General features: G+C 60.8%; 221 protein-coding genes, 6 tRNA genes and 1 other RNA gene (1 of these 228 running past the window's edge). 106 read left to right on the top strand and 122 right to left on the bottom strand.

The window, feature by feature from the left end; translation table 11 throughout:
* The 4 genes from AC6GQJ_RS02755 to AC6GQJ_RS02740 form a co-directional block, all read left to right on the top strand.
* On the top strand, window positions 1–1241 hold the 3' portion of the coding sequence (locus AC6GQJ_RS02755) for an aldehyde dehydrogenase (NADP(+)) (protein ID WP_500771541.1). The gene continues 268 nt to the left of window position 1, outside the view; only the last 1241 of its 1509 coding nucleotides appear in the window; the start codon falls outside the window, past its left edge; its stop codon occupies window positions 1239–1241.
* A gap of 580 nt (window positions 1242–1821) precedes the next feature.
* A complete protein-coding gene (locus tag AC6GQJ_RS02750) occupies window positions 1822–2691 on the top strand; it encodes a CsgG/HfaB family protein (protein ID WP_500771539.1) in 870 nt (289 codons plus the stop codon).
* On the top strand, window positions 2688–3404 hold the full coding sequence (locus AC6GQJ_RS02745; RefSeq protein ID WP_500771537.1) for a hypothetical protein: 717 nt from the start codon (window positions 2688–2690) through the stop codon (window positions 3402–3404). The genes AC6GQJ_RS02750 and AC6GQJ_RS02745 overlap by 4 nt, the downstream gene beginning before the upstream one ends.
* 131 nt (window positions 3405–3535) lie before the next feature.
* Window positions 3536–3931 (top strand): hypothetical protein, encoded by a 396-nt coding sequence (locus AC6GQJ_RS02740; protein ID WP_500771535.1) that lies wholly within the window; start codon window positions 3536–3538, stop codon window positions 3929–3931.
* A gap of 253 nt (window positions 3932–4184) precedes the next feature.
* Here AC6GQJ_RS02740 and AC6GQJ_RS02735 read toward each other — a convergent pair whose 3' ends face one another.
* The 3 genes from AC6GQJ_RS02735 to AC6GQJ_RS02725 form a co-directional block, all read right to left on the bottom strand.
* On the bottom strand, window positions 4185–5438 hold the full coding sequence (locus tag AC6GQJ_RS02735) for an MFS transporter (protein ID WP_500771533.1): 1254 nt from the start codon (window positions 5436–5438) through the stop codon (window positions 4185–4187).
* 172 nt (window positions 5439–5610) lie between these two features.
* On the bottom strand, window positions 5611–6258 hold the full coding sequence (locus tag AC6GQJ_RS02730) for a LuxR C-terminal-related transcriptional regulator (protein WP_500771531.1): 648 nt from the start codon (window positions 6256–6258) through the stop codon (window positions 5611–5613).
* Complete coding sequence (locus AC6GQJ_RS02725) at window positions 6255–8363, bottom strand: sensor histidine kinase (RefSeq protein WP_500771529.1); 2109 nt, start codon at window positions 8361–8363, stop codon at window positions 6255–6257. The genes AC6GQJ_RS02730 and AC6GQJ_RS02725 overlap by 4 nt, the downstream gene beginning before the upstream one ends.
* Window positions 8364–8596: 233 nt before the next feature.
* On the opposite strand from AC6GQJ_RS02725, the gene AC6GQJ_RS02720 reads away from it, so the two are divergent.
* The 4 genes from AC6GQJ_RS02720 to AC6GQJ_RS02705 all read left to right on the top strand — a co-directional run bounded on the left by AC6GQJ_RS02720 (window position 8597) and on the right by AC6GQJ_RS02705 (window position 12375).
* Window positions 8597–9298: a hypothetical protein gene (locus tag AC6GQJ_RS02720; RefSeq protein ID WP_500771527.1), complete on the top strand. Its 702-nt coding sequence runs from the start codon at window positions 8597–8599 to the stop codon at window positions 9296–9298.
* 66 nt (window positions 9299–9364) lie between these two features.
* Entirely contained in the window at window positions 9365–10651 is a 1287-nt protein-coding gene (locus AC6GQJ_RS02715; RefSeq protein WP_500771525.1) for a surface lipoprotein assembly modifier, read from the top strand.
* A gap of 207 nt (window positions 10652–10858) precedes the next feature.
* On the top strand, window positions 10859–11863 hold the full coding sequence (locus tag AC6GQJ_RS02710) for a chemotaxis protein CheB (protein ID WP_500771523.1): 1005 nt from the start codon (window positions 10859–10861) through the stop codon (window positions 11861–11863).
* On the top strand, window positions 11860–12375 hold the full coding sequence (locus AC6GQJ_RS02705) for a chemotaxis protein CheD (RefSeq protein WP_500771521.1): 516 nt from the start codon (window positions 11860–11862) through the stop codon (window positions 12373–12375). The genes AC6GQJ_RS02710 and AC6GQJ_RS02705 overlap by 4 nt, the downstream gene beginning before the upstream one ends.
* Before the next feature lie 20 nt (window positions 12376–12395).
* Here the strand turns inward: AC6GQJ_RS02705 and AC6GQJ_RS02700 are convergent, their stop codons facing one another.
* From AC6GQJ_RS02700 to AC6GQJ_RS02655, 10 genes are all read right to left on the bottom strand, one after another.
* On the bottom strand, window positions 12396–12746 hold the full coding sequence (locus tag AC6GQJ_RS02700; protein WP_500771519.1) for a hypothetical protein: 351 nt from the start codon (window positions 12744–12746) through the stop codon (window positions 12396–12398).
* Window positions 12743–13129, bottom strand: a complete 387-nt coding sequence (locus tag AC6GQJ_RS02695) for a response regulator (protein WP_500771517.1) — start codon at window positions 13127–13129, stop codon at window positions 12743–12745. Before AC6GQJ_RS02695 ends, AC6GQJ_RS02700 begins: the two co-directional genes overlap by 4 nt.
* The gene (locus tag AC6GQJ_RS02690) at window positions 13116–14000 is read right to left on the bottom strand and encodes a CheR family methyltransferase (RefSeq protein ID WP_500771515.1); all 885 of its coding nucleotides are present in this window, start codon (window positions 13998–14000) and stop codon (window positions 13116–13118) included. Before AC6GQJ_RS02690 ends, AC6GQJ_RS02695 begins: the two co-directional genes overlap by 14 nt.
* Window positions 14000–14464 carry a chemotaxis protein CheW gene (locus tag AC6GQJ_RS02685; RefSeq protein WP_500771513.1) on the bottom strand — a complete coding sequence of 155 codons (465 nt, stop codon included), beginning with the start codon at window positions 14462–14464 and terminating at the stop codon, window positions 14000–14002. Before AC6GQJ_RS02685 ends, AC6GQJ_RS02690 begins: the two co-directional genes overlap by 1 nt.
* Before the next feature lies 1 nt (window position 14465).
* Window positions 14466–16568 (bottom strand): chemotaxis protein CheA, encoded by a 2103-nt coding sequence (locus tag AC6GQJ_RS02680; RefSeq protein WP_500771511.1) that lies wholly within the window; start codon window positions 16566–16568, stop codon window positions 14466–14468.
* A 9-nt stretch (window positions 16569–16577) separates the two neighbouring features.
* Window positions 16578–16943 (bottom strand): response regulator, encoded by a 366-nt coding sequence (locus AC6GQJ_RS02675; protein WP_500771509.1) that lies wholly within the window; start codon window positions 16941–16943, stop codon window positions 16578–16580.
* Entirely contained in the window at window positions 16940–17218 is a 279-nt protein-coding gene (locus AC6GQJ_RS02670) for an STAS domain-containing protein (RefSeq protein WP_500771507.1), read from the bottom strand. Before AC6GQJ_RS02670 ends, AC6GQJ_RS02675 begins: the two co-directional genes overlap by 4 nt.
* A gap of 207 nt (window positions 17219–17425) precedes the next feature.
* The gene (locus AC6GQJ_RS02665; protein ID WP_500771505.1) at window positions 17426–18505 is read right to left on the bottom strand and encodes a methyltetrahydrofolate cobalamin methyltransferase; all 1080 of its coding nucleotides are present in this window, start codon (window positions 18503–18505) and stop codon (window positions 17426–17428) included.
* 17 nt (window positions 18506–18522) lie between these two features.
* Complete coding sequence (locus AC6GQJ_RS02660) at window positions 18523–19461, bottom strand: methylenetetrahydrofolate reductase (RefSeq protein WP_500771503.1); 939 nt, start codon at window positions 19459–19461, stop codon at window positions 18523–18525.
* Window positions 19462–19493: 32 nt separating this feature from the next.
* Window positions 19494–19790, bottom strand: coding sequence for a virulence factor (locus AC6GQJ_RS02655; RefSeq protein WP_500771501.1), 297 nt, complete (start codon window positions 19788–19790; stop codon window positions 19494–19496).
* Between the two features lie 209 nt (window positions 19791–19999).
* Here AC6GQJ_RS02655 and AC6GQJ_RS02650 point away from each other — a divergent pair, with 209 nt between their 5' ends.
* The 3 genes from AC6GQJ_RS02650 to AC6GQJ_RS02640 all read left to right on the top strand — a co-directional run bounded on the left by AC6GQJ_RS02650 (window position 20000) and on the right by AC6GQJ_RS02640 (window position 22722).
* Window positions 20000–20659: a sulfotransferase family 2 domain-containing protein gene (locus AC6GQJ_RS02650; RefSeq protein WP_500771499.1), complete on the top strand. Its 660-nt coding sequence runs from the start codon at window positions 20000–20002 to the stop codon at window positions 20657–20659.
* Between the two features lie 92 nt (window positions 20660–20751).
* The gene (locus AC6GQJ_RS02645) at window positions 20752–21876 is read left to right on the top strand and encodes a Ppx/GppA phosphatase family protein (RefSeq protein ID WP_500771497.1); all 1125 of its coding nucleotides are present in this window, start codon (window positions 20752–20754) and stop codon (window positions 21874–21876) included.
* Window positions 21877–21990: 114 nt separating this feature from the next.
* Window positions 21991–22722 carry an RlmE family RNA methyltransferase gene (locus AC6GQJ_RS02640; protein ID WP_500773783.1) on the top strand — a complete coding sequence of 244 codons (732 nt, stop codon included), beginning with the start codon at window positions 21991–21993 and terminating at the stop codon, window positions 22720–22722.
* Here AC6GQJ_RS02640 and AC6GQJ_RS02635 read toward each other — a convergent pair.
* The 3 genes from AC6GQJ_RS02635 to AC6GQJ_RS02625 form a co-directional block, all read right to left on the bottom strand.
* Window positions 22669–22896 (bottom strand): hypothetical protein, encoded by a 228-nt coding sequence (locus AC6GQJ_RS02635; protein ID WP_500771495.1) that lies wholly within the window; start codon window positions 22894–22896, stop codon window positions 22669–22671. The genes AC6GQJ_RS02640 and AC6GQJ_RS02635 overlap by 54 nt on opposite strands.
* A gap of 53 nt (window positions 22897–22949) precedes the next feature.
* Window positions 22950–23126 (bottom strand): hypothetical protein, encoded by a 177-nt coding sequence (locus AC6GQJ_RS02630; protein ID WP_500771493.1) that lies wholly within the window; start codon window positions 23124–23126, stop codon window positions 22950–22952.
* A 72-nt stretch (window positions 23127–23198) separates the two neighbouring features.
* On the bottom strand, window positions 23199–24203 hold the full coding sequence (locus tag AC6GQJ_RS02625) for a GlxA family transcriptional regulator (RefSeq protein ID WP_500771490.1): 1005 nt from the start codon (window positions 24201–24203) through the stop codon (window positions 23199–23201).
* 187 nt (window positions 24204–24390) lie between these two features.
* Between AC6GQJ_RS02625 and AC6GQJ_RS02620 the strand changes: the two genes are divergently transcribed.
* Window positions 24391–25764: a class II 3-deoxy-7-phosphoheptulonate synthase gene (locus AC6GQJ_RS02620; protein WP_500771488.1), complete on the top strand. Its 1374-nt coding sequence runs from the start codon at window positions 24391–24393 to the stop codon at window positions 25762–25764.
* A gap of 83 nt (window positions 25765–25847) precedes the next feature.
* Here the strand turns inward: AC6GQJ_RS02620 and AC6GQJ_RS02615 are convergent, their stop codons facing one another.
* Window positions 25848–26564, bottom strand: a complete 717-nt coding sequence (locus AC6GQJ_RS02615; protein ID WP_500771486.1) for a PAS domain-containing protein — start codon at window positions 26562–26564, stop codon at window positions 25848–25850.
* A gap of 223 nt (window positions 26565–26787) precedes the next feature.
* Between AC6GQJ_RS02615 and AC6GQJ_RS02610 the strand changes: the two genes are divergently transcribed.
* The 11 genes from AC6GQJ_RS02610 (at window position 26788) to phoB (ending at window position 37468) form a co-directional block, all read left to right on the top strand.
* Window positions 26788–27666 carry a YicC/YloC family endoribonuclease gene (locus tag AC6GQJ_RS02610; RefSeq protein WP_500771484.1) on the top strand — a complete coding sequence of 293 codons (879 nt, stop codon included), beginning with the start codon at window positions 26788–26790 and terminating at the stop codon, window positions 27664–27666.
* Window positions 27667–27669: 3 nt separating this feature from the next.
* Window positions 27670–28323: a guanylate kinase gene (gene gmk / locus AC6GQJ_RS02605; protein ID WP_500771482.1), complete on the top strand. Its 654-nt coding sequence runs from the start codon at window positions 27670–27672 to the stop codon at window positions 28321–28323.
* Window positions 28320–28853: a gamma carbonic anhydrase family protein gene (locus AC6GQJ_RS02600; protein WP_500771480.1), complete on the top strand. Its 534-nt coding sequence runs from the start codon at window positions 28320–28322 to the stop codon at window positions 28851–28853. The genes gmk and AC6GQJ_RS02600 overlap by 4 nt, the downstream gene beginning before the upstream one ends.
* A gap of 48 nt (window positions 28854–28901) precedes the next feature.
* Entirely contained in the window at window positions 28902–30089 is a 1188-nt protein-coding gene (locus AC6GQJ_RS02595; RefSeq protein WP_500771478.1) for a trans-sulfuration enzyme family protein, read from the top strand.
* Window positions 30090–30101: 12 nt separating this feature from the next.
* A complete protein-coding gene (locus AC6GQJ_RS02590; RefSeq protein ID WP_500771476.1) occupies window positions 30102–31163 on the top strand; it encodes a sensor histidine kinase in 1062 nt (353 codons plus the stop codon).
* A 129-nt stretch (window positions 31164–31292) separates the two neighbouring features.
* Window positions 31293–32333: a substrate-binding domain-containing protein gene (locus AC6GQJ_RS02585; protein ID WP_500771474.1), complete on the top strand. Its 1041-nt coding sequence runs from the start codon at window positions 31293–31295 to the stop codon at window positions 32331–32333.
* Window positions 32334–32446: 113 nt separating this feature from the next.
* Window positions 32447–33913, top strand: a complete 1467-nt coding sequence (pstC, locus tag AC6GQJ_RS02580; RefSeq protein WP_500771472.1) for a phosphate ABC transporter permease subunit PstC — start codon at window positions 32447–32449, stop codon at window positions 33911–33913.
* Window positions 33913–35238, top strand: a complete 1326-nt coding sequence (pstA, locus tag AC6GQJ_RS02575; RefSeq protein ID WP_500771470.1) for a phosphate ABC transporter permease PstA — start codon at window positions 33913–33915, stop codon at window positions 35236–35238. The genes pstC and pstA overlap by 1 nt, the downstream gene beginning before the upstream one ends.
* Window positions 35239–35251: 13 nt before the next feature.
* Entirely contained in the window at window positions 35252–36049 is a 798-nt protein-coding gene (pstB, locus tag AC6GQJ_RS02570; protein ID WP_500771468.1) for a phosphate ABC transporter ATP-binding protein PstB, read from the top strand.
* A gap of 11 nt (window positions 36050–36060) precedes the next feature.
* Window positions 36061–36762 carry a phosphate signaling complex protein PhoU gene (gene phoU, locus AC6GQJ_RS02565; protein WP_500771466.1) on the top strand — a complete coding sequence of 234 codons (702 nt, stop codon included), beginning with the start codon at window positions 36061–36063 and terminating at the stop codon, window positions 36760–36762.
* A 16-nt stretch (window positions 36763–36778) separates the two neighbouring features.
* Window positions 36779–37468 carry a phosphate regulon transcriptional regulator PhoB gene (phoB, locus tag AC6GQJ_RS02560; protein WP_500771464.1) on the top strand — a complete coding sequence of 230 codons (690 nt, stop codon included), beginning with the start codon at window positions 36779–36781 and terminating at the stop codon, window positions 37466–37468.
* 28 nt (window positions 37469–37496) lie between these two features.
* Here phoB and AC6GQJ_RS02555 read toward each other — a convergent pair whose 3' ends face one another.
* Window positions 37497–37934 carry a MarR family winged helix-turn-helix transcriptional regulator gene (locus AC6GQJ_RS02555; RefSeq protein ID WP_500771462.1) on the bottom strand — a complete coding sequence of 146 codons (438 nt, stop codon included), beginning with the start codon at window positions 37932–37934 and terminating at the stop codon, window positions 37497–37499.
* A gap of 167 nt (window positions 37935–38101) precedes the next feature.
* On the opposite strand from AC6GQJ_RS02555, the gene hmgA reads away from it, so the two are divergent.
* The 5 genes from hmgA to AC6GQJ_RS02530 all read left to right on the top strand — a co-directional run bounded on the left by hmgA (window position 38102) and on the right by AC6GQJ_RS02530 (window position 43566).
* Window positions 38102–39457, top strand: a complete 1356-nt coding sequence (gene hmgA, locus AC6GQJ_RS02550; RefSeq protein ID WP_500771460.1) for a homogentisate 1,2-dioxygenase — start codon at window positions 38102–38104, stop codon at window positions 39455–39457.
* Window positions 39454–40695 carry a fumarylacetoacetase gene (gene fahA / locus AC6GQJ_RS02545; protein WP_500771458.1) on the top strand — a complete coding sequence of 414 codons (1242 nt, stop codon included), beginning with the start codon at window positions 39454–39456 and terminating at the stop codon, window positions 40693–40695. Before hmgA ends, fahA begins: the two co-directional genes overlap by 4 nt.
* A gap of 10 nt (window positions 40696–40705) precedes the next feature.
* The gene (locus AC6GQJ_RS02540; RefSeq protein WP_500771456.1) at window positions 40706–41656 is read left to right on the top strand and encodes an MBL fold metallo-hydrolase; all 951 of its coding nucleotides are present in this window, start codon (window positions 40706–40708) and stop codon (window positions 41654–41656) included.
* A gap of 80 nt (window positions 41657–41736) precedes the next feature.
* Window positions 41737–43362 (top strand): FAD-dependent oxidoreductase, encoded by a 1626-nt coding sequence (locus AC6GQJ_RS02535; protein WP_500771454.1) that lies wholly within the window; start codon window positions 41737–41739, stop codon window positions 43360–43362.
* A 3-nt stretch (window positions 43363–43365) separates the two neighbouring features.
* Window positions 43366–43566 carry a DUF2783 domain-containing protein gene (locus tag AC6GQJ_RS02530; RefSeq protein ID WP_500771452.1) on the top strand — a complete coding sequence of 67 codons (201 nt, stop codon included), beginning with the start codon at window positions 43366–43368 and terminating at the stop codon, window positions 43564–43566.
* Between the two features lie 15 nt (window positions 43567–43581).
* On the opposite strand, the gene AC6GQJ_RS02525 is transcribed toward AC6GQJ_RS02530, so the two are convergent.
* Window positions 43582–45066 carry an aldehyde dehydrogenase gene (locus AC6GQJ_RS02525; protein WP_500771450.1) on the bottom strand — a complete coding sequence of 495 codons (1485 nt, stop codon included), beginning with the start codon at window positions 45064–45066 and terminating at the stop codon, window positions 43582–43584.
* Window positions 45067–45317: 251 nt separating this feature from the next.
* Between AC6GQJ_RS02525 and AC6GQJ_RS02520 the strand changes: the two genes are divergently transcribed.
* Window positions 45318–46568 (top strand): Tm-1-like ATP-binding domain-containing protein, encoded by a 1251-nt coding sequence (locus AC6GQJ_RS02520; RefSeq protein ID WP_500771448.1) that lies wholly within the window; start codon window positions 45318–45320, stop codon window positions 46566–46568.
* Here AC6GQJ_RS02520 and hpaR read toward each other — a convergent pair.
* Complete coding sequence (gene hpaR / locus AC6GQJ_RS02515) at window positions 46565–47008, bottom strand: homoprotocatechuate degradation operon regulator HpaR (protein WP_500771446.1); 444 nt, start codon at window positions 47006–47008, stop codon at window positions 46565–46567. The two genes, AC6GQJ_RS02520 and hpaR, sit on opposite strands and share 4 nt — an antisense overlap.
* Before the next feature lie 125 nt (window positions 47009–47133).
* Between hpaR and AC6GQJ_RS02510 the strand changes: the two genes are divergently transcribed.
* The 6 genes from AC6GQJ_RS02510 (at window position 47134) to hpaH (ending at window position 53187) form a co-directional block, all read left to right on the top strand.
* Window positions 47134–47520, top strand: coding sequence for a 5-carboxymethyl-2-hydroxymuconate Delta-isomerase (locus AC6GQJ_RS02510; protein ID WP_500771444.1), 387 nt, complete (start codon window positions 47134–47136; stop codon window positions 47518–47520).
* Window positions 47521–49035 (top strand): 5-carboxymethyl-2-hydroxymuconate semialdehyde dehydrogenase, encoded by a 1515-nt coding sequence (gene hpaE, locus AC6GQJ_RS02505; protein WP_500771442.1) that lies wholly within the window; start codon window positions 47521–47523, stop codon window positions 49033–49035.
* A 27-nt stretch (window positions 49036–49062) separates the two neighbouring features.
* Complete coding sequence (hpaD, locus tag AC6GQJ_RS02500; protein ID WP_500771440.1) at window positions 49063–50046, top strand: 3,4-dihydroxyphenylacetate 2,3-dioxygenase; 984 nt, start codon at window positions 49063–49065, stop codon at window positions 50044–50046.
* Window positions 50047–50141: 95 nt separating this feature from the next.
* A complete protein-coding gene (locus AC6GQJ_RS02495) occupies window positions 50142–51539 on the top strand; it encodes a pyridoxal phosphate-dependent decarboxylase family protein (RefSeq protein ID WP_500771438.1) in 1398 nt (465 codons plus the stop codon).
* On the top strand, window positions 51536–52390 hold the full coding sequence (locus AC6GQJ_RS02490; RefSeq protein WP_500771436.1) for a fumarylacetoacetate hydrolase family protein: 855 nt from the start codon (window positions 51536–51538) through the stop codon (window positions 52388–52390). The genes AC6GQJ_RS02495 and AC6GQJ_RS02490 overlap by 4 nt, the downstream gene beginning before the upstream one ends.
* Entirely contained in the window at window positions 52387–53187 is an 801-nt protein-coding gene (gene hpaH, locus AC6GQJ_RS02485; protein ID WP_500771434.1) for a 2-oxo-hept-4-ene-1,7-dioate hydratase, read from the top strand. Before AC6GQJ_RS02490 ends, hpaH begins: the two co-directional genes overlap by 4 nt.
* A gap of 255 nt (window positions 53188–53442) precedes the next feature.
* Here the strand turns inward: hpaH and kynU are convergent, their stop codons facing one another.
* Entirely contained in the window at window positions 53443–54636 is a 1194-nt protein-coding gene (gene kynU, locus AC6GQJ_RS02480) for a kynureninase (protein ID WP_500771433.1), read from the bottom strand.
* A gap of 164 nt (window positions 54637–54800) precedes the next feature.
* Here kynU and AC6GQJ_RS02475 point away from each other — a divergent pair, with 164 nt between their 5' ends.
* Window positions 54801–55565, top strand: coding sequence for an SDR family oxidoreductase (locus tag AC6GQJ_RS02475; RefSeq protein ID WP_500771432.1), 765 nt, complete (start codon window positions 54801–54803; stop codon window positions 55563–55565).
* Between the two features lie 81 nt (window positions 55566–55646).
* Here AC6GQJ_RS02475 and AC6GQJ_RS02470 read toward each other — a convergent pair whose 3' ends face one another.
* The 12 genes from AC6GQJ_RS02470 to AC6GQJ_RS02415 all read right to left on the bottom strand — a co-directional run bounded on the left by AC6GQJ_RS02470 (window position 55647) and on the right by AC6GQJ_RS02415 (window position 68242).
* On the bottom strand, window positions 55647–56516 hold the full coding sequence (locus tag AC6GQJ_RS02470) for an acyl-CoA thioesterase (RefSeq protein ID WP_500771430.1): 870 nt from the start codon (window positions 56514–56516) through the stop codon (window positions 55647–55649).
* 36 nt (window positions 56517–56552) lie between these two features.
* On the bottom strand, window positions 56553–57776 hold the full coding sequence (locus tag AC6GQJ_RS02465) for a serine hydrolase domain-containing protein (protein ID WP_500771428.1): 1224 nt from the start codon (window positions 57774–57776) through the stop codon (window positions 56553–56555).
* An 87-nt stretch (window positions 57777–57863) separates the two neighbouring features.
* Window positions 57864–58565: an ABC transporter ATP-binding protein gene (locus AC6GQJ_RS02460; RefSeq protein WP_500771426.1), complete on the bottom strand. Its 702-nt coding sequence runs from the start codon at window positions 58563–58565 to the stop codon at window positions 57864–57866.
* A gap of 1 nt (window position 58566) precedes the next feature.
* Window positions 58567–59322 carry an ABC transporter ATP-binding protein gene (locus AC6GQJ_RS02455; protein WP_500771423.1) on the bottom strand — a complete coding sequence of 252 codons (756 nt, stop codon included), beginning with the start codon at window positions 59320–59322 and terminating at the stop codon, window positions 58567–58569.
* Window positions 59319–60617, bottom strand: coding sequence for a branched-chain amino acid ABC transporter permease (locus tag AC6GQJ_RS02450; protein ID WP_500771421.1), 1299 nt, complete (start codon window positions 60615–60617; stop codon window positions 59319–59321). Before AC6GQJ_RS02450 ends, AC6GQJ_RS02455 begins: the two co-directional genes overlap by 4 nt.
* Window positions 60614–61570, bottom strand: coding sequence for a branched-chain amino acid ABC transporter permease (locus AC6GQJ_RS02445; RefSeq protein WP_500771419.1), 957 nt, complete (start codon window positions 61568–61570; stop codon window positions 60614–60616). Before AC6GQJ_RS02445 ends, AC6GQJ_RS02450 begins: the two co-directional genes overlap by 4 nt.
* Before the next feature lie 138 nt (window positions 61571–61708).
* Window positions 61709–62953, bottom strand: coding sequence for a branched-chain amino acid ABC transporter substrate-binding protein (locus AC6GQJ_RS02440; protein WP_500771417.1), 1245 nt, complete (start codon window positions 62951–62953; stop codon window positions 61709–61711).
* Window positions 62954–63146: 193 nt separating this feature from the next.
* On the bottom strand, window positions 63147–64169 hold the full coding sequence (locus AC6GQJ_RS02435) for a phosphotransferase family protein (RefSeq protein WP_500771415.1): 1023 nt from the start codon (window positions 64167–64169) through the stop codon (window positions 63147–63149).
* Complete coding sequence (locus AC6GQJ_RS02430; RefSeq protein WP_500771413.1) at window positions 64162–65163, bottom strand: NAD(P)H-dependent flavin oxidoreductase; 1002 nt, start codon at window positions 65161–65163, stop codon at window positions 64162–64164. Before AC6GQJ_RS02430 ends, AC6GQJ_RS02435 begins: the two co-directional genes overlap by 8 nt.
* Before the next feature lie 72 nt (window positions 65164–65235).
* Window positions 65236–66432, bottom strand: a complete 1197-nt coding sequence (locus tag AC6GQJ_RS02425) for an acetyl-CoA C-acyltransferase (RefSeq protein WP_500771411.1) — start codon at window positions 66430–66432, stop codon at window positions 65236–65238.
* Window positions 66433–66526: 94 nt separating this feature from the next.
* The gene (locus AC6GQJ_RS02420; RefSeq protein WP_500771409.1) at window positions 66527–67414 is read right to left on the bottom strand and encodes an SDR family NAD(P)-dependent oxidoreductase; all 888 of its coding nucleotides are present in this window, start codon (window positions 67412–67414) and stop codon (window positions 66527–66529) included.
* A gap of 3 nt (window positions 67415–67417) precedes the next feature.
* The gene (locus AC6GQJ_RS02415) at window positions 67418–68242 is read right to left on the bottom strand and encodes an SDR family NAD(P)-dependent oxidoreductase (RefSeq protein WP_500771407.1); all 825 of its coding nucleotides are present in this window, start codon (window positions 68240–68242) and stop codon (window positions 67418–67420) included.
* A 140-nt stretch (window positions 68243–68382) separates the two neighbouring features.
* Here AC6GQJ_RS02415 and AC6GQJ_RS02410 point away from each other — a divergent pair, with 140 nt between their 5' ends.
* Window positions 68383–69378, top strand: a complete 996-nt coding sequence (locus AC6GQJ_RS02410; RefSeq protein ID WP_500771405.1) for an NADPH:quinone oxidoreductase family protein — start codon at window positions 68383–68385, stop codon at window positions 69376–69378.
* Window positions 69379–69384: 6 nt separating this feature from the next.
* Here the strand turns inward: AC6GQJ_RS02410 and AC6GQJ_RS02405 are convergent, their stop codons facing one another.
* The gene (locus tag AC6GQJ_RS02405) at window positions 69385–70047 is read right to left on the bottom strand and encodes a histidine phosphatase family protein (RefSeq protein WP_500771403.1); all 663 of its coding nucleotides are present in this window, start codon (window positions 70045–70047) and stop codon (window positions 69385–69387) included.
* A 30-nt stretch (window positions 70048–70077) separates the two neighbouring features.
* On the opposite strand from AC6GQJ_RS02405, the gene AC6GQJ_RS02400 reads away from it, so the two are divergent.
* From AC6GQJ_RS02400 to AC6GQJ_RS02385, 4 genes are all read left to right on the top strand, one after another.
* Window positions 70078–71082, top strand: a complete 1005-nt coding sequence (locus AC6GQJ_RS02400) for an NADP-dependent oxidoreductase (RefSeq protein ID WP_500771401.1) — start codon at window positions 70078–70080, stop codon at window positions 71080–71082.
* Window positions 71079–71552, top strand: coding sequence for a MaoC family dehydratase (locus AC6GQJ_RS02395; RefSeq protein WP_500771399.1), 474 nt, complete (start codon window positions 71079–71081; stop codon window positions 71550–71552). The genes AC6GQJ_RS02400 and AC6GQJ_RS02395 overlap by 4 nt, the downstream gene beginning before the upstream one ends.
* Before the next feature lie 62 nt (window positions 71553–71614).
* The gene (aroQ, locus tag AC6GQJ_RS02390) at window positions 71615–72058 is read left to right on the top strand and encodes a type II 3-dehydroquinate dehydratase (protein ID WP_500771397.1); all 444 of its coding nucleotides are present in this window, start codon (window positions 71615–71617) and stop codon (window positions 72056–72058) included.
* A 17-nt stretch (window positions 72059–72075) separates the two neighbouring features.
* A complete protein-coding gene (locus tag AC6GQJ_RS02385; RefSeq protein WP_500773781.1) occupies window positions 72076–72804 on the top strand; it encodes a LuxR family transcriptional regulator in 729 nt (242 codons plus the stop codon).
* A gap of 746 nt (window positions 72805–73550) precedes the next feature.
* On the opposite strand, the gene tsf is transcribed toward AC6GQJ_RS02385, so the two are convergent.
* Together tsf and rpsB are read right to left on the bottom strand one after the other, a co-directional pair.
* Complete coding sequence (tsf, locus tag AC6GQJ_RS02380) at window positions 73551–74426, bottom strand: translation elongation factor Ts (RefSeq protein ID WP_500771395.1); 876 nt, start codon at window positions 74424–74426, stop codon at window positions 73551–73553.
* Between the two features lie 76 nt (window positions 74427–74502).
* Window positions 74503–75378, bottom strand: a complete 876-nt coding sequence (gene rpsB, locus AC6GQJ_RS02375) for a 30S ribosomal protein S2 (RefSeq protein WP_500771393.1) — start codon at window positions 75376–75378, stop codon at window positions 74503–74505.
* Window positions 75379–75752: 374 nt separating this feature from the next.
* On the opposite strand from rpsB, the gene AC6GQJ_RS02370 reads away from it, so the two are divergent.
* The gene (locus tag AC6GQJ_RS02370) at window positions 75753–76655 is read left to right on the top strand and encodes a glutaminase (protein ID WP_500771391.1); all 903 of its coding nucleotides are present in this window, start codon (window positions 75753–75755) and stop codon (window positions 76653–76655) included.
* Between the two features lie 8 nt (window positions 76656–76663).
* Here AC6GQJ_RS02370 and olsA read toward each other — a convergent pair whose 3' ends face one another.
* From olsA to AC6GQJ_RS02355, 3 genes are all read right to left on the bottom strand, one after another.
* Window positions 76664–77485 carry a lyso-ornithine lipid O-acyltransferase gene (olsA, locus tag AC6GQJ_RS02365; RefSeq protein WP_500771389.1) on the bottom strand — a complete coding sequence of 274 codons (822 nt, stop codon included), beginning with the start codon at window positions 77483–77485 and terminating at the stop codon, window positions 76664–76666.
* Window positions 77482–78246, bottom strand: coding sequence for an L-ornithine N(alpha)-acyltransferase (olsB, locus tag AC6GQJ_RS02360; RefSeq protein WP_500771387.1), 765 nt, complete (start codon window positions 78244–78246; stop codon window positions 77482–77484). Before olsB ends, olsA begins: the two co-directional genes overlap by 4 nt.
* Before the next feature lie 93 nt (window positions 78247–78339).
* Window positions 78340–78522, bottom strand: a complete 183-nt coding sequence (locus tag AC6GQJ_RS02355; protein ID WP_500771385.1) for a DUF3553 domain-containing protein — start codon at window positions 78520–78522, stop codon at window positions 78340–78342.
* A gap of 38 nt (window positions 78523–78560) precedes the next feature.
* On the opposite strand from AC6GQJ_RS02355, the gene AC6GQJ_RS02350 reads away from it, so the two are divergent.
* Window positions 78561–79154 carry a histidine phosphotransferase family protein gene (locus AC6GQJ_RS02350; RefSeq protein ID WP_500771383.1) on the top strand — a complete coding sequence of 198 codons (594 nt, stop codon included), beginning with the start codon at window positions 78561–78563 and terminating at the stop codon, window positions 79152–79154.
* On the opposite strand, the gene AC6GQJ_RS02345 is transcribed toward AC6GQJ_RS02350, so the two are convergent.
* The 10 genes from AC6GQJ_RS02345 to AC6GQJ_RS02300 form a co-directional block, all read right to left on the bottom strand.
* On the bottom strand, window positions 79151–80416 hold the full coding sequence (locus AC6GQJ_RS02345; protein WP_500771381.1) for a glutamate-5-semialdehyde dehydrogenase: 1266 nt from the start codon (window positions 80414–80416) through the stop codon (window positions 79151–79153). The two genes, AC6GQJ_RS02350 and AC6GQJ_RS02345, sit on opposite strands and share 4 nt — an antisense overlap.
* 76 nt (window positions 80417–80492) lie before the next feature.
* Complete coding sequence (gene proB / locus AC6GQJ_RS02340) at window positions 80493–81599, bottom strand: glutamate 5-kinase (protein ID WP_500771379.1); 1107 nt, start codon at window positions 81597–81599, stop codon at window positions 80493–80495.
* The gene (obgE, locus tag AC6GQJ_RS02335) at window positions 81587–82621 is read right to left on the bottom strand and encodes a GTPase ObgE (protein ID WP_500771377.1); all 1035 of its coding nucleotides are present in this window, start codon (window positions 82619–82621) and stop codon (window positions 81587–81589) included. Before obgE ends, proB begins: the two co-directional genes overlap by 13 nt.
* A gap of 122 nt (window positions 82622–82743) precedes the next feature.
* The gene (locus AC6GQJ_RS02330) at window positions 82744–83274 is read right to left on the bottom strand and encodes a GNAT family N-acetyltransferase (protein ID WP_500773779.1); all 531 of its coding nucleotides are present in this window, start codon (window positions 83272–83274) and stop codon (window positions 82744–82746) included.
* 8 nt (window positions 83275–83282) lie between these two features.
* Window positions 83283–83885: a LysE family translocator gene (locus AC6GQJ_RS02325; protein WP_500771375.1), complete on the bottom strand. Its 603-nt coding sequence runs from the start codon at window positions 83883–83885 to the stop codon at window positions 83283–83285.
* Window positions 83882–84433, bottom strand: coding sequence for a GNAT family N-acetyltransferase (locus AC6GQJ_RS02320; protein WP_500771373.1), 552 nt, complete (start codon window positions 84431–84433; stop codon window positions 83882–83884). The genes AC6GQJ_RS02325 and AC6GQJ_RS02320 overlap by 4 nt, the downstream gene beginning before the upstream one ends.
* Window positions 84434–84512: 79 nt before the next feature.
* On the bottom strand, window positions 84513–84782 hold the full coding sequence (gene rpmA / locus AC6GQJ_RS02315) for a 50S ribosomal protein L27 (protein WP_500771371.1): 270 nt from the start codon (window positions 84780–84782) through the stop codon (window positions 84513–84515).
* Window positions 84783–84794: 12 nt separating this feature from the next.
* Window positions 84795–85514 carry a 50S ribosomal protein L21 gene (locus AC6GQJ_RS02310; protein ID WP_500771369.1) on the bottom strand — a complete coding sequence of 240 codons (720 nt, stop codon included), beginning with the start codon at window positions 85512–85514 and terminating at the stop codon, window positions 84795–84797.
* A gap of 190 nt (window positions 85515–85704) precedes the next feature.
* Window positions 85705–86481, bottom strand: a complete 777-nt coding sequence (locus tag AC6GQJ_RS02305; protein WP_500771367.1) for a DUF2059 domain-containing protein — start codon at window positions 86479–86481, stop codon at window positions 85705–85707.
* Window positions 86481–87323 carry a DUF2059 domain-containing protein gene (locus tag AC6GQJ_RS02300; RefSeq protein WP_500771365.1) on the bottom strand — a complete coding sequence of 281 codons (843 nt, stop codon included), beginning with the start codon at window positions 87321–87323 and terminating at the stop codon, window positions 86481–86483. Before AC6GQJ_RS02300 ends, AC6GQJ_RS02305 begins: the two co-directional genes overlap by 1 nt.
* A 171-nt stretch (window positions 87324–87494) precedes the next feature.
* Between AC6GQJ_RS02300 and AC6GQJ_RS02295 the strand changes: the two genes are divergently transcribed.
* Window positions 87495–87584 (top strand) — tRNA-Ser (locus AC6GQJ_RS02295).
* A gap of 253 nt (window positions 87585–87837) precedes the next feature.
* Here AC6GQJ_RS02295 and AC6GQJ_RS02290 read toward each other — a convergent pair.
* From AC6GQJ_RS02290 to AC6GQJ_RS02190, 21 genes are all read right to left on the bottom strand, one after another.
* A complete protein-coding gene (locus tag AC6GQJ_RS02290) occupies window positions 87838–89061 on the bottom strand; it encodes a Hint domain-containing protein (protein WP_500771363.1) in 1224 nt (407 codons plus the stop codon).
* 78 nt (window positions 89062–89139) lie between these two features.
* Window positions 89140–89661 (bottom strand): Hint domain-containing protein, encoded by a 522-nt coding sequence (locus AC6GQJ_RS02285; RefSeq protein WP_500771361.1) that lies wholly within the window; start codon window positions 89659–89661, stop codon window positions 89140–89142.
* A gap of 766 nt (window positions 89662–90427) precedes the next feature.
* Window positions 90428–90517: transfer RNA gene (locus tag AC6GQJ_RS02280), tRNA-Ser, on the bottom strand.
* Window positions 90518–90621: 104 nt separating this feature from the next.
* Window positions 90622–91341, bottom strand: a complete 720-nt coding sequence (locus AC6GQJ_RS02275) for an alanyl-tRNA editing protein (RefSeq protein WP_500771359.1) — start codon at window positions 91339–91341, stop codon at window positions 90622–90624.
* Complete coding sequence (locus AC6GQJ_RS02270) at window positions 91338–93752, bottom strand: DUF3772 domain-containing protein (protein WP_500771357.1); 2415 nt, start codon at window positions 93750–93752, stop codon at window positions 91338–91340. Before AC6GQJ_RS02270 ends, AC6GQJ_RS02275 begins: the two co-directional genes overlap by 4 nt.
* Window positions 93752–94786 (bottom strand): cysteine synthase A, encoded by a 1035-nt coding sequence (locus AC6GQJ_RS02265; RefSeq protein WP_500771355.1) that lies wholly within the window; start codon window positions 94784–94786, stop codon window positions 93752–93754. Before AC6GQJ_RS02265 ends, AC6GQJ_RS02270 begins: the two co-directional genes overlap by 1 nt.
* Before the next feature lie 115 nt (window positions 94787–94901).
* The gene (locus tag AC6GQJ_RS02260) at window positions 94902–96008 is read right to left on the bottom strand and encodes an NUDIX domain-containing protein (RefSeq protein WP_500771353.1); all 1107 of its coding nucleotides are present in this window, start codon (window positions 96006–96008) and stop codon (window positions 94902–94904) included.
* 4 nt (window positions 96009–96012) lie between these two features.
* A complete protein-coding gene (locus AC6GQJ_RS02255; RefSeq protein ID WP_500771351.1) occupies window positions 96013–96453 on the bottom strand; it encodes a TrgA family protein in 441 nt (146 codons plus the stop codon).
* 20 nt (window positions 96454–96473) lie between these two features.
* On the bottom strand, window positions 96474–97682 hold the full coding sequence (locus AC6GQJ_RS02250) for a class I SAM-dependent methyltransferase (RefSeq protein ID WP_500771349.1): 1209 nt from the start codon (window positions 97680–97682) through the stop codon (window positions 96474–96476).
* Between the two features lie 181 nt (window positions 97683–97863).
* Window positions 97864–99258, bottom strand: a complete 1395-nt coding sequence (locus AC6GQJ_RS02245) for a cryptochrome/photolyase family protein (protein WP_500773777.1) — start codon at window positions 99256–99258, stop codon at window positions 97864–97866.
* A 100-nt stretch (window positions 99259–99358) separates the two neighbouring features.
* A complete protein-coding gene (locus tag AC6GQJ_RS02240) occupies window positions 99359–100585 on the bottom strand; it encodes an aminotransferase class V-fold PLP-dependent enzyme (protein ID WP_500771347.1) in 1227 nt (408 codons plus the stop codon).
* Between the two features lie 79 nt (window positions 100586–100664).
* The gene (locus AC6GQJ_RS02235) at window positions 100665–102998 is read right to left on the bottom strand and encodes an ATP-binding protein (RefSeq protein WP_500771345.1); all 2334 of its coding nucleotides are present in this window, start codon (window positions 102996–102998) and stop codon (window positions 100665–100667) included.
* Between the two features lie 247 nt (window positions 102999–103245).
* The gene (locus AC6GQJ_RS02230; RefSeq protein WP_500771343.1) at window positions 103246–104940 is read right to left on the bottom strand and encodes a BCCT family transporter; all 1695 of its coding nucleotides are present in this window, start codon (window positions 104938–104940) and stop codon (window positions 103246–103248) included.
* Window positions 104941–105057: 117 nt separating this feature from the next.
* Window positions 105058–105474: an HIT family protein gene (locus AC6GQJ_RS02225; RefSeq protein WP_500771341.1), complete on the bottom strand. Its 417-nt coding sequence runs from the start codon at window positions 105472–105474 to the stop codon at window positions 105058–105060.
* Window positions 105475–105506: 32 nt separating this feature from the next.
* A complete protein-coding gene (locus AC6GQJ_RS02220; protein ID WP_500771339.1) occupies window positions 105507–105929 on the bottom strand; it encodes a hypothetical protein in 423 nt (140 codons plus the stop codon).
* Window positions 105916–106512 carry a hypothetical protein gene (locus AC6GQJ_RS02215; RefSeq protein ID WP_500771337.1) on the bottom strand — a complete coding sequence of 199 codons (597 nt, stop codon included), beginning with the start codon at window positions 106510–106512 and terminating at the stop codon, window positions 105916–105918. The genes AC6GQJ_RS02220 and AC6GQJ_RS02215 overlap by 14 nt, the downstream gene beginning before the upstream one ends.
* Before the next feature lie 77 nt (window positions 106513–106589).
* Entirely contained in the window at window positions 106590–107576 is a 987-nt protein-coding gene (gene acuI / locus AC6GQJ_RS02210) for an acryloyl-CoA reductase (RefSeq protein WP_500771335.1), read from the bottom strand.
* Window positions 107577–107648: 72 nt separating this feature from the next.
* The gene (locus AC6GQJ_RS02205) at window positions 107649–108752 is read right to left on the bottom strand and encodes a dimethylsulfoniopropionate demethylase (RefSeq protein ID WP_500771333.1); all 1104 of its coding nucleotides are present in this window, start codon (window positions 108750–108752) and stop codon (window positions 107649–107651) included.
* Between the two features lie 99 nt (window positions 108753–108851).
* A complete protein-coding gene (locus tag AC6GQJ_RS02200; RefSeq protein WP_500771331.1) occupies window positions 108852–109370 on the bottom strand; it encodes a DinB family protein in 519 nt (172 codons plus the stop codon).
* Between the two features lie 31 nt (window positions 109371–109401).
* Window positions 109402–110109, bottom strand: a complete 708-nt coding sequence (locus tag AC6GQJ_RS02195; protein WP_500771329.1) for a DUF1326 domain-containing protein — start codon at window positions 110107–110109, stop codon at window positions 109402–109404.
* A 3-nt stretch (window positions 110110–110112) separates the two neighbouring features.
* Window positions 110113–110901 (bottom strand): DUF2182 domain-containing protein, encoded by a 789-nt coding sequence (locus tag AC6GQJ_RS02190; protein ID WP_500771327.1) that lies wholly within the window; start codon window positions 110899–110901, stop codon window positions 110113–110115.
* 86 nt (window positions 110902–110987) lie between these two features.
* Between AC6GQJ_RS02190 and AC6GQJ_RS02185 the strand changes: the two genes are divergently transcribed.
* The 3 genes from AC6GQJ_RS02185 (at window position 110988) to AC6GQJ_RS02175 (ending at window position 113881) form a co-directional block, all read left to right on the top strand.
* Entirely contained in the window at window positions 110988–111743 is a 756-nt protein-coding gene (locus AC6GQJ_RS02185; RefSeq protein ID WP_500771325.1) for a FadR/GntR family transcriptional regulator, read from the top strand.
* 77 nt (window positions 111744–111820) lie between these two features.
* Entirely contained in the window at window positions 111821–113221 is a 1401-nt protein-coding gene (locus tag AC6GQJ_RS02180; RefSeq protein WP_500771323.1) for a selenium-binding protein SBP56-related protein, read from the top strand.
* A 3-nt stretch (window positions 113222–113224) separates the two neighbouring features.
* The gene (locus AC6GQJ_RS02175) at window positions 113225–113881 is read left to right on the top strand and encodes a hypothetical protein (protein ID WP_500771321.1); all 657 of its coding nucleotides are present in this window, start codon (window positions 113225–113227) and stop codon (window positions 113879–113881) included.
* Here AC6GQJ_RS02175 and AC6GQJ_RS02170 read toward each other — a convergent pair.
* Complete coding sequence (locus tag AC6GQJ_RS02170; RefSeq protein ID WP_500771319.1) at window positions 113878–114684, bottom strand: nucleotidyltransferase domain-containing protein; 807 nt, start codon at window positions 114682–114684, stop codon at window positions 113878–113880. The genes AC6GQJ_RS02175 and AC6GQJ_RS02170 overlap by 4 nt on opposite strands.
* Before the next feature lie 169 nt (window positions 114685–114853).
* Between AC6GQJ_RS02170 and AC6GQJ_RS02165 the strand changes: the two genes are divergently transcribed.
* Window positions 114854–115300, top strand: a complete 447-nt coding sequence (locus tag AC6GQJ_RS02165) for a universal stress protein (protein ID WP_500771317.1) — start codon at window positions 114854–114856, stop codon at window positions 115298–115300.
* Between the two features lie 53 nt (window positions 115301–115353).
* On the opposite strand, the gene yghX is transcribed toward AC6GQJ_RS02165, so the two are convergent.
* Window positions 115354–116241, bottom strand: a complete 888-nt coding sequence (gene yghX, locus AC6GQJ_RS02160; RefSeq protein ID WP_500771315.1) for a YghX family hydrolase — start codon at window positions 116239–116241, stop codon at window positions 115354–115356.
* A gap of 103 nt (window positions 116242–116344) precedes the next feature.
* Here yghX and AC6GQJ_RS02155 point away from each other — a divergent pair, with 103 nt between their 5' ends.
* From AC6GQJ_RS02155 to AC6GQJ_RS02140, 4 genes are all read left to right on the top strand, one after another.
* Complete coding sequence (locus AC6GQJ_RS02155) at window positions 116345–116695, top strand: DUF4345 family protein (RefSeq protein ID WP_500771313.1); 351 nt, start codon at window positions 116345–116347, stop codon at window positions 116693–116695.
* Window positions 116696–116761: 66 nt separating this feature from the next.
* Window positions 116762–117115, top strand: a complete 354-nt coding sequence (locus AC6GQJ_RS02150) for a DUF4345 family protein (protein WP_500771311.1) — start codon at window positions 116762–116764, stop codon at window positions 117113–117115.
* An 81-nt stretch (window positions 117116–117196) separates the two neighbouring features.
* Window positions 117197–117547, top strand: a transfer-messenger RNA (tmRNA) gene (gene ssrA / locus AC6GQJ_RS02145).
* A 188-nt stretch (window positions 117548–117735) separates the two neighbouring features.
* Window positions 117736–118260 carry an SspB family protein gene (locus AC6GQJ_RS02140; RefSeq protein WP_500771309.1) on the top strand — a complete coding sequence of 175 codons (525 nt, stop codon included), beginning with the start codon at window positions 117736–117738 and terminating at the stop codon, window positions 118258–118260.
* Window positions 118261–118273: 13 nt separating this feature from the next.
* On the opposite strand, the gene AC6GQJ_RS02135 is transcribed toward AC6GQJ_RS02140, so the two are convergent.
* Complete coding sequence (locus AC6GQJ_RS02135; protein ID WP_500771307.1) at window positions 118274–118846, bottom strand: hypothetical protein; 573 nt, start codon at window positions 118844–118846, stop codon at window positions 118274–118276.
* A 171-nt stretch (window positions 118847–119017) separates the two neighbouring features.
* Between AC6GQJ_RS02135 and fumC the strand changes: the two genes are divergently transcribed.
* From fumC to AC6GQJ_RS02120, 3 genes are all read left to right on the top strand, one after another.
* The gene (gene fumC / locus AC6GQJ_RS02130; RefSeq protein WP_500771305.1) at window positions 119018–120409 is read left to right on the top strand and encodes a class II fumarate hydratase; all 1392 of its coding nucleotides are present in this window, start codon (window positions 119018–119020) and stop codon (window positions 120407–120409) included.
* Window positions 120406–120621 carry a DUF4169 family protein gene (locus AC6GQJ_RS02125; protein ID WP_500771303.1) on the top strand — a complete coding sequence of 72 codons (216 nt, stop codon included), beginning with the start codon at window positions 120406–120408 and terminating at the stop codon, window positions 120619–120621. Before fumC ends, AC6GQJ_RS02125 begins: the two co-directional genes overlap by 4 nt.
* Before the next feature lie 158 nt (window positions 120622–120779).
* The gene (locus AC6GQJ_RS02120; protein ID WP_500771301.1) at window positions 120780–120998 is read left to right on the top strand and encodes a ribbon-helix-helix domain-containing protein; all 219 of its coding nucleotides are present in this window, start codon (window positions 120780–120782) and stop codon (window positions 120996–120998) included.
* A 41-nt stretch (window positions 120999–121039) separates the two neighbouring features.
* On the opposite strand, the gene AC6GQJ_RS02115 is transcribed toward AC6GQJ_RS02120, so the two are convergent.
* The 4 genes from AC6GQJ_RS02115 to AC6GQJ_RS02100 all read right to left on the bottom strand — a co-directional run bounded on the left by AC6GQJ_RS02115 (window position 121040) and on the right by AC6GQJ_RS02100 (window position 125403).
* The gene (locus AC6GQJ_RS02115) at window positions 121040–121933 is read right to left on the bottom strand and encodes a fructose bisphosphate aldolase (protein WP_500771299.1); all 894 of its coding nucleotides are present in this window, start codon (window positions 121931–121933) and stop codon (window positions 121040–121042) included.
* Window positions 121934–122012: 79 nt separating this feature from the next.
* Entirely contained in the window at window positions 122013–123362 is a 1350-nt protein-coding gene (locus AC6GQJ_RS02110; protein ID WP_500774004.1) for a cytochrome P450, read from the bottom strand.
* Between the two features lie 2 nt (window positions 123363–123364).
* Window positions 123365–124588: a hypothetical protein gene (locus tag AC6GQJ_RS02105; RefSeq protein WP_500771297.1), complete on the bottom strand. Its 1224-nt coding sequence runs from the start codon at window positions 124586–124588 to the stop codon at window positions 123365–123367.
* 62 nt (window positions 124589–124650) lie between these two features.
* On the bottom strand, window positions 124651–125403 hold the full coding sequence (locus AC6GQJ_RS02100; protein WP_500771295.1) for a cytochrome c biogenesis CcdA family protein: 753 nt from the start codon (window positions 125401–125403) through the stop codon (window positions 124651–124653).
* Window positions 125404–125496: 93 nt separating this feature from the next.
* On the opposite strand from AC6GQJ_RS02100, the gene AC6GQJ_RS02095 reads away from it, so the two are divergent.
* Window positions 125497–125724, top strand: coding sequence for a sulfurtransferase TusA family protein (locus AC6GQJ_RS02095; protein WP_500771293.1), 228 nt, complete (start codon window positions 125497–125499; stop codon window positions 125722–125724).
* Window positions 125725–125802: 78 nt separating this feature from the next.
* Here AC6GQJ_RS02095 and AC6GQJ_RS02090 read toward each other — a convergent pair whose 3' ends face one another.
* Complete coding sequence (locus AC6GQJ_RS02090) at window positions 125803–128571, bottom strand: Rne/Rng family ribonuclease (protein WP_500771291.1); 2769 nt, start codon at window positions 128569–128571, stop codon at window positions 125803–125805.
* Between the two features lie 490 nt (window positions 128572–129061).
* On the opposite strand from AC6GQJ_RS02090, the gene AC6GQJ_RS02085 reads away from it, so the two are divergent.
* The 3 genes from AC6GQJ_RS02085 (at window position 129062) to AC6GQJ_RS02075 (ending at window position 130933) form a co-directional block, all read left to right on the top strand.
* Window positions 129062–129331 (top strand): hypothetical protein, encoded by a 270-nt coding sequence (locus AC6GQJ_RS02085; RefSeq protein ID WP_500771289.1) that lies wholly within the window; start codon window positions 129062–129064, stop codon window positions 129329–129331.
* 1 nt (window position 129332) lies between these two features.
* Entirely contained in the window at window positions 129333–130514 is a 1182-nt protein-coding gene (locus AC6GQJ_RS02080) for a patatin-like phospholipase family protein (RefSeq protein ID WP_500771287.1), read from the top strand.
* 125 nt (window positions 130515–130639) lie between these two features.
* Window positions 130640–130933: a hypothetical protein gene (locus tag AC6GQJ_RS02075; RefSeq protein WP_500771285.1), complete on the top strand. Its 294-nt coding sequence runs from the start codon at window positions 130640–130642 to the stop codon at window positions 130931–130933.
* Between the two features lie 11 nt (window positions 130934–130944).
* Here the strand turns inward: AC6GQJ_RS02075 and AC6GQJ_RS02070 are convergent, their stop codons facing one another.
* From AC6GQJ_RS02070 to purC, 5 genes are read right to left on the bottom strand one after another with little or no spacing between them, the layout of a single operon-like run.
* Window positions 130945–132282, bottom strand: coding sequence for a sigma-54-dependent transcriptional regulator (locus AC6GQJ_RS02070; protein ID WP_500771283.1), 1338 nt, complete (start codon window positions 132280–132282; stop codon window positions 130945–130947).
* 4 nt (window positions 132283–132286) lie between these two features.
* Entirely contained in the window at window positions 132287–134080 is a 1794-nt protein-coding gene (locus AC6GQJ_RS02065) for a sensor histidine kinase (RefSeq protein ID WP_500771281.1), read from the bottom strand.
* Window positions 134081–134116: 36 nt separating this feature from the next.
* Window positions 134117–134785 carry a phosphoribosylformylglycinamidine synthase subunit PurQ gene (purQ, locus tag AC6GQJ_RS02060; protein WP_500771279.1) on the bottom strand — a complete coding sequence of 223 codons (669 nt, stop codon included), beginning with the start codon at window positions 134783–134785 and terminating at the stop codon, window positions 134117–134119.
* A complete protein-coding gene (gene purS / locus AC6GQJ_RS02055; protein ID WP_500771277.1) occupies window positions 134782–135012 on the bottom strand; it encodes a phosphoribosylformylglycinamidine synthase subunit PurS in 231 nt (76 codons plus the stop codon). Before purS ends, purQ begins: the two co-directional genes overlap by 4 nt.
* A 43-nt stretch (window positions 135013–135055) precedes the next feature.
* A complete protein-coding gene (purC, locus tag AC6GQJ_RS02050) occupies window positions 135056–135820 on the bottom strand; it encodes a phosphoribosylaminoimidazolesuccinocarboxamide synthase (protein ID WP_500771275.1) in 765 nt (254 codons plus the stop codon).
* 148 nt (window positions 135821–135968) lie between these two features.
* Between purC and AC6GQJ_RS02045 the strand changes: the two genes are divergently transcribed.
* The 3 genes from AC6GQJ_RS02045 to bmt all read left to right on the top strand — a co-directional run bounded on the left by AC6GQJ_RS02045 (window position 135969) and on the right by bmt (window position 139395).
* Window positions 135969–136289, top strand: a complete 321-nt coding sequence (locus AC6GQJ_RS02045; RefSeq protein WP_500771273.1) for a DUF1476 domain-containing protein — start codon at window positions 135969–135971, stop codon at window positions 136287–136289.
* Window positions 136290–136458: 169 nt separating this feature from the next.
* Window positions 136459–138339, top strand: coding sequence for a phosphatidylglycerol lysyltransferase domain-containing protein (locus AC6GQJ_RS02040; protein ID WP_500771271.1), 1881 nt, complete (start codon window positions 136459–136461; stop codon window positions 138337–138339).
* Window positions 138340–138378: 39 nt separating this feature from the next.
* Window positions 138379–139395 carry a betaine--homocysteine S-methyltransferase gene (gene bmt, locus AC6GQJ_RS02035; RefSeq protein WP_500771269.1) on the top strand — a complete coding sequence of 339 codons (1017 nt, stop codon included), beginning with the start codon at window positions 138379–138381 and terminating at the stop codon, window positions 139393–139395.
* Here the strand turns inward: bmt and AC6GQJ_RS02030 are convergent.
* Window positions 139392–140468 carry a PA0069 family radical SAM protein gene (locus AC6GQJ_RS02030; protein WP_500771267.1) on the bottom strand — a complete coding sequence of 359 codons (1077 nt, stop codon included), beginning with the start codon at window positions 140466–140468 and terminating at the stop codon, window positions 139392–139394. The two genes, bmt and AC6GQJ_RS02030, sit on opposite strands and share 4 nt — an antisense overlap.
* A gap of 202 nt (window positions 140469–140670) precedes the next feature.
* Between AC6GQJ_RS02030 and AC6GQJ_RS02025 the strand changes: the two genes are divergently transcribed.
* Together AC6GQJ_RS02025 and AC6GQJ_RS02020 are read left to right on the top strand one after the other, a co-directional pair.
* Window positions 140671–141372 carry a corrinoid protein gene (locus tag AC6GQJ_RS02025; RefSeq protein WP_500771266.1) on the top strand — a complete coding sequence of 234 codons (702 nt, stop codon included), beginning with the start codon at window positions 140671–140673 and terminating at the stop codon, window positions 141370–141372.
* Window positions 141373–141506: 134 nt separating this feature from the next.
* Entirely contained in the window at window positions 141507–142139 is a 633-nt protein-coding gene (locus AC6GQJ_RS02020) for a DUF1638 domain-containing protein (protein ID WP_500771264.1), read from the top strand.
* Window positions 142140–142198: 59 nt separating this feature from the next.
* On the opposite strand, the gene AC6GQJ_RS02015 is transcribed toward AC6GQJ_RS02020, so the two are convergent.
* On the bottom strand, window positions 142199–142603 hold the full coding sequence (locus tag AC6GQJ_RS02015) for a SufE family protein (protein WP_500771262.1): 405 nt from the start codon (window positions 142601–142603) through the stop codon (window positions 142199–142201).
* Between the two features lie 132 nt (window positions 142604–142735).
* Here AC6GQJ_RS02015 and AC6GQJ_RS02010 point away from each other — a divergent pair, with 132 nt between their 5' ends.
* Window positions 142736–143269, top strand: coding sequence for a hypothetical protein (locus tag AC6GQJ_RS02010; protein ID WP_500771260.1), 534 nt, complete (start codon window positions 142736–142738; stop codon window positions 143267–143269).
* 7 nt (window positions 143270–143276) lie between these two features.
* Here the strand turns inward: AC6GQJ_RS02010 and rnd are convergent, their stop codons facing one another.
* The 3 genes from rnd to purM all read right to left on the bottom strand — a co-directional run bounded on the left by rnd (window position 143277) and on the right by purM (window position 146148).
* Window positions 143277–144437 carry a ribonuclease D gene (gene rnd, locus AC6GQJ_RS02005; protein ID WP_500771258.1) on the bottom strand — a complete coding sequence of 387 codons (1161 nt, stop codon included), beginning with the start codon at window positions 144435–144437 and terminating at the stop codon, window positions 143277–143279.
* 74 nt (window positions 144438–144511) lie between these two features.
* Window positions 144512–145102 (bottom strand): phosphoribosylglycinamide formyltransferase, encoded by a 591-nt coding sequence (gene purN / locus AC6GQJ_RS02000; RefSeq protein WP_500771256.1) that lies wholly within the window; start codon window positions 145100–145102, stop codon window positions 144512–144514.
* Window positions 145099–146148: a phosphoribosylformylglycinamidine cyclo-ligase gene (purM, locus tag AC6GQJ_RS01995; RefSeq protein WP_500771254.1), complete on the bottom strand. Its 1050-nt coding sequence runs from the start codon at window positions 146146–146148 to the stop codon at window positions 145099–145101. Before purM ends, purN begins: the two co-directional genes overlap by 4 nt.
* A gap of 199 nt (window positions 146149–146347) precedes the next feature.
* Between purM and AC6GQJ_RS01990 the strand changes: the two genes are divergently transcribed.
* From AC6GQJ_RS01990 to AC6GQJ_RS01980, 3 genes are all read left to right on the top strand, one after another.
* Window positions 146348–146424: transfer RNA gene (locus AC6GQJ_RS01990), tRNA-Ile, on the top strand.
* A 137-nt stretch (window positions 146425–146561) separates the two neighbouring features.
* Window positions 146562–147545, top strand: a complete 984-nt coding sequence (locus AC6GQJ_RS01985) for a helix-turn-helix domain-containing protein (protein ID WP_500771252.1) — start codon at window positions 146562–146564, stop codon at window positions 147543–147545.
* 161 nt (window positions 147546–147706) lie between these two features.
* Window positions 147707–148594: an alpha/beta fold hydrolase gene (locus AC6GQJ_RS01980; RefSeq protein ID WP_500771250.1), complete on the top strand. Its 888-nt coding sequence runs from the start codon at window positions 147707–147709 to the stop codon at window positions 148592–148594.
* A 114-nt stretch (window positions 148595–148708) separates the two neighbouring features.
* Here the strand turns inward: AC6GQJ_RS01980 and AC6GQJ_RS01975 are convergent, their stop codons facing one another.
* Window positions 148709–149155, bottom strand: a complete 447-nt coding sequence (locus tag AC6GQJ_RS01975; protein WP_500771248.1) for a PaaI family thioesterase — start codon at window positions 149153–149155, stop codon at window positions 148709–148711.
* A gap of 182 nt (window positions 149156–149337) precedes the next feature.
* Window positions 149338–150657: an ATP-binding protein gene (locus AC6GQJ_RS01970; protein WP_500771246.1), complete on the bottom strand. Its 1320-nt coding sequence runs from the start codon at window positions 150655–150657 to the stop codon at window positions 149338–149340.
* 54 nt (window positions 150658–150711) lie between these two features.
* Between AC6GQJ_RS01970 and AC6GQJ_RS01965 the strand changes: the two genes are divergently transcribed.
* Window positions 150712–151620 (top strand): MBL fold metallo-hydrolase, encoded by a 909-nt coding sequence (locus AC6GQJ_RS01965; protein WP_500771244.1) that lies wholly within the window; start codon window positions 150712–150714, stop codon window positions 151618–151620.
* A gap of 75 nt (window positions 151621–151695) precedes the next feature.
* Window positions 151696–151770: transfer RNA gene (locus tag AC6GQJ_RS01960), tRNA-Asn, on the top strand.
* A gap of 228 nt (window positions 151771–151998) precedes the next feature.
* On the opposite strand, the gene AC6GQJ_RS01955 is transcribed toward AC6GQJ_RS01960, so the two are convergent.
* Both AC6GQJ_RS01955 and AC6GQJ_RS01950 read right to left on the bottom strand, forming a co-directional pair.
* Window positions 151999–152439 carry an SMI1/KNR4 family protein gene (locus tag AC6GQJ_RS01955; protein ID WP_500771242.1) on the bottom strand — a complete coding sequence of 147 codons (441 nt, stop codon included), beginning with the start codon at window positions 152437–152439 and terminating at the stop codon, window positions 151999–152001.
* 134 nt (window positions 152440–152573) lie between these two features.
* Complete coding sequence (locus tag AC6GQJ_RS01950) at window positions 152574–153476, bottom strand: LysR family transcriptional regulator (RefSeq protein ID WP_500771240.1); 903 nt, start codon at window positions 153474–153476, stop codon at window positions 152574–152576.
* Window positions 153477–153571: 95 nt separating this feature from the next.
* On the opposite strand from AC6GQJ_RS01950, the gene AC6GQJ_RS01945 reads away from it, so the two are divergent.
* The 4 genes from AC6GQJ_RS01945 (at window position 153572) to AC6GQJ_RS01930 (ending at window position 157382) form a co-directional block, all read left to right on the top strand.
* On the top strand, window positions 153572–154213 hold the full coding sequence (locus AC6GQJ_RS01945) for a DsbA family protein (RefSeq protein WP_500771239.1): 642 nt from the start codon (window positions 153572–153574) through the stop codon (window positions 154211–154213).
* A 27-nt stretch (window positions 154214–154240) separates the two neighbouring features.
* Window positions 154241–155134: an MBL fold metallo-hydrolase gene (locus AC6GQJ_RS01940; protein WP_500771237.1), complete on the top strand. Its 894-nt coding sequence runs from the start codon at window positions 154241–154243 to the stop codon at window positions 155132–155134.
* A gap of 236 nt (window positions 155135–155370) precedes the next feature.
* The gene (locus tag AC6GQJ_RS01935) at window positions 155371–156036 is read left to right on the top strand and encodes a potassium channel family protein (protein WP_500771235.1); all 666 of its coding nucleotides are present in this window, start codon (window positions 155371–155373) and stop codon (window positions 156034–156036) included.
* A gap of 50 nt (window positions 156037–156086) precedes the next feature.
* Complete coding sequence (locus tag AC6GQJ_RS01930; RefSeq protein WP_500771233.1) at window positions 156087–157382, top strand: TrkH family potassium uptake protein; 1296 nt, start codon at window positions 156087–156089, stop codon at window positions 157380–157382.
* A gap of 47 nt (window positions 157383–157429) precedes the next feature.
* Here the strand turns inward: AC6GQJ_RS01930 and AC6GQJ_RS01925 are convergent, their stop codons facing one another.
* Both AC6GQJ_RS01925 and AC6GQJ_RS01920 read right to left on the bottom strand, forming a co-directional pair.
* Window positions 157430–157741, bottom strand: a complete 312-nt coding sequence (locus AC6GQJ_RS01925; RefSeq protein WP_500771231.1) for a cupin domain-containing protein — start codon at window positions 157739–157741, stop codon at window positions 157430–157432.
* A 21-nt stretch (window positions 157742–157762) separates the two neighbouring features.
* The gene (locus AC6GQJ_RS01920) at window positions 157763–158506 is read right to left on the bottom strand and encodes an SDR family NAD(P)-dependent oxidoreductase (RefSeq protein ID WP_500771229.1); all 744 of its coding nucleotides are present in this window, start codon (window positions 158504–158506) and stop codon (window positions 157763–157765) included.
* Between the two features lie 177 nt (window positions 158507–158683).
* Here AC6GQJ_RS01920 and AC6GQJ_RS01915 point away from each other — a divergent pair, with 177 nt between their 5' ends.
* The 6 genes from AC6GQJ_RS01915 (at window position 158684) to AC6GQJ_RS01890 (ending at window position 164699) form a co-directional block, all read left to right on the top strand.
* Window positions 158684–159391, top strand: coding sequence for a GntR family transcriptional regulator (locus AC6GQJ_RS01915; RefSeq protein ID WP_500771227.1), 708 nt, complete (start codon window positions 158684–158686; stop codon window positions 159389–159391).
* A gap of 270 nt (window positions 159392–159661) precedes the next feature.
* Entirely contained in the window at window positions 159662–160642 is a 981-nt protein-coding gene (locus AC6GQJ_RS01910) for a TRAP transporter substrate-binding protein (RefSeq protein ID WP_500771225.1), read from the top strand.
* A gap of 84 nt (window positions 160643–160726) precedes the next feature.
* Window positions 160727–161254 (top strand): TRAP transporter small permease, encoded by a 528-nt coding sequence (locus AC6GQJ_RS01905; RefSeq protein ID WP_500771223.1) that lies wholly within the window; start codon window positions 160727–160729, stop codon window positions 161252–161254.
* 9 nt (window positions 161255–161263) lie between these two features.
* A complete protein-coding gene (locus AC6GQJ_RS01900) occupies window positions 161264–162547 on the top strand; it encodes a TRAP transporter large permease (RefSeq protein WP_500771221.1) in 1284 nt (427 codons plus the stop codon).
* 152 nt (window positions 162548–162699) lie between these two features.
* Complete coding sequence (locus AC6GQJ_RS01895; protein ID WP_500771219.1) at window positions 162700–163464, top strand: HAD-IIB family hydrolase; 765 nt, start codon at window positions 162700–162702, stop codon at window positions 163462–163464.
* 14 nt (window positions 163465–163478) lie between these two features.
* Entirely contained in the window at window positions 163479–164699 is a 1221-nt protein-coding gene (locus tag AC6GQJ_RS01890) for a glycosyltransferase family protein (RefSeq protein ID WP_500771217.1), read from the top strand.
* A 2-nt stretch (window positions 164700–164701) separates the two neighbouring features.
* Here AC6GQJ_RS01890 and AC6GQJ_RS01885 read toward each other — a convergent pair whose 3' ends face one another.
* Window positions 164702–166450 carry a sugar phosphorylase gene (locus tag AC6GQJ_RS01885; protein ID WP_500771215.1) on the bottom strand — a complete coding sequence of 583 codons (1749 nt, stop codon included), beginning with the start codon at window positions 166448–166450 and terminating at the stop codon, window positions 164702–164704.
* Between the two features lie 157 nt (window positions 166451–166607).
* A complete protein-coding gene (locus AC6GQJ_RS01880) occupies window positions 166608–167696 on the bottom strand; it encodes a PQQ-dependent sugar dehydrogenase (protein WP_500771213.1) in 1089 nt (362 codons plus the stop codon).
* A 209-nt stretch (window positions 167697–167905) separates the two neighbouring features.
* On the opposite strand from AC6GQJ_RS01880, the gene AC6GQJ_RS01875 reads away from it, so the two are divergent.
* The 6 genes from AC6GQJ_RS01875 (at window position 167906) to AC6GQJ_RS01850 (ending at window position 174924) form a co-directional block, all read left to right on the top strand.
* Window positions 167906–169105: an ABC transporter substrate-binding protein gene (locus AC6GQJ_RS01875; RefSeq protein ID WP_500771211.1), complete on the top strand. Its 1200-nt coding sequence runs from the start codon at window positions 167906–167908 to the stop codon at window positions 169103–169105.
* A 92-nt stretch (window positions 169106–169197) separates the two neighbouring features.
* Complete coding sequence (locus AC6GQJ_RS01870; protein ID WP_500771209.1) at window positions 169198–169980, top strand: ABC transporter ATP-binding protein; 783 nt, start codon at window positions 169198–169200, stop codon at window positions 169978–169980.
* Window positions 169981–170076: 96 nt separating this feature from the next.
* Window positions 170077–170790 (top strand): ABC transporter ATP-binding protein, encoded by a 714-nt coding sequence (locus AC6GQJ_RS01865; protein ID WP_500771207.1) that lies wholly within the window; start codon window positions 170077–170079, stop codon window positions 170788–170790.
* 130 nt (window positions 170791–170920) lie between these two features.
* Window positions 170921–171931: a branched-chain amino acid ABC transporter permease gene (locus tag AC6GQJ_RS01860; protein ID WP_500771205.1), complete on the top strand. Its 1011-nt coding sequence runs from the start codon at window positions 170921–170923 to the stop codon at window positions 171929–171931.
* Window positions 171928–173232 carry a branched-chain amino acid ABC transporter permease gene (locus AC6GQJ_RS01855; RefSeq protein WP_500771203.1) on the top strand — a complete coding sequence of 435 codons (1305 nt, stop codon included), beginning with the start codon at window positions 171928–171930 and terminating at the stop codon, window positions 173230–173232. Before AC6GQJ_RS01860 ends, AC6GQJ_RS01855 begins: the two co-directional genes overlap by 4 nt.
* A gap of 159 nt (window positions 173233–173391) precedes the next feature.
* Entirely contained in the window at window positions 173392–174924 is a 1533-nt protein-coding gene (locus tag AC6GQJ_RS01850) for a catalase (RefSeq protein WP_500771201.1), read from the top strand.
* Window positions 174925–174978: 54 nt separating this feature from the next.
* On the opposite strand, the gene AC6GQJ_RS01845 is transcribed toward AC6GQJ_RS01850, so the two are convergent.
* Window positions 174979–176523 carry a helicase HerA-like domain-containing protein gene (locus tag AC6GQJ_RS01845; RefSeq protein WP_500771199.1) on the bottom strand — a complete coding sequence of 515 codons (1545 nt, stop codon included), beginning with the start codon at window positions 176521–176523 and terminating at the stop codon, window positions 174979–174981.
* Window positions 176524–176962: 439 nt separating this feature from the next.
* On the opposite strand from AC6GQJ_RS01845, the gene AC6GQJ_RS01840 reads away from it, so the two are divergent.
* Window positions 176963–177604, top strand: a complete 642-nt coding sequence (locus tag AC6GQJ_RS01840) for an invasion associated locus B family protein (RefSeq protein WP_500771197.1) — start codon at window positions 176963–176965, stop codon at window positions 177602–177604.
* Between the two features lie 83 nt (window positions 177605–177687).
* Here the strand turns inward: AC6GQJ_RS01840 and AC6GQJ_RS01835 are convergent, their stop codons facing one another.
* The 4 genes from AC6GQJ_RS01835 to AC6GQJ_RS01820 are packed head-to-tail and all read right to left on the bottom strand — an operon-like array spanning window position 177688 to window position 181902.
* The gene (locus AC6GQJ_RS01835) at window positions 177688–178896 is read right to left on the bottom strand and encodes a beta-ketoacyl-[acyl-carrier-protein] synthase family protein (RefSeq protein WP_500771195.1); all 1209 of its coding nucleotides are present in this window, start codon (window positions 178894–178896) and stop codon (window positions 177688–177690) included.
* Window positions 178896–179189: an acyl carrier protein gene (locus tag AC6GQJ_RS01830; RefSeq protein WP_500774002.1), complete on the bottom strand. Its 294-nt coding sequence runs from the start codon at window positions 179187–179189 to the stop codon at window positions 178896–178898. The genes AC6GQJ_RS01835 and AC6GQJ_RS01830 overlap by 1 nt, the downstream gene beginning before the upstream one ends.
* Window positions 179190–180281, bottom strand: coding sequence for a UDP-3-O-(3-hydroxymyristoyl)glucosamine N-acyltransferase (gene lpxD / locus AC6GQJ_RS01825; protein WP_500771193.1), 1092 nt, complete (start codon window positions 180279–180281; stop codon window positions 179190–179192).
* A 40-nt stretch (window positions 180282–180321) separates the two neighbouring features.
* A complete protein-coding gene (locus AC6GQJ_RS01820; protein WP_500771191.1) occupies window positions 180322–181902 on the bottom strand; it encodes a L,D-transpeptidase family protein in 1581 nt (526 codons plus the stop codon).
* Window positions 181903–182239: 337 nt separating this feature from the next.
* Here AC6GQJ_RS01820 and mepK point away from each other — a divergent pair, with 337 nt between their 5' ends.
* The gene (mepK, locus tag AC6GQJ_RS01815; protein ID WP_500771189.1) at window positions 182240–182809 is read left to right on the top strand and encodes a peptidoglycan L,D-endopeptidase MepK; all 570 of its coding nucleotides are present in this window, start codon (window positions 182240–182242) and stop codon (window positions 182807–182809) included.
* 124 nt (window positions 182810–182933) lie between these two features.
* A tRNA-Arg gene (locus AC6GQJ_RS01810) sits at window positions 182934–183010 on the top strand.
* Between the two features lie 135 nt (window positions 183011–183145).
* On the opposite strand, the gene AC6GQJ_RS01805 is transcribed toward AC6GQJ_RS01810, so the two are convergent.
* On the bottom strand, window positions 183146–183763 hold the full coding sequence (locus AC6GQJ_RS01805; protein ID WP_500771187.1) for a response regulator: 618 nt from the start codon (window positions 183761–183763) through the stop codon (window positions 183146–183148).
* A gap of 155 nt (window positions 183764–183918) precedes the next feature.
* Between AC6GQJ_RS01805 and AC6GQJ_RS01800 the strand changes: the two genes are divergently transcribed.
* Both AC6GQJ_RS01800 and AC6GQJ_RS01795 read left to right on the top strand, forming a co-directional pair.
* Window positions 183919–184413 (top strand): putative pterin-binding protein, encoded by a 495-nt coding sequence (locus AC6GQJ_RS01800; RefSeq protein ID WP_500771185.1) that lies wholly within the window; start codon window positions 183919–183921, stop codon window positions 184411–184413.
* A gap of 45 nt (window positions 184414–184458) precedes the next feature.
* Window positions 184459–186981, top strand: a complete 2523-nt coding sequence (locus AC6GQJ_RS01795; RefSeq protein WP_500771183.1) for a hybrid sensor histidine kinase/response regulator — start codon at window positions 184459–184461, stop codon at window positions 186979–186981.
* Window positions 186982–186985: 4 nt separating this feature from the next.
* Here the strand turns inward: AC6GQJ_RS01795 and AC6GQJ_RS01790 are convergent, their stop codons facing one another.
* The 11 genes from AC6GQJ_RS01790 to iscR form a co-directional block, all read right to left on the bottom strand.
* Entirely contained in the window at window positions 186986–188206 is a 1221-nt protein-coding gene (locus AC6GQJ_RS01790; protein WP_500771181.1) for a cysteine desulfurase, read from the bottom strand.
* Window positions 188199–188804, bottom strand: coding sequence for a YIP1 family protein (locus tag AC6GQJ_RS01785; protein ID WP_500771179.1), 606 nt, complete (start codon window positions 188802–188804; stop codon window positions 188199–188201). Before AC6GQJ_RS01785 ends, AC6GQJ_RS01790 begins: the two co-directional genes overlap by 8 nt.
* A complete protein-coding gene (locus AC6GQJ_RS01780) occupies window positions 188801–189298 on the bottom strand; it encodes a YIP1 family protein (protein ID WP_500771177.1) in 498 nt (165 codons plus the stop codon). The genes AC6GQJ_RS01785 and AC6GQJ_RS01780 overlap by 4 nt, the downstream gene beginning before the upstream one ends.
* A gap of 15 nt (window positions 189299–189313) precedes the next feature.
* Window positions 189314–190594, bottom strand: coding sequence for a Fe-S cluster assembly protein SufD (sufD, locus tag AC6GQJ_RS01775; protein ID WP_500771175.1), 1281 nt, complete (start codon window positions 190592–190594; stop codon window positions 189314–189316).
* The gene (gene sufC, locus AC6GQJ_RS01770) at window positions 190594–191349 is read right to left on the bottom strand and encodes a Fe-S cluster assembly ATPase SufC (protein ID WP_500771173.1); all 756 of its coding nucleotides are present in this window, start codon (window positions 191347–191349) and stop codon (window positions 190594–190596) included. The genes sufD and sufC overlap by 1 nt, the downstream gene beginning before the upstream one ends.
* Window positions 191350–191426: 77 nt before the next feature.
* Window positions 191427–191741 (bottom strand): heavy metal-binding domain-containing protein, encoded by a 315-nt coding sequence (locus tag AC6GQJ_RS01765; RefSeq protein WP_500771171.1) that lies wholly within the window; start codon window positions 191739–191741, stop codon window positions 191427–191429.
* On the bottom strand, window positions 191738–191941 hold the full coding sequence (locus AC6GQJ_RS01760; RefSeq protein WP_500771169.1) for a hypothetical protein: 204 nt from the start codon (window positions 191939–191941) through the stop codon (window positions 191738–191740). Before AC6GQJ_RS01760 ends, AC6GQJ_RS01765 begins: the two co-directional genes overlap by 4 nt.
* Window positions 191938–192180 carry a hypothetical protein gene (locus AC6GQJ_RS01755; protein ID WP_500771167.1) on the bottom strand — a complete coding sequence of 81 codons (243 nt, stop codon included), beginning with the start codon at window positions 192178–192180 and terminating at the stop codon, window positions 191938–191940. The genes AC6GQJ_RS01760 and AC6GQJ_RS01755 overlap by 4 nt, the downstream gene beginning before the upstream one ends.
* Before the next feature lie 3 nt (window positions 192181–192183).
* On the bottom strand, window positions 192184–193710 hold the full coding sequence (sufB, locus tag AC6GQJ_RS01750; protein WP_500771165.1) for a Fe-S cluster assembly protein SufB: 1527 nt from the start codon (window positions 193708–193710) through the stop codon (window positions 192184–192186).
* Between the two features lie 28 nt (window positions 193711–193738).
* Window positions 193739–194887: a cysteine desulfurase family protein gene (locus AC6GQJ_RS01745; RefSeq protein WP_500771163.1), complete on the bottom strand. Its 1149-nt coding sequence runs from the start codon at window positions 194885–194887 to the stop codon at window positions 193739–193741.
* Between the two features lie 60 nt (window positions 194888–194947).
* Window positions 194948–195409, bottom strand: coding sequence for a Fe-S cluster assembly transcriptional regulator IscR (gene iscR / locus AC6GQJ_RS01740; protein WP_500771161.1), 462 nt, complete (start codon window positions 195407–195409; stop codon window positions 194948–194950).
* Between the two features lie 159 nt (window positions 195410–195568).
* Between iscR and AC6GQJ_RS01735 the strand changes: the two genes are divergently transcribed.
* From AC6GQJ_RS01735 to AC6GQJ_RS01705, 7 genes are all read left to right on the top strand, one after another.
* Window positions 195569–196222 (top strand): alpha/beta hydrolase, encoded by a 654-nt coding sequence (locus tag AC6GQJ_RS01735; protein WP_500771159.1) that lies wholly within the window; start codon window positions 195569–195571, stop codon window positions 196220–196222.
* Complete coding sequence (locus AC6GQJ_RS01730; protein WP_500771157.1) at window positions 196222–196461, top strand: hypothetical protein; 240 nt, start codon at window positions 196222–196224, stop codon at window positions 196459–196461. Before AC6GQJ_RS01735 ends, AC6GQJ_RS01730 begins: the two co-directional genes overlap by 1 nt.
* A gap of 321 nt (window positions 196462–196782) precedes the next feature.
* Window positions 196783–197997: an NADP-dependent isocitrate dehydrogenase gene (locus AC6GQJ_RS01725; protein WP_500771155.1), complete on the top strand. Its 1215-nt coding sequence runs from the start codon at window positions 196783–196785 to the stop codon at window positions 197995–197997.
* Window positions 197998–198106: 109 nt separating this feature from the next.
* Window positions 198107–198721, top strand: a complete 615-nt coding sequence (locus AC6GQJ_RS01720; RefSeq protein ID WP_500771153.1) for a YitT family protein — start codon at window positions 198107–198109, stop codon at window positions 198719–198721.
* Window positions 198722–198820: 99 nt separating this feature from the next.
* Window positions 198821–199156 (top strand): SMR family transporter, encoded by a 336-nt coding sequence (locus AC6GQJ_RS01715; protein ID WP_500771151.1) that lies wholly within the window; start codon window positions 198821–198823, stop codon window positions 199154–199156.
* A 108-nt stretch (window positions 199157–199264) separates the two neighbouring features.
* Window positions 199265–201082 (top strand): translational GTPase TypA, encoded by a 1818-nt coding sequence (typA, locus tag AC6GQJ_RS01710; protein WP_500771149.1) that lies wholly within the window; start codon window positions 199265–199267, stop codon window positions 201080–201082.
* Between the two features lie 168 nt (window positions 201083–201250).
* Window positions 201251–202000: a hypothetical protein gene (locus AC6GQJ_RS01705; RefSeq protein WP_500771147.1), complete on the top strand. Its 750-nt coding sequence runs from the start codon at window positions 201251–201253 to the stop codon at window positions 201998–202000.
* Window positions 202001–202025: 25 nt separating this feature from the next.
* Here the strand turns inward: AC6GQJ_RS01705 and AC6GQJ_RS01700 are convergent, their stop codons facing one another.
* From AC6GQJ_RS01700 to recA, 3 genes are all read right to left on the bottom strand, one after another.
* Window positions 202026–202313, bottom strand: coding sequence for a DUF1330 domain-containing protein (locus tag AC6GQJ_RS01700; protein WP_500771145.1), 288 nt, complete (start codon window positions 202311–202313; stop codon window positions 202026–202028).
* A 1-nt stretch (window position 202314) separates the two neighbouring features.
* Window positions 202315–204969 (bottom strand): alanine--tRNA ligase, encoded by a 2655-nt coding sequence (alaS, locus tag AC6GQJ_RS01695; RefSeq protein WP_500771143.1) that lies wholly within the window; start codon window positions 204967–204969, stop codon window positions 202315–202317.
* Between the two features lie 159 nt (window positions 204970–205128).
* Window positions 205129–206208, bottom strand: a complete 1080-nt coding sequence (gene recA, locus AC6GQJ_RS01690) for a recombinase RecA (RefSeq protein WP_500771141.1) — start codon at window positions 206206–206208, stop codon at window positions 205129–205131.
* A 444-nt stretch (window positions 206209–206652) separates the two neighbouring features.
* Between recA and AC6GQJ_RS01685 the strand changes: the two genes are divergently transcribed.
* Window positions 206653–207252 carry a gamma-glutamyl kinase gene (locus AC6GQJ_RS01685; protein WP_500771139.1) on the top strand — a complete coding sequence of 200 codons (600 nt, stop codon included), beginning with the start codon at window positions 206653–206655 and terminating at the stop codon, window positions 207250–207252.
* Window positions 207253–207261: 9 nt separating this feature from the next.
* Here AC6GQJ_RS01685 and AC6GQJ_RS01680 read toward each other — a convergent pair whose 3' ends face one another.
* The 3 genes from AC6GQJ_RS01680 to guaB form a co-directional block, all read right to left on the bottom strand.
* Window positions 207262–209541: an ATP-binding protein gene (locus tag AC6GQJ_RS01680; RefSeq protein WP_500771137.1), complete on the bottom strand. Its 2280-nt coding sequence runs from the start codon at window positions 209539–209541 to the stop codon at window positions 207262–207264.
* 201 nt (window positions 209542–209742) lie between these two features.
* The gene (locus AC6GQJ_RS01675; protein ID WP_500771135.1) at window positions 209743–210900 is read right to left on the bottom strand and encodes an RsmB/NOP family class I SAM-dependent RNA methyltransferase; all 1158 of its coding nucleotides are present in this window, start codon (window positions 210898–210900) and stop codon (window positions 209743–209745) included.
* A 44-nt stretch (window positions 210901–210944) separates the two neighbouring features.
* On the bottom strand, window positions 210945–212393 hold the full coding sequence (guaB, locus tag AC6GQJ_RS01670) for an IMP dehydrogenase (protein ID WP_500771133.1): 1449 nt from the start codon (window positions 212391–212393) through the stop codon (window positions 210945–210947).
* A gap of 180 nt (window positions 212394–212573) precedes the next feature.
* On the opposite strand from guaB, the gene speB reads away from it, so the two are divergent.
* From speB to AC6GQJ_RS01640, 6 genes are all read left to right on the top strand, one after another.
* A complete protein-coding gene (speB, locus tag AC6GQJ_RS01665; RefSeq protein ID WP_500771131.1) occupies window positions 212574–213527 on the top strand; it encodes an agmatinase in 954 nt (317 codons plus the stop codon).
* 188 nt (window positions 213528–213715) lie between these two features.
* Window positions 213716–215755 carry an ASKHA domain-containing protein gene (locus AC6GQJ_RS01660; protein WP_500771129.1) on the top strand — a complete coding sequence of 680 codons (2040 nt, stop codon included), beginning with the start codon at window positions 213716–213718 and terminating at the stop codon, window positions 215753–215755.
* 127 nt (window positions 215756–215882) lie between these two features.
* Window positions 215883–216725: a class I SAM-dependent methyltransferase gene (locus AC6GQJ_RS01655; protein ID WP_500771127.1), complete on the top strand. Its 843-nt coding sequence runs from the start codon at window positions 215883–215885 to the stop codon at window positions 216723–216725.
* Between the two features lie 57 nt (window positions 216726–216782).
* Window positions 216783–216856 (top strand) — tRNA-Gly (locus tag AC6GQJ_RS01650).
* A gap of 276 nt (window positions 216857–217132) precedes the next feature.
* Window positions 217133–217450, top strand: a complete 318-nt coding sequence (locus AC6GQJ_RS01645) for an excinuclease ABC subunit A (protein ID WP_500771125.1) — start codon at window positions 217133–217135, stop codon at window positions 217448–217450.
* A 390-nt stretch (window positions 217451–217840) separates the two neighbouring features.
* Window positions 217841–219742: a PhoX family protein gene (locus AC6GQJ_RS01640; protein WP_500774000.1), complete on the top strand. Its 1902-nt coding sequence runs from the start codon at window positions 217841–217843 to the stop codon at window positions 219740–219742.
* 328 nt (window positions 219743–220070) lie between these two features.
* Here AC6GQJ_RS01640 and AC6GQJ_RS01635 read toward each other — a convergent pair whose 3' ends face one another.
* Complete coding sequence (locus AC6GQJ_RS01635) at window positions 220071–220637, bottom strand: carboxymuconolactone decarboxylase family protein (protein ID WP_500771123.1); 567 nt, start codon at window positions 220635–220637, stop codon at window positions 220071–220073.
* Between the two features lie 100 nt (window positions 220638–220737).
* Here AC6GQJ_RS01635 and AC6GQJ_RS01630 point away from each other — a divergent pair, with 100 nt between their 5' ends.
* Window positions 220738–221310 (top strand): TetR/AcrR family transcriptional regulator, encoded by a 573-nt coding sequence (locus tag AC6GQJ_RS01630; RefSeq protein ID WP_500771121.1) that lies wholly within the window; start codon window positions 220738–220740, stop codon window positions 221308–221310.
* 128 nt (window positions 221311–221438) lie between these two features.
* Here AC6GQJ_RS01630 and AC6GQJ_RS01625 read toward each other — a convergent pair whose 3' ends face one another.
* Together AC6GQJ_RS01625 and AC6GQJ_RS01620 are read right to left on the bottom strand one after the other, a co-directional pair.
* Window positions 221439–223058, bottom strand: coding sequence for a long-chain-fatty-acid--CoA ligase (locus AC6GQJ_RS01625; RefSeq protein WP_500771119.1), 1620 nt, complete (start codon window positions 223056–223058; stop codon window positions 221439–221441).
* 156 nt (window positions 223059–223214) lie between these two features.
* Entirely contained in the window at window positions 223215–224699 is a 1485-nt protein-coding gene (locus AC6GQJ_RS01620; protein WP_500771117.1) for a peroxidase family protein, read from the bottom strand.
* Window positions 224700–224763: the final 64 nt, after the last annotated feature.

The raw sequence follows: 224763 nt of genomic DNA, 5'->3' as shown, positions 1-224763 counted from the left end.
CCGGCCTGCCCGAAGCACGCCTGCAGGGCGAGCGGGGACGCACCACGGGCCAGTTGCGCCTGTTTGCCGATCATATCCTCAAGGGTGACTATCTGGACCGCCGCCATGACGCGGCTATGCCGGATCGTGCGCCGATGCCGCGCCCCGACCTGAAAATGGTGCAGCGGCCCATCGGCCCCGTTGCCGTCTTTGGCGCGTCGAACTTCCCGCTCGCATTCTCGACCGCTGGGGGCGACACGGCCTCGGCCCTCGCGGCGGGCTGCCCCGTGGTGGTCAAGGGCCACCCCGCCCACCCCGGCACGGGCGAGATCATTGCCGAGGCGATCCACTCGGCCATCGCCAAATGCGGTGTGGCGGCAGGCACGTTCAACTTCCTGCAAGGCGACACCCGCGAGATGGGACAGGCCTTGGTACAACATCCACTCATCAGTGCCGTGGGCTTTACCGGATCGCTTGGCGGCGGGCGGGCCTTGTTTGATCTATGCGCTGCACGCCCCGTGCCGATCCCATTCTTTGGCGAGTTGGGCAGCGTGAACCCGATGTTCCTGCTGCCCGAGGCGATGAAGGCGCGCGCTGACACAATCGCAACCGGCTGGGCCGGATCGCTAACCATGGGGGCAGGGCAGTTCTGCACCAACCCCGGCGTGGTGGTTGTGATCGACGGCGCGGATGCCACACGGTTCATCGACGGCGCGACCGAGGCGCTGGCCGCTGCCGGATCGCAGACGATGCTGACCGACGGCATCGCACAGGCCTACCGGTCGGGCCGCGATGCCATGGCGCAGGTCGCGGGGGTCGAGACGCGGGTGAACAACCCATGCGCGGATCGCGCTGCCTCGGCCGATCTGTTCGTGACCACGGGCGCGGAATGGCTGGCGAACCCCGATCTGGGCGAAGAAGTCTTTGGCCCCCTCGGCATGGTGGTGCGCGTCACGGACGAGGCCGAAATGCTTGAGGTCGCGCGCAGGCTGCACGGGCAGTTGACCTGCACGCTGCATATGGATGACAGCGACACAGGCCTTGCGCAAAAGCTGATGCCGGTACTGGAACGCAAGGCGGGGCGCATCCTGACCAACGGTTTCCCCACAGGGGTCGAGGTCTGCGACGCGATGGTGCACGGCGGTCCTTACCCCGCCTCGACCAACTTCGGCGCAACCTCGGTCGGCACGCTCGCCATCCGACGGTTCCTACGCCCCGTCTGTTATCAGGACGTGCCTGACAGTCTTCTGAGTGCCGACTAAGGCCCATCACAGAACAACGCAAAACGGCGCGGTCCTTGGCTCGCGCCGTTATGGTTAAGGGCAGGGGGCACTTGTTGCCCCCGTGCTATGCGCGCCCAAGAAGTTACCGCAGCAACAGGATGCGCCGTGCCTCGCCACTGAGAGTGTACCGCTTGCCGCGGCATCCAACGACCTAGCCTGAAGGCAGCGCAGCTGGTCTGCTTGCGAGGCATCGGTTCAAAGATGCCACTCGCACGGAGCATCCCATGTCCCATACGCACAGCAGGCGCGGTTTAATGGTGATTCATCCGGCGTGACCCTCCGGTCTAGCTGCTCGATAGAATCGCAAACGGTGTTTTGGCGTCACTTCGTCCCTTTCGGGATGATGACGGCCTGAAACGAGTCGGATGTTCACCCGTTTGCCCCGCCAGACCCGCCTGGATCGTGGAGCGAGCGGGTATTGCAGCGCGCCCATTGTGCAGCGCCGCTATCCGTTTGGGCAGGACGCCTATGCGCACACCACCCAAAGCTCCACCTTTGTGCGATATCATCGCGGCGGCGGATCGGCGATCTTGTTTGTGGGGCAGCAAACGAGGTTAGCATGGTTTCCGAGATTAAAAATACAGTCACAAGTCGCAAAGCCTTGTTCGCCGCTTTGGCAGCGGTTTCGCTGGGCGCGTGTTCACCGAACATCGACCCTGCGGACCAGACGAAACCGTTGCTGGGCCCTCCGGTCACCGACAACGCCACGCCTTATTCGGTCTGCCTTGACGGGCTGGCTCAGAACCCAGGTCAGAATCGTCCTACCATCGCAGTCGGCAACATCGTCGATAAGACCGGCAAGCGGGCCTATGACTCGATCAACGACAGCACTGAGGTAACCCAAGGCGCGTCGGAAATGGTGATTAGCGCGTTCTTCAAGACGCGTCAGGTCAACCTTGCAGAACGGCTTGATCCGCGCATCGCACTTTCGGAACAACAGCTTGTCCAGACCGACCTGATCAAGCGCCCGATTGGCGAGGCGAATGTCGCCCCAGCACATTTTGTCGTGCTCGGCGCGGTGACAGAACTGAACTATAACATCCATTCCGGTGGCGATCGGCTCTTTATCGGGGGCATCGGCGGAAGTCGCCGCGCTGCGGTGATCAATGTGGGGCTCGATCTGCGCCTCGTGGAGATGAGAAGCCTTGGCACAGTCTATGTGACCAGCCTCCAGAAACAGATCGTTGGTTTTGAACATGAAGCCGGAATTTTCCGCTTCTTTGGCGACCAATTTGTAGAATTCGACTCCGGCAAAGTGCGCAACGAACCGTTGCAGCTCGGAGTGCGATCGGTGGTGGAACTGGCGGTCTACCAGATCCTCACCGAAGGACTCGGTCTTACAGCGCAAGCCCATGAAGGTTGCGGACCGGGGGGGGATTATCCCGAACAACCAGACCAAACCAACCCAGAACAGGAAATGAAGACATGAACATCCAAAAAATCGCAGCCTCCGTCATCGCAATCTGTGCAGCAGCACCAGCGATGGCATTCGACACCGTCACGTGGAACTGGGACGCCGACGTCCAATCCAACGTCACAACAGGCGCCACAAGCGACATCACCGTGGCCCCAACCGGTCTGGAGCAGGTCGAGTCCGAGCAAATAACTTTGGGTGATTTCGCGGCCACCAGCACGTCGAACCTGATTGCCAATGACATCGTAAACCTGTCCGGTCTGGCCTTGGACGACGTAATGGCGGTTGAAACCACTTCGACAGCTCTTGGTAACAGCGCCGCGCTGGAGTCCGACGTGTCCATGCAGTTCGACATGAACCAGACATATGGCGGCGTCGACGTCACATTGGGCACCGGCCTGACAGGCGATCTGGCGGATATCTCCCTGCCTGGCGTTCTGGCGGCAAGCTCGGTCACAACCGGTATTGTCAACGGCACAGTCGACAGCGGCGCCACCGCGATCGCCAACAACATGACCGCAGATCTGGTGACCACCTCCGGTTCCGACGCGTTCATGATCGGCAACAACGTGCAGACTGCCTATTCCATCGCCACAGCAACATCGCTGGTGGACGGCGTGGCCTTTGCGGACGTGAACGGCCTGGGTACTTTGGTTGATCCGGCTGTGTCTTCGGTCTCCACCGCACTGGGCAACAACCTCGGTGTGACCATCGACGGCATCAACTAAACGGAACACACACCTGCCGTCTCCTGCCTCTCGCACTGCCCCCCAGCAACTCGAAGGCCACGCGCAGGTGTGTCAGACGGTTCGCGGTTCACCCCGCGGGCCGTCCCATACATCAACGATTGGATCATAAAATGAAACGCATCGCTCCGCTCGCACTCTGCCTGCTTTTCCCACTGGACGCTTTGGCCGGAGAAACGACATTCGTCACCGGATCGCGCCCGTGGAACTTCTCGCAGCGCAGCAAGGAAACGCACCTTTCCATGCACATGCGCGGCCCTGATGCTATGCGCGGACAGGGTACCGGCATTCCAGGTCACGCCGGACCGGCAGGCGCGGGCTATGTCTCCAACTCCTATGCCATTGGCAACTGGGTGCAGGTGGACATGATCCTTGGCGACGGGTCTGAAGGGTTGATCATGATCGAAAACGACCAGACCAATCAGGGCGACCAGCAATCCGTGTCGGATATTCTGGGCGAAGTGATCGAAACCTATCAATCCGACGACCAGATCAGCCAGTCGCATTGAACCCGAGCGCTGTGCGTTAATAATCGCGTGACAGGGATCATCGTCTAGCACCATCAACCGGTAGAACGCGCGTGCCTTAGGGCCGCGCATTTGCGGTCTATTTAAACTCCTGTCGACCTTTTGTGGCCCTACCAGCGGAACCCGCGAGATCCGCAATACCACATCGCACTCGTAACTTCGCATCTGCTGCCGCGCTTCACGCCGCTACCCTTTTGTTGGCGCAGCGGGCGGGTTTGCCGCCCCTGCGCCCCTCTCACATCTGCGTCGGCTCGTCGGTGCTGGACTGATCCTCGGTCCAGCTTCTGGCGGCATCGACGGCGACTTGGGATGTGGTGGGCAGCACGCTCAGATAGCTCTCGTTCGGCTGGGTCACGCTGTATCGGGTGATGCGATACAGTGCGAAGGCCGCGATAAGCAGGAAGGTTGCCGCAAGGATGATCCAGAAGACGTAAGGGCCGAACAGCTCCATCACGAAACCGGCGGCAAGCGGGCCGAGGATCGCGCCAAGGCCAAAGGTCAGCGCCAGCGCGCCCGAGGCGGCGGGCATCTCCTCGCGGCTGATCGCGTCATTCGCATAGGCCAGCAGCAGCGCGTAAAGCGGCATGGTCACACCGCCCGTCAATAGGGCGATGATCAGGAGATGGCTGTGGTTCTCACTCACGCCCCAGCCGATCACACAAAACAGCGCGCCCAGCGCCGAGGTGGTCAGGATCACCCCGCGCCGGTCGACGCGGTCGGCAATCCAGCCGATGGGCACCTGAAGCAACAGCGGACCGACAAACAGCATCGCCATGAACAGCGATACCTGCTGCGGCGACAGGCCGATCTGCGTGCCAAACACCGGTCCCATGCCCGCCTGCGTGGCAAAGATCGTGCCAAGGAAAAAGATCCCGATGGTGCCAAGGGGCGCAGCACGCAGCAGGTCGCGCAACGCGATGGAGCGGGACAACTCGACCGCTGGCGTGGGCGACACCGACAACAGGATCGGCCCGAAGGAAATCGACACAAGGATCGACGCCACGATGAACAGCGAAGCGGTCGCCGCATCCCCCAGCATCAGCACCCCCTGCGCGCTGATCATGCCCAAGGTCTGCGCCAGCATATAGAGCGATAGGATCGTGCCACGGTTCTCGTTCGACGCTTCGGCGTTCAGCCAGCTTTCCGAGGTCACATAGATTCCGGCCATGCAAAACCCGATCATGGCGCGCAGAATTGTCCACGCCCACGGCTCCAGCACCAAGGCCAGTGCGATCAACCCGCCGGACAGAAAACTGCCCGCCGCCGCAAAGACCCGCACATGCCCGACACGCCGGATGAACACGGGCGTGGTGCGCGCGCCCAACAGGAAACCGCCGAAATAGGCCGACGTGATCGCGGCCAAGGCCCCGGCCGAGAAATCCTCGATATCGCCGCGCAGGCCAACAAGGGTGAACTGCATGCCGTTGCCCAGCATAATGAAAAAGACACCGATGAGCAGAGGCGTGATCGATAGGATCGTCTGTTTCATCTGGGGTCTCCTTTCGCGTGTGTGTGAGTGTTAGGCGGGGCTAGCAGTTTCGGCTGGTGCGCTGCACAGCACATGACCCATCGGTATGACGGGTGCACGCAAAGCACCAGCCTTTCGCGCCACTTAGTAAGGTTGGGCGGACATCTCGGCGAAATTGACGCCAGTTGACCGCCTAATGATCCAGCACCTTGCTGTGCAGGCCAAGGCGGTTGGCGTGCCATGCCGCTTCGGCGCGGGAGCCGATGCCGAGTTTGCGGTAGATGACCTTGATGTAGTCCGCGACCGTATGTTCGGAAATCCGCATCTCTTTGGCGACTTCAGCGTTGCGCAGCCCGCGCGAGATCAGGCCCAGCACTTCGGTTTCGCGGGTGGTCAGGCGCGCTTCTTGGGTGACGGTCGGGCCGGTCATGCGGAAATGTTCCATGATGCGCCGCGCGACCGAGGGCGAGATCGCGGGCAGGCCGTGGGTCAGTTGCGCCAGTTGGTGGGCCAGCACTTCGGCGGTGTTTTCCTTGAGCAGATAGCCATCCGCGCCCGCCGACAGGGCGCTGACGATGCTGACGTCGTCGCCCATGACTGTGGTGACCACCTTTATTGCGGTTGACCCGCCTTTGGACAACATGCGCAGCACGTCGATGCCGGAGCCGTCAGGCAGGCCCAGATCGATCAGTGCAAGGTCGATGGCATGGGTCTTGAGCGCGCGCGCGTCTGCCACCGAGGCGGCGGTGATCACCTCCGCTTCGGGAAAGGTCGTTGCGATGATGCCGGTCAGCCAGACCAGCGTTTCGGGGATATCTTCGACGATCAGGACGGTCTTCATTCGGCGGCCCTTTGGGAAGGGGTGGTAAGGGGCAGGTGCATGCTCACCTCGGTGCCGTCCTTGCTGCTTTGGCAGTCATATGAACCACCGGCCTGCGCCAAACGGGACGACAGGTTGCGCACGCCCGATCCGGTCCGGTCCTGCGTGGGGTCGAACCCTTTGCCGTTATCCTTAAGCCGGACAGACAGCACATCGCCCTCTGTCACCTCGATCTGAACAGTGACGTGGCGCGCCTGTGCGTGGCGGATGATGTTCTGCACGGTTTCGCGGAAGAAGGCGCGCGCCACATGGACCGCATTGGCGCGTACCGACATGTCGGGCAGGGCGTCGTAGTGCCAAGTAAAGCCGATGCCCGCAGCCTCAAGATGGTCCGAGAGTTCGGAGCGTAAATCGGCGATCAGGCGTGGTAGGGGCTGGTTTGTCTGGCCCTCGTTCGCGATGATCTCGCGCAGGTCGGTCAGGGTCTGGCGGATCAGCGTGTCCTTGCGTTTGGAGGCTGGTGTGTGCAGAGCGCTGACCAGTAGAATGCCCAGATTGTCGTGCATATCGCGGTTAATACGGTTGCGCTCGTTCGTGACCGCCTCAAGATAGGTCTGGTTCTGGCGCAGGCTGGTGTCGATCAGCGCGTTGATCGACTTGGCCCGCGCAAGGTCGCGCGAGGAAAACAGCTTGGACCCGCGCCCGCGCCAGTTCAGCCGCAGCGCGGGCAACCCGTGTACGGGCGCGATGTGCAAGGCCGCGCCTGTGTCGACAAGTTCGGTATCGGACAGGGGCAGGGGCGGCAGATCCTCGATCGATAAGGGCGTGAACAGATCGTCCCACAACCCGTGCAGCAGGGCGGTCTTGGTGGTCGGGTCCGGCGCATGGGCGATTTCGGTGATGCGGGTGAACAGTGTGTCGGGCGGCATCTCGCGATTGCGGCGCAGGCCGGACCATATTTGCCCCCGCAGCGGCAGATAGACCATGGCCACCGCCGCCAGCGCGATGCCAAAGGCAGGGGCGCGGTCCACCGACACGACAAGGATCAACAGCGCATCCAGCACCAGCAGCAGCGCAACGCCCATGCCATAGAACAGGATTTCAAAGGACCAGACCGACAGATCGAACAGGCGATAGCGCGCAACGCCAAGGGCGATCCCCGCATAAAGCAGCAGGAAGAACAGGAACGCCGTGCTTTGTTCCAAGAGCAGGCCCTGACCGAACAGCAGCGGCACGATCGCCGTCAGGACAAAACCGCCCGCTCCGATCCCGACCGACAGGCCCAGCCAGCCAAGCATGGCCCGCGCCGTGGCATTGCGGCGGTTCACGATCACCTGCGCCAGAATGGCCAGCAACAGGCACAGCATGATGATTGCCGCCAGCATCGGCGTATGCACAAGGTTGTTCGGCCAGTTGATCGTAAGGACACCCAGCAACAGCCCCCCGATCACCAGTGCAGGAACCATCACAAGCGCTTGCGGAACAATCCGGCGCGGATAGATCAGGAACAGCGTGACCATGCCGATGCCGAAGATCAGTGTGCCCGAAGTGTTCGCGCGGCTCGCCGTGCTGAAAAACTCTTGGGACAGGGCAAGCTCGCGACTGCTGTAAAGGGCGGCGGCACAGGCCGAGAGGGCCAATGCCGCACCGGACAGCAACACCATTTGCGCCGCCAGATCGCGCGGGCGCAGTGTGACAACCCACAATCCGATGATCAGACCGAAAAGGCCAACGCCGACCTGCACCCAGAATTTCAGCGGCAGGTCCGAGATCGGGCGGCGCGGTGCAACGGTTGTATCAACGCGGCGTTGGCCGGTAGCGTCGGACAAGACAAGCGTGACAGCCCCTTGGGACAGGTGCTCAAACAGCCGGTCCTGACGTGCATAAAACGCCTTTAGACGTTCGGCCACGCCAAGGCCGTCTGGTTCTTCTATCAGATCAATGGGGGCAATGGCCTGATCGGCGCGCCCCGCACTGGCCATGCCTTTTAGTTCCGCGCCGACGAAGGTGTCGGGCAAGCCACTATCTGCGGTGATGTCGGTGATGATTACACGGTCGTCCCGCGTGTCGAGCTTCAGGCCCAGCCATGGTTGCGCCGTTGCCAGCCACGTGACCCAGACCGCCACCAAGACACAAAAAACAGCGCCTACAGCGAACACCAGGGCCGGTGCAAAATTCAATCGCACGTCGTCTTCTTCCCAATTCACTTCGGAAAAATACACAGCACCCGAGGCCCCAAATAAGCATGGATAATATCATGCCTGTCACCCCCGGTATCCCCCCTGAACAGGGGGGCAGACTGCGTCCTCCCAAAAGCAGTATTTTCCCAGTACCACCAGAATCTTAGAAAGAAATGGATATGAAAAACAGTAAAATTTTCAAAGCAGGCGTCTCGATTGCGCTGCTCACCTCGGTTGCTGGGTGTTTGGGTAACGGGACGGGCGGCGGTGCTGGCGCAGGTGCGGGCGGCGGTAGCGCGGGCTACGAAGCGGCGTTTGACGAGGCAAGCGGACGGGCCCCGACAGGGGATATGCCCACCTCGCTGAACGCCAAATACACCGGCCAGATGAAAGTCGGCGTCAACTCCGGCGATACCGATCTGTTCGGCACGGGCGCCGACCCGCAGATGTACGAAATCATCGGCGATGTCGACGTGGATGTCGCATGGACCCAGGGTATGGCGGGCAACATGTTCTCTGGCACGGCCAGCAATTTCGTCGCGACCGAGGCGGGAACGTCGAACTCGGCACCGCTGACGGGGACGTTGACGGTGGATCAGGGCCAGCCACAAACCCTCGACCGCACAACCATCCCAGCGCAGGTGGTCATGGGCCAAAGCATCCCCGAACTGAACACTGGTGCGTTCACCTTTACCTTGACGGGACAATTGAGCGCCTCTGGCGAGACTGCCGATACCTTCCTTGGCATGGGCGGCAACTTCTTCGGCCCTGGCGCGACCGCGATGGTTGGCACCGTGGCGGGTGGTGTCAAAGCAGTGGGATCCCAGAACCCCGCTCTGTTTGACGCAGGCGTTGGCGGCACATTCTACGCCACGCAATAAGCCAACTATGCGCGGCATCCGAAATCGGGTGCCGCCATTTTCAAGATATTTTAAGGCAGGACTTTCATGCGTTTCGGGGTGATTTTTGCGGTATGCGCGGCCTTTTTGCTGAGTGTCGAGGCCGCGGGCGCCGCCACCCCGTTAACACGCGCAAGTCAGGCAATGGCGCAGAACGATCCCGCTGCCGCGATTGCGCTGCTTGAGGGGTACCAGCCCACAACTGCCGAGGAACAGGCCCAGCGTTTGTGGGGTTTGGGCGTTGCCTATAACCGCACAGGCCAGTTTCGCGCTGCCATCCCTCCGCTGGACCGTTTGGTCGCTCTTTATCCTGCGAACACTGTTTTCCGGCTCGAGCTTGCCTATGCCCTGATCGGTGCGGATCAAAGCGCGCGAGCTCTTTATCATCTAGAACAGGCCAAAGGCGCGGGCCTGTCGCCGCGCGTTCTGGCCCGTGTACAGGGCGAGATCGACAAGCTGTCACAGCCGAAATTCTGGCAGGGGTACTTCAGGTTCGCCATCATACCGGAATCCAACGCAGCACGGCGCACTGCTGCGGAGTTTGTTAATTTTTCGGGCCTGACTTTCACATTGTTACCAGCGGCGCGGCAACAGGCGGCGACGGGTGTCGACATCGGCTTTGGCCTGTCGGCCCTGCCACGGATTTCGGACAACCTGCGCGCCCAGTTCTCGCTGGATGCATCGGGGCGGCTGTTTGACGGCAAAGCGCCAGATGACGTGAACCTGCGTCTTGGTGCGGCGCTTGTGTCCTTTGGGGATTTCAACACGCGGATCAGTGGCGGTGTGTTTGGCACACGGCGCTGGCTGGACGGGCAGGCGTATTCGGAGTCCAACGGCGTCACCCTGACCTTTGGTAGGGCCTTCGGGCAGCGGACCTATCTGTCGGCCCGAGCCGAATATGAACAGATCGACTATGTGCAGGCCAATTATGTCGTGCAGCGCCGCGCAATGGATGTGACCCTGCGCTATGCCGCGACGCCGCAGATGGTGCTGCGGGTGGGCGCCCGCGCCGAGCACCGCAACAGCGCCTTTGTACAGGCGGCTGGCACGCTGGTTGGCGCGTCTGTGGGCGGTGATTACACGTTCAAGGGCGGGCTGCGTCTCGGTCTGGATGTGGCCTTTGAACATAACCGTTTTGACGGGCTGCACACGCTGTTTGCGATCCCGCGTGAGGACAAGAAATGGACGGCGAACCTGCGTGTAACCCATCAGAACTGGTCCTACAAAGAGTTCGCGCCCGTGCTGACGATTGGTGTGGAAAAGCAGAATTCGTCGATTGTTCTGAACACATTCGAAAATGTCGGTGCGAGCATCGGATTTACCCGCTCGTTTTAAACCTGTCTTCACTTCTGCGACGCTAGAGTGACCCAATTGGGTCGCGAGGGTGCGTGCTGGCATGTTTGTTAATGCAATTTTATCTTTAGTGCCGCGGGCGCGGGCGTTTAATACGCGCCGCACGGGCTGTGATTGGCGCGCGCCCTGCTGATGATGCGGGCGGCATCCCCTCTGGCTGGCGCCAAGCTGCCTTTCAAGGTTGTGGTAGTGGACGATTCCCAAACGGCGCGGCGCTGGATCGCGGGCATGATCGGGCAGGATCCGCGCCTGACGGTCGTCGGCATGGCCGCCTCGGCCGAGGAAGCGCGCACCGTCATCAAGGCGACAAATCCCGACGTCATCACCTTGGATGTCGAAATGCCCGGTGTGAACGGGATGGATTTTTTGAAACATATCATGCGGTTGCGCCCCATGCCTGTGGTGATGGTCGCCAGCATCCCGGGCGACCGCGCCGAATTCGCCTCACGCGCCAAACGGCTGGGCGCGGCTGGCTGCATCGCAAAGCCGGAACTGCCCAACCAGCACACGGTCGAAACCCTGTGCGAATGCCTGTTCAGGGCGGCGGGCGGTCTTCCCACCGAAACGGCCTTTCCGGTGGACGCCGCGCAAAGCCGTTTCGCGGGCCAAATCCTGATGGTCGGGGCCTCGACCGGCGGGGTCAATGCGATTGAAACGCTGTTACAATCCTTGCCCGACGACACGCCGCCCATCGTGATCGCGCAGCATATGCCGCAGAAATTCCTGATGACCTTTGTGGAGCGTTTGGACAAGATCGGCACGCACAGCGTTGATTTCGCTCAAGAAGGCATGCGCCTTGCGCCCGGACTGATCCGCGTCGCACCCTCGGGCCAGATGCAGACTTGCGTCGCGTGGCACAGTGGCGCGTGGCATGTGCAAAGCACCCCGCGGCGCTATGAACACGCCTTTTGCCCCTCCGTTAACGTCTTGTTCGCATCCGGCGTGGCATGGGCCGATCGCGTTGGCGCGATCATCCTGACGGGTTTGGGCAATGATGGCGCACAGGGGATGCTGGCCCTGCGGCGCGCAGGTGCACGCACCATCGGCCAATCCGCAGAAAGCTGCGTCATCCACGGTATGCCCGGTGCGGCCCTTGCGCTTAACGCGACCGAAGATACAGCCTCGATCGAGAATATCGGCCCGAAAATCCTGTCCCGCATGATGGGCATGAACACCGGACTGGGCGCATTATGACCGAGGATATTATCCGCGTAACCCAAGGGGAGTTCGCCGTGGCCGATAGCGCGACAACGGTGCTATCGACGCTACTGGGTTCCTGCGTGTCCTGCTGCATCTGGGATGCCGAGGCCGGAGTGGGCGGCATGAACCATATCTTGTTGGCGGAAAGTCGAGGCGACGAAAACACCTCACTGTTGTCTGGCATCAATCATATGGAGGTGTTGATTAACGCGTTGGTAAAGATCGGCGCGGATCGTCGGCATTTGCAGGCCAAGGCCTTTGGCGGGGCGAACATGATGCACGGGCTGTCGGACATCGGCGCGCGAAACGCGAATTTTGTCACAAAGTTTTTGCTCAGCGAACGTATCCCGCTGGTCACGACGTCTTTCGGTGGAACACATGCGCGCAATTTGAAATTCTGGCCGGTGACAGGCCGTGTCCTCCAGAAAATTGCCACAGGCGATACGCATGTCGAAGAAGTCCTGCCGCACGCGCAGACCGGACACGGCGTCGAACTTTTCGATTGAATGAGGCGGCGTTGCCCCCCCTAGAACAGGTCGATTGATCCGCGCTCCCGACAGGTCACCGGCGCTCGTTCTTCTAACAACGATTTGGTCGCCGCCAATTTCAATCTCGTGGAATGAGCCGCAGGCGAGTCAACAGAACTGGAAATCGCCTGGCACAACCTCCCTAAATCTTCGAGGGACTGTGTGAGCGCATCAAGCTTCTGCAATTTCTGGATCGTGCGTGACGGCGGAGAGATCTCGAGCTCCGCCGTCAGGTTGGACACAGCTTCGGCAATTTGCGCGGCATCCTTGGATAAGTCGTCCAGATAGGACGCCATATTGCCGAGGATCGCCGCAGTTCCCATGTCCGTGATCCCGTCCGGATCGGTCATAGAGGACCGACAACAGTTTCAATGCACTTGCGTAAATCCTGCGCTTCGAACGGTTTCTTGAGGTAGTTGTTCATCCCCAGCTTACGACCATAATCAATGATCTGCTGTTCGGCGCGCCCCGTGATCAGGATAAAACCGATGCCTTTGGTTTTGGCCGACGCGCGCAAATGATGCAGCAGCTTCAGCCCGTCCATATTGGGCATGTTGTAGTCCGAAATCACCAGATGCACCGGCGACTTGGCAAGGAGTTTGAGCGCGCTTTCACCATCCTCGGCCATGGACACATGGCGGATTCCGATCGCATCCAAAGTCTGCCCGATGATCCCTCGGCTCGTCGACATATCATCGACCACCATGATGCGTAGTTGATCACGAAGTGCCATTTTTGCCTCCCGACGCAGGGACTGCTGCCGACTTGTTCGAAGGGGTTTTCATATATGCCGTCGGACCGATGGACGTAACGCCCAAGTCCATCTGTTTCGAAATACGCTCGGAATGGCCCAGAAACAGTGCGCCGCCGTTGGCCAAGGCATCGTAAAACCGTGGCCACAGCCTGTCTTGCGTTTCCAGATCGAAATAGATCACGACATTCCGGCAGAAAATGAGATCGAACTGGTTCTTCATCGGCCAGGGGGAAATCAGGTTCAGTTCGCGAAAGGATATCTTTTGTTTGACCGCGGGACCGGCTTCGAAGCCCTCGGCACACTTGCGAAAGAACTTGTCCCGAAGGGCAATTGGCACGCCGGTCATCATCTGTTCCGGATATCTTCCAGCTTGGGCAAAGCCGACGACTTGCGGATCAATATCCGTGGCGAGGATCCGGAAATCTGCATCTGCAAGCGCCGGTTCCTGATCCAATAGATGCATCGCGATGGAGTAGGGTTCCTGCCCATTCGAACAGCCAGCAGACCATATCCGAATGCGCTCCCCTGCCTTTGCGCGCGCGCGGAGCGTCTGCAAATACAATTTCGACATCAGCTCGAAATGGTGTGGCTCGCGAAAGAAATGCGACACATTGGTTGTGAGCGCCGAGATCATTGCGCGGCGTTCTTCGACGCCTTCCTCCCGTTCAAGCAGGGTCGAGTACGCTTTGAAGTCCGGCAGCTCCAACAGGCGGACGCGTTTTCTTAACCGTGATTGCACCATCATCAGCTTTTCAACGCTAAGGGCCAAACCGCATTCGCGGCGCGTGACCTTTGCGATGATTTTGAAGGAGTGTTCGTCGAGGATCGCCTGTCCATTCCGTGTGTTCATTACGCGGCTTCGCTTTGAACAAGGGCCAGAACATTGGGCAGGTCGAGGACGCGGATCATGCGGTCTTCGTTCAGGATGAGCGATTTGATAGTGGTTGGCGTGCCTTGGGTCGTGGCATCCGGGGGGGGCTGTAGATCACTTTCCTTCAGCGCGATGATGTCCGAAACCGCATCGACCAGCAGCCCTGTGATCAACTCCTCGTGTTTAACCACGATAATAACATTGCGATCGGAATGGGCGCGCGGGGGCAGGCCCAAGCGTTCGGCCAAATCCATCACCGGCAGAACGGTGCCGCGCAGGTTGATGACGCCGCGCATATAGCTGGGCGCGTGGGGAAGGGGCGTCGCTTTGGTCCAGCCGCGAATTTCACGGACGCTCATGATATCAAGGGAATATTCCTGATCGCTGAGCTTGAATGTCAAAAGTTCGATTGGCTCTGATATGGTGGAGGTGTCTTGGGACATGTCAGGCTTCCAGTTTGTGGGGGATCGACAGCGGAGAGTCGGCGGCGCGGGACAGGATGTCCGACGGGTCGAGGATCAGGGCGATCTGCCCGTCGCCGAGGATCGTGGCCGCCGCGATGCCGGGCGCGCGGTAGAAACTGTCGTCCAAACCCTTGATGACTACTTGCCGCTGGTCCTGAATTTCATCGACGACCAGCGCGCCGACACGACCGTCTTCATGCATGATAAGAAGGGCAACGCAGCCAACGTAACTGTCGCGCTTGTCGCGATAGCCGAGCAGGTGGCCGAGGTCGAAAAGCGGCACATAGGCATCGCGGACGCGGACGACGTCTGTGCCGGGTTGGATGCTTTCCAAAATATCCGCGGTGATGGTAAGCGTTTCGGCTACGACGTTGAGAGGCAGGACCAGCGTTTCGGTTGCGACTTCAATCACCATGCCGTCGAGAACGGCAAGGGTCAGGGGCAGGGAAATGGTGAAGGTCGTGCCAAGGGTCGGGGTGGACGCGATTGAGATGCGCCCGCCCAAAGAGGTGATGGCGCTGCGCACAACGTCCATGCCGACACCGCGTCCCGACAGGTCGGAGACTTCGCTGACGGTTGAAAATCCGGGCAGGAAAAGCAGGTTGTCGATATCGCTTTCGGAAAGGATCGCATCCGCGGGGATCAGCCCCTTGGAGATGGCAATTTCCGAGACCTTCTTGCGGTTGATACCGCCGCCATCATCCGAAACTTCGATGATCACACGGCCTGAACGGTGCGCGGCGGACAGGCGCACGATGCCCTCAGCCGGTTTGCCTGCCGCGAGCCGATCTTCGGTCTGTTCAAGTCCGTGATCCACGGCGTTGCGGATCATGTGGGTGAGTGGGTCGGCGAGGCGTTCGATGACGGTCTTATCGACTTCGGTGTTTTCCCCTTCGGTCACAAGGCGGACATCCTTGCGCACGGCGGCCGAGGATTCGCGCACGATGCGGGACATACGCTGGAACAGGGATTTGACGGGCTGGGCGCGGATCATCATCACGCTGTCCTGGATGTCGCGGGTCAGGCGCTGGAAATCGTCCAGCCCGTTCATCGCGTCCGAATGCGGCGACAGGCCGACGCTTTGGAGGCTTTGGGCTAGCATGGACTGGTTAATGACCAATTCACCGACGAGGTTCACCAGACGTTCTATCCTTTCCAGATCGACGCGCACGACGGCCTTGGCGGCGGGCTTGGCCTCGCGCTTTTCCGTGGGTGGCGGGGCGGCGACCTCGGGTTCTGCCGGAAGGGGGGGCAGATCGGACGGAAGGTCATCTGAAGTGTCAGGCAGGTCGGGCAGTTCCAGATCGAACGCGTCTGGTGCGGCGTCACCGGATTGCGTGATCGAATAGGTGCACAGCCCTTCGACAAATTCGAACAGGGATTCAATTTCGGCCGTTTGCACGTCCGCTGTCAGCGTGACGTGCCATGACAGATAAGGGGTTTCGAGCGCGAGGTCGGACAGGGTTGGCAGCTTGGTCGTATCACAAATCACCTCGCAGGAGCCAAGGTCGGCCAAGGCGCGCAGGATCGGGTAGGCGTCGTTGCCATTCTCGAACATCTCGGCCTCGGGGGCGAAGGTAATTTCGAACTGTGACGCAGCCGGTGTCGTATCCTCGTCCTCGGGGAAATCGAGATCAAGGCTGATCCCCAAGGGGGTAAAGTCGATATCGGGGTCCGCTTCTTCGGGGGTGTCCGAGGTGAATTGATCAAGCTCGGACAGGATCGCGTCGCCATCCGCCTGCGACACATCCGTTTCATCGCGGCAGGCGCGAACTAGGTCGGACAGGTGATCGGTTGCGCGAAAGAACAGTTTGATCAGGCTCGGGTCCACGTCCAGCGCGCCACTGCGCACATTATCCAGCGTGGTTTCATACCGGTGGGCAAAGCGCACCAGATTTTCCAGCCCGAACGCGCCCGCGCCGCCCTTGATCGAATGTACGGCGCGAAAGACCACGTGGATGGTTTCACTGTCGGCGGTTTCGTCGTCCATCTGTTGCAGGCCATCCTGCATGGATTCCAGCAACTCCTCGCATTCCACGAAGAAGGACGCTTTGATTTCGGCCATGGGATCAGGGGGGGACATCGGCTGTTTCTACCCCGCGACCATGTGCAGGGCTTTGACCAGCTTGGCCGGATCGAACGGCTTGACGATCCAGCCTGTGGCACCGGCATTGCGCGCCCGCATCTTGAGTTCCGGCGCGGCCTCGGTCGTCAGCACGAGGATCGGGGTCGAGGCATGATCGCCATGTTCGCGCACGGCGTCGATAAAGCCGAACCCGTCCATCCGCGGCATATTGATATCGGTAATGATGACATCCGGTGCGGTATTGGCCAGAACCTCGGTCCCGTGCACACCATCCTCGGCAGTATGGACGGTGAAACCGGCAGGTTCCAAGGCAAAGCGGATCATATCCCGCATGGTGCGGCTGTCATCCACGGCAAGTACTTGAAGGCTCATCCGCGATCCTCCACCAGCATATCGGCAGACAGGCCCATGGCATCCAGTTGATCCTGCGCCCGTGTGCCAAGATTCACCATGTCGAAACTGCCACCGGCGTTTCGTACATCGCGGGCGGCGGAAAGGATCATCTGCGCACCCAATGCGCCAAAATGGCTGACCTGTTCGGCGTCGATCTGGATCGCCTTGGCGCCCACCGCCGCTGTCAGGTCATCCAAGAGCTGTTTGAGGGCCGTTGCGTCCAAGCGGGCGGGCAAAGCGATGGCATCAGGCATACTGCACCATACGCCAAAAATGCATTCCAGTTTTCATGACCCGAGCCTCCGCAGAACAATCACGAACGGATGTAGCGGACGGTGCGTTAAGACGGCGTTACCGGCGGCGCATCGCGGTTGGATTTTTTTCCGTGACGGGCGCTAGTCATGAAAAAACCCGCGCCGGTTCAGGGCGCGGGTTCATTATTTCAATCGAAAATCAGTGCGTTATGCGCGACGGCGTCCGCCGGTGCGGCCTGCACGCCCGCGCCCCTCCTGACCTGCCTTGGGGGCCACGCGGTTGAATTTGATCCACTCGCCGCCGCCTTCGTCGTTGTTCGTCAGGAAGTTGGCAGCGCGGATCGCCTCCATCTCCTTGCCAGCGCGCGGCTTGGTCGAGCCGAGCCCGAACATTTTCACAAAGGCCTCGTCGTCCATATCGTCAGGCAGCACGATACCGGCGGCGGCCACTTCGGCACGCTTTTCGGCGATCTTGGTGGCGCCGACGGGCAGTGCGACAGGGTTCATAATGGCCGAGGTCATGCCCGCGCACATCGCCATGGGCAGGAACGCGTTGTTGATGCCGTGACGGTTCGGCAACCCGAACGAGATGTTGGACGCACCGCAGGTCGTGTTCACGCCCAGTTCCTCGCGCAGACGGCGCACAAGGGTAAAGACCTGCAAGCCCGCCGTGCCCATGGCGCCAATTGGCATGACCAGCGGATCGACGACAATATCGTGGGCCGGAATGCCGAAATCGGCGGCACGTTCGACAATCTTCTTTGCCACGGCAAAGCGCACATCGGGGTCTTCGGAAATGCCGGTGTCATCGTTCGAAATCGCCACCACAGGTACGTTGTATTTCTTGACCAGCGGCAGCACCAGTTCCAGACGCTCTTCCTCGCCCGTGACGGAGTTCAGCAGCGGACGCCCTTCGGCAGCGGCAAGGCCGTTTTCCAGCGCGCCGGGTACCGAGCTATCGATGCACAGCGGGATGTCGACAATGGCCTGCACGCGGCTGACCAGTTCTTTCATCAAGGTCGGCTCGACAAAGTTGTTGTCGGCATAACGCGGGTCTTCGGCCATTTTGTTCGAGAATACGGCACCCGAGTTGATGTCCAGCATCGTGGCCCCAGCGGCGACCTGCGCAAGCGCGTCTGCCTCCACACGGGAATAATCGCCGCGCTCCAACTCTTCGTTCAGGATCTTGCGGCCCGTGGGGTTGATCCGCTCTCCGATCACGCAGAACGGTTGGTCAAAGCCGATGATGGCTGTTTTCGTTTTGGATTCGACGATCGTGCGTACCATAAAGCGGTCAGGTCCTTTTAGACATTTGCGGGGACGGCAGAAGCGCCGCCGTTTTCGATGGCCCAGTTGGCATTGGTCTTGATCCCGCCAAGGGGGAAGAAATGCACATGGGTGACGTTAAAGTCGGGATTGGCGGCCTTGTGCGCGGCCAGATCCGCGATCACTTGGGTCGGCTCGAACGGGGTGAGCAATTTGGTCACATCCTTCGCACGGCGCTGTAGCACGCGCAAGGACGGGCCCACGCCGCATGCGATGGCGAACTTGATCATGGTTTGTAACTTGGCCGGACCGGCGATGCCGATATGGATGGGCAGGTCGATGCCCGCCGCCTTGAGGCTGTCGGCCCACGCGATGATCGGCGCGGCCTCGAAGGCGAACTGCGTGGCGATGGCCATTTTCGCATCTGTGCGGGTCGAGAAATCCTGTTTCCAGCGCAGCGCCGCATCTACATTGGCCAGCCCGCCGTCAGGGTCGATATCCTTGTTGCCCTCGGGGTGGCCAGCGACGTGCAGACGCTTGAACCCTGCCGCATCGAAGGCGCCGGTTTCCAGAAGTTGCATCGAAGAGTCAAAGTCGCCATGCGGCGTGTCCACACCACCAGCAAGCAGCAGCGCCTGATCCACATCCGCCTCACCCTGATAGCGGGCGATCCAGTCGACCAGCGTCGCCTTGTCCTTGATGATGCGGGCGGGAAAATGTGGCATCACCGGATAGCCTTCGGCCTTCAGGCGCGCGGCGGTGGCCACCATATCCTCAATCGGGGTGCCTTCAATATGGGCGATGTAGACGCGTGTGCCAACGGGCAGCAGGGCGCGGAAATCCTCGACCTTCTGGGCCGTGCGCGGCATCACTTCGATGGAATATCCCTGCAAGAACGCCTCGACCTCGGGACTGTGTACACCGGGGACGACAGCGCCGTCCTGTCTTGCGTCCTTTTTGAAGTTCAGCAACGCCATGGCGGCACCTTTCGCGTATCAGAGGGTAGGGGTCAGGCCCACCCTTCGTTGTCAATCAGCGCCTTGATGCGCGCCGTGTCATATTCCGCCTCAAGGCGCAGCGCTTCGGCCTCGGCCACGGCGGACTGCTCCCCTTCGACGGGGTAGGGATCTGCCTTGCGCCATTCGGCAAGGTAGGCATCGGCATCCTTGGCATTCACTTTCATCGCAGCGCGGTCGATTGCCTGTTCGAACCGTTCGGCCAGTTGACGCTTTGCACCGCGACGGCCTTTGCCCACGATCACCTGCGCAGGGATGTCGCGCCAGTAAACGATAGTTACGTCGGGCATGTGATTCCTCCGGTTAGCCGTGCCTTTGTGTTACGGCACGAGATTGGTTGCGCACGGCATGTTTTCGACAGAACCGCGCGCCGTTGCGACCTGTCGCACAAAGGTGAGTCGCTTTGGCAACAGCACCATACAAATGATGTAGCGATGTCTGGCCGGAAAGCCGATGTGCGGTAAGCTGAAAAAAACTCATAAAAACATTGAGCAGGAACATGGTAATTCGAGTAGACACAGCGCGGCTGGCCTATATGGCCGTGCCCAAAGCGGCTTGTTCGTCAATTAAGGCGACCCTCGCATCCCTAGACCCCGAGCAGCCCAAATCAGACCCCGCCAAATTCGAACAGCGCGAGGTGCACAGGATTTACCCCACACAGCGGTTCCGCCAGCACCGCTGGCGTCATGTGCAGGACCATTTCCGGTTCACCGTCGTGCGCGATCCGCTCAAAAGGCTGCTCGCGGTCTATACCAACCGCGTCGTCGCCCGGCGCGAATTGCACAATTGCCGCAAGATCAAGCACGGTCGCGTCAACCTGCCTGCCGATCCCGATCCGGATTACTTTTTCCAGAACCTCAGCCCGTACATTGCTGTGGCGTCGTCGATCAAACACCATGCTTTGCCCACATCCATCTTTGTCGGGGCCGATCTGGGCCGCTATAGCCGCGTCTACCGCACCAGCGAGATTTCGGCGCTGCAAGACGATCTGAGCACGCATTTGAACCGCGAGGTGCGTGTGCCGCATTTCAATTCATCGGATGCGAAGCTGACACTGGATGATCTGAAGCCGGAAACCCATCGGGTGTTGGCGGCACGGCTTAAGGACGAATACAGCCATCTGCGGGCCTATTTCACCAACCCGTTCCAGTGTGCGTGAGGTGAAGGTCGCATTGATGCGCGCCTAGCCACTTGCGCCAGCGCGCTCAACGACCTATCGTTTTCTCAACTCGATATGAAAGGCGCAGCAAGATGGCGCCAAAGCGTCCCCATGGTGCGGGCGCGACAAACATCCGGCCTCCCTATCAGGGGGGTCAGCCCGTGCCACGTGCCCCCGGATCGCCCGAGCTTTATGCCGCGCTGGATCTGGGCACGAACAGTTGTCGTATGTTGATAGCCGAGCCTCGCGGTGCGGGGTTTCATGTTGTCGACAGTTTCTCCAAATCCGTGCAACTCGGGCTTGGCCTCGAACGCTCGGGCAAATTGTCCCGCGGGTCGATGACGCGCACAGTACAGGCGCTGCGGATCTGTCAGCAAAAACTCAAGCGGCATAAGGTGCGGCGGATGCGGTTGGTCGCAACCGAAGCCTGCCGCCGCGCGGTCAATGCGCGTGATTTCATCGAACGCGTGCACCGCGAGACCGGCCTGCGCCTCGACATCATCGAAACCGAGGAAGAAGCGCGCCTTGCCGTGATCTCTTGCGCGCCGCTGGTCAGCCCCAAGACCGAGAACCTGCTGGTGGTGGATATCGGGGGCGGGTCCACCGAACTGGTGTGGATCGACCTGTCCAAAGTGCCCAATATGGACCGCCCGCAGGCGATCATGCGGCTGCATTCGGGGTTCATCAAGGCGGTGAGCGACGTGCCCGAGGCGCGTGTGGTCGACTGGATTAGTGTACCTTTGGGCGTGGCGACCTTGCGCGAACAGTTCAACGACGTGGAAGACGATGCCGCACGTTTCGCGCTGATGAGCTGGTTTTTCGAAGAAAACCTCGCCGATTTCTCTCCTTATCACGCCACCGAACCGACCGAGCGTTTCCAGATCGTCGGCACCTCCGGCACGGTCACAACGGTTGCGGCATCGCATCTGGGCCTCAAACGCTATGACCGCACCAAGGTGGATGGGCTGCGCATGTCGTCCCAGCAGATCGACGCGGTGATCCGGTCATACCTGAACATGGGGCCAGGCGGGCGGCGTGCCGATCCGCGTATCGGCTCGGACCGTCACGCGCTGATCATGTCGGGCGCGGCGATCCTGCAGGCACTGATGCGCTGCTGGCCGACCGACCGGTTGTCCGTGGCCGACCGTGGTCTGCGCGAGGGTCTGCTTTATGCGCAGATGAGTGCGGATGGTGTGCTTGAGGACCAATCGGTCTGATTGCAAACGCGAAGGCAAGATTGTACCTACGCCGATCCATCCCATATGGGTTGGGAACTTGAAGCGCGCGCGCCGGCGCGCTATCGCAGAAATGCAAGCAATAAGGTGAGTACCGTGGTCAAGACCCCGACAGGCAAAAACACATCCGGTCGCGGACAGCGCGACCTGAAGGTCAAGGTCAAGACCGCGCGCGGGCGCAAGCTGTCCTCGACCCGCTGGCTGCAACGCCAGTTGAACGATCCTTATGTCAAACGCGCGCAGGCCGAAGGCTATCGCGGGCGGGCGGCGTACAAGATCCTCGAACTCGACGACAAGTTCCGCTTTCTCGTGCCGGGGGCGCGGATTGTCGACCTTGGCGCGGCACCGGGTGGCTGGTGTCAGGTGGCGGTAAAACGCTGCAACGTGCTGGGCGAACGCTCGGGCAAGGCTGTGGGCACCATTCTGGGCATCGACTTGCAGGAGATGGAGCCGATTGCGGGCTGCGAATTGCACCAGCTTGATTTCATGGAAGACGATGCCGACCTCAAGGTTAAGGAATGGCTGGGCGGCAAGGCCGACGTGGTGATGTCGGACATGGCTGCATCGTCGTCAGGGCATAAACAGACCGACCACTTGCGCATCATCGCCCTGTGCGAAGCGGCGGCTTACTTCGCCTTTGACGTGCTGGAAGACGGTGGCACCTTTGTCGCCAAGACGCTGGCAGGCGGGGCCGAAGGGTCGCTTCAAAAACTGCTCAAGCAACGGTTTACCAAAGTGGCGAATGTGAAACCGCCTGCGTCGCGCGCCGACAGTTCAGAGAAATTTGTGGTCGCCACCGGTTTCCGCGCCGATCCCGAACGGGACTGACCGGCGCAGCGATGTGATTGCGTAGGTCTGGAATGCCGTGACCTGTGCGGCGCGTTGTCGTTCGTCTGGCGGATCGACAGCACGGTCGCGGCCCATCCCTTGGTGGCGCAGCAAGGCAAAGACGCGGTGATGGCGGGGCAGCTCGGCAGACGGGGCAGGGGCGGGACGTGTCATACCGCCCACTGAACCCCAAACCTTTTAAAAAAGAGCAAAGCGGCGCGGATAACCTAGGCCCGCGCCAACAGCGACCGCACCGCTTGGGCGGCAATCCTGTCCAGTACTGCCGCCGGAACGGGCGCATCGGCCATAGTGGCCCGCCGCGCCCGCATCAGCGCAAGGTTTTGCTGGCGGATCAACTCGAACAGGCGCATGTGGCGCGTCATATCTGAACAAAAACGGGTCATGGTCCGCGTGCCTTATCCGCCCAATCCGGCGGGTATAGGCGCGTTCAAAGGCAAATTCGGGGCATTTTCGGCCTAGATCGACAGCCGCGTGGCATGGGTGCCACGTTCGCGATAGGGCGTCGTGTCATAATGCGCGCGGTAGCATTTCGAGAAATGCGAAGGCGAGGCAAAGCCGCAGGCGAGGGCCACGTTTATCACACTCATATCCGTCTGCATCAGCAGGTTGCGCGCCTTTTGCAACCGCAATTCCATGTAATACCGCTTGGGCGAGCGGTTGAGATAGCGGCGGAACAGGCGTTCAAGCTGGCGCGTGGACATACCCACATCTTGGGCAAGGATCGACGGGCTGATCGGTTCCTCGATATTCTGTTCCATGATCTGGATGACTTGGCTTAGCTTGGGATGGCGCACGCCGATACGGGTCGGCACCGACAGGCGCTGCGTATCCTGATCGGTCCGGATCGAGGAATAAATAAGCTGGTCCGCCACGGCACTGGCGATCTGTTCACCGTGGTCGTCCGCAATCAGTTTCAGCATCAGATCAATCGACGATGTGCCACCCGCCGTGGTCAACCTCTTGTCATCAATGACGAAAACCGACTTGGTCAACTCGACCTCGGGGAACTCCTCGACAAAGCTGTCCTGATTTTCCCAATGGGTCGTGGCGCGTTTGCCGTCCAGCAAACCGGCCTTGGCCAGCGAAAAGGCCGCCGTGCACAGACCGGCCACCGGCACGCCCTTGCGCGCCTCACGGCGCAGCCAGCCGAGCAATTTCTTGGTGGTGGCGGATTGCACGTCGATGCCGCCGCACACCATGATCGTGTCATCGCGCCCGATCTCGTCCAGATCACCGTCCAGCTTGAACCCCGTTCCAGCCGAGCAAAAGGCCACATCGCCGCCTTCACCGATGATACGCCACGTATAAAGTTCCTTGTCCGCCATACGGTTGGCGATCCGCAGGCTTTCCAGCGCGGCCGAGAAACACAGCAGTGTGAAATTTTCCAACAGAACGAAAACATAGCGCTTGGGCTTGTCGACCTCGGGTTGGGTCCGTGTGGCGTGACGCGTCATAGACATCGCGGCAATGATCCTAAGCTGGCAGAGACAGGTCGCAAGGTTGCCGCCGTTCCGCATGACGCGCAGTTTGTGCACGCGCCATAAGCGACGTCAAGAGGGCGCATTTGTGATATGGCCATGCCGAGATGCCTTTTGTATAGAGGGTTTCGGCGGCGTTACCGCCAACACTTTTTTGCGGAGAGAGACGATGAGCAATTGGACAAAATCTGACTGGCGCGCCAAGCCCCGGGTACAGATGCCCGATTATACCGATACTGCGGCCCTGAACGCGGTTGAGGCGCAGCTTTCGAAATATCCGCCGCTGGTTTTTGCAGGCGAAGCCCGCCGCTTGAAAAAGCACCTTGCCGATGCGTCCCGCGGGGATGCGTTCCTGTTGCAAGGCGGCGATTGCGCCGAGGCGTTTGACCAGTTCAGCGCGGATGGCATCCGCGACACGTTCAAGGTCATGCTGCAAATGGCGATGGTGCTGACCTATGGCGCCAAAGTACCGGTGATCAAGCTGGGGCGCATGGCGGGCCAGTTCGCCAAGCCGCGCTCGGCGCCGACCGAAACCGTGAACGGTGTGGAACTGCCCAGCTACCGTGGTGATATCATCAACGAGCTGGACTTCACCCCCGAAGCGCGCATTCCCGACCCCAAGAAGATGTTGCAGGCCTACACACAGGCGGCGGCAACGCTGAACCTGCTGCGTGCCTTTTCGACGGGCGGTTTTGCCGACATGCACCACGTGCATTCGTGGACCTTGGGCTTTGCCGAAGGGGCGGAAACCCAGAAATACATGGAAATCGCCAACCGCATTCAGGATACGATCGACTTCATGGCGGCGGCAGGCATTGATGCCGACACCACGCATGAATTCTCCTCGGTCGAGTTCTACACCAGCCACGAATCCCTGCTGCTGGAATATGAAGAGGCGCTGACCCGTCTTGATTCCACCTCTGGCAAATGGCTGGCAGGGTCGGGCCACATGGTCTGGATCGGGGACCGCACGCGTCAGCCTGACGGCGCGCATGTGGAATTCGCCAGCGGTGTGCTGAACCCGATTGGCCTCAAGTGCGGCCCAACCATGACGTCCGAAGACCTCAAGGCGCTGATGGCCAAGCTGAACCCAGAAAACGAAGCGGGCCGCCTGACGCTGATCGCCCGTTTCGGTGCGGGTTCGGTGGGTGAACACCTGCCACGCCTGATCAACACCGTGCGTGAGGAAGGTGCCAACGTGACATGGGTTTGCGACCCGATGCACGGCAACACGATCAAATCCTCGACTGGCTACAAAACGCGGCCCTTCGATTCTGTGCTGCGTGAAGTGCGCGAATTCTTTGGCGTCCACACCGCCGAAGGCACCATTCCAGGTGGTGTGCATTTCGAGATGACCGGACAGGACGTGACCGAATGCACCGGCGGCGTGCGCGCCGTGACGGACGAGGATCTGAGCGACCGGTACCACACCGCGTGCGATCCGCGCCTGAACGCGTCGCAATCGCTGGAACTGGCCTTCCTCGTGGCCGAGGAACTGTCGGACATGCGCGATGCCCGTCGTGCGGACCGCGCTGCCAGCTAAGGCCGGCAGCCCTTAAGACACAAAAAAAACGCGCGTGCCGGAATGGCGCGCGCGTTTTGCGTTTCGGGGCGCTGTGCAGCGTTCTAGTCGTCAGACTGCACAACGCGTAGGTAAGGCACATCGGGGCGCGGTGTGCGCGTCTTGAACGGTCGCGATGGTTCGGCAAACCCGTCTGCCTTGGCGCTCGGCGCTTCGGGCGGCACATCGCGGGCAGGCACAGGGGCCACAGGCAGGGTCGTGGGCGCGCCCGTCTGAGCAGTAATCGCCCGTATCTTTGCGCCAACCACATCAAAACGGCGCGGCGCGTGGCCGATCTCGCCCCTTGCGACCAGACAACCCAAGATGCGGCTCACATCGCCAAGGTCGCTTTTCAGCGGCAACAGCATCAGTCGTCCGTCAAGCGGTGGCTTGGTCGCAGTGGTTTCGGCATTCAGGCGCACTTCGCAGGTGGCGGGGCGCTGGAACACTTCCTCAAGCAGGTCATTGATCTGACGCCGTCCGGGCGGGGTGATGAGCGAGGTCAACGGCATGCCGCGCACCTCCATTCCCATCAGATCACCCACTTGGCTGCCCGCAATGCGGATACGCGCCATGCCAGGCGCGATACGTTCCAGAACAAAGGTGTATTCGAGGGCGGATTCGATCCCACGGGGGTCGATCTCTGACCGCTTGGGCATCAGGCGCGCGCCGCGCAACGCTTCCCAATAGGCCTCGACCTGGGAAATCGCGGAATAGCCAGCCTCTGGGCGAAACTCTGTCATATCGAGGATATTGTGAGGGCTGTGGGGTGATTTGTCCATCTTGTGCATCTCTTCATCGCTCTGGGTTTCCAAATAAACCGGCGGATCGTGGCTCGTGTTCCGTTCAATATGGACCAAATTTTAGGAAATTTGAGGCGTGAAGTTTACTGTTGGTTAACAGGTTGGTGGGTGCATCGCGGGCAGGCTTTGGCTTGCCCAAGCGTTTGCGACACCCTAAACGCAAGGCATGACACAAAAATCGACAGGACATGAATTGCGCTCCATGACCGGCTTTGCGGCGGCATCGGGGGCGTTGGACGTGCATCGCTGGTCTTGGGACATCCGCAGCGTGAATGGCAAAGGGCTGGACGTGCGCCTGCGCGTGCCAGACTGGATCGACGGGCTTGAGGCGGCGCTGAAACCGCTGGTGCAGGCGCGGGCGAAACGCGGCAATGTCACCCTGTCGCTGCGCATCAACCGCGAGGATGCAACCGCGTCGGTCACACTGAACACCGCGCAAATGAAAGCCTCCGTGCAACTGCTGCTTGAGATCGAGGCCGAAGCGATGGAACACGGCCTGTCCCTTGCGCCGTCCCGCGCCAGCGACATTGCGATGATGCGCGGCGTGCTGGAACAGGGCGTGACCGCAGATGATCCGGCCCCGCTGCGCGCTGCATTGCTGGCTGAATTGCCCGCGCTGCTGGATGCGTTCGACGCCATGCGCCTGTCCGAAGGGGCGGCGCTGCACAAGGTGCTGAGCGGGCAACTGGATGAAATGGCATCCCTGACGCAAGAAGCCACGACTTTGGCCGCTGACCGCCGTGATGAAGTGGCGCAGAACCTCAAGGACAACCTTGCCCGCGTTCTGGACAACACCGACGGGGCCGATCCCGACCGCGTGGCGCAGGAACTTGCCCTGCTGGCCGTCAAGGCCGACGTGACCGAAGAAATCGACCGCCTGCACGCCCATATCGTTGCGGCGCGTGCCTTGCTCGACACCGGCGGCAGTGTGGGGCGCAAGCTGGATTTCCTGATGCAGGAGTTCAACCGCGAGGCCAACACCCTCTGCGCCAAGGCCCAGAACGCAGAGCTGACCCGCGTTGGTCTCGCGCTTAAGGCCCTGATCGACCAGATGCGCGAACAAGTTCAGAACGTGGAATAAAAGATGACCGAAACGACACCTACGCGGCGCGGATTGCTGATCATTCTGTCGTCCCCTTCAGGGGCGGGCAAAAGCACGCTGGCCGGACGGCTGCGCGCTTGGGATAATGATCTGGCGTTCTCGGTCTCGGCCACGACCCGCGCACCGCGCACGGGCGAGGTTGATGGCGAACACTACCATTTCATCACCGAAAAAGAGTTCAAGGCACAGGTCAGCGATGGCGAGATGCTGGAACACGCCCATGTGTTCGGCAACTTCTACGGATCGCCCAAGGGCCCGGTGCAGGCCGCCATCGACAGCGGGCGCGATGTGCTGTTCGACATCGACTGGCAGGGTGCGCAGCAGATCACCAATTCGTCCCTTGGCCAACACACGTTGTCCATTTTCATCCTGCCGCCGTCGATTGCCGAGTTGCGCCGCCGTCTGGAAACCCGGGCGCAGGACGACGCGGACACAATCGCGCGCCGCATGCTCAAAAGCTGGGACGAGATCAGCCACTGGGGCGGCTACGATTACGTGCTGGTGAATGACGACCTTGACCAGACCGAGGCAAAGCTGAAAACCATTGTCGAGGCCACGCGCCTGCGCCGGTTGCAGCAGCCCGACCTGACGGACCATGTGCGCAAGCTTCAGACCGAGTTCGAGGAGTTGAAATGACCCTGTATGCTTTGGGCGATGACGCCCCCGAAATTGCCGAGGACACGTGGGTAGCACCGGATGCCAACCTGATCGGCAAAGTGGTTCTGGAACGCGCCGCAAGTGTCTGGTTCGGTTGCACAATTCGCGCCGATCACGAGGTGATCCGCATCGGTGAAGGCACCAATGTGCAGGAAAACTGCGTCATGCACATCGACGCCGGTTTCCCACTGACCATCGGGGCGGGCTGTACCATCGGGCACAAGGTCATGCTGCATGGTTGCGCCATCGGTGAAAACACGCTGATCGGCATGGGTGCGACCGTGCTGAACGGTGCGCGCATCGGCAAGAACTGCCTGATCGGGGCAGGGGCGCTAGTGACCGAGGGCAAGGAAATCCCTGACGGGTCGCTCGTGATGGGCATGCCTGCCAAGGTCGTGCGCCCGCTGGACGAGGACGCCATCCAGCGCCTGCGCGCCTCTGCCTTGCACTATCAGGAAAACATGCGCCGGTTCCGCGATACGATGACCGTATGCGACGGACCGGCCTGACGACAACGCCGCTTGCCGCTCTGGCAGCTTAAGGAAAGTACTCTTTTTATGAAAAACGAAATCGGTTCGATCATGCGCCCCGTGCCACTGCCGGAAAGCGCCTCGCGCCCCGTGGCCACCCCCCTGTCGCCGTCGGTGGTGTACGCCTCTGAAACGCCGGACATGCTGGACGCGCAATACGAGGGCGGTCTGCACGGCTATACCTACAGCCGCGAAGGGCACCCGAACGCCGATGTGGTGGCGCGGACCATCGACGCCATGGAAAGCGCGCCGCATATGGGCGTGATGACCGCATCCGGCATGGCGGCGGTGTCTGCCGTGCTGCTGGGGCTGACCCAGTCGGGCGATCACGTGATCGGTGGCAACCAGCTCTACGGGCGCAGCATGCGCATGATGTCCGAAGACCTGCCGCGTCTGGGCATCAAGACAACCCTCGTCGATCCCGGTGATATCGACGCCGTGCGCGCCGCGATCCGCCCCGAGACCAAGCTGATTTTGGTTGAGGTCGTGTCGAACCCGACCCTGCGCGTGGCCGATATTCTGGGCCTGTCAGCGCTGGCCAAGGAAAAAGGCGTGCTTCTGGTGGTGGACAACACGTTCACAACCCCGCGTGCCTTCCGTGCCTTTGATTTCGGCGCCGATGTTGTGATCCATTCGGTCACGAAGCTGCTGGCGGGGCACTCGGATGTGATGCTTGGCTATGTCGCAGCAAAGGATGCGGCGCTGAACGACCGTTTGCGCGTGTTCACGGTGACGTCCGGCATGACGCCCAGCCCGTTTGACTGCTGGCTTGCGGAACGCGGCATGCTCAGCTTTGCGCTGCGGTTCGAACGTGCGCAATCCACGGCGCAACGTCTGGCCGATCACCTTGCGACACTGCCCGGTGTAAAGCGCGTTCTTTACCCCGCACGCCACGACCACCCCGATCACAGCCGCGCGCAGACGCTGCTGAAGGGGCAGTATTGCAACATGGTCAGCTTTGAGTTGACGGAAACGACCCGTACCGCCGCCAACGCGCTGGCCCGCGGTGCCGAGGGCCTCAGCTTTGCGCCGACACTTGGCGATGTGGGCACCACGTTGTCGCATCCCGCCTCGTCCTCGCATCGGGGCCTGACGCCGGAAAGCCGCGCCGAACTGGGCATGTCCGAAGGGTTCTTCCGCGTCTCGGTCGGCCTTGAGGATCCGGATGCCCTTTGCGAGGTGTTCACCCGCGCTGTCGAGGCGGCAACCACCTAAAAGGGGTCTGTCATGGGCACGACTGTACTGGACTCCGTTCTGGCGGCGTTACCGCTGCCTGCACTGGCCATCGACGCCTCGGAACGGATCATTGCCGCCAATACAGAGGCCCTGACCCTGATCGGGCAGCACAGCATCGGGCGCAACTATGTGACCATGCTGCGCCAGCCCGGGATTGTGGACGCGATCGAGGCGACGCTTGGCGACGGGCGCGCGCGCAGCACGTCCTATTTGGCCAATGACGGCGCGCAGGACACAACCTTTCGCGTCAGTTGTCGCGCCGCACCCGATGTGGGCGCGGACGGGGCAGGGGTGGCCATTCTGGTGTTCGAAGACATTACAGATGTGGAGCAGGCGGGGCAGATGCGGCGCGATTTCGTAGCCAATGTCAGCCACGAGTTGCGCACGCCGCTGACCGCGCTCATGGGATTTATCGAGACACTGCGGGGCCCTGCGCGCGAGGATCGCGCCGCCTCGATCCGGTTTCTGGACATCATGCAGGACGAGGCCGAGCGCATGAACCGGCTGGTGGGTGACCTCATGTCGCTGAACCGCGTAGAGGGCGACGAACGGGTGCGCCCCACCGAAAGTGTTGTGCTGAACGATGTGATCGATTCGACCCTGCGCACCCTGCGTCATCTGGCGGACGAGGCGCATGTGGAACTAGAGGTCGATCTGCCGGATGATCCGGTGCGGATGAACGGCGATGCGGACCAGCTGAAACAGGTTTTCACCAACCTGATCGAAAACGGCATCAAATATGGTGGCGCGGGCGGGCGTCTGACTGTGCGCCTGACCACCAGTGCGCGCGAACCCGCCCTGCGCACCGCCGGTGCACGGGTGCAAGTGATCGACTATGGCCCCGGAATCGACCCCGTCCACCTGCCGCGCCTGACCGAACGCTTTTATCGCAGCGACGATCACCGCAGCCGCGCCTTGGGCGGCACGGGCCTTGGCCTTGCCATCGTCAAACACATCATCAACCGCCATCGCGGGCGGTTGCGGGTGGAAAGCACCCTTGGCGAGGGCGCGACCTTTACCGTTATCCTGCCGATTCAGGAAAATTCCGCCTAAGCAGGCGATGAATCTGCCGCTGTCATAAAACTGTTACGCAAGTGTCACAAAAGCATCGCGCGACACCCGTAGACGGGCGACAAGGTTCCCGAGGGGGGGATCATCATCACTGCTTAACAGGAGACATTCATGTCCTTTGTCAAACTTTCCACTTCCGCACTGGCCCTGTCCGCAATGGCAGCGACCACTGCTGTTGCCCGTGATCAGGTACAGGTTGCCGGTTCGTCTACCGTTCTGCCCTATGCGTCCATCGTTGCCGAAGCCTTTGGCGACAACTTCGACTTCCCGACACCGGTTGTGGAATCTGGTGGGTCTTCCTCCGGTCTCAAGCGTTTCTGTGAAGGCGTCGGCGAGAACACAATCGACGTGGCCAACGCTTCGCGCAAAATCCGCGACAAAGAGATCAAGGCCTGCGCCGAAGCTGGCGTGACCGACATCATCGAAGTACGCATCGGCTATGACGGCATCGTTTTCGCCTCGCAAACAAACGGTCCCGACTACACCGCGTTCGAACCTGCCGACATCTTCAACGCCTTGGGTTCCAAAGTGCTGGTAGACGGCGCAATCGTTGACAACCCGCACGCACAGTGGGCCGACTTCAACGCCGACCTGCCTGCCGAAGACATCGTTGCCTTCATCCCCGGCACCAAGCACGGCACACGCGAAGTGTTCGAAGACAAAGTGCTGCTGCAAGGCTGTGAAGACACAGGCGCACTGGCCGCGATGATTGAATCGGGCATGTCCGAAGACGACGCCGAAGATACCTGCATCGACGTCCGTCAGGACGGCGCATCGGTCGACATCGACGGTGACTACACCGAAACACTGGCACGCATCGACGCCAACCCCAACGGTATCGGCATCTTTGGTCTGGCGTTCTACGAGAACAACACAGACAAGCTGAAAGTCGCGACAATGGGCGGCGTTGCGCCATCGACCGAGACGATCTCGACCGGCGAATACCCTGTGTCGCGTCCGCTGTATTTCTACGTGAAGAAAGCGCACATCGGCGTCATCCCCGGCCTGAAGGAATACGCGTCCTTCTTCATCGCTGACGAAATCGCAGGCGGCGAAGGCCCGCTGGCCGCTTACGGTCTGGTGGCTGACCCTGAACTGTCTGCCACACAGGCAGCAGTAGAAGCCGAAACAACATTGGGCGGCGGCAGCTAATTGGCTGCGACCCTCTGACATGAACGGGGGTGGCGGTCGACGCCATCCCCGACCCGTTTCATCCGGTCCATCTGCGGACCATTCTGCCAAATATCGCGACACTTGGAGCCGACATGCCTTTTACATGGCTCGTACTTATCATCCTCGGTCTGGCTGTTGCCGGATATGTGCTGGGCCGCCAGCGCGCGCTGGCCAGTGCGGGCGGTGACCGCCGCAAACTGCATTCCCTGCCGATCTATTACGGGGCCAATGTCGCCATGTGGGCGATTGTCCCTGCGGCGGGCGTCCTGCTGGTGTGGTTGCTTGCGCAGCCCTATTTTGTGAACTCGAACGTGCTGTCGACCCTGCCGGACGATGTGGTTGCCGAAGGCAGTTCCCTCGGGCTGGTGATGAGCGATGTGCGCCGCGTGGCCGAAGGGCTGGACGTTGCCGTGCAACAGGGCGCGATGACGCGCGAGGAGGCTGACGCGATTGCCTCCAGCGATGTGCGCTCCACTTTGGGCGAGGTCGGTGTCGCGCTTGGGTCCGATGTCAGTGACGCGGTGCTGGGTGGCGCGCAACGCTATCGCAGCCTGAACGCGACCGGCGCGACCTATATGACCGTGATCGTACTGCTGATCGCCTTGGGCGGTGCGGCATATGCCTATTCCAAATCCTCTGCCGATTTCCGCGCCCGCAACTATGTGGAACGCGGCATTCTGGCGCTGCTGATGCTGGCCGCGTCGGTCGCGATCCTGACCACCATCGGCATCGTCTTTGCGCTGCTGTTCAATACCATCGAATTCTTCAAGCTCTATCCCGCTGCCGATTTCTTCTTCGGCACCAACTGGGCACCCAGCTTTTCGGGGCGGGGCGGGGCATCGGACCTTGGGGTTCTGCCGTTGCTTTGGGGAACGTTCTACATCTCGCTCATCGCGCTGATCGTGGCGGTGCCAATCGGGTTGTTCTCGGCCATCTACCTGTCCGAATATGCCAGCCCCACCGTGCGCGGTATCGCCAAACCGCTGATCGAGATCCTCGCCGGTATTCCGACAATCGTTTACGGCCTTTTTGCCCTGCTGACGGTTGGCCCGCTGCTGGTCAGCCTGTTCGGCAAGGAAACCCTTGGCTGGATGTCGGGCGGCACAGCCGTAATGACCGCCGGTCTGGTGATGGGCATCATGTTGATCCCGTTCGTATCCTCGCTGTCTGACGACATCATCAACGCGGTGCCGCAGGCGATGCGCGACGGGTCTTACGGCTTGGGCGCGACGCAGTCCGAAACCATCCGCCAAGTGATCCTGCCCGCCGCCTTGCCCGGCATTGTGGGTGCGATCCTGCTGGCCGCAAGCCGCGCCATCGGTGAAACCATGATCGTTGTGCTGGGGGCCGGTGCCGCCGCGCGGCTGTCGCTGAACCCGTTCGAGGCGATGACCACCATCACCGCCAAGATCGTCAGCCAGTTGACCGGTGACGCCGACTTTGCCTCGCCCGAGGCGCTCGTCGCTTTTGCACTGGGCATGACCCTGTTTGTCCTGACCCTCGGGCTGAACGTCTTCGCCCTTTATATCGTGCGCAAATACAGAGAGCAGTACGACTGATGACCGATACAAGCATGCCCCCCGCAACGCCGCAAAAGTCGAGCCTGTCGGTGATCGACGCCCGCACGCGCAAACGTAATGCCGCCGAGAAACGGTTCCGCTTTTATGGCATGGCCGCCATCGCTGTCGGTCTGCTGTTTCTGGTGTTCCTGTTCACCTCGATCCTGCGCTCGGGCATTCCGGCCTTTACGCAGACGGTGATGGATATCGAATTCACCCTCAGCCAAGAGGAATTCGAGGCCGCCGAAAGCAAGATGCTGAAGACCAAAGAGTATCAGAACATCTTTGTAAGCGCGCTCAGCGCACAGCTGGAAGCCAGCGGAATGGAAGTTGCTTTTGACGACAAGGCAATCGAACGGATTGTCGGCAAGCCCGGCAGTACGATCCGCTCTTACTTCACCGACGATCCGTCCCGCGTGGGCAAGCCTGCCAGTTTCGAACTGGCCGCATCCTCGCGGGTGGATGGCTATTTCAACGGGCGCGTCACACGCGACACACTCGTCGACAGCCGTTTCCTTGAAAAAAGCGATCTGGACCTTGTCGATGCCCTGCACGAGGCGGGTATCATTCACAGCGCCTTTAACTGGAACTTCATCACCGGCAAGGATTCCGGTGTGGACAACCCCGGCGGTGCGGGCCTTGGTGCCTCGGTCATCGGGTCGTTCTTCATGATGTTGGTGGTGCTGTTCCTGTCGCTGCCCATCGGGGTCGCCGCGTCCATCTATCTTGAGGAATTCGCCCCCAAGAACCGCTGGACCGACCTGATCGAGGTGAACATCTCGAACCTCGCCGCTGTGCCGTCCATCGTGTTCGGTATCCTTGGTTTGGCCGTGTTCATCCAGTTTGCCGGTCTGCCGCAATCGGCCCCTCTTGTGGGTGGTCTGGTACTGACGCTGATGACGCTGCCGACGATCATCATCTCGACACGGGCCTCGCTGGCCGCTGTCCCACCGTCGATCCGCGATGCCGCCCTTGGCGTCGGGGCCAGCAAGATGCAATCGGTGTTCCACCATGTGCTGCCTCTGGCGATGCCGGGGATCCTGACGGGTACGATCATCGGACTGGCGCAAGCGCTTGGCGAAACGGCCCCGCTGTTGCTGATCGGGATGGTCGGCTTTGTGGCGCGGGAATATCCCGAAGGCTTCCTTGCCGGTTTCACCGACGCCAACTCGGCCATGCCGGCCCAGATCTACACTTGGGCCAGCCGCGCCGATCCGGGGTTTTACGAAAAAGCATGGGGTGGCATCATCATATTGCTGCTATTCCTGATCACTATGAACGCGATCGCCGTCGTGCTGCGACGCCGGTTCGAACGCCGCTGGTAAGGGGGCTGAACCAATGAATGACATGAGAATTGTGGAGAGAGACGTGGATACAAACGAGGTCAAGATCTCGGCCAAGCAGGTGCAGGTCTATTACGGCACCACCCACGCCATCAAGGATGTCAGCGTTGACATCGAAGACAAGACCGTCACCGCCTTTATCGGCCCGTCGGGCTGTGGCAAGTCGACTTTCTTGCGCTGTATCAACCGGATGAACGACACAATTGATGTGTGTCGCGTGACGGGCGATATCCGCATCGACGATCAGGACATCTATGACGCGCGCGTCGATCCGGTGCAGTTGCGCGCCAAGGTCGGGATGGTGTTCCAGAAACCCAATCCGTTCCCCAAGTCGATCTATGACAACGTGGCCTATGGCCCGCGCATCCACGGTCTGGCCCGCAACAAGGCCGAACTGGACGAGATCGTTGAAAAGTCCCTGCGCCGTGGCGCCATCTGGGACGAGGTCAAGGACCGCCTGCACGCACCTGGCACCGGCCTGTCGGGCGGCCAGCAACAGCGTCTGTGCATCGCACGCGCCGTGGCGACCGAACCCGAAGTTCTGTTGATGGACGAACCCTGTTCGGCGCTGGACCCGATTGCCACCGCACAGGTCGAGGAACTGATTGACGAGTTGCGCAAGAACTATTCGGTGGTGATCGTCACCCACTCGATGCAACAGGCCGCACGCGTCAGCCAGAAGACCGCGTTCTTCCACCTTGGCAGCCTTGTTGAATACGGCGAAACGGGCACGATCTTTACCAACCCCGTGGACCCGCGCACCGAAAGCTACATCACCGGCCGGATCGGCTAAGGAGAGCACCCATGCAAGACCAACACATCGCATCGGCTTTTGACCGCGATCTGGAGGCCATTCAGGCACAGATCATGAAAATGGGCGGGCTGGTCGAAAACGCCATCACCGAGGCTGCGATCAGCCTTGAAACCCGCGACGAAGAGCGTGCTGAAAAGGTGCGCAAGGCCGACAAGGATATCGACGCGCTCGAAGAGCTGATCAACGAGGAAGCCGCCCGCGTCATCGCCTTGCGTGCGCCCATCGCCGTTGATTTGCGCGTGGTTCTGTCGGTGATCAAGGTCAGCGCGAACCTCGAACGGATCGGGGATTACGCCAAGAACCTTGCCAAGCGCACCGGCGTTCTGTCCCAAATGGCCCCAGTCAGCGACAGCGCGGGCGCGCTGCGCCGCATGGCCAAAGAGGTCGAGCGTATGCTCAAGGACGCGCTGGATGCCTATGTCTCGCGTGATGCCGAACTGGCGCAGGATGTGATCGACCGCGACGTGGACGTGGACCAGATGTATAACGCGCTGTTCCGTGAATTCCTGACCTTCATGATGGAAGACCCGCGCAACATCACACCCTGTATGCACCTCCATTTCATTGCCAAGAATATCGAACGCATGGGCGATCACGTGACCTCGATTGCCGAACAGGTCGTCTATCTGGTGACCGGCACCACGCCGGATGAAATGCGCGCCAAGGGCGACAAGACCTCAACCGGTCTCTGAATAAAGGGAACACGCCATGTCCGCCGGTCAACCCCGCGTTCTTGTCGTCGAAGACGAACCAGCACAGCGCGAAGTGCTGTCTTATAACCTCGAAGCCGAAGGGTTCGCCGTCAGCCGCGCCCAGAACGGGGAAGAGGCATTGCTGCTGATCGAGGAAGAAGCCCCCGATATCATCGTTCTGGACTGGATGATGCCGAACCTGTCGGGGATCGAAATCTGCCGCCGTCTCAAGATCAAGCCCGAGACGCGCAGCATTCCGGTCATCATGCTGTCGGCGCGGTCCGAAGAGGTCGACAAGGTGCGCGGGTTGGAAACGGGGGCGGATGACTATGTGGTCAAACCCTATTCCGTGATCGAGTTGATGGCCCGCGTGCGCAGCCAGTTGCGCCGCGTGCGTCCCTCAACCGTGGGCCAGCGGATCGAATATGACGACATCGTGCTCGATTCCGAAAGCCACAAGGTTACACGCGGCGAGTCCGAGCTGAAGCTTGGCCCGACCGAATTCCGCTTGCTTAGCACGTTCATGGAAAAACCGGGCCGTGTCTGGAGCCGTGAGCAGTTGCTGGATCGGGTCTGGGGCCGGGACATATATGTCGATACGCGCACGGTCGATGTTCATATCGGTCGGTTGCGCAAGGCACTGACCCAGCATGGCGGAAACGATCCGGTGCGCACGGTGCGCGGGGCAGGCTACGCCCTCGGCTAAACTATCCTATGCGGGATCACGGGGGCGGTCAGGGATCTGCCTTTAACAAGGCATCCAACCCGTCCTCGAACCCTTGCAGCGTTGCGCCCAGCCGCGCGTTAATCTCTTGCTGGAATCCTTCGGCAAGGGGCAGCAGCTTTTCCATCAGCGCGTGGCCCTTGGCTGTGAGCGCCAGATGCACCAAACGGCGGTCGCGGTCGTTCACGCGTTTCTGCACATAGCCTTCGGCCTCAAGCCGCGTGGCGGCGCGGCTGACCTTGGATTTCTCCATCGCGACCTTGCGTTCGATATCACGCACGGACACGCCGTCGGCTTGGGTCAGATGCACCAGCACGCGCCATTCCGGCACGGAAATGCCGAACTCCTGCCGATAGCGGCGGGCCAGCAGGTCGGACAGTTTCTCGGCCGCGACGGCCAGTCGGTAGGGCGTAAAGCTGTGCAAGTCGAATAGCTTAGGCTGTGACATTGATCTTTTCCGCCTTCTGTGTCCGCAGCAAGCCTTGCGGGTTATCGTCATATTTGCATAAGTTTTCATTGCAGATGCAACAAGTTTGTTGACTTCATTGCGGTTGCAATGAAATGTTCTGGCAAATCCAGATGACGTTAGACATCGCATCAGAGGGGGAGGCCGAGATGACAGATTTTCCACTGCCCGACACCATGACACGCGCACCCAGCCTTGGCGGGATCCATGCCGGTTACATGCCCGGTTTCGGCAATGATTTCGAGACAGAGGCGCTGCCAGACGCGCTGCCGCAGGGGATGAACAGTCCGCAGCGCTGCAACTATGGTCTTTATGGCGAACAACTGTCGGGCACGGCCTTTACCGCCCATCCGCCCGAACGCACATGGACCTATCGCATTCGCCCGTCGGTCAAACACTCGGCGCGTTATACGCGCATTGATGTGCCTTACTGGCGCTCGGCCCCGACGGTGTCCGATGACGCGATCAGCCTCGGGCAGTACCGCTGGGGCCCGATTGAACATTCCGATACGCCGCTCAACTGGATCACGGGGATGCGCACGATCACCACGGCGGGGGATGTGAACACGCAGGTGGGCATGGCCTCGCACGTCTATCTGGTGACCGAAAGCATGGTGGATTCCTATTTCTACTCGGCGGATTCCGAACTGCTGGTCGTGCCGCAAGAAGGCCGCCTGCGGTTTTGCACCGAACTGGGGATCATTGACATCGCGCCCAAAGAGATCGCAATCATTCCACGTGGGCTTGTCTACCGCGTCGAGGTGCTGGAAGGGCCGTGCCGCGGTTTTGTCTGCGAGAATTACGGCCAGAAGTTCGAACTGCCTGCACGCGGCCCCATCGGCGCGAATGCCATGGCCAACCCGCGTGATTTCAAGGCCCCTGTTGCCGCCTTTGAAGACCGCGAGGTCGAAAGCACCGTGACCATCAAATGGTGCGGCCAGTTCCATGAAACCACCATTCCGCAATCGCCGCTGGACGTGGTGGCGTGGCATGGCAACTACGCGCCCTATAAATACGACTTGCGCACCTATTGCCCCGTGGGCGCGATCCTGTTCGACCATCCCGACCCGTCGATCTTTACCGTTCTGACCGCGCCATCGGGGCAGGCGGGTACGGCGAATATCGACTTTGTCCTGTTCCGCGAACGCTGGATGGTGGCGGAAAACACCTTCCGCCCGCCATGGTATCACAAGAACATCATGTCCGAGTTGATGGGCAATATTTACGGCCAATACGATGCCAAACCGAACGGCTTTGCCCCCGGTGGTATATCGCTGCACAACATGATGATGCCGCACGGCCCCGATCAGGAAGCGTTCGAACGCGCCTCGAAAAGTAACCTTGGCCCGCACAAGCTGGAAAACACCATGTCGTTCATGTTCGAAACCCGCTTTCCGCAGCATGTCACTGAATTTGCTGCGAAAGAGGCACCGTTGCAGGACGACTACATCGACTGCTGGGACACGATCGAGAAGAAGTTCGACGGCACACCGGGATTGAAATGATGACCGCGCAAAGCTGGGTGGAAACGGCCCAAGGCGGCGGCACCGATTTCCCGATCCAGAACCTGCCTTATGGCGTGTTCGACGCGGGCCAAGGTGCGCGTATGGGTGTGGCCATTGGTGATTGGGTGCTGGATGTGGCGCAGGTCGATCACGGGCTTGATCCGGCGCTGTTTGCGCAGCCGTCGTGGAATGCGGTGATGGCGGCGGGGCCGGATGTCTGGGCGGCGCTGCGCGCACGGCTGACCGATCTGCTGGGCGATCCGGCGCATCGGGCACAGGTCGAACCGCATCTGGTCAAACAGTCCGATGTGCGCCTGCTGATGCCGTTCGATGTGGCAGAGTTCACCGATTTTTATGCCTCAAAACACCACGCGACCAATGTGGGCACCATGTTTCGCGGGGCCGAGAACGCGCTGCCGCCGAACTGGCTGTCGATCCCCATCGGCTATAACGGGCGTGCCTCGTCGGTGGTGGTGTCGGGCACCGAGGTCCAGCGCCCGTGGGGGCAGTTGAAAAGGCCGGACGATGCGCTGCCGCATCTGGGTCCATCGGTGCGTTTTGATTTCGAACTGGAGCTTGGGGCGATTGTCGGCACGCCGTCGCAGGGCATGCAATCGGTGCAGCAGGCCGACGACATGATCTTTGGCTATGTACTGCTGAACGACTGGTCGGCGCGCGACATTCAGGCGTGGGAATACCAGCCGCTTGGCCCGTTTCAGGCCAAGGCAACCGCCACGACCATCTCGCCGTGGATCGTGACAAAGGCGGCACTTGCGCCATTCCGCACTTCTACGCCGGACCGCGACCGCCCGCTGCTCGCCTATCTGCGCGAACCCGCGCCGATGCTCTATGACATCAACCTTGAGGTCGGGCTTGCCCCCGCAGGCGGGGACGAAACAGTTATCACGCGCACCAACTACGCTGAGATGTATTATTCAGCCGCCCAACAACTGTGCCATCACACCCTGTCGGGCTGTGCCATGCGCACGGGCGATCTGCTCGGCTCGGGCACGATTTCGGGCGCGGACAAGGGCAGTCGTGGCGCGCTGCTGGAACTCGGCTGGGGCGGGAAAGAGCCGATCACCCTTGACACCGGAGAGGCGCGCAGCTTCCTCGAAGACGGAGACACGCTGACCCTGCGGGGCGCGGCACGGGGCGATGGGTATCGCATCGGCTTTGGCGCATGCAGCGGCACAATCAGCGCGGCAATGGATCTGCCCGACTGGGCACAGGAATAAGGAAAATATCATGGCCAAGGCATTCGCATCCCAAGGGGATATGGAAGAGAAAAAGATCAGCTTCACCCAAGTGGGCGAGGGGCTCTACGCCTTTACCGCCGAGGGCGACCCCAACACCGGCGTGATTATCGGCGATGACAGCGTTATGATTGTCGAGGCGCAGGCAACCCCGCGGCTGGCCCGCAAGGTGATCGACTGTGTGCGCAGCGTCACGGACAAGCCGATTACCCATCTGGTACTGACCCATTATCACGCCGTGCGCGTGCTGGGCGCGTCTGCCTATGGCGCGCGCGAGATCATCATGTCGGACGCCGCTGCCGCCATGGTCGAGGAACGCGGGCAGGAAGACTGGGACAGCGAATTCGGCCGTTTTCCGCGCCTGTTTGTCGGTCACGAGGAAATTCCGGGCCTGACGCGCCCCACAACCACCTTTAGCGAGTCGATGACCGTCTATCTGGGCGAGCGCCGCGTCGACATCATGAAACTGGGGCGCGCGCACACCGCAGGCGACGCGGTTGTCTGGGTGCCGGATCAAGAGGTGATGTTCACCGGCGATATCGTCGAATACCACTCGGCCTGCTATTGCGGTGACGGGCATTATCAGGACTGGCCCGACACCCTTGCCAACATCGCCGCGTTCGAGCCGAAATCAATTGCCCCCGGCCGTGGCGACGCGTTGGTCGGTGAAGAGATGGTGGAAAAGGCGCTGATGTCCACGGCGGATTTCATCGAAAGCACCTATAAACCCGTGGCCCGGGTGGCTGCGCGCGGCGGGTCGCTGAAAGAGGCATGGGACGCGGTGCGCGCCGAATGCGATCCGAAATTCTCGGACTATGCGATTTACGAACACTGCCTGCCGTTCAACGTGGCCCGCGCCTATGACGAGGCACGCGGCATCGACACGCCCCGCGTCTGGACCGCCGAACGCGATCAGGCCATGTGGGATGCGCTGCAAGGCTGATGCCATCGGGGCTGCGCGGCGTACCAGCGCGCGGTCCCCAAAGGCCCGCACAGGCATGGGTTTCAAGGGAGGAGACGCAGGTGCTGAAAGACCGCTATTCGCTGGCATTCAAGCTGTATCCTTATGTGCGCAGCGCTGATCAGGATGCGGACCAGCCTGTGCGCCATCCGGTTGTCATCGTGGGCGGTGGCCCCATCGGCCTTGCCAGCGCGCTTGATCTGGGGCGGCAGGGCATTGCGGTTGTGCTGCTCGACGATCACGAAGGGGTCGGGCAGGGCAGTCGCGCCATCTGCTTCGCCAAACGCACGCTTGAGATCGCGCATCGCTATGGCTGCGGCGCGGCCATGGTGGACAAGGGGGTGGTGTGGAACCTCGGCAAAGTGTTCTTCGACGACCGCCAGATCTATGACTTCAACCTCCTGCCCGAGGACGGGCATCGCTACCCCGCCTTCATCAACCTGCAACAACCCTATTTCGAAAAGTTCCTGCACGAACAGATCGAGGCTGAAGTGGCCAAGGGCGCGCCCATCGACGTGCGGGGGCGCAACCGCGTCGATGCGGTGGATGTTCAGGACGACCATGTCCACATCGACATCACCACGCCCGATGGCCCCTACAGGATCAGCGCCGATTGGGTAATTGCCTGCGACGGCGCGTCCTCACCCTTGCGCGGGATGCTGGGTCTGGAATTCGGAGGGCGGGTGTTCGAGGACAGTTTCCTCATCGCCGATATCACCATGAAGAACACGCAGTTCCCCACCGAACGCTGGTTCTGGTTCGAACCGCATTTCAAATCCGGTGCCTCGACCCTGCTGCACAAACAGCCCGACGATATCTGGCGCGTTGATTTCCAGATCGGCTGGGATGTGGACCGCAAGGAAGAGTTGAAGGAAGAAAACATTCGCGCCCGACTGGATGCGATGCTGGGGCCGGATGTGGACTACGAAATCGTCTGGTCCTCAATCTACACATTCCAGTGCCGCCGCATGAACCATTTCCGCCATGGCCGCGTGATCTTTGCCGGAGATTCCGCGCATCAGGTATCGCCCTTTGGCGCGCGGGGGGCCAATTCAGGCATGCAGGACGTGGACAATCTGGGCTGGAAGCTGGGCCTTGTCATCAACGGCTACGCGCCCGACGCGTTGATTGACAGCTATCACGAGGAACGGGCCTTTGGTGCGGACGAGAATATCCTGAACTCGACACGGTCCACCGATTTCATCACGCCCAAATCCAACATCAGCCATGTGTTCCGTAATGCGGTGCTGGAACTGGCCGAACATTATGAATTTCCGCGAGCAATCGTAAATTCGGGCCGTTTGTCGGTGCCTTGCACCTATGACGGGTTGTCGCTGAATGGGCCTGACAGCTTGCAAGGCGGGCCTGAACGCGCCCGCGTGGGCAGTGCCTGTCCGGATGCGGCGGTGGGGCAGGGGTTCTTGCTGGATCACTTGGGCGACGGGTTTGTCCTACTGACCATCGACGCCGACGCGCCCGAACGGCTTGAAGATGACGGGATTACCGTGACCCGCCTTGCGCTGAGTGCGTGGGATGACCCGACGGGCGGTCTGGCGGCGCGTTACTTGGGGGATGCGTCCTCGGCGGTCTATCTGATCCGGCCTGATCAGCATGTGGCGGCACGTTGGGACCAGTTTGACGCCAGCGCCGTGACCGCCGCGCTGCGCACCGCCTGTGCAAAGGGGTAAACCATGGCCGATTTAAACCTGAAACCGAATATCGCGGGAACGGATGCGTTTTACGAGATGCTGATCGCCGCCCATGACGGTCTGAGCGACGATGAAAGCGCCGCCCTCAATGCACGACTGATCCTGATCCTGTCCAACCACATCGGCGACACGGATGTGCTGGCGCAGGCCCTGCGCATCGCGCGCAACCCGCGCCCCGAATGACGCGGGCCAAGCGGCCTAAAGCTTGAACCAAGCGGTCTTGAGATCGAGGTATTTGTCGAATGCGTGGAAGGACTTGTCATGCCCGTTGCCCGACTGTTTGACCCCGCCAAGCGGGACCGTCACGTCCGACCCGCCGTAGGTGTTCACATGCACGACACCGGCGCGGATCTTGCGCACCATCCGGTGCGCGCGTGACAGGTTGTTCGTCCACACGGCCGAGGCCAGCCCGTATTTCGTGCCGTTGGCGATTGCTAGCGCCTCTTCCTCGGTATCAAAGGGGATGACGGCGACAACGGGGCCGAACACCTCTTCCTGTGCCAGCGCGTCGTCGGGTTTCACATCCGTCACCACAGTCGGCGCCATATAGTACCCGCCGGTATCTTCTAGAATGCGGCTGCCACCCGTCACGACGCGCGCGCCGTCCTTGACCGCCTGTGCGACAAAGCCGAGGTTCTGCGCCAGTTGCCGTTCGGAGTTGATCGCGCCAGCGTTGGTCTTCGGGTCAAGCGGGTTGCCGACCTGCATCGCCTCGGCATGGGTCTTGAGCTTGTTCACGAATGCGTCGTGGATTGATCGTTCAACTAGGATACGCGAGCCTGCCACGCAGACCTGACCGGAGTTGCGGAAGATCCCCGCCGCCGACACCTTCGCCGCCTCGTCAAGGTCGGGCGCGTCGGCAAAGACGATGTTGGCGGACTTGCCCCCCAGTTCCAGAAATACGCGTTTGAGGTTCGACCGCGCCGACGCTTCAAGCAGCCGCCGCCCCGTGCCACCCGAACCGGTAAAGACCAGAACGTCGACATCGTGGCTTTCCGCGATGGCCGCGCCCACAGTGCCCCCTTCGCCCGTCACCACGTTCAACACACCGGCAGGAAGACCCGCCTCAAGCGCGAGTTCGGCAATGCGCAAAAGGGTCAGGGACGCGGTTTCGGCAGGTTTCAGGACAACCGTACAGCCCGCCGCAAGGGCGGGGCCAAGCTTCCACGTGCCGATCATCAGGGGGAAGTTCCACGGCACAATCGCGCCCACTACGCCAACGGGTTCCTTGTGCACAAGGCCAAGGTTGCCCGCGCCAGTGGGGGCGATTTCACCGAAAATTTTGTCGATCGCCTCGGCATAATAACGGATCGTGCCAACCGCCGAATGCGGTTCGGCCTTGAGCGCCATGCCGATTTCCGTGCCGTTGTCGCGCACGCCCAGAACCGCCAGTTCCTCGGCATGCGCCTCGATCAGATCGGCCCATTTCAACAGAACTTTCTTGCGCGCCGCAGGGGCCAGATCGGACCAGCGCCCGTCGTCAAAGGCCGTGCGGGCGGCGGTAACGGCGGCATCTGCATCCGCGCGCGTGCCTGCGGGGATCGTCGTCAGAACCGTACCGTCGAGCGGGGAAATCACCTCCATCACCGCGCCGTCAGAGGCCGCAACGCGCTGCCCGTCGATGATATGAAGCGCGGGCGCGACGGGCTGTGCGGCAAGGGCGGCGATCTTTTCTGGGGTCATTTCGGGCTCACTTCCTCATAGGTCGCGGCGATCTAGCGACGCGGATCAAGCCTTGTCAATGAGCGCGGCTGCACGGTCCCCGCCCGCTCGGGTGCTGCGAAACCACACTCCCAAATCCGCGCGGCGCATGCAGGCGATTGCATCCTGCGCCCGAATGCGGTCACTTTGCGTCAACCACCAAACCATGCGCAGGGCGTGGATCAACAGGGCCGGAACCGGCACCACCCAACCGGCTGAGGGGAGAGACGGGCATGACCAAAACCATTCTTGTCATCGGAACATTCGACACCAAGGCGGACGAGCTTGATTACCTGATCGCTTGTATCAAAGGGCAGGGCGGCGCGGTCCTGACCATGGATGTGAGCGTGCTGGGATCGCCGCGCACGCCCACGGATGTGTCCAAACACGATGTGGCGGGCGCGGTCGGGGAAACCATCGACGGGCTGATCGCCCTTGGCGAGGAAGGCGAGGCATTCGAGAAGATGAGCGCCGGTGCCGCGCTGAGCACACGGCAGATGTTTGATGCGGGCAGGTTCGACGGCATGATCGCCCTTGGCGGCACTATGGGCACGGATTTGGCGCTGGATTGTGCGGCGGCGCTGCCGATTGGCGTGCCGAAATACATCGTGTCCACCGTGGCCGGTTCGTCCCTGATCGCGGCAGACCGGATGGCGGCAGATGTGCAGTTCATCCTGTGGGCGGGTGGTCTGTATGGCTTGAACCCTTTGTGCAAATCATCGCTCAGCCAAGCGGCGGGGGCAGTTCTGGGTGCGGCGCGCGCGGTTGAGCGGCCCAGCTTTGCGCGGCCCATGGTCGGGATGACCTCGCTGGGTTCGTCTTGCCTGAAATACATGAAACCGCTGCACGCCGCCCTCAGCACGCGCGGCTATGATGTGGCCGTGTTCCACACCACGGGCATGGGCGGCATGGCCTTTGAACGGCTTGCGTCCGAGGGGGCATTCGCCTGCGTGATGGACTTTTCCCAGCAGGAGTTCGTGAATGCGATGTACGGATCGGTCGTAAGCGCGGGCAATGACCGCCTGACGGGGGCGGCGCGGTCCGGCACGCCGCAACTGGTCGCACCGGGGGCAAGCGACATCATGGATGTGGCCGGATGGCAGGACATCCCGCCGCGTTTTGCCGACCGTCCGTTCCACGCCCATAACCGCCTGATCAAAAGCGTCGCGTTCAATGCCGAAGAACGCGCCGAGATTGCACTGGAAATGGTGGCACGGCTGGCGGCGGCCATGGGTCCGACGCATTTCTTCTTGCCGCTGCACGGGATCGAGGAATGGGATCGCGCAGGCGAACCCGCCCACGACCCAGAGGGGCTGTCGGCCTTTGTCGATGCGGCGCAAACGGGGCTGGCAGCAAAGGACGTGTCCCATGATACCCTTGCCTGTCACATCAATGATGCGGAATTTGTCACGGCGGTTCTGGCGAAGTTCGATGCGTGGGTGGCCGAAGGGATTGTGGCGGCAGGCAAGCCCGAAGCGGCCTAAGCCTCGGCCAGTATCTGCAACAGATCGAGAAGCTGTTCGTAGTTTTCTTCGCCCAGTTTCTCTTTGTACTGCTCGACGATGCGGGTGGACTGCGCCACATGTTTGTCGATGATCGACTGTCCCGCTGGGGTGATGGCAATCGACTGGCGGCGGCGGTCCTGTGTGTCGGCCTCTTGCGAGATCATGCCCTTGGCCTTCATCGTCTGCGCGATGCGCGTCAGGCTGGGGTACAGCAAGCTTGCCCGATCGGCGAGCGTCGTCGCATCCGTCGCCCCGTGTTCCGACAGCACGCGCAGCACGCGCCATTGCTGTTCGGTAATCCCGCTTTCCGACAACATCTCGCGGATCGGGGCCATCGCCTTTTCACGGGCGCGCATCAGCGAAATCGGCAAGGATCGCGCCGTCGCAGGCAGGGTTTTTGGGGGCTTAGTGTGCGGCATAAAACTGTCTGGTCCGGCCCGTGGAGTGGCGCTGTTGGTAAACCGTGCACAATATTACTTTACATCGCAAGTAATTATACGTTTAACATGTTAACAATAAACGCGCAAAGAATCGGGAGGGGACTTTGCCGCATTTCCACATCGACTATTCGGGCAACCTTGAGCCCCACGTTGACATGGCCGCCTTTTGCGAGGCGATCCGCGCCGAAGCTGCGCAGATCGACACCTTTCCCATGCCGGGTATTCGCGTGCGTGCCGCGCGGGTGGACCATTATGCCATTGCCGACGGCAACCCCGCGCACGGGTTCATCGATATTTCGATCCGGCTGCGGGCAGGGCGCGCGGCCGAGGTAAAGCAGGACGCCGCCACGCGCATCTTTGCCGCGGCCAAGGCGCAACTGGCCGACGTGATGCAAACCCGTTCCATCGCGTTGTCGCTTGAGATGCGCGATATCGACCCCGATCTTTCCCCCAAAACCGGCACCATCCGCGACCATTTGGAGATTACGTGAATGTCACAGCTCGACGTCCATCTTGAGAAACTGCAAGCCCATCTGGACCGCTTTCGCGACACCGGCATTCTGAACCGCATCAACGGTCAGGACGTGGCGGGTGCGGGCGGTGTGTTTGCCAATCACACGCCAATCGACAAATCGTTCATCTGTGACGTGGCGCATGGCACGGCGGCGGACATAGACGCAGCGGCAAAATCCGCCTCGGACGCCTTTGCGGGCTGGCGCGATATGCCCGCGCTTGAGCGTAAGAAGATCCTGATCCGCATCGCCGAAGGTATCGAGGCACGGGCCGAAGACATTGCGCTGTGCGAATGCTGGGACACGGGCCAGACATGGCGGTTCATGTCCAAGGCCGCACTGCGCGGCGCGGAAAATTTCCGTTATTTCGCCGATCAGGTGGTCGAGGCGCGCGACGGCCAGCACCTGAAATCCCCGACGTTGATGAACATCACAACCCGTGTGCCGATCGGCCCTGTCGGGGTGATCACACCGTGGAACACGCCATTTATGCTCTCCACTTGGAAGATCGCACCGGCGCTCGCCGCTGGTTGCACCGTGGTGCACAAACCCGCCGAAGCGTCCCCGATGACCGCACGCCTGCTGGTCGAGATCGCGGAAGAAGCGGGCCTACCACCCGGTGTGCTGAACACCGTCAACGGCTTTGGCGAGGACGCGGGCAAGGCACTGACCGAGCACCCAGCGATCAAGGCCATCGCCTTTGTCGGGGAAAGCCGCACGGGGTCGATGATCACCAAACAGGGGGCGGATACGCTCAAGCGGATGCATCTGGAACTGGGCGGCAAGAACCCCGTGATCGTGTTTGACGATGCCGATCTGGACCGTGCGCTGGATGCGGTGGTCTTCATGATCTATTCGATCAACGGTGAACGCTGCACATCCTCGTCCCGCCTGCTAATCCAAGACACGATCAAGGACGAATTCGAGGCCAAGCTGGTCGAGCGTGTCAACGCCATCAAGGTTGGTCATCCGCTCGACCCGGCGACCGAGATCGGGCCATTGGTCACGCAAGAGCATTTCGACAAGGTCACCTCTTATTTCGACATCGCCAAGGACGACGGTGCAACGGTTGCGGCGGGTGGTGTGACCGCAGGTGACGAAGGGTATTTCGTACGCCCCACGCTGTTCACCAATGCCAGCAACGACATGCGCATCGCGCGCGAAGAAATCTTTGGCCCCGTGCTGACCTCTATCCCGTTCTCGACCGAGGAAGAGGCGCTGCGCATCGCCAATGACACCGATTACGGGCTGACGGGCTATGTCTGGACGCAGGATCTGACCCGCGCCTTGCGCATGACCGACCGGATCGAGGCGGGAATGATCTGGGTGAACTCGGAAAACGTGCGCCACCTGCCGACCCCGTTCGGCGGCGTCAAAGCGTCGGGCATTGGCCGCGACGGCGGCGATTGGAGTTTCGATTTTTATATGGAGCAGAAGCACGTCGGCTTTGCTTTGGGCAATCACAAGATCATGCGTCTTGGCGTTCCAAGCTAACGCGCATCGTTTTTACCGGAGGATATTATGCCAATTCCAGCACCCAACCTGTTTCCGGATTTCAACACGATCCGCCTGAGCCATGTGTGCCTGAACGTGTCCGACCTTGCCGCGTCCAAGACGTTCTATACGGACATTCTGGGCCTTCAGGTCACGGATGAAACCGACAGCCACGTCTATCTGCGCGCCATGGAAGAACGCGGGCACCACTGCATCATCCTGCAAAAATCCGATCTTGCGGGCACGGTCGAGGTGATGGGCTTTAAAACCTATTGCGAGGGGGATCTGGACAAGGCCGAAGCCTACTTCAAGGCCAAGGGCCGCCCCGTGGAATGGGTCGAGCGCGCCTATCAGGGCCGGACCTTGCTTACTTCGGACAACATGGGCATTCCGCTGGAATTCTATCACAAGATGGACCGCCTGCCGCCGATCCACCAGAAATACGCGCTGTATCGCGGGGTCAAACCGCTGCGCATCGACCATTTCAACTGCTTCTCGTCGAATGTGGATGAAAGCGTCGCCTTCTATTCCGATTTCGGTTTCCGCGTGTCGGAATATACCGAGGATGAGGACAGCAAGCGGCTGTGGGCGGCATGGATGCATCGCAAGGGCGGCGTGCACGACATGGCGTTTACCAATGGCACCGGCCCGCGCATGCACCACGTGGCCTTTTGGGTGCCGACGCCGCTTAATATCATCGACCTGCTCGATCTGATGGCAACCACCGGCTATGTTTCCAACATCGAACGCGGCCCCGGAAGGCACGGGATTTCCAATGCCTTCTTCCTCTATATCCTTGACCCTGACGGGCACCGGATCGAAATTTATTGTTCGGATTACCAGACGGTCGATCCGGACCTTGAGCCAATCAAATGGGATCTGAAAGACCCGCAGCGCCAGACGCTTTGGGGTGCGCCCGCGCCCAAAAGCTGGTTTGAACACGGCAGCAAGTTCGTCGGCGTCGACACCAAGGACAGCGATATCGCGGCTAGCCCGATCATCGCGCCATAAGGCCAAACCGTGCGCCTTCCCCCGCGCTGGTATCGCGGACGGGCAGGGCGCGCGCCATCCCTATCTGCGAAACGCAGGATCAAAGAGGTACACGCGTGAACTGGGACGACTTTTCCGACTGGAGCAAACGGATCGCCGACTGGGGCGCATCCTATCACAAATCCCTGCGCGACCGGCCCGTGCGGGCGCAAACCAAACCCGGAGAGATCGCGGCGCAACTGCCCGCCAGCCCGCCGCAACACCCCGAAGATATGGACGCGATCATGGCCGATTTCGAGGCCATCGTGATGCCGGGCATGACCCATTGGCAGCACCCGCGCTTCTTTGCCTATTTCCCGTCCAACGCCGCGCCGCCCTCCATGCTGGCCGAACAACTGGTCAACACCGTGTCGGCGCAATGTATGCTGTGGCAAACCTCGCCCGCCGCGACCGAGGTTGAGGGGCGGATGGTCGACTGGTTGCGTCAGGCGATGGGCCTGCCTGACGGCTATACTGGCGTCATTCAGGACAGCGCGTCGTCGGCCACATTGTCGGCGGTGCTGACCATGCGCGAACGGGCCACGGGCTATACCGGCAATCGCGAGGGACTGTCCCAAAAGGGTCATCTGCGCATCTATTGCTCGGATCAGGTGCATTCGTCGATTGATCGGGCGTGCTGGGTCGCGGGGATCGGTCAAGAGAACCTCGTCAAAATCAAGGGGTCCGGCCCGCTACACGGCATGGACGCGGATGCGCTGGATGCAGCGATCAAGGCCGACATCGCGGCAGGCCACACACCCGCAGGTGTGATCGCCATCACGGGCGGCACGGGGGTAGGGGGGTGCGACCCGCTTGGCCCAGTACTGCGCGTGGCCAAGGCGCATGACCTCTATACCCATCTGGATGCCGCATGGGCCGGATCGGCCATGATCTGCCCCGAGATACAGGAGCAGTTCTGGTCCGAGATCGACGGCTGTGACAGCATCGTGTTCAACCCGCACAAATGGCTTGGTGCACAGTTCGACTGTTCGATCCAGTTCCTTCGCGATGCGACGCCACAGCTCAACACGCTGAAGATCGAACCGGAATACCTCAAGACCACCGGCGCGGCTGTGACAAACTACTCGGAATGGACCATCCCGCTGGGGCGGCGTTTCAGAGCGTTAAAACTGTGGTTCCTGATCCGCTCTTACGGGCTTGAGGGGCTGCAAACGCGCATCCGCAACCACATCGCGTGGGCGAATGAATTATGCGAGGCGATGCGCGCGCTTGATGGGTTCGAGATCACGACCGAGCCGATTTTCAGCCTGTTTTCCTTCCGCTGTCCCGGTGATGACGTGATGCAGCAACGGCTGGTCGATGCCATCAATGACGACGGGCGCATCTACCTGACCCAAGGCATGTTCGAGGGCCGCAAAATCATTCGCGTGCAGGTCGGACAGTTCGACACCACAAAAGAAGACGTGATGATGGTGCACAGCGTCGTGCAGGAAATTTGGGAGCAGTTGAAATGAAGATCGCCACCTATAGCGCCCAAGGGCAGACCCATTACGGCGCCGTGACCGAACACGGGATGATCGCGCTTGACCCGCTGTTTCCGCAATGGCCGACACTGTTTGATGCGATCCACGCGGGCGGTTTTGACGACCTGTGTCAGGCCGCCGAGGGCCAAAACGTCACGCACACGGATTTCCGGTACGAGATGGTGATGCCGAATGCGCGGCGCATCCTGTGCGTCGGGGTGAACTTTCCTGACCGCAACGCCGAATACAAGGACGGTTCGGCCCAGCCGAAGTATATGTCGCTGTTTCCGCGCTTTGCCTCCGGCTTTACGGGGCACAACCGCAACCTTTTGCGCCCGCCGGAGAACCACACGCTCGACTACGAAGGTGAAGTGGCGATCGTGATCGGCAAGGGCGGGCGGCGCATTTCGCAGGACGCGGCCTATGATCATATCGCCGCGCTAACCCTCTGTAACGAAGGGACAATTCGCGATTGGGTGCGCCATGCGAAATTCAACGTGACCCAAGGCAAGAACTGGGACAAATCCGGTGCCATCGGGCCATGGCTGGTGCCGTTTACCGACCCGAAACAGCTGGACGATGCGCGTATCATCACCCGTGTGAATGGCGAAGTGCGCCAAGACGATGTGCTGTCGCGCATGATGTTCCCGATCCGGCGCGAGATCGAATATATATCGACATTCATGACGCTTGAGGCGGGCGATATTATCATCACCGGCACACCCACGGGCGCTGGCGCACGCTTTGATCCGCCGCGCTATCTTGAACCCGGCGATGTGGTCGAGGTCGAGGTGGAAGGCATCGGAACCTTGCGCAACGGGGTCGAGGACGAATTGCAATGAACGCCGACGATCACGCCGCTGCCGCACGCGCCTTGCTGAATGCCGAACAGACCGGCACGCAGATCGGGCTGCTGACGCTGGATCATCCCGACATGGGGATGGACGACGCCTATGCCATCCAGAACGCGCTGTACGAGGCGAAGTTGGCCCAAGGGCGCAAGGTGCTCGGCTGGAAAATCGGGCTGACCTCCAAAGCGATGCAATATGCGCTGAACATCGACATTCCCGACAGCGGCATTCTGTTCGACGACATGGCGTTCGAAAATGGCGGCACCGTTCCGGCGGGCCGTTTCATCCAGCCACGGATCGAGGCCGAGATCGCCTTTGTCATAAAAGCACCACTGGGCGGCAAGCGTGTGACGCGCGCCGACGTGATCGCCGCGACCGACTTTGTCGCGCCGTCGATCGAAATCCTCGACACGCGGATCGTGCGGCAGGACAAGGCGACCGGCCAGACGCGCACGGTCTATGACACGATCAGCGACAATGCCGCCAATGCAGGCATCGTGCTGGGCAAGGAACGGCACAAGATCGACGCCTTCGACCTGCGTTGGGTTGGCGCGATGGCATTTCGCAATGACGAGATCGAGGAAACCGGCCTTGGCGCGGGCGTGCTGAACGACCCCGTCGAAAGCGTGGTGTGGCTTGCACGTCGCATGGCGGCTTATGGTCAGCAGATCGAACCGGGGCACGTTGTGCTGTCGGGCAGCTTTATCCGTCCGGTCGAATGTCCGGCGGGCACGCGGATCCACACGGACTTTGGGCCGTTCGGGTCGGTGGACATCGCGTTTGGGTAAAGGGTGTGTCTTTGCTGGACCTCTGTACGGGGGTTGGTGGCGGAACCCTTAAAACAAGGGGTTTGCCAATATTCTCACCAGTACAATATTAACATAATGTGGATTATAGGTATTTTGCATGGAGCATTCAGCTAGACGTGCCGGACGCGCCTAAGGCCGGTTTGCGTTTCCCCCTGCCAAACGTACCATCCCGTCCAAAAATCAGACAAAGTGTATACAAACTAATTCGTTACACAGCACATCTAACGCACAGCATCACGTCACACGCGACACCGTCTGATATTCCGGTGCGCGCCAGACCCCTTCATTGATCACCGTTTCAATAATCTCTGCCGCCTGTACGATCTCTGTCTCATCCAGATACAACGGCGTAAAGCCAAAGCGCATGATGTCCGGCGCGCGGAAATCGCCGATAACGCCGCGCGCGATCAGCGCCTGCATCGCCGGATACCCGTGTTCAAAGGAAAAGGACACTTGCGAGCCGCGCTGTGACGGATCACGCGGGCTTGCCAGTGTCAGGCTTGGGCAACGCGCCTCAACCTCGGCAATGAAGCGTTCGGACAGTCTGATCGACGCGGCACGCAGATCGGCCATATCCACACCCTCCCACACTTTCAGCGCCTCTTGCAGGATCGACAGTTGCACGATGGATGGCGTGCCGATGCGCAACCGCTCGGTCGACATGGCAGGACGATAGGATGGCTCCATCGCGAATGGCGCATCATGGCCCAGCCATCCCGACAGCGCCGGTTCGAGGTCCAGCACGATATCGGGACGCGCATAGATGAATGCGGGCGCACCCGGGCCACCGTTGAGGTATTTATAGGTGCATCCAACCGCGAATTCGGCATCGCAGGCCGTCAAATCCACCGGCACGGCACCAGCACTGTGCGCCAGATCCCAGATCATCACGGCCCCGACCGCATGGGCCGCACGGGTGATCGCGTCCATATCGTGCATCGCGCCGGTGCGGTAATCCACATGCGTTAACATAACCACGGCCACATCTTCGGTTATCGCATCCAGCACATCCGCGTGGTCTGGTGTGCGCAGCGCGTAGCCTTTGTCTATGGTGTTGATGAGCCCTTGGGCGATGTAGAGATCGCTGGGAAAGTTGCCTGAATCCGAAAGGATCACACGGCGGTCGGGCCGCATTTTCAACGCCGCAGCAAGGGCTTGGTAGACTTTGATGGACAAGGTATCGCCCGTGGCCACCGACCCTTGCGGCGCGCCCAGAAGGCCGGCAAGTGTATCCCCGACATCTGCAGGCAGCGCCATCCATCCGGCGGTGTTCCACGCCTTGATCAACTGGCCGCCCCATTCGTCACGGATCACCGTGGCCGCCCGTTCCGCCGCGCCTTTGGGCAGTACGCCAAGCGAATTGCCGTCGAGGTAAATGACGCCCTCGGGGATATCGAACATCTCTTTTCTTGGCAGTGATACACCCATGACAACCCTCGCTTTTATCCCTGCGCCCTACCCTTTGGCGCGGCTTTCGCACAGGTCTAGCGCGCCGCGCCCTGTGCTGTACAGCGCACTCTCGCCACGGCAGGCTTGGCAGCGCGCCCGCGCAGCACTAGCGTTGGGAAAACGCGACATATGAGGGGGAAATCATGGAGCTCAAAGACAGGATCGTCGTTGTCACCGGAGCGGCCAGCGGCATCGGGCGCGCCTTGTGCATCGCTTTTGCGCAACAAGGTGCGCGTGCGGTTGTCTGCGCAGATCGGGATGCAGAGGGCGTTGCTAATGTTGCGCGTGAAATCAACGGACTATCCTTCGTTGCTGATGTGTCGAAAGAAGACGAAATCGCCGCGATGATCGACACGGTCGAAGCAGAAACCGGCCCGATTGACCTGTTCTGTTCCAATGCGGGCATCCTGATCGAAGGCGGCGCGGAAGTGCCCGATACGGACTGGCAGCGCATGTGGGAAATCAATGTGATGGCCCATGTCTGGGCCGCACGCCATGTGGTGCCGCGCATGGTGTCCCGTGGCGGTGGCTACCTTCTCAACACTGCCTCGGCTGCGGGCCTGCTGAACCAGATCGGATCGGCCCCTTATGGCGTGACCAAACACGCCGCTGTCGGACTGGCCGAATGGCTGGCGATGACCCATGGCGATGACGGGATCAAAGTATCGGTTCTGTGCCCCCAAGCGGTGCGCACGGCGATGACCGAAGGGTTCGAGGATCACGTCGCCTCAATCGACGGGATGCTGGAGCCGGATGTGGCGGCGCGGGCCTGTGTGGAAGCGATCCGCGCCGAGACCTTTCTGGTGCTGCCGCACAAGGATGTGCTGGAATATATGCGCCGCAAGACGGCTGATTATGACCGCTGGATTGGCGGGATGCGCAAGTTGAACCGCGTGTACGGATCCTGAGCGCTGTCGGGGGCACTGCCCCCGTCGCTAGCGCGACTCCCCCGGGATTTTTTTGGAACAGAGAATACGGAGGCTTGGGGTTCAGCCTTTGGATTTGATTGGACGGATCAACCCTTCTTGCGCGACCGAGGCGATCAGGGTGCCGTCGCGGTTGTAGATCGTGCCGCGGTTGAAACCGCGCGCGTTGCCGGACCATGGGCTGTCCATGCTATAGAGGTGCCAGTCGGCGAAATTGGCAGGGCCGTGAAACCACATGGCGTGGTCAAGGCTCGCGGTCATAACGCGGCCAGTGAACCAAGTTTGGCCGTGCGGGCGCAGGGACGAGCCGAGCAGGTTCATATCCGACGCATAGGCCAGCAGGCAGTGCTGGAGTTGCGCGCTGATCCCCTTGGCGGCGGCCATGCGGAACCACATATGGTTTTCATCGCCCGTGGGTTCGGGGGTGAAGAAGTCGCGCGGGGCGACCTCGCGGATATCAATCGGGCGCGGACGCAGGAATTCGTCGTGATGCTGTTCGGGGATCTTATCCACCACGGGGGCGCGCAGGGTTTCGCGGTCTGCCAGCCCTTCGGGCGCGGGTACGTCGGGCATCGGGTGCTGGTGGGACCAGCCGTCTTCGTCCACATGGAAAGACGCCGACATGTTCAGGATTTGCCGCCCGCGCTGGATCGCCACGACACGGCGGGTGGTAAAGCTGCCGCCGTCGCGGGCGCGGTCCACCTGATAGATCACGGGGATCGACGGATCACCGGGGCGGATGAAATAGGCGTGCAGCGAGTGGCACAGCCGGTCGTCGACAGTCTGATAGGCCGATGCCAGCGCCTGACCGATGACCTGCCCGCCAAATATGCGGGTCGGGGTTTCGCCGCCCTGCCCTGTGCCGCGAAACAGATCCACCTCAAGCGGTTCGACCCGCAACAAATCAAGGAGTGTCTGGTCGACGTCTGTCATGGGGCGATCCTTTATTGCCTGTTTATGCGCTGCGTGTCACATCAGCGCGCCATGTACCAGCCCTTTGAGTTCGGCGCGCGCCGGTGTGGCCGAGGACGGGCTGAGCTGGGTGAACAGGACCACTGTGAAATCGTTGCGACGGTCGAGCCAGAAATAAGTCGACGCCATGCCGCCCCAGCTGAAATCTCCGACCGATCCGGGCACGCCGCTTTGCGCGGGGTTGAGCGTGACCGAGCCGCCGATGCCAAAGCCGACCCCGACCATGGGCTGTTCGGCAAAGCTCGACGGGCCCTGACTGGCGATATCGGTGGACAGGTGGTTGGACATCATGAAATCGGCCGTGGCGGTCGAGATGATGGGCTGGCCGTCCGGCCCCTGCCCGCCGCGCCGCAAACAGTCGGCGAATTTCGCGTAATCGTCGATGGTTCCGACCAGCCCGCCGCCGCCGCTGAGGCAGGTGGGCTCAAGGAAGGGCGAGGTGTCGGTGCCATCGGCAAGGCGCAGACTGTCGGCGCCCATGCGCCCTGCGGTCAGGTCCATCGGGTGGCCGTCAAGCGGGGTATAAAGCGCGGCAAAGCGGTCGCGCTGGTCTGGCTGCACGGCAAAACTGGTTTGCGTCATGCCAAGCGGGTCGAGGATACGTTCGGCAAACGCCTCGGCAAGAGTTTGGCCGGTGATGACCTCGATTACGCGTCCGATCAGGTCGATGCCAACGGAATATTCCCAACGTGCGCCGGGGGCAAAGGCAAGCGGCAGGTCCGCAAGCGCGGTGCAGGTTCCCGCAAGGGTTCCGGCGCGGGGCGCAAAGGTGAGGTTTTGCGCGCCCATTTCCTGCGGCACCAATCCGGGATTGAACGCATAGCTGAACCCCGAACGGTGGGTAAGCAACTGGTGCAGCGTCGGCACCGCGCAAGGGCGCGTGTGGTCGATATGGGTGGCGCCGTCGATCAGGGCGCGGGGATGGGCGAATTCGGGCAGGAAACGCGACAAAGGCGCGTCCAGATGCGCCAGCCCTTCCTCGACCAGTGACATCAGGACAAGTGATGTGACGGGTTTGGTCATGGAATAGATGCGGGCCACGGTGTCGCGTTCAAAGGGCGCGCCACTGGCAAGATCGCGCAGCCCGTGGCTGTCGAAAAACACCTCGTCCCCGCCTTGACAGATCAGCACCGACAATCCAGCAAAGCGGCGTTCCGCCACCTGCCGCGCATTCCAGTCGCGGATGCGGTTCAGGCGGTCGGGATCAAATATGCGGGCCATGGGCGCAAAACTCCGGTGAGGGGTAAGTTGCGCCGACAGCAGCACGTATTGCCACCAGCGCACAAGGGGTGGAACGGGGCAGCGCGACTAGACCTCAAGCCATTCGCGGCGCACATCATCGCGCGCTTTCAACTCTTGGGGCGTGCCTTCGAACACCACTTTGCCATGGCCCATCACGTAGACGCGGTGCGCGATGTCGAGAGCGATGGAAAGCTTTTGTTCCACCAGCAGCGTTGCGATCCCGCGCTTGGCAATCTCTTGCAAGACCTGCGCGACACGCTGCACCATTTGTGGGCTCAGCCCCTCGGTCGGTTCATCGATCATCACCAGATCGGGGTCACCCATCAGCGTGCGGCACATGGTCAGCATCTGTTGTTCTCCGCCCGACAGCACCGATGCCTCCACATCCGCACGGGTGGCGAGGTTTTCGAACAGATCGAACATGTCCTGCATGGACCAGCGGCCCGTGCCGTCCTTTTGCCCGGGTTTGAGGCCGAGAACGAGGTTTTGCCGGGTGGTGAGGCCCGGAAAGATATCGCGGTTTTCGGGCACATAGCCGATGCCCAGATTGGCCACCTCAAAGGCTTTCTTGCCCGCGATCTCCTGCCCTTTGAACTGGACGGACCCATGGGGCGTTACCTCGCCCATCACGGCCTTGCAGGTGGTGGAGCGCCCGACCCCGTTGCGGCCCAGCAGCGCAACGATTTCGCCCGTGCCGACGGTCAGGTTGACGCCCTGAAGGATGTGGCTTTTGCCGTAATAGGCGTGCAGGTCCGAAACTGTCAGCATGTCACGCGTCCTCCAATGCGGCGCCAAGATAGGCCTCTTGCACACGCGGGTTTGCACGCACCTCTTCGGGGGTGCCTGTGGCGATGATCTCTCCGTACACCAGCACCGAAATGCGGTCGGCGAGGCCGAAGACGACGCCCATATCATGTTCCACCATCACCAGTGTTTTGCCTTCGGTCACGGTGCGGATCAGATCGACGATATAGTCGGTTTCCGAATGGCTCATCCCTGCGGTGGGTTCGTCCAGCATGATAACATCGGCCCCGCCCGCAATGGTGATCCCGATTTCCAGCGCGCGCTGTTCGGCATAGCTGAGCACACCGGCAGGCAGATCGCGCCGTGCGGTCAGGTTAATCTGTTCAAGGATCGCATCCGCCCCTTCGGTCAGCGCACGCGAGCGTCCGACCATGGACCAAAAGTTGTAGCGATAGCCCATCGACCACAAAAGCGAGCAGCGCACATTTTCAAACACGCTCATCTTCGGGAAGATGTTGGTGATCTGGAACGACCGGCTGAGGCCCATGCGGTTGATCTCGAACGAGGCTTTGCCCGCAAGGTCGGCCCCGTGCAGGCGGATGGTGCCGCCGCTTTGCGGAAAACGTCCGGTGATCAGGTTGAACAGGGTGGATTTGCCCGCCCCGTTCGGCCCGATGATGGCGTGGCGTTCGTTCTTGCCGATGGACAGATCGACGCCGCGGATGATCTCGGTCTTGCCAAAAGCCTTCTTGAGGTTCTGGAGTTCGAGTGCTGGGGTCATTGGCGGCCCTCCGTGTCCGAATTGGCGTCATTCCATGCCTCGACCAAATCGGCAGAGGTGGCGCGCACGATGGCAAAACCGACGATCGCTGCCGCGCCTGCGATGATCCAAGGCAGGATCGAATGGCTGTCAAAGGTGGTCCAGAACAGGGTCATCTCGTGATCACCCACCGAGGCATGACGCACATGAAAGATCATCTCAACCAGAACGGCCGCGCCGAGCACCCCGAGGATGCCACCCCCGAAGGTCTTGAGGTACGGCACCACAAGCCGCCCGAGCTTGCCCAGCCGCAAGGCAGGCACATGCATCATGATAAGCCCCGCCAGACCGCCGGGAAAGAACATGACCGTGGCGACAAAGATGATGCCAAGGTAAAAACCCCACAACTCGGTCTGCAACGACAGCACGGTCTGCACCAGCGTGAACACGATCGCCCCGAGGATCGGCCCGAAGAAGAAGCCAACTCCGCCAAGGAACGTCACCAGCAGGATGATGCCCGACTGGGTTGTGTTCAGGTTCTCCTCGGTCAGGATCTCGTAGTTGATGGCGAACAGCGCCCCCGCAATCCCCGCGAAAAAGCCCGAGGCGACAAAGCTGTAAAACCGCACCCAACGGGCGGAATAGCCCAGAAACTCGGCCCGTTCGGGGTTGTCGCGCACCGCATTGGCCATGCGCCCCATGGGCGTGCGGGAATAGAGGTACATCAGCGCTGCCGAGATCATCAGCCAGACCGCGATCAGGTAATAGACCTCGATCTGTTGCAGGAACTCGACCCCGAAGAAGGGCAGCCCGTAAGTTCGGTCGCCGGAAATCCCTTCCTCGCCCCCGAAGAAGGCGACGATGATCACCGAACAGGCAGCAATCAACTCGCCTACGCCAAGGCTGATCATGGCGAAAACCGTGCCCGCCTTGCGGGTCGAGAACGATCCGACCACCATGGCCAGCCCCGCGCCCATCAACCCGCCGAAAATCGGAAGGACGGGCAAGGGCAGGGTGGCAAAGAAATCGTCCATGCTGATGATATGCATGCAGGCAAATCCGCCCACACCCGCATAGACCGCATGGCCAAAGCTGAGCATCCCGCCCTGCCCCAGCAGCATATTATAGGCCAGCGCGAAGATGATGGTGATCGCCATCTGGTTCATGATGGTGATGGCGGAATTATTGGTGAACACAAAGGGCAGCACGCACAGCAGGACCGCTGCGATGATCCACGGGATCAGCGGAATGGTCATCGATCCAGCGCGCATACGCTGTGCCGGTTTGGTCGGGTCGGTGGTCAGTTGATCGGTCATGAGCCGCGCTTTCCGAACAGGCCGTGGGGGCGGAAGATCAGGATCAGCACCATCAGGATATAGGGCAGGATGTCGGCAATTTGCGGGCTGGTGATCGACCACAGGTCGCGCCACGGGCTGTCCCATATATTGTCGGGTTTGCTAAAGCCGAGCGTGGTCAGAAGATCCTCCATCCGCAGGTTGTAGGATTTCGAGAAGGTCGTGATCCAGCCGATCAGCAGCGAGGCAACCAGAGCGCCCCAAAGCGATCCAAGCCCGCCGATCACGATTGTCACGAACACGATGGAGCCGAGCACGAAGGCCATACCCGGAAAGGTGCCAAGCACGGGGCCCGCAATGACCCCCGCGACGCCCGCCAGTGCGGTGCCAACGCCAAAGACGCCCATAAAGATTAGCGGCACATTGTGGCCCAACGCCTCGACCGTGCGCGGATAGGTGAGTGCTGCCTGAATGATCATGCCCACACGGGTGCGCGTCAGCACCCAAAGCAACCCGATGAAGATTGCCACCGAGATGAAGATCATGAAAATTTTGTAGGCAGGAATGGCATTGCCCGCGATAGAAAAGGCGGTGAACTGCAATACTTCGGGCGCGCTGTAGGCCATCTGGCTTTTGCCCCAGATAAACTGCACCAGTTCCTCAATCAACAGGGCAAGGCCGAAGGTAAAGATCAACTCGGGCACATGGCCGTACTGGTGGACGCGTCGAAGTCCGTAGCGTTCGACCCCTGCCCCGAGCACGCCCACGATCAGTGGCGCGATCAGCAGTCCCATCCAGAAACCCAAGGCGAGGCTGATCTGGTAGGCGAAATAGGCACCCAGCATGTAGAAACTTGCATGGGCAAAATTTAGCACCCCCATCATCGAGAAGATGAGCGTGAGCCCTGCCGACAGCATGAAGAGCAGCAAGCCCGTCACAAGTCCGTCGATCAGATTGACGAGAATAAGGTCCATATACCAACTCCGGCTTGGTCCGCCTGTGGCGAGGCCACAAGCAGCCATGACATGATTAGGGAGCTCTGCCCCCGTCCTTCGGACTCCCCCGCAGTATTTTTGGCCAAAAGATGCGGGAGAGCCGGTGTGCGGTCCTGATCAGGGCCGCTTCATGTCGCAGGTTGTGGGGCTGTCCATGGCAGCCATGGTAATCGTTTCCTCGACCGCGACGCCGTAGCCGGAGTTGTCATAGTCGAAGGTGACGCCGTCATTGGTGTGGGCGTGAATGTGGACATCCTGAATCAACTGGTGGTCCTGTTCACGCATCTTCACCGTGCCGCCCCAGAGGTTTTCATGCTCCATCCCTTCGAGGGCATAGGCGACCTTGACCACGTCCGTGGCGCTGCCTGCCTCGTTGATGGCGCGGGCCAGCATTTCGATCACGTTGGTGATGCGCGACTGGCTGACATTGCCGTCAGGGTATTTTTCCTTGAAAGCGGTGTAATAGGCCGAAGCGCGGTCGCTGACGGGCGGGTTGATCTGCCCTTCGGAAACAAGCCGTAGGGAACCTTTGCCGGTTTCACCGAAGGCGGCGGTAATACCGTCAGCCGCGCCGTAATAGGTGAAGATCGGGCCGGAATAGCCGTTTTCAAGAACCGATTTACCAAGGCCCAGCATGTCGGCGCCCCAGTTACCGGTGATGATCGCATCCGCCTCTGAGGCGACGATCTTGCGGCTGTAGGGGGTGAAATCCTTGACCTTGCCGATGGGGTGCAATTCGTTGCCGACGATTTCGATATCGGGGCGTTTTTCCGTCAGGAACCGTTCAGCAGCAGAGGCGACGGCCTTGCCAAAGGAATAGTCCTGCCCGATCACGTAGACCTTCTTGATGCTGTCATCACCGGCGATCACATCCGTCATCGCGTCCATCTTCATGTCCGCATTCGCATCAAAGCGGAAATGCCAGAAGTTGCACTTGTCATTGGTCAGCGCCGGATCGACGGCCGAATAATTCAAGAACAGCACGCGGTCATCCGGATTGCGGCGGTTATGCTTGCTGATCGCTTCGGTCAATGCGTTTGCCACGCCCGAGGAGTTGCCCTGCGCAATATAGCGGATGCCCTGATCAATCGCGACTTGCAGCTGGATCAGGGATTCCTTCGGGCTGATCTTGTTGTCAAAGCCGACGATCTCAAACATGTCGCCATCCAGAACGCCGCCCTTCTTGTTCACCAACTCTTCGGCGGCGAATTCATATTGGTGCAACCCGTTCACGCCGGTGCCCGCAAAGGGGCCGCTCAGCGGGTCGATAAAGGCGATCTTGACTGTGTCTGCGGCGCTGGCAAATGCGCTGACCGTCAGAGTCAGTGCTGCAGCCACGCCAAGCGTGATTGTGTTACGCATATGGTGTTCCTCCCTAGAACATGGTCCCGGCGCGGACGCCTCTATAGGGCGCAGTTCTGGCTCAGGATGGGGTCAGCGTTGCACACAATCAGAATAAGTCAAGCGTTGAGGTTTGGATGTGTTTCGCGTCATGCGGGAGGAATTTTAGGTGAAGTATTGAATTAGGGTCGACGGTTAACACGCTGATATAATTCTATTTCAGCGCCTTCAGTCCATGCTCCGCGAACATCGGCACAAGCGCACCGACCTCAAGCGCGCGTTTCGGGTTGGACGCATTCCCATCCAGTGCGCGCCGCAAAACCCCCTGGATGATCGCGGCCATGCGGAAGAAACAAAACCCAAGGTAATAGCCGAAGTCGTCGATCCCGTCCAAATTGCGCCGCGCACAGTAGGATTCAATAAAGGCCGCGTCCGATGGCAGGCCAAGGCTGGCCCGATCCACACCCTGCAAACCACGCCCTTCGCGCCCCGCAGGCAGTTGCCACTGCATGATGACCGAGGCGAGATCGGCAAAGGGATGGCCGATCGTGCTCAGTTCCCAATCCAGCACGGCGAGGCATTTTGCGCCCTCGGCCTCAAAGATCATGTTGTCGATCCGGTAATCCCCATGCACCAGCGTGCGCTGGCCGTCATCTTCGGGCATCTCGTCCACCAGTCGCTGCATCAGCGTGTTCATCGCCGGCAGATCCTCGGTTTCCGAGGCGCGGTATTGTTTCGACCAGCGCCCCACCTGACGTGCAAGATAATGCCCGGGCGGGCCGTAATCGGACAGGCCGACCGCATCAACATCCACGTCATGCAAGGCCGCAAGCACGCGGTTCATATCATCCACAACCGCGCCACGCATGTCGGGGCTGACCCCGTCCATCGTGGGTTCGTTAAAGTTGCGTCCTGCCACGTGGTCCATCACATAGAAATCCGACCCGATCACGTCGGTGTCCTGACACAGCACATGCATCCGCGCCACGGGCACATCCGTGTCAAACAGCGCCCGTTGCACGCGGAATTCGCGATCCACCGCATGGGCGGATTTCAGCAACTGCCCCGGCGGTTTGCGGCGCAGCACATAGTTGCCCGCGCCTGTCTTCAGCAGAAAGGTCGGGTTGGACTGGCCCCCGTCGAATTTCACCGCTTTGACCGGCCCGTCAAAGCCCGGAAGTTGGTCTGTCAGATAGGCTGCAACCGCAGCGGTATCCAGTTGCTGTGCGTCAGTCATGTCCACTCCCAAAGTCTTGCGCCAGCGCGCGGCCTGCGTCTTGGTATTCCTGTGCGATACGGTCGACGAGGGCCGAAACCGGCCCGATCGACTTGACCGCCCCGATGCCCTGCCCCGCACCCCAGATCGTTTTCCACGCCTTGGGCTTGGACGATCCGGAGGAAAAGTTCATCGAAGACGCATCCGCCTCTGGCAGGTTGTCCGGATCAAGGCCCGCCGCTGTGATCGAACCGCGCAAATAGTTGCCCCAAACCCCTGTGAACAGCGAGGAATAGACGATGTCCTCGGCCCCGCTGTCGGCCACCATCTGTTTGTAGTCGGCTTGGGCATTGGCTTCCTCCGTCGCGATAAAGGGCGAACCGACATAGCCGAAATCCGCCCCCACCGCGCGCGCCGCCAACAGCGATGCGCCAGTAGCAATCGCGCCGGACAGGGCCAGCGGGCCGTCGAACCATGCGCGGATCTCGCGCACCAGCGCAAAGGGGGATTGCTGCCCCGCATGCCCGCCCGCACCGGCTGCGACCGCCACCAACCCGTCCGCGCCCTTGGCAATGGCCTTGCGCGCAAACGTGTTGTTGATCACGTCATGCAGCACAAGGCCGCCACAGGAATGCGCCGCCTCGTTTACCTCGACCCGCGCACCAAGCGATGTGATCCACAACGGCACCTTGTGGCGCACACAGATGTCCAGATCACGCTCCAGCCGCGTGTTCGACCGATGCACAATCTGGTTGACCGCAAAAGGTGCCGCAGGCCGGTCGGGGTTTTCCTGATTGTGCCGGTCCAGCGCCTCGGTGATCTGCGTCAGCCACGCGTCCAGCAAGGGCGGCTCGCCCTCGCCTTCACGTGCATTCAGCGCGGGAAACGACCCCACAATTCCGGCCTTGCACTGCGCAATCACCAGTTCGGGAACCGAGATGATGAACAAGGGCGCCGCGATCATGGGAATGCGCAACCCTTGCAACACCTCTGACAAGGATCGCGCTTCAGTCATGGCGAACCGCACCTTTCTTTTGGCCAAAAATACTGCCGCCGGAGGCTCCCGCCCCCACGACATACACCACGCTCACAATACCTCGAACAGGCCGGCAGCCCCCATGCCGCCGCCCACACACATGGTGCACACCACATAGCGCACACCGCGCCGCTTGCCTTCGATCAGCGCGTGGCCAACCATGCGCGCGCCCGACATGCCATAGGGGTGGCCGATCGAAATCGCGCCGCCGTTCACGTTCAGGATGTCGTCGGGAATGCCCAGCTTGTCGCGGCAATAAAGTACCTGCACCGCAAAGGCCTCGTTCAACTCCCACAACCCGATATCGTCCATTTTGAGGTTATGCGCTGCCAAGAGCTGCGGCACCGCAAAGACAGGGCCGATCCCCATTTCGTCCGGTTCGCACCCCGTGGCCCAGACGCCGACACAACGACCCAGTGGCGACAGGCCCTTTTGCTCGGCCATCTTCGCTTCCATTACCACGGCGGCGGACGCCCCGTCGCTGAGTTGCGAGGCGTTACCAGCGGTTATGAACTCACCCTTGGCGATGTGGATGCCATCGGCAAACACAGGGTTCAGCCCCGCGACATTCTCGTAACTGGTGCCGGGACGGTTGCCTTCATCCTTGCTCAGCGTGACCTCGCGGTCTGAGATTTCCTTGGTCTCGCGGTCCTGCACTTTCATCACGGTCGACAGCGGCACGATCTCGTCATCGAACCTGCCCGCCTCTTGCGCGGCGGCGGTGCGGGCCTGCGATTGCACGGCATAGTGGTCCTGCGCCTCGCGGCTGATACCGTAGCGCGCGGCGACCGTTTCGGCGGTTTCCAACATGGTCATGTAGATTTCGGGCTTATGCTCTTTCAGCCAAGGATCGCCATGCACGCGCATTTGCTGGGTCTGCACCAGCGACACGCTTTCGCCGCCGCCGCCCACAACCACATCCATGCCGTCATGGATCACCTGCTTGCTGGCCGCGCCGATCGCCATCATGCCCGACGCGCACTGCCGGTCAAGGCTCATCCCGCCTGCGGTCACGGGCAGACCCGCGCGCAGCGCCGCTTGCCGTGCGATGTTGCCGCCCTGATGGCCCTGCTGCAAGGCGGCGCCCAGCACCACATCCTGCACTGCGCCGCCTTCCAGTCCGGCGCGCTCCACGGCGGCCTTGATCGCGTGTCCCGCTAGGGTTTGCGGCGTGGTGGCGTTGAATGCCCCGCGATAGGCCTTGCCGATGGGGGTACGGGCGGTTGAAACGATGACAGCGTCACGCATGGGTCGGTCTCCTCTTCCTTTTTCGGCCGTAGGCGACGCGTCAAAGCGCGGTGCGCGGCCTGATATTTTCCGCCGGATGAGGGCGGATCAACTGTTACCAGTCAAGCTTGATGCCCTTGGCCTGCGCGGCGCGCAGCGCATATTTGCGCGTCTGGGCAAAGGCGTTTTCGAGATCTTCGGCCCCGTCACTGTCGCTGATCGTGGCCCAGTTCGCGGCCACGGCTTCGGGGGTGATGTCTCCTTCGATCATGGTGCCATGGGTTTCGCGGATCTGCGTCACCGCGAATGTGCCCGCCCCTGCGGACAGGATCGTACGGCTGGGCGCATCCTGCGACAGCAGGAACAGAACACCGGGGGTGATCGTCTCGGGCCCCAGCAGGTCAAGCGCGGCTTGCGGCAACAAGTCTTCGGTCATCGCTGTCGCGGCCGTGGGGGCCAGCGTGTTGATGCGGATGTCATCGCGCGCGCCTTCAAGGTGCAACACATTCATCAGCCCGACCATCGCGGCCTTGGCGGCCCCATAATTCGCCTGACCGAAATTGCCATAAAGGCCCGAGCCCGACGCTGTCAGAACGATCCGCCCATAGCCCTGCGTGCGCATGATCGGCCAGACCGCATGACAGCAATTGGCCGAGCCGATCAGGTGCACGTCGATCACGCGGCGAAAGTCGGCCATGTCCATCTTGGCAAAGGTCTTGTCGCGCAGGATGCCCGCATTGTTGACCAGCGCGTCGATGCGGCCCCAACGGTCCATCACCTGCGCCACCATGTCTGCCACTGCGTCCGCGTCGGACACGTCGGCATTGTGGGCCATGGCTTGCCCGCCTGCGGCCTCGATCTCGGCCACGACAGCTGCGCCGCCCTGCCCCACATCGTTGACCATCACGCGCGCGCCGCTTGCCGCCAGCCCGAGCGCATGACTGCGCCCCAGACCCGCGCCCGCACCGGTCACGATGGCGACCTGATCGTCAAAGCGGATCATGGTCTAGCCCTCCAGCGCGGCGCGGAACAGGTTGGGGCCGGTCATCACTTGGATGCCGCCCGACACGGGCAGCACCGCACCGGTCAGATAGGCACCGCCCATGCCGCACAGGAACTGCATGCAGCCCGCGATATCCTCGTCCCGCCCGACACGGCCCAAAGGCACATCGGTGCCGACCTTTTCGCGCATGTCCTCATCGGCGGTGGCAAAGGCGGTCATCTTGCTGACAAAGGGGCCCGGCGCGATGGCGTTGACCGTGATGTGATGCGGAGCGAGTTCCTTGGCCATGATCTTGGTCATGTGCAGCACCGCCGCCTTGGAGGCCGCGTAGGAATAGGCCCCGTCGCCCATCGCCGCCTCACCCATGACCGACCCGACATTGACCACGCGGGCCGGATCGTCCGCTGTGCCGGTTTCCATCAGGATGGGCAGCAGCGATTGCGTCAGATGGAACAGGCCCGCGACGTTCACATTCATCACCTTTTCCCACGCCGCATGGGGGAACTGGCCCATGGGCGCGCCCCATGTAACGCCGGAATTGTTCATCAGGATGTGCAGTTTGTCCGTGCGCGACGTGACCTCGGCCACCAGTGCTTTGATGCCTTCTTCGCTCCCGACATCGCCTGCAAACCCTTCGACCGACTCCGGGCCTTCCATCGCGTTCAGCTCTGCCGCGACGGCCTCGCAAGCGTCGCCCTTGCGGCTGGCGATCAGAACCCGCGCCCCTGCCATCATCAGGCCCGTCGCGGCCATGCGCCCGATCCCCGTTGCGCCGCCTGTGACAAGCGCAACCTTACCATGCAATGAAAACAGTGTGTTAGGGTCCATCGTTCACTCCTCCTATCGGTGCTGCGGGTGTGCCGGTGGCGATTGCACGGCTTTACACGCAGTCGTTGTTCTGCTCACGTTGCCCGCAAAGGCAGGCGTCGTGCACCCTTGCCGTTACGTCACAACCGAAAGGATCACCCATGCATGCGATGCTCAGCAAGACCTCTGGCGGACCCGAAACCTTGGAATGGACCGAAGCACCGGACCCCACACCCAAGCCCAAAGAGGTGCGCATCGCGGTCAAGGCGGCGGGCGTCAATTTCCCTGACACGCTGATCATTCGCGACCTCTACCAGATCAAACCGCCGCGCCCCTTTGCCCCGGGCGGCGAAGTGGCAGGCGTGATCGACGCGGTCGGTGATGCGGTCGAAGGGTTGTCCGTGGGTGACAACGTGATCGCCATGACGGCCTTTGGCGGGTTCACTACCCACATCTGCGTGCCCGCGGCAACCTGCCTGAAGATGCCCGAGGACATGCCTTTTGACGAGGCGTCTTGTTTCGTCTTTACATACGGAACGTCCCACTACGCGTTGAAAACACGCGGGGAATTGAAGTCGGGCGAGACACTGCTGATCCTTGGTGCCGCGGGCGGCGTGGGCGCTGCCGCGATTGAGTTGGGCAAGGCCGCAGGCGCGCGTGTGATCGCCGCCGTGAGTTCCGAAGAAAAGGCCGCCTTTTGCAAAGAACTCGGCGCCGACGCGACCGTCATCTACCCCCGCGAGATGGACCGCGCGACGCAAAAGGAACTGTCCAAACAGATCAAGGAGATCGCCGGACCGGATGGTGTGCATGTTGCCTATGATGCCGTGGGCGGTGATTATGCGGAGCCTGTGATCCGCTCCATGGCGTGGGGCGGACGGTATCTGGTGGTCGGCTTTCCCGCCGGTATCCCGTCAATCCCGCTGAACCTGACGCTGCTCAAGTCCTGCCAGATTGTCGGCGTGTTCTGGGGGGCATCGATCTATCGTGATCCCGAAGGGCACATGCAGAACATGCACGAACTCTTTGATATGTATCAGAAAGGTCTGGTCAAGCCGCACATCTCGGCCCGTTTCGAGATGACCGACGCGGCGCAGGCGCTAAAGCTGATTTCCGACCGCAAAGTGCTGGGCAAAGTTGTGCTGACCGCGCCATAACGCGCGCTATAGGTGGTCGAGGTGGCGGGTTTCATTGAAGCCGCGCACGACCATCCGGTCGCCCGACACCACCAGACGACTGATGGACCCGTTTGCCGCACCTAGAAAGGCAAACGGCTCTGATCCCGTTGCGATGGCCAGCGCGGCCCCGATCACCCCGCCATGGACAAAGACGGCGACCTGTTCGTCCGCGTGCGCTTGTGCAATATTTTGCAACCCACGCCGAACCCGCGCAAAGAAATCAGCGCGCGCCTCGGCCTGTGGAATGGCCCCCCAATCCTGCCGTTTCACCACCTCCAGATAGGTCGGATCCTGCGTCGCGGCCTTGATCCGGTACAGACCCCCGTCCCATTCCCCAAGATGCACCTCGTGCAGATCGGGGTTCTCAATCGGAGTCAGCCCCAGATGCGCGGCCAGTGGCGCAGCGGTCTGGTGCGTACGGACCAGTTTGGTGACATAGATCGCGGCAAAGGGTTCTTTCTTTAGCCGTTCGCCTACGGCGATGGCCTGCACCTCGCCCGCAGGGTGCAAAGGCGGATCGCCATGGCCGTCTTTCATAGGAAAGTTGACGCCGGCCCGTGCCGCAGCACTTTCGCCATGGCGGATTAGGTACAGATCGGCCGCACCTTGGGGTGGCGTATATCTTGGTTGGCGGTATTCTTGATCCATAATACAGCCTTATAAGCCGGAGCGACGCCGTTGACCAACCGCCAGATCACCATCGCCTCGTTGCCCGAAGCAAAGCTGGGCGTCGAACATTTCGCGCTTGGCACCGCGCCGATGCCGGTCCCTGCCGAGGGTGAGGTGCTGTTGCGCACCATACTGATGAGTATTGACGCTGCGAACCGTGCATGGATGCAGGGCGCGACCTATCGCGACCCCGTCGCCCCGGGCAATCCGATGCCCACCTATTCGATCTGCCAAGTGGTGCAAAGCAACTCGGACCGGCTTGCCGTGGGGGACATCGTGGGGGCGGATGCCGTCTGGGCCGACTATATCACCCGCCCTGCCCGCAAGTTGCAAAAGCTACCCGCCATCCAGCCCCTGTCAAACCTGCTGAGCGTGTATGGCATTGCCGGAAAGACCGCCTTTCACGGGTTGCTGCGCATTGGTGAACCGCTGGCGGGCGAAACCATCGTGGTCAGCGCCGCGGCAGGATCGGTCGGCGGGCTGGTTGGGCAGATCGGCAAGGCGCTTGGCTGCCGCGTGGTCGGCATCGCAGGCGGACCGGAAAAATGCGCCTATGTCACCGATACACTCGGCTTTGACGCCTGCGTCGATTACCGCGCCGACAATCTGTACAAATCCCTGCGCAATGTGTGCCCTGCCGGAATTGACGTCTATTTCGACAATGTGGGTGGCAAAACACTCGAAACGCTGCTGGCGCTGATGAACGAAAAGGGCCGCATCGTCTGCTGCGGCGCGATCAGCCAGTATGAAACCGACACGCCCGTCGGCCCGCGCAACCTGCCTGCCGCGCTGATCATCAAGCGGTTGCGCATGCAGGGCTTTATCGTGATGGACTACGCTCAGGACGATGCCAAAGCGACGCGCGCCCTGAGCGCGTGGGTGAAATCGGGGCAGATCAAGGTGGCCGAGGATATCGTCGAAGGGCTGGAAAACGCACCTTCCGCCCTTGTCGGGCTGCTGAATGGCGACAATTTCGGCAAGCGAATCGTGCGCGTCGCAGAGGATCCGGCATGAGTATCGACGCCGCCTATGACCAGTTGCACGCGCAGATCGGCCAAGAGGTCGGCGTGTCAAACTGGATTACGGTCGATCAGGACATGATCGACCAGTTCGCCAAAACCACCCATGACGACCAGTGGATTCACATCGACCCAGACCGCGCCGCGCGCGACACCGCCTTTGGCGGCACCATTGCCCACGGGTTCCTGACGCTCAGCCTTGCCAGCCGCTTTGCCTATGACTGTTTTCCCTTGTTGGATGGGCAAACCATGGGCATCAACTACGGCTTTGAAAAGCTGCGCTTCCTCTCGCCCGTGCGCCCCAAGGACCGCGTGCGCGGGCGTTTCACGCTGATCAGCATCAAGCGGCGCACGCCCACCACTCTCCTCCGCGAGACGAAACTGACCATCGAAATCGACGGGCAGGACACGCCAGCACTGGTGGCCGATTGGCTTGGTCTGGCCGTGTTTGACGATCCTGCTTAACGCCACACTGGACAGAACGGGGGGCAAGCCGCTAACACCATGGCAACACAAAGGTATTTTCCATGTCCTCAGTTCTTGTTTTAAACGGCCCCAACCTGAACCTGTTGGGCACACGTCAGCCCGAGATTTACGGCCACACGACGCTCGCCGATGTAGAAGCGATGTGCGTGGCCCATGGCGAGGCGCGCGGCGTGCATGTGACCTGCCGTCAGTCCAACCACGAGGGCGCTTTGGTCGATGCGATCCACGCCTCGCGCGGCACTTTTGACGGGATTGTTCTGAACGCAGGCGCCTATACGCACACGTCGATTGCGCTGCATGACGCGATCCTGAGTGCTGAAATGGCCGTGGTTGAACTACACCTGTCCAACATCCACGCACGCGAGGCGTTCCGCCACAAAAGCTTTATCGCGCCGGTGGCCGTGGGCATGATCTGCGGCTTTGGGGCGGCGGGCTATACACTGGCCATCGACGCCCTGCTCGGACATATCGGGGGCGGAACGTGAAAAGCTTTCTCCATCGCATGTCGAACTGCCAGACCATCGAAGAGCTGTGGGAATCCCATACGCGCAAGATGGAAGAATACGGGTTTGACAGGCTGATCTACGGCTTTACCCGCTACCGGTCGGGAAACTCGCTGGGCGACCCCGAGGATTTCATCATCCTGACCAACCACGACCGTGAATATTCCGATATTTTCATGGGCGAACAGCACTATGTCCACGCCCCCATGGTTAACTGGGCGCTCCATAACGAAGGGGCGTGCAGCTGGGGCATTCTGGCCCAGATGCATTCAAGCGAAACGCTCACCCCCGCCGAACGGCGCGTGCTGGAATTCAACTACTCCATGGGCGTGACGGCAGGCTATACAATCAGCTTCAAATCCGTCTCTGCCCGCTCCAAAGGGGCCATCGCGCTGACCGCCAAACGCGGCATGACACAGGAAGATGTGGACGCGATCTGGGAAAAACACGGCCGCGACATCCACCTGATGAACAATGTAGCGCACCTTAAAATCCTGACCCTGCCCTATACGGCCCCGAACCGCGCCCTGACCAAGCGCCAGCGCGAGGCGCTGGAGTGGGTTGGCGACGGCAAAACGATGCAAGATATTGCAATCATTATGGGCCTGACCTCGGCCACGGTGGAAAAGCACCTGCGCCTCGCGCGCGAAGCGCTGGCGGTTGAGACCACTGCCCAAGCGGTTTTGAAAGCCGCATTCGCTAACCAGATGTTCATCCTCGAAGCGTAAGCGCACCGCTCAGATTGTGCGCCCGACGTGCGGGCCAGCGCCTTGGCCCTTCCCGCAGAATCACACCTGCAAATTCGCGCAAATACAACAGGCCAAACTGCCCCCCGTAGGCGTGATTCCCTCCAAATCCACCACTAGCACGTGAAAAAAGCCACAAAAATGCGTGCAACCTTGCGTCAGAAGAAGTTTTTATCATCGGGTATGGAATCCCCCACTTCCAAATCGCCCTCAAAATGCGGCATTGTATGCGTGTTCCGTGAGTGGTGGCTTTAGCCAGGGAGCAGCGGGAAGGACCCTTTGGAATTACAGAGGCACTCCAGCCCGACCGGTCTATCCGGAGCCGACTCGCCTGTGTATTGATCCGCAGGTGGGTCGGGTTTTACCGCACCTTCAATGTCTCATCCCCGTGGCAGAGGGTGCGTGCACAAAAGGGCGGGATTCCAGTCCCAAGGCAATCCCGCCCCGCTGCAATTCCCGTATAATATCCGACCCTTACAATCCGGCATGCCGTTCGGACCGAGGGACCAACCCCTCCCCTTCTTTTGGCCAAAAATACTGAAATCCCGTATTGGCCACCGGCGCTGCGATCGCCAATTCAGAACGGCACGAAACAGATTTCCAAAATGAAATATGTCGTCGCGCCAGCGTCCTTTGGATCACAGTTGATCAACCACGCCCGAAGCACGGACAAAAAAACGGCGCACCCGTCAGGGCACGCCGTTTCAAATTTACTCAGTGGGTAAGGCTTAGGCCTTACCGACTTTCGCAACTTCGGCTGCGAAGTCTTCTTTTTCCACTTCAATGCCTTCGCCAACTTCCAGACGGGCAAAGCCTGTGATGGTCGCGCCGGCTTCTTCTGCAGCTTGTGCCACGGTCAGATCGGGGTTCACCACGAAGGACTGGTTCAGCAATGTCACTTCAGACATGTACTTTTTCATCCGGCCAACGATCATCTTCTCGATCACGGCTTCGGGCTTGCCGCTTTCGCGCGCGATGTCCATCTGGACCTGCTTTTCCTTCTCGACCACGGCCGCGTCCAGATCAGCTTCGGACAGCGAGGCGGGGTTCACAGCGGCGATGTGCATCGCAACTTGCTTACCGAACGCTTCGTCACCACCGTCCATGGCAACCAGCACGCCGATTTTGCCCATGCCGGGCGCGGCTGCGTTGTGCACATAGGACACGACGTTGCCGCCGGTCAGCTTGGCCATACGGCGCACGCTCATGTTTTCGCCAATGGTTGCGATCTTGTCTGTGACGACGTCCGCAACGGATTTGCCGCCCATGTCAGCCGCTTTCAGCGCCTCGACATCGTCCGCGCCAAGCGCGACAGATGCGATACCGGAAACCATTTGCTGGAACTCGGCGTTCTTGCCGACAAAGTCGGTTTCCGAGTTCACTTCGACCGCGACACCTGTGCCACCGTCGACGACAACAGCGACCAGACCCTCTGCCGCGGTGCGGCCGGATTTCTTCGCTGCTTTGGCAAGACCTTTGGTGCGCAGCCAGTCGACTGCCGCTTCCATGTCGCCATCATTCTCTGTCAATGCCTTCTTGGCATCCATCATGCCTGCGCCCGTGCTGTCGCGCAGTTCTTTGACCATTGCTGCTGTGATTGCCATGTTTTGGCTCTCCTCAAATACGTGGTGATAGCGCAGGGTGCGTACACCCTGTGCTGTATCAACTTCGTGACAGGGCTTAGCCTTCGGCTTTGGCCACGGTCTCTTGCTTGGATTCCAGATCCAGCGGCGCGTCCTTGGACATGGCGTCGTTGGTCACTGTTTCTTCCGACGCGTTGCCGACTTCGACACCGGTGCTTGCGGGCGCAACAGCTTCTTCAACAGGTGCTTCTTCCATTGCACCCAGATCAACGCCAGCCGCACCCAGTTGGGCGCTCATGCCGTCAAGTGCTGCGCGGGCTGCCAGATCGCAGTAGAGTGCAATCGCACGTGCCGCGTCGTCGTTACCTGGAATGATGTAATCCACACCATCGGGCGAGCAGTTAGTGTCAACCACGGCCACAACCGGGATACCCAGTTTGTTGGCTTCGGCAACGGCCAGTGCTTCTTTTTTCACGTCGATGACGAACAGCAGGTCGGGACGACCGCCCATTTCGCGGATACCGCCAAGGCTGGCTTGCAGTTTGCTCTGGTCACGTTCCATGCCCAGACGCTCTTTCTTGGTCAGGCCTTCGAAACCGATCTCGGACTGCTCGTCGATGGACTTCAGACGGTTGATCGACTTGGAAACCGTCTGCCAGTTGGTCAGCGTGCCACCGAGCCAGCGGTGGTTCATGTAGTACTGCGCGCATTTCTCGGCGGCTTCGGCCACAGGCTGAGCAGCCTGACGCTTGGTGCCAACGAACAGAACGCGGCCGTTTTTCGCAACGGTGTCGCGGATGGCTTGCAACGCCTGATCCAGCATAGGAACAGTTTGCGTCAGGTCCATGATGTGGATGCCATTACGCGCGCCGTAGATGAACGGACCCATACGTGGGTTCCAGCGCTGTGTCTGGTGGCCAAAGTGTACGCCTGCTTCAAGCAGTTGGCGCATGGTGAACTCGGGAAGAGCCATGTCTTTTCCTTTTCCGGTTTTCGCCTCGTTCGGGGGTGCAGCGTGTTCCATCATGGAAATTGCCAACCGGTGGACTGACAGGGATGTCTCCCCCATAAGCCCGCCCCGAACTGCGGATTGAATGAGGGGGCCATAGGGGATTGTTTCGGGGATGGCAAGGCGTTTGGCGCGCTTAATCGCCGAGATCCGCGATGGGGCGTGCAAAATCCCCCCGAATGGCGCGCTTACCCGATGTTTGACAGGCAGAACACGCGAATACGGTCCTTCGCGGCTGTAAACCATCCTTCCCTTGTCTTGTCACGGCGTGCATGGTTTTCAGGGCCAATGCCGTGCCCCCGACTGCGCACGCGCACCGCACTTTCAGGAGGACCCGCGTGCAAGAGATACTCGACACCATTGCGGCAGAGATCTTTGAACAGGACGACTGGGGGCAGACGGCACAGTATATTCCCGAACTCGCGGGCGTCGATCCGCGCCAGTTCGCGATCAGCGTCTGTCTGGCCGATGGCCGTCTGATCAGCGCCGGTGACGCGACCAAGCCGTTCTCGGTACAAAGCATCACCAAGGTCTTTGCCCTTGTTGCCGCCCTTGGCCGTGTCGGTGACCAGTTATGGGGCCGTGTGGGGCGCGAACCGTCCGGCACGTCCTTTGACTCGGTTGTCCTGCTGGAACGGGAAAAGGGCCGCCCGCGTAACCCTTATGTGAACGCAGGCGCGATTGTGACGACAGATGCGCTGTTGTCGGGGCGTCAGCCCAATATGGCGCTGGCCGAGATCCTCGGCCTGATCCGGCACATGTCGGAATGCGAGGACATCTATATCAACGAAAACGTCGCCGCCTCGGAACAGGAAACCGGTGCGCGCAACAAGGCGCTGGCCTATTACCTCAAGTCCCACGGCAATTTGGACAATGACCCCGAACTGACCCTTGGCACCTATTTCCACCAATGCGCTATCGAGATGTCGACCGACCAACTTGCCCTCGCGGGGCGTTCACTGGCGGGGCTGAAGGACGCGCCCAAGGTGCTGTCACAACAACGCGCACGGCGGGTGAATGCACTGATGATGACCTGCGGGCATTATGACGGGTCGGGCGATTTCGCCTTTCGCGTCGGCCTTCCGGGCAAAAGCGGTGTCGGCGGCGGCATTCTCGTGATCGCGCCGCATGTCGCGTCGATCGCGATCTGGTCGCCGGGGTTGAACCGCTATGGAAACTCCCATGCTGGCACCCGTGCGGCGACGATGCTGTCGGATATGACCGCATGGTCGGTGTTCTAGGCCTGCAGTCAGCTAGATCTATGCCCTGCCCGCACAGCTGCCTCGCAGGCGGCGGCCAGCGCCTTGCGGTCGGGCATGTCGGCAACCCGAATGGGCGTGTGATAGTCGACCACCACACGTCCCTGCCGCCGCAGCGCAAGCGTCGCGATCAGGTGGGTGCCAAACTCCATATCGCCCCACCAGCCATAGGTGCGCGCATCCTCGCCCGTTGGGGCATGATAGGTGACCGATACGGGCTGCACCGACAGCACATCGCGCAGGTCGGGGTCGTAAAACGCCTGAAACAGCGTGGATTTGAAGGGCAGAACCCGCAATCCATCGGTGCTGGTCCCTTCGGGAAAGAACAGGAGACGGTGACCGGCCAGCAGGCGGTCTTCGAACAGTTGCAGGTGGGTTTTGGCCTGATGACGGTTGCGCGCGATGAACAGTGTTCCGGTCGCGCGCGCCAGAAACCCGATCCCGGGCCAGCCTGCCACTTCGGATTTCGACACAAAGAATACCGTGTCGCTGGCGTTCAGTACAAAGATATCGAGCCAGCTTGAATGGTTAGCGACAATCGCGCCCCGCCCGTCCATCGGCTTGCCGCGCCTTTCGAAGCCGAGGCCCATACAGACCAGTGCCACACGGCAGACGGCGCGGGTGATATGCGGCGTCCATGGGCGCGCCATGCCATGTGCGGCACGCTCAACCACGCGCAGGGGCAGCAGCAGCAACAGGCCGCAGCCGATGGTCAGAATGATGGCCAGCCCCCGCAGCACAACGCGGATCCAGCCCGCCACGCCCGTTCTGGGGTGAAAGGGCGGTTCGTCACTGTCCCATGTGATGCTCATCCACCGGCCCCGTAGATGCGTTTCTGGCGCGGTGACATGGCGGCGGTGTCCATGATCAGGCATACATCGGTCGTGTTAAAGGCGCGGTCGATAAAGGCCCCCTCGCCCACAACACCGCCAAGGCGCAGATACGCTTTGATTAGCGCGGGCATTTGCGTCATCGCCGCGCGGCGGTCGATCTGCGCCTCTTCCATCAGATCCATCGATGTCGCCCCGATCCCCTTGGCCCGCACCCGCAGCGGTACCGGCGCAAGATGGCGGTGGTGCAACAGGGATAGCGCAGGCCCAAGTGCGCGCGTATCGGTGCCGTGGAAGGAGGCGACGCCGAACATGATCTCGATCTCGTGCTCGGCCACGTAGGCGGCCAGCCCATTCCACAGATGGAACATCGCCGTGCCGCCACGGTAATCGGCATGCACGCAGGACCGCCCCAGTTCCAGCAACCGCCGCCCCGTGGCGCGCAGCGGGGTCAGATCGTATTCACCTTCGGAGTAATAGGCACCCGCCGCACGCGCCTGTTCGCTGCGCAACATCCGGTAGACACCGACCACCTGCCCCTGCGCAGCATCATCATACAGCAGCAAATGGTCAAAGAACGGATCAAACCGGTCCTGCTCAAGCCGTTGATCGTGATCGACCAAGGCACCGCCGCCGCCCAGTTCCTCGACAAAGACCTTATAGCGCAAGGCCTGCGCGGCCCTCAGATCGTCAGGACCACCGGCAAGCGCTACGCGGAATTCGGGTTCATGGGTCAGTGTCATCGCGGGCGGTTTAACGAGATGCGGGTGCAAAGGCAAAGCCACAAATGGTTTGCCACTTAAGGTTGTGTAGCGTTAAGGTTTCGGTAAGGAAGTTCAGGCATCAAAGACCGGCTCCAGCGCGATGCGCGTGCCATCAATCACCACCTTTCCGGCGTCGGGAAAGTTGACCGTGATCCGACCGGCGATGTTGCTCTGGACCTGACCGATCCCCCATTCCCTGTTCTGGGGATGGCGCACCAACATGCCAGGAGCGAGAATGGCGTTGAAATCTTCCATGACCTGCCTTTCGCGCGGGCACTCTTACGGGACCGCATATGGGCCAAACTAATGTGAACCTTGCCGCCCTGATCGGCAGCCGCATCTGCCATGACCTGATATCGCCAATCGGCGCAATCAACAACGGGCTTGAGCTGCTGGGTATGTCGAACGACCGCGAGGGGCCGGAACTGGACCTTATCACCGAGAGCGTGGAGAACGCGAGCGCCCGCATCAGGTTCTTCCGCATCGCCTATGGTGCGGCAAGCGATCAGCCGATGGGCCGCTCCGAAGTGGTCAGCATCCTGCGGGATATGACCGGCGGTGGCCGGTTAAGCGTCGCCTATGGCCCGATGGACGAACAGCCGCGCTGGTCCGTGCGCATGGCCTTTTTGGCGGTGCAATGCCTTGAAAGTTCAATGCCCTATGGTGGCAGGGTTGAAATCAGTTGCGATGCGGGCGCGTGGACCGTGTCGGGCCATTCACCAAAAGCCAATCCCGACGACACGCTTTGGTCGCTGCTTGACGGGGGCGAGGCCGAAACGCTGGCCCCCGCCCATGTGCAATTCGCGTTGCTGCCTGCCGTGGCGAAGGACGCCAAGCGTAGCGTCACCACCAGCCGAGAGGACGGCGCGCTGCATATCCGGTTCTAAGCGCGCACCGTCCCGTCGCCACGCACCTGATATTTAAAGCTGGTCAGTTGCGCCGCACCGACAGGGCCGCGGGCATGCATCTTTCCGGTGGCAATGCCGATTTCCGCGCCCATTCCGAACTCGCCCCCATCCGCGAACTGGGTCGACGCGTTGTGCATCAGGATCGCGCTATCAAGCTCGTTCAGAAAGCGCGCTGCGGCGGCGGCGTCCTCGGTCAGGATGCAATCGGTGTGGTTTGAGCCATAGGTGCGGATATGCGCCATCGCCTCGTCCAGATCACCGACCACACGGGCGGCAATATCCATGTCGAGATATTCGCGCCCCCAGTCATCCGAGGTGGCAGCCTCGACCCCTTCGATGGACTGGAGTGTTTCGTCGCCGTGCACCCGCACGCCCGCATCCATCAGGGCGCGCACCAGCCCCATGCCGATGGAATTGGCGATGTCCTTATGGATCAACAGGCATTCCGCCGCGCCGCAAATGCCCGTGCGCCGCGTTTTGGCGTTGAGCACCACTTTCAGCACTTTTTCGGGGTCGGCATCTTTGTCCACGTAGATGTGAACGATGCCTTCGAGATGGGCGAACACGGGCACGCGCGCCTCGCGCTGGACAAGGCCCACCAGCCCTTTGCCCCCGCGTGGTACGATCACGTCAATCGTGTCGGTCATGGTCAGCATCTCGCTTACCGCGCTGCGATCACGGGTCGGCACCAGTTGAATCGCGTCCTCGGGCAAGTTCGCATCGCGCAGCCCTTGCTGCATGCAAGCGTGGATGGCCGAGGACGAATGGAAGCTTTCCGACCCCCCGCGCAGGATCACGGCATTGCCCGCCTTGAGGCACAGCGCCCCCGCATCCGCCGTCACGTTGGGGCGGCTTTCATAGATCACACCGATGACGCCCAGTGGCGTGCGCACCCGCGAGATATGCAAGCCGGTGCTTTGGGTCCATTCCTCGAGGACTTCGCCCACCGGATCCTTCTGTTCTGCCACGGCGCGCAGGCCGTCGACGATGCCACGAATGCGGTCTTCGTCAAGGCGCAGCCGGTCCATCATCGCATCGGTCAGCCCCTTGTCGCGCCCGAACGCCATGTCTTTTTCATTGGCCTCGATGATGCTTTGACGGTCGGCCCAGACATTGTCAGCCGCCGAGATCAGAGCCGCATGTTTGCGTTCCGCACTGGCAATGGCCAGTTCAGCCGCGGCACGTTTGGCGCGGGCCCCGATGTCGGCCATGAGGGCGGGAATGTCAGCGAAATCTTTCATCGGTTGCGTCCTTTTGCGAGCGGCTTGCCATGAGATTTTAGGCCTCCGGCGGCAGTATTTATAGCCAAAAGAAGAGTTACAGCGCCATATCGTCCCGATGGACCAGCGCGGCCCGTCCCGGATATCCAAGGAGGGTTTCGATCTGCTGGCTTTGATGGCCCTTGATCGTGTCCGCCTCTTTTGCGGTATAGCGGCTGAGGCCGAGGCCGAGTTGGTGGCCGTCAGGGTCGTGCAGGGCCACCGGATCGCCGCGCCCGAACGTGCCGGAAACAGCGCGAACGCCAGCCGGTAACAAGCTGTTTCCATTGAGCAATGCCTGCGCGGCACCTGCATCAAGGGTCAGCGTGCCACGCGGTTTCATCGCACCGATCCAGCGTTTGCGCGCCGCTTGCGGGTCGAGCGTGGCGGTGAACCATGTGGCGTTTGCGCCCTGTTCGAGCGCCGTCAGCGGGCGCATCGCGGCCCCGTGGCAGATCGCCATGGTGCAGCCTGCGGCGGTGGCGGTTTTGGCGGCCATCAGCTTGGTCTTCATCCCGCCTTTGGACAGGCCCGAGCCTGCATCCCCTGCCTGCGCCTCGATCTCGGGCGTGATCGTGTCGATCACATCGTAGCGCTGCGCGGTCGGATCATCGGCCGGATTGGCGGAATAGAACCCGTCCACATCCGACAGCAGCACAAGCTGGTCCGCGCCGATGGTGGCGGCGATCTGCGCGGCAAGACGGTCATTGTCGCCAAAGCGGATTTCATCCGTGGCGACCGTGTCGTTTTCGTTCACAATCGGCAGCGCACCCAGAGACACCAGTTGTTCCAGCGTGGCGCGGGAGTTGAGATAGCGGCGGCGATCGCGGCTGTCTTCCAGCGTCATCAGCACTTGGGCGGTGGTGATGCCGTGGGGGGCCATGACCTCCTCATAAGCGCGGGCCAGACGGATCTGGCCAACGGCAGCGGCGGCTTGGGACTGTTCGAGGGCAAGATCGGTGGCGGGCAGGTTCAGCGCGCCACGCCCCAAGGCGATGGAGCCGGACGAGACCAGCACCACCTGCACGCCCGCCTGTTTCAGCCATGCCACGTCTTGCGCAAGGCCAAGCAGCCAGTCGCTGCGCAACGCGCCGGTTGTGCGGTCCACCAGCAAGGCGGACCCGATCTTGATCACCAGACGTTTGGCAGAGGTCAGGGACGCCATGGTTCTTCCTGTTCTACGGGGCGCTGGCGGATGCGGTCGTCGTCGATCTGGCTGCGCAGGGCGCGCAGCACTTCGGTGACGCCGATACGGGCGACGCTGGACATGGTCATGACCGGCCCCCCAGATGCTTTTTCCAAGTCTTTCAAGGCGGTTGACTGCTCTTCCTCATCCATGGCGTCGGTCTTGTTCAACACGGTGATGCGGGGTTTGTCGGCCAGTTCGCCGCCATAGGCCTCAAGCTCTCCGATGATGGTTTTGTAATCATCCACCACCGTTTCGGAGGTACCGTCGATCAGGTGCAACAGGACCGCGCAGCGTTCCACATGCCCGAGGAACAGATCGCCAAGGCCGCGCCCTTCGGAAGCGCCTTCGATCAGTCCCGGAATGTCGGCAACCACGAATTCGACATTGTCCACCCCGACCACACCGAGGTTCGGGTGCAGCGTGGTGAACGGATAGTCGGCGATTTTCGGACGCGCGTTGGATGTCGTGGCCAGAAAGGTCGACTTACCCGCGTTGGGCAGGCCGAGCAGGCCCACATCCGCAATCAGTTTGAGCCGTAGCCAAAGCGTGCGTTCGACACCATCCTGTCCGGGGTTGGCGCGCCGCGGGGCTTGGTTGGTCGCGGATTTGAAGTGCAGGTTGCCCCAACCGCCATTGCCACCACGTGCCAGTTCCACGCGCTGGCCCAGTTCGGTCATGTCAACGATGACGGTTTCCTGATCTTCGTCGAGGATTTCAGTACCAACGGGCACGCGCAGCACGATGTCGTCGCCGTCCTTGCCGGTGCGTTGCCGCCCCATACCGCCCTGCCCGTTCTTGGCAAAGAAGTGCTGTTGATAGCGGAAGTCGATCAGCGTGTTCAGACCGTCCACGGCCTCGGCCCAGACCGAGCCACCGCCGCCGCCATCACCGCCGTCGGGGCCACCGTATTCGATGTATTTCTCTCGGCGGAACGAGATGCACCCGTTCCCGCCGGACCCTGAGCGGATGTAGACTTTGGCCAGATCGAGGAATTTCATGGGTCCGTATCCTGTTTTTGTGCGGGCCGCTTTGTGGGCCACGGGTGGTGTTTTCGGGGCTCTGCCCCCGGCCCTTGCGGGCCTCCCCCGGGATTTTCGGGAACAGAGAAGGGGCAGATGCCCTAGAGTTTGCGACTATAGGTCCAAGTCGGCACAGTTGTATTGCGCGCGATCGAGAAACTTTCGGCGTCGCCGAGATATTTGAACCCGCAATGGGTCAGCACCCGCGCCGAGGCGGGGTTATCTTGAAACACGCTGGCGAACATGGCCGCGTTGCGCATCGGGTTCGCCTCGACCAGTGCCTGTACCGCGTCGGAGGCAAGGCCGGTGTTCCAGAATGGGGGCGCGACCCAATAGGCGACTTCGGACTGGTTTCGGTCCATCCGTTCCAGAGAGATCAGGCCCATCACCTCGGCCCCGCCGGATTTGATACCGTCCATGGCCCAGACATCATCCACCCGCGTGTCTTCCATGGCGCGGGCGACAAAGGCCTCGGACATGCCAGGGGGCACGGGGTGCGGAATGGCGGTGGTCATATGGGCGACGCGCGGGTCGCTCCAATAGAGTTCGATCAGCCCCATGTCGGACTTACGCAAGGGGCGAAGCACCAGGCGTTCCGTCTCGATCAATGGCTGGGTCACGATTTTCTCCATTTCCACGGTTAAATTCCTTTCCAGAAAAGGGCGAAAAGCACCGACGCGACCGTGAGGCCGGCGAGTGTGTACATTACATAGGGTTCCGCGCGAGACCCTGCGAGGCTGCGCGCGATGCGATCCCCTGCCAGTGTCCACAGGGGATGCAAAACAAGTTGGGTGGCCAGCAGGATGGCTGCAATAGCACCCGTCGCGATCAGGGGATCTGTGCCTGCCTGTACGAAGCCGGTGAAACCGGCCAAGATCATCGCCCACGCTTTGGGATTCAGCGGATGGACGACCAGCCCGGCAAGAAAACCGGGCGCGGTGGGTGTTGGTTCTGTCTGGCTAAGGCGGAGGTTGGCCACCTTGTAAGCCAGCCAGATGATATACGCCGCAGAGGCCCATTTCAACACGTCGAACACCCAAGGGGCGCGCGCGCCCAGTTCCATGACGCCGAAACCGACCGGCCAGATCACCAGTTGCTTGCCCAATGCGACCCCCGCCACAAAGGGCAAGGAGGCGCGAAAGCCGAACCGTGCCCCCGTGGCTAGTAGGGCCATGTTTGCCGGACCGGGGGTGGCAACCTGAGAGGCCGCGAAAACGGCGAAGGAGGCGGCGGCGACGCTCATGATACGCGCGCCAGATCGCGGTCCAGCAGGCCAAGGATCAGATCATCGTGCCACGCATTGGCGATCAGCGCGGATTCACGCTCGCGCCCCTCCACCTGAAAGCCGACCTTTTCATAGGCTTTGATGGCGCGCGCGTTGAAATCCAGCACGCGACAGCCCAAACGGTGCAGGCCCATCGTGTCAAATGCATGGGCGGCCAACAGTTGCATCGCCTGCGTGCCAAAGCCCTGGCCAAGCGCGCCTGTGTCCACGATGCCGATGGCGATCTGTGCGCGTTTGTCGGAATAGTTGACGCTGTGCAGACGGATGCCGCCGATCAGGGCGCCCTTGGCCTCGATGATCCAAGCGTGCGGGTCATCCATATGGGATTGCACCCACGCTTGGGCGGCGTCGGACGTGATATCGCGCACGGTGCTGGGGTCGGCCCCGAACATCGCGTGGATTTCAGGCGTATTGCCCAGTGCGAACCGCGCCGGAACATCCAGCGGTGTCGCATCGCGCAAGGTAACCTGCGCGCCTTTCAAAATCGGCTTTAGGTGGTCGGCCATGATCAGGCCTCGCTGATTAAATGAAAAAGGGACCGGCGTGTCCGCCGATCCCCGAATTTGTCAAAATCCGTCTCGCGGCTTATTCAGCAGCCTCCGCCACCGGGAGAACCGAGATAAACGTGCGGTTTTTCAGACCTTTGTGGAAGGTCACAGAACCGTCAACGGTTGCAAAGATGGTGTGATCCTTGCCCATGCCAACGCCTTCTGCGGGCCAATACTTGGTCCCGCGCTGACGCACGATGATGTTGCCGGGAATGACAGCTTCGCCGCCATATTTCTTCACGCCAAGACGGCGACCTGCGGAGTCGCGACCGTTACGGGATGAACCGCCTGCTTTTTTATGTGCCATTGGTGTCTCTCCTTAGCCTTTAGCCAGCTCTGCGGCTTGTTTCAGCCAGTCGTCACGGTCGATGCGACCTTTGAACGACAGCTTTTCGTCCATTTCTTCGACGTCTTCAGGTGTCCACGCCGCGATCTGAGCGAAAGTTGTCACGCCAAGAGCGTGCAGCTTTTTCACGATCACTGGGCCAACGCCGCTGATTTTGGTCAGATCATCTGCACCATCGTCAGCTTTGTCTTTCTTGGCCGCTTTGGGCTTGGACGCGGCCTTCGGCTTGGTCTCTGCGACCTTCTCGTTGGCTTCGCCTTCGACGACGCGACGCGCCATCTCGTTCTGTTGCGTCTTGTTCTTGGCATACTGGCCGTCGGAAATGACCGCGCCGAAGCCCGCACCATTTTCAGCTGCCATGATACCGGAAGCCGAAGCGCCCGATGCCAGAATGTCTGTCACGCGTACCAGCGTCAGTTGCTGGCGGTGGCCCTTGGTCCGCTTGGAAGAGTGCTTCCGGCGACGCTTGACGAAGTTGATCGTCTTGGGGCCTTTGATCTGTTCGATGACTTCGGCTTGAACGCCTGCATCTGCCACCAGCGGCGCGCCGACTTGGGGCTTGTCGCCGCCAATCATCAGAACGTCGTTGAATTGGACTTTGTCACCTGCATTTGCGGCCAGTTTTTCAACGCGGAGCGTGTCGCCCGATTGAACTTTGTACTGTTTGCCGCCGGTTTTAAGAACCGCGAACATGGTCGTCTTCCTTTGTTTACCGCGTTCTGTGGCCCCGACCGTGTCGGCGTTTGTGAACCTTTATCAGGTCCGCCTCGAACAGCGCGCCCCGTTTGGGGACGTCATGTCAATAAATCCCGCCCGCCATATGCGGTGCAGAGATGGCGGCTTATGTTCGGAACACCCCGCCAAGTCAAGGGGGTTGGCCGCGCTAAAGTTCGTTTTGCACCGAAAGGCGCCCTGCCGCCTGCCCAAGCGCGAAAGACAGGGTTTCATAGCTATTGGCAAAGGCGGAAAACAGCGCGTCGTCAAGGGCCTTGCCCACATCCGTTTCCCAGAAGGCGGTATAGATCGCAACCTCGTCCTCGCTAAGCGGTGATTGCGCCAGTGCATAGTAGCCGCGCAACCACGCCTCGCTTTCGGTGCGGATGGTATCGCGGCGCGCTTCGGGATCGGGCAATGCGTCTTGTGACGGTGATGTGGCGGCCAGTCCGGCAAAGAACGCGGTTTGCGACGACACACCCACATCCGTATTGCGCACCACCAGATTGCGCGCCTCAAGAAAGCGCGTGATCGCGTTGCTATTGGCGCTAGAGGCGGATTTGGCACGCGCCTCAAGCGCGGGGTCGAGCATGGCGCGGCGGGCCTGCACCTCGAGTTCCACAATTTTCTGGCCCAGATCGCTGTCAAAGAACATCAGCGCCTGAGCGGCCATGTCGCCATCCAGTCCCGCCACAACGCCTGCGCGCATTTCCTGTTCCAACCGCTGCGGGTCATACAGACGGCGCACGGTTTCGTCCCAGACCGCCCCGCCCTGCCCGTTCAGGAACCCGTCATCAATCGCCGCGCCCGCCTCTTGCCCTTCGATGGAAAAGACCGCGATCAGGTCCGGCAGGCCGATGGCATCCAGCAAGCGTTCCGTGTCGGGATTGGCCAGCGCCGCCGTGGCCGACCATATAAATGCAAACGCAAAGATAAGGGGGCGCATCACAGCTCCTGACTGGGTTGAAGCCGTTGCATCGCACTTGCCAGAGCCTCGAACCGGTTGGCCATGATCTCGTATTGTACGGCATTCATCAGGTCATAGACCTGCCGCATCTTCGGGTTTTCCAGCGCCTCTGTATATTCCAGCACCTCGGCATCGGAAAACGACTGGTAGGTATAGGCCGACCCGATCAACGCATTGGCGGCGATTTCCTCTTCCATCGCTTCCTCGTCGGTGGAAAGCAGTTCGCGCAGGTCAGGTTCTTCCAGTTGTAACTCGATCACGCCCGCTGCGGCGGCAGCCATCAGGAACCGCACCTGCACTTCTTGGATGGCGCGCACAGCCGTGCCGGCACTGTCCGAGGCGGCAATCATGCGTTCCAGCGTATCGAGCCGCGGGCTGTCGATACGTTCCAAGCCTTCGATGATCGCCTCGCCGCTTTCGGCTTTCAGGTCGTCATCCTCGCTCATATGCGAGGCGTTTTCCGCCACAACCAAACGCTGCCCCAGATCGGTGGCATAGAAGTCCGCCGCATGGGTCAACAGCGCGTCATCCAGTGTCTGTTCGAGTATATCGAGGGCCAGATCATGCATGATCTCGGTCTGGAACACCTCGTCCGTCAGGCGCGCCCATTCCGAACCAAACGCCTCGGCCTCGAGGCCCAGCATCTCGGGCGCGGAACTTGCCGACAAACGGATGCTTTCCAGCGCCACATCGAATCCCGTGACCTGTAAAAAGTCCTGTAGTTTGGCGCGATCCGCCGCATGCGCCCAGACGGGCAGCATCAAACAGGTCAACAGGGTCGCTACAAATCTCGGGGCCAAGAGGGATCGAACAGCGCGCATGAGGGTCCTTTCAGGGGCTGGCGGCCCTGTGGGGCACACCTTTTGCTTTACCGCTCAAGGGTATGCGTTTTGCGCGCAAGGTCCACCAAATTTCCCGTGTTCGACATAATCGGCAAAAAGTGCCTTGCATGCCGCGCCTCTTGTTTCTAATAGGGCGCACCAGACCCCCGCGGAGAGGTGCCGGAGTGGTCGAACGGGGCGGTCTCGAAAACCGTTGTGGGTGCAAGCCCACCCAGGGTTCGAATCCCTGTCTCTCCGCCATTATCCTTTGGAAGCTTTTGATTTTAGTGTGCGCTACGCCAAACGCATGTCGGCGCAAGCTTAGCTTTCCACATGCTGAATGCTTGAAGATTGGCCCGTATATTCGCCTTCGACAGACTGATGCGTAGAATTGGACGACATTCGGGCCAGCAGGTCTTTTAAACATGCTGGCCCGACGCTGGACTTTAAGAATGAAGGTACTGCCTAACCCCCTAACAAGTAAGGGAGTTAGGCGTTTGTTGGCTCCGCCGAACTACGCTTGCAGCAGCTCCGCACCCTCCGACACAACACGCTTTTTGTTCTTGATGTGGCGATGCAGCACGGTTTTCAGTTTCTGGCCTTCGGGGATATGGCGGGCCGGAACGGGGCGGTATGCTTCCTCTGCCAATTCGGGGAACAGCAGGAATATTTCCGCGCGGGCTTTTTCGCTGATCGAGGTAAGCGCCTGTCTGCCGGTGTAGAGTGACTCCGTCGGGGCCGAATTCGCGAACACGATCTCGTGGCAGTCGAATAGGAAGTGGTAGTATTCGACCGGCTCGCAATCATCGACACGCTCCACCCCTTCAAAGCCCAGAAGCTTTTTGGCGGCGACCAGAACCTCGGCTGTTTCGAACATTCTGATATTGATCTTGGATCGCATCAGAACCCTGTGCTGGGGGGAAACGATCAGATCCTCGGACGGCAGGTCGGCACCCAATGCACCGGCGCGGATACGAATGGGCCGCAGGTTCTTGTTTGCCCGCAGTGTGCTGCTGCTGACGGTTGCGCAGCCGATCCACTGGATTTCCTTGTACCCGCTGTCTTGGGTCAACACCCGGTCCCCGACCTTGAGCGATTCAACAGGGATCGCGCCCTTTTCGGTGGCGATAAGGGTTCCTTGTGCGAAACAGGGGATCAGGCTGTCGTCAAAGCTGAGCGTGCCATTCACATCGACTTCGAACGTTACCAAGGCAGTGTCGAGAACCTGCTGGATCACGGGCGCGACCAGATTGCCGACAAGCGGCACGCCATCAAGCGGATCGGACAAGTTCAGGTCAACGGACAATGTCGGCCCGACCAGCGGGTCGAGTTCGATACTCAGGCCCAGACGATCCTCGGTCAGAGGTTCTTCCGAGATCATGAAGAAATTGCCGTTCTCGTCTTGGTAAAGCTCGCCCTCGATCGGGTTCAAGGTGACGGTGACGTTCACCAGACCGATGTTAAGGTTCACGGACGCAGTCGACAGGGTGAAGTCGCCGACATAGGTGCCTTCATCGACGGTGCTGATGGCGCCGGTGCCACTATCGACAAAGCGCATCGCGAAGTCGTCGCCGTTCACAAGGGTCGTCGCCCCCTGATCGCCCGGCACATCATAGTTGGTGAATTCCTGGCTGGGGCCAAGCGCGTTAAGAATGGAAATGAAGTTGGTGGTGACGATGGGTAACCCGTTGGTGTCGAGTTCGATTACCCCGTTTGGCAGCTGTGTGGTATATGGCATTTCTCACCTATTGAGCAGATAGAGTTGGCGAATGCGTAAATGCGATGCGCGGCTGGCAGAGCCGAGCATTTTGGGTCGTTAGGAGTTTAGGGAACTGCGCGCCTTGGGCGGGCTTGCAGCGGGTCGTGAGGTTTCGTTGTCACGCGCAACGCGCGGTTTCTTCAGTGTGACGGCGTTTGCCGACCCGACCTCGACCCCTTCGAGGTACAGAACGGCGTGTGTTGCAAAGGACAGCTGGAACAGGGTTTCTGTGCGCGGTTCCGTGAGTGTCACAAACACATCGTCAATCAGCGCACGCGCCTCAACCAATGCGAAATCCGCGTCAAAGATTTCCTGAGCTCTCCAGTCGCGCACCAGTACGCGCTGATCCTGAGGCAGCAGCAATTCGGTGCGCGGGCTTTGTTCACCCAACGAATGCGCCTGAAACCGGACAAACCGTGTTTCGACACGTGTCTGGACGATTTGTGTCACGCGGCTCATCCCGTCGCGGCGGGTTATAATGCTGTCCCCAACCTCCACACATTCGACGGGGGTGAAACCATTACGAGAAAGCAGACGTGTTCCGGCAGCGAACCCTCCAGCACTCTCGATCTTGTTCATAACGAACCTCCTAGTGAAACGGTTAAAGGCAGTAATCAGGCCGGATATCAAAACAGGGTGATTAACTGTTCGTGCACGTTTGAACCGCTATACAACCTGAGGGTATGCCCACTCTATCTCAAATAGTAACCGAAAATCCGGAAACAGTCTGGTCGCGTTTGCGAAACAGAAGGATAGCGGGTGGCTATAAAGTACTAAATTTAGCTCGCGCGGTCTGCCTGCGGGATCAACAAATGGCTGAACGGGCGTGGTTCATGGCGTGGGCACCCACCCTTGCAGGATTCTGATTCTCGCGAGTCCCTTGCCGCGTCGGCGGCCGATAGAACCGCCATGTCCAAGCACTGACTAAGGGTCGGTATTCAAACGAAATTTTAAACCGATAGAACCCGAGCAGAGACACGTTATGCGTGAACTTGCAAACCGATCCTCTGACCATTCTTGGCGCGATTGGTCGTCTTCGAAACCGTTGATGCGGTGCCGTAGACCTCTGGCGACCCTCAAAAGTTTCTGACCCGCGAGGCCATCAAATCTTCGTAAAGACAACCGCTGGCTTACAATCATACGGATAGCTGGCATAGGCAAATTCTCGCCATCCCGCCGAAATTCTGGGCACTTCCCCGCAGACGCGCTCACCAATGATGCAAGCCATAGATCGCCGCCCGATCAGCGAGGTTGCGAAACAGATCTCCAGTAACAAGGAATCTAGGGTAAACTTTTAGAAAATTCTCTGCTCTCGCGTTTTGGGAAAAGGTTCCAAAAGGCTGAATGGCGGACAGACAGGGATTCGAACCCTGGAGACGGTCTCCCGCCTACACACTTTCCAGGCGTGCGCCTTCGACCACTCGGCCACCTGTCCGTGCGCGCGGTTTACCCAATTCCGGCACCGGAACGCAAGCGGGTAGATGAAAGAAAAGCATGATTTCCGAAATGTTATTCCAGCGCCCCGTCAGGTCGGCGAAATCACCCGTCGAGATGCAGGTAGATGCGGCGGTTCATGCGGCCTTTTTTCTCGATCTTGCCGATGCGCAGCGCGCCGATCTCGCCGGTGCGCGCAACGTGGGTGCCACCGCAGGGTTGAAGGTCTACGGTTTCCTCGGCTTCGCCGATCCGCACCAGACGGATGTGCCCTGCCCCGCGTGGCGGCTGCACCGACAGGGTTTTCACCAAGGCGGGATTCGCGTCCAACTCCGCGCCGGTGATCCACTCTTCGGTCACGCGCATGTCGGCCGAGACGTAATCATTCAGCATCGCCTCGATCCCGTCGCGATCTTCGGGCGCGTCGGCCATGTCGAAATCAAGCCGCCCCCGCGTCGCCCCGATGGACCCGCCCGTCACCCCGAAAGGCACAGCGACAGACAACAGATGCAGCGCGGTGTGCACCCGCATGTGGCCATAGCGCCGTTCCCAGTCGAGCGACTGAGTCACCTGCGCTCCAATGGGTGGCAGGGCGCGCGGCTCGGCGGGCACCAGAATGACCGCATCCTTATCGCCCTTTACCGTGGTGGCAATGGCCAGATCCTGACCGTCCCATGACAAGGTGCCGCTATCGCCGGGCTGTCCACCGCCCGTGGGATAGAACAGCGTCTTGTCCAGAACGATGCCGCCTTCGGGCGTGATGTCGCGCACCTTGGCGGGCGCGTCGCGCAGATAGGCATCCTCGCGGAACAACAGTTCGGTCATCGTGCATCTCCGTCGCCGTCACTGTCCGGCGCGCTGTCTTCTTCGGGCTCGATCTCGCGCATTTCGCGCGATGCATCGGCGGGTTCGGGGGCGGGTTGCGCGGCGGGCGCTTTGGGGTTCAGCGCTTCGGGATTGCGCAGCCATATGTCCCGCTGTGCAAAGGGAATTTCGATCCCTTCTTCGGCGAAACGTTCGGCGATCTGGTGGTTCAGCTCGTTCTTAACGGCCATCATCCAGTTCACATCGCGCAGAATGATGCGGATTTCAAAATCCAGACTGTCCGCGCCAAAGCCGGAAAACAGGATCATCGGTGGCGGGTTCATCAGCGCCATGGGATGCGCCTCGGCCAGTTCGCGCAAGATGCGGTCAACGCGGCGCGTGTCTGTACCATAGGCGACGCCGACCGGAATAATCACGCGCCCGACCGTGTTGCCACGGGTATAGTTCGTCACCGTGCCGGAAATCAGATCGGCATTGGGCACGATCACATCGGTGCGGTCAAACGTCTCGATACGTGTGGAGCGGACCGAGATCGACCGGACATAGCCCATCTGGCCGCCCACCTCGATCCAGTCACCTTCGGCGATGGGCCGTTCGATCAGCAGGATAATCCCCGACACAAAGTTCGACACGATAGTTTGCAGACCAAAACCGATACCAACCGACAAGGCACCAGCGACAATCGCAAGGCTCGACAAATCAATCCCTGCGGCAGTGATCGACACCAGCGCGGCCAGAAAGATGCCGACATAGCCAAGGCCCGATACAATCGCCACTTGCCCACCCGGTTCAATCTTGGTCTTGGGCAGGACCGACAGTTTCATCGCGTTCTGCATGGCGCGGGTCAGGAAATACCCAAGTGCGAAGACGATGATCAGGGTGAAAAAGCTGCTTGGGGAAATGGTGGTGTCACCGATGGTCAGACCTGTGCGCACCATGTTCCAGACTTCGGTCAGGTCTGTGACACGCGCGCCCCAGATCAGCGCCAGAAACGGCAGGGACAGCACCACAATGGTAAAGCTGAGCAGCGTCGGCACAAGACTGTCACGCGCGCCTTCACCAGGGCGGATCGCAGCGTAAATGTCGCGCACGAGGTTCTGCACAAGCGAAATTGTGGCAAACAGCGCCAGCGACGCCATCGCCGGATAGACCAGCGTGCGCGCGGCCATGCCATAGCCCAAAGCGGCCAAAAGCGGACCCAACACACCCAGCACAATCGCAATCCGCCCGATGACAGAGATAAAGCGGGACGCAAAGGCGCTTTCCGAACTTTCGTCACCCGCATTCGCGGCGGACCGGCGCACGACCCATCCGATGCGCGTCAGGACAAGACCCGCCCCCACGATCAGCAGGAAATGCAGCACCGTATCGGTCGCCGGATCATAGCGTTCGAATTCCGATACGCGGTCCAGCAGGATGGCCAGCGCAAACACAAGGCCAAGGAAGAACGTATAATAGCGCCCCTCGGTCCGTCGGTCCGCGGGCAGTGCCAGCGGTGCATAGACGGCCTCGTCCTTCGGGAAAAACCGGCTGCCCAGCCAGAGCGAGAAGAACAGGACAAGGCCCATCGGCTCCATCGCGTCGAGGATCAACTGACCGCGGGGGCCGAACAACTGTGTCGCGCCGATGGCGCGGACCAGCGCCCAAAGGCCGAACATGGGCAGGATGATCTGGCCCAGCGATACGACAAAGCTGGCAATGCCGCCTGTTGCGTCACGCACAGCCACCTGAACCCGCGCCGCCAGCAGTTCCAGCCATGTGCGCGATTTACCCAGCAGGATGAAACCAACCACCAAAAGCAGCAGCACCAGCGGCAGGTTGTCCTGCGCGGCCGCAAGCCGTGCGGGGTTTTCGACCGCACTGCGCATACCTTTAAGCGTTTCGGCAAAGGTGCTGCTGACCTCGCGGGTCGCAGTCGGCCAGTTGCTAGGATTGATCGGCAGCGGGCCACGGTTCAACAGCTCCTCGGCCTGTCGGTCTCGCAAGATCTGGTCGATCTCTGCAATCACGCCGTTGGCACGGCTGAACGCCTCTTCGGCGGTGCGGCGCGGGGTGGTCAGACGCTCAAGCTGTTCGTTCAACTCGGCGCGGCGACCGGCAATCTCGGGCGATTCCGTTTCCCCCTCGGCCGGTGGTTCGCCAAGGCTTGCGATCTGTTCGCGCAGGGTCTGAATGCGGCTGTCGTTGATGGACAGTTGCGACTGGAACTGCTGGCGCCAATCGGCCACCTCGCTGCGCAACGCATTGAACGCCGCGTCAGAGGCCCCACCGGATTCCACCGCAGACTCGGCGCGTTGCGCCACTGTCTGCCATGCGGAATAGTCGGGCGTACCCGTTTGCGCGCTGGCCAGCGTCGCCCAGACGGCAACGGCCCACGCGAGCGCGACAGCGCGCAAAACCTGACGGATCATCAGACGTCCTCGAACACACCGGGAATGCTGGCAGGCGCACGGTCCAGCCAGTCAGGCACAGGCAACCCTTTGTCCTTAAGGAAGTCGGGGTTGAACAGTTTCGACTGATACCGCGTGCCAAAGTCGCACAGGATGGTCACAATCGTGTGTCCCGGCCCCAATTCACGCGCCAAACGGATCGCACCGGCCACGTTCACCCCCGAAGAGGCCCCAAGGCACAGCCCTTCGTGCTGCAACAGGTCAAAGACGATGGGCAGCGCTTCGGAATCAGAGATATTGTAGCTGAAATCGGGGCGGAACCCTTCGAGGTTCTTGGTGATGCGCACCTGACCGATACCTTCGGCAATGGAACTGCCATCGGTCGCGATCTCGCCCGTGGTGTAAAAGCTGTGCAGGGCGGCACCGTCGGGATCGGCAATCCCGATCTTCACGCCTTTGGGCTGTAACACGTCCGAGATACCTGCCAGCGTACCGCCGGAACCAACCGCGCAGATGAAACCATCGACCTTGCCGTTGGTCTGTTCCCAGATTTCTGGGCCCGTAGTGTCGATATGCGCCTGACGGTTTGCCGTGTTGTCGAACTGGTTCGCCCAGATCGCACCATTCGGTTCGCTTTCGGCAAGTTTTTCGGCCAAACGACCGGAATAGCGTACAAAGTTGTTCGGATTACGATAGGGCGCGGCAGGCACCTGAATCAGTTCCGCCCCTGCCAGACGCAGCATATCCTTCTTTTCCTGACTTTGGGTTTCAGGAATGACAATCACCGTCTTGAACCCCATGGAGGCGCCGACAAGCGCCAGACCGATGCCGGTATTGCCCGCCGTCCCTTCGACAATCGTGCCACCGGGGCGCAGCGCGCCAGAGGCGACGGCGTCCTTGATGATGGACAGGGCGGCGCGGTCCTTGACCGACTGGCCGGGGTTCATGAACTCGGCCTTGCCCAAAATGGTGCATCCGGTTTCTTCGCTTGCGCGGCGCAGTTTGATAAGGGGGGTGTTTCCAACGGCGGCGGCCAGATCAGGGGCAAAGCGCATGGGCGACGTTCCTTTCGCGTGGTGTTCCTGTTGGTGTATCCGGCGCGCCCTGCGACCTCAACCCGTGACGCACGACGCGACAGGCCATGGCGGCAAGGACGCGCCTGCGCCAAGCTTAGGTTTTGCGCAGGCGGGTGCGGTGATGGGCCAGCCAATAGGTGGCCAGCGTCAGCGGCGCATTGGCGGTGCGCCGGTCCTCGGCCAATGCCAACAGCGCATCGAACGCCATCACATGGCTGCGGATATTCTCGCCCTCGTCCTCGGCCCCGCCGATCCCTGTGGCAGTATCGGGCAGGTCGCATAGACCCACATAGATGTGGAAGAAATCCGTATTTCCCCCGGGCGAAGGGTAGCATTCCGCGACCGGTTCCAATGCGGAAAAGGTCAGCCCCGCCTCTTCCCGCGCCTCACGGTGGGCGGCATCCTCGGGGCTTTCGCCCGGATCGACAAGGCCGGCAATCGGCTCCATCTGCCACACGACCGGATCGTAGCGGCCAATCGGCCCCAACCGGATCTGTTCCACCAGCAACACGCGGTCGCGCACCGGATCGTAAGGCAGCACAATCGACGCATCCGAGGTGACGAACACCGACCGGTTCAGCGGTTCGGACATGCCGCCATCGAAGGTCTCGTGGCGCATGGTGATCTCGTCCATGCCGAAAAAGTTGGTGTGGACGCGCGTGCGCCCAAGGATATCGACGCGGCCCTGCAAGACCCCTGCCCCGTGGCGCGATTTCTGGGCCAGAACGCGGCTCCATGCGCGGGCGCGAATGCGGGGAAAGCGTCTGGCGATCTCTTCGGGCGGGATGTGCCCGAACCCGTCCATCACCTCTTGGGAGGCGAAGACGCTCATCTCCGACCAGTCGCGCACCCATGCCGCAAAATCCCACGGCCCGTTGGTGGACCACAGATCGGGCGTCGGCACATAGACATCGGCCATCTGCCCGTCGGCAAGGGAAAGGTGGCGCAGATCAAAATCGAACCCCGCCTCGTAGTAATCAAGGCGCGCAATATCCTGTGACGACAGGCCCCGCACCAGAACCCCGTCAGCCTGCGCATGCGCATCCGCGACAAGCACCGGAAACGGCCCCTCTTGCGCTGCTAGAACCGCGTAGGCTGGCAAGACCGCCGCCGTCACATCCAGATCGGACGCAGCACGGCCCAGCACAGATTCCAGCAAGGGCACATGGCGCAATGTGCCGTAAAAGAACAGGTTTTGCATATATTTACCGCCAAGTCCGCCATGCGTATTCGGTCAGAACCCCGACCAACAGCCCGCCGCCCATGATCACCGCCCAGATCGTGAGGGTGGACATGAACACGGCGTATTCGGCCCCGATCTCGAACACGGCGATCAATGCCTCCATCGCGCCGTCAAAGCGGTTCTTCATCGCAAGGCGCACCATCTCGTTGCAGGACTGCACGAACAGCCCCCAAAAGATCAGGACAACCGCGCTGGTCATGCCGGTGTTCATCGCAGGCACCATGCCCCGCCCTGCCCGCGATCCGGTCACAACCCAGCCGACGAACAGCCCGAGTGCCACGTTCACATGGATGAACCAGCCGAAATTCGTGTCCTCGGGAAACAGGTCCATGATCAACAGCGAGACGATGAACCCCAAGGCCCCCATGCCCAGGGCCGCGACAAGTTTGGCGGCGTTAGGCATGGGCGAATTCCATCATAGGTCTATCCGGGGCGTTTGATCGTGATTTGCGTTACATCACAGTTGGCACTTTCAAACGTCGCAGCACAAGATGTCAGATAAAAATTCCACATCCGGCGGAAACGCTCGTCAAAGCCCATTTCCGCGATCTGATCCCACTTCTCGTTGAATGTCTCGTGCCAGCGGCGCAACGTAATGTTGTAGCTTTGGCCGAACTCGATAGACCGTTCGACCCCCAAACCGGACTTCACGATCTGGTCGCGCAGGGCCATGGGGCTGGGGAGCATACCGCCCGGAAAGATGTATTTCTGGATGAAGTCAACACCGCGCTGGTACACGTCCCACCGCTTGTCCTGCACGGTGATGATCTGCAGCGTCGCGTTCTTGCCCGGTTTCAGGCGCTCACGCACCGTATCAAAATAGACCGGCCAGTATTTCTGGCCCACGGCCTCGAACATCTCGATACTGGCGATGCCGTCATAGGTGCCGGTTTCGTCGCGATAGTCCTGCAACTTGAACTCGACACTGTCCGACAGACCCGCCTTTTCAATGCGTTCCTTGGCGTACTTAAACTGCTCTTCCGAAATGGTCAGGCCCGTCACCTTCAACCCGCGTTCGCGCGCGGCATATTCGGCAAACCCGCCCCAGCCACAGCCGATTTCAAGGATATGATCACCGGGCTGGGCACCCATCTGGTCCACCATGCTAGCATATTTCGCAATCTGCGCGGCCTCGTGGCTTTCCTGTCCGGTTTCGAACAGCGCGCTGGAATATGTCATCGTGTCATCCAGCCACAGACCGTAAAAGTCATTGCCCAGATCATAGTGATAGCTGATGTTCTTGCGCGCCTGCTCACGGCTGTTGCGTTGCAACCAGAAGCGGAACTTCTCGAAATTGCGCACAAGGCTGAAACCGGGAAATCCGTCGTAAATTTCTTCGTTATCTGCGTGCACCCAATCCATGAACGCCTGCAAATCCGGCGTGCTCCACCATTCATCAAGGTAGGCATCACAGAATCCAAGGTCGCCTTCGCGGATCAGACGCGCAAACAAATCTTTGTTATGGATGTGCAATTCGGCCACAGGGCCCGGATTGGGGCCTTCGGCACGGAAATGACGCCCGTCCGGCAGCACAAAGTCAATGCGCCCTTGGTTCATCGTTTTCAACATCCCGAATGCGCGGGCAAAATATCGCGGCAAATTCTTTTCGCCGTCTGTTGTGGTCTTGATCATGCGGTCTCCCGTTCGCAATTCGTGACACGCTATCTAGGCCGGCGCTATCGTGCAAGCGAACCGGCTGTGGCGTCGATAAAAGCTACGTATCTGGGCGGGTTTAGGTTTCATTTTTGTCTGGTATGGGGTGATTTTCTGCGCCGTTTCAGCTTGGGCGCGAAAAACCGGCGCTGAGGAGGCCCTAGAAATCCCTGTCCTCATAGGCACCGAGCGCCCGCTTGCGCCCCTGATCGGCGGGCACAATCGGGTCGGGATAGTCTGCATCGGGTGACAGGTTCCAACTACGCGGGATCGCATCGAAATAGCGCAGTGCGTCCTTATGCGGATTGGCACGCCCTTCGGCGATCCAGCGACTGGCGTAGTCGCGGTTCTTGTCGAACTTGTCCAACTGCGTGACGGGGTTGAATACACGGAAATAGGGGGTCGCGTCCGGCCCCGACCCTGCCGACCATTGCCAGCCCATCGCGTTACTGGCCGGATCCCAGTCGATCAGGCAGTCATCAAACCATTTCTGGCCGATGCGCCAATGGCTCATCAGGTGTTTGGTCAGGTAGGACGCAACGATCATCCGCCCGCGGTTGTGCATGCGGCCCGTCACGTACATCTCGCGCATGGCCGCATCGACAAACGGAATGCCCGTGCGTCCCTGTTTCCACGCGGTCACCTCGTCATTCTCGTCCTCGTTCCACGGGAAAGCGTCCCAATCCTCGCGCCAGTTCTGATCAAGGATGCGCGGCGTGTGGTGCAACAGGTGATAGGCAAACTCGCGCCACACCAGTTCCTTCAGGAATGTCTCCGCGCCCTGCTTTCCTTCTTCGCGCGCGCGGATACCCGCGTGGTAGCATTGGTGCGGGCTGATCTCGCCCAAGGCGAGGTTTTCGGACAGGTTCGAGGTGCCATCGACCCCGGGCAGGTCGCGGGTGCGGTCGTAGTCGGCAACTTTATGGGCCATGAACGCCCCCAGCCGCGACTGTGCCGCCCCCTCGCCCAACTGGACAAAGGGGCGCACCACCTCGGCCCCGCGCTGCATGGCGCGGTCCAAGTGCCAGTCGTCGAGTTGTTCGCTGTCGGGCCAAGTGTCGGGGGCCGGAATGCTGCCGGGCGTGGCGCGGGGCGCATCCACGTCGCGGGTTTTCACCGACTTCCAGAACGGGGTGTAGACCTTGTAATAGCCGCCGGTCTGCGTCTCGACCGTCCAAGGCTCGAACATCAGATGGCCACCGAAACTGCGCGCATCGATGTCCTGATCCTTCAGCGCCGCCTTGACCGCCTTGTCACGCTCCACCGCCTGCGGATCATACAGGCGCGTCCAATAGACGGCACCGGCACCCGTTTCCTTTACCAGCTTTTCCAGCACCTCCAACGCATCGCCAGAGCGGAAGATCAGGCGACTGCCTTTGTCCTGCAACGACTTATCAAGATGCCCCACCCCAAGGCCCCACCGCCATTTCGGCGCAGCACCCAGACTGACCACACTGTCATCGCGGATCACCACGGGAATGACCGGCCCGCCCGCCTCGCAAGCGGCACTCAGCGCGGCGTGGTCGCTGAGCCGCAAGTCACGGCGGAACCACATGATTATCGGTTTCTTGCTCACGACGCCTTCATCCTTTTCCTGTCGGCAAAAGGTAGCGCCAGCGCGGGCAGATCAAGCAAGATTATAATTTTTCACCTACTCACAGCACTGCATCCAGTGCGTTCAGCAGTTGGTCAACCTCTGCATCGCTGGTGTAATGGGTGAACGAGAGGCGCAGCACACCCTGCGCCGGATCGACCCCCATGGCCGACAAGGCGCGCACCGCGTAAAAATCGCCGCCCCCCGCCATGACGCCGTGATCGGCCAAGGCGGCGGCTACCGCCACAGGATCGCGGCCCAGATCAAGGGCAAGCGTGGGCGCACGTGCACTGGCGTCGCTTGGCCCCAACACGCGCACCGAATTGCGCGCCCCGACCGCCGCCATCACCTTGTCCAGCGCCTCGACCTCGCGGGCGCGCATCAGGTCATGCACGAACTGCCCGCGCTTTGCCGGTTGCGCCGTGCCATCTGGGACGTGATGGGCATAAAGCGCGTCGATATAGTCGGCCATGCCCGCACAGGCCGCAACCTGCGCATGATCCGGCCCTGCGGGGGTGAACCGTTTATACAGCGTGTCACCGTTAAAGAAGTGCCCCTGATTGGGCAGCATTTCACCCAACGCGCGGCGGATCACCATCAGCCCCTGATGGGGGCCGTAGGTTTTGTAAGCCGAAAACAGGTAGATATCCGGCCCAAGCGCCCCCACATCCGGCAGACCGTGCGGCGCATAGGACACACCGTCCACGCAGACAAATGCGCCCGCCGCATGGGCCAGCGCGGTGATCTCGGTCACGGGATTGATCTCTCCGACCACGTTCGAGCAGTGGGGAAAACAGACCAGCCGCACCTTCTCGTCCAACAGCGCCTCAAGACCCGCGGGGTCAAGATGGCCTGTCTCGGGGTCGATCTGCCATTCGCGCACCTCGATCCCCTGATCGGCTAGGCGACGCCACGGGCCTGTGTTCGCCTCGTGATCCTGATTGGTGACGATGATCGCCTCACCTGCGCTCAGGAACTGGCTGAACGCGTGGGACAGTACATAGGTGTTCTGCGTGGTCGACGGGCCAAAGCTCAGCTCGTCCGTGTCCACACCCAGAATGGCGGCAAGGCGCATGCGGGCCTCGTCCATCTCTTCCCCGCCAAGGCGCGAGGCCACGTAGTCGGCATAGGGCTGTACCTTGCGTTCGGTATAGAACCGCGTCAGCCGATCAATCACCTGCCCGCAGGTATAGCTGCCGCCCGCATTCTCGAAAAACGCCTGCCCTTGCAGGGACGGCGCTTGGAACGCCGGAAACTGGGCGCGGACAAAATCTAGATCAAGGGTCATATGGGTGGGCCTTTTGCGGGTCATTCGGGCCCGAGACTACGACAAAGCAGGACACGTGCAAGCAGGATCGGACCGCCGCTCACGACCCGTCGCAACCTGCCCGATCCTTGGACAGCACCTGTTCGATGGCCCGCAGCAGATCGGCCTGACGCACTGGTTTCATCAGCAGCATATCCTGACAACAGGGCGTGCCATGGGTTTCGACCGTCCCCTCCGCATAGCCGGACATGGCGATCACCGGCAGGTCGGGCCTGCGTGCGCGCAGGGCAGCGGCCAGCGACGTGCCCTGCAAGGCGCCGGGCATGACGATATCGGTCAACAAAAGGTCAATGTCGGGCTGTTCTTCGAACAGGGCCAGCGCCGCATCGCCCGAAGGCGCGTCGATCACCTGCATCCCTGCCCTGACCAACGCGGCGCGGATCGTGGCCAGCACCGCCGGATCATCCTCGACCAGTAGCACCTTGGCCCCGCGTGCCACGCGTACTTCCACCGTGTCATCGGCAGGCGCGGCAGTGCCTTCGATGGGTTCAAACGCGGGAAAATACAGGCTAAACGTGGTGCCCACATCCTCTTCGGAACGGACAGAGACGGTGCCGCCCGACTGGTCCATGAACCCTTCCAGCATCGACAGGCCCAGCCCCGTGCCCGCGCCGACGGGTTTGGTGGTAAAGAACGGATCAAATATCTTCTCAAGCACCTCAGGCGCGATACCGGTGCCGGAATCGCTGACCGTCAGCAGCACATAGCGGCCAGGTTCAACCGCATTGCTGTGCTGTTTGGCCTCCTGTGCGCTCAGCACCACGTTCGATGTGGCGATGGTCAGCCGCCCGCCTTTGGGCATTGCATCGCGCGCGTTCAGGATCAGGTTCAACAGGGCGCTGTCGGTCGTGCTCGGGTCGATCTCGATCGGCCAAAGACCTTCGGCCAGCCGCATGGTGACGCGGATGTTGGACGGCAGCGTGCGCTTGATGATCACGCTCATATCCTCGATCCGCGCATTCAGATCGACCGATTGCGGGGCCAGTTGGGCACGGCGCGCAAAGGAAAGCATGTTGCGCGTAAGGTCAGAGCCGCGCAGGATCGCCTGCACGCCATTGCGGATCAGTTCCTTGTGGTCGGGATCGGTGATTTCCTGATCCAGCAGTTCCAGATTGCCCAAAGTGACGGCCATCAGATTGTTGAAATCATGCGCAATGCCGCCCGTCAGCTTGCCGAGCGCATCCAGCTTTTGCGCCTGAAACAGCTTTTCTTGCGTCAGCCGGTCCTCGGTCACATCCTGTCCCACCACCTCGTATTGATGGGAGTTCGACCCGTCCGGATTGGCCGGAGAGAAGAACTTGCGCAGCCAGCGCACCTGCCCGTCCGGCAGGATATAGCGGGCCTCCATAATCGCGGCCTGCCCGTCCATGACCTCTTGCCACACCGCATTGGATTTCTCGCGGTCATCGGGATGCACCAGCTTTTCGGCCAGTTCGTCACGGATACTGATGCCCAACATCTCTTCCTGCGTGAGGCCGTGCATGCGGGCATAGGCCTCATCGCATTCCACCAACGTTTCCGAGGTCTTGTCCGACACCGCATAGCCCAACCCCGCCAACTTGGCCGAATAGGCGATGCGCGATTGTGTGGCGCTCAGGGCTGCCTCTTTATGGGCAAGGTCGCGGTGGATTTCGCTGCTGGTCGCGGCCAATGTGGACCAGCTGAACACACGCGATTGCAAAAAGGCGGCAAAGCGCGCCGGAAAGATCGCCGTGAATGCAATCACCGCCGCGCCGTAGGACAGCGCCGTCAGGAACTTGCCCGACAACCCGCCCACCGTCATCGCGATGGTTTCGGGCGACGTGCCAAAAGCGATCAGCGGAAAGGCGATCCCGTCAAAGCACAACAGCACCACAAAGGTGGCGAAATAGGCGTTGCGGGTTAGAAACGGCGTCAAATCGAACCGTTTGAGCGCCTCGAACACATAGAGCATCACGCCCAACTCAAGGATGATCAGCGCCCCGCCCAAGGCCATCAGCGGGATCGACATCGTGAACATTTCCAGCGGCGTGCCATGTGGGTTCAGCACGTCGGGATGTTCCAGCGCATAGATCACCAGCAAAGAGGCGAGGATGTTGAACAGGTTCACAAAGACGACAAGCTGGATGATGCGCGGCAGGATGAAACTGTCCCGCTCGGTCAGCACAAAGATGACCGTGGTCATCATGAACGCCCCGTAGGCAAGGTTGCCGCCGCTGACGATGGTCCCTTCGGTTACAGGCAAGGCATAGATGTTGCCTAGATAGCCACCCATCGACATGACCACCGACAACAGCGCGTAAAAGGACACGGTCCGCGCCGGATTGGGCAGAAGCGTCAGAACCATCGCGAACACCGACATGAACAAGACGTGCAGAATAAAAATGGTGAACACGGCGGACTTCCTTTACCACCGACGGCCACAAAACCTTAACGTGTCGGCGTACAGTACATGACAATTTAAACGAGCGTTGCCGTTATCGCAGATTGCCGCAAGGGAAATTTCGTGCCAGCCGCAGGGTCGTAGGCGGGTTACGCGGCTTTCCAGTGCGATAACCCACGCGCCGCCAAAACCTTAGCCGGAAACGGAAAAGGCCCCGACCTTTGGGTCGGAGCCTTTGTGGTTTTTGCACTAAATTGCCTTACTCGGCGGGGCTTAGCCCGTTTCCGGTCGCGCCTTCGATCTCGGAATGGACCGACGGTACGCCCGCAGCCTCGCGGCGGCTGTCATTGTAGATCGCCTTGATCAGAGAGATGCACATCAGCACCATCACAACCGAGAACGGCAAGGCACCGATCACCATCGCCGTCTGGATGGCCGAGGTGCCGCCCGACACCAGCAACCCGCCAACGACCAGCGCAAGCGCACCGCCCCAGAACAGGATATGCGGGCGCGCCTTTGGCCCCTCATCCCCCGCCGCATTGATCGTGTTCACGATCAGCACCGCCGAGTCTGCCGAGGTCACAAGGAAGGTCATCAACAGCACCACAATCAACAGCGCCATGCCCCATGCCAACACCTGCGCAATGGGGGCGAGCATGAATTCGGTCATCGCAAAAATCTTGTCGCCATTGGCTGCGTCATAGATCACGCCATTCGCGCCGCCATTCAGCTCCAGATCAATTGCCGTGCCGCCTGCCCATGCGAACCAGACAAAGCACATTAGCGCCGGAACGATCATCGCGCCCAGCACGAATTCCCGAATGGTGCGCCCGCGCGAAATCCGCGCAAGGAACAGACCGACAAAGGGCGCGAACGCGATCCACCACGCCCAGTAGAACACAGGCCACCAGCCCTGCCACTGAGCCAGAAGGAAGGATTCGGACCCCTCAACCCCGTCCGAAAACCAGACATTCAGACTCATCTCGGGCAATGCAATCAGGTAGTCCCAGATGCCTACGACAATCGACGTCGCCCCGAACCACGACGCACCAAAGATGATGAAAAAGCCAAGGAGGATGATCGACAGCACCATGTTGATGTTGGAGAGCCACTTGATGCCCTTGCCCACGCCAGACAGCGCCGACAGGGTCGAGGCCCCCATGATCACCAGCAGCGCCACGATGATACCGGTCATGTTGGCCGCGCCTTCTGCGTCCACAAGCCCGCCAATACCGATACGCGTCAGACCGGCCACGAACTGGTCCACGCCAAAGCCCAGCGTTTGCGCCACGCCAAGGATGGTGGCCACAACCGCCACGATGTCGATGATATGGCCCAGAATACCCGACAGCGCCTGCCCGAACAAAGGCGTCAGCGCCGACCGGATGGTCAGCGGCAAACCGCGCCGATAGCTGAAGAACGCCAGCGACAGACCCGCAATTGCGTAACAGGCCCATGCGCTGAGACCCCAGTGCAAGAAGGACCATTTGAACGCCATGCGCACATTGTCCGCCGTGCCGCCCGTGGTCAGCCCCTGAATGGTTTCGGGGTTCGATCCGAAATGGGCGACAGGCTCGGCCACCGCCCATGTCAGCATGCCAACACCGATACCGGCCCCGAACATCATGGAAAACCACGAGAAATTCGTGAACTCCGGTCCTTCACCCGGTTGGCCAAGGTTCATTCGCCCCGCCGCAGGCCAGATCGCCAACACGATACAGACCACGATGAAAAAGGCGACAACCCAGATATACCACGCGGCGAAATTCGCCAGAATGACCGAATTCAGCCCCCCAAGCACGTTGCCCGACTGTGTAGGCCAGAAGATGCACCAAACCACCAGAATACTGATGATGATCTTGCTGACGACTGTCACATTGATGCTGAATCCGCGGTAAAAGCCGACATCAGCGGTCTTGATTGGCAACTCCGTCATCGGAGGCTGTATTGACATGGAATGTTCCCTCTTTCCGTTTCTCTTGCCTCAACATGGGGCAATTCACGAAAACGTCAAAAAACAAGCGGTTGCATTCCAGCCCCGCGCACTCATCGGGCGCGGGTGCGCGGGGGGTTACAGCGCCCCCGTGATCGCGCTCGCATGGCCCTTGATCGCATCCATATCGCCCATCTTGCCCGGGGCGCGCAGCGCGACGCCCGCGTGGCGCGGCAGGATGTGGAAATGCAGGTGATAGACCTCTTGCCCGCCCGCATCCTCGTTGAACTGCTGGATCGTGATGCCGTCCGCGTCCAACCCTTTCAGTGCCGCATTGGCCACACGGCGCACAGTGGACATTACGGCGGCCAGTTGCGCATCACTCGCGTCCAGCACGTTGCGGCAGGGCGTTTTGGGGATCACCAGACAATGCCCGTCCGCACGCGGCATGATATCCATGAAACACAACGTGTCGTCATCCTCGTAGACTTTCACCGACGGGATTTCACCGCGCAGGATTTTGGCAAAGATGTTCTGGTCGTCATAGGCCGTCATGGCTCAGTCCTTTTGTATGGGGCGCGGGCGGGTCACAGACCCAGAAACGCCGCACGTTCGGCGTAGTAATCCGACACTTCGGGTAGGGATTCCAGCACCGGATCGGGCAAACGCGTCACTCCCGCCGCAGGGGCGGTGATACGGGCGACATAGCCGCAGGCATAGGTGGCAATATCCATCGCGGCGCAGGCACGTTCGTCTTCTTCGATCTCGGCGTAATAGACGGTGAAATCCTTGGCCATATCCGGATCATCCAGAAACCGCGTCACTTCTGCATGACGCTCTGTCGCGCCGTCCAGCAGATCGCGCGCCGCATCAAGGTATGCGGCCACCTTTGCCGCAATGGCGCCGTGGCCGTCCAGCGCAGGCAAGGCGCGCGTGGCACAGTCCAGCAGGAAACGCGCCTGATCCGGCGCGTCGGCCTGTTCGAAATTGTTCCAATCAACTGTCAACAAGAACTCCATTCCTGACCAAGACCACCGCCATACCGGCGCGGGCATTGCCGCCCTGTGCGGTGATACGCAATGTGAGTGTGGGATGCAAAAGGCTGAACTGCTTCAACACGCCATCCCTGCCTTGCGATGTACCCAGCCCGCCGAAACATGTGTGGCAAATGCCGGTCTCGTTCGAGATGTGGATATTGACGATTCCGTCCTTCAGATCCTCGTCATCCAGTGCTTCGGCCTCGATCCGCGCATGGACCGCGTTCAGAATATCCTCTTCGGCATGGCGCGAAGCGATGGGGTTGGGGTTGGGCGACTTGATCGCCCTGTCCCTGCCATAAAGCTCGTCCAGTGACGGTAGCCCCGCATCCCGCCGCAAGGCAGGCGACAACCCGACAAAGGACTCGCCCGCCAGTGCAGGAATATTGGTGCCCGCCGCAGCCAGCGTGTTGTCCTCGCTCAGCCCCAGTTCGACACGGATATCGGCCAGATCCTGATCGGTCGGTTGCGGTGGTGGCGGCAGGCGCCGCGCACCGGCGGCCAGCAGGGCCAGAAAGGCACGCGCGTCGTCAGAAAGCTCGCCCTCACCGTCCATGCAACTGGTCCCCCTGCCGCCCTGCGCCTGACGGGTATACGCAATCGCACCCGTCAGGCAAATGCCGGAACGTGCGCTCAGGCGTTGACGTCAACCACCACGCGGCCTTTCACCTGACCGCCCAGAATATCCGCGCCCAACTTGGGCAGATCGGACAGGTCCGCAGGCTGGATCATCGACTCAAGCTTGTCCATCGGCAGATCCTTGGCGATGCGCTGCCATGCGCGCACACGGTTGTCATAGGGCTGCATAACGGAATCGATGCCCAGCAGGTTCACACCGCGCAACAGGAACGGAATGACCGTGGCAGGCAAGGCCGCGCCACCGGCAAGACCGACTGCCGCAACACTGGCGCCATATTCCATCTGCCCCAGCACGCGGGCCAGCATCGCGCCACCCACCGCGTCCACACAGCCGCCCCATGTCTCGCCCTCAAGCGGGCGCTTTACCGTCTCGTTGATCTCTTCGCGCGCCACAATCTGGGTTGCCCCCAAGGATGTCAGGTACTCGGCTGTCTCGGGCCGACCCGTCACACCGGCCACCTGATAGCCAAGATTGGCCAGAATGGCCGTCGCCACCGACCCGACACCGCCCGCAGCACCGGTGACCAGCACAGGCCCCTTCCGGATGCCATGATCCTCCAGCGCCATGACCGCCAGCATCGCGGTAAATCCGGCCGTTCCGACCGCCATGGCCGAACGTGTATCCAGCCCCTCTGGCAGCGGCACCAGCCAGTCGGCCTTCACCCGCGCCTTTTGCGCATAGCCGCCCCAATGGGCCTCGCCCACGCGCCAGCCGGTCAACACCACCTTGTCCCCGGGGGCATAGCGGTCATCATCCGACGCCTCGACCGTGCCCGCAAAATCAATCCCCGGCACATGGGGGTACTTGCGCACCAAGCCACCGCCCGATCCAAGGCACAAACCATCCTTGTAGTTTACGGTGGAATACTCGACCGCGACAGTCACCTCGCCCTCGGGCAAATCCTCAAGGCTCAGCTGCGTCACCGCCGCCGAGGTCTTGCCGCTTTCTTCGTCCTTGTTCACCACCAGTGCATCAAACATCGCTTACTCCGTTCCTAGGGGCTGTCCCCTGCTTCTTTTCGTGAAAAATACTCCCGCCGGAGGCTCCGCCCCTCACAGCCAGAATGACTCCTGAACTGTTGCGGCGCGCATGCCGTCAGGTGTCTCCACCTCCAGCTGCGTGCCTGCATCCCAATGGGTCATACGCACCATGCCGATGGACACGTTGGTTTTGAAATCCGGCGACCAAGCGGCGCTGGTGACCTGCCCCACCTTGCGCCCTCCGCCAAAGATCGGCCACGGGCGGTCACAGCGGCCGACAGGATCACCTTCAATGGCAATGGGGCGGATCTGCTGGACCGGCCCTTCCTTGTTCACCCGCAACAGCGCATCACGACCGATGCAGCCAATCGCCGTCTGGATATCACAGAACCGCGCCAGCCCGCACTCATGCGGTGTGTTGTCGTCAGTCATGTCGTTGCCATAGCTCAGCAATCCCGCCTCGACCCGCTCGATCGCGTTGGGACAGCCCGCACGCACGTCCAGATCCGCACCGGCGGCAAACAGCGCGTCCCACAGCGGCATGCCGATATCCGCGCCATCCACATAAATTTCATAGCCGCCCTGCTTGGAATAGCCCGAGCGCGCAATCGCCAGATCGCGGTCCTGAAACTGGAACATGTCAAAGCGGAAGAACCGGATATCGCGCACGCGGTCGCCAAAGACACGGGCCATCAGGTCTTCGGATTTAGGCCCCTGAATGGCCAGTGGCGACACATCGGGTTCATCCACCAGCACATCAAGGCGATAGCCGTTGGCGATGCCTTTGACCCACAACAGCAGATCGGAATCCGCGATGGAAATCCACCAGCGGTCTTCGGACAGTTTGACGGCGACAGGATCATTCAGCATTCCCCCCGTTTCGTCCACGATGGGCACGTAATAACATTGCCCCGGCAACATGCGGCGCAGATCGCGCGGCGTCAGCATCTGCATCAAGCGCCCCGCATCGGGACCGCGCAACTCCACCTGCCGTTCGCAGGCCACATCCCAGACCTGCACCGCTCGTTTGAGGTGGTGGTAATCCGCCTCAACGCTTTCGAACACGGTGGGCAGCAACATCCGGTTATAGACGGTATAGGCGCTGACGCCCTGCGCCTCGACACCGTCCGAAAACGGCGTGCGCCGCAACCGTCGTGAAGGGGAAATCAATGCCATTACGTCGCCTCCCTACCTGTTGGCAAAGCCATCAAAATCTTGGAAACCGGCGCGCCAGTCGCGCCAAACCCGCAGCCCACCGATTTGCGGCCACGGGGGTCATCCATCCTGTTCCGGCATAAACACCAGATCACTCACCGGTGCCTGCCATCCCGCGGCGGTCATCATCGCATGGATCTGGCCACGGTGATGGGTCTGGTGGTTGAACATATGTATCACGCACAGGCCGAGCGGTTGTTTGAAATCACGCTCCAACGTGCCGGAATACCACGTCAAATTCCGCTTCAGGTCCAACCCGCGCAACGTGTCGGCCCACATGCGGATTGCGCCATCCAGCCGGAAACGGTCCGCGCTCCACACCGCAAAGGTCGGGGTGAAATCCAGATGCCCCGGTGTGCCATTGGCAGGCGGAGGTGCTGGAATGCGGTCGTGAAAACGGCTCATCCACAACGTGTCGGCCCACAGAATGTGGTTCAGCGTCGCCATGATAGAGCCGAAAAACGCGCCGCGATCCTCGCGCAGTGCGGCATCCCCGACAGGGCCGAGCATCTCGGTCAGTTGCCGGTTCTGCCACGCATTGTAACGGGCCATCTGGCGCACATAACCGGCTTCGATCATAGGACGGTCTCCGGAGCTATCGGGCTATGGATCAAGGTTTCGGACCTTTCCAGTCAATCGGGCAAATCTCGGCCGATTTGCCGCCGAAGTCCCAGATGCGGCCATAGTCACGCACGCGGCTTTTCACGCCACGGGCGGCGATGATGTCGGGGCCCATCCAGTATTTCGAGTTGGTGATCATCACAGGATGATCCGGCGTTGCGCCGTCGATCATCTCGATCTCGCCCTGAATCTTGCGCCCGATATACAGGCCGCGTTTTTTGCCGTCGCGGACGATCTCGACCTTCTCACGCTCGGCCCCGACGATGTCGCTGACCAGCAGCGTGAACAGGCCCGTTGTGCCCCCCGCCGCGCCCGAGAAGATTTGCAGAATACCGTTATAGGCCTTACCGCTGGCCCGTTCGTCCACATAGGCCGCAACGCGCCAGCCGCCCTCGCCCATCCGGCCCGGAATATCGACCATCAGCCCGACGTTGAGGCCCGACAGGTCTTCGCCCTCGTAATGGCCCTCGTCGATGGCGATGGCCATCCATGCATGGCAGTGCCCTTCGGTGGGCGGGTGCGCGCCCAGCGACACGACACAGGGGCAGAACACCTCGCACGAGCAGTTCAGGAACAACTCGCCCTTGATGGCCCATTCGGTCGGGGTCATCTGACGCCGTCCGGGGTTCGGCATCCGGCTGTCGATGCGCTGTGAAATCGGCAATCTGTCCGCGTCGGGACGCTTCGTTACGGCCATGGTTTAACTTCCTCCGATATAGGGCCAGACCAGAACGGCCAGACCGGCGGCGATCAGGATCGCCCCCATAGGTTTTGTCACAGCATGCCCGATCTGAGGCAGCTTTTCGAGCACCATAAACAGCGTCGCAAGGCCCATCCACGCAAGGCTCATCACCCCGCCGACAAAGCCGAGCGCCATAAAGCCCCAGCAACATCCGACGCAGAACGCGCCAAGGCCAAGGCCCATGCGAAAGCCGCCCAAAGCGCCGGTGCGCCAGTGCCCAAGGAAATACATCATGGGGCTGTGACAGACCCCGTGGCAGATTTCCTTGGCGCGGGTGAACTGGAACGCGCCGACCGCGACCAGCAACAGACCCGCAAAGACGGTGGTTCTGGAAATGCCCAGCATGTCGATCACGCCACCATAAAGCAGGGCCAGTTGCACGGCTGTGATCAGCGCGGCAAAGACGATCCACACCACCAGATAGCCGACGATCACGCCCAGCCATCCCGCACGTGTGCCATCGGCCGAGATCATGAGGTCTTCGTAGCTGCGCAAGGTCGGCACCATCGTGGGCAGCATCATCGCCGCCATCATGATCGCCCACATCGCGAACAAGGGTCCGAAATTGGCCATGGGCATGTACATCGGCATGCGCGGGTCCATCGCCGCCATACGCGCGCCCATCTCTCCGGGGCGGCCCAGCAGGTCCACATCCATGTCCATCGCCATGGCGTACATGATCCACCACGCCACCAGAATGGCGCCGAAAAAGGTCAGCCACAAAGCAGATCGAACGAGATGCGGCATATGTCCTCCCTGACCGATGCGCGACTCAATACTTGCCAGATTAAATGTCAGACAATAATATGTCAGACAATTAAAAAGTTGTTCATATGAAAATTGACGCCAACAGTTCCAAGGACCTGTCCGCCCAGATCGCGACGGCCATTCGGGATGCCATTGTCGCGGGCGATCTGATCGTGGACCAGCGCCTGCCGTCCGAGGCTGAACTCGCCGACCAGTTCGACGTGTCCCGCCCCACCGTGCGCGAGGCGCTGAAGCGGCTGGCAGCGCAATCGCTGATCCGCACCCAACGCGGGGCCACGGGCGGGGCTTTTGTGAACCGCCTGCGCTTTGAAGAAGCCTATGACCAGCAGGTCACCACTTCGACCCTGCTCTTGTCGATGAACGCGGTCAGTTTCGATGTAGCCTGCGAGGCGCGCTATGCGCTGGAACGGGCCTGCGCGCCCCTGTCGGCACAACGCCGTACGCCGGATCAACTGGCCACGATGCGCGCCGAAATCCACCGCCAGTCCCAACCCGGTCTGACGGACGAGGCATTCTGCGCCTCTGACGTGACCTTTCATCGCGCGCTGGTGGATGGGGCGGGCAACAAGGTGCTGTCCTATCAACTTGCCGGTGCGGTCGAGGCCATGCAGCCTCTGATGAATATGATCACCTTTACCGCCCGCTCGCGCGAGGCGATCGTGGCGCTGCACACCGCCATCGCGGACGCGCTTGAGGATCACGACGCCGCAAGAACGGACGACATCCTATCGCAGCTCGAAACCTATACCCGCGAACTGGCCCAGACCGTCGTATCGGCCCGCGCACAGAAATTGACCAAGAAGGAGCGTAAGACCGCCTGACCCGAGACAAGAAAAAGACGGCATATTACAAGACCAAGGGTCAGGTACCGAATTTCACTCACGTCAGGGAGGACGTTATGAATTTGAGACCAGACCCCACATTCCACCCCTCGCCGAAAATGGCGATGCAAGCGCCCGTGGAAAAGCTTGCCTTTACCCTCATGCTCAGCCCCGATGGCACCAAACCCGACGGGTTGGCCGTGGTCGATGTGGACCCCGCCAGCAAGACCTACGGGCAAATCGTGCATTCGCTGTTCGTGCCCAACCTTGGCGACGAATTCCACCACTTCGGCTGGAATGCCTGTTCCTCGGCCCTGTCGCCGCTGACGGGCCATGCGTTTCTGGAACGGCGCTACCTGATCATTCCGGGCATCCGGTCGTCGCGTATCTATATCATCGACGTCAAGGAACCGCTGGACGCGAAAATCCACAAGATCATCGAACCCGACGAGTTGATGGCCAAGACCGGCTATTCCCGCCCCCACACCATCCATTGCGGTCCCGAAGGCATCTATGTCTCTACCCTTGGCGGTGGCGGCGCGGACGGCACTGACGGCCCTCCGGGTATTTTTATCATGGATTGCGAGTCTTTCGAGATTTTGGGCCGTTACGAAATGGATCGCGGCATCCAGGACAAGCATTATGATTTCTGGTGGAACCTGCCGCGCGACTACATGGTCAGCAGTGAATGGGGCCTGCCGCCGCAATTCGAAAACGGCGTGGTGCCCGAAGATCTGTTGTCCAACAAATACGGCCACACGATCCACTTCTGGGATTTGCGGGGGCGCAAGGTGACTAAGTCCATTGATCTGGGCGAGAACCACCAGATGGCGCTGGAAATTCGCCCTGCCCACGATCCGGTCAAGGAATACGGCTTTTGCGGTGTGGTCGTGGACACCACCAATCTGCAAGGCGCGATCTTTACATGGTGGCGCGACAAGGATGGGGAATGGCAGGCCAAGAAGACGATCACCATTGATCCCGTCCCTGCCGAAGTGGACGATCTGCCTGACCTGCTGAAAGGCTTTGGTGCGGTGCCGCCTCTGGTCACCGATATCGACCTGAGCATGGACGACAAATACCTTTATGTGTCGTGCTGGGGACTGGGCGAGATGCACCAATATGACGTGAGCGACCCGATGAACCCCGTACTGGCGGGCAAGGTCGAGATCGGCGGCATCGTCACCAAAACCAAACACCCCAATGGCAAGGATTTCGGCTATGGGCCGCAGATGGTCGAGATCAGCCGCGATGGCAAACGGGTCTACTGGACCAACTCGCTGTATTCCTCGTGGGATGACCAGTTTTATCCTGGGGATCGCGGGGCGGCGATGGTCATGGCCCATGTGGGCGAAAACGGCGGCCTGACGCTGGACAAGGATTTCTGGACCGAGTTCCCCGAAGGCTATCGCAGCCACCAGATCCGGCTTGAGGGGGGCGACTGTTCCACCGACAGTTTCTGCTATCCTTCGGTCTAGACCTTGATCGACCTTACCAGCGCGGCGGGCCTGTGGCTCGCCGTGATCCTGTCGGGGCTGTATCACGGGCTGAACCCCGCGATGGGCTGGCCGCTTGCCGTGTCTTCGGCCCTGTTCGAGCGCCGCCGCTCTGCCCTGTGGCGTGCGCTTGGCGCGCTGTCGCTGGGGCATTTCGTGGCGATGCTGGCCATCCTGCTGCCGTTTTCCATGATGTCCGTGCTGATCGACCACCAGCGCGCCATCCGCATCGGCGCGGGGCTGATCGTCATTGGCATGGGTCTGTATCTGGCGATCACGCGCCGGCACCCGCGCTTTCTGGCGCGCATAGCGCCACATCGGCTGGCGCTGTGGTCCTTCCTTGTGGCGCTCGCGCATGGCGCTGCCCTAATGCTGGTGCCGATCTATCTGGGTCTTTGCGCGGTCGAGGAACTGGACACAGCCCACCGCGCCGCCTCGGCGCTGATGGCAACCACCGCGCTGGCGCTCGCGGTTGCCATAGTCCACACGCTTGCGATGATGGGATCGGGCGGCGCCATCGCCTATGCGGTGCACCGTTGGCTGGGTCTGCAATTCCTGTCGCGCAGCTGGTTCGACCTTGACCTGTTCTGGGCGCTCAGCCTGATCCTTGTCGGCACCATCGGCGTCTGGAGCGCGCTTTAACCCCGCGCATAGGGGCACGAAATTCCCAAGGTCCGCTCCAACTGCGCCCACGTGACTTCCTCGAACCGCTCGGGCCATGTGACACCAAGTTCGGCGGCCCGCGCACGCGCCCGTGGCAGATAGGCGGCGGCATAGGCCAGATGCGCGGCGATCATCCCCTCGCGCGTCGGCACGGCGGCTGGCATGGACATCAGCACCGCCTTTTGTGCGTCGGTGATCAAACGGTTGAGGTGCAGGATACCCCCGCGATGCGGCGCGTTCGTTTCCTCGATCATCAACTCGACCAGCGCATTGCGCAGATGCGACACGCCCAGCACACCGTTCAGATATTCCTGGCGCCCTGCGGCCAGATGCAATAGCCCGAGGATGCGAATGAACTCTTCAATCTGGTATTTGAACTTGGCGGGGTTCGGCCCCGTGGCGGGCGGCGCGGCGGCAAGTCCGTCATAGATACCGCTGTGATCGAATAGCGGCTTTAACCCCGCTTGCGTTTGGTGGCCCATCTGGTCCGGTTTCAGGATCACCACGTCAGTGCGGGTCCAATCGGCGGTGATCGCGTTGATCAGAACAGGCACAGTTGTCCGGTCCCACCACAGCACAATCTCGCCTGTCTTTTCCACGGCACTGCGCCATGTGGCCGCGACCTCGTCAGACACACCATCGCGGGCGACCAACACGAAATCAAGGTCGCTATAGGCATCCGCCATGCCGGTCGCATAGCTGCCACTGAGGAACAGCGCCTCGATCCCCTCGACCCCGCGCAGCGCCTCGGTGATGGTGTTAATCGTGACCTGATGTGTCATGCGACGCCCCTCTTATGTCCGATCATACGCTAGGGCGCGGCCCTGCCCGTCACAAGGCAAACGTCAAAAGCCGCAAGAAATGGCCGACGCACAGTTGATCCACATCAAGGCCTCAAGAATTGGGTCGGGTTAGGCTACACTCGAACGCAGCACCACAGGAGGATGAGATATGTTTACCAAGATCGTAATCGGACTGGACGGATCGGAAACATCGGAACGGGCGGTGCGCTTGGGCTGTGATCTGGCAGAGAAATACGGCGCTGAAATACACCTTGTACACACGCCCCAACCCGAAACAGTGGCCTATGCGATGGGCGCGGTGTCGGGGTTCCACGCCGCCACCACGATGCCCTCGGCCACCGACGTGACCGCAGCAGGCACCAAAGTGCTGGACGCGGGCAAGGCCATCGTGGCCGAGTGCGGCCAACGCGTGACGCAAACCCATCTGCAACTGGGTGATCCGGCAGATGTGATGGTGGATTATGCCGAAGAATGCGGTGCCGACCTGATCGTGCTGGGCCGTCGCGGTGTCGGTGCGCTCAGCGCGTTGGTACTGGGCAGTACAACGCAGCGCGTGAACCATCTGGCGAAATGCGCCTGCCTGTCGGTGATGTAAAATCCGACAGCGTCCCCTGCGCGAGTGGCCTAGGCCCCGCGCAGGGTGAACCTCTACCCCAGATGCTTTGCAAAATGCGCAAGTGTCCGATCCCACGCCAGCGCCGCCGCCTCGGGGTCGTAGCGCGGTGTGGTGTCGTTGTGGAACCCGTGCGGCGCATCCGCGTAAAAATGCGCCTCGAATTCCTTGTCATTGGCAACCAGCGCCGCCTCATATTCAGGCCAGCCCGCATTAATCCGGTCATCCAGTTCGCCATAATGGATCAGCAGTGGCGCTTGAATGCTCGGCACATCCTCGGCCCTTGGCTGGCGGCCATAAAACGGCACCGACGCTCCCATTTCGGGATAGGCCACCGCCAGCGCGTTGCACACGCCCCCGCCATAGCAAAAGCCAACCGCTCCCACTTTGCCGGTCGATCCCTCATGCCCGATCAGGAACTCGAACGCGGCAAAGAAATCCTGCATCAGCTTGGTGCTATCCAGCTGTTTTTGCAGCGTGCGCCCGTCATCATCATTGCCCGGATAGCCCCCAAGCGGCGACAGCCCGTCCGGCCCGAACGCCATATAGCCCGCCTTGGCCGTGCGCCGCACCACGTCTTCGATATAGGGGTTGAGGCCACGGTTCTCGTGCACCACCAGAACCGCAGGCAGCTTGCTTGTCGTACCCGCAGGAATCGCCATCAGGCCGGTGATCTCGCCATGGCCGTCGGGACTGTCATAGGTGACACGCTTGGTCTCGATGGCTGGATCGTCCGGCGCGACCTGTTCGGCCAGTGCATAGTTCGGTTGCAGGCTTTCCAGTACTGCCGCCGCTGTGACGCCCGCCGCAAGATACCGGCCCGCCCCGCTCAGAAAGGCGCGCTTGCTCATCTCGCCATGCACATAGCCGTCATAAAGCCGAAGGATATTGGGATCGAAGTCTTTTGCCGTCTTGCGTTTCATGCTGCGCACCCTTTCGCTGATGGCAGGGCCGCGAACAGCCCGCCTATGTCATCCGCAGCATAACATATTGCCGGATGGTCATGCGCGCTCTAATTCACTGGGGATGACAGACATCCTCAACTACGCCGCCGCCCTGCTGACCATTGCCTTCGGGCTGTTCGGCTTTCTTGCCCCGCGCTACACCGCCGCGGCGCTGGACCTCGCCCCGACGCACAGCACCATGGGGCTGAGCGAGCTGCGCGCCAGCGTGGGCGGGCTGTTTGTCGTGGCCGGTGCTGCTGCGCTCTGGCTGAACGAACCGCTGGCCTATGCGATGATCGGCTTTGCCTTTGTCGGTGCCGCTTTGGGCCGCGTGCTTTCGCTGCTTCTGGATAACCCGCCCCGCACCAAGGTGCTGCTGTTCGGCGGGATCGAGGCTGCGCTTGCCGCTTGGTTCCTCTGGGCCAATCTTTAAGGCGGATGAACCTTTTGCGCGCTTTGGCAGTTTGTGCTGCACATCCCTGACAAAAGGCACGCTCACATGGACTGGATCACCCTTATCAACTACGGCCTCGTCGCGCTTAGTGTTATCTTCGGCGCGATGGGCTGGCTGGCCCCGCGCTACACCATGGACACGGTGGATTTGAAAGACGGCGGCTCGACCATGGGACGCTCCGAAGTGCGCGCCGCCTCCGGTGCGCTGTTTGTCGTGGCGGGCCTTGGTGCGCTCTGGCTGAACACGACCGCCGCTTACGCCATGATCGGTTTTATCTGGGCCGGTGGCGGCCTCGGGCGCTTGACCTCCCTCATCCTTGACGGTCAAACACGCAAAAAGTGGATTTTCTTTGCCAGCGAAGTCGCCGTCGCCGCCATCGCCCTTATCGTAAATATCTAAATAAAATCAGCGCACAACGCGCCAAACCTAAACAACCCCACCCCTTCTCTGTTCTAAAAAAATCCCCGCCGGAGGCTCCCGTAGATTGCAACCGGCACACCGCCCGCCTATATGTAAATCGTCCTTCGGGACTATGGACATAAACGCGCTCGTAATAAGCGGATCGGACCCGGGGGCGGTACCCGGCGACTCCACCAAACATCCTTTCATTTGAAGGATCATGGGGTCGAAATAGGATCGACGGACGTCTAAAGGGGTTTGCTTTGTCTCGGCTGTCTGCCACCGTTACCGGCGAAAACTGTACAATTGCAAATGACAATCGTGCTCCGATGGCAGTAGCAGCGTAAGCTGTTCCTAACATCGAAAATTAAGTCCTTACGCCTAGCCGCGTAAGGCGGGGTTCGCAGGCACCTGGCAACAGAAGCCTGCACTTTCCCACCCTGTCATAATTATAACACGCTGCTTGAACCGTGTTTCGGTTTGTGTGGATCGCGGTCCCGATGCCCGCCGTTGCCCCGCCAAACACCCCTCCCCGCACTTAATCCGCGCTTTCTGCGCCTCGCCTCTTTTCACCACCGGAATTTGGGATATGGTGACAGGTAAGAGTTATGGGGAACGCGATGAGCCGCAGCATAGATTACGGCAACCTGATGCATGAAGCCATGCGTGGCCTCATTCGCAAAGTCTTGACCGACGTGGCCGATAACGGCCTGCCCGGATCACACCACTTTTTCATCACCTTCGACACCAGCCATCCGGACGCCGAATTGGCCGACTGGCTCAGCGACCGCTACCCCGGCGAGATGACCGTGGTGATGCAGCACTGGTATGACAAGCTTGAGGTCGGCGCGGACGGGTTTGCTGTGACGTTGAACTTCGGTGACGCGCCAGAGCCGCTGTTCATCCCCTATGACGCGATCAAGACCTTCGTCGATCCGTCCGTCGAATTCGGCCTGCGTTTCGAAACGCAAGAGGACGAGGACGAAGAAGGCGCAAGCCCCGCCACGCAAACGCCCGACATCCTGCCCAGTCCCTTGGCCAGCAAACCCAAGACCGGTGCGAAAAAGGACGATGTGAAGAAAGACGCGGACAAACCGGCCAAAGATGCCGAGGTTGTCTCGCTCGACAGCTTCCGCAAACCCTAACGCGCAGCGCGTCCTAGTCGTCGCGGGCGAGGAATGTCTCGACCGCGCGCAGGATTTCCCCGTCACGGATCACCTGAAACCGCAGGTTCAGCCCGCCATCGGTCAGGGTGCGGTCATATTGTTGCAAGCTGTATCCGCCGTTCGCCCACACAAACAGTGAAAACACGGTCAGCGTCTGCCCTTCGATGCGTGACCAGACATAGGGTTCGCCCTTCATCGGGTCGAGCTGCACCTCGTGGCCGAACACGTTCTTGCGCTGCGCGGCCGCAAAAACCTTGTCGCGGGGACTCGCAACAAAACCCACGCGATAGGACTTCTCGTCCACATCCCCGTCAGCGCGATAGCTGATCGAGGTCCATTGCACCTGAAACCCTTCTTTGGTCGGCCCGATCTCGACGCTCATGTCCCGCGGGATCTTGGTCCCGTCCAGCGCTTGCACCTCGGCAGAACCGGAATATTTCCCGTAAAAATCCGAGAAATCCGCGCGCACCTGCGTGGCCAGCACCATAAACAGCACGCTCAGTACCGTCAGGGCGGCAAGGACGGGCAATTTTTGCGAACGGCGTGCGGTCAGGGTCGCGATCATGGTCAACTCTCCTTTGCGGGGGGTGGTGCCCATAACATAGCGCTCTGCGGGGCAAGGTACACCACTCTTTCCCGCCAATCCGCGCAGGTTAGATGGCTTGCATGCTTGTCTGCGACGTCCTCGGCCGATAAACGCTTAGGCAAACATGATCACCCCAAAAGGAGCCGCCCGATGGCCGACACCCGCACCGAATCCGACAGCTTTGGACCGCTTGAAGTTCCGGCCGACAAGTATTGGGGCGCTCAGACCCAGCGGTCGATAATGAACTTCCCCATCGGTTGGGAAAAACAGCCCGTCGCCATCGTCCGCGCCCTTGGCGTGATCAAGCAAGCCTGCGCCATGCAGAACAAGGCCCAAGGCGATCTGGATACCAAACTGGCCGACGCGATCATCCAAGCGGCCAGCGAAGTGGTTGCAGGCAAGTTTGACGATAACTTCCCGCTGGTGGTCTGGCAGACAGGCTCCGGCACGCAGTCGAACATGAACGCGAACGAAGTGATCGCCAACCGCGCCATCGAAATCCTTGGCGGTGTGATCGGCTCCAAAGACCCTGTGCACCCCAACGACCACTGCAACATGGGCCAGTCCTCGAACGATACCTTCCCGACCGCGATGCACATCTCGACCGCGATGACCGCGCGCGATGTGCTGCTGCCGGGTCTGGAGAAGCTGCATGCCGGTCTGCAAGCGAAGGTCGAGGCCTTTGACGGCATCATCAAGATCGGGCGCACCCATACGCAGGACGCCACCCCACTGACGCTAAGCCAGGAATTTTCGGGTTATACCCATCAGGTGGCCATGGGCATCCAGCGGGTCAAAGACGCTTTGGGCCGTATCTATGAACTGGCCCAAGGCGGCACCGCCGTCGGCACAGGCCTGAACACCAAGAAAGGCTGGGCCGAGGCCGTCGCCGCGCATATGGCCGACATCACCGGCCTGCCCTTCGTCACCGCGCCCAACAAGTTCGAGGCGCTGGCCGCCCATGACGCCATGGTCGAAATGTCCGGCGCGTTGAAAACCGTGGCTGCGTCCCTGTTCAAGATCGCCAACGATATCCGCTTCCTCGGCTCGGGGCCGCGTTGTGGTCTGGGCGAACTGGTGCTGCCAGAAAACGAACCCGGATCGTCGATCATGCCGGGCAAGGTGAACCCCACCCAGTGCGAGGCGCTGACGCAGGTATGCGCCCATGTCATGGGCAATGACGCCGCCGTGGGCTTTGCCGGATCGCAGGGCCACTTCGAACTGAACGTGTTCAAGCCGATGATGGCCTATAACGTGCTGCAATCCATGCAGTTGCTAGGCGATGCGGCGTCGGCCTTTACCGACAACCTTGTGGTCGGACTGGATGCGGACCGTGTGCGTATCGACAAGCTGATGCGCGAGTCGCTGATGCTGGTCACTGCGCTGGCGCCCGAAATCGGCTATGACAACGCGACCAAGGTTGCCAAGACCGCGCACAAGAACGGCACCACCCTGTTGCAAGAGGCGATCGCCCTCGGTTTCGTGGACGAGGAAACCTTTGACCGCGTCGTGCGTCCCGAGAACATGATCGGTCCTAAATGAGCGACTCGCCCATCAACCTGAACAAAGTGCGCAAGGCGCGCGCCCGTGCTGCCGACAAGGCACGGGCGAACGCCAATTCGGTCGCATTCGGGCGGACAAAGGGCGAAAAGACAACTGAGGCTAGTATACGCGCACGTATGGCGCGTAACCTTGACGGAGCGGCCCTTGAAAGGCCCTCCGATCAAGCGGACGACGACCCTAAAAAGTCATAAATTCCGGTCATATAGATACACGTTAGGTGGTTAGATGTTTCGTATGACGCAGGATTTCAGTTCAGGTATTTTTCAAGTTCAGCGCGCGCCTCGCCTGCAAGGCGTACGCTGCCGTATCCGCTCGGCGCAGTTGTATCTACCGCGTCTCGGTCCCCATCATGCATGAGCGCCCCCAGAAACATTCGCTGACCCTAAAAGGGCACCGCACTAGCGTATCGCTAGAGCCGGAGTTCTGGAAAGCGTTCAACGAGATTGCGGATGTTCAAGGCAAACCGCTGAATGCGCTCGCCTCGGAAATCGACGCCGCGCGCGGGCCGGATGTCGGGCTGGCCTCGGCCATTCGCGTCTATGTTTTGGCCTATTACAAAGACAGCTAGACGCGGGCGGCGGCGCAACAGCGCAACCGCCTTAGATCTGATCAGGCGATGGATGCGGCGTGGATCACGTCGATGTTCTGGCCCAAGGCCGCTTCGAACTCGGCATCTGTCATGTCGCGCTGCAACCCTTCGGTCAGGGCGCGGCTGAAACTTGCGATCATCTTGTGGTTCTTGGCCAGACGCGCGCTTGCCTCTTGCGTGGAATAACCGCCAGACAGCGCCACAACCCGCACCACGCGGGGATGATCCGCCAGCGCGTCGTAAAGGCCGGCCTTTTCGGGCAGCGTCACTTTCAGCATGACATCCTCGCCGTCTGCCAGTGTTTCGACCTGCGCCATCAGGGCCGCGGCCAGCAAATCCTCGGCCTCGGCCTTGGTGGCGGAATGGATGTTCACCTCGGGCTCGATGATCGGGACCATGCCCGCGTCGATCACGTGGCGGGCAACGTCGAACTGGTTGGCGACGGTGGCCTTGATACCATCCGCATTCGCCCCGTTCACAACCGACCGCGCCTTGGTCCCAAATACGCCCATGTCCTTGGCCGCTTGCAGGGTCTTGTCCAGATCGGGGATCGGTTTCAGCAACTGCACATCGTCCGCCTCGCTCTCAAGTCCCTTGTCGATCTTCAGGAACGGCACAACGCCGCGCTGCTGCCACAGAAAGGCGGGCACGGACTGGCCGTCGATCTTTTCACCCAATGTCTTTTCAAACAGGATCGTGCCGATGACCTTGTCGCTGGTGAACTCCGGCGCAAGCATGATGCGGGCGCGCATCCGCTGCATTTCGGCAAACATCGCCTCTTCGCCATCATAGTCGCTGGCATCCACCCCATACAGCGCCAGCGCCTTGGGGGTCGATCCGCCCGATTGGTCCAGCGCGGCAATAAATCCTGCCCCGTTTTCCATTCGGTCACGCATTTTGGCAAAGTCGGGCATCGGGTTCTCCGGAGAAGTTATTAACGTCGCGTTACAGGTAACCTATTCAAGCGGCACAGTTAATCCCGCCCGCGAAATGTTAGCGCTGCCGTTTGCGCAAATTCAGCCAGATTCCATCGCTTGCGCGCACGGTCAGGTGGGCGACGGGCACCGGCGTGCGCCCTTGCACCGGTTCGACCTCGAAATCGCGCAACAGACGAGCCAGAATCAGCACGCCCTCGACCATGGCAAAGCCCGCGCCGGTGCACACACGCGCCCCTGCCGAAAACGGGATATAGGCGTCGCGCTGGCAGCTCTTGCCATTCTCGGTGTGCCAGCGCGCGGGGTCGAAATCGTCCGGTCGGTCCCATAGCCGTTCGTGTCGGTGCAGGTGCCACGGGCTCAGGACCAGTTGGCTGGCGCGCGGCACATCGCGGTCGCGGAAATGCTCGGGTTTCGTGTTCTCGCGCACCATCATCGGCACCGGCGGGTACAGCCGCAGTGTCTCGCGGAACACATCGCGGGTGGTTGCCAGTTTCGACATGACCGAGAAATCACATTGATCCAGCGCCTGCGCCTCGGCGGCGACCTTGTCCTGCCAGTCGGGATACAGCGCCATCAGGTACAGCGCCCATGCCAGCGCCGAGGCACTTGTTTCATGCCCTGCAAGAAAGAAGATCGCCACCTGATCAACCATCTCGTCCGGTTCGAACGTTTCACCCGTCACAGGATCGACCGTCGTCATGATTTTGGTGGCAAGGTCATCGGGCGCGGTGCCTTGGGCGACCTCCTCTGCGCGCGTGGCGACCAGTTCCCCGATCAACGCGCGGATGCGCGCCGCACTCGCACGGGTGTCGCGGCGGAACAGGCGCGGCATCCATTTCGGCAGCGGCACAAAGGCGGCAATGTTCAGGATCGGTTGGCTGCGTTGATAGATGCGGAATTCGTCGAACACAGCCGCGGCCAGTTCATTTTCGATCGGGATCGAGAACAGCGTGCGAAAGATGACGTCCGCCGCCACATGGCTGGTCTGGGCCTCGATCTCGCTGACACCCTCGCGCAGACGGCCCGCCGCCGCCTCTGACGCGTCCCACATTGCGGGAAAGGTTTCGCGCAGCCGCCCCCCTTCGAAGGCAGGGTCGATGATGCGGCGCTGACGCTTCCATGTCTCGCCATTGGTGACAAAGACCGAATTGCCCAGCAGCGGGCGCAGCCCCTCGCCCACGCGGTCGGATTTGGGGAAATCGTCGGGCCGGTCCTTGAGGACAGTTTTCACCAGATCAGGCTGGTTCATCAGATAGCTGCGGAAGAAAGGCGTGCGAAACTCGGCCATCCATGCACAGTACAGGCGCGCAGGCTGGGCCGACAGAATGTCCTGCCGGAACAGTTTGGCATAGCGCCACAGCGACACGCGATCCGGCCGGCTGGGCGGCTTGGGGGGCTGCCGCATCGTCATGGCGTGACCGAGGTGTATTTCGACACCGCTCGATCAATGCGGGATTTCGATGGCGGACGGTCGGCATAGCGCGCCGCCAAAGTCAGCGGCCCTGCCGTGATCTGGAAATAGTCGTAGTCCAAGGGCCGGTCAAAGGCGCACAGATACTGGAAATGCAGCCGGAAAAAGCGCCAACGCAGCTCGGCCCAGCGTTCGGGGCTGAGGCTGTGGGTGAACTGCGCGGAAAACACCAGCGGCCAGCGCTTGCCATGCGGCGCAACACCCGAGACCGAAACCGGATCGCACAGTGCAAAGGCGCAGCCATCCCCCGGCGCGGTGACATCCACCCATGACAGCGCGTCACTTGCCGATAGGAACGCAAGGTCCGCGCGCAACCGATAGGCATCGCGCAAAAAGGACACCATCGGCACCACCTGCCCCAAGGACAGAAAGGACAGCGCAGGCCCGCCCGCAGGCACACGGCCCGCGCGGATCAGGTCGGACAGGATCGACACCCCCAGATGCGCGCCCGAGGAATGGCCAACCACCAGCACCTCGTCCACGTCCTCTGCCAAGGCGGCGGCGATGCTGTCCTGAAAGGCGGCCATGCGGGCCTCCAGCGCCGCCGGATTGGCCCCGTTCGAGGCGGCGGAATAGGCGTAGTCGTGCATCAGGTAATAGGCAAAGAACTTTCCGTCCTTGGATTTGAACCAGCGCAGCAGCGCCACAAAACCCGCGGCCCCGATCACCGCACCGACAAGTGCGCCAACCGTGCCGAACAGCCCCGCACCAACACGCCACACCACCCACCACAGCATCAGCGCCAGCAGCAGTTGCGCCAGCAACATCCCCACCGGATACAGCGCGGCGATGACAGGCCCCTTGCGCAACCGCATCAGACGGCGCAGCGCACCGGAAGCGATATAGGTCCACGCGGTGCGCACCAGTTGCAGATATGTGGCCGGAATCGAAGTCGCCATGCTGTCGCGCACAATGTCGGACCAGACCAGCACATCCACATCCGCATGCACGTCCTGTCCGTCGATCCGCGCATCCACCTGCCAGCCATAATGTTCCTGCGTCGCCTTCGGTTTCAGCGTGATGTCATAGCCCGAAATCGCAGCCTGCGCCGCGCCTTCCTTGCGATACAGTTCGCGGTAGCGGCGCGGATGGATCGGATCATAGCCCGGAATATAGAACACGCGGCGGCGTTTGACGGGGTTGGGATGCGTGCTGCTCATCTTATGCACCTCTGTTTAGGCGCATGATAGCGGCATTGTTGGACCAAAGTAAGGCGCTCGGGCTAGCCCAGCGTGGCAAGGGCGGGGAAGGTTTCCAGCAGCCAGAAGCTGAAGCGGGTGAACAGGCCGAAGAGCATCGCGGCACCGACCAGCAGCAACAGCGCGCCCATCACCTTTTCGATCAGCCCCATGTGTTTCTTGATCCGGTTCATTAGGCCCATGGCGCGGCTCATGAACATCGCGGCCAGCAGGAACGGAATGCCCAGACCCGCCGCATAGACCCCCAGCAACAGCGTGCCGCGCGCCACCGAAGCCTCGGACGCGGCAAGGGTCAGGATCGCGCCCAGTTGCGGGCCGATACAGGGCGTCCAGCCAAAGGCAAAGGCAAGGCCCAGCACATAGGCCCCAAACGACGACCCGCCCTGATCGCCCGCATCCATTCGCGCCTCTTGATCCAGAAACGGGATCCGGAACACGCCAAGGAAATGCAGGCCGAACACCATGATCACCACGCCGGAAATCTGCGAGAACAGCACCTGATTGGACAAAAAGAACGCGCCAAAGGCCGAGGCCGCAAAGCCGAGGAACAAAAACACCGTGCTCAGCCCCAGCACAAAGAACAGCGCGGCTAAGGTGGCGCGGTTGCGCCCTTCGGTGCCGTCCGACATCTCGCCCACCGTCATGCCCGACATATAGGCCAGATAGGGCGGCACGATGGGCAGCACGCAAGGGCTGAGAAAGCTGATGATCCCCGCAAAAAGCGCCACGCTCATCGCAGGAAACAGGCTCGCGTCTATGATATCAATTCCGAACATGACTGTTCCCTACCGCGCCCGTTGATCCGCGTCACGCGCTGATCGCTCACATCTGTGTGGACAGGTTGAAACATCCCGCCTACATCTCGCGGTATGGATGATCAAAACACTCTTGATGCGACGGGGCTGCTATGCCCCCTGCCCGTTCTCAAAGCGCGCAAACGGTTGCAATCGCTGGCCTCTGGCGACTGCCTTACCGTGCTGGCCGACGATCCGGCGGCGATTGTCGATGTGCCCCATTACTGCGCCGAGGCTGGTCATGAACTGGTGTCGAGCGATCTGTCCGGCGACATCCAGACCTATGTGATCCGCAAGGCCTGAACGGTCCCGACCTGTCTGGTCCGGTTGACCCGTGGCCAAAGGAAAAAGGGCGCACCCTGCAGCGCGCCCTTTCCCTGATTATTTACCCAGCGACCACCAGCCGCGTTTCTTCGGCTTGGGCGGTTCATCCGACGCGACCGGATCGGCAGCGGCGGGTTCCGGTGTGGGCGCAGGCGCAGCCTCGGCCACGGCGGGCTGCGGCGTTGGCTCGGGCTTGGTCTCGGCCATAGGCTCTGGCGCGGGTTCCGGCGCAGGGACAGCCGCGACAGGCTCTTTCGCCTGCTCTTCGGCTGCGTCCGCTTTGGGCGCTTTTTCCTTGGCGGGCTTGTTCTTGGCCGTAGTGGTCTTGGCCTTGGTCGAACGCGACCGCGTCGCCTTGGGTTTTGGCGCCGCTTCTTCCTTGGCTTCTTCCTTCACCTCAGGCTCTGCCGCTGGTGCGGTGTCGCCTTCGCTGGCGGCGTCTGCCGCTGGTGCGTCTTCGGCTGCTGTTTCGCTGGCCTTGGATTTGGAGGTAGAGGACGAACGGCTCGACTTGCGGGTGCGGGTCGGCGTCTTCTTGGCCACAGGTGCATCGGCATCTGCGTCTTTTGCCACGGCATCAGACGAGGTGTCCGCGTCAGAGGATGCTTCTGCGCCCTCTTCCTTACGGTCGCTGTTGCCGTTGTCGTCATTGCCGTTTTCGTTGTTGCCGTTCTCGTCCGACTGCGAGGATTTCGAGCGGCTGCGACGACGCCGACGACGACGGCGCTTGGGCTTGGTCTCTCCGTCCTCGCCGTTCTGTTCGGGCGCGGAGGCAGGGGCCGAGCCGGCAGCGGCTGGCGCTTCGTCCTCGACCACGGCGCTTTCGTCTTCGTCGATCTGGTCCATCAGCGATGTGTCGACCGACACCACAGCCGTTTCGACCGCTTTGACCACACGGGTCGCCGTCTTGAATTTCTCGATCGAGAAGTCGGGGCTGATCAGGTGCGGCTCACCCTCGATACGCACGGACAGGCCATAGCGCGCTTCGATCTGGGCGATGTGCTCGCGTTTCTGGTTCATCAGGAAGTTGGCGATGCCGACTGGGCACTTCACCAGCACTTCGCGCGACCGGCGGCGGGTGCCTTCTTCTTCGATCTGGCGGAGGATCGACAGCGCAAGGTTGTCGTCCGAGCGGATCAGACCGGTGCCGTGACAAGCCGCACAAGGCTGCGTTGTCGCCTCGATCATACCGGGGCGCAGACGCTGGCGCGACATTTCCATCAGACCAAAGCCCGAGATACGGCCCACCTGAATGCGGGCGCGGTCGGTCTTCAGCTTGTCTTTCATCCGCTTTTCGACGGCGGCGTTGTTCTTACGCTCGTCCATGTCGATGAAGTCGATGACGATCAGACCGGCAAGGTCACGCAGACGCAACTGGCGCGCCACTTCTTCGGCAGCCTCAAGGTTGGTCTTAAGGGCGGTGTCCTCGATCGACCCTTCCTTGGTGGAGCGGCCCGAGTTCACGTCGATGGCGACAAGTGCCTCGGTGATGCCGATGACGATATAGCCGCCCGACTTCAACTGGACCGTCGGGTTGAACATGCCACCCAGATAGGTTTCCACCTGATAGCGCGCGAACAGCGGCAGGGATTCATTATAGAGTTTCACGTTCTTGGCGTGGGACGGCATGATCATTTTCATGAAGTCCTTGGCGGTGCGATAGCCGCGCTCGCCCTCTACAAACACCTCGTCGATGTCGCGGTTATAGAGATCGCGAATCGACCGTTTGATCAGGTCGCCCTCTTCATAGATTTTCGCAGGCGCGATGGATTTCAGCGTCAGCTCGCGAATTTGTTCCCAAAGGCGTTGCAGGTATTCGTAGTCGCGCTTGATCTCGGCCTTGGTGCGCTGCGCACCAGCGGTACGCACGATCAGACCCGCGCCGGTTGGCACATCGATCTCGTTGGCGATTTCCTTGAGCTTCTTGCGGTCGGCGGCGTTGGTGATCTTGCGCGAGATGCCACCACCACGGGCAGTGTTCGGCATCAGAACGCAGTAGCGACCCGCCAGCGACAGGTATGTGGTCAGGGCCGCGCCCTTGTTGCCACGTTCTTCCTTGACGACCTGCACCAGCAGGATCTGGCGGACTTTGACAACTTCCTGAATCTTGTAGCGTTTCGGGCGCGGTTTGCGCACGGGGCGGATGTCGTCTGTGTCGTCTTCGTCGGCGACGGATTCGATGCTGTCATCTTTGGAAGTGGCGTCAGCGTTTTTGGGGCTGTCGTCATCTTCATCGGTGCTGTCATCGGATGCGTCTGTTGCATCATCTGCACTGTCGTCGTCGGACGGTTCGTCAGCGGCAGGCGTTTCAACAGGCGTTTCGGCCACGGTCTCCATCGGGGACGCGGCTTCGTTCTCTGGTACGTCGGCCTCGGCATCGCCCTCAAGGTCGATGGTCTCCATGCCTTCGATGTCCTGCGTTGCCTTGGCGTCCGCATCCTTGGCCGCTGCGGCCTTGGAGCGGGAGGACGAGCGCGAACGCGACGGCTTGCCCTTGGGCTTTTCGTCGGCTTCTTCGCGGGCGCGCTGCGCTTCGACATACGCGCGCTCTTCTTCCATCAACGCTTCGCGGTCGGCGACCGGAATTTGATAGTAGTCGGGGTGGATTTCACTGAAAGCAAGGAAACCGTGGCGATTTCCGCCATAGTCAACAAACGCCGCCTGAAGCGACGGTTCGACCCGTGTTACCTTTGCAAGATAGATGTTGCCAGCAAGCTGGCGTTTGTTCTCAGATTCAAAGTCGAACTCCTCAACCTTGTTTCCGTCGACCACCACAACGCGGGTTTCTTCCGCGTGGGTGGCATCGATAAGCATTTTCTTAGCCATGTAAGTCCATTGCACAACGCCATCGCACCGGACCCTGGGGGTGCCAGTGTGGATGGGGTGTGTCTTGTCTGGGCGATGTGGGACATGCGGCAGGTTTGGCCCTGAGGGCCTTCTGCTGGAACGGGTTGTGTCCTCGCGCGTGTCATCGCGGTTCTTCTCCGACGCAGTCACCCCTCGGGGCTTTGCATCTGTTCATTAGCTGCGCCAGACGGTGGTCTGCGTCAGCATCTCGTGGCCCCTTTTGAGGGCCCAATCGGTCTGTGGACATTTTCGGGGGCGTACCCGCCAGAACCGGTCCAACAGCGAATCTCTCATCGGGTACCACGCTGCTTCACCGCGGCGCACACCCGTCCCACTAGATAAGGCGAATGGCGGTGCAAAGACAATGGTCAATCGCGAAACAGGCCATCGCTGTCGGGTATTCCTGACTTGTCGGGTGCGCAACGGGCGGTTTTACTATCCCCTGTCGGAACCACAAACAGGTGTTGAAATGGCTTTTTGTGAAGACTGCCCCCTTGCCGGATTTGCCGCCGGATTGTTGGGCGAAGTGATGGCGCGCAAGGGTAAAAGACCCGTGGTGCCCGTGAATAAAGGCAAGAAAAGCGTCTCTTGCGCTATGCCTTGCATCAAAATCTACGAAGAACTCCGCCCCGGTGTCCTGATGGAAAAGCCGCTGCAACTGTTCGCCAAGCGTCTTGGCGTCACGACGCAAAGCCTTGGAACCCTGACGCGCATCAGCCAACGTCGCAAGGCCAAGTAACATGCCGGTGAACGCACAGGATATCAGCGTTGACGAGTACGGGATCGTGTTTTCCGGCGGCGGTGCGCTTGGCGCGTGGGAAGTCGGCGCGCTGCAACCCATCTTTGACTTTCACGGGGGCAAATGGCCGCGCGTTGTTACCGGTGCCTCTGCTGGGGCGCTCAATGCCGCGGGTTTATGCGCGGGGCTGACACCGGACGATCTGGCGCGGGAATGGGCGGGTCTGAAAAACGACAACGTGTTCACCCAAGGCATCAAGGTCCGTCAAAGTGCCGCGCAGGTGGCCGGACACGAAGGGTGGAACCGTGCCAGCCGATTTATCCGCAACCTTCTGCCGAAATCGGGCAAAGGTGGTGACACAGGCGCCAAGGACGATGCAGGAACGGTCGATACGATCCTGCATGTCCTGCGCGGTCATCGCGGCTTTTACGACACCGCCCCGTTCGAAGGGACGCTGAAGCGCATTCTGAAAGGGCGCGAACACACGTTCCTGTCCTCGCCCCTGCGGCTGGCCATCTCGACCACCAAGCTGGCCGATGGCGAGGTCGAACTGTTCTACAAGATCCCCCACACCGAAACATTTCCACCTCAAGCCGCCACCGGAACACTGGCCAACGCGTGGCGCGAAATTGCGGGCATGACCGAGCTGATACAGGCGCTCAAAGGTACAACGGCCCTGCCCCTGCTGTTCCCACCGATGGAGGGACGCTTTGACGGGGGCGTGCTGATGAACCAGCCGATCTCGCCCGCGCTGCGCTTTGGCGTGCGGCGCATCTATGTGTTGATCCCGTCGCCCGAGACCTTCCATCCTACGGAAAACCTGAAGGATATCGGCACCAGCCTGTTGACCAACTGGCTGAGCACCAGCCTTGAGGCGCAGATCAGGATGGTCAAGGTGATCAGTTGGACGGATCAGGCGATGTTAAACGCTCTCATCGCAAAAGGCGATGGCGACACGCCTGCGGCGAATGCAATCCGCGACAGGCTGATCCAGCTTGTCGTGGTGCGCCCACCCCATCCGCTTGAGGACGACCCGTCGGTCGGTCTGCTCAAGTTCGGGGGCGGTGTTGAGGCGATGATTGCAGCCGCCAAACGCAGCACAGAAGAGCGGCTGGAACGGTTCGATCCGGCCGTTCCGCAGACGTGGGACAATTACCTGCGCGATCCTAAGGACTACTTCTAACGCCCGAACGCGGAACGCGTTGCCATTGGTGGGGCGTCCCCTGCTTGACAGTGGCGCGCCCTGCCCCGACCATGGGACGGTGCCGTGATATCTGCACGCGAAAGTACCCGACCATAGGAAGACCCATGCGCCCAATCCCCCAAGTTGCCCTGATCACCGCCTGTATTGCCATGCTCGCGGGATGCGATGACGTGGCTTTGGCCAATGACCCCGAAGCGCTGGCCGAACTGCGCGGCACACGGTCGTGCATTCGCGCAGTCGAGGCCGAAACAAAACAAAGCGGGGCGACGGCCAACACCACGCTGCCCGTGGTCGAGGTCAACCAATACGTGATTGACGCCGCCGACGGACAGTCATGGACCTGTTTCACCGATGACAATAACTCGGCGACTGCGCTGGTGCGGATCCCGTCCGCCTGACCAGCGCGGCCTTAGGCCAGATAATCAGATCGCTGAAGACCGTATTTCGCCATCTTCTCGTTCAGGGTCCGGCGCGGCAGGCACAGTTCTTCCATCACGGACGCGATAGAGCCTTTGTGACGGCGCATCGTGTTGTCGATCAGCATGCGTTCGAACGCCTCGACATATTCCTTGAGCGGCTTGCCCTCGGTCGTCATCACGGGCTGCATTTCCTCGTGATCATTCATCAGCAGTGACGCAATCGACCCCGTCCCGCGCCGCGATTGCAGCACGGCACGTTCAGCGATGTTGATCAACTGGCGCACGTTTCCGGGCCATGGGGCCTGCAACAACTGCGCCGCTTCCTGTGCCGAGACTTTAGGCGCTTCACACCCGTATTCGTCTGCAAACTGGTCGCTAAGGCGTGTGAACAGCGTCAGAATATCCTCGCCGCGCTGGCGCAGCGGGGGCACGGTGATTTTCAATGCCGCAAGACGGTAGAAAAGATCGGGTCGCAGCGCGTCTTCCGATGTGCGCCCTGCCTCTTGCATGTTGCAGATGCCAACAATGCGGGTTTCGGCAGGCGTGCCCTGTTCATTGATCACACTCAGCAGGCGCGCTTGCAACGTCTCGCTTAGCGCTTCAATATCTTCAAGCACCAGCGTACCGCCCCGCGCTTCCTCCACGGCAGGGAGTTGCGCGTCTTCAGGCAGCATGGGGCCGAACAGACGCTTGGCAAGCGCCTCTTCCTCCCAAGCGGAACAGCTGATTAAGACGAACCGTTTGCCCGCGCGCGAGCCGACAGCGTGCAGCGCATGGGCAACCAGCGTCTTGCCGGTACCGGTTTCACCGTCGATCAGTACGTGACCATCGGCCTGCCCCAGATCAAGAATGTCCTCGCGCAGCCGCTCCATCACCGGCGATTGGCCGATCAGCTTTTTCATCAGCTGCCCGCCGTCGGAAAGTTCGCGCCGCAGCGCGCGGTTATCCATCGTCAGACGGCGCTGGCCCGTGGCCTTCTTCGCCAGTTGCGACATACGGTCGGGGTTGAACGGCTTTTCAAGGAAATCGAACGCGCCCACGCGCATCGCCTCAACCGCCATGGGCACGTCGCCGTGGCCCGTGATCATGATGACCGGCAGCGCACTGTCACTGCCCATCAGCTTTTTCAGAAACTGCATCCCGTCCATCCCTGGCATGCGGATGTCGGAAATCACGATGCCCGGATAGTCGGGGCCAAGAACCTTCAGCGCGTCTTCGGCACTGGCAAAGGTTTCAGTGTCATAGCCGGACAGCGCAAGCCACTGGCTGATGGATTGGCGCATATCCTGTTCGTCGTCGACGATGGCTATTTTCATGGCTTGTGTCATGGGCTTACTCCGCCGCTTTGATCTTTGGACCGGTTTCGTCTTGGTCGGTTTCCGCGTCGCCCAGAATGGGCAATTGCATCTCGAATACAGCACCACCGGACTGGCTGTTGCGCGCCGTCAGACGCCCGCCCAGATCGTTGACAATGCCAGAGGAGATAGCAAGCCCCAAGCCGACACCGTCACCCGGTTGTTTGGTGGTGTAAAAAGGTTCGAACAGCGCATCAAGGTCCACAATGCCGGGACCGTTATCGCGCACCGTCAGGGTCGCTGTTTCGCCCGCCGAGAGGAAAATATCAACCTGAGGCTCTTTTTCCGTCTTGGTGGCGTCGATGGCGTTGCGCAGCAGGTTCACCATCACCTGTTCGATGCGCAGCCTGTCGCCCAGCACCTCGACCGGATCGGGCGGCAGGATGCGGTTGATCTGCACACGGCGCTCGCGCAATTGCGGCTCCATCATCGACAGGGAGGACGCGAGCGCATCGCCCATGTTAACAGGGCTCAGCGCGTCCTGCCCCTTGCGCGCATAGGATTTCAACTGGCGTGTGATCGCGCCCATCCGCTCGATCAGGTCGTCAATGCGCCCGAAACTCACAACCGCCTCTTCGGGCCGGTTGCGGCGCAGCAACAGGCGCGCGCCCGCAAGATAGGTCTTCATCGCGGCCAGCGGCTGGTTCAATTCGTGGCTGACCGCTGCCGACATCTCGCCCAAAGCAGCGAGTTTCGAGGACTGCTCAAGCGTCTGTTCGGCCACGGCAAGGTCTTCCTGCACGCGCTTACGCTCGGCAATCTCTCGCTGAAGCTGCATGTTCAGGCGCCGCAATTCGGCGGATTCGCGGGCAAAAAGCGCAAGGCGCAGCGCCGAACGGCGGCTGAGCGCATAAAAGGCAAGCGCCAGCAGGATCGCAAAGGCCATGATTTCCAGCGCCAGTACGCCGTTCACTTTCTCGCGGACGGATTCGTATGTGGTGAACGAGGTCAGCCGCCAGCCCCTGAACGGGATACGCGTTTCAAGGCGCATCACCCCCTCACCCTGCAAATAGGCATCCGCAGGCAAGGCGGTCCAATCGGCAGTGGCACGAATGGCGCGTTCGATGGCGCTTTGTGCTGTTTCGCGCTCCAGCGCCTCGGCCTCTGTCCGGCCGCGCCAGCGCGGTTCGGTGGCCAGAATGATCTGCCCGCTGCTGTCTGTCACAAAGACCGCCGCCGAAATGCCCGCCCAAGCCCGCTCGAACTTTTGCAAATCGACCTCGACCGCGATCACCCCCACCACATCGCCACCCGCCATCACGCGGCGCGAATAGGTGAAAACAAACCCGCCCGTATCGCGTTGGGAGGCAGAAAAAACAGTGCCCGAGGCGCGCAAAGCGTCCACGAAATAAGGCTCGGGGCGGTAATTCGTGCCCAAACGGTTGCGGTCGGTCGCCGCCACCACGCGCCCGTCATTGTCCAAAAGCATCAGGTTGGCCGCACCGATTTCTTCGACAAAAGAGATAAGGCGCTGCGTGGATTGCTGGAAATCACCTGAATTCAGCGCCCCGATCAGCGTGGGATCGCGGGCCAGAAGCTGCGGCACAATCGCGTTCTGGCGCAGTTCGCTCAGCAAGTTGCCGGAATAAAGCGCAAGGCGCAATTCGGCGCGGTTTCGGGTGGTTTCTGTAAAACGGTCGGTCAGCAGACGGTTGGTGAAATACACGGTCGACACCGCGACAATGCACAGCACAAACAACGCAAGGCGCACCCGCCAACTGGTGGTGCGCGGTTGCTTTGATCGTTTGGCCTTGCGTGGAACCATCTGCATTGCGCTACCATAAAGGTCGCGCACGTTCCTCTCAAGTCATGCCAGCGCCAGCTGCGCCGCGATTGAGCGGAACAGCGCCTGCCCGTCGGTGCCACCATGGCCAGCATCCGCCGCCCGTTCGGGATGGGGCATCATGCCCAGCACACGCCGGTTCTCCGACAGGATGCCCGCAATGTCGTTTTTCGACCCGTTGGGGTTGTCGGTGTAGGTGAACGCCACGCGATCCTCGGCGCGCAGGGCGGCAAGGGTCGTGTCATCGGCAAAATAGTTACCATCGTGGTGCGCAATCGGAATGTCGATCACGTCGCCTTTGGCATAGCCTTCGGTGTAGACCGACTCGGCCGTCTCGACGCGCAACCCGACGCTTTTGCAGATATATTTCAGCCCCGCATTGCGCAGCAACGCACCGGGCAGGACGCCGGTTTCGGTTAGCACCTGAAACCCGTTGCAGATGCCGATGGCATAGCCACCGCGCTCCGCATGGGCCTTTACGGCCTGACAGATCGGCGAATTGGCGGCAATCGCCCCGCAGCGCAGGTAATCCCCAAAGGAAAAACCGCCCGGCACGCCGACAATGTCCACACCGGACGGCAGCGCCGTATCCTTGTGCCAGACCATCTCGACATCCGCACCAGCGGCGCGAAAGGCCACGGCCAGATCACGGTCACAGTTCGACCCCGGAAAGACGACAACCGCCGCCTTCATGACAGTTCGACCCGATAGCTTTCGATTACGGTATTGGCCAGCAACCGCTCGCACATCGCATTCACATCCGCCTCAGAGGTGCCATCCGCCAGATCCAGCTCGATCACCTTGCCCTGACGCACACCCTGCACACCGTCAAATCCCAACGCGCCAAGCGCATGACGCACGGCTTCACCTTGTGGATCCAGTACGCCGGTCTTCAGCATCACATGCACAACTGCTTTCACGACCTACCCCTTCATTGTTCTGTAAATATGCAAATTCCGACGCTCAGTTAATGAGCGTCGGTTTGGTGATCGGACCCGAAGACTGCTTGGGCATCACACCCAAACGGCGGGCCACCTCGGTATAGGCATCCGTAAGATTGCCCAGATCGCGGCGGAACACGTCCTTGTCCAGCTTCTGTCCGGTTTCGATGTCCCACAGGCGGCAGCTGTCGGGGCTGATCTCGTCCGCCACGATCAGGCGCATGAAATCACCGTCATAGACACGGCCGACCTCGATCTTGAAGTCGACCAGACGGATACCGACGGCCAGCATCACACCGCTCAGGAAATCGTTGACCCGCAGCGCAAGGCTCAGGATATCGTCCATGTCCTGCTGGCTGGCCCAGCCGAAAGCGGCGATATGCTCTTCGGTGACCAGCGGGTCGCCAAGCGCGTCATCCTTATAGCAGTATTCGACAATCGGACGCGGCAGTTGCGTGCCCTCGTCGATGCCAAGACGCTTGCTCATGCTGCCAGCGGCATAGTTGCGCACGATGATTTCCAGCGGAACGATCTCGCAGGATTTCACCAGTTGCTCGCGCATGTTGAGCCGTTTGATGAAATGTGTCGGCACACCGATCTGCGCCAGTCCGGTCATGAAGAACTCGCTCAGGCGGTTGTTCAGCACGCCCTTGCCTTCGATGACTTCTTTCTTCTGGGCATTGAATGCCGTGGCATCGTCCTTGAAGTACTGCACGATTGTCCCGGGTTCGGGGCCTTCATACAGGATTTTGGCTTTGCCTTCGTATATCTTTTTGCGTCGCGCCATGGGCGTCCCCTCGGTTTGCGCCGCCGCGTGAGTCTGCGCCGCTTTGCGCCCTCATAAGCAATCGGTTGAATTGCCGCAAGCAAAGGGGTTGCATGGCGCGCCCCGCGCCGACATATCTTTTGCAACGCAACATCTCTAGGAGCCCCCAATGAGCAGCTTTGACGACCGCGAGAACGCCTTCGAGAACAAATACGCCCACGATGCAGAAATGCAGTTCAAGGCAGATGCACGCCGCAACAAGCTGCTGGGCCTGTGGGCCGCGGGCCTGCTGGGCAAGTCCGGCGATGACGCGGACGCCTATGCGCGCGAAGTCGTCAAATCCGACTTCGAAGAAGCAGGCCACGAAGACGTCTATCGCAAAGTCTCCGGCGACCTTGGTGATCGCGCTGACGAGGCGACAATCCGTGCCAAAATGGAAGAGTTGATGAGCCAGGCCAAGGCCCAGATCATGAGCGAAATCAAGGAATAACAAAACCCTATAAAGGTTTGTTAATGTGATTAAAACGCGCAGCCCTAAAAACGGGTCTGCGCGTTTTTATTTGTTTTGTGCACAAGCCGACCGCCGGCGTTAAGGATTGCAACACTCCGCTGACCTATCCCCACCCTCGGGTAGATCTGGTTTGGGGTGAAGTGATCTTATGCGGAATTTTTTGGTGTCGACACCGGTCAGGGCGCTGATGCGCGTGGCCGTGCCGGTCAGTATTCTTGCGCTGTGTGCGTCCTTACTGGCGCAACATATCTCGGTTGATCTGGTGCAATCACTGCCGGACCGGCTGGCCGATATCGCGCCGTGGCGCTGGTGTCTGGCGCTGCTGTTCACGGCGGCAAGTTTTTGGGCCGTGGCCCAATATGACGCGCTGGCACATAAAACACTGCGCACGGGAATCGCCCCCGAACGCGCGCGTTTGACCGGCGCGGTGGCGATTGCCCTCGGCCAGACTCTCGGCTTTGGTGTTGCTACGGGTGCTTTGGCGCGCTGGCGAATGTTGGCGGATCTTGATCTGGCACGCGCCGCCAAAGTCTCGGCCTATGTCAGCGTCAGTTTTGTCGCCGCATGGGCCGTTCTTGTTGCACTGGCTGTGGTTTTGCTGCCCGCGCCCGACTGGGCCGACTGGCCTGCGGCGCTGATGGTTGCACTACTGCCCATCGCGGCACTTGGCCTGTTCTGGTGTCCACGGGTGCAGATAGGCGGCCTTACCTTCCGCGCCCCGAGTTTCCGTACCAGCGGCGCGGTTCTGGGCTGGGCGCTGGTCGATACGGCAATGGCGGGCGCGGCGCTGTTTGTGTTGTTGCCCGTCGACACCATCGGGTTCGCGCCATTCTTTCCCCTGTTCCTGATCGCTTTGGGTTCGGGGCTACTCTCCAACACGCCTGGCGGTGTGGGCCCATTCGAACTTGTCCTACTCGGCGCGGTGCCTTTCAGCGATCCCGCACCGGTCGTGGCCGCGATCCTGGGATATCGAATCGTCTACTACGCTGTGCCTGCCCTGATCGCAGGGGCGGCGCTGCTGCGTCCCTATGGGTCAGCGCCGCGCACCTACACGGCACCATTGCGCGCCGCGGTCCCCACGACGCGCAGCGAGGTCGGCGTGGTTACGCAAAACGGTGGCGCACTGCTGCACCATGGCGACAGCACGTTGGCGGCTTGGCCCATAGGGCAGATGCTAACCCAGTTCGCGGATCCCGTGGCAGGCACCTGTGCGCAGGCCTTGCACCATATTAACCGTGCGGCGACGCAGGCGGGCGCCTTTCCCATGATTTACAAATGCTTCGGCCCGATGGCGACGACCGCCCGCCGTGCCGGCTGGCGCGTGCTGCACATCGCGGATGAGGCTGTCGTGCCCCTTGATACCTACGACACCGCCCTGCCCGCCCGCCGGACCTTGCGGCGCAAGTTGCGCGCCGCAGACAAGGCAGGCGTCCGGATCACCGCCAAGGGACAGCGCCCGACGGCGGCCATGGCGCGCATCGACGCAGAATGGCAAGGCGCCCACGGCCGCGCACGCGGTGGCAGTATGGGGCGCTATTGCCCTAGCTATGTGGCAAATCAATGGGTCGGATGCGCCTATGTCGGGGATCGTCTGGTCGCCTTTGCCACGGCGCACCGCGCCCGCGATGAATGGTGCCTCGACATCATCCGCCACGGCAGCGAGGTGCCGGACGGAACCATGCATGCCCTGATCCATACCGCGATCACCGAGGCACGCAAAAGCGGCGCGCGCTGCTTCTCCCTCGCCGCGACGCCTGCCTGTCCCGACCCCACGGTCGCCTTCTGGCGATGGGCAGCGGCGCACGTGGTACAGCGGGCTGGCGGGCGCGGCTTGCGCCAGTTCAAATCCAGCTTCGCGCCCCGCTGGAAGCCGCTTTATGCAGCCTCCCCCACATGGGCCAGCCTGACCTTGGGCCTTGCGGATGTGGCCCGCGCCATCCACGCCCCGATCCCGCTCGCTCCGGTCAGCGCATATGCGCCTCATAACAAACATGAGAATTATGCAGTGGATTCATGCAAAGTAGCATGACATCAGGGGCGAAACACACGCGCGCGAAAGAACCATTCCATGACCAATATCCTCACCGACATGCTGGCCGAAAAAGGCACCCTTCTTGCGGACGGAGCGACCGGCACAAACCTGTTCAACATGGGATTGATGTCAGGTGATGCGCCCGAACTGTGGAACGAAACCGCGCCCGAGAAGATCCGGACCCTCTACAAAGGGGCCGTTGACGCGGGCAGCGACATCTTCCTCACCAATTCTTTCGGCGCAAACGCATCGCGTCTGAAACTGCACGACGCGGGCCACCGCGCCTTTGAGCTGAGCAAACTGGCCGCCGAACTGGGCCGCGAAGTGGCCGATGCTGCAGGGCGTCGTATCATCGTCGCAGGCTCGGTCGGGCCAACCGGCGACATCATGGAACCTGTTGGGCCGCTGTCCCATGACCTCGCGGTCGAGATGTTCCACGAAACCGCCGCAGGGCTGAAGGCGGGCGGTGCCGATATCGGCTGGCTCGAAACCATCTCCGCCCCGCAGGAATACGCCGCCGCCGCCGAAGGGTTCGCACGCGCCGAACTGCCATGGGTCGGCACGATGAGCTTTGATACCGCAGGGCGCACCATGATGGGCGTGACCAGCACCGACATGGCGCTGATGGTAACCGAACTGGACAACCCGCCGCTGGCCTTTGGCGCGAACTGCGGCACGGGTGCGTCGGACGTGTTGCGCACGATCCTCGGCTTTGCCGCGACCGGCACCACCCTGCCCCTGATCGCCAAGGGCAACGCGGGCATCCCGAAATACCACGACGGCCACATCCACTATGACGGCACGCCGGAACTGATGGGCGACTATGCCGCCATGGCGCGCGATTGCGGGGCGACGATCATCGGCGGTTGCTGCGGCACCACACCGGCGCACCTTGAAAAGATGCGCGAGGCGCTGGACACACGGCCCAAAGCGCCCGCGCCCTCGCTGGATGAAATCGTCGCGGCACTGGGCGCGTTCACCTCGACCGGCGACGGCACAGGGGACGACACGGCGCCCGTGCGCAAACGGCGCGGCAACCGGCGCAGCAGCTAAAGCAGGCGCAACTGCGCGCTCGGCGCCTCGGGTCGTTCGAACAGATCACAGCGCATGGGCGGCGCGCTTTCTTTCAGGCCAAGTCGTTTGACCGCCAGCTTGAACCGCGCGCCGATCATCTCGGCATAAGGGCCTTCGCCGCGCATCCGTTTGCCCCAGCTCGCGTCATAGTCCTGCCCCCCGTGCATTTCGCGCAAGCGCGCCATGATCCGCGCCGCACGGTCTGGGAAATGCTGCACCAGCCAGTCCTGCCACAACGGCGATACCTCGCGTGGCAGGCGCAACATGATCCAACTGGCGGTACGCGCACCGGCATCTTTGCCCTTCGCCAAAATATCCTCAAGCTCCGGATCGGTCAGCGTTGGCACCATGGGCGAGGCCATGATCCGCACCGGAATACCCGCCGCGCTTAACCGCCGGATCATCTGCAAACGCCGCGCCGGTGCGGGCGCGCGCGGCTCCATCAAACGCGAAAGCTTGGCATCAAGCGTGGTCACCGAAATCCCCACCCTGACCAGACCACGCTGGGCCATGCGCGACAGGATGTCGATATCCCGTTCGATCAACGCGCCCTTGGTCACGATGGCGACGGGATGGCCACAGGATTCCAGCACTTCAAGACAGGCGCGCATGATCCCGTGCTGCGCTTCAATCGGTTGATACGGGTCCGTATTGGTGCCGATAGCAATGGGCGCAACATTATAGGACCGCTTGCCCAGTTCGGCGCGCAACACCTGCGGCGCATCGGGCCGCGCCACCAGCCGCGTTTCGAAATCCAGCCCCGGAGACAGCCCAAGATAGGCGTGACTTGGCCGCGCAAAGCAATAAATGCAGCCGTGTTCACATCCCCGATAGGGGTTGATCGACCGGTCAAACGGCAGGTCCGGCGACCGGTTATAGCTGATGATGCTGCGCGGCCGCTCCACACTCACCTCGGTGCGCAGCACTAGCAAGGGCGTATCCTGATCCCATCCGTCGTCCGTTGCATGGCGGCTCAGCCTATCAAAACGGCTGACGTCATTGCGCGTAGCGCCGCGCCCTTTGGCGGTTTTGGTCTGCAAGTCGGATTTCATCGCAAAACACTAGAACATAAATAGAACATACGCCAGAAAAGACTTACAAATCATGCCCGTTACGCTAAAATAAGGCACCAAGTAGGACGCCGCGTCGCGCTTGACGTCACGCATGTCGCAATCCGGACAGTCCGATTGCGCCATTCTGACCGATAAATGGGAAACGGCACAGGGCCCCACGCCCGCACATCAAGGAACGGCCATGTCAGACGAAGACGAAATCATCCTGTCCGAACTCGACGACGAAGAACTTGTCCAGCAAATGTTCGACGATCTCTACGACGGCTTGCGCGAAGAGATCATTGAAGGCGTGAACATCCTGCTTGAACGCGGATGGGCCCCTTACGACATTCTGACTAAGGCGCTTGTCGGCGGTATGACCATCGTGGGCGCGGATTTCCGCGACGGTATCCTGTTCGTGCCCGAAGTGTTGCTGGCCGCAAACGCGATGAAAGGCGGGATGGGCATCCTCAAACCGCTGCTGGCCGAAACCGGCGCACCGCGCGTGGGCAAAATGGTGATCGGCACAGTCAAAGGCGACATCCACGACATCGGCAAGAACCTCGTATCCATGATGATGGAGGGCGCAGGGTTCGAAGTGGTCGATCTGGGCATCAATAACGCGGTCGAAAAATACCTCGACGCGATCGAGGCCGAAGGCCCCGATATCCTCGGCATGTCCGCTCTGTTGACCACCACCATGCCCTATATGAAGGTCGTGATTGATACGATGGTCGAAAAAGGCATCCGCGATGACTACATCGTACTCGTCGGCGGCGCGCCCCTGAACGAAGAATTTGGCAAAGCCATCGGTGCCGACGCCTATTGCCGTGACGCGGCGGTGGCGGTTGAAACGGCCAAGGAATTCGTGCTGCGCAAACACAACCAAGTGGCGGCAGGGTAACGCACCCTGCCCCGCACCAACGGGGTAAGGACCATGCGAACCATTCCAAGCATTGCAAAGGCGCGCGGCCCCATTCAACGGGCCGCGTCCGCAAGTGCGCGTGCAATATCCCCCCAGATCAAACGCCGAACTCCATGACACTCAGCGATCAGGACCTCACCGAACGCGGACTATGCGCCAGCGGACAAGGGCGCATTCTGCTGATTGCCTGCGGCGCGCTGGCCCGCGAAATCCTCGACCTCAAGGCACTGAACGGATGGGACCACATGGACCTGACCTGCCTTCCGGCCAAACTGCACCTCTTTCCCGACAAGATCACCGAAGCAGTACGCGCCGCCGTGGAAAAACACCGCAGCGCCTATGCCAGCATCTTTGTCGTCTACGCCGATTGCGGCACCGGCGGACAACTGCAAGCCGCTTGCAAGGACATGGGTGTCGAGATGGTCGCAGGTCCGCACTGCTACAGTTTTTTCGAAGGAAACGAACGGTTTGCAAGTCATAGTGAAAGTGAATTCACCGCCTTCTACCTCACCGATTTTCTCGTCCGCCAGTTCGAGGCGTTCATACTCAAACCCATGGGCCTCGACCGCCACCCTGAACTGCGCGACATGTATTTCGGCAATTACGAAAAACTGATCTATCAGGCGCAAACCGACGATCCGGCCCTGACCGAAAAGGCCCGCGCAGCTGCCGACACATTGGGCCTGACCTTCGAACGCCGCTTTACCGGCTATGGCGATCTGAAAACCACGCTCGCCGCGCTCTGACTTCTCTGTTCCAAAAAATCCCGCGGGAAGCGCGCCAGCGCGCGGGGGCTGGCCCCCGTTCAGCCTGCTGCGACCGCGCGCACCCGTTCGATCATGGCGCGCAATCCGTTGGACCGCTGCGCCGACAGATGCTCGTTCAGACCCAGCCGCGTCATCTCGGCCCGCGCATCAACCTCTAGAACAGCTTTGCGGTCCAAACCGTTGTAAAGTTTGCGCAAAACCGCAATCAGACCCTTCACAATCATCGCATCGCTATCGCCATCGAAATGGAACTTCCCGTTCTCGATCACCGCGTGCAACCACACTTGCGACGCGCAGCCCTCGACCTTGGTTGCGGGCACTTTCAGCGCCTCGTCCAATGGGTCCATCGCCTTGCCCTGTTCGATGACATAGCGATAGCGGTCTTCCCAATCGTCAAGGAATTCGAAATCTTCGACAATCTCTTCGAATGCTTCAGTGGCCATGAAACCCTCTCGTCGCGGCTATGCGCTTTGACCTAGGCCTTGTGACCTGAAAGGTCCAGTGCTGCAAAGGACGCTTTTCAAGCCGCACCACATCCGTTACCCATGGACCGATACCGAAAACGTGAGTGCCCTATGCGCCTTTTGACAACGACAATCCTTGTGACAACTCTGACCGTCAGCGCATGCGGGGTCATCCGTGACAGCCGCGTCAATCCGTTCAACTGGTTCGGGCGCAGCCAGTCCGAGGACATCCGCCCCGATCCGCGCGCCGCAACGAACCCGCTGATCCCCGTGAACGAACGCGGCGGTCTGTTTTCGTCGGTGCGCGAAGAGACCGAGGCCTATTTCGGCCAGCCCGTCGACCAGATCACCGATCTGGTGATCGAACGCGTGCCTGGCGGGGCGATTGTCCGCGCCTCGGGCATTTCCGATTTCGACGGCCCTTATGGCGTGCGCCTGACACCGACGTCCGAGGATGGCGAGGCCGTCGACGGCGTCATGACCTACCGGCTTGAGGCTGAGCGCCCCCGCCGCACGGGCCGCGTCACCAGCCAGCGCGTGCGCACCGTCACTGCGGCCGCACGACTCAGCGACCAGGAACTGGCGCAGATCAGCACCATCCGTGTCGAAGGGGCGCGCAACGCGCAGTCCACGCGCCGCCGCTGATTCCTCGTTAATCCAGTGAGATAATCTTGATGTCCGCGCCTTTTGCAGTCAGCGCCACGCGTCCGTCGCACAGGCGCAGCGCATCCTCGCCGAACACTTCGGCGCGCCAGCCTTTCAGCGCATCCACATCCCGCACACCTGCCGCCAACGCGTCTAGATCGGCAGCGGTCGCAATCAGCTTGGCTGCAACGCCCGCGCTTTCGGTCTTGGCCTTCAGCAGCACGCGCAACAGGTCGGCCAATGCGGGGTTCACTTGCAGCTTCTCGCGGGAACGATCGGGCTTGGGCTGATCCTCGGCTGGCATCTCGACGCCGCGTTTCACAGCCGCCAGAATGCCATCGGCAATGTCGCCCTTGCGCGCTTCACGCAGCAACAGGCGCGAGCGGCTGAGATCTTCGTAATTCTTGGGTTTGTTGCTGGCCAGTTCGACCAGCGCGTCATCCTTGAACACACGGTTGCGCGGGATGTTGCGGGTCTGGGCGTGATGTTCGCGAAAGGCGGCCAGTTCCTTGACCACGGCTAGGAACTTGGAAGAGCTTGTGCGCGTCTTCACCCGTTTCCACGCGTTTTGCGGGTCAATGATATAGGTTTCGGGCGTCAGGAGAATTTTAAGCTCTTCCTCGACCCAGCGGGCGCGCCCGCTTTCTTTCAGCTTTGCGGCCAGGAATTCGTAAATCTGGCGCAGATGCGTCACATCGGCCAGCGCATATGTTTTCTGCGCATCGGTCAGCGGGCGGCGCGACCAGTCGGTGAAACGCGATGTCTTATCAAGGGGTTGCTTGGCGATCTTGCGCACCAGTGTCTCGTATCCGACCTGTTCGCCAAAACCACAAACCATCGCCGCGACCTGCGTGTCAAACAGCGGCTCGGGAAAGACTTCGGCATCCACATAGAAAATCTCGAGGTCCTGCCGCGCGGCGTGAAACACCTTGACCACGGATGTGTCGCGAAACAGCTCGTAAAGAGGTTCAAGCGACAGGTTGCCCGACAGCGGGTCCACAAGGACTGCGCCGCTGTCATCCGTTCCGGGCATGGCCAGCTGGATCAGGCAGAGTTTGGAATAATACGTCCGTTCGCGCAGAAATTCGGTATCAACGGTGACATAGTCGTGTTGGGCCGCCTCTTTGCAATAGGTTTCGAGTTCGGCGGTCGTTGTAATTGTTTTCATACGCAACTTCTTGTTTTTGCGGTGCTCATCACCGCCTGAGATGCGCGTGGTTTACACCATCACCGCCCGCGTGACTAGAGGATCAGCGGCGCACGCTCTCCACCCGCAAAACGGCGCAGCACCGCAGGGTACAGCGCGTGTTCCTGCACCAGCACCCGAGCGGCCAGCGTGTCGGGCGTGTCACCGTCTTCGACTGCAATGCGCGCCTGTCCCAGAATGGGGCCGTCATCTAGGGCGGCGGTTACCAGATGCACGGTGCAACCGTGTTCGGTGTCACCAGCCTCCAGCGCGCGGGCATGGGTGTGCAAACCCTTGTACTTGGGCAGCAACGAGGGATGGATGTTCAGCATTCGCCCCTGCCACGGGGTGACGAACCCCGCTGTCAGCACGCGCATGAAACCGGCCAGACAAATGATATCCAGATCATAGGGCGCAAGGGCCGTGTCAATCGCGGCTTCGAACCCTGCGCGATCCTCGCCATAGGGGCGGTGGTCGATCACCTCGGTCGCGATCCCTTGGGCGCGCGCCCATGCGATCCCGCCCGCGCTTTCCTTGTTCGAGACGATGACGCTGGGCCGAGCCGGATGGTCGCCCGTCATGTCCTCTACAAGGGCGCGCATGTTCGACCCGCCGCCCGAGATAAAGATACCGACCCGCTTGGTCACAGAAGCTGACCCTCGTAGGCGACGCCCTGCCCCTGCTCGATCTGACCCAAACGGATGACGGTTTGGTCTTCACCGCTCAGCGCTGCGGTAACGGCATCCACCGCGTCCGCCGCGACGACAACAACCATGCCGATGCCCGCGTTGAAGGTTTTGAGCATTTCGCCCTGATCCATGCCGCCCTGATCGGCCAGCCACTGGAACACAGGCGGCAAGGTCCACGCGTCAAGGTTCACCCGTGCGCCAAGCCCTTCGGGCAGAACGCGCGGCAGGTTTTCCGTCAGACCACCACCGGTGATATGGGCAAACCCGTGCACGCCACCGGCGGCAATCGCTGCCAGTGCGGCCTTTACGTACAGGCGTGTCGGCGTCAAAAGCACCTCGCCCAATGTGCCTTCGGCCCATGGGCAGGCGTCGTCCCACGTCAGGCCCGAAGCCTCGACCACGCGGCGCACCAGCGAATAGCCGTTGGAATGCACACCGTCCGACGCAAGGCCCAGCAGCACGTCGCCCTCGGCCACATCCGCAGGCAGGGCCGTACCGCGCTCCATCGCGCCAACCGAGAAACCGGCAAGGTCGAAATCACCAGCAGGGTACATGCCGGGCATTTCCGCCGTCTCGCCGCCGATCAGCGCACAGCCCGAGGCGCTGCACCCGCGTGCGATGCCTTCGATGATCCGTGCGGCCTGATCCAGTTCCAGCTTGCCGGTGGCAAAGTAGTCGAGGAAGAACAGCGGCTCGGCCCCTTGGCAGACCAGATCGTTCACGCACATGGCCACCAGATCGACGCCCACACCGTCCACGTTTCCCGTGTCGATGGCGATGCGCAGCTTAGTGCCCACACCGTCTGTCGCCGCGACCAGAACGGGGTCAGTGAAACCCGCCGCCTTAAGGTCGAACAAGCCGCCAAAGCCGCCCAGCCCCGAGGCGACGCCCGACCGTTTGGTCGCCGCTGCCGCAGGTTTGATCCGTTCCACCAATGCATTGCCCGCGTCGATATCGACGCCTGCTTCGGCATAGGTCATTCCGTTTTTGCTTTTATCGGCCATTGCGCGCTCCGTTCCGGCATTTGCGCGTTCCCTACCAAGGGCTGTGCGTGTCGTCCATGGGCCAGACGTGCGCGGGTGTTTTTTCCGCCCTGCTGCGGCGCGGAAAACAAATGTCATGATGAATTTTGCACCCGACCCGCGCCGCCATGCGCCAAGCGCTTGACCTTTCTGCGCGCGCTGGCTAGCCAAGCGCCATGGCGGGCCTGTAGCTCAATTGGTTAGAGCAGAGCGCTCATAACGCTTTGGTTGCGGGTTCAAGTCCTGCCGGGCCTACCATTTCCTGCCACCTCTGTTGCTGCTGCCATCATGTGGCCAAACCTGCCCCGCCGCGCAGCCCCATTGACATATTGCACCCCAACCAGAAACTATGACCCAGCGGTTTTGGGAGAGGCCGCGTCATGGGAGGATGCGGCGTGCTGGACGATGACGCAGGGACAGGCGGGCGCCCCTTGCCCGTGCGCGAGGACGGGCGTGTCAATTCGGGCGCTGCGATCAATACGCTTCTAGGTCAGAAATACGAGGATGGCGGCAGCGTCTTGCTCGCCTCTTCTGCTGGGCTGGGCTGGGACGGTGCGATCACCGCAGAACTGCGCCGCCACAGCGCGCTGAACGGTGCGGCCTTTGTGCAGCCCGTGAACGAAGTGGCCATTGCCGTCGCGGGCCGTGCCGTGATCCGGCGGCGCGCCGACGGGGCCGAACAGCATTTCCAATCCCGTCCCGGTGTCGCCTGTGTCTGTCCCAAAGGGGTTTCGGTGCGCTATCTTGATATCTCGGGCGACGGGCTGGATATGCTGCACCTCTATCTGTCCAAGGATATGGCTGGCGGGCTGAGTGATCGCGACGACAATGCCGAGGATGCGGGGCTGGTCTATACCGGCGGCATCGTCGACCCGCTGGTGCACCAGATCGGGTTGGCCATTGCCGAGGAGTTGCAAGGTGGCACCAACGGGGGCCGATTGCTGTTTGACTCGCTCGGCCTCGCGCTGTCGGCGCGGATATTGCAGCGCCACACGCGTGCCAATGACTGGGAATGTTCGCCCGAATACCTCGCCGCGCAAACCACCAAAGGGCTGGATCCCGCACGGTTGAAACGGGTTGTCGCCTTTATGGGGGATAACCTGTCGCAAGACATCTCGCTAAGCGATCTGGCCGGTATCTCCTGCCTCAGCGTCTTTCACTTTGCCCGTGCGTTCAAACTGTCCACAGGCGTGTCGCCGATGCAATATGTCAGCCAGATGCGCCTGCGCCGCGCCAAGCAATTGTTATGCAGCAGCACGCTGTCGATGGACGAACTGGCGGATATGGTCGGCTATTCCTCGGGGGCGAACCTCGCGCGGGCGTTCAAGAAAGGCACCGGCGTGTCCCCGTCTACCTATCGCCAGCGCGTCACGCACTAACCGCACTGCCCGTCCGCGCATATTGCGCAAGACCTGCACCATAAAGGGCAACGCAGGACAGGGCCGCCTGCGCATCCTCCGCTACTGTCAAACCAGCAGATCGCGATACCGCCGCAAGGCACGCGCGGTCCGCTGATGACAGAATTCAGGAGGAGGAAAATATGAAACCCGTTGAAACCGTTACCATCCCGCATCTTGGTGGGTCGCAGATCGGCACATGCTTTGGCGCGGATTACGACCCGTCCCGTCCCACGCTGGTCATGGTTAATTCCTTTGCCACGTCCTGCCAGCTGTATCGTCCGCAATTCGCGGATGAGGCGTTGATGGACACAGCGAACCTCGTGTCCTTCGAACTATACGGCCACGGGGAAACGCGCACCGACTGCCCGCAATTCACCTATTGGGATTCGGCCATCGCAAACCTGCAAGCGATGGATGCACTGGGGATCGACGCGGCCTTTGTCCTTGGCACGTCGCAGGGCGGATGGGTGGCCGCACGCATGGCGCTGCTGGCACCGGACCGGATCAAGGGCATCATCCCACTGGGCACGTCCATGGATTACGAAAGCGCCGACAGCATGGCGCGCGGCTGCTGGAACGGGGCCGAATTCAACAGCCCGCTGGTGGACGCCCTTGCCGATCCTGTGCCCGAAGATTGGCAGCCCGCCGACGAATTCTGTGACGCGCTGCTGGCCGCAGGATTTGGCCCCGATGTGTCCGAGGACGAGCGCGCCTTCTGGCACAAGACGCTCAAGGCCAACTATACCGGCGATGCAGGGCGCAAACGTCTGCGCATGTGCGCGATCAACCTGCGCGACCGCGACGGGCTGAACGGGCGGCTGGACTATATCACCTGCCCCGTTCTGTGGATGCATGGCACCGGCGACGAGGTCTATTCCGTTGCGAACGCCGAACACGGGATCGCCCAGTTCACCAATGCCAAAGAGGCGACGCTGGAGGTGGTCGAAGGTGGCGCGCATTTCCTCAGCGCTTCGAACCCCGCCGAGGTGAACGACGCCACCCGCGCCTTTATCGAAAAACACGCGTAGCGCGCGGGAAAGGCCACCACTCACGACATTGCAGCGGCGGGGCATTCCCGCTGTTGCGCATTTTAATAGTGTGCGGCCACCCGTGTGTGCATTTTCTGCACTGCTACCGGAGCATCACTTACCGCGCACGTGCCAATCAACGCGCATGGTCGCGACGGTCTCGTCCTCGCCATCGCGGATATCCACATCGACGCCAAAGGCCACTTTGCCGTCCGTTTTCAGACGCGCCAGCAGGTCCGCGCCGCTTTCGTCCGTCTTTGCATGGGCGGTCAGCCGCCCCTTGGCGATCTTCACATAGGAAATCGTCGCCCCCGCCGCGACCGGCCGCACCTCTAGCAATACAGGTGCAAGCGCGCCGCCCAGTGCCCCGCCCGAGGCCGCCTCGCCCAAGGTGAACATCGCGCCGGCGTGCTGGGTCTGGATGTGGTTCGAGGTTTCCGTGCGCTGGTCAAGCGCAGCGGTGGCGGAGCCATCCGCGATCTCGATCAGTTCGACCCCGACGTGGTTGGCGAAGGGGATCGCCTGCGCCATATGGGCTTTGATCATGTCATAGGGGGTCATTGCGCGGCTCCTCGGCGATTGCTTGGTGCAGATTTGGTTGCGCGGATGTGCGGGCTAAACAAGTGTGCCGTTGCGGCATTGGTTGGAGACAGGACAGCAAGGCCGCAACGTAAAACATGAAAGCTTACTATATTTCATATGCCTAGAGGCCAATCCTAATGTTGCACTGCAACAACCCAACCCTACCGCGCAATCACAATATCCGCCCGCAACCCGCCCAGCTTTTCGCTCTCCCCTAGACGCAGTACACCGCCATGGGCGCGCGCGATATCGGTGGCGATGGCAAGGCCAAGCCCCACCCCCGACCCGCGATCCTGATTGCGTGACGGATCAAGGCGGGTAAAGGGGCGCTGCGCATCGGCGCGTTGATCTGCGGGAATACCTGGCCCTTCATCTTCGACCCGAAAGCGCAGGGATTTTTCGGTCAACACCACGGACATTTCCGCCCGCCGTCCATAACGCACCGCATTGCCTACCAGATTGTTCAACGCGCGACGCATGGCAGCGGCGCGCATCGTCACCGTACCCTCGCCTGTCGCCTCGACAAGCGACACATCCATCCCGCCGCGCTGCGCGTCCATCACGATAGAGCGGGCCAGAACGATGGGATCGACCTCTTCCGGTTCGCCCTCGGCATCGCCTTTGGCGAAGCTCAGGAAGGCATCAATCATCCCCTGCATGTCGTCCACATCGTGTTCCAGCGGAATGCGGTCTTCGTCCTCAAGCATACTCAGCGCAAGGCGCATACGGGTCAGCGGCGTGCGTAGGTCGTGACTGACACCGGACAGCATCAGGGTCCGCGTCTCGATCTGCCGTTCGATCCGGTTGCGCATATCAACAAAGGCCGTGCCCGCCGCACGGATCTCGGTCGAGCCGGAAGGCGTATAGGGAATCGTATTGCCACGCCCGAACGCCTCAGCCGCATTGGCGAGCCGTTTGATGGGCCGCAACTGGTTGCGCATGTAGATGAAGGCAATAATCGTAATCAGGCTGCTGAAAAACACCATGTTGACCAGTAGCTGGTGCGGCGCAGCGGCAGACACGCGGCGGCGGTCAAACTCCATCTCGACCGGCCCTTGCGCACTGTCGAGAACAAGACGCACCCAGCGGTCCCGCGACAAATCCACCACCGCCACCTGCGGCACCTGCCCGCGTAGCGACCGCGTAATGATGATGCCCGAAAAATCATACCACCGGCGCCTGTCCGCCTCGTCCAACGCGCTCGCCTCGGCGGGGCGCAACTGAATGTCCAGCGTATCCAGCACGTTCATGTCGTCCGCCACATATGCGGCAAGGCTGTCGGACCGATCAAGCTGGCGGATCACCAAACGCACCTCGCGCGCGGCGGCATTTGTCATCTGGTATGTGACATCTTCAAAATGGTCTTGTACGAACACAACCGACACCACCAGTTGCACCACAATCACGGGCAGCAACAGGATCAGCGCCGCACGTGCATAAATGCCCCGCGGCATGTAGTTCTTGAGCGTCTGCGTCCACATGCAGCAACCCTAGCGCGGCCCGCGCATGACCGAAAGGCCAACACGACGATGGACATGGACGATTTCAATCCGCCGATCGGGCAGCCCGAGATGCTTGAGGACGGGTTGCGCCGGATTGTGGCCCCGAACCCGTCCCCGATGACCTATCGCGGCACCAATACCTATGTGCTGGGTCACAGCGATCTTGCCGTCATCGACCCAGGCCCGAACGATCCTGCGCACCTTGCCGCCATTCTGAACAGCGTCGCGCCGCACCAGCATATCAGCCACATCATCGTCACCCACACGCATCTTGATCACAGCCCCCTCGCCCGCCCCTTGGCCGAAGCGACGGGCGCACCGGTGCTCGCCTTTGGCGATGCGCGTGCGGGCCGCAGTGCAGCCATGGAACGTCTGGTCGCCGCGGGGCTTGCGGGCGGCGGCGAAGGGATCGACTACGACTTTACTCCGGACGTGCTGCTGCGTGACGACGAACGGATCAGCGGTGCCGATTGGGATCTCGCTATCCTCCACACGCCCGGACATCTGGGCAATCACATCTGCATTGGCTGGAACGACGCCTGCCTGACGGCGGATCACGTGATGGGCTGGGCCAGTTCGCTGGTCTCGCCCCCCGATGGCGACCTGACCGACTTCATGCGCTCTTGCGAGCGGTTGGCCCCTAAACCATGGCGCGTGTTCTATCCCGGCCATGGCGCCCCCATCAACGACCCAGCCGACCGGCTGAACTGGCTGATCGCGCACCGCAAATCCCGTGAAGCCGCCATTCTCGACCAGTTGCAGGCCGGCCCCGCCACCGCAGCAGCGCTGGCCGCCCAAATCTACACCGACACCCCGCCTGCCCTTCTGGGCGCTGCCACCCGCAGCGTCCTCGCCCACCTCATTGATCTTGAGGGAAAATCCCGCGTCAAACCCATCGGCCCCCTGACCGCAAAGGCCGCTTTTGAACGCGTTTTGCCTTGATCAAAAATTTTTCCAAAAAAGGTGCCAAAACCCTCTGGACGCGTCCAAACCGCATTGCTATACGGCGCAGACCGTTCCGGCGTAGCTCAGCGGTAGAGCAGTTGACTGTTAATCAATTGGTCGTAGGTTCGATCCCTACCGCCGGAGCCAAAGATTTCAAGGGCTTAGCTGAATTTCAGCTAGGCCCTTTTTGGTTTCTGATTTCAAAGTGTCTATATAGTTCGACAGCAACACAGTTGGACGTTTGGCGCGGTATCTGAACCTACTTTGTAAGTAGTCACCGTCATTCTAACCTCCGCAGGTTCGGTCATTGCGAATACGGTCTAGCCAAACAAATCAAGCTGCCGATGCCGCCTTGAGTGCGCGAGTCCCTGCTCATCACCCCTTCTCCAACCCAGTCACAAACGCTGCAAAATTTGGCGCCACCGGATGCAAACCAACGTCCAACGCGACCTCGTGGTCGCAGAAGAACACCTGCCCGTGGTTCGGTCCCTTGAGCGCCAGCACGAACTGGTTGCCGCCCTCATCCGCGCCGATGCTCAGGTACCAGGGGCGCAGTTCCGCGCCGTAGTTTGCGTGGTACTGCCAGAGGTCGTTAAACGTGTGTTCAGCGTTCAAAGCATAAAGTGAATGCAAGGTAGTGGAGGTCTCGCGTCCTTTTTCGACGAAGGTTACGAGGCGGTTTTCCGGCATCTGGCCGTTGTGGTTTGCCAGCCAATCCCGATAGGCGGGCGGAAGGCGCGCGCCAAGCACTTTTTCCAGCAAATCGAGCGTATCTGGCGCGAGTGTGGATGGTGTGGGTTTACGTTTCGACTTCATGTCAGAGCCTGTTGCACGACCTTAGATCGGGGGAAAACTTCGACGCGCTTAGTGTCCCTTAGACCCGAAGCATTTCGCCACAAATCTGCACCCGTCAAGCCACCACAGTGACGGGCTCTTCGTGACTGTCCCTCTTACCCACGCCCTCGGCTTTTTTCCGCCTGCCGCAGCATTTCGGTGAACACAGACACCTTTGCTGCACGGAATTTGGACGCGGGCAGCACCGCATAAATCCCCCCTTCGGGCAGGTGCCAGTCCGGCAGCACGTGGGTCAGCGTGCCCGAGGCCAAGTGATCGCACACCAGATAATCGGGCAGGATCGCAAGGCCCGCGCCATTGCCAACGGCAGCCATGATCGCGGCGGCGCTGTCGATGGCCACGTCACTCTTCAGCTTCACCGATACGGCCTCTCCTTTGGCATCCTCGAACACCCAGTCCAGCGGATCGGACAGCGCCTTGTTTGCCACGAAAGGCGCATCTGCCAGATCTTTGGGGTGCCGCACGTGACGAAACTGGCCCGCGCAGGCTGCGACAAGCATTTGCCGGAACCCGCCGAGCTTGCGCGCAAGCAACGTCGAATCCCGCAGCCAGCCGACCCGTATGGCCAGATCCAGATCGCCCGCCATCAGATCGCTGTGATCGTCGCCAAGATACAGTTCCACCTGACAATCGGGGTACTGATGCCGGAACGCCGCGACCAGTGGTGCGACGACCACCGTGCCGTAATCATTCGGGGCGGTCATGCGCAAATTGCCCACCGGCTGCTCGGACAGTTGCGACAACTCGCTAAAGGCGGCCTCGGCCTCGTTCAGGATCGACGTGCAGCGCGTATAGAACAGCCGCCCCGCTTCGGTCGTGCTGACCTTGCGCGTGTTGCGCACAAGCAGCGTCGCCTTCAATTCCTGCTCAAGCTGCGTGACCTGACTGCTGACAACGGCCTTGGTCACGCCGAGGCGCGCGGCGGCATTCGTAAAGGATCCGGTTTCGACCACAGCCGCGAAATAGGCGAGCCGGTTGAGGTTGTGTGATTTGACCATAACCGCTGTGTTAGCTTTTGACATACAGACTGTCAAAATGGTTCGCCTTATCGCAGGCAATGGATGGCTTATATCCATCGCCAAGGAGACACACCATGACACAAACAGCGACATTGCATTACCTTTTCGACCCGCTTTGCGGCTGGTGCTACGGCGCGTCGGCAACCATTGCCACGCTGGCCAAACACCCTGATATCGACTTGCGCCCCCATGCCACTGGCCTGTTTGCCGGTAACGGTGCACGGCCCATGAAAAGCTTTGCGGCGCAGGCATGGGCGAATGACCAGCGCATCGCCGCGCTAAGCGGGCGACAGTTCACCGAAGCCTACCGCCGCGATGTGCTGGGGGCCGAGGATGCGTCGCTCGATTCCACAGTGGCAACGCTGGCTGTGACCGCCGTGGCCAACACCGCCCCCGAGCGGGAGATCGAAGCGCTCGTCGCGATCCAGACCGCGCGATATGTCGATGGCAAGGATGTGACATCTGCCACTGTTGTTGCGGATCTCCTGACCGAGCTCGGTCTGGGTGATGCTGCTGCGCGCCTCACATTCTCCGACGCGGGTCTTGCGGAACTGGCGCGCACGCGCACCGCAGAGGCGCGCAAGTTGATGACAACCCACCACCTGCAAGGCGTCCCCGCGCTGATCGCCGACATCGAAGGTACCGAATTCGACGTCGATTCAAGCACGCTTTACGCCGGACCCGACGCTGTACTGGCCGCCCTCGGGCGCGCCTAACCCACGAAAAACGAAAGGATGAATACCATGAACCGCCGAGATATGCTGAAACTGTCCACCGCCGCTGGCGCTGCTGCCATGCTGGCCCCCAGCTTTTCCTTTGCCGACGCGAATGGCTTGATCTGGACCCACTATCCCGCAGGCGAAAACGGGTTTTTCCGCGCCCCCGTACTGGTGCAGGGCGAATACGAAGCTGTACTGATCGACGGCGGCTTTACCCTGCCCGATGGCCGCGCACTGGCCGAAGAGATCAAGGCCACAGGCAAGACCCTGACCACGATCTACATCAGCCAAAGCGACCCCGACTTCTATTTCAGCCTGCGCCCGATCACCGAAGCCTTCCCTGACGCCCGCGTCATCGCGGCCAGCGAAACCGTCGAAGCGATCAATGGCAATGTGGCGAAAAAGGTCGACACATGGGGCCCGCAACTGGGCGAAAACGGTCCCGCCTCGGTGGATGACGTGATCATCCCCACCGCCGACGACAGCGAAACGCTGACAGTGGACGGTCACGAGATCACGGTCGTTCCCGCCAAGGATCTGGCGAACCGCCGCTACCTCTGGGTCGAGGATCTGCAAGCCGTGTTCGGTGGCGTCATGGTCTTTTCCGGTGTCCACGTCTGGACAGCGGACACTCCCACCAAAGAACAGCGCGCTGCATGGATCGCCAATCTGGACGCGATCATCGCGCGTAACCCCCAAGTCGTCGTCCCCGGTCACCTGACACCGGACGCGCCGATGGGCCTTGAAGCGGTGCAGTTCACCAAGGACTACCTGCTGGCCATCGACGAAGAGCTGGAAAAGGCTGACGGTTCCGAGGCGTTGATCGAAGCGATGACCGCCCGCTATCCCGATCTGGGCATGAACGTCGCCCTGACCACCGGCGCCAAGGTTCTGACTGGCGAGATGAAGTGGGGCTAAGCCCCGCTGCACCCGCGCGCAGCGTGTAGTCGCGTGGGAATACAAAAACACAGGGCGGCCCTTGATCGCGGGCCGTCCTTTTTCGTTTTATATCAATGCCTTCCGCGCCTCAGCTAATTAAATGTGGGTCGACAACTCCGGAAAACCGCCCTCCATCCCCCCGCGCTTTCCCCGTGTTGACAACATGCTGCGATGCGGCAATGGTCGGCGCCAGTCACACGAATTGGGACGCAACTTTGACAAAACTCAAAAAACGCACCTTCGGTGTCGTCGGTTTGGGCAACTTCGGCAGCTCCGTCGCTAAGGAGCTTCAGCGTTTCGGCAACCACGTTATCGGCATCGATATCTCCGAAACCCGCGTCGCCAACCTTGCTGATACCCTTTCACAAGCGATGATCGTGGATGCGCGCGATGATGCCGCCCTGCGCGATGCCGGATTTGGCGATTGCGATACGGCCGTGGTCGCCATGGGCTCGGACCTTGAGGCAAGTATCCTATCCGCGATGAACCTCAAGCTGGTCGGCGTGCGCGTCGTTTGGGCCAAGGCAACGACCAAGACCCATCACCGCATCCTGAAAAAGCTGGGCGTGGACCGGATCGTGCACCCCGAGGTCGAGATCGGCCAGCATATCGCGCAAATCCTGCACAATCCGCTGCTGCGCGACTATGTGAGCCTTGGCAACGGCTATCACGTGGTCAACTTCCGCATCCCAGACAGCCTCGAAGGGCGCAGCCTTTCCGAACTCTCCCATGCCAAAACCTACAACCTGCGCTGTATCGGCGTCATGCGGGGCAGTGAATTTATCGGTCAAGACGGCGCGGATTGCAGATTGCTGGGCGATGATCTGCTATTGCTGCTCGGCCAGCGCAAGGATTTGCACAACTTCGCGGCCAGCCTCTGACCATGGTCCGGCGCTTTCGAAAACTTCTGCGGAGGCGCAAGACCCTGCGGATGCCGCCCCCTGCGCTGCTATCCCTTTATTACATGGCGTTCATCATTCTGGGCGCTGTGCTGCTGTGGCTGCCGATTTCGCATAACGGCGATATCGGGCTAAGCGACGCGCTGTTCACCTCGACCTCTGCCGTGACAGTGACGGGCCTTGTGCTGGCTGACACCGGATCGGCCTTTACCGGCTTTGGACAGGGCGTCATCGCCGCGCTGATCCAGCTTGGCGGGTTGGGTCTTATGACCTTTGCGGTGCTGCTGCTGGGGGCAGTAGGCATTCCGGTGGGCATGCCGCAACAGTTGATCCTGCGCGAAGACCTCAACCAGACGTCCCTGTCGAACCTGACCTATATCGCCCGCATGATCCTTGTCATCGCTGTCGCTTGCGAGGCGGTGGGTGCCGCCCTTCTGGCCCTCGTCTTTGTGCCAGAATTCGGCTGGGCGGGCATCTGGCAGGCTGTTTTCCACTCTATCTCGGCCTTCAACAATGCCGGATTTGCCCTGCATCCCGACAGTCTGACGCAATGGGTCGGCAACCCGATCATCAATCTGGTGATCCCTGCGCTGTTCATTCTGGGCGGGCTTGGCTTTATCGTGGTGGGCGATGTGTACCGCACGCGCAACTGGCGCAAACTGACCCTGCATTCCAAGCTGATGCTTGTCGGCACCGCCATCCTGATCACATGGGGCAGCGTCATGTTCGGCCTGCTCGAATGGCACAACCACGAAACGCTTGGCCCGCTGAATGAGGCGGACAAGCTGTGGGCAAGCTGGTTTCAGGGCACAACGCCGCGCACCGCTGGGTTCAACACGATCAACACTGGCGGGATGCATGACAGCACCTCGATGTTGACCATGACGCTGATGCTGGTGGGCGGTGGCAGCACCTCGACCGCGGGCGGGATCAAGGTGACCACTTTGTTTGTGCTGCTGCTGGCAACCGTCGCGTTCTTTCGCCGCCAGACCACACTGCACGCCTTTGGCCGCTCGCTCGGCGTGGACGAGGTGATGAAAGTCCTCGCGCTGACCACCATTTCAATGCTGCTGGTCCTGACGGGTATCTTTGTGATGACGATCAATCACGATGGCCAGTTCATCGACATCGCGTTCGAGGTGACCTCGGCCTTTGGCACTGTCGGCCTGTCGCGCGGCATCACGGCCGAGATTGACGGCATCGGGCGCGCCATTCTGATGATGATCATGTTTGTGGGACGGGTTGGCCCCTTGGCCATCGGCTTTTTCCTCGCCACGCGCGGGGTGCCAAAGGTGAAATATCCGGCGGGCCAGATCTATCTGGGGTGAGCGCGCCGTGACAGGCCGCTCACACCGTTTCGCAGTCGATCCGCTTGTTACAGAAAGTCGTCCCGCCGCGGGGTAAAGCAGTCGATCAACGTCCCCGGCTCAAGGCAGACACAGCCGTGTTCCACATTCGACGGAATGACAAAGCTGTCGCCTGCGGCCACCTCTTTCTCCTCTTCACCCACGGTGAACCGGAACCGCCCGCTCTCCACATAGGTGGATTGCACGTGCGGGTGATGGTGCAGCGATCCTTGCGCCCCTTCGGCAGCAAAGCGGAAGGCGACAACCATCAGCGCCTCGTGGTCGGACAGCACCTGACGCGTCACATCAGGTTCGGTGGGTACAACGGGAAAACCGGTCATCATAAACCCCTTTCTGGGCAATCAGGAAAACAGCATGCCGCCATTGATGTCGATATTGGCACCGGTGATGAAGCTTGAGTCGTCACATGCAAGGAACAGGATCAGGTTCGCCGTATCCTCAACCGTGCCCTGACGGCGCACAGGCGCTGCGGCTTCGTAGCCGCGCCGCCCCGCATCGGGCGTGTGCACATTGTGGAAATCCGTGTCGATCATGCCGGGGCACAGGGCATTGACGCGGATGTCCGGTCCGACCTCTTTGGCAAGGCCGCGCGTCATCGTCATCACCGCCCCTTTGGACGCCGCATAGGCCACTGCCCCTGCCCCGCCACCGTCGCGCCCCGCCTGACTGGCAAGGTTTACGATGGCACCGGTTTTCATATGGGCAAGGCTGGCTTTGGTCATCAGGAACGTGCTGGTCAGGTTCAATTCCATCACGGCATTCCAATGGTCCAGCGGCATGTCCGCGATGCTTTTGCGTGCGATCAGGCCACCGGCATTGTTCACCAGAATGTTGAGGCCACCAAACTCGCTCACGGTGCGCGACACCAGTGCCTCGACCTCTTCGACCTTGGTCAGATCGCCCTTCATCGCAAAGGCACGTCCACCCGCCTCGGTGATCTGCGCCACAGCGTCATCCGCACCCTCGCTGCTTGAGTGGTAGTTGAGCGCGACACTTGCCCCTTCTGCCGCCAGCTTCAGCGCCGCCGCCTTGCCGATATCGCGCCCTGCGCCTGTCACGATCGCTGTTTGTCCTGCGAGCTTCATATGGGGTTCCTTCTTGATTTGCGGTCACGCTGGTATACTAGTCAATTATCTGGTATTCCAGATCGACAGGCGGGGCAATCCCTATCGCGCCCTTGATTACGGCGCGGCCCAGTTCAATTCTGTGACAAATGACTGTAAGGAACACCGCACAGCATGAAACCGAGCAAAGGCAGACCCATGGCACAGGCGACCCAGTTCAGCGAACGACGCACCAGCGTCGACGATATCTTTGACCACCTGCATGCCGAAATCCTGTCCTTGCGCCTGCGCCCCGGTGACAAGATATCCGAGGCCGAGATTGCCGCGAAGTTTGGCGTGTCGCGCCAGCCCGTGCGGGATGCGTTCAATCGTCTGGCAACCATTGATCTGCTGATGATCCGCCCGCAGCGCGCAACCGAGGTGAAACGTTTCTCGATGCGCGGTATCGTCAAGGCGCGGTTTGTGCGCGCCGCCATCGAAAAGGAAATCCTGATCCGTGCCGCACAGCACTGCAACGATACGGGGTCTGCCGCGCTACAGGCATCGCTGACAGCGCAGGAACAGGCAAACGCGTCCCAAGACGTCGACGCGTTCGGGCGGCTTGATTACGAATTTCACGAAACCCTGTGTCATATCGCGCAGGCGGATTTTGCCTTTGACGTGATCCTTGCCGAAAAAGCCAAGGTGGATCGTCTGTGCACGCTCAGCCTGTCCAAAGGCGCGCGCATCCCCGAGCTGATCGAGGATCACCGAGAGATCGCAGACGCCGTCAAAGCCCATGATGCAGAGCGCGCCGTGACCGCAGGCATGCGCCATCTGTCGCGGCTGGATGCAACGATTGACCACATCTCACGCTCCAACGCGAATTACTTCGAACCCGAAGACGGCGCGCCCGTCTCGTTCTAGGTACCGCCCCCTGTCCAAGCTGTCCTACCTCAACTCAGCCCGTCGCGGTCTGGGAACGGCCCTCGTTCGCCCTTGGCGCCATGCGAAATCGCGCTGTCTGCGCCTCGTGCAATATTCACAGTTGACAAGTCTGGTATACTAGTCATCTTCTGACCCTACAAAACGACAAAACCGGCTTCGCACCGAGGGTCGCACGCGGGAGGACGCACGCGGCACTCATCCAAACCAGCGGGGTCGGAATGGATAAGTTTTCAATAAGGGAGGAATGTCATGTTCAATAATTTCACCAAATCTCTGGTCAGCGCGGTCGCTCTGACAGTTGTGGCTTCGGCGGCATCTGCGGATAACTGGCGCGGCTGGAACATCCACGTCGACGGCTATCCGAACACGGTTGCCATGGACAAATTCGCCGAACTGCTGGCGGAAAAGACGGATGGCGAGATCACGCTGCAAATGTTCCACGGCGGCACGCTGGGCAGCCAGCCCGATGCGGTCGAACAGGTCCGTGCGGGTGCGCTCGAAATCGGTAACTTCAACCTTGGCCCCATCGGCCCGATTGTGCCAGCGGCCAACGTCGTATCGCTGCCGTTCATCTTCAAGGACGTGCCACACATGTTCCGCGTACTGGACAGCGAGGGCGGTGCCGCCATCGCGGAAGGCATGGCAGAAAAGGGTCTGTATCCGCTCGCATGGTATGACGCCGGTGCGCGGTCTTTCTACAACGGGGAAAAGCCGATCAACACGCCTGCGGATGTCGAAGGCATGAAAGTGCGCGTGATGAACAACGAACTGTTCACCGGCATGATCTCTGAACTGGGCGGCAACCCGTCGCCAATGGCCTTTGCCGAAGTCTATCAGGCGCTGAAAACCGGCGTTGTCGACGGCGCTGAAAACAACTGGCCATCCTACGAATCCACCGGCCACTTCGAGGTTGCGGGCTACTATTCGCTGTCCCAGCACCTGATCATCCCCGAATGTATCTGCATCAACGCCGACACATACGCGGCCCTGTCCCCCGAGATGCAGGAAGCCGTGACAGAAGCCGCGCAAGAATCCGCAGAAATGCAGCGCGACCTGTGGAACAAGCGTGAACTAGCCAGCCGCGAAGCCGTGGAAGCCGGCGGTGTGGTCGTGAACGAAGTGGCGGACAAAGGTCCGTTCCAAGACGCCATGACGCCCGTTTACGAAGCCTACTTCCAAAGCAATCCCGACCTGCGCCCGCTTGTCGAGCTGATCCAAGCCACCGAGTGATGGTTCACGTGATCTGAAATATGCCGTCCGGCCCGCCCTCGTGCGCGGCCGGACGGTTTTTCATGCGAAAGGCACCCCCCTCTCATGACTACTCCGGACCATGTGCCCGCGTTCATTCCCCGAATGGTCGCCCTGCTGGACCTGATCGCCCGTATCTGCCGATTTATAACGGGCCTGTCGCTGGTCGTGTTGACGGTCATCTTCGGATGGCTTGTTTTTGGCCGCTACGTGTTGAACGCGACACCCACATGGGTGGAACAGGTGGCCCTTTTGCTGGTCATGCTGATCGCCTTTGTCGGCGCGGCTGTCGGCGTCTACGAACACACGCACCTTTCCGTCACCTTGCTGCGCAGCGGCGTCACCTCGCGCATCCGCACCGTTCTGGTTGTCATCTCTGATGTGATCATGGCCGGTTTCGGTGCCTTGATGCTTTGGTACGGCGCGCAACTGACCCTGTTCAAATGGGGATCGCTGATCCCGATGATCCAAGTGCCCGAGGGCCTTCGGTCACTGCCGCTCACCGTTTGTGGCGGCCTGATCCTGATATTTACCGTCGGCCATCTGATACGCCTGTACTTCGGCGTCGATGAACGCCGCGACAGCATAGAATAGAGACCATATATGGGCATCCTTTTCCTTCTGGGCATCTTCGCGTTCTGCGTCATCATCGGCACGCCCGTGGCCTTTGCGCTTGGCATCTCGGCCATTGCCGCCTTCTGGTACGAAGGCCTGCCGTTAATGATCGGGTTCCAGCGCATCGTGTCCGGCATCAACGTCTTTGCGCTGATGGCCATCCCCTTCTTCATCTTCGCGGGCGAACTGATGTTCCATGGCGGCATCGCCATGCGACTGGTGCGCTTTGCCTCGGCGGCGGTTGGCGCGGTGCGCGGCGGCCTTGGCATCGTGAACGTGTTCTCGTCGATGCTGTTCGGCGGCATCTCGGGCTCGGCCATTGCCGATATCTCGGCGCTCGGGTCGATCCTTGTGCCGGTGATGAAGGAAAAGGGCTATGACGCGGATTATGCGGTTAACGTGACCGTGACGTCCTCCATCGCGGGGATCATCATCCCGCCCAGCCATAACATGATTATCTTCGCCATCGCGGCGGGTGGCGGTTTGTCGATCTCCAAACTGTTTCTGGCAGGCGTCTTTCCGGGCATCCTGATGTGCGTCTGTCTCGCGCTTGCGGCCTACCTCGTCGCGGTCAAGCGCGGTTACGCTGCCGAGAAGTTCCCCGGCTGGACGGCTTTGGTCATCTCGTTCTTCGGTGCCATTCCCGGATTGATGACAGCCGTTATCATCGTGGGCGGCGTTCTGTCGGGCGTGTTCACCGTGACCGAGTCCGGTGCATTCGGCGCGATCTATGCCTTTATCGTGACGCTGCTGGTTTACCGGTCGATCACATGGGACAAGTTCGTCGTGGCCGTCACCCAAGCGGTACGTACAACGGCGATGGTGATGATCCTGATCGCCTGTGCGGGGGCATTCGCCTACATGCTGACCTTCTACCGCGTACCCAACCAGATGGTCGCGCTGCTGACGGGTATCAGTGAAAACCCCATCCTGATCCTGCTGATGATCAACGTGGTGCTGCTGATCCTTGGCATGATCATGGACATGGCGGCGCTGATCCTGATCTGCACGCCGATCTTCCTGCCTGTGGCCAACAGCATCGGGGTCGATCCGCTGCAATTCGGGATGATCCTGCTGGTGAACCTTGGCCTTGGCCTGTGTACACCACCCGTGGGGTCGTGCCTGTTCGTGGGCTGTGCCGTGGGCAAACTGCCGATGGAGAAGGCCGTGCGGACGATCTGGCCCTTCTACCTCGCCATTCTGGCCGCGCTGATGCTGATCACCTTTGTGCCCGCGATTTCGCTAACACTGCCCCGCCTGATCGGGGGCTGAGGACCGCCCACGATGCCCAAACCTGCCCCATTTGCACAAAAAATAGGCAAATATCGGCAGAGTGCGGTACATCGCGGCAAAGTTGCACGCTCCGCTTGTGATCAAGCGGGGCGCTTGCCATCAAACGAGGTATGCAAACCGTACCCCGTTTAATGATTTTCACCGACCTTGATGGGACATTGATCGACCATCACAGTTACGATTGGTCGCCTGCCCGTCCCGCGCTGGAAAAGCTACGCGACATTGGCGCGCCGGTCATTCTGGCCAGCAGCAAAACAGCCCCTGAAATCAGCGCCTTGCGCAGCGACATGAATCTGGATGCCTATCCCGCCATCGTTGAAAATGGCGCGGGTCTGTTGCAGGCTCATGCCACCCCCGACGCCATAGCCGACGACTATGATCGCCTGCGCGCGCACCTGAATGGCCTGCCCGCCGCCCTTCGCGATCTGTTCACCGGTTTCGGCGTTATGAGCGTGGATGACGTCCGCGCCGCGACGGGGCTGGATGCGCCTTCTGCCACTTTGGCCAAAAAGCGGGCGTTCTCGGAACCTGGCCAATGGCATGGTGATGAGGCGGCCAAGCAGCATTTTCTTGCCGCGCTGCGCGAACACGGGGTGCAGGCCCAGCAAGGCGGGCGGTTCTTGACCCTGTCCTTCGGTGCGACCAAGGCCGATCAGGTCCGAGCCCTTGTCGCCGATTTCGCACCCGCCACCACCGTCGCGCTTGGCGACGCGCCCAATGACATCGCGATGCTGGAAACCACCGATCACGGCGTGATCATCGCCAATCCGGACAAGCCCCCGCTGCCCCCGCTCAAGGGCGAGGAACAGGGCCGCATTACCCGCACACAAGAGGCAGGCCCGACCGGTTGGAACACCGCGATCCACGCCCTACTTCAAAAACTGAACCTAGAATAACAAGGACGAAACCTTTGGCCGATTTTCACCAGAACGGAAACATCGTCACCCTACACAACCTGCGCACCCGCTCTGCGCCGGAACTGGCGGATGAACTGGCGTCCTATGCGCAGACCCGCAAGATCTCTCTGATCCTGCCCTGCCTCTATTCCGAGCTGGAGGGGGACGCGATGCCCCACATCCTGTCCGAACTGTCAAAGGTCAATTACCTGCACCGCATCATCATCGGGCTGGACCGCGCCGATGCCGACCAGTTCCGCCACGCCAAGGCGTTCTTCAAAGGGCTGAACCAGAACCATATCGTGATCTGGAACGACAGCCCGCGGATGCTGGAACTGGGCGCGCGGCTAGAGGCGATGGGCCTTTATCCGGCAGAACAGGGCAAGGGCAAGAACGTGTGGGCCTCCCTCGGCTATCTGATCGCCTGCGCGGACAGTGCGGTGATGGCGATCCATGACTGCGATATCCTGACCTACGACAACGAGATGCTGGCGCGCCTTGTCTATCCGGTAACCAACCCCAACTTCCCCTATCAGGTTGCCAAGGGCTATTACCCGCGCATCGGCAATGACAAGCTGAATGGGCGCGTCACACGCCTGCTGGTCAGCCCCCTGCTGATCGCGCTAAAGCGTGTGATCGGGGATCGCGATTACATCGATTACCTGCGCAGCTTCCGCTATCCGCTGTCGGGCGAGTTTGCGATGCGCACCGCCATCCTGCCCGATCTGCGCATTCCGTCCGACTGGGGCCTTGAAATCGGTGTTCTGTCCGAAGCATGGCGCAATCTGGCCCCCAAGGCCGTCTGTCAGGTCGAGATTTCGGATGCCTATGACCACAAGCACCAAGACCTGAGCGCCGATGACGCCGAGGCGGGCCTGAGCCGCATGTCCACTGACATCTGCAAGGCGATCTATCGCAAGCTTGCCGCCGATGGCACCGTGTTCACACCCAACGTGTTCCGCACGCTCAAGGCGACCTATTACCGGATCGCGCTGGACCTGCTCGAGGCCTATTACAACGACGCCAAGATGAACGGGCTGTCCATCGACCGTCACAGCGAGGAACTGTCGATCGAACTGTTCGCCGAGAACATCGTGCGCGCAGGCCACGTGTTCATCGAGAACCCGCACGAAACCCCGTTCATTCCGACGTGGAACCGCGTCCATTCGGCTGACCCAGATTTCCTCAAGGACATGCTGGCGGCGGCGCGGGCGGATGACGACGAATACCAGTAAGCTCAGGTGCGGTTGCTGATCCAGCGGCACTGATACGGCGCGAGCGTGATCGTGTGATCGCTTGCGTCGATATCCTCGCCGCTCAGCAGGTCGAACCAGTCCTCATCATCAATCAGGTTCATCGCATCCCGCGACACCTCGACCGTGCGGGCGCTGACATTGTGCAGCGCAAAGATCGACTGGTGGCGGTCAAGGCTTTGCCGCCAGACGCCGAACACATCATCGGGTAGTGACATGGTGAACTGTGTTGCATTCGGGTGGAACGCGGTTTGGCGCGCACGGATTTCCAGCCGCCGCGACAGCGCATCCAGCACGCGGGCGTGGATGGTTTCGGGATCATCCAGCAGCGCGTTCAGCGTCGGGTAATCCCAGTTATGCCGGTTGATCGCGCGGTTCATGTTACGCCGCGCCACCTGATCGTGATCGTTGGGCGTGGCCAGCATCGAATGGATGTAGAACGCCGGTATCCCCTCAAGCGACATAACGATGGTCTGGGAACAGATGAAGCGTTCGAAGTGATAGGCGTCCTCGCCCTCGAAGGTCTGGCCGACCGCCTCGAAGAAGGTCGTGTTGATCTCGTAAGGTGCCTCGCCACCACCGGGCAAGGCGCGCATGGATACCAGACCGCCGATATTGCGGATTGTCTGGATCATCTTGTCCTGTTCCTCGGTCGGCAGAATACCTTCGGCGGGGCGCATCCCGATGCCGTCATGGCTGGCGGTAAAGTTCAGATAGGCACAGCCCAATTGCGCAGGCGGCATGCCCTTTTGCCAGCGTTTGAGATAGCTCGCCGATCCCGACATCATCGCGTGCAGGATCAGGGGCGGCAGCGGGAAGTTATAGATCGCATGCGCCTCGTCCCGTTTGCCGAAATAGGACAGGTTTTCGGCCTTGGGCACGTTGGTTTCGGTCAGCAGGATGATGGTTTCGGCGGCATAGTCGCACAGCACCCGCATCAGTTTCACCACCGCATGGGTCTGCGGCAAGTGGATCGAGGGCGAGCCGATTTCCTTCCACAAAAATGCCACCGCATCCAGCCGGATGATCTGCACCCCGTTGTCCACGTGCAGGCGGATGATGCGCAGGAATTCCAGCAGCACCTCGGGGTTGCGGAAATCCAAGTCGATCTGGTCGTGGCTGAACGTACACCACACGTGGCGCACGCCATGGGTGGTTTCGACCTTTTGCAGCAAGGGCGTCGTGCGCGGGCGCACCACATTGTCCAGATCGTCGTTTGGCGATGCCTCGAAAAAGAACCGGTCATAGGGCGCTTGGCCCTGTCGGTAGGCATTGAACCACGCCCCTTGCGAGGACACGTGGTTCAGCACCAGATCGGACATCAGGTGGAACTCTTCGCCAATCCGGTTGATGTCGGCCCAGTCACCCAGTTGCGGGTTCACACTTCGGAAATCCGACACCGCAAAACCGTCATCCGAGGTGAAAGGAAAGAACGGCAGGATATGCACGCCGTTCACCACGCCCTTCATCCGGCGCAGCAGGAAATCATGCAGCAGATCCAGCGGCTTGTGCGCGCCGTCGATGATCGAGTTGCCATAGGTGATCAGCAGCGCGTCGGCTTGGGTCCACAGGTTGTTGCTTGGCTTGCGGCCCCGTTTGCGCGGCTTGGACTCGTCGGGCCAGAATGCGTCGACAATCTTGCTCGACAGGATGTCGGCATCCAGATCGGGATAGATTTCGCGCACCAAAGCGTTCAGACGCTGGCCAAAGCTGTTCTTGCCGGTAGGCTGCATAGGATCAAAAGTTCCGTTGGTTCATGTGTCTTTCCAACAGGAAGCCGTGTTTTGCCCTGCTTGAAAAGTCGAAACCCGAAAAACAGGGCGTCGGGGCCGGATGATCCCGCCCCACTGCCCACAGATTAGGGCAATTGCGCCGCAGCGCCCTGTGTCATCAGCGGGAAATGCGGTACACCGACCCGTTCCCGACCGAGATGAAAAGGATGCTGCCATCGCGATCCTGCACGATGTCGCGCACGCGCAAAGTGTCATCGCTTTCGATCTGTTCGACCTCGCGCGCCGTGTCGCCCGAGATTTCGAGCCGCGAGATATAGCTGAATTTGAGCGAGCCGACGAACATGTCGCCCTGCCATTCGGGGAACATGTCACCGGAATAGACCAGCAGCCCCGAAGGCGCGATGGACGGATCCCAATAGTGGGCGGGATGCTCCATCCCCTCTTTGGCGGTGCCATCACCGATCTTTGCGCCCGAATAGTGCACGCCATAGGAAATCACCGGCCAGCCGAAATTCGCGCCTTTTTCGATGCGGTTCACCTCGTCTCCGCCGCGCGCACCATGTTCGGCAGTCCAAAGCGTGCCGTTGCCATCCAACCCCGCGCCTTGCGGGTTGCGATGGCCATAGGACCAGATTTCAGGCTGCACGCCGTCCTGCCCGACAAAAGGGTTGTCGGCGGGCACGGTGCCGTCACGGTTCACTCGCACCACTGACCCGTTATGCAAGGAACGGTCCTGCGCCGACGGACGGTCGCCGCGATCCCCGATGGTGACGAACAGCGTGCCATCCGTGCCCTCGACCACGCGGCTGCCGAAATGCCGCCCCGTGTTGCCGCCCGGCGCGCTTTCGAATAGCACGCGCAGGTTCTCAAGGCGGCTGCCATCGGCACTTAGTTCCGCAGCGGCGAGTGCGGTGCCCGCCTGACGTCGCTGCGGTTTGGCATAGGTCAGGAACACCGTCCGGCTGGTGTCAAAATCACGCGCCAGCGTCACGTCCAGCAATCCCCCCTGCCCCGACACGGCCACGCGCGGCGCGCCCGCGACCTCCTGGGCCTGTCCGTCCCTGAACAGTTTCAGCGTCCCGCCCCGTTCGGTCACCAGCAGCGAGCCATCCGGCAAAGGCGCAACCGCCCAAGGTTCCTCCAGCCCCGAGGCGACCTGCGTCAGAACCATGCGCCCTGCATCGGTTTCAAGGGCAGCGGCGGGTGCGGCCATCACGGCAAGGGCCAGAATCAATGCGGGTTTCATATGCAATCCTCGTGTTTGGGTCGTGCGCTTGGCGAGCGGGAAGCGACCCACAAACGGCATGCCGTAGGGTCACGTGAATGGATATGTACCAAAACCTGCGGATTTACAGGGTAAACGGCGCGCAAAGCCCCCCGAAATCTACTTTTCTTTTTTTCGCCCCCCCCGTAACGTCTCGACCTAGAACGCAAGTTCCAACCAGGGAGTTACCAATGAAAAAATTCATGATGGCCACTGCGGCCACAGCGCTTATGTCCGGCACCGCCTTCGCGGACGGGCACGCGACAGACGTCAAAATCGGTGTGATCCTCGGCTTTACCGGCCCGATTGAATCGATCACCCCGTCGATGGGTGACGGCGCCGAACTGGCGATGAAAGAAGTATCCGACAGCGGCCTGCTGCTGGACGGTGCGAAAGTCACCTCCGTGCGTGCGGATTCGACCTGCATCGACGCCGGTGCGGCGGCATCCGCCGCCGAACGTCTGGTCACATCGGACAAGGTCGACGGCATCATGGGCGCGGACTGCTCGGGCGTGACAGGCGCGATCCTGACCAACGTGGCGGTTCCGAACGGGGTCGTGATGATCTCTCCTTCGGCGACCAGCCCCGGCCTGACCCACGAGAACAACGAAGATAACGGCCTGTTCTTCCGCACCGCACCGTCGGATGCGCGTCAGGGCCAAGTCATGACGGACGTCCTGATCGAAGAAGGCATCAAATCCGTCGCCGTGACCTACACCAACAACGACTACGGCAAAGGTCTGGCAGACGCGTTCCAAGCGGCCTTCGAAGCGGCGGGCGGCACTGTGACCATCAGCGCGGCCCACGAAGACGGCAAAGCGGACTACTCCGCTGAAGTCGGTGCGCTGGCCTCGGCCGGTGGCGACCGTCTGGTCGTCGCGGGCTATGTGGACCAAGGTGGTTCGGGCATCGTGCGCGCGGCACTGGACACAGGCGCGTTCGACACGTTCCACTTCCCCGACGGGATGATCGGTGAGAAGCTGCAAGAGAACTTCGGCGACGAAATCGAAGGTTCCACCGGCCAGCACCCTGGTACGGACAGCGAAGGCGCGTCCCTGTTTGCCGATCTGGTCGGCGACGCGTTTGACTCCACATCGCCCTTCACGCCGGAATCCTATGACGCCGCGGCGCTGATCATGCTGGCCATGCAGGCCGCAGGGTCCAAGGACAGCAATGACTACAAAGAGCACATCATGGATGTGGCCAACGCACCTGGCGAACAGATCTTCCCTGGTGAACTGGCAAAAGGGTTGCAGATCCTCAAGGACGGCGGCGACATTGATTATGTCGGTGCATCGGCTGTCGAGCTGATCGGTTCGGGTGAATCTGCGGGCAACTACCGCCAGATCGTCGTCGAAGGCGGCGAAATCACCACGGCCAAGTACCGCTAAGCGTTACACGCGACAACAGACAGCCCGAGGCGCAATCCTCGGGCTGTTTTGATATCTGCAAAGACTGCCAACAAGGCGGCACGGGGACTGACATGATCGTCGTAGACGACATCCACAAACATTTTGGCGGCTTTCATGCCGTGGACGGCGCAAGCCTGAGCATCAAACCCGGATCAATCACCGGATTGATTGGGCCGAACGGCGCGGGAAAAACCACTCTTTTCAACGTGATCGCGGGCGTTCTTCCACCAACTTCGGGTCGGGTGACCATGGACGGCGAAGATATCACCGGACTGCCGCCGCACACGTTGTTCCACAAGGGACTGCTGCGCACCTTCCAGATCGCGCACGAGTTTTCCTCGATGAGTTGCCGCGAGAACCTGATGATGGTGCCGGGCGCGCAATCGGGCGAGACGCTGTGGAACACATGGTTCGGGCGCAAACGCATCGCGGACGAAGAACGCGCCCTGGCCGCCAAGGCCGATGAGGTGCTGGAGTTCCTGACCATTTCGCATCTGGCCGACCACAAGGCGGGACAGGTATCAGGCGGCCAGAAAAAGCTGCTGGAATTGGGCCGCACCATGATGGTGGATGCCAAGATCGTCTTTCTGGACGAGGTGGGCGCGGGCGTGAACCGCACCCTGCTGAACACCATCGGCGACGCGATCCTGCGGCTCAATCAGGAGCGCAACTATACCTTTGTCGTGATCGAACATGACATGGATTTCATTGGCCGCATTTGTGACCCTGTCATCTGTATGGCGGAAGGGCGTGTGCTGGCCGAAGGTACGCTGGACGAGATCAAGGCCAATGATCAGGTGATCGAGGCCTATCTTGGCACCGGCCTCAAGAACAAAGACAAGGTGGGCGCATGACCCTGTTTCGAATGACCTTCGGTCATCCGACCGACGCGGGGGTTTCACCCCCGCACCCCCACAGTATTTATGGCCAAAAGAAACGTGGAGGCGCGCATGTCTGAGCCGTTCTTGATTGGTGAGGCAATGACGGGTGGCTATGGTGCGGGGCCGGATATCCTGCATGATTGCACCATTGCCGTTGATCCCGGTGAAATCGCGGTGATTGTGGGGCCTAATGGCGCGGGCAAATCCACGGCGATGAAGGCCGTGTTCGGGATGCTGGATGTGCGTCAGGGTGCGGTGCGGCTGGATGGCGAGGATATCACCGCGCTGTCGCCGCAGGACCGTGTGGCGAGAGGTATGGGGTTTGTGCCGCAGACCTCGAACATCTTCACGTCGATGACGGTGGAAGAGAACCTTGAAATGGGGGCGTTCATCCGGCGCGACGATTTTTCGGGGACCATGGCGCAGGTCTATGACTTGTTTCCGATCCTGAAGGACAAGCGTCGCCAGCCTGCGGGCGAGTTGTCCGGCGGGCAGCGCCAGCAGGTGGCTGTGGGCCGTGCGTTGATGACCCAGCCCAAAGTGCTGATGCTGGACGAACCCACGGCAGGCGTGTCGCCCATCGTGATGGACGAGTTGTTTGACCGCATCATCGAGGTGGCGCGCACCGGCATTCCGATCCTGATGGTGGAGCAGAACGCTCGACAAGCCCTTGAGATTGCAGACAAAGGTTATGTCCTTGTTCAAGGGCGCAATGCGTTCACGGGAACCGGTAAGGAACTGCTGGCCGATCCCGAAGTGCGCAAGAGTTTCTTGGGAGGGTAGCGGATATGTACATGCATCTTACGCGCCCGAGCGCAGAACGCGCCCATGGCGCACACCGAGCCACCGATGTCAGCCGGACCATAAGCCGGCGTGCTGAGAATACGGCCTTTGTGAAAGAGGACGCAATCTGATGGACCTTCTTAACGCCTTCGTGGCGCTTTCCAATTTCGTCCTGATCCCTGCGATTGCCTATGGCAGCCAACTTGCGCTTGGCGCGCTTGGTGTCACGCTGATCTATGGCATCCTGCGGTTCTCCAACTTTGCCCATGGCGACACGATGGCCTTTGGCACCATGGCCACGATCCTGATCACATGGGGGTTTCAGGCCCTTGGCATAAGTGCAGGCCCGCTGCCCACCGCGCTGCTGGCCCTGCCCTTTGGCATTGCGGTTTGTGCCGCGCTTTTGCTGTTCACGGACAAGGTCGTCTACAAGTTCTATCGTCGCCAAAAGGCCAAGCCGGTGATCTTTGTCATCGTCTCGCTGGGTGTGATGTTCATCATGAACGGGCTTGTACGCTTTATCATCGGGCCCAACGACCAACGCTTTGCCGATGGGGAACGGTTCATCATCTCGGTGCGCACGTTCAAATCCATGACCGGGCTGGACGAAGGGTTGGCAATCAAGACCACTCAGGGGATCACCGTGATCACCGCCGTGATCGTGGTGGCGGCGCTGTTTTACTTCCTGAACCGCACGCGCACGGGCAAGTCCATGCGCGCCTATTCGGATAACGAGGATCTGGCCCTCCTGTCGGGGATCAACCCCGAGCGTGTGGTGATGGTCACGTGGCTGATTGTGGCGGCGCTGGCGACCATTGCGGGGGTTCTTTACGGGCTCGACAAGTCGTTTAAGCCGTTTGTCTACTTCCAACTGCTGCTGCCGATCTTTGCGGCGGCAATTGTGGGCGGTTTGGGATCGCCCTTGGGGGCGATTGCGGGCGGGTTTGTCATCGCCTTTTCCGAGGTCACAATCACCTATGCGTGGAAAAAGGTGGCGACCTATGCGCTTCCGGATGCGCTGGCCCCTGACGGGTTGGCCCAGCTGTTGTCCACAGATTATAAATTCGCGGTCAGTTTCGTCATTCTGCTGATCGTCTTGTTGTTCCGGCCCACGGGCCTGTTTGCGGGGAAATCGGTATGAGCGATACGATGCGCAACACGCTGTACTTTGCTTTTGTCGCGGCGCTGATCCTCGGAACTGGGTTCTATTCCAGTTGGAACTCGGCGCTGTTTATCCTGAACTTCGGTCTGATCAGTGCGATCATGGCCTTGGGCGTGAACCTGCAATGGGGCTTTGCGGGCCTGTTCAATGTGGGGATCATGGGCTTTGTCGCGCTTGGCGGTTTGGCCACGGTGCTGGTGTCGATGCCGCCCGAGCCCGAGGCATGGGCCGCAGGGGGCATGCGCGTGGTGCTGGCGCTGGTGCTGGGGGCCGCGACGATTGTCGGCGCGATCTTTGCCTATGGCGCACTGCCCAAAGGGCGCGTGCGCGTGATCGGCATGTGCGCCATCCTTATCATCGGCTTCTTTGTGTTCCGCGCCGTGCTCGATGGCGGGGTTGCTGCGGTTGAGGCGGTCAATCCGTCCACTGCGGGCTATCTGGGCGGGCTTGGCCTGCCGGTGCTGCTTGCATGGCCTGTGGGCGGTCTGCTGGCCGCTGGGGCCGCGTGGATCATTGGCAAAACGGCCCTTGGCCTGCGCTCGGACTACCTTGCCATTGCGACGCTTGGGATTGCCGAAATCGTTATTGCCGTGATGAAGAACGAGGACTGGCTGGCACGCGGGGTCAAGAACGTGGTGGGCCTGCCCCGCCCTGCCCCTTACGAGATCGACCTGCAAAACGATCCGTCCTTTGTGGAGCGTGTTTCGGGCTTTGGCCTTGATCCGGTGACGGCATCGACCCTGTGGGTCAAGCTGGTTTATGCGGGCCTGTTCGCCGCTGTGCTGATCGTGCTGTTCGTCATGGCGCAGCGTGCGCTGCATTCGCCATGGGGCCGCATGATGCGCGCCATCCGTGACAACGAGAACGCCGCTGAAGCGATGGGCAAGGACGTGACTGCGCGCCATTTGCAGGTCTTCGTACTCGGCTCTGCCATCTGCGGGATCGCGGGGGCGATGATGACGACGCTGGACGGTCAGTTGACGCCTGGCACCTACCAGCCGCTGCGCTTTACTTTCCTTGTCTGGGTCATGGTGATCGTCGGCGGGTCGGGCAACAACCTTGGCGCGGTGCTGGGCGGGTTCCTGATCTGGTGGCTGTGGGTGATGGTCGAACCGATCGGCTTTGGCCTGATGCAGTTCATCACGGCAGGCATGCCCGATGGCTATTGGCTGCGCGAGCATCTGCTGGAATCGGCGGCGCACATGCGGCTGCTTACCATGGGTCTGGTGCTGTTGCTGGTGCTGCGGTTCAGCCCGCGGGGATTGATCCCCGAACGGTAAAGCACCGCAAATTCATACCCAAATCCTTACAAGGCCGGCGCTTTCCAACGCGCCGGCCTTTTTCGTTTCGCGCAAAAATCGCGGGTCTTGGGCAAAAGTCCGGAACCTTGGCGGGCGTCGCGCTGTTGGTGTTCAGAGAACAACAGCGAGAGGCTGACCATGACCAATCCCACAAAGAATTCGCCCCCCACCACCACCGATGCAGGCATCCGCGTCCGCAGCGACGAACATTCCCTCACGGTCGGGCCGGACGGGCCAATCGTTCTGAACGATCATTACCTTCTTGAACAAATGGCCAATTTCAACCGCGAGCGTATTCCCGAACGCCAGCCCCACGCCAAGGGCAGCGGTGCGTTCGGCACGTTCGAGGTCACGCAGGATGTGTCGAAATACACCAAGGCCAAGATTTTCCAGCCCGGTGCGAAATGCGACATCGCCATGCGCTTTTCCACCGTTGCGGGCGAACGAGGCAGCCCGGACACATGGCGCGACCCGCGCGGTTTCTCGGTCAAGATGTACACCGAGGATGGCAATTTCGACATGGTCGGGAATAACACGCCGATCTTCTTTATCCGCGACCCGATGAAGTTCCAGCACTTCATCCGCAGCCAGAAACGCCGCGCCGACAACAATATGCGCGACCACGACATGCAATGGGATTTCTGGACCCTGTCGCCCGAAAGCGCGCATCAGGTTGCCTACCTCATGGGGGACCGCGGCATTCCGCGCACATGGCGCGAGATGAACGGTTATTCCAGCCACACCTATTCGCTGATCAATGCCGAGGGCGAGAAGTTCTGGGTCAAGTTCCACTTCATGACCGATCAGGGTGATGGCAACGCCTATCTAAGCCAAGACGAGGCGGACAAGCTGGCCGGTGCCGACGGGGATTACCACCGCCGCGATCTGTTCAATTCGATCCGCGACGGCGACTTCCCAAGCTGGACGCTGAAGTGGCAGGTCATGCCCTATGAAGAGGCCAAGACCTATCGCATCAACCCGTTTGACCTGACCAAAGTGTGGCCGCACGCGGACTACCCGCTGTTCGAGGTGGGTAAGCTGACGCTGAACCAGAACCCCACGGATTTCCACACTCAGATCGAACAGCTTGCGTTCGAGCCGAACAACATGGTTCCCGGTGTTGGTCTGTCGCCGGACAAGATGCTGCTGGCGCGTGGATTCTCTTACGCGGACGCGCACCGCGCGCGGCTTGGCGTGAACTACAAACAGATCCCAGTGAACGCGCCCAAGTGCCCCGTCTACAGCTATTCCAAGGACGGTGCGGGCCGGACCGAGGCGGTGTCGGACCCCGTTTACGCGCCGAACTCGTATGGCGGTCCGGCCGCGCAACCCGAAGCGGGCGGCGAAGCGGGCCTGTTCCATGCGGACGGCGACATGGTGCGGCAGGCCTATACGTTGCGCGAGGATGACGACGACTGGTCCCAAGCGGGCGCGCTGGTGCGCGAAGTGATGGACGATGCCGCACGGGAGCGGCTGGTCAACAACGTGGTCGGCCACCTGTGCGACGGGGTGAGCGAGAAAGTCCTCGTTCGTGCCTTCGACTACTGGCGCAACATCGACAAGGATGTGGGCGACCGGATCGAAAAAGGCGTGCGGGAGAAGCTCGGCGGAAAGTCCGAAGCGCTTGGCATGGCGTCGGCTGAAAGCATCGGCAAGGAGTTTGCCGAATAAGCGAGTTAACGATCTGCGGGGCGTCCTAGCCCCGCAGACACGATACGTGGCGCCCTAGCGCCCCTTGAACAGTCCACCAAGGATACCGCGCACCATGCGCCGTCCAGTGACGCCTGTCAGTTCCTTTACCACCATCTTGGTCATTGCCTCACCAAAGCCGGGGCTGGCGCGTGTCGTGCGCGAGGTTGATCGTGTGACCCCCTTACCGGAGTAGCGCCGCGCAGCGTTGAATTCGCGCAGCGATGGGGTTTCGGCCTCCTCCGCCTCTTCCTCGGCCTTTGCGGCCTCCGCCGCCGCCTTGTCGGCGCGGGCTTTCAGGATTTCGAAGGCGGATTTGCGGTCCAGCCGCTCGTCATATTTGCCGGACATCGCGCTTGCCGCCATCACCGCGGCCCGTTCGGCACTTGTGATCGGCCCAAGCTGTGACGATGGCGGGCGGATCAACGTGCGCTCCACCATGCCCGGAATACCCTTTTTCATCAGCATCGAGGTCACGGCCTCACCCACGCCCACTTCGCGGATCGCTTCCTCGGTCGAAAAGCGCGGGTTCTCGCGATAGGTCTCTGCCGCCATGCGCAATTCCTTGCGGTCCTTGGCAGTAAAGGCGCGCAGCGCGTGCTGGATGCGGTTGCCAAGCTGGCCAAGGATATCCTCGGGCACGTCGGCAGGGTTCTGGGTGATGAAGTAGACCCCCACCCCTTTGGACCGGATCAGGCGCGCCACCTGTTCGACCTTGTCCACCAACGCCTTGGGCGCATCGTCAAACAGCAAGTGCGCCTCGTCAAAGAAGAACACGAGCTTGGGCTTTTCCGGATCGCCCACTTCAGGCAGTTCCTCGAACAGTTCCGACAGCAGCCACAACAGGAAAGTCGCATAAAGCCCGGGCGAGTTCATCAGCTTGTCAGCAGCCAGAATGTTGATCGCGCCTTTGCCGTCCGCATCAGTGCGCATCAGGTCCGACAGTTCCAGCGCCGGTTCCCCGAACAGGCCCGCACCGCCTTGGTTTTCCAGCACCAGCAAACGGCGCTGGATCGCCCCAATGGAGGCCGTGGACACGTTACCATAGCGCAGCGACAGGGATTTGGCGTTCTCGCCGATCCAGACCAGAAGCGCCTGTAGATCCTTCAGGTCCAGCAGCGGCATGCCTTCTTCGTCGGCAAGGCGGAAGGCGATATTCAGGATGCCCTCTTGCGCTTCGGTCAGTTCCAGAAGGTTGGCCAGCAACAGCGGCCCCATCTCGGAAACGGTGGTGCGTACGGGGTGGCCCTGTTCGCCGAACAGATCCCAGAATGTCACCGGACAGGCGTGGTAGGAATAGTCGACAAAGCCGATCTTGGCCGCGCGCGAGGTGAACGCCTCGTGCAGCTTGTGATCGGGGCTGCCCGACTTGGCCAACCCCGACAGATCACCCTTCACATCGGACAGAAACACCGGCACGCCCGCGTTGGAAAACCCTTCGGCAAGGATTTGCAGCGTGACCGTTTTACCCGTTCCCGTGGCCCCCGCGATAAGCCCGTGGCGGTTGGCATAGCCTAGCTTGAGACCCTGCGCCGTGCCATAATCGACCCCGCCGCCGCCGATAAAAATATTGTCCGCCATGGTGTTAACCCTACTTTTTGAACCCTGTCGCAGTGACCATACAAAGTTAACGATTGGGTGCCATAGTGTTTTTGTTCCCGCCATTTTGTCCTTCTGGTGCGGAACATCCTCCCTGTCAGACTGGCCGCGCCCTGTGCGCGGCCTTTTTTCGTCGAACTGCACAATGGTGCAGGGGTTTTTTGCCCTCCAGAATAGCTGTTGACCGATCCACTAACCTTTCGTAGGGTCCGTTTCATAAGTCGGCCCAGTCCGACGGGGAGTAAAAAAATACGACCGAAAAGGAGGCTTCGCGGCCTCCTTTTTTGCGTTTCGCCCGATGGCTGCCGCTGCTGTGGATGGCCGTGTTTCGCTGGTGCGTTCAAAACTTTTCGCTTTGACGCTGACACGCCCGTACGGGCATGTTAGCAATCGCTCCAAACGCAACTATACCGGAACAATTATGCGCACTTCTTTGATTGCATTGACCATGGCAGTGATGCTGCCCGCGAGCCTGATGGCACAGACCGCAGAGACAGAAACACCCGCAGAGGAAACACCTGCGGAAGAAGCACAAACCGAAGAAGGGACAACCGCTCCCAACATCGAAGACCAGCTGAGCCTTGGTGAAGATGCCAGCGCCCCTCAGGTCGGTCAGACCTACACCGCCGAAACCAATGGCGACTGGGATCTGCGCTGCCTGAAAACCGAAGACGGCAACGACGAGCCTTGCCAGATGTACCAGTTGATGTCGGACAGCGAAGGCACACCTGTGGCCGAGATTTCGATCTTCCGCCTGCCCGAAGGTGGCCGTGCGGTCGCCGGTGCGACAATCATCGTACCGCTTGAAACCTCCCTGCCCCAGCAGCTGACCCTTCAGGTCGACAACGGTGCGGCACGCCGTTATCCGTTCTCGTTCTGCAACCCGATCGGCTGCTTCTCACGCGTGGGTCTCGTGGCCGAGGAAATCGCCGCCTTCCGCAAGGGCAACGCTGCGACGCTGACAATCGTGCCTGCGTTGGCACCTGACCAGAAGGTCGAACTGACCATGTCGCTGTCCGGTTTCACCGCCAGCTATGACAAGACGACCGTCAACGCCAACTGATCGACGGCTAAACCAATTGAAACCGCGTCATCCCTTGGGCTGGCGCGGTTTTTTTATGTCCGGTTGTTGGTGGATGTCGGCGGTTAAACCGCGCGCAAGGCCAGCACCGCGTTCATGCCGCCAAAGGCAAAGGCATTGGACAGCACCACATCGACCTTCGCATCGCGCGCCTCGTTCGGGACAACGTCCAGCGCGCATTCGGGGTCAGGTTCCTCATAGCCGATCGTGGGGGCAATCACCCCCTCGCGCAGCGCCATGATACAGGCGAGCAGTTCGACCGCGCCCGTGCCGCCGATCAGATGGCCATGCATCGACTTGGTCGAAGAGATCATCAGCTTGTCCGCATGGGGCCCGAACACGTCCGCCACGGCGGCGCATTCGGTCTTGTCATTGGCCGCCGTGCCAGTGCCGTGCGCGTTGATATAGCCGACCTGATCGGGATTGACGCCCGCATCGGCCATCGCCCCCGCCATCGCACGCGCCGCGCCGTTCTTGGACGGCATCACGATATCGCTCGCGTCCGAGGTCAAGGCAAAGCCGATCACCTCGCACAGGATGTCCGCACCGCGTTTGCGCGCATGTTCGTATTCCTCGAACACAAATACGCCCGCGCCTTCGCCCTGCACCATCCCGTTGCGGTTGGCCGAGAACGGGCGGCAAGCATCGCGTGACATGACGCGCAGCCCTTCCCACGCCTTCACACCGCCGAAACACAGCATGGATTCCGACCCTCCGGTGATCATCGCAGGGGCCATGCCACTGCGCACCATCTGGAAAGCCTGTGCCATCGCGTGATTGGACGACGCACAAGCGGTCGAGACGGTAAAGGACGGCCCCTTGAGGTTGTGTTCCATGCTCACGTGGCTGGCGGCGGCGTTGTTCATCAACTTGGGCACGACGAACGGGTGGACGCGGTTCTTGCCCTCTTCATAGACCGAGCGGTAGTTCGCATCCCACGTGCTGACGCCGCCACCGGCTGTGCCCAGAACCACGCCCGACCGCGCGGACAACTCGTCCGAGATCACGATGCCGGACTGTTCAATCGCCTCTTTCGCGGCGGCAAGGGTGAACTGGGTGAACCGGTCATAGAGGCTCATCTGCTGGCGGTTATAGCGGCCCTCGGCCTCGAACCCGCGCACCTGCCCGCCGATCTGGATCGACAGGCGTTCCACGTCCTGAAAGTCGAGCGCGCCAATGCCGCAGCGCCCCTCGCGCATAGCGGCCAGCGTGTTGGGAACATCGTGGCCCAGTGCATTGACGGTGCCTGCGCCGGTGATCACGACGCGGTGCATCAGGTTTTCTGTTCCGCGATCAGCTTTTCGATGCCGGTGACGATGGACTGCACATTCGAGATGTCAAAGTCGCTTTCGGACGGCGCATTCGCGTTGAAGGGAACCTGTATGTCGAACTCTTCCTCAATGGCAAAAATGCTTTCCACCAGTCCCAACGAGTCGATGCCGAGATCTTCGAGCGTGCTGTCCATGGTCACATCGGATGGTTCCAGCACCGCCTGTTCGGCAATGATCTCGATTACCTTGTCTTTCACGCTCATGGCTTTTGCCCCATTGCTTTCGACGCCCTTGATTTAGTCACTCGTCGTGTCCTTGGAAACCGCTTTTTTGAGGGCCGCAATGTCGCGCAAATAGCGCGGCAATCGGCGCAGTGCCTTATAGCTTTCGATCTGGGTCTGCATCTCGGTCGCGGGATAGCCCATCATGACCTTGCCCGCGCTGACCGATGACAAAACCTTGGCCGCGGCGCTGATCACAACGCGGTCCCCGATGGTCAGGTTGTCGGCAATGCCAGACTGTCCGCCCATGACGACAAAGTTGCCCACGACGGTCGATCCGGCGACGCCCACCTGACCGCAGACAAGCACATCATTACCCAGCACCACGTTATGCCCGATATGGCACAGGTTATCGACCTTGCAGCGGTGCCCGATCTTGGTGGCGCGGATGGTGCCGTTGTCGATGGTGGTGTTCGCACCCAGTTCGACGTCGTCGCCGATTTCGACATCGCCAAGACTGGCAATCCGCGACCAGCTTTGGCCCTGCGTGTCGCCCTGATCGCCAAGGGACTCGCGCACCTGTTCCACATTGCTTTTCTCGGGCGTGACAAAGGAAAATCCGTCGGCCCCGATCCGCACACCCGGATGGGCAATGAAACGCGCGCCGATCACGGCGCGTGCGCCAATGGTGACCTGTTCGCGCAAAAAGCTGTTCGGCCCCAGTTCCGCCTGCCATCCGACATAGCACATCGGCCCGATCACCGACCCGTCGCCGATCCGCGCCTCTGCGGCGATGACCGCCCCTGCCCCGATCGAGACATCGGCCCCGATCACCGCATCTTCGGCAATGATTGCGCTTGGGTGGATACCTTTAGGAAAGCCCTGCCCGCGATCCATCATCGCCGTTAGGTTCGCCATGGCAAAGCGCGGTCTGTTAGGCAAAATGGCGCCTTTCAGGCCCAAAGCCTCCCAATCCGCCCCGTCCCAGAGAAAGGCCGCGACGGCGCTGCCTGCGGCAAGGGTGTCGGCGTATTTGGGGTTGCTGGCCATGGCCAGATCACTGGCCGTGGCGCTGGCCGGTTCCGCAAGGGCGGTGACGATCAGCGTGTCGTCACCTACCACTTGCGCGCCGATTGCATCGGCGATGTCACGTAAACTGTAGCGCATGGATCATCCCCCGTTTGCGTCGCCGCATTCGGGGAAAGGCTTACCCCTGAACCGCGCGAAGGGCCACCCCTGCCTGCGACAGCGCACGCCAGATTTGCGCGTCGCGGCCATAGATGTCGCGACGGTACTGGGTGTGCCCTTTGGCCGTGGTGAAGGCCGTGCGGTAGATGATGTGCACAGGCACCGGATTCTTCAGATCCACGCGGGCCTCTTTGCCGGTGGCCAGCTTGGCCTGAAAGAACCCTTTGGGGTCGTTCGTCTGCTTGGCGAGCAGCGCATAGGCAAAGTCGAACGGGTCGGCCAGACGCACACAGCCATGGCTGAACGCGCGCACTTCGCGGCTGAACAGGTTCTTGGCAGGCGTGTCATGCAGGTAGATGTTGTAGGGGTTGGGGAACATGAATTTCACCAGCCCAAGCGCGTTGCCTTTCGAGGGAGGCTGACGCATCGAGAACGGGAATGTTCTTTCGGTATACTGGGCAAAGTTCACGGCACTGCGATTGACCTTGCGGCCACGGCTGTCCGTGATCTCGATATGACGCACCGCGTTGCTGTTGCGTTTCAGCGCAGGCAGATATTCCTTGGTCACAATCGAGCGCGGGACATACCAGCTCGGATTGATGACCATGAATTCCATCACGTCCGAGAATTCGACTGTCGGGCGGTCATCCTTATTGGCCCCCACGACCGAGCGGGTCGAGAATGTGACCTTGCCGTTGTCGATGATCTTGGCGGTAAAGTCAGGGATGTTGACCAGCACGTGGCGCTTGCCGCGTTCCTGGTTCAACCAACGCTCGCGCTCCATCGCGACCATGATGGATTGCAGACGTTCCTGCACACCTTTGTTCAACTCGGTCATGGTACCGGCACCGGCAACACCATCAGCGGCAAGGCCGTGGGCCAGTTGGAACTGTTGAACCGCAGACTGCATCGCCGCGTCATAGGTCTGGCTGTTGGTGCGGTTGAGGAAGCCCATGGCGATCAGGCGGTTGCGCATCGCCACAACGGCAGCACCCGACTGGCCAGGTTTAAGGGAATTGGCAGGCACTTTCGGACCCCAGCCGCCCTTGGCAAGCTGACGCTCCATGCGCAGCTTTTCTTTCATCAGGGCGGTGTATTCCATCGTCTTGGGCGACAGTGCCTTGAAGAACCCACGGGGCGAGGATTTGGCGAAGTTCACCAGATAGGAGGTGCGGTCGCGATATGGCACGGCGCGCACGATGGCACGGTTCACACGGCTGGGCACCAGCACGCCGGTTTGCAGATCGCGGGCATATTGCAGGAAGGTGCGGCTCAGCTCGACCTCGACAAGGCCGCGATCACGGGCGGATTTGGCCGCCTTCATCTTTGCCTGCAACCCGTCCGCGTCATAGCGTGCTGTCGGCAGGCCGTGATCCCCTGCGCTGGCGAGCGCTTCGATCAGGGCGGCGCGGCGCTGGCGTTCGCGCCCCGACCGTCCGGTCCAGAGGCTTTTGTATCCGTTCGCCTTGTAGAACGCGGCAATGTCCGCATCCCGTGCGGCAGCTTCGGCCACGGCCTGTTTGAACGCGGTGACCTGTGCTGATGCCTGATCGGGGACGCCCGACAGCAACAGGCCAAGGGCCATACTTAGAACAAACATCCAACGTCTGGTAACCGCAGCGGTCATCTCGCACCTCATCAAATATACAATGGCTAGCTAAAAGCCCTTATTTCAAAGGCCTCATTGCCCTGTCCATTCACTTCCACGATCCGCGTGGAAACAAGCGGTGGATGATGCGCCCGTGCATCGGTGTCGCGCCAAGAAGACACAAATGCCAAAATTTGAGCAAATTATTGCTGTCAACTATTGCGACATCTGGGGAACCAGATTCAGCGCTTGGTAAACGAATCAAGTTATGGCATAGAGATGTTGCATCTGGGGATGAGATGAAAACCCGTTTAACATCACGGGTGGCAGGCTACGGGACGGCGCAGACATGACAAACGAAAACTCTACGGGTATGACCCGCCGGGCAGTGCTTGGCGCATTCGCAGCGACAGCGCTCACAGCAGCACCCACTTTTTCCAAGGCAGCAGGCTTCTTGCGCGGTGCGGGCGACATTCGCCGCTTGCGGATGTATTCGGGCCGCACCGGTGAACGCATTGATATGATCTACTGGATTGAAGGTAGTTACATCAAAGACGCCGTCAAGGAAGTGAACCACTTTATGCGCGACTGGCGCACCAACCAGTCCGTCGCGATTGATCTGCGCACCGTCGACATCATGGCCGCATCGCACAATCTGCTGGACGTCGACGAACCCTATATGCTGCTGTCGGGTTATCGCAGCCCGCAAACCAATGCCATGTTGCGGTCGCGCAGCAGCGGCGTTGCCAAAAATTCCCTGCACATGAAGGGTCAGGCCGCTGATCTGCGTCTGGCAAGCCGGTCCGTATCGCAAATGGCCCGTGCCGCCCAAGCCTGCCGTGGTGGCGGTGTCGGCAAATATTCCGGCTCGAACTTTGTGCACATGGATTGCGGCGTTGTCCGCACTTGGGGCGGCTAAAAGCCCCCCGCCATCCCCCGCCATCCCCCGCCATCCCCTGACGACCCGTAAGGCGTAGCGCGTGCTGCGCCTTTTTCTTTTTGCAATTGCGATGCCGCTTTTTGCTGGCTATACGGCCCTCAGTGGACCCTTAGCTCAGCTGGATAGAGCGCTGCCCTCCGAAGGCAGAGGCCAGAGGTTCGAATCCTCTAGGGTCCGCCATTCTTTCACCGACAATGATACTGGAAACACGCGCGGGCGATCCTGCGTTCGGGAATGTGTGCGTCTGAGAGCATTCGATTCGGCGCAGACATCGGGCCGCGTCTTGCGGCATTCACATGATCTGAAATTTCGCGCCTAGAAAACGTTGCGCTCTTTCGCGAGGAGTGCCGCTTGCGTGCGGTTTGTCACCCCCAGCTTGGACAACAGGTTTTTGACGTGCAGTTTCACCGTCACCTCCTGAATATCCAGATGACGCGCGATTTCCTTGTTCGACAGCCCGCTGCACAAATGTTCGAGCGTCTGCAATTCCCGCGTCGACAAGGTAGCAAACACCCCGCTTAGCTTGGGCGGACCGGACGAGGCGTTAAAGTCGAACGGGACGTACCGTTCGCCCGCCAGCAGGAACTTGATCGCATTAACCATGGATATCGCCGTCAGCGATTTGGGGATGAAGCCGTGCGCTCCGCGTTCCATCGCGGCGCGGGCGACATCCTGATTGGCCACACCGGACATCAGCGCGATTTTCGCCTTTGGAAAGGCGGCACAGGCGGCATCCAGACCGTCCAGCCCGTTCATGCCGGGCATGTTGTAATCAAGGATCAGCAGATCAACCGGATCGCCCTGCCCCGCCACGTTCAACGCAGCCTCCAGATCAGAGGCTGTGCGCACTGAAAAACCGTCTACATTTGACAGATATGCCGCAATCGTATCGCGTACCAAATCATGATCATCTGCAAGAACGAGTGTGGCCATGCCGTCCGTGTCCCTTGACGCGACGTACGACCCCAAAAGCCGGTACGACAAGTTGTGAAGACTATACCGAAGTATAGATGCCTATGCCAATGCGCGAACCACATTTATCAGATAAGCGGGTATCGACGACTTAGCCGGGTAAGAGGACAACAACTATGCTCAATCGCCACCACTCACGGACTTTTGGCACGGTTTTCGCCCTCTGCTCGGTTACTGCGTTCGGGGCGCTGGCGCAATCGCCTTTGGCCTTGCAAGTGACGCCGCGCCCCGAACAATCCCCGACCGTTGTGCTAAGCCTTGAAGCGCTGGACGCGATGGATCAGGTCAGTTTTTCCACCACCACGATCTGGACCGACGGACTGATCGATTTTTCCGGCGTATCCCTCAAGGCGCTGCTGGAAGAGCTCGAAGCCACCGGCGATACGGTCGAGATGGTTGCCCTTAACGACTACGCCGTCACCATCCCGCGCGACGAACTGGAAGACGACGCACCGATCATCGCCACCCGCATGAATGGCGAGGAAATGACCGTGCGCGACAAAGGGCCGTTCTGGATCGTCTTTCCCTTTGACGCGGATGACAAATACAAGACCGAAATCCACTATGCCCGCAGCATCTGGCAGCTTAACCGCCTGAACATGATAGAATAACGCCGCGACCTGCCTTACACCTGACTTCATAGGTAAAGGACGGGTATGAGAACGGGGCTGATCAGAATTCGCGCGGCTATTGTGGCAAGTTTTGCCATTCTGATCGTGCTGCTCGGCCTGATGGCCTCGAACCTGATGGTGCAGTTGCGCGATCTGTCCACCGCCGCGACCGACACCGCGCTCTGGAGTGTGACGCAGCTCGACAACCAGTTTGCCAATCTCGAAGCCGCCATTGCGAGCGAATTGCTTAAGCCCGCGCCTGATGGCGGTCTGGTCTGGCTTCAGGCGAGTATCGCGCTCAGCCGGATCGAGATCGTGACCCAAGGCCGCCCCCGTGCCCTGTTTGACAGCATTGACGAAACCGTCCCCCTGATGGAGCGGTTGGAACGCTTTGCGCAGGATGTGATCCCGCTGGTGGACCAGCCCCAATCCCTGTCGCGCGCGGATCAGGAACGGCTGCTGGGTCTGGTGCGCGATATGCGCCCCGATACGCGTCGTATGTCGCTGCTGACCGTCACCGAAGGCGCGGCCAGATCGCTGCGGGATCGCGCGAATGTGGCGCGGCAATTGCGCTGGACCGGCGGCGTGGCCATCGGGCTGATGCTCGCCATGGCGGCGCTATTTGTGGCGCTGGACCTGCTGTTGCGGCGCGCGGCCAAGCGGGACGCGCAATTGCGCGCCTCGACCGACAGCCTGACCTCAACCGTGGCGGCCTCGCTTGATGCGATTGTGACCTCCGATACCAACGGGCGTGTGACGGGGTTCAACGCCGCTGCCGAAACCATCTTTGGCTGGCGGCGCGACGAAATCATTGGCCAGCCGATGGAGGAAACGATTGTTCCTCACGCGATGCGCCACGGCCACCGCGAGGGTTTGCATCACTTTGTGGCAACGGGCGAACACAACGTCGTCGACAAGGGCCGGATCGAATTGACCGCCCTGCGCCGCAATGGCGAGGAGTTCCCGATCGAACTGAACATCACCTCGGCCGACGGGCCGGACGGGATGAGCTTTATCGCCTATATCCGCGACATCAGCGCCCGGATTACCAGCGAACAGAACCTGATCGAGGCCCGCAACCGCGCCGAACAGGCCGACCGTGCCAAGTCGCGTTTCCTGACCGTGATGAGCCACGAGATGCGCACGCCGCTGAACGGTATCCTTGGGGTGCTGGACCTGCTCAAGACCACGCACCTGACGCCCAAGCAGGAACGCTATGCGCAGGTGGCCATCGGATCTGGGGAAATCCTGCTGGAGCATGTGAACGAGGCGCTGGACATCACGCGGATCGAGACCGGAACGCTGGCGCTGAACATGGCGGGCTTTGACCTGCCCGCGCTGGTCGGCTCGGTAACGCAGGTGCTGGAACCGCTGGCGCGGGAAAAGGGGCTGACCCTTGGGGTGCACATTGATGACGCCGCCAAAGGCCGCTTTGTTGGGGACGCCAACCGTATCCGCCAGATTCTGACCAACCTGCTGGGGAATGCGATCAAGTTCACGGAAAGCGGCGGCATTACCGTCACTGCCAGCGTGGATGCGGATCACGCCACCCCGATGCTGGCCTTTGCCGTGGCCGACACCGGCCCTGGAATCTCGGACACGCAACGCGACCATGTGTTTGACGATTTCGTCGCCTTCGCCGCACCCGAGGACGACCGCCAACGCCGTGGCGACGGACTGGGCCTGTCGATCTCGCGCAGGATCGCGCGCCAGATGGGCGGCGAGGTGATGCTCGACACCACGCTTGGCACCGGGTCGAAATTCACGCTGCTGGTCCCGATGCAGGTTGATGACGCACCCGATGCATCGCAAGAGGCGCTGATAGACGACACTACACGCACCACCCCGTCCCGCCACATCCTTGTCGTCGAAGATAACGCAGTGAACCGCCATGTGCTGCGCGACATGCTCGAAGGGATGGGCCACAGGGTCGAGGAAGCGGTGAACGGGGTCGAAGCACTGGCACGCGCGGACGAGACTGCCTTTGACCTTATCTTTATGGATATCAGCATGCCGATCATGGACGGGATCGAGGCAACACGCGCCCTGCGGTCGGGCACTGGCCGGAACAAGACAACTCGGATCATCGGCCTGACGGCGCACGGGCGCGAGGAATACCGCGATGCCGCAAAAGAGGCTGGAATGGACAGGTTCCATACCAAACCTATCCGGCTGGCTGCACTGCACGACATCCTTGCCGACCCGTCAGACCATGACGCAGCTCCGCGCCCTTCTGCCCAAGAACCGGACGCGTTACAGGAATTAATCGACAGTCTCGGCGCGCAGGCGGTGACGCAAGCGGTGACGCGGTTCTTTGACGAATGCGACGCCTTTCTGGTGCAGCTACCAAATGGCGGGGCGTCCCTGCCCGGCACGGCGCATCAGATGAAAGGGGCTGCTGCGATGTTCGGTTTTGCGGAATTGGAAGCACGGTTTGACGCGCTGTCCGACGCGTTACGCGACGACCCGAAGGCGTCGCTCGAGGATAAGGGCGACGGGATCAAAACGGCCATGGAGCAGGCGCGGAACGCTGCAACCGCTGCGCTGGCGCGCAACGGAACGGCCTAGCCGATTACCCGAACAGATCGTGCGCCAGTTCCAGCGCGTCGATCAGCACATCCACCTCGGCCTTGGTGTTGTACATCCCGAAGGACGCGCGGCACGTGGCCGTCAGGCCCAAATGCTCCATCAGCGGGCCGGTGCAGTGTTGCCCCGCCCGCACCGCGACACCCTTCTTGTCCAGAATGGTCGAGATGTCATGCGCATGCCCCGCCCCGTCGATGGTGAAGGAAAAGATGCCGCCCTTGTTCGATGTGGTGCCTTGCACATGCACCCAGTTCAGCTTGGCCAGTTGTTCGACCGTGTAGTCGCGCAAGGAATCCTCGTGCGCCTTGATCGCGTCCATGCCGTAGGACATCATGTAATCAAGGCCGACGCCCATGCCGATCATCTGCACGATGCCGGGTGTGCCCGCCTCGAACCGCATGGGGCCGTCATTGTAGATGACGCCGTCCTTGCTGACTTCCTTGATCATGTCGCCGCCGCCCAGAAACGGGCGCATCTCGGCCATCCGCTCGGCACGCACATAGATCGCGCCGGATCCCGACGGACCATAAAGCTTGTGGCCCGTGATCGCATAGAAATCCGCGCCGATATCCTGCACGTCCACTGGCAGGTGCACGGCCGCTTGCGATCCATCGACCAGTACCGGAACGCCCTTTTCATGGGCGCCTGCGCAGATCGCTTTGACATCTACAACCGTGCCCAGCACGTTGGACATATGGGTGATCGCCACCAGCTTGGTCTTGGGCGTGATCGCGTCAAGCACCGCCTGCGGGTCCAGCGCGCCGGTCGCATCCACATCGACCCATTTGATCACCACGCCCATACGTTCGCGCAGGAAATGCCATGGCACGATGTTGGCGTGATGCTCCATCACACTCAGGATGATCTCGTCACCGGCCTGCATGCGCGGCATGGCCCAGCCATAGGCGACCATGTTGATGCCTTCGGTCGTGCCGGAATTAAAAATGATTTCGTCCTCATCCCCGACATTGAGGAAACGCGCGATCTTGCCGCGCACAGCCTCATAATTGTCGGTGGCAAGATTGGACAGGAAATGAAGGCCGCGATGCACGTTGGAATATTCGTTCGAATAGGCGTTGGTGATGGCGTCGATAACGACCTGCGGTTTCTGCGCCGAGGCCCCGTTATCGAGGTACACCAGCGGCTTGCCGTTCACCTTGCGTGACAGAATGGGGAAATCCGCGCGCACGCGCTCCACGTCAAACATTGCCAACTCCTCCGGCTGATACACCCAACAGGGTCGCGATCAGCATCATTCCCACCAAAAGCCCTGTCGCCACGGCAACAAGTAATCCGAATGCCCGCCAGAGCGAGCCAAAGCGCATACCTACGCTGACAAAGTTCAAAAACACCCAGAACACGGCGATTTGCAGTGCCAAAGCCATCAACCCCGCAAGGAACGGCATGGCCAGCCCGACCACCAGCATCACAACCTGCGCCACCGCGCGCAGCGCCTGCAACCAGACGATCAGGGCAAGCATGTTGCTCAGGCTACCCTGCCCGCCCATGGCGCGCCCCGCCCAATACAGCGCGTGGACCGACACGACGAGCATGCCCGCCACCAGCACAAAGAAGATCAGCGGGCGTTCCAGCAGCGCAAGGATCGGCAGTGCCGCGCGCATGGCCGGATCAACGCTGGCAGGGTTCAGCACCACAGGGCCAGAGGCCAGCAGCGCATTCACCGCCGCCACAGCGACCAGCACCATATACAGCGTGTTGCGGTTCAGATCCCATGCCATGATCCGTTCGGCCACGGCCTTGGGGTCACGTACCGTTTCGACGGCCAGATCGACCCAGAACTTCATGCTGCGGACCCGTGCACAGTACGGCTGGCACAGGTGCCGGCGATCCAGAACCACGCAAACACCGCGCACCACAGTAGACCGATGGCGCGCAGTTCGACACCGGGCCCGATAAAGCCCGCCGTCAGTCCCAACAGCAACACCACCGGCGTCGAGGCCAGCAGCGCCCAGAATAGCGCGACGCGGATCTGATAGCCTGACGGCGCACGCGGGATTACGCGGCTGACCACCCAGATGATGCCCGCCACCGCATACATCAGCAGCGGCACGATAAAGATCCACAGAAACGCCGACCAATAAAGCCGCGCCTGCAACGGTACATCAGGGTCCAGAAACGCCTCGCGCGCCTGATACGGCGTCTGCGCGACAAAGATCACCACGCAGGCCGCAATCAGAAAGTACAGCACACGATCCTCGCGCGCCTCGCCATCAAGGATGCGGGACACAACCCGACCCGGACCGCGATAGGTCGCGGCTATGTTGCGCGTGATCGCCATACTGTACCGCCCCTATCAGCTCCGGTGCCGTTCCAGCCAGCCTTGCAAACGACCCACCAGCACATCGCGCAGGGTTTCGTCCTCGATCTCTTCAACCGCTTCGGCAAGGAAGGCCAGCGTCAGAAGATCCGTGGCCGTGGCCGCCGGAACCCCGCGAGAGCGCAGGTAGAACAGCGCCTCTTCGTCAATCGCGCCCGAGGTGGAGCCGTGCGAACAGACAACGTCATCCGCGTAGATTTCTAGCTCGGGCTTGGCGAGGAACTGTGCGTCATCATCCAGCAACAGCGACTGGCTGATCTGGTAGCCGTCGGTTTTCTGTGCGCCCTGTTTGACAAGGATCTTGCCTTGGAACACGCCAACAGCGCCGTTGCGCAGCACCTTCTTGAACACCTGACGGCTTTCGCACCGCTCGGCATCGTGGGTCACAAACACGGTGTCGTCGTGGTGGAAATCACCATCCCCAACACAGGCACCCGCCACGTGGGCGACCGCATCATCGCCGATCAGTTCGATCACGCACTCATTGCGCGTCAGACGCCCGTTCACTGTGAGGGTGAAGGATTTGAACGTGGATTCCGTACCCAAACGCGCAAAAATATGCGTCGCAGCCAACCGCTCATGCGCGCGGCCTTGGGCGCGGACATGGTGGAAGGTGGCGTTGTCGGCCACATCGACTTCCATTACGTTGTTGAAACGTGCGGCGGCAGGACCGTTTTCCAGAATGGTCAGGTCAGCCCCTGCATCCAGCTTGATCACGTGGTGCAGGATCGCATCCGAGGAATCGTCGCTGTGGTTATAGACGATGTTCACCGGCTTTTCGGCCTTGCCCGTCACATGGATCAGCAAACCGTCAGTCGCATAGGCGGTGTTCAGCACGGCCAGCGGGCGGGACACAGGCGTCTGGCCTGCGGTTTCCAGCACGCCGTACAAGCCTTTGGCCCAATGGATGTCGGCCTTTGCCTCGGCCAGACGTTCGATGCTCATATGGTCCATCGCCAGCGCGTCAGAAGCGTCGGCATCAAACACACCATCGTTGAACACGATGCGCAGGGCTTCGGTCTCGGAGAAGATCGGTGTTTCGCCATCATCCAGCACAGCCGCTTTGGGCGTCTGTGCTTGGGTCAGCGCGTCGGGACGGGTGAATTTCCAGTACTCGTCGCGCCGTTGTGGCAGACCGGCGGCACGCAGCCGCGACAGCGCGTCGGCGCGCGCCGCATCGGACCAGCCGCCGCTTGGCAGATCAAGGGCGGCAATCCGCGCCTCGGTCGTGTCGGTTTTCTCTGCTGGTACGCCCATTACGCCACCTCGGACAGAATGTCGGTGTAGCCGTTGTTTTCCACTTCGAGCGCAAGCTCGGGACCACCGGTTTTCACGATACGGCCATCGGCCATGATGTGCACAACGTCCGGTTTGATGTGGTCCAGCAGACGCTGGTAGTGGGTGATGACAAGGAAACCACGCCCTTCGTCGCGCAGCGCGTTCACACCTTGCGACACCAATTTCATCGCATCGACGTCCAGACCGGAGTCGGTTTCATCAAGGATGCACATCTTTGGCTCAAGCATCGCCATTTGCAGGATCTCGTTGCGCTTCTTCTCACCGCCCGAGAAGCCGACGTTGACGGGGCGTTTCAGCATATCCGCGTCGATCTTCAACTCCTTGGCGCGCTCACGCACAACCTTGAGGAACTCTGCCGCGCTCATCTCTTCTTCGCCACGGGCCTTGCGCTGTGCGTTCACCGCGGTGCGCAGGAAGGTCATGTTGCCGACGCCAGGAATTTCGACGGGATACTGGAACGCAAGGAACAGGCCAGCAGCAGCGCGTTCTTCGGGTTCGATGTCCAGCAGGTCAACATCGCCCAGCATCGCGGAACCGGCTGTAACTTCGTAGCCTTCCTTGCCCGACAAGACATAGGACAGGGTGGATTTGCCCGACCCGTTCGGCCCCATGATCGCGTGCACCTTGCCCGCTTCGACTGTCAGGTCGACGCCTTTCAGAATTTGCTTGTCTTCTTCTTCAAGTTTTACGTGCAAGTCTTTGATCGTCAGCATTTTTCTTCCTCATTCATCATGTCTGGGGCCGTTCCCCCATTCGGGGCGCCCGTGATTTTTATCTTGGCTGATCCGGCCTAACCCAGAACGACAGCGGTGCCCGAGACCGATACCATCAGCATCGAATCCCCCACCACTTCGTAATCCAGATCGATCCCGATCACCGCATTCGCGCCAAGGGCTTTGGCGCGGTGTTCCAATTCGTTCATTGCTGTTTCGCGGGCATCCTGCAGCTTGGTCTCGTACACGCCCGAGCGGCCGCCGATGATGTCCGTGATACCGGCAAACAAATCGCGCACGACGTTTGCGCCCATGATCGCCTCGCCCACGACGATGCCGCGATAATCGGTGATCTTGAACCCTTCGACCGAAGGTGTGGTTGTCAGGATCATGCGCTTGCTCCTATCAGGTAGTTGATGGTCATCGCCACGACCAGCGCGCCCAGTGCGGCGACCGCAGCCGTCAGCAGAATCGACCCGCCCAGCAGCCAGTCCGACCCTCCGCGACGACGCCGCGAGAACAAGCCGATGCACACACCGATAAAGGTGCCGATGGCGATGCCCGCCGATTGTTGCGCCAGCAGAAAGATCATGCGCCCCGCCCGTTCTGATCATCGCCCGAGGCCAGCAGGAACCGCGCCACATTGGCCGCCCCGCCCACCATCGCCCCGCCAAGGGCAAAGGCCACCGCGTAATCCGTGTTCACCACCAAGGCGACCACACAGCCCAGCAGCGCACCGCCCAGAACAGCAAGCACCATGGACCGCGCCACACCCGCAGATGCAGCCGCGTTCCCGCCCTCGCCCGTCTGATCGTTGCGCTGATCTGTCATGGGTTAGCCCACCGAGCCTTCCAGCGAAATCGCTACAAGCTGTTGTGCTTCCATGGCAAATTCCATCGGCAGCGCCTGCAACACGTCCTTGCAGAACCCGTTCACAACCAGCGCCACGGCTTCTTCCTCGTCCATGCCACGGCTGCGGCAATAGAACAGTTGGTCGTCATCCACCTTGGAGGTCGTCGCCTCGTGCTCTACGCGCGAGGAGTTGTTCTTGACCTCGATATACGGGACTGTGTGCGCCCCGCATTTATCCCCGATCAGCAAACTGTCGCACTGGGTATAGTTGCGCGAGTTCTTCGCCTTGGGGTGCATGGACACAAGACCGCGATATGTGTTCTGCGCCTTGCCCGCGCTGATGCCCTTGGACACGATGCGCGACTTGGTGTTCTTGCCCAAGTGGATCATTTTGGTGCCGGTATCGGCCTGCTGCATATTGTTGGCGATGGCGATGGAATAGAACTCGCCTTGGGTATCGTCGCCCCGCAGAATGCACGACGGGTATTTCCATGTCACTGCCGATCCGGTTTCAACCTGCGTCCACATCACCTTGGCACGGTCGCCACGGCAATCGGCCCGCTTGGTCACGAAGTTATAAATGCCGCCCTTGCCGTTCTCGTCCCCGGGGAACCAGTTCTGCACGGTGGAGTATTTCACCTCGGCGTCTTCTTCGATGATGATCTCGACCACAGCGGCATGCAATTGCGCGATGTCACGCTGCGGCGCGGTGCACCCTTCGAGGTAGGAGACATAAGACCCCTTGTCCGCGATGATCAGCGTCCGTTCGAACTGGCCCGTGTTTTCCGCATTGATGCGGAAATAGGTGGACAGTTCCATCGGGCAGCGCACGCCCGGCGGGACGTAAACAAACGAACCGTCCGAGAACACGGCCGAGTTCAGCGTCGCATAGTAGTTGTCGCTGACCGGCACGACGGACCCGAGGTATTTCTTGACCAGTTCGGGGTGTTCTTTGATCGCTTCGGAGATCGAACAGAAGATCACACCGGCCTTTTTCAGCTCTTCCTGAAAGGTTGTACCGACAGAGACCGAGTCGAACACCGCATCCACAGCCACTTTGCGCGGCTGGTCGGTCAGGTCCTCGGCACCTTCAACACCGGCCAAAATCATCTGCTCTTTCAGCGGAATGCCGAGTTTTGCATATGTTTCCAGCAGCTTGGGGTCGACCTCGTCCAAAGACTTCGGCTTGACCTCCATCGATTTGGGGCGCGCATAGTAATACTGGTCCTGAAAATCGATTTCAGGATAATCGACCATCGCCCATTTGGGCTCTTTCTTTTCCAGCCAACGCTCGTAAGCGGCCAGACGCCATTCCAGCATCCACTCCGGCTCTTCGTTCTTCTCCGAGATCAACCGCACGATATCGGGGGACAGGCCCTTGGGCGCGTACTCCATCTCGATGTCCGTGGCCCAGCCGTATTTATAGGCCCCACCGACTTCGCGTACCGCATCAACCGTTTCCTGATCGACGCCTTCCTTGACGACGACATCATCTACAACATTGTCCATATCAGACATTTCCCCTCGTGCTTCGCGCTCAGACAGCGCGTGCCTCGTGTTTCTTCAACTTTTGCGCCCAGACTTCGGCAAAGCGCATAACATCTTCTTCGCGGGTTTCCAGCCCCAGTGACACGCGCACGGCATCACCGGCCACATGCCCCAAGCTCATCGCAGTCAGCACACGGCTGGCCTTGACCTTGCCACTGGAACAGGCCGATCCCGCCGAAATCGCGAATCCGGCAAGATCCATTTGCATCACCTGTGTTTCGCCCTTCCACCCCGCCGTGGCAAAGCAGGATGTGTTCGGCAAACGCGCCGCATCTTTCCCGACGAAAATAGTCGTATTCGACGCAGCCTCAAGAGCCGTTTCTAGAATATTTCTAAGTTTCTCGACCCGCGCCCATTTTCCTGCCGCCACGTCACGCGCTGCCGCCTTGGCTGCCGCGCCAAATCCGGCGATCCCGATGACGTTTTCCGTGCCCGAACGTCGCCCCATTTCCTGACCACCACCGCGCAACATCGCCTCGGGATCGTCACGGGTAAAGTTGATCAGCGCGCCAACCCCTGCCGGCCCGCCCAGCTTGTGCGCCGACAGGATCATAAAGGCAGGGCGCTTGTCGCTTTCATAGGCAACCGGCACCTTGCCCGCCATCTGCGTGATGTCACACAGGACTGCATAAGGCACATCACCGGCTAGCCCGTTGGCAACCACCGTAGCGTCCGGCTGCATCACGCCAGTCTCGCTATTGGCAGCCGAAATTGCGACCAACGCCGCTGGCGCATCACCCGACGCCCCTTGCGCAACCCACGCGTCCAGTTGCGCCGCCGCTGCCGCATCGGGCAAACCAGCGCCATCCACCGCTGCTGGCAGTTCCACCTCGCTCCAGACATGCACACAATCATGTTCCGTCGGCAGCGCCGCGAACCGATCACTGAACCGCCCCTTCTGCGCAACCGCCAGCGCCGCCGCCTCGGTGGCCGAACCTGTAAAAACCACCTGCGTCGGCAAACAGCCCACCAGTTTGGCAACCTGCACCCGCGCACGCTCCACCAACATCTTGGCCGAACGCCCTTCGGCATGCACAGAAGACGGATTGCCCACCACATCCATCGCCTCAACCATCGCGGCGCGCGCCTCGGCCCTTAATGGCGTCGTCGCATTATGATCCAGATAGACACGGCTCATCGGCCATACTTCTTTTCGTCAAAAATACTCCGGGGGCGTGGGGGCTGGCCCCCACAACACTCAGTTCTCATCCACCACCGCCATCAGGTTCGGCACCGCAGGACAAGGGGCCAAATCGTTGTCGATCACATCCGAAAGGCGGGTCTGGTGCAAAAACACATAGACATGGGCCGACAGCCCTTCCCACAAGCGGTTGGTCAGCGACTGCGCGCGCGACCCCGACGCCGCGCCAGACGCCCCTGCCCCTTTGTGCATGGCGTCCACTTTCTCATCCACAGCCGCCAGAATGTCCGACACGCGGATCTCCGACGGGGGCCGCGTCAGCCTGTACCCACCCCCCGGCCCGCGCACCGACGCCACCAGATCGGCGCGGCGCAACTTGACGAACAACTGCTCCAGATAGGGCAGCGAGATATCCTGCCGCATCGAGATATCGCCCAGCGATACCAACTTGTCGGACGGTTGCAGCGCGATGTCGCTGAGGGCGACCATCGCATAACGACCCTTGGTTGACAGTTTCATTCCCAAACGCCCCCGATTGACGTGCGCGCCCGAAGGCCATACATGCTTTGCGACCGCACGGGACAGATCCCGCGCATTGAATTAGAACCGTTCTAAGGTATCCGATAAAATTCGTCAAGAATTTCGGCACGCCAAAAAGACTAGACAGGACACTATAATATGCCCGAGGTGATTTTTCCCGGACCCGAAGGCCGCCTAGAGGGCCGCTATCACCCACAAAAGGAACGTGACGCGCCAATCGCCATCGTTCTGCACCCGCATCCGCAGTTTGGCGGCACGATGAATCACAAGGTGGTTCATGCGATGCACTATGCGTTCTTCAATATGGGGTTCACCGTTCTGCGATTTAACTTCCGCGGTGTCGGACGCTCGCAAGGTGAATACGATCAGGGCATCGGCGAACTGTCCGATGCGGCCTCGGCGCTGGATTACCTCCAGTCGATGAACAACAACTCCAAACATTGCTGGGTCGCGGGCTTCAGCTTTGGCGCGTGGATCGGCATGCAGCTTTTGATGCGCCGCCCCGAGATCACGGGCTTCATCAGCGTCTCGCCCCCTGCGAACATGTACGACTTCTCGTTCCTCGCACCCTGCCCGTCGTCGGGTCTGATCATCAACGGCACGGCTGACCGCGTGGCACCGCCCGCCGACACGGTCAATCTGGTGAACAAGCTGCACGAGCAAAAGGGCATCACGATCACCCACACCGAAGTCGAAGGCGCGGGCCACTTCTTTGAAGAACCCCACCTCGACACGCTGATCGGCAACACCACCGATTACGTCAAACGCCGCCTGACCGAGACCTCGCGCTGATGGCGGACCCCGTCGTCATCGAAATGGCCAACAAACTGGCCGAGGAATGCTTGGCCGTGCAGAACGAGGTCGGCGACGACCGTTTGTTTATGCAAGTGGGCGACGTGCTTGGCGCGTCGTCCCAGACCCTCGAAGAAGCGTTCCTGACTGCGGTGCGCACACGCATGGCCAATGATGCGGGCCGCCGTTTTCTTGCGCAAAAGCTCAAGTCGCACAAAGCGGCCAATCCCGACACGTAACTGGATCAGCGCGCTGATTTGCGCCGCCAAGATCTATCACCAAAAATGCAAAGCCGGACGAGAGGCCACAGTCGCATTGCGCTGTGGCCTCTTGACCGGTGCAGGTCCGAGCAGAGACCGAAAGCACCGGCGTCTATCGTCCGGACCTCGCTTATGACGCGAAGTCTGGACAAAATTGTGGCACGATCACGGTTCTTTGTGGCCCGACCCGAATTTGGTAAGGAAATATACAGGCCCGCCCCGCAGACAGGGTTTTTTCGGGCCGGTTTCTGCGCTATGGCCGCTCAAAGACCCCGACGACACATGTAAAAGGATGCCCACGTGACCAAGATCAAAGTGGAGAACCCCATCGTCGAGATGGATGGCGATGAAATGACCCGCATCATCTGGGATTTCATCAAGCAAAAGCTGATCCTACCCTATCTGGACATTGACCTGCTCTATTACGATCTGAGCATCCAGTCCCGCGACGAGACCGACGACCAGATCACCATCGACGCGGCCGAAAAGACCAAAGAGGTCGGCGTCGCGGTGAAATGCGCGACCATCACGCCGGACGAAGGACGGGTCGAGGAATTCGGTCTCAAGAAAATGTGGCGCAGCCCCAACGGCACGATCCGCAACATCCTTGGCGGCGTGATCTTCCGCCAGCCGATTATCTGCAAAAACGTCCCCCGCCTTGTCCCCGGATGGACAGCGCCGATTGTGGTCGGGCGTCACGCCTTTGGTGACCAGTACAAGGCCACCGACATGAAGTTCCCCGGCGCTGGTACGCTGACCATGAAGTTCGTTGGCGAAGACGGCACTGTGGACGAACGCGAGGTCTACAAGGCTGATGGTCCCGGCGTGTTCATGTCGATGTATAATATCGACAAGTCGATCTACGACTTCGCGCGTGCCTCGTTGAACTATGGTCTGAACCTTGGCTGGCCCGTCTACCTATCCACCAAGAATACCATTTTGAAACAATATGATGGCCGTTTCCTCGAAATCTTTGACGAGGTTTATAAGGCCGAGTTCAAGGACGCCTTTGAAGAGGCCGGTATCTGGTACGAACACCGCCTGATTGACGACATGGTCGCCTGCGCGATCAAGTGGAACGGCAAGTTCGTCTGGGCCTGCAAGAACTACGATGGCGACGTGCAGTCCGATGTGGTGGCGCAAGGCTTCGGCTCTCTCGGGATGATGGCCAGCCAGTTGATGACCCCCGATGGCAAGATTGTGGAAAGCGAGGCCGCGCACGGCACCGTCACCCGCCACTACCGCCAGCATCAGGCGGGGCAGCAGACCTCGACCAACTCCATCGCGTCGATTTATGCATGGACCGGCGGGCTCAAGCACCGCGCCAAGCTGGACAACAACACAGCACTGATGGATTTCGCCACAACGCTGGAAAAGGTGATCGTGGACACCGTGGAAAGCGGCCACATGACCAAAGATCTCGCGCTGCTGGTCGGCCCCGATCAGGGCTGGCTGACCACGATGGGTTTCCTTGAGAAGATTGACGAGAACCTGAACGCGGCGCTGGCAGGTTAAGCGCCGCCTGCCCGTTCCCCACCCATTTGCAAAAGGCCCGCCATCGTGCGGGCCTTTTCACATTCACACAGGCTTTACCCCGCGCGCCGTTTGTCTTAGCGGTGCATTCATGGAAACGCGCACTGCCAACCCCTTGAAACACACCGCACTTGAGGACGCCCAAGGGCTGGGCCTTGGCGTGTTGATGTGCGGGCTGGGCATGGTGTTTCTGACCCATGCGGGGCTGATTACCGGCCAGACCGCAGGCATTGCCGTTATCATCAGCTATCTGACCGGTTGGTCCTTCGGGTTGGCCTTTTTCGTGGTGAACCTGCCGTTTTACTGGCTGGCCTACCGGCGGCTTGGCGTTGCCTTCACGCTCAAATCACTGGGCACGGTCACCGCCCTGTCGCTCTTGACCGAGGTGCTGCCGCTGGGCCTGACGCTTGACCACCTGCACCCCGGCGTGGGCGCGGTGGTGTTCGGGGCGCTGGTGGGCACCGGATTGCTGGTCATGTTCCGCCACAACGGCTCGCTAGGCGGGCTGGGGGTTGTGGCGCTGCTGGTGCAGGACACGACGGGGTTCAAGGCGGGATATGTGCAACTGATTGCCGACGCGGTGATCTTTGCCATTGCGGCGCTGCTGTTCCCGATTGAAAGTGTGGCATGGTCGTTGTTGGGCGCGCTGGTGCTGAACCTGATCATCACGTTCAACCACCGCCGCGACCGCTATATCGCCACCTGACCCAGCACAGGGCCGCCTGCCAATCGCAGCGCGCCCCACGGATTGCCGCAGCGTCCCTGCGCGCACTAGACACATCGCAGAACCCGAACCGGAGCCATCATGCCGCTGACCTATCTTTTCCTCTTTCTCGCGGTCGCCGCCGAGACGATCGGCACCACGGCCCTACAGGCCAGCGCGCAGTTCACGCGGTTCTGGCCCTCGGTTCTGGTGGTGATCGCCTATGGGGTCGCGTTCTTTTTCCTGAGCATCGTGCTGAAACATATTCCGGTCGGCATCGCCTATGCGCTGTGGTCGGGTCTGGGCATTATGCTGATCGCGCTGATCGGTTGGGTGGTCTTCGGCCAGCGCCTTGATCTGCCTGCGGTTCTGGGTCTGGCGATGATTATCGGCGGAATTGTGGTCATTCAGCTCTTCTCGCACAGCTCAACGCACTAAGGACGCAGCGGTCAGGTGCGCTAGGGCTTTCTTTCTGCATCGCGGCGCTATATGGCGCGCACAACAGACTCGGACCGTCCGGGTTATAATCCGTACAAGAGGTCCGAAATGGAACTGCGCAACATCGCCATCATCGCTCACGTTGACCATGGCAAAACCACGCTAGTGGACGAACTGCTGAAACAGTCTGGCACCTACCGCGAAAACCAAGCCACCACCGAACGGGCGATGGACAGCAACGACCTTGAGCGCGAGCGCGGGATCACCATCTTTGCCAAGCCGACCTCGGTCGAGTGGAAAGGCACACGCATCAACATCGTCGACACCCCCGGCCACGCCGACTTTGGTGGCGAGGTTGAGCGTATCCTGTCCATGGTGGACGGTGTTGTCCTGCTGGTCGATGCGGCCGAAGGCCCGATGCCACAGACCAAGTTCGTGACGTCCAAAGCGTTGAAACTGGGCCTACGCCCCATCGTCGTCGTCAACAAGGTCGACAAGCCCGATGGCGAACCCGACCGTGCGCTGGACGAATGTTTCGACCTGTTTGCCAGCCTTGACGCCACGGATGAACAACTGGACTTCCCGTCCATGTACGCCTCGGGCCGCGCCGGTTGGGCCGATTTCGAACTGGACGGCAAGCGTGACGGTCTGGACGCCCTGTTCGACCTGATCCTTGATCACGTCCCTGCCCCCGCGCAGATCGCAGACACCGACAAACCCTTCACCATGCTGGCAACAACGCTGGGCGGTGATCCGTTCTTGGGTCGTCTGCTGACAGGTCGTGTCGAATCCGGCACCCTCAAGGCGGGTCAGACGATCAAAGCGATGTCGCGCGACGGCACGCTGATCGAAAACTTCCGCTGCACCAAAATCCTCGCCTTCCGTGGGCTGGAACAAACCGCCATCGAAACCGCCGAAGCGGGCGACATCGTGTCCATCGCGGGCATGACAAAAGCCACCGTGGCCGACACGCTGGCCGACGCGTCGGTGACCGAAGCGATCCCTGCCCAGCCGATTGATCCGCCCACCATCACCGTGACATTCGGCATCAACGACAGCCCACTGGCGGGCCGCGACGGCAAGAAAGTCCAAAGCCGCGTCATCCGTGACCGCCTGCTGAAAGAAGCCGAATCCAACGTCGCCATCAAAGTCAGCGACACGCCAAGCGGCGACGCGTTCGAAGTCGCAGGCCGTGGCGAATTGCAAATGGGCGTTCTGATCGAGAACATGCGCCGCGAAGGGTTCGAATTGTCGATCTCGCGCCCACAGGTTCTGTTCCGTGAAATCGACGGCGTGCGCCACGAACCCATCGAAGAAGCCACAATCGACGTGGATGACGAATATTCCGGCGCGGTCATCGAAAAGCTGACCGGCGTGCGCAAGGGCGAACTGGTCGAGATGAAGCCAGCAGGCGCTGGCAAAACCCGCATTGTGGCCCATGTACCGTCGCGCGGCCTGATCGGCTATCACGGGGAATTCCTGACCGATACACGCGGCACAGGCGTCATCAACCGCGTCTTCCACGACTGGGCACCGCACAAGGGTCCGATCCCGGGCCGTCGCGCTGGCGTTCTGATCTCAATGGAGAATGGCACCTCGGTCGCCTTCGCCCTGTGGAACCTCGAGGACCGTGGCAAGATGATGATCGGTGCGCAGGCAGACGTCTATACCGGTATGATCATCGGCGAACACAGCCGCGAAAACGATCTTGAGGTGAACCCGCTCAAAGGTAAGAAACTTACCAACGTTCGTGCCAGCGGCACCGACGAAGCGGTCCGTTTGACCACGCCGATCACCCTGTCGCTGGAAGAGGCGATTGCCTATATCGACGACGACGAACTGGTCGAAGTGACGCCCAACGCGATCCGTCTGCGCAAGCGCTATCTGGACCCGCACGAGCGTAAACGCATGGCCAAGGCCGGCTGATCACCGCATCTGACGGGCGCGCCGAACGCGCCCGAATTTATCGCAAGCTGCCAAACGGGCCGCGCGGATCTTTTCGCGCGGCTTGTAAACGTTGCGCACTGTGTTAACCTTTGTGATCTAAGAACATAATTTTCCACTATTTTTTTATCACAGTCAGGTAAGCGCGGCATGTCAGCCATTTGGACAAAGACCATAATAAACCTGCGCAAGTTCGCAGAAAGCGGGCAAAGCTATTCGCTCAAGGCGTATCACGACAAGGTGGTGCGCCTTAAAAGTGGTCGGCCCAGTAATTTCACTGATAAAGAGGCCAAGCTGTGCTTGACCAAAGATGTCGCCACCGCACTTGCGTCCACGGAGAAGTTCATCAAGCCGCTAAAGGCAGTGGCGCAATCCAAATACACCTATGAGAATAAAATTGACGATGCCGCGTCGATGGAGGCATGGGTGCGCGCCAAAGCGGCCCTGATCCGCAAGGGCGCGAAAAGCCCGGAATATAGCAAGGCGATGGCGTCCTATGTCGAGGTGCTGCGCCAGCGGGATTCGCGGCTGGGCTATGACGTTGATGAAATTCAGGCCTTCATGCCCCATGCCGACAGGCTGCTGGCCGAGGCGAACCTGTCCGTGCGTCATGGTCAGGCGCTCAGCAAATTCTTTCAGGCCTGCGCCAAGGAACCCAAGCTGAAGGCACACGCGTCGAAATTCGCTGCCTTGTCGGCGGATTGCACAGCGTTTTTGAAGAATGCCCAGATGATCAGCCGCTATCTCGCCTCGATCCAGGCGGAATGCAAAAAGCAGCTGCCGATCATCAAGGAAAAGAAGAAAGTCAGCTATCAGTGGTATCAGGCGGCCAAGAAAAAGCCGCCGCAGGATGTCAAAACGATGGAGAAGAATACGAAGGCCAAGAAGCCTTCGTTCTGATTTTTGTGGGCGTGGTACGTGTGTCTTACGCGGTTGTTTCCACGATCACCAGTTCGCGCTCGGACGCGTCGCGGGCAAAGGCCAGTGCCGCCTGATACGCATCCGAGTGGTAACATTTTTCCGCCGTTTCCACGTCGGGAAAGCGCGCCACCACATTGCGCGGGCGTTCCTTGCCTTCCAGCTGCACATAGCGACCACCACGGGCGATGAATTCCCCCCCGTGCTCGGCAATGGCGACCGTCGCGCCTGCGGCGTATTTCTTGTATGCCTCTTCGTCGGTGACGGTGACATGTGCGATCCAAAGTGCTGGCATCTTATCCTCCTAGGACAGTTTTGGCCGCCGCGATTGCGGCATCTGCGTTTGCGATATCCTTGGCCCCGCCTTGGGCCATATCGGGGCGTCCACCGCCACCTTTACCGCCCAGTTCGGCCACGGCGGCTTTGACCAGATCAACCGCGCTGACCGTGCTGGTCGCATCATCGGTGACACCTGCGGCCACGGCGACCTTGCCGTCATTTTCCGCGATCAACAGGATGGCACCGCTGCCAAGTCGCGATTTGTGCTCGTCGATCAGCGCGGGCAAATCCTTGCCCGTCACGCCGGTCAACACCTGCGCAAGGAAAGACACGCCGTTGATGCTTTCCGCTTCGGGCGCGGCCTGCGCGCCACCGGACATGGCCAGTTCGCGACGCAATTGCGCCACCTCGCCCGCCAGTGCCTTACGCTCGTCCAGCAGCGCCTTGACGCGGGCCGGTACATCCTGCGCCTGCGTCTTGAGATCACCCGCCACAAGCGACAGCAGCGCCTCCTGACCGCGCAGATAGTCCAATGCGACCGCGCCGGTCAGCGCCTCGATCCGGCGCACGCCCGCGCTCGAGGCACTATCGCCCAGCACCACAAAGGCGCCGATATCGCCGGTCTGGCGCACATGGGTGCCGCCGCACAGTTCCAGCGAATAGGTGTCCCCGCCCGTTCCCTTACCGGAACCGGCCTGCGCGCCCATGGACACTACGCGTACCTCGTCGCCGTATTTCTCGCCAAACAGCGCCTGCGCACCAAGGGCGCGCGCGTCATCCGGCGTCATGATACGGGTTTCAACCGCGCCGTTCTGCCGGACATAGGCGTTCACCTCTGCCTCGACCTTGGCGAGTTCATCCGCGCTCAGCGCCTTGCCGTGCGAGAAGTCAAAGCGCAAACGATCCGGCGCATTCAACGACCCGCGCTGTGCCACGTGATCCCCCAATGCGCCGCGCAGAGCCTCGTGCAGCAAGTGCGTGGCTGAGTGGTTGGCACGGATCGCGGTGCGGCGGCTGTGATCCACTTCAAGAACGGCAGCTTCCCCTTTGGAAATGCGTCCTTTTGTGACTTTTGCGATGTGCACGAATACGTCCGCCGTCTTGCGGGTATCCGTAATGTCAGCCGTGCCGTTTTCGGTACGGATCACGCCCGTATCGCCAACTTGCCCACCGCTTTCGGCATAAAACGGCGTCTGGTTCAGCGCGATTTGGATTTCTTCACCCGCGTCCGCGCCATCAATTTGCGCGCCGTTTTGCACAACGGCAACGATCTGCCCTTCGGCAGTTTCGGTGTCGTACCCAAGGAAATCTGTGCTGCCATGCGCTTCGGCCACGTCGAACCAGACGGTCGCATCCGCCGCCTCGCCCGAACCGGACCACGCCGCGCGGGCCTTGGCCTTTTGTTCGGCCATGGCCGCATCAAAACCATCCGTGTCCACACCGCGGCCCTGTTCACGCAGCGCATCCTGCGTCAGATCGAGCGGGAACCCATAAGTGTCATAAAGCTTGAACGCCGCCGTACCTGGCAGATCGGCGCCGTCATCCAGCCCGCCAACTTCATCCTCAAGCAGTTTCAACCCTCGCTCAAGCGTTTGCTTGAACCGCGTTTCCTCGGCTTGCAGCGTCTCGGTGATCAGGGCCTGCGCCTGCCCCAATTCGGGATAGGCCGCGCCCATCTGACGGACCAATGCGGGCACAAGGCGGTACATCACAGGGTCTTTCGCCCCCAGCAGATGCGCATGGCGCATCGCGCGCCGCATGATCCGGCGCAGCACATAACCGCGCCCGTCATTGGACGGCATCACGCCATCCGCAATCAGGAACGAGGTCGACCGCAGGTGATCGGCGATCACGCGGTGGTGCACGTTCTGGTCGCCATAGGGCGCAACATTGGTGGCATCGGCGGACGCTTCGATCAGCGATTTGAACAGGTCGGTGTCATAGTTGTCATGGCTGCCTTGCAGCAGCGCGCCGATCCGTTCCAGCCCCATGCCGGTGTCGATCGACTGCATGTCCAGATCAATCATCGAGCCGTCTTCGAACTGCTCGTTCTGCATGAAAACGATATTCCAGATCTCGATAAAACGGTCGCCATCTTCCTCGGGACTACCGGGAGGGCCACCCCAAATATGTTCGCCATGGTCATAGAAAATTTCAGTGCACGGACCGCAAGGACCGGTCGGGCCCATTTGCCAGAAATTGTCAGAGGTCGCGATGCGGATAATCCGCCCTTCCGGAATCCCGAGCTTTTTCCAGATGTTATAGGCTTCGTCGTCGGTGTGATAGACGGTCACATACAGCCGTTCCTTGGGAATGCCGAACTCACCCGTGATCAGGTTCCACGCGAACGGTATCGCCTCTTCCTTGAAGTAGTCGCCGAAACTGAAGTTCCCCAGCATCTCGAAAAAAGTGTGGTGGCGTGCCGTATAGCCTACATTGTCCAGATCGTTGTGCTTGCCGCCCGCGCGCACACATTTCTGTGCCGACGTCGCGCGTTGGTAGTCGCGTTTCTCGACACCCGTGAACAGGTTCTTGAACTGCACCATGCCCGAATTGACAAACATCAGCGTCGGATCGTTGCGTGGCACAAGCGGGCTGGACGGGACAACAGCATGTCCCTGTTTTTCAAAGTAATTCAGGAATGTTGAACGGATATCGTTAAGAGATGGCATAGGACAAACCTTGGGCGTCTTCGGGATCGCTTTGACATATCTCCGTGACGCGCCACTGTCCACAAACGAAACAGGGTGACGCATGAGCATCACCCTATCTCTTTTTTTAGGCCGTCTTCACCTCAGGATCGTGGGAACCTGAGCGGCGGAAGATCGGCGTTACGCTTCAAGGATATCGTCGTCGCCGGTCTTTTCCGCATCGCTCATATCGAAATCAAGACCATGGGCAGCGCGGATCTTGTCCTCGATCTCCATCGAGATACGAGAGTTTTCTTTCAGGTAGGTCTTGGCATTCTCACGCCCCTGCCCGATCCGCTCGTCCCCATAGCTGAACCAAGAGCCGGACTTTTCGACCACGCCAGCCTTCACGCCCAGATCCAGCAGCTCACCCATTTTGGAGATACCTTCGCCATACATGATGTCGAATTCGACCTGCTTAAAGGGCGGTGCCACCTTGTTCTTGACGACCTTAACGCGGGTCGCGTTGCCGACCACTTCGTCACGATCCTTCAACGCACCGATGCGGCGGATATCGAGACGCACCGAGGAGTAGAACTTGAGCGCGTTGCCCCCGGTCGTCGTTTCGGGCGAGCCGAACATGACGCCGATTTTCATCCGGATCTGGTTGATGAAGATGACCATACAGTTGCTGCGGCTGATGGAACCGGTCAGTTTGCGCATGGCTTGGCTCATCAAACGAGCCTGAACGCCAACACTGCTGTCGCCCATATCACCTTCAAGTTCCGACTTGGGCGTCAGTGCGGCAACCGAATCGACAACAACCATATTCACAGCACCGGAGCGGACCAGCGTGTCCGTAATCTCCAATGCTTGCTCACCCGTGTCGGGTTGCGAGATCAGCAACTCGTCAAGGTTAACGCCAAGCTTCTTCGCATATTGCGGGTCAAGGGCGTGCTCGGCGTCCACAAACGCACAGACACCGCCATTCTTTTGCTGCTCTGCAACGCAGTGCAGGGTCAGCGTGGTTTTACCCGACGATTCAGGGCCATAGATCTCAATGATACGGCCCATCGGCAGGCCACCAATGCCCAATGCGATATCAAGGCCAAGCGATCCGGTCGAACTGGCAGTGATATCCATCACGGCACCTTTGTCGCCCAGCTTCATGATGGACCCCTTGCCGAACTGACGTTCGATCTGAGCCAATGCGCTGTCGAGCGCCTTCTGTTTGTCTGCTGATTTTTTGTCTGTCATTGTCAAAAGGTCTGCCATTGCCATGAATTTTGTCCTTTGTGTCACACCCGCATGGGGGCGGCAATCGCTGCCGCTTGTGTCATTCTGTTCCCCTTGCGTTCCATATGGGACCAAACCGAGAACATTTCAATCTTTTTCTCTCTTTCCTTCCTTCGGGGTTATGGCCCGCGCCGATGAGGATAGGCGTCTGAATGGGTATGGATCAAAGCTAGGACAGTCAGGTTAACGGTTGATGAATGCCTATCCATTTCTCCATTCCGTTGTGAGAAGACCGTGCGAGATACAATTGCCGCTGGCACGCACCCGCAGGATTTGGACACTTGAAAGATCGCGAGAAAGGCCACTACAAACCTGGAAGGCAATTCTAGTTGGTTGCATTGTTCAGATGGCCCCACGCGGGAAAACTGGCGCAAGAAATAGGACCGGATTGCCGGAAATGACGGAATGACAACGGGCGGTGCAGCGTAGGTGTTGGTTTTTTACAAGGCAAAGTTGGCTTTCCTGTCGGTCCCGAAAACCGGCACGACGGCGTACGAAGCGGCGCTGCGCGATTACGCGGATCTGGTGATTTCCGAGCCACCAATGCTAAAGCACGCGCCGGTTTATCGCTACAACCGGTTTGTGCGGCCCATGTTTCTGAAAGTATGCGACACCGAACTGGAAGTCATGGCGGTGATGCGCGAACCGATCAGCTGGCTGGGAAGCTGGTGGCGGTACCGACAGCGGCCATTCATGCAGGGCAAACCGAATTCAACCGAAGGTATCAGCTTTGATGATTTTGTGCTGGCCTATATGAAGGGGAAAAAGCCCGCATTTGCGGATGTGGGGAGCCAGTTCAAGTTTCTGGAAAGCCAGCCGAACGGCACCGGTGTGACGCACCTGTTCCGATATGAGGAGCAGGACCGGCTGCAAACATTTCTAACAGAACGGCTCGGCGTTGAATTTGAACTGGAACGGGCCAATGTCTCGCCTGCCCTTCCGGTGAACCTGTCGGCGGATGTGGAGCAACGCTTTCGCCGGAAATTTGCCGAAGAATTCGACCTTTACGACTCCATCCCCTCGGCCTGAGCCTGCGTTCTAGTGAAGTTGGCTGTGCACAGTCTCGGCCAGATCATTCAACGAGAATGGTTTGGGCAGGAACACGGAGTTCGGAATGCTGTCTTTCTGGTTGTTCAGCCTGTCCTCGGTATAGCCCGACACAAACACCACCCGCACTTCGGGCCGGACCTTTAGCGCCTCGCGCACCCAGCTTGGGCCGTCCTTACCTGGCATGACGACATCCGTGACAAAAAGGTCGACGTTCAGGTCAATATCTTCGAGTGTTTTCAATGCCGCTTCGGCTGAATCCGCTTCGAGGACGGTGTAGCCGCGCAGGCGCAATGCGCGGCTGGCAAAGGCGCGCACGGGGGCCTCATCTTCGACCAGAAGAATGACACCTTCGCCGTGTTTCGGCTCAAGCTTCGGTTCGGGTTTGGGTTCGGCCACGGGGGCGGCAACGCTTCCTTCAAGGACGGGGAACATGATGGTAAATGTGGTGCCTTTCCCGACGGCGCTGTCGACAAAGATGAACCCGCCTGTCTGTTTGACGATGCCGTAGGCGGTGGATAGACCCAGCCCTGTCCCCTCGCCCGTGCGTTTGGTCGTATAAAACGGCTCGAACACTTTTTGCAGCTTGTCGGGCGGGATGCCCATGCCCGCGTCCATCACGCGCAGGCAGACGTAATCCCCCGCGGGCACGCTCACACGATCCCGTTCCAGCGGTTCGGAGAGGGAAACGCATTCCGTCTCGATCTCGATCTCTCCGCCATTGGGCATGGCGTCGCGCGCATTGACGACGAGGTTCATCAACACCTGTTCAAGCTGGCGCTTGTCGGCACGGATCGGTTTCAGCACCGGATCGTGGGTCAGGGTCAGCCGCACCTTTTCCCCGACCAGGCGGTTCAGCAAATGCGTCAGATCGGACATGGTGTCGCGTAAATCCAGTTCTTCGGGGCGTAGGGTCTGTTTGCGCGAAAAGGCGAGCAATTGGCCCACAAGGGCAGCCGCGCGGTTTGCGTTCTGGTTGATTTGCACAAGATCACCATAATCAGAATCCCCGTGATCATGGCGCAACAGCAGCAGATCGCAATGGCCCGAGATGGCGGTCAGCAGGTTATTGAAATCGTGGGCCACGCCGCCTGCCAACTGGCCGATGGCCTGCATTTTCTGGCTTTGGACAAACTGCGCTTCCAACGTCTTTAGCTCGGTCGCATCGGCTAGCACCGCTACAATGGAGGTGTCGGCCTGATCACACATCCGGTTCAGAGCCACCTGCACGAACATCTCTTTATCCGCCCGCTTGAGCCGCAGAAATTCTGACTGCTGCACGGCGCGGCCCGAGGTTGTTTCATCCAGCCAATCGGTGATCGGGCGGCCCAACCCCTCCATCAGGGTCGTAATATGCACCCCCACATCCAGTTCCGGCCCGACAAGGTCCGCGCCCTTGCGGTTGAACCCCTGCACTGTGCCATCGGGGGAAAAGCGTACCAAGGGCACGGGCAAATCCTCGAACGCGGTCCAAGTGGCGGGCTGATCGCTCGTGTCGGTTAGCACGTCGGGCGGGGGCAAAAGGTAAACGGCCGTGCGCCCAGCACCTGCGTCGACTTTGCTGGCCAGAACTTCCGCAGGGCCATTGGCGGTTGTAATCTCGTTCACCTCGCCGTCGCGCACGGGCAGGCTGGTAAAGATCACGTCGAGCGATTTCGCCCGAGAGCCGACCAGTTTGCGCGCGCGGTCATTCATATACAGGATCGCGCCTGTGCGTCCGATCATGACCATCGGCAGGCCGGGGCCGTCCGTCCCGCGACCCGGCCCCGTGTCCGACACCGCCTCAAGCCGCCAGAGCAACCGATCCTCGTCAAGCGCGTGAACGGCCAGCCGGACATATCCTTTGCGGGTCACGATATCCTCTTGCGCGGCACCGTTTTCAGCGTCCGCGGCGGCCTTCAGACGAAAGATAATCCCGCCCGGATTGGCGAATGTATTGCGCAACGTGCCCGCGAGCGTTTCACCCTGAAGGGTCGCAAAGGTTTTGCGCGCGGCGGCATTGGCGCGCAGCACCTCGCCGTCATGGGAGCACACAAAACTGGGCGAGCCGTCCTTTTCAATAAAGCGTTTGATGGCGGACAGGGCGATATCCTGTTCGATCCGCATCCGGCGCCCCGCGACTGTCACCATCAGCCCGAGCGCTGTCAGGGCAAGGGCAGCGGCGCAAAAGCTCGACTGCACCAAGGGTTCAGGCGCAAGAAACCCCATCACCCCGAACAGGACCGCAGCGCCAAGCAAGCCGTAAGCGCGCTGCGATTTGGTTGAGGCCATTCGTGCGAACCTGTTCTGCAAAGCAACGCTGTCTGACACAAATGCCCCCGTCGTATTCGAATCGTTCACACCGTTCTGCCGCCAAAACGGTTAACCGGTGCTTAACCCGCACGGAAATGCGGGTGTCATGGACGATCCATAACACAGGACATGGCAAATCTACTAAACTTAAAGTTGAATTGGGCGCGAGCAGCGCGCGTATCAGGTGCGTTCCAATTGCGCGACAAAGAACCCGTCGCCCCACGCATCCACGCCCCAGCTTTGCGTTGCGGCCAATCGCCAGCCGGATGTGCGGGACAAGAACGCCTGGATCTGTGCGGTATTCTCGGCGGCAAGGACGGAGCACGTCGCATAGACCAACCGCCCTGCGGATGACACGTGCGCCGCTGCCTGATCCAGCACCTGCGCCTGCATTTCCAGCAATTCATCAAGGCGTTCAGGCGTCAGCGCCCACTTCGCCTCGGGCGTGCGCCGCCATGTGCCGGCACCCGAACAGGGCGCGTCGCAGAACACGAGGTCGAACTCTCCGGCGCTCGCCAACGCCTCGGGCGGACAGATCGCAATATCGTGCCCCCCGCGCGCTGCACGTGCAGGCAGATCGACCATACGCTTGGCGTTGATGTCATGAGCGGTCACGGCCCAGCCCTGCGCTGCCAAAGCCAGCGATTTGCCCCCGCCCCCTGCGCAGAAATCCAGCGCGCGGCCACGCCCTTCCAGCCCGAGGATCGCCGCCTGACTGGCCGCATCCTGAAGCTCGACCAGCCCATCAAGATAAGCGGAACTGTTGCGCAGGCGGCGCGGACCTTTGGTCACGGTTAGCGAGGTGGCGGCACGCGGATTGGCGACGGTTTCGATGCCGTCAGCCAGCAAACGCGCCTGCGCCGTCGTCACATCGGTGCGCGCTGTATTTACCCGCAATGTGACTGGTGCACGCTCTTTCAATGCCAGCGCGGTGGCCTCGGCCTGATCGCCGAGACTGGCTTCGAATGCGGTGATTAACCAGTCGGGCAAATCCCAAAGGTCGCCCTTGTCGCTTGGGGATTGCCCGCCGCCTTGTTCGTCTGGTGTCAAAGGCGCGGGCGCATGTCCGTCACCTGTGAACAAGGCATCAATGTCGGCCTCTTGCGCGCGCAAACGGCCCAGCATCCGCGCCCGCCCGTCCGTGCCGCCACCGCGCACAGCATCACTGCGCCAGTTGCGCAGCGCGTCAAAGACGTGATCGCGCACCGCCGCACGGTCGCCCGAGCCTGCAAAGCGGCTGCCGCGCGCCCAACGGGTCAAAGCCTGCTCCGCTGCCTGACCCGCGATGATCAGGTCGAGGATTTCGATCGCGGCGGAAACGCGCGCTGCGGGCGTCACGATGCGGGCTTTGTGTTGGGTTGGGCGCTTGGCTTGGTCACTGCTTATCCGATCCGGTAGTTCGGGGATTCACGGGTGATCTGAACGTCATGCACGTGGCTTTCTTTCAGACCCGCGCCGGTGATCTTCACGAAGGTGCAGTTTTTGCGCATCTCGTCCACTGTCGCACAGCCGGTATAGCCCATGGCCGCACGCAAGCCGCCGACAAGCTGGTGCACAACCGCACCGGCGGAACCCTTGTATGGCACCTGCCCTTCGATCCCTTCGGGCACCAGCTTGTCGCTGGCCGCATCCTTCTGGAAATAACGGTCGGCAGAGCCGCGCGCCATCGCCCCAAGGCTACCCATACCGCGGTAGGATTTGAAGCTGCGGCCCTGATAGAGAATAACCTCGCCCGGGGATTCATCGGTGCCTGCGATCATCGACCCGACCATGGCACAGGATGCGCCTGCCGCGATGGCCTTGGCGAAATCGCCCGAGAACTTGATGCCGCCATCGGCAATGACAGGCACCTCGCCCGCAGCGGCAGCGCAATCCATGATGGCCGTCAACTGTGGCACCCCGACGCCCGCAACCATACGCGTTGTGCAGATTGAGCCTGGGCCGATGCCGACCTTGATCGCATCGGCGCCCGCGTCGATCAGTGCGCGCGTGGCAGCGCCTGTGGCGACGTTACCGGCGACGATCTGGACCTCGTTGGACAGCCCCTTGGCGCGGCGTACCGCGTCTGCGACCCCTTCGGAGTGGCCGTGGGCAGTGTCGATCACGATCATGTCCACGCCAGCATCCACGAGCGCCTCGCACCGTTCAAACCCTGCATCCCCGACAGTCGAGGCGGCAGCGACCCGCAAGCGACCCAGATCATCCTTGCACGCGGTGGGGTTCAGAACCGCCTGTTCCGTGTCCTTCAGTGTCAGAAGGCCGGTCAGTTTGCCCTGCCCGTCGGTCACCAGCAGCTTTTCGATGCGGCGCGCCTTCATCAGGCTGATCGCTTCCTCGCGGTCGGCGGGTTCGGCCAATACGGCGAGGTTATCGTGGCTCATCATCACGGAGACGGGTGTGGCGTCATCGACGGCAAAGCGCATGTCGCGGTTGGTCACGATGCCCACAACGCGGCCTGCGTCGTCCACGACCGGGAACCCTGTTACGCGATAGCGTTCCTGCAGCGCCTTGGCGTCCGCCAGTGTCTGGTCGGGGCGCAGCGTGATCGGGTTGTAGACGATGCCGGATTCGAACCGTTTGACCCGCCGCACTTCCTGCGCCTGTGTTTCCACATCAAGGTTGCGGTGTACCACACCCATGCCGCCAGCCTGCGCCATGGCAATGGCCATCCGCGCCTCGGTCACTGTGTCCATTGCGGAACTCAGAAGCGGAATGTTCAGCGCAATCGAGCGCGTCACCCGCGTGCGCGTATCAGCCGTGGCAGGCAGCACGCTGGACGCAGCCGGAACCAGTAGAACATCATCAAAGGTAAGTGCCTCGCGAATCTCCATGGGGGTCTCCTTGGGGAGGGTTCGTTTGACGATTTCGTATGTCACGGGCATTCCAGAATGGAAAGAGGGCGCGCGCCGTTTTCGCCAAGACCACGCAGCCGTGCCGCATCCACACGCTTTTCAACCGGCCTGCGCTGCGCCAAAGATGGGCGCAGATAGTTGCATCAGGAGCGTGACCCCATGACGAACACCTATGACACGGGCCGTTTGAACCTGCCTTTTGTCGGCATCTCGACCTTTGGCAAGCGGCCCTATGTGGAGGATTGGGAGGCGCTGGATGCGGATGTGGCCATTCTGGGTGCGCCTTTTGACGCGGGCACGCAGTGGCGCTCGGGCGCGCGGTTCGGGCCACGGGCGGTGCGCGAGGCCTCGACCCTGTTCAGCTTTGGCCATGGCGGGGCCTATGATCACGAGGACGACGCCACCTATCTGCCCAACACGGTGCGGATCGTGGATATGGGCGATGCGGACATTATCCACACCGATACCGAAGGATCGCACCGCAATATCGAGGCAGGCGTGCGCGCCGCCCTTGCCGCCGGTGCCCTGCCCGTCACCATTGGCGGCGATCACTCGATCAACATCCCCTGCATCCGCGCCTTTGACGATCAGGGCGATATCCATGTGCTGCAAATCGATGCGCATCTGGATTTCGTGGACGAGCGCCACGGCGTGCGGCACGGGCACGGCAACCCGATGCGCCGCGCCGCCGAACAAGACTATGTCACCGGCCTGACGCAGGTGGGCATCCGCAATGTCAGCTCTACCGCGCGGGAAGGCTACGAGGATGCACGCGCCATGGGGTCGGACATCATCTCGGTCCGGCAGGCACGCCAGATGGGACCGCATGCAGTCATCGCCCATATTCCCGAACGGGCGCGGGTCTATGTCACCATCGACATCGACGCGTTCTGCCCGTCCATTGCGCCGGGTACTGGCACGCCGAGCCATGGTGGGTTCCTGTACTACGATGTGCTGGAAATGTTGCAGGCCGTGGCCAAGCGCCACGACATTGTCGGCATTGATCTGGTGGAGGTTGCGCCGGATTACGACCCCACGGGTAGCACCGCGATCCTTGCCGCGCAGGTATTGATGAACCTGCTGGGGTTCGTCTTTCATGCGCGGCGCGGCTGAGGCGATGGCGGCGCGGTGGTGAGGTCGAGGGGGCGTTGCCCCCGCCCTGCGGGCCCCCCAGAGTATTTTTGACGAAAAGAAGCATGGGACGTGTCGGATGGCGGTGTCGGAAGCTGCGATGTCGCAAGGTGCCTTTCCCTTTTCGGCGCAGGGCCTATGTTGGCGCAAAACCATGAAACGAGGTCTGTATGAGCGGTGATCCTTTGGTCGTCTTTACCCCGTCGGGCAAGCGGGGGCGTTTTCCGGTGGGCACGCCGATCCTGACCGCTGCGCGGCAGTTGGGGGTGGATCTTGATTCCGTCTGTGGCGGGCGCGGCATCTGTTCGAAATGCCAGATCACACCGGGTGTGGGCGAATTCCCGAAACACGGGGTCACCGTGGCCAGCGACGCCTTGTCGGAATGGAATGCGGTCGAGCAGCGCTACAAATCCAAGCGGGGTCTGAAAGAGGGCCGTCGCCTTGGCTGTCAGGCGACAGTGCAGCGCGATGTGGTGATCGACGTGCCAGCCGAAAGTCAGGTGCACAAGCAGGTGGTGCGCAAGCGCGCCGAAGCCCGCGAGATCGTGATGAACCCGTCCACCAAGCTGTTTTATGTCGAGGTGCAGGAGCCGGACATGCACGAGCCGTCGGGCGACCTCGAGCGGTTGGTGGCGGCGCTGGAGGCGGAATGGGGCATCACCAATATCCATGCCGATCTGCATATCCTACAGCAATTGCAGCCGGTGTTGCGCAAGGGCGCGTGGAAAGTGACCGCCGCCGTGCATCTGGGCGATGACGAGAACGCGCCGCGCATCATGCACCTTTGGCCGGGGTATTACGACGGGACGATCTACGGGCTGGCGGTGGACCTTGGGTCGACCACCATCGCGGGGCATCTGTGCGATCTTGTGACCGGCGAGGTCGTGGCGTCGAGCGGCATCATGAACCCGCAGATCCGCTTTGGCGAGGATCTGATGAGCCGCGTCAGCTATGGCATGATGAATTCGGGCGGTGCGGATGAAATGACCCGCGCGGTGCGCGAGGGCATGAATGCGATGATCGCCCAGATCGCCGAAGAGGGCGGCATCGACAAGGAACTGATCGTCGATGCGGTCTTTGTCTGCAATCCGGTCATGCACCATCTGTTCCTTGGCATTGATCCGTTCGAACTGGGTCAGGCGCCATTTGCGCTGGCCACCTCGAACTCCCTGCGCTTGCGGGCCGAGGATCTGGGCCTGAGCATCCACCGCTCGGCGCGGGTCTATCTGTTGCCATGTATCGCGGGCCATGTGGGTGCGGATGCGGCTGCGGTGGCACTGAGCGAGGCACCGGACAAGTCAGACGATCTGGTGCTGGTGGTCGATGTGGGCACCAATGCGGAAATCCTGCTGGGCAATCGCGAGAAGGTACTGGCCTGTTCATCCCCGACCGGACCGGCCTTTGAAGGGGCGCAGATCACATCGGGCCAACGCGCCGCGCCTGGCGCGATCGAACGGGTGGAAATCGACCCCGTGACCAAGGAACCGCGGTTCCGCATCATCGGTGTGGACGCGTGGTCGGACGAGGACGGATTTGACGCCGCCGCCGCTGGTTCCGGCATCACCGGCATTTGCGGGTCGGGCATCATCGAAGCCATTGCAGAGATGCGGCTGGCGGGGGTGCTGGATGCATCGGGCCTGATCGGCAGCGCGGCCCAGACGGGCACGACACGCTGTGTCGCTGACGGGCGCACGCATTCCTATGTGTTGCATGACGGCACAGCAACGGGCGGGCCGCTGATCACCATCACCAATCCCGACATCCGCGCCATCCAGATGGCCAAGGCGGCGCTTTATTCCGGGGCGCGGTTGCTGATGGACAAGTTCGGGGTCGAGAAAGTCGACCGCGTGGTGCTGGCCGGTGCCTTTGGCGCGCATATCTCGCCCAAGCACGCGATGGTGCTGGGGATGATCCCCGATGCGCCGCTGGACAAGGTGGTTTCCGCCGGAAACGCTGCCGGAACGGGGGCGCGCATTGCCCTGTTGAACCGCGACACACGGGCCGAGATCGAAGAGACCGTGCGGCGCATCCACAAGGTCGAAACCGCGATCGAGCCGCGCTTTCAGGAGCATTTCGTGAATGCCTCGGCCATTCCCAATTCGGTTGAACCCTTTCCGATCCTGAACACGATCGTGACCTTGCCGGAGGTGAGCTTCAACTCGGGCGGGGATGAGGGTGGCGCGGGGCGTCGCCGCCGGAGGCGCGCCTGAAAATAATATTCGCCAGAGGCGCGCCCGTACACTAGTGCGACCGGCGTGCCCGAGAACCATCGCTACGGGTGACCCTCTAAGCACCACCACCCTGCCCTAACGCCAACACAACCCGCCGGAGCTCACCATGACCAACGCAGATCAGGAAGAATTCTGGACCACGGATGCGGGCGAGAAATGGGTGGCGTTGCAGGCGCAGATGGACGCGCTGTTGCAGCCTGTGAACGATCTTGTCTTTGCGCATGCGCCGCTGGCGCAAGGGGCGCGAGTGCTGGATGTCGGCTGTGGCACGGGGGCGAGCGTGGCGCAGGCGGCGCAAATCGTAGGGCCAGATGGGCATGTGACGGGGCTTGATATCTCGGACACGATGCTGGCGCTGGCCCGTGCGCGGCTGCGCGATCATCCGAATGCCAATTGCCTTAAGGCCGATGCGCAGACCCATGCTTTTGATGCACGCAGCTTTGATGCGATGATCTCGCGCTTTGGCGTGATGTTTTTCGAGGACAGCACGCAGGCCTTTGCCAATATGACACGCGCCCTCACGCCCACCGCCACGCTGACCTTTGCCGCGTGGGGGCCTGCGCCGCAGAACCCCTATTTCATGGATGCCGCAGGGGTTGCGACGCAAATCCTTGGGCGTATGGAAAAGACCGACCGCACCCTGCCCGGCCCCTTTGCCTTTGAAGACAGTGCGCGGGTGATCCCGATGCTGGCGGCGGCGGGACTGCGAGATATTACGTGTGACCCGCACGAGGTCGGCCTGACCGCACAGGGAGATGCCCGTGAGGTCGCGCATCTGCTGACCCAGATCGGCCCCGCGGACCGCGCCTTGCGCCACTTCAACCCGAGCGCGGAAGACCGTGCGCGGCTGCTGGATGCGCTGGAGGCAAAGATGCGCCAATACGAAGGGCCGGACGGTATTGTCATTCCGGCGCTCATCAACCTCTATCAGGCGCGGATCGCGCACTAGGGCGATGCAAATCCGCTTGACGCCACGGGCGGGCGCGCCTATCCCACAAACCCAGCGGCGGGTATGGTGAAAAGGTATCACGGCAGCTTCCCAAGCTTTAGTTACGAGTTCGATTCTCGTTACCCGCTCCAGATCTTCACCACAGTTTCACCCATGTGAATACGGCGTTTGACGCGCGTTCTGGCCTTGTTTTGCGCTGATCCAGGACGGTCACTCGGGCACAATCGAGAACGTCCGCGTAGGTGTTGCAGCACGGATCCAGAACGTTCACCCAGACTAATATCACGCGCAGCCGAAGGGGTGCGCCACAGTATGCTTGGCGGAACTTCGCTGTCTCAAATGCGCGTGGCTTGGCAAAGTCTGCCAGCGCCCCAGTTCTATTGGTAGATATGATAGGAAGGTGAACCATGAACCGAATACTCAAAGGCTCTATCGCCATTTTGATCGCCATCGCGCCGGTCTCTGCGGTGGCCAATTCGAACAAGGGTTGCCCCCCGGGACTTGCGAAAAAGCAGAACGGTTGCTTGCCACCTGGCCAGGCAAAAAAGATTTATGGGCGTGGGGACATCCTGCAGGGCGATTATGTCCTGATTAGGAACCCGGATCGTTATGGGCTCGACCCGAACTCCACCTACTACCGGCTAGGTGACAACGTCTATCGGGTCGACCGAGACACCAAGGCGGTGCTTGATCTGATTGGCTCGATCGCGGCAGTGCTGAACTAGGATCAGGCCCTAGCCAGCAGGTAATGTGGGCGGCGGGGACTAGTAGGAAGACCTGCGCGTAGCTTGGTGTTCCCGCCGCCCTTGGCCAAGCAAATTAAGCGTTTATCACCCGCCGTTTTGCCGCGCAGACCGTTCGTTTTGCGGTTTCCTTCAGGCACATCGCCTCGAACATGGCAGGCTCTTGTTCGCCGTCATCCACAGCCAGATTTACCATCATTCGGGACATACACCGACAAAGGCCTTGCGCCGGTTTTGCCTTGCGGGGCCTTTGCCGCTTGGGCCAGTGTTCTTTTGCGCCCCCTGCCCGTCTGTCACAGATCCGTTGCACAGTTTCGCTATCGAGCGCGCACGCCATGACAGCGATCTGGCCCCACGTGAACGGAGAAGATGATGAAAGACCTCGAACAACACGCCATGTCCCCTGATGACTGGGACGAGCTGCATTTCCCGCGCCCCGATACCAACGGGTTTGACCACGTGGTCGAAGCGGCCATTTCGCGTCGCGGTTTTCTGAACGGGGTTGTCGCCTTCGGATCGGGCGCGGCAGTGATGGGCACGTCGATGCTGTCCGCCGATGCCGCCCGTGCGGGCCAGTCGGACCGCTTTGCCTTTGACGCGCTACCGGCGCAGACCGATGGCACCGTGCATGTGCCAGAGGGCTATTCGTGGGAGGTTCTGGTCCGCTGGGGCGACCCGCTGTTCTCGGACGCGCCCGCCTTTGATGCAGGTACAGGCGTGCCCACAGAAGGCTCTGACCGCGTCTTTGGCGAGAACACGGATGGCATGGAACTGTTCACCGTGGGCGGCCACGAGTTGCTGGTGGTGAACAGCGAATATGTGAACCCCAAGCTGAACCTTGCCCATACCGAGGATGGCATGCCCGTGTCGGCAGACGATGTGCTGCGGTTGCAGAACTTTCAGGGCGTGAGCGTGATGGAAGTGGCCGAGGGGCCGGACGGCTGGCAGGTTGTGGTCGACAGCCCGTTCAACCGCCGCATCCACCACAATACACCGATGACCATCGACGGGCCTGCGGCGGGGCATGATCTGCTCAAGACCGAGGCTGACCCGAGTGGCACCCAAAGCCTTGGCACGTTCAACAACTGCGGTTCGGGACGCACGCCTTGGGGCACGTACCTGACCTGCGAAGAGAACTTTAACGGCTATTTCGGCACCACCGAAGAGGTGACGCTGGATGACACGACAGCCAAGGGGTTCGACCGTTATGGCGTGACCACCAAGGTTGGCGAGAACCGCTATAACTACCACGGGTTCGATGCGCGCTTTGACATCTCGAAAAACCCGAACGAGCCGCATCGTGCTGGTTACATTGTAGAAATCGACCCCGCCAAGCCTGACAGCACACCGGTCAAGCACACCGCCTTGGGCCGGTTCAAACACGAGAACGCCGCCTATGCGCTGGCCAATGATGGCCGTGTGGTCGTCTATATGGGCGACGATGAACGTGGCGAGTTCATGTACAAATGGCTGAGCCGCGACAAGTTCGTGGCCGGTGGCGATACCTCGACCTTGTTGAGCGAGGGGCAGCTTTATGTGGCGAAGTTCAACGACGACATGACCGGCACATGGGTGGCCCTGACGCCAGAAGCCACAGGCATGAGCGCGCCCGAAATCGCCATTTTCAGCCGCATCGCCGCCTCTTCCGTGGGGGCCACCACCATGGACCGCCCCGAATGGGTGGCGGTGAACCCGCGAGCGGTCGAGGCCTATTGCTGCCTGACCAACAACAAGAACCGTGGCGTGAAGCCGAACGCGGGCGGAGACGACACCTCGGCCAATGCGGTGAACCCGCGCGAGGCCAACAAATACGGGCAGATCGTGCGCTGGCGCCCGATGGCGGATGACCATGGTGCGGACGGTTTCGAATGGGATCTTTACGTGATGGCGGGCAACCCGACCAATCAGGAAGGTGCCTATCAAGGGTCCGACAACGTCAACGCGGGCAACATGTTCAACTCGCCCGACGGGATGCAGTTCGACACCACCGGCATCATGTGGATCCAGACCGATGGTGATGACAGCAACGAAGGCGATTTCGAAGGCATGGGCAACAACCAGATGCTGGCGGGCGACCCTGTAACGGGTGAAATCCGCCGCTTCTTAACGGGGCCGAAAGGGGCCGAAGTCACGGGGCTTGCATGGTCGACAGACAGGCGCAGCATGTTTGTCGGCATCCAGCATCCCGACGCGCCGTTCCCCGATGGCGAAGGGGCGCTGCCGCGGTCGAGCATCGTGGTGGTCAAGCGGGACGATGGCGCGATTATCGGCTAGGACGACGGTTGGTCAGACAGGGGCGCGGTGTCACATCCGCGCCCTTTTTGCATGTGTTGGTGGTTTGGGTGAGGTTTGGGCGTTAACGCACTGGGATGCATAGGTTATTGTGGATCACAACCTGTACACCACCTGTGCACAACCTGTGCACCGCGCGGCATATAAATCGCGATTCCCGGCCCTGTTAACGGCACGCACGGCGCTTATATCGGGATTTAACGCGTGACAGAGTTGCGCAATTTTTGGGGTTTGGCTGTTTTGCCCTGAATGCCCCGCGCAGCCAAAGAAGGCGCGCTTGGCAGTTACGGCCAAGCGCGCCTGTATCCTATCAGACTTCGAGAGGTGTCTCGCTGCGTTCCCACTTCAGGGGCTGGAACACTTCGTCAACGGGCGTGACCGCAACGTGGTTCACGTAGTTGGACATCGTTTTCTGCGCGATGCCCAAGATGACATCCAGCACAGCGCGGTGGCTGTATCCGGCGGCAAAGAACGTTTCGATCTGCGCGTCCGTGGCGTTGCCGCGTTGGCGCACCATCTGGATCGTGAACGTGCGCAGCGCCTCAAGCTTGGCCGATGGCAGCGGGGTTTCATTGCGCAGGGCGTCGGTGATGTCGTCGGACACTTTCATCATCTTTGCGATCCCGGTGTGGGCCGGAACGCAGTAGTGGCATTCATGTTCGACATTGATGGACTGCCATACGACGGTGAGTTCGTCCGCGTCAAAATCCGTTTCCGTGAACAGCTTGTGCAGCACTTGATAGCCCTCATAGGCCTGCGGGCTTTCGGCCAGAACCTTGTGCAGTCCAGGCAAACGGCCAAAGGCTTTTTGCGAGTTCTCCAGCAGCGGTTTGGACGCTTCGGGCGCGGTGTCGAGGTCGTGGGATGGGAAGTTCATGTCGGTATGTCCTTTGTGGATGGCGATAGAACGCATTTAGGGTTTATTGAGCGATCACTCAAGTATATAATTGAGCAATCATTCAAGAACCGGTGATCCGATGCCACGCAAACCGAGCTATGACCGAGACGATCTGATCGAACGCGCGCGCGACCTGTTCTGGAAACGCGGCTGGGCGGGTACGTCGCTGAAGGATCTGGAGGCCGAGTTGAAGATGAAGCCGGGCAGCTTTTATGCGGCTTTCGGGTCCAAAGACGCGTTGTTCGCGCTGGCGTTGGACAAATATGCGCGCGACGGGCGGGAGCGGTTGATCGCGCTGGCCGTCGAACACGGGCCGATCAAGGCGCTACAGCTTTTTCCCGAGATGGTGGTTCAAAACGATGCCGCCCCCGCCAAGGCCTGCATGCTGTCCAAAACGCTGCTGGAACTGCATGCGCACAACAACCCCTTGGCCCGCGAGGCCAATTTGCACCTGCTGAAGATGGAGGCGCAGTTCGAGGAATTGTTCGCGCAGGCCCAAGCAGCAGGTGCCATCAAAGGCACCCATGATCCCAAGGCGCTGGCGCGCAGGTATCAGTCGGACCTTTTGGGGCTGCGGGTATCAGCCGAACGCGAGGGCGTGGATGCCAAGGCAATCGCAGCAGAGATCGCGCATGGTCTGAACATGCTGTGAAGGCAAGGGTTTAAGCGTTTCTCGCGAAGGCATTTGCGATCTGGCCGTCACTGTGACGGGACCAGACCGCATCGAACGCGCAACACGCCACATAGGGCGCGTTTGATCGCATAAGGTTATCGCGCCCCCTACCCGATCAGCACGTCGCCGAACTCCTCACGCAGGGTGCGTTTCAGCACTTTGCCGGTCGCGTTGCGTGGCAGCACGTCGGTGAAGATCACGCGGTCCGGCACCTGCCATTTGGCGATCTTGTCTTCAAAGATCGAGAGCACCTCTTCCTCGCTCGGGTTCTTGCCCGTCACGGCGACGGCGATCAGCACGGGGCGTTCGTCCCATTTTTCATGCCGTGCGCCGATCACGGCGGCGTCGGCAAGGTCGGGATGCGAGATGGCGATGTTTTCCAGATCGACCGAGGAAATCCATTCGCCGCCCGATTTAATGATGTCCTTGGACCGGTCCTTGACCGACAGATAGCCGTCAGGATCCAGCGTGGCGACGTCGCCCGTGTGGAACCAGCCATCGGTCAGCGTGTCCTCGGTGCTGGTGCGGAAATAGGCGTCGAGGATCCAGTGGCCGCGCACCATCAGATCACCTTGGGCCACCCCGTCGCGGGGCAGTTCGGTGCCATCGGCATCGACGATCTTCAACTCCACACCCCATGGCGGGCGCCCCTGATTTTCGCGCAGGCGGTGCTGTTCCTCAATCGGGAGGGCGGCATGTTTCGCCAGCGGTTGGTTTGACGATCCCAGCGGCGACATTTCGGTCATGCCCCATGCGTGGATCACCTCGACCCCGTATTGGTCGCGGAAGGCGGCGATCATCGACGGCGGACAGGCCGAGCCGCCCACCACCGTGCGCGTGAGGCTGGCGAGTTTCGAGCCGGAGGCCTTTGCCTCGTTCAGCAGGCCCAGCCAGATGGTCGGCACGCCAAGGGCTATGGTCACGCCATAGTCGTCGATCAGCTTGACGAGCGATGGCCCGTCCAGCCCCGGCCCCGGCATCACCATGGACGACCCCGATTGCGCGCAGCCATAGGGCGAGCCCCACGCGTTGACGTGGAACATGGGCACCACCGGCAGGACCACATCCATGGCCGAATAGCCGATGCAGTCGCGGGTGTTCGATGCAAAGGCGTGCAGCACGGTCGAGCGGTGCGAATACAGCACGCCCTTGGGGTTGCCCGTCGTGCCGGAGGTATAGCAGAGCGACGACGCGGTATTTTCGTCAAAGGCGGGCCATTCGAAATCGGGCGAGCCTGCGGCGACCAAATCGTCATAGAACTTGAGGCCTTCGATCTCAGCCGCGGCGGCGTCATCGCGCGGCCCCATCAGGACGATATGGGCGACGTCCGGAATTTGCGGGCGGATCGCCTTGACCAGCGGGATAAAGGTCGCGTCGATGAACAAGACGCGGTCCTGTGCATGGTTGATGATATAGACAAGCTGTTCGGGAAACAGGCGCGGGTTGATCGTGTGGCACACCAGCCCTGCGCCGGAGACGCCAAAGTAGATTTCAAGATGGCGGCGGTTGTTCCACGCGATGGTGGCGCAGCGCGCCTGTGGTTCCAGCCCGAGGCCCAGCAGCGCATCGCCAAGCGCGTGGGCATTGGCCCCAACCTGCCGCCATGATGTGGTTTCGGTGCCGCCACCGGTGTTCACCGAAAAGATTTCAGTGTCGCCGTGATAGCGCGCCGCGTGGTCGATCAACGACCCGATTGTCAGGGGAAAATTCATCATTTGGCCAAGCATCGCGCACCTCCCGAGCGTGTGTTTGAACGGGGTCGCTTGCCGGTTCGGCACCGCCCCTTTGCGCGTCACAGTGACAAGGCGCGTGCGGGCTTGCAAGCCTGATTGGCGGGGGTAAGTGGATGGTAAGGCGGATTTAAATCCGCCTTACGTAAGGTCTTAGCCGCATTGCAGCTCTTTGACATGCTTCATCTCGCTACGGTTGGCCTCGATGAAGGCGATGATACCGGCAAGGATGCTCGGCTGTCCCTTGAACCCGTGCCACGGTTTGAAGTGCGGGATGTGCAGGAAGGTCGTGGGATCACGGCGCAGCAGGTTGGCAAAGACAGAGGCGACCAAGCGGCCCCCTGCCCCTGTCAGCTTGCCATCGCCGTCCCTTTCGGCCTCTTGCAGGCAATAGAACCACAGCGGCGTCTTTTTGAACCCTTTGTCGGCCAGCACATCCGGCACCGGCACACGTTTGGTGCCCAGCTTGTCCGCCAGTTGCTGGCCGCTGGCCAGTTGGTAGGTATAGCGGTCGCGCACCATGTTGCGCAGGGCAAGGTTGCGCGATTGGTCCAGCGTCAGGGTGTGCTCGATATCCGCCAATTCGATCCGGTCGTGCACAAAGGGCAGGTTCAGCAGCGGCAGGCCCATTTTCGGCCCCACGGGGCGCGCCTTTTGCGAGGCCACAGCGCCGTTCATTGAAAAGAACATCGCATAGTCGATATTCCCGTCCTCGGATCGCGGACCAAAGCCGGGCAAGGCGAACAGACCCCGCGGTTTTGCGCCATCCGTCAGCGCATATTGGAACTGCGTCGTAGCATGGCCAAAGCGATAGCCCGCACCCGTGAACTCCACCGGCATCACCGGCGCGTCCCAGCCAAAGGGCTGTTCCTGCAGCGCCCAGTCAAGGCAGTCCTGCGTGACAAAGGCAGGCAGCAGTTCGCACCACACCATCCACTGGTAATGCAGACGGATGAAACGGCGCACTTCCTCGAAATTGGTCAGCTTGGGGCTGACGTGATCGTGCCAGACGTGTTTTTCCACGCCCATATGCGCACAGGCCTTGATGTCATCCGCCGCGTCGCCGCCTTCGACCCGCAGAGACATGAGCAGGTTGTGCAACTCGATAAAGATCGACTGCACCTGCGCAACAAGGATATTCTCGTCATTGCGGAAATCCCCGATCAGCGCCTTGCCCGCACAGGTGCGGGCCAGATCGCGGGGGTTGTCCTTGCGCCCGAACATCAGGAACTGCTCGGCCTCGCCCGCACCATAAAGGGTCGGCGACGCCTCGGGGCCCGCGCCATAGACACAGTCGAGATCAAGCGCCGGCGTGCGCACATTGGCAATGGTCGACGGATCAATCCGCGTGCCAAGCGCCGAGGTCGCATCAAGGGTGATATCGTGATCCACGAACTGACCGAAAAAGGTCATGCCCGCATCCGCAGGCCCGTCGGTGTTTTCGGTCACGCCCATGGTCTGGGACAGATCGTCGAGCGCCTGAATGACGTCCGCATGGGTGATGTTGGTCACATGGACGGGATTGGGCGGCATCACCCGCCCGAGCGTCTGGGCAAAGGGCCGCGCAGGTCCGTTGCCATGCAGACAGGTTTTCACAAGTTGGTCGAGCCGCGTCAGCCCGTGTTGAGTTCCAGCCATAATCTGGCCTCCTGTTCAAATATGATTTGCAAAAATTGGTCGGAAATCGTTACGCAAAACCGGA

It is taken from the genome of Tateyamaria sp. 7Alg 36, from assembly GCF_059882455.1.
The sequence above is the reverse complement of the archived record's forward strand: the minus strand, read 5'-3'. Positions and strand labels throughout refer to the sequence as shown.

Bases quoted from the DNA above. Each gene is read 5' to 3' on its own strand.
- AC6GQJ_RS01800 (WP_500771185.1), top strand. From the start codon at position 183,919: ATGCTCAATCGCCACCACTCACGGACTTTTGGCACGGTTTTCGCCCTC.
- olsB (WP_500771387.1), bottom strand. From the start codon at position 78,246: ATGACACTGACCCATGAACCCGAATTCCGCGTAGCGCTTGCCGGTGGT.
- AC6GQJ_RS02165 (WP_500771317.1), top strand. From the start codon at position 114,854: ATGTTTACCAAGATCGTAATCGGACTGGACGGATCGGAAACATCGGAA.
- AC6GQJ_RS01625 (WP_500771119.1), bottom strand. From the start codon at position 223,058: ATGCTTGGCCAAATGATGAATTTTCCCCTGACAATCGGGTCGTTGATC.
- AC6GQJ_RS02135 (WP_500771307.1), bottom strand. From the start codon at position 118,846: ATGATCGCGACCCTGACCGCACGCCGTTCGCAAAAATTGCCCGTCCTT.
- AC6GQJ_RS02425 (WP_500771411.1), bottom strand. From the start codon at position 66,432: ATGCGTGACGCTGTCATCGTTTCAACCGCCCGTACCCCCATCGGCAAG.
- AC6GQJ_RS01880 (WP_500771213.1), bottom strand. From the start codon at position 167,696: ATGAAACCCGCATTGATTCTGGCCCTTGCCGTGATGGCCGCACCCGCC.
- AC6GQJ_RS01970 (WP_500771246.1), bottom strand. From the start codon at position 150,657: ATGTGGACGCAGACGCTCAAGAACTACATGCCGCGGGGCATTTATGCA.
- AC6GQJ_RS02420 (WP_500771409.1), bottom strand. From the start codon at position 67,414: ATGATCCGCTTTGACGATCAGGTCGCCATCGTGACCGGTGCGGGCGCG.
- AC6GQJ_RS02225 (WP_500771341.1), bottom strand. From the start codon at position 105,474: ATGACGGCCTATGACGACCAGAACATCTTTGCCAAAATCCTGCGCGGT.
- AC6GQJ_RS02650 (WP_500771499.1), top strand. From the start codon at position 20,000: ATGGTAATTCGAGTAGACACAGCGCGGCTGGCCTATATGGCCGTGCCC.
- AC6GQJ_RS02645 (WP_500771497.1), top strand. From the start codon at position 20,752: ATGGCGCCAAAGCGTCCCCATGGTGCGGGCGCGACAAACATCCGGCCT.
- AC6GQJ_RS02405 (WP_500771403.1), bottom strand. From the start codon at position 70,047: ATGGATCAAGAATACCGCCAACCAAGATATACGCCACCCCAAGGTGCG.
- AC6GQJ_RS02630 (WP_500771493.1), bottom strand. From the start codon at position 23,126: ATGACCCGTTTTTGTTCAGATATGACGCGCCACATGCGCCTGTTCGAG.
- AC6GQJ_RS02525 (WP_500771450.1), bottom strand. From the start codon at position 45,066: ATGACCCCAGAAAAGATCGCCGCCCTTGCCGCACAGCCCGTCGCGCCC.
- AC6GQJ_RS02240 (WP_500771347.1), bottom strand. From the start codon at position 100,585: ATGACCCTTGATCTAGATTTTGTCCGCGCCCAGTTTCCGGCGTTCCAA.
- AC6GQJ_RS01760 (WP_500771169.1), bottom strand. From the start codon at position 191,941: ATGATCTTTCTGCTGGCGCAACAATCGGCGGGCATCGCCATCGGCACC.
- AC6GQJ_RS02180 (WP_500771323.1), top strand. From the start codon at position 111,821: ATGAATTTGAGACCAGACCCCACATTCCACCCCTCGCCGAAAATGGCG.
- AC6GQJ_RS02470 (WP_500771430.1), bottom strand. From the start codon at position 56,516: ATGACAGACGTCGACCAGACACTCCTTGATTTGTTGCGGGTCGAACCG.
- AC6GQJ_RS02625 (WP_500771490.1), bottom strand. From the start codon at position 24,203: ATGTCTATGACGCGTCACGCCACACGGACCCAACCCGAGGTCGACAAG.
- typA (WP_500771149.1), top strand. From the start codon at position 199,265: ATGGAACTGCGCAACATCGCCATCATCGCTCACGTTGACCATGGCAAA.
- AC6GQJ_RS02320 (WP_500771373.1), bottom strand. From the start codon at position 84,433: ATGGCCGACCACCTAAAGCCGATTTTGAAAGGCGCGCAGGTTACCTTG.
- sufB (WP_500771165.1), bottom strand. From the start codon at position 193,710: ATGGACAATGTTGTAGATGATGTCGTCGTCAAGGAAGGCGTCGATCAG.
- AC6GQJ_RS02270 (WP_500771357.1), bottom strand. From the start codon at position 93,752: ATGATCCGTCAGGTTTTGCGCGCTGTCGCGCTCGCGTGGGCCGTTGCC.
- bmt (WP_500771269.1), top strand. From the start codon at position 138,379: ATGACCAATATCCTCACCGACATGCTGGCCGAAAAAGGCACCCTTCTT.
- AC6GQJ_RS02620 (WP_500771488.1), top strand. From the start codon at position 24,391: ATGAGCAATTGGACAAAATCTGACTGGCGCGCCAAGCCCCGGGTACAG.
- fahA (WP_500771458.1), top strand. From the start codon at position 39,454: ATGATGACCGCGCAAAGCTGGGTGGAAACGGCCCAAGGCGGCGGCACC.
- AC6GQJ_RS01975 (WP_500771248.1), bottom strand. From the start codon at position 149,155: ATGACCCCCTATGACATGATCAAAGCCCATATGGCGCAGGCGATCCCC.
- AC6GQJ_RS01940 (WP_500771237.1), top strand. From the start codon at position 154,241: ATGAACCGCCGAGATATGCTGAAACTGTCCACCGCCGCTGGCGCTGCT.
- AC6GQJ_RS02635 (WP_500771495.1), bottom strand. From the start codon at position 22,896: ATGACACGTCCCGCCCCTGCCCCGTCTGCCGAGCTGCCCCGCCATCAC.
- AC6GQJ_RS02740 (WP_500771535.1), top strand. From the start codon at position 3,536: ATGAAACGCATCGCTCCGCTCGCACTCTGCCTGCTTTTCCCACTGGAC.
- AC6GQJ_RS02555 (WP_500771462.1), bottom strand. From the start codon at position 37,934: ATGTCACAGCCTAAGCTATTCGACTTGCACAGCTTTACGCCCTACCGA.
- speB (WP_500771131.1), top strand. From the start codon at position 212,574: ATGACGAACACCTATGACACGGGCCGTTTGAACCTGCCTTTTGTCGGC.
- hpaD (WP_500771440.1), top strand. From the start codon at position 49,063: ATGCCAATTCCAGCACCCAACCTGTTTCCGGATTTCAACACGATCCGC.
- AC6GQJ_RS02045 (WP_500771273.1), top strand. From the start codon at position 135,969: ATGAGCAGCTTTGACGACCGCGAGAACGCCTTCGAGAACAAATACGCC.
- hmgA (WP_500771460.1), top strand. From the start codon at position 38,102: ATGACAGATTTTCCACTGCCCGACACCATGACACGCGCACCCAGCCTT.
- AC6GQJ_RS02195 (WP_500771329.1), bottom strand. From the start codon at position 110,109: ATGGCCGTAACGAAGCGTCCCGACGCGGACAGATTGCCGATTTCACAG.
- kynU (WP_500771433.1), bottom strand. From the start codon at position 54,636: ATGGGTGTATCACTGCCAAGAAAAGAGATGTTCGATATCCCCGAGGGC.
- AC6GQJ_RS02490 (WP_500771436.1), top strand. From the start codon at position 51,536: ATGAAGATCGCCACCTATAGCGCCCAAGGGCAGACCCATTACGGCGCC.
- hpaE (WP_500771442.1), top strand. From the start codon at position 47,521: ATGTCACAGCTCGACGTCCATCTTGAGAAACTGCAAGCCCATCTGGAC.
- AC6GQJ_RS02610 (WP_500771484.1), top strand. From the start codon at position 26,788: ATGACCGGCTTTGCGGCGGCATCGGGGGCGTTGGACGTGCATCGCTGG.
- AC6GQJ_RS02705 (WP_500771521.1), top strand. From the start codon at position 11,860: ATGACCGAGGATATTATCCGCGTAACCCAAGGGGAGTTCGCCGTGGCC.
- AC6GQJ_RS02460 (WP_500771426.1), bottom strand. From the start codon at position 58,565: ATGCTGACAGTTTCGGACCTGCACGCCTATTACGGCAAAAGCCACATC.
- AC6GQJ_RS02065 (WP_500771281.1), bottom strand. From the start codon at position 134,080: ATGCAGATGGTTCCACGCAAGGCCAAACGATCAAAGCAACCGCGCACC.
- AC6GQJ_RS02440 (WP_500771417.1), bottom strand. From the start codon at position 62,953: ATGCGTAACACAATCACGCTTGGCGTGGCTGCAGCACTGACTCTGACG.
- AC6GQJ_RS02660 (WP_500771503.1), bottom strand. From the start codon at position 19,461: ATGGCGTTGCTGAACTTCAAAAAGGACGCAAGACAGGACGGCGCTGTC.
- AC6GQJ_RS02455 (WP_500771423.1), bottom strand. From the start codon at position 59,322: ATGACCCCAGCACTCGAACTCCAGAACCTCAAGAAGGCTTTTGGCAAG.
- AC6GQJ_RS02735 (WP_500771533.1), bottom strand. From the start codon at position 5,438: ATGAAACAGACGATCCTATCGATCACGCCTCTGCTCATCGGTGTCTTT.
- AC6GQJ_RS02305 (WP_500771367.1), bottom strand. From the start codon at position 86,481: ATGCGCCCCCTTATCTTTGCGTTTGCATTTATATGGTCGGCCACGGCG.
- AC6GQJ_RS02690 (WP_500771515.1), bottom strand. From the start codon at position 14,000: ATGAACACACGGAATGGACAGGCGATCCTCGACGAACACTCCTTCAAA.
- AC6GQJ_RS02075 (WP_500771285.1), top strand. From the start codon at position 130,640: ATGCGCCCAATCCCCCAAGTTGCCCTGATCACCGCCTGTATTGCCATG.
- AC6GQJ_RS01845 (WP_500771199.1), bottom strand. From the start codon at position 176,523: ATGGCGGACAATATTTTTATCGGCGGCGGCGGGGTCGATTATGGCACG.
- AC6GQJ_RS02665 (WP_500771505.1), bottom strand. From the start codon at position 18,505: ATGGTACGCACGATCGTCGAATCCAAAACGAAAACAGCCATCATCGGC.
- AC6GQJ_RS01715 (WP_500771151.1), top strand. From the start codon at position 198,821: ATGCCGCTGACCTATCTTTTCCTCTTTCTCGCGGTCGCCGCCGAGACG.
- AC6GQJ_RS02265 (WP_500771355.1), bottom strand. From the start codon at position 94,786: ATGCGCTTTGCCCCTGATCTGGCCGCCGCCGTTGGAAACACCCCCCTT.
- pstB (WP_500771468.1), top strand. From the start codon at position 35,252: ATGAATGACATGAGAATTGTGGAGAGAGACGTGGATACAAACGAGGTC.
- AC6GQJ_RS01945 (WP_500771239.1), top strand. From the start codon at position 153,572: ATGACACAAACAGCGACATTGCATTACCTTTTCGACCCGCTTTGCGGC.
- phoB (WP_500771464.1), top strand. From the start codon at position 36,779: ATGTCCGCCGGTCAACCCCGCGTTCTTGTCGTCGAAGACGAACCAGCA.
- AC6GQJ_RS02395 (WP_500771399.1), top strand. From the start codon at position 71,079: ATGAGTATCGACGCCGCCTATGACCAGTTGCACGCGCAGATCGGCCAA.
- rpmA (WP_500771371.1), bottom strand. From the start codon at position 84,782: ATGGCACATAAAAAAGCAGGCGGTTCATCCCGTAACGGTCGCGACTCC.
- alaS (WP_500771143.1), bottom strand. From the start codon at position 204,969: ATGCCATCTCTTAACGATATCCGTTCAACATTCCTGAATTACTTTGAA.
- AC6GQJ_RS02600 (WP_500771480.1), top strand. From the start codon at position 28,320: ATGACCCTGTATGCTTTGGGCGATGACGCCCCCGAAATTGCCGAGGAC.
- purM (WP_500771254.1), bottom strand. From the start codon at position 146,148: ATGGCCGATAAAAGCAAAAACGGAATGACCTATGCCGAAGCAGGCGTC.
- aroQ (WP_500771397.1), top strand. From the start codon at position 71,615: ATGTCCTCAGTTCTTGTTTTAAACGGCCCCAACCTGAACCTGTTGGGC.
- pstC (WP_500771472.1), top strand. From the start codon at position 32,447: ATGCCTTTTACATGGCTCGTACTTATCATCCTCGGTCTGGCTGTTGCC.
- AC6GQJ_RS02200 (WP_500771331.1), bottom strand. From the start codon at position 109,370: ATGATCGAAGCCGGTTATGTGCGCCAGATGGCCCGTTACAATGCGTGG.
- AC6GQJ_RS01900 (WP_500771221.1), top strand. From the start codon at position 161,264: ATGGGCATCCTTTTCCTTCTGGGCATCTTCGCGTTCTGCGTCATCATC.
- AC6GQJ_RS02290 (WP_500771363.1), bottom strand. From the start codon at position 89,061: ATGCCATATACCACACAGCTGCCAAACGGGGTAATCGAACTCGACACC.
- obgE (WP_500771377.1), bottom strand. From the start codon at position 82,621: ATGAAATTCCTCGATCTGGCCAAAGTCTACATCCGCTCAGGGTCCGGC.
- AC6GQJ_RS02255 (WP_500771351.1), bottom strand. From the start codon at position 96,453: ATGCCTAACGCCGCCAAACTTGTCGCGGCCCTGGGCATGGGGGCCTTG.
- iscR (WP_500771161.1), bottom strand. From the start codon at position 195,409: ATGAAACTGTCAACCAAGGGTCGTTATGCGATGGTCGCCCTCAGCGAC.
- AC6GQJ_RS02100 (WP_500771295.1), bottom strand. From the start codon at position 125,403: ATGTTCGGAATTGATATCATAGACGCGAGCCTGTTTCCTGCGATGAGC.
- AC6GQJ_RS01980 (WP_500771250.1), top strand. From the start codon at position 147,707: ATGAAACCCGTTGAAACCGTTACCATCCCGCATCTTGGTGGGTCGCAG.
- AC6GQJ_RS01635 (WP_500771123.1), bottom strand. From the start codon at position 220,637: ATGAACTTCCCATCCCACGACCTCGACACCGCGCCCGAAGCGTCCAAA.
- AC6GQJ_RS02720 (WP_500771527.1), top strand. From the start codon at position 8,597: ATGAAAAACAGTAAAATTTTCAAAGCAGGCGTCTCGATTGCGCTGCTC.
- AC6GQJ_RS02085 (WP_500771289.1), top strand. From the start codon at position 129,062: ATGGCTTTTTGTGAAGACTGCCCCCTTGCCGGATTTGCCGCCGGATTG.
- AC6GQJ_RS01780 (WP_500771177.1), bottom strand. From the start codon at position 189,298: ATGGCGATCACGCGCAACATAGCCGCGACCTATCGCGGTCCGGGTCGG.
- phoU (WP_500771466.1), top strand. From the start codon at position 36,061: ATGCAAGACCAACACATCGCATCGGCTTTTGACCGCGATCTGGAGGCC.
- AC6GQJ_RS01905 (WP_500771223.1), top strand. From the start codon at position 160,727: ATGACTACTCCGGACCATGTGCCCGCGTTCATTCCCCGAATGGTCGCC.
- AC6GQJ_RS01925 (WP_500771231.1), bottom strand. From the start codon at position 157,741: ATGACCGGTTTTCCCGTTGTACCCACCGAACCTGATGTGACGCGTCAG.
- AC6GQJ_RS02695 (WP_500771517.1), bottom strand. From the start codon at position 13,129: ATGGCACTTCGTGATCAACTACGCATCATGGTGGTCGATGATATGTCG.
- AC6GQJ_RS01870 (WP_500771209.1), top strand. From the start codon at position 169,198: ATGATCGTCGTAGACGACATCCACAAACATTTTGGCGGCTTTCATGCC.
- AC6GQJ_RS02250 (WP_500771349.1), bottom strand. From the start codon at position 97,682: ATGATCAAGACCACAACAGACGGCGAAAAGAATTTGCCGCGATATTTT.
- AC6GQJ_RS02745 (WP_500771537.1), top strand. From the start codon at position 2,688: ATGAACATCCAAAAAATCGCAGCCTCCGTCATCGCAATCTGTGCAGCA.
- AC6GQJ_RS02540 (WP_500771456.1), top strand. From the start codon at position 40,706: ATGGCCAAGGCATTCGCATCCCAAGGGGATATGGAAGAGAAAAAGATC.
- AC6GQJ_RS02260 (WP_500771353.1), bottom strand. From the start codon at position 96,008: ATGCAAAACCTGTTCTTTTACGGCACATTGCGCCATGTGCCCTTGCTG.
- AC6GQJ_RS01865 (WP_500771207.1), top strand. From the start codon at position 170,077: ATGTCTGAGCCGTTCTTGATTGGTGAGGCAATGACGGGTGGCTATGGT.
- AC6GQJ_RS01920 (WP_500771229.1), bottom strand. From the start codon at position 158,506: ATGAAGCTCGCAGGACAAACAGCGATCGTGACAGGCGCAGGGCGCGAT.
- AC6GQJ_RS02185 (WP_500771325.1), top strand. From the start codon at position 110,988: ATGAAAATTGACGCCAACAGTTCCAAGGACCTGTCCGCCCAGATCGCG.
- tsf (WP_500771395.1), bottom strand. From the start codon at position 74,426: ATGGCAATCACAGCAGCAATGGTCAAAGAACTGCGCGACAGCACGGGC.
- AC6GQJ_RS02465 (WP_500771428.1), bottom strand. From the start codon at position 57,776: ATGGCCCGCATATTTGATCCCGACCGCCTGAACCGCATCCGCGACTGG.
- AC6GQJ_RS02675 (WP_500771509.1), bottom strand. From the start codon at position 16,943: ATGAGCCTTCAAGTACTTGCCGTGGATGACAGCCGCACCATGCGGGAT.
- AC6GQJ_RS01955 (WP_500771242.1), bottom strand. From the start codon at position 152,439: ATGAAGTCGAAACGTAAACCCACACCATCCACACTCGCGCCAGATACG.
- AC6GQJ_RS01805 (WP_500771187.1), bottom strand. From the start codon at position 183,763: ATGGCCACACTCGTTCTTGCAGATGATCATGATTTGGTACGCGATACG.
- hpaH (WP_500771434.1), top strand. From the start codon at position 52,387: ATGAACGCCGACGATCACGCCGCTGCCGCACGCGCCTTGCTGAATGCC.
- AC6GQJ_RS02090 (WP_500771291.1), bottom strand. From the start codon at position 128,571: ATGGCTAAGAAAATGCTTATCGATGCCACCCACGCGGAAGAAACCCGC.
- AC6GQJ_RS01885 (WP_500771215.1), bottom strand. From the start codon at position 166,450: ATGCAGCCTACCGGCAAGAACAGCTTTGGCCAGCGTCTGAACGCTTTG.
- AC6GQJ_RS02245 (WP_500773777.1), bottom strand. From the start codon at position 99,258: ATGTGGTTCCGCCGTGACTTGCGGCTCAGCGACCACGCCGCGCTGAGT.
- AC6GQJ_RS02670 (WP_500771507.1), bottom strand. From the start codon at position 17,218: ATGCCTGATGCCATCGCTTTGCCCGCCCGCTTGGACGCAACGGCCCTC.
- AC6GQJ_RS02105 (WP_500771297.1), bottom strand. From the start codon at position 124,588: ATGAGCAGCACGCATCCCAACCCCGTCAAACGCCGCCGCGTGTTCTAT.
- sufC (WP_500771173.1), bottom strand. From the start codon at position 191,349: ATGCTGACGATCAAAGACTTGCACGTAAAACTTGAAGAAGAAGACAAG.
- AC6GQJ_RS02015 (WP_500771262.1), bottom strand. From the start codon at position 142,603: ATGGCCACTGAAGCATTCGAAGAGATTGTCGAAGATTTCGAATTCCTT.
- AC6GQJ_RS01860 (WP_500771205.1), top strand. From the start codon at position 170,921: ATGGACCTTCTTAACGCCTTCGTGGCGCTTTCCAATTTCGTCCTGATC.
- lpxD (WP_500771193.1), bottom strand. From the start codon at position 180,281: ATGCGCTACAGTTTACGTGACATCGCCGATGCAATCGGCGCGCAAGTG.
- AC6GQJ_RS02590 (WP_500771476.1), top strand. From the start codon at position 30,102: ATGGGCACGACTGTACTGGACTCCGTTCTGGCGGCGTTACCGCTGCCT.
- AC6GQJ_RS01910 (WP_500771225.1), top strand. From the start codon at position 159,662: ATGTTCAATAATTTCACCAAATCTCTGGTCAGCGCGGTCGCTCTGACA.
- AC6GQJ_RS02685 (WP_500771513.1), bottom strand. From the start codon at position 14,464: ATGTCCCAAGACACCTCCACCATATCAGAGCCAATCGAACTTTTGACA.
- AC6GQJ_RS02655 (WP_500771501.1), bottom strand. From the start codon at position 19,790: ATGCCCGACGTAACTATCGTTTACTGGCGCGACATCCCTGCGCAGGTG.
- purC (WP_500771275.1), bottom strand. From the start codon at position 135,820: ATGGCGCGACGCAAAAAGATATACGAAGGCAAAGCCAAAATCCTGTAT.
- rnd (WP_500771258.1), bottom strand. From the start codon at position 144,437: ATGAAAACAATTACAACGACCGCCGAACTCGAAACCTATTGCAAAGAG.
- AC6GQJ_RS02140 (WP_500771309.1), top strand. From the start codon at position 117,736: ATGAGCCGCAGCATAGATTACGGCAACCTGATGCATGAAGCCATGCGT.
- mepK (WP_500771189.1), top strand. From the start codon at position 182,240: ATGACAAACGAAAACTCTACGGGTATGACCCGCCGGGCAGTGCTTGGC.
- AC6GQJ_RS02445 (WP_500771419.1), bottom strand. From the start codon at position 61,570: ATGGACCTTATTCTCGTCAATCTGATCGACGGACTTGTGACGGGCTTG.
- AC6GQJ_RS01950 (WP_500771240.1), bottom strand. From the start codon at position 153,476: ATGGTCAAATCACACAACCTCAACCGGCTCGCCTATTTCGCGGCTGTG.
- AC6GQJ_RS02415 (WP_500771407.1), bottom strand. From the start codon at position 68,242: ATGGACCCTAACACACTGTTTTCATTGCATGGTAAGGTTGCGCTTGTC.
- AC6GQJ_RS02215 (WP_500771337.1), bottom strand. From the start codon at position 106,512: ATGGACGGTGAGGGCGAGCTTTCTGACGACGCGCGTGCCTTTCTGGCC.
- AC6GQJ_RS01660 (WP_500771129.1), top strand. From the start codon at position 213,716: ATGAGCGGTGATCCTTTGGTCGTCTTTACCCCGTCGGGCAAGCGGGGG.
- AC6GQJ_RS02680 (WP_500771511.1), bottom strand. From the start codon at position 16,568: ATGTCCCCCCCTGATCCCATGGCCGAAATCAAAGCGTCCTTCTTCGTG.
- AC6GQJ_RS02025 (WP_500771266.1), top strand. From the start codon at position 140,671: ATGTCAGACGAAGACGAAATCATCCTGTCCGAACTCGACGACGAAGAA.
- guaB (WP_500771133.1), bottom strand. From the start codon at position 212,393: ATGGAGATTCGCGAGGCACTTACCTTTGATGATGTTCTACTGGTTCCG.
- AC6GQJ_RS02310 (WP_500771369.1), bottom strand. From the start codon at position 85,514: ATGTTCGCGGTTCTTAAAACCGGCGGCAAACAGTACAAAGTTCAATCG.
- AC6GQJ_RS01755 (WP_500771167.1), bottom strand. From the start codon at position 192,180: ATGACAGATCAGCGCAACGATCAGACGGGCGAGGGCGGGAACGCGGCT.
- AC6GQJ_RS02095 (WP_500771293.1), top strand. From the start codon at position 125,497: ATGGATGATCAAAACACTCTTGATGCGACGGGGCTGCTATGCCCCCTG.
- AC6GQJ_RS02715 (WP_500771525.1), top strand. From the start codon at position 9,365: ATGCGTTTCGGGGTGATTTTTGCGGTATGCGCGGCCTTTTTGCTGAGT.
- AC6GQJ_RS02435 (WP_500771415.1), bottom strand. From the start codon at position 64,169: ATGACTGACGCACAGCAACTGGATACCGCTGCGGTTGCAGCCTATCTG.
- AC6GQJ_RS01730 (WP_500771157.1), top strand. From the start codon at position 196,222: ATGGCGGACCCCGTCGTCATCGAAATGGCCAACAAACTGGCCGAGGAA.
- AC6GQJ_RS02190 (WP_500771327.1), bottom strand. From the start codon at position 110,901: ATGCCGCATCTCGTTCGATCTGCTTTGTGGCTGACCTTTTTCGGCGCC.
- AC6GQJ_RS02150 (WP_500771311.1), top strand. From the start codon at position 116,762: ATGGACTGGATCACCCTTATCAACTACGGCCTCGTCGCGCTTAGTGTT.
- AC6GQJ_RS01765 (WP_500771171.1), bottom strand. From the start codon at position 191,741: ATGATCCTGACAACCACACCTTCGGTCGAAGGGTTCAAGATCACCGAT.
- rpsB (WP_500771393.1), bottom strand. From the start codon at position 75,378: ATGGCTCTTCCCGAGTTCACCATGCGCCAACTGCTTGAAGCAGGCGTA.
- AC6GQJ_RS02115 (WP_500771299.1), bottom strand. From the start codon at position 121,933: ATGCCCGACTTTGCCAAAATGCGTGACCGAATGGAAAACGGGGCAGGA.
- yghX (WP_500771315.1), bottom strand. From the start codon at position 116,241: ATGAAACGCAAGACGGCAAAAGACTTCGATCCCAATATCCTTCGGCTT.
- AC6GQJ_RS02010 (WP_500771260.1), top strand. From the start codon at position 142,736: ATGCGCCTTTTGACAACGACAATCCTTGTGACAACTCTGACCGTCAGC.
- AC6GQJ_RS02475 (WP_500771432.1), top strand. From the start codon at position 54,801: ATGGAGCTCAAAGACAGGATCGTCGTTGTCACCGGAGCGGCCAGCGGC.
- AC6GQJ_RS02020 (WP_500771264.1), top strand. From the start codon at position 141,507: ATGACACTCAGCGATCAGGACCTCACCGAACGCGGACTATGCGCCAGC.
- AC6GQJ_RS01915 (WP_500771227.1), top strand. From the start codon at position 158,684: ATGGCACAGGCGACCCAGTTCAGCGAACGACGCACCAGCGTCGACGAT.
- AC6GQJ_RS02205 (WP_500771333.1), bottom strand. From the start codon at position 108,752: ATGGCATTGATTTCCCCTTCACGACGGTTGCGGCGCACGCCGTTTTCG.
- AC6GQJ_RS02230 (WP_500771343.1), bottom strand. From the start codon at position 104,940: ATGTCAATACAGCCTCCGATGACGGAGTTGCCAATCAAGACCGCTGAT.
- AC6GQJ_RS01895 (WP_500771219.1), top strand. From the start codon at position 162,700: ATGATTTTCACCGACCTTGATGGGACATTGATCGACCATCACAGTTAC.
- AC6GQJ_RS01875 (WP_500771211.1), top strand. From the start codon at position 167,906: ATGAAAAAATTCATGATGGCCACTGCGGCCACAGCGCTTATGTCCGGC.
- AC6GQJ_RS01700 (WP_500771145.1), bottom strand. From the start codon at position 202,313: ATGCCAGCACTTTGGATCGCACATGTCACCGTCACCGACGAAGAGGCA.
- AC6GQJ_RS02520 (WP_500771448.1), top strand. From the start codon at position 45,318: ATGACCAAAACCATTCTTGTCATCGGAACATTCGACACCAAGGCGGAC.
- AC6GQJ_RS01640 (WP_500774000.1), top strand. From the start codon at position 217,841: ATGAAAGACCTCGAACAACACGCCATGTCCCCTGATGACTGGGACGAG.
- AC6GQJ_RS02040 (WP_500771271.1), top strand. From the start codon at position 136,459: ATGCGGAATTTTTTGGTGTCGACACCGGTCAGGGCGCTGATGCGCGTG.
- AC6GQJ_RS02450 (WP_500771421.1), bottom strand. From the start codon at position 60,617: ATGACCGATCAACTGACCACCGACCCGACCAAACCGGCACAGCGTATG.
- purQ (WP_500771279.1), bottom strand. From the start codon at position 134,785: ATGAAGGCGGCGGTTGTCGTCTTTCCGGGGTCGAACTGTGACCGTGAT.
- AC6GQJ_RS02330 (WP_500773779.1), bottom strand. From the start codon at position 83,274: ATGGAGAAAATCGTGACCCAGCCATTGATCGAGACGGAACGCCTGGTG.
- AC6GQJ_RS01620 (WP_500771117.1), bottom strand. From the start codon at position 224,699: ATGGCTGGAACTCAACACGGGCTGACGCGGCTCGACCAACTTGTGAAA.
- AC6GQJ_RS01680 (WP_500771137.1), bottom strand. From the start codon at position 209,541: ATGGCCTCAACCAAATCGCAGCGCGCTTACGGCTTGCTTGGCGCTGCG.
- AC6GQJ_RS01835 (WP_500771195.1), bottom strand. From the start codon at position 178,896: ATGCACCGCGTCGTGATCACCGGCGCAGGCACCGTCAATGCACTGGGC.
- hpaR (WP_500771446.1), bottom strand. From the start codon at position 47,008: ATGCCGCACACTAAGCCCCCAAAAACCCTGCCTGCGACGGCGCGATCC.
- recA (WP_500771141.1), bottom strand. From the start codon at position 206,208: ATGGCAATGGCAGACCTTTTGACAATGACAGACAAAAAATCAGCAGAC.
- AC6GQJ_RS01735 (WP_500771159.1), top strand. From the start codon at position 195,569: ATGCCCGAGGTGATTTTTCCCGGACCCGAAGGCCGCCTAGAGGGCCGC.
- AC6GQJ_RS02125 (WP_500771303.1), top strand. From the start codon at position 120,406: ATGAGCGACTCGCCCATCAACCTGAACAAAGTGCGCAAGGCGCGCGCC.
- AC6GQJ_RS02070 (WP_500771283.1), bottom strand. From the start codon at position 132,282: ATGACACAAGCCATGAAAATAGCCATCGTCGACGACGAACAGGATATG.
- AC6GQJ_RS01930 (WP_500771233.1), top strand. From the start codon at position 156,087: ATGCCGCCCCCTGCGCTGCTATCCCTTTATTACATGGCGTTCATCATT.
- AC6GQJ_RS02155 (WP_500771313.1), top strand. From the start codon at position 116,345: ATGACAGACATCCTCAACTACGCCGCCGCCCTGCTGACCATTGCCTTC.
- olsA (WP_500771389.1), bottom strand. From the start codon at position 77,485: ATGAGCATCACATGGGACAGTGACGAACCGCCCTTTCACCCCAGAACG.
- gmk (WP_500771482.1), top strand. From the start codon at position 27,670: ATGACCGAAACGACACCTACGCGGCGCGGATTGCTGATCATTCTGTCG.
- AC6GQJ_RS02325 (WP_500771375.1), bottom strand. From the start codon at position 83,885: ATGAGCGTCGCCGCCGCCTCCTTCGCCGTTTTCGCGGCCTCTCAGGTT.
- AC6GQJ_RS01655 (WP_500771127.1), top strand. From the start codon at position 215,883: ATGACCAACGCAGATCAGGAAGAATTCTGGACCACGGATGCGGGCGAG.
- AC6GQJ_RS02355 (WP_500771385.1), bottom strand. From the start codon at position 78,522: ATGGAAGATTTCAACGCCATTCTCGCTCCTGGCATGTTGGTGCGCCAT.
- AC6GQJ_RS01855 (WP_500771203.1), top strand. From the start codon at position 171,928: ATGAGCGATACGATGCGCAACACGCTGTACTTTGCTTTTGTCGCGGCG.
- AC6GQJ_RS02080 (WP_500771287.1), top strand. From the start codon at position 129,333: ATGCCGGTGAACGCACAGGATATCAGCGTTGACGAGTACGGGATCGTG.
- AC6GQJ_RS01850 (WP_500771201.1), top strand. From the start codon at position 173,392: ATGACCAATCCCACAAAGAATTCGCCCCCCACCACCACCGATGCAGGC.
- AC6GQJ_RS01820 (WP_500771191.1), bottom strand. From the start codon at position 181,902: ATGTTTGTTCTAAGTATGGCCCTTGGCCTGTTGCTGTCGGGCGTCCCC.
- AC6GQJ_RS02615 (WP_500771486.1), bottom strand. From the start codon at position 26,564: ATGGACAAATCACCCCACAGCCCTCACAATATCCTCGATATGACAGAG.
- AC6GQJ_RS01705 (WP_500771147.1), top strand. From the start codon at position 201,251: ATGTCAGCCATTTGGACAAAGACCATAATAAACCTGCGCAAGTTCGCA.
- AC6GQJ_RS01645 (WP_500771125.1), top strand. From the start codon at position 217,133: ATGAACCGAATACTCAAAGGCTCTATCGCCATTTTGATCGCCATCGCG.
- AC6GQJ_RS02110 (WP_500774004.1), bottom strand. From the start codon at position 123,362: ATGCGGCAGCCCCCCAAGCCGCCCAGCCGGCCGGATCGCGTGTCGCTG.
- AC6GQJ_RS01840 (WP_500771197.1), top strand. From the start codon at position 176,963: ATGCGCACTTCTTTGATTGCATTGACCATGGCAGTGATGCTGCCCGCG.
- AC6GQJ_RS02750 (WP_500771539.1), top strand. From the start codon at position 1,822: ATGGTTTCCGAGATTAAAAATACAGTCACAAGTCGCAAAGCCTTGTTC.
- AC6GQJ_RS02730 (WP_500771531.1), bottom strand. From the start codon at position 6,258: ATGAAGACCGTCCTGATCGTCGAAGATATCCCCGAAACGCTGGTCTGG.
- AC6GQJ_RS01785 (WP_500771179.1), bottom strand. From the start codon at position 188,804: ATGAAGTTCTGGGTCGATCTGGCCGTCGAAACGGTACGTGACCCCAAG.
- pstA (WP_500771470.1), top strand. From the start codon at position 33,913: ATGACCGATACAAGCATGCCCCCCGCAACGCCGCAAAAGTCGAGCCTG.
- AC6GQJ_RS02275 (WP_500771359.1), bottom strand. From the start codon at position 91,341: ATGACCGAACTGTTGTTCCGCGAGGATGCCTATCTGCGCGACGCGCCC.
- AC6GQJ_RS01965 (WP_500771244.1), top strand. From the start codon at position 150,712: ATGGACGATTTCAATCCGCCGATCGGGCAGCCCGAGATGCTTGAGGAC.
- AC6GQJ_RS02530 (WP_500771452.1), top strand. From the start codon at position 43,366: ATGGCCGATTTAAACCTGAAACCGAATATCGCGGGAACGGATGCGTTT.
- fumC (WP_500771305.1), top strand. From the start codon at position 119,018: ATGGCCGACACCCGCACCGAATCCGACAGCTTTGGACCGCTTGAAGTT.
- AC6GQJ_RS02385 (WP_500773781.1), top strand. From the start codon at position 72,076: ATGTCGAACTGCCAGACCATCGAAGAGCTGTGGGAATCCCATACGCGC.
- AC6GQJ_RS01745 (WP_500771163.1), bottom strand. From the start codon at position 194,887: ATGAGCCGTGTCTATCTGGATCATAATGCGACGACGCCATTAAGGGCC.
- proB (WP_500771379.1), bottom strand. From the start codon at position 81,599: ATGGCGTCCCTGACCTCTGCCAAACGTCTGGTGATCAAGATCGGGTCC.
- AC6GQJ_RS02350 (WP_500771383.1), top strand. From the start codon at position 78,561: ATGGGCCAAACTAATGTGAACCTTGCCGCCCTGATCGGCAGCCGCATC.
- AC6GQJ_RS02285 (WP_500771361.1), bottom strand. From the start codon at position 89,661: ATGAACAAGATCGAGAGTGCTGGAGGGTTCGCTGCCGGAACACGTCTG.
- AC6GQJ_RS02170 (WP_500771319.1), bottom strand. From the start codon at position 114,684: ATGACACATCAGGTCACGATTAACACCATCACCGAGGCGCTGCGCGGG.
- AC6GQJ_RS01720 (WP_500771153.1), top strand. From the start codon at position 198,107: ATGGAAACGCGCACTGCCAACCCCTTGAAACACACCGCACTTGAGGAC.
- AC6GQJ_RS02700 (WP_500771519.1), bottom strand. From the start codon at position 12,746: ATGACCGATCCGGACGGGATCACGGACATGGGAACTGCGGCGATCCTC.
- AC6GQJ_RS02430 (WP_500771413.1), bottom strand. From the start codon at position 65,163: ATGACTGAAGCGCGATCCTTGTCAGAGGTGTTGCAAGGGTTGCGCATT.
- AC6GQJ_RS01790 (WP_500771181.1), bottom strand. From the start codon at position 188,206: ATGTTTGACGTGGAGCGCGTGCGCGCGGATTTCCCCATTCTGTCACGC.
- AC6GQJ_RS02120 (WP_500771301.1), top strand. From the start codon at position 120,780: ATGCATGAGCGCCCCCAGAAACATTCGCTGACCCTAAAAGGGCACCGC.
- AC6GQJ_RS02300 (WP_500771365.1), bottom strand. From the start codon at position 87,323: ATGCGCGCTGTTCGATCCCTCTTGGCCCCGAGATTTGTAGCGACCCTG.
- AC6GQJ_RS02595 (WP_500771478.1), top strand. From the start codon at position 28,902: ATGAAAAACGAAATCGGTTCGATCATGCGCCCCGTGCCACTGCCGGAA.
- AC6GQJ_RS02410 (WP_500771405.1), top strand. From the start codon at position 68,383: ATGCATGCGATGCTCAGCAAGACCTCTGGCGGACCCGAAACCTTGGAA.
- AC6GQJ_RS01795 (WP_500771183.1), top strand. From the start codon at position 184,459: ATGAGAACGGGGCTGATCAGAATTCGCGCGGCTATTGTGGCAAGTTTT.
- sufD (WP_500771175.1), bottom strand. From the start codon at position 190,594: ATGGGCGTACCAGCAGAGAAAACCGACACGACCGAGGCGCGGATTGCC.
- AC6GQJ_RS01630 (WP_500771121.1), top strand. From the start codon at position 220,738: ATGCCACGCAAACCGAGCTATGACCGAGACGATCTGATCGAACGCGCG.
- AC6GQJ_RS02585 (WP_500771474.1), top strand. From the start codon at position 31,293: ATGTCCTTTGTCAAACTTTCCACTTCCGCACTGGCCCTGTCCGCAATG.
- AC6GQJ_RS02345 (WP_500771381.1), bottom strand. From the start codon at position 80,416: ATGAAAGATTTCGCTGACATTCCCGCCCTCATGGCCGACATCGGGGCC.
- AC6GQJ_RS02030 (WP_500771267.1), bottom strand. From the start codon at position 140,468: ATGAAATCCGACTTGCAGACCAAAACCGCCAAAGGGCGCGGCGCTACG.
- acuI (WP_500771335.1), bottom strand. From the start codon at position 107,576: ATGTTTGATGCACTGGTGGTGAACAAGGACGAAGAAAGCGGCAAGACC.